Genomic DNA, 230,686 nt, shown 5'->3' with positions numbered 1-230,686 from the left:
AAGATCACCGTCGACGCCCGCGGCGAGATCCTGGAGCTCAAGGACACCGTCAACACGATGGTGGACCAGCTGCGGGCGTTCGCCGACGAGGTCACGCGGGTGGCCCGCGAGGTCGGCACGGACGGCAGACTCGGCGGCCGGGCCCAGGTGCTCGGCGTCACCGGCCTGTGGAAGGACCTCACGGACAACGTCAACTACATGGCCGACAACCTCACCTCGCAGGTGCGCAACATCGCCCAGGTGGCGACGGCCGTGGCACAGGGCGACCTGTCGAAGAAGATCGACGTGGACGCCCGCGGCGAGATCCTGGAGCTCAAGACCACCATCAACACCATGGTCGATACGCTCTCCTCGTTCTCCTCCGAGGTGACCCGGGTGGCCCGCGAGGTGGGCTCCGAGGGCCAGTTGGGCGGCCAGGCGCGGGTCGAGGGCGTGTACGGCACCTGGAAGCGCCTGACGACCAATGTGAACGAGCTGGCGCTCAATCTCACCACCCAGGTCCGCGCGATCGCCGAGGTGGCGTCCGCGGTGGCCCAGGGCGACATGTCCCGCTCCATCACCGTGGAGACCCGCGGCGAGGTCTCCGAACTCAAGGACAACATCAACCTGATGGTGTCCAACCTCCGGGAGACCACCCGGGCCAAGGACTGGCTGGAGTCGAACCTCGCCCGTCTGGCGGGTCTGATGCAGGGGCACCGCGACCTGATGGAGGTCGCCGACCTGATCCTGCGCGAACTGACCCCGCTGGTGAACGCCCAGTACGGCGCCTTCTTCCTGGCCGACCCGGACGCCGACGGCACCCCGGCCCGTACCACCTCCACCACCAAGGGCCTGGCCTTCATCGCGGGCTACGGCTCCGCCCAGTCCGCCACCATCGACACCACCGGCATGCCGGGCCACGGCCTGGTGCGGCAGGCGGCCCTGGAGAAGAAGCGGATCCTGCTGGAGGAGGCGCCGCCGGACTACATCAAGATCAACTCAGGGCTGGGCGAGGCGTCCCCGGCCAGCGTCGTCATCATCCCGATCCTCTTCGAGGACAAGCTGCTCGGAGTGATCGAGCTCGCGTCCTTCTCCCGCTTCTCCGACGTCCACCTGGCCTTCTTCGACCAGTTCGTGAACACCATCGGGGTCGCGATCAACACCATCATCGCCAACTCCCGTACGGAGTCGCTCCTCGGCGAGTCCCAGCGCCTGGCCGTCCAGCTCCAGGAGCGCTCCGACGAACTCCAGCGGCAGCAGGCCGAACTGCAGCGCTCCAACGCGGAGCTGGAGGAGAAGGCCGCCCTGCTGGCGACCTCGTCGCAGTACAAGTCGGAGTTCCTGGCCAACATGTCGCACGAACTGCGCACCCCGCTGAACTCCCTGCTCATCCTCGCGCGGCTGCTGTCCGACAACCCGGACGGCCGTCTCTCCGACCAGGAGGTGCAGTTCGCGACGACGATCCACCGCTCGGGATCCGACCTGCTCCAGCTGATCAACGACATCCTCGACCTGTCCAAGATCGAGGCCGGCCGTATGGACGTACGGCCGAAGAAGCTCCCGCTGATCAAGCTGCTCGACTATGTGCACGCCACCTTCCGGCCGATCACACTGGACCGCGGACTGGCCTTCGAGGTCGCGGTCGGCGAGGACGTACCGCGCGAGATGTACTCCGACGAGCAGCGGCTCCAGCAGATCCTGCGGAACCTGCTGTCCAACGCCATCAAGTTCACCTCCTCGGGCCGCGTGGAACTGCGCGTCAACCGCATCAAGGACCCCGACCACACCCTGGTCAAGGACGCGGAGGACCTGATCGCCTTCGCCGTCACGGACACCGGCATCGGGATCGCGGCGGAGAAACTCCCGGTGATCTTCGAGGCGTTCCAGCAGGCCGACGGCACCACCAACCGCAAGTACGGCGGCACCGGCCTCGGTCTGTCCATCAGCCGCGAGATCGCGGGGCTCCTCGGCGGTCGCATCATCGCCGAGAGCGAACCGGGCGCCGGCTCCACCTTCACGCTGTACGCGCCCGTGCTCTACCCGGGGCACCTCGCCGCGGAGAACGACGACCTGCGGCAAGGTCACACGGTCCAGGATCTGCGGATGCTGCCGCTGACGGCGCCCGAGCGCCACCACACCGACCATCCGCCGCGTCCGGAGCTGGACGACGGCTGGCCGACGACGACGAAGCTCGAGGAGTGGAAGTCGGGCAGCGCGGGCGCGATCCTGGCGGGCCGCCGGGTGCTGATCGTCGACGACGACATCCGCAACGTCTTCGCCCTCACCCATGTGCTGGGCCGCGTGGGCATGCCCGTGCTGTACGCGGAGAACGGCCGCGAGGGCATCGAGACGCTGGAGCGCAATCCCGACGTCGAACTGGTCCTGATGGACATCATGATGCCCGAGATGGACGGCTACGAGACGATCGAGGCGATCCGGCGCAGCCCGCTGTGGACCGATCTGCCGATCGTGGCGCTGACCGCGAAGGCGATGCCCGGGGACCGCGAGAAGTCCATCGCGCAGGGTGCCAACGAGTACGTACCGAAGCCCGTGGACGTCGACCGGTTGCTGACGGTCGTCTGTGCCCTCCTGGACCCCGAGAGCGAGCCGCCGGCCGGGCCGCCGGTGTCCGCGGGGCCGCCGGAGGGGCATTCCGCTGTACCGGCGCAGCAGGACGGCGAAGGAGAGCCGGCCACTACGCCGACCATCACGTGAGGCAGACACCATGAGCGCACAGGCACCCGCGGATCGCGCGAGCATCCTGCTCGTGGACGACATGGACGACAACCTTGTCGCTCTCGAAGCAGTGCTCGGAGCCCTGAACGAGCCGATGGTGAGGGCCCGTTCCGGGGAGGAGGCGATGAAGGCGCTGCTGCGGCAGCAGTTCGCGGTGATCCTGCTCGATGTCCGGATGCCGGGCATGGACGGCTTCGAGACCGCCTCGAACATCAAGCGGCTGGACCAGACGAAGGACGTCCCGATCATCTTCCTGACCGGGGTGGAGGCCGACAGCAGCTATGCCTTCCGCGGATACGCCACGGGGGCCGCGGACTTCATGACGAAGCCGTTCGACCCGTGGGTGCTGCGGGCGAAGGTGAGCGTGTTCCTCGAACTGCACCGCAAGACACGCCAGTTGGAGCGGATGCTGGCCACGGAGCAGGAGCAGCTGGAAACGATCGCCGGCCGGCTGAGCGCCATCGAGTCGGAGCTCGGCCGGATCGGGCCGAGCGATGTCCCGGAACTGCGGATCCAGCTGACGCGTATCGAGGAGGGCGTCAGGGAACTGCGTCGCGGGCGGAGCCGTTAGGCCCCGCCCGCGACGGCGTCTTGCCGCGCGGGTGCCGCTCCTCGCGCCGCGGAGTGCCGCGGCGTGGGTGCTCGCCGCGGCGTGTCCGCTGCGCGGGTGCCGCTTACCGCGCCGGGGTTGCTACTTCTCGCGCGACCCGTCGTACATCTCGTCGATCAGGTGCTGGTACTCGCGCTCGACGACCGGCCTCTTGAGCTTGAGGCTGGGCGTGAGCTCGCCGTGCTCGATGTCCAGGTCGCGCGGGAGCAGCCGGAACTTCTTGACCGTCTGCCAGCGCTGGAGCCCCTCGTTGAGGCGCTGCACATAGCCGTCGATCAGCTGCAGGACCTCCGGGGTGGCCACGACCTCGGCGTACGGCTTGCCGCCGAGGCCGTTCTCCTCGGCCCAGCCCAGGATCGTGGGCTCATCGAGCGCGATCAGAGCGGTGCAGAAGTTCCGGTCCGCGCCGTGCACCAGGATGTTCGAGACGAACGGACAGACGGCCTTGAACTGGCCCTCCACCTCGGCCGGCGCGATGTACTTGCCGCCGGAGGTCTTGATCAGGTCCTTCTTGCGGTCCGTGATCCGCAGATAGCCGTCGGCGGACAGCTCGCCGATGTCACCGGTGTGGAACCAGCCGTCGGACTCCAGGACTTCCTCGGTCTTCTCGGGCAGACCGTGGTAGCCCTCCATGATGCCGGGGCCGCGGAGCAGGATCTCGCCGTCGTCGGCGATCCGCACCTCGGTGCCGGGCATCGGCTTGCCGACCGTGCCGGTGCGGTAGGCCTCGCCCGGGTTGACGAAGGACGCGGCGCTCGACTCGGTGAGCCCGTAGCCCTCGAGGATGTGGATGCCGGCACCCGCGAAAAAGTAGCCGATGTCGGGGGCGAGGGCGGCGGAACCAGAGACGGCGGCGCGCAGCTTTCCGCCGAAGGCTTCCCGCAGCTTGGAGTAGACGAGCGCGTCGGCGACCTTGTGCTTGGCGCCCAGACCGAAGGGCACGGACGCGGAGCCGGTGCGACGGAAGTTGTCCTGCGAGGTCTTGGCGTACTCGCGTGAGACGCCCGCGGCCCACTGGAAGATCTTGTACTTCGCGCCGCCACCGGCGCGGGCCTTGGCCGCGACGCCGTTGTAGACCTTCTCGAAGATGCGCGGGACGGCCGCCATGTAGGTGGGCTGCACCACCGGCAGGTTCTCGATGATCTTGTCGACCCGGCCGTCCACCGCGGTGACGTGGCCGACCTCGATCTGGCCGGAGGTGAGCACCTTGCCGAAGACGTGCGCGAGCGGCAGCCAGAGGTACTGCACGTCCTCCGGGCCGATCAGTCCGGTCGCCGCCATGGCCTTCGCCATGTACGACCAGTTGTCGTGCGGCAGCCGGACACCCTTGGGCCGTCCCGTGGTGCCGGAGGTGTAGATGAGCGTCGCCAGCTGGTCGGCGGTGATCGCCCCGACCCGCTCCTTGACCGCCTGCGGGTGCGTCTCGAGGTACTGCGCGCCGCGCGCCTCGAGGTCGGCGAGCGAGAGCACCCAGCCCTCGGGGTCCGCGGCGTCCGGCTCGACGCCCGTGCTGTCGAACACGACGACATGCTTGAGGCCGGGCAGCTCGGCCCGGCGCTCACGCGCCTTGGCGAGCTGGGATGCGTCTTCCGCGATGAGCACCCTGCTGTCGGAGTCGGAGAGGATGTACGCCGACTCCTCGGCGTTCGTGGACGGATAGACGGTGGTGGTCGCACCGCCCGCGCACATCACGCCGAGGTCGGACAGGATCCATTCGACCCGGGTCGAGGACGCGAGCGCGACCCTGTCCTCGGGCTGCACACCGAGGGCGATCAGGCCGGCGGCGATGGCGTACACCCTGCCGGCGGCCTCGCCCCAGCTCAGCGACTTCCAGTCGTCGGGCCCCTCACCGGTGGCGGAAGGCACCGGGTAGCGGTAGGCCTCGGCGTCCGGCGTGGCCTCCACTCGCTCGGTGAACAGGTTCGCCACCGAGGGCGGTCGGTTCTCGATCAGGGTCTGTGTGTCGCTCACGACGTCCTCCGGGCCTGCGGCAGCACTGCACGACTGGCTGGTTTCTAACTGGCGAGTAACCATCGAGCCGTGATCAGAGTAAAGGGCACACTGCCAGCGCGTAAGAGGCAGCGGGCTGCCGCTTGATAACGAACCGAACGGCGGATGGCAGCGCCGATCCGATGATCGGTGTAACGGGCAGCTATTACGGTATTCGGTCCGCGGGCCCTCCCGCCGCGAGGGTCCTTCCCCCTGCGGCCCGCGCAGCCCGGGGACGACGGAGGCGCCCGGCCGTGATCCGGCCGGGCGCCTCCGCCCCGAGCTCCTGGGTCCTGCGCCTCGGGACCGTCGGGTTCCGTGCGCGGGACCTCGCGGGCCCTGCGCACGGGACCTCGCGGGCCCTACTTCTTGCTCTTGGCGCCGTCGTCGCTGGACAGCACGGCGATGAAGGCCTCCTGCGGGACCTCCACGCTGCCGACCATCTTCATCCGCTTCTTGCCTTCCTTCTGCTTCTCCAGCAGCTTCCGCTTACGGGAGATGTCACCGCCGTAGCACTTGGCGAGGACGTCCTTGCGGATGGCGCGGATGGTCTCGCGGGCGATGACCCGGGAGCCGATGGCCGCCTGGATGGGCACCTCGAAGGCCTGCCGCGGGATGAGCTCCCGGAGCTTGGCGACGAGCCGCACGCCGTACGCGTACGCCGCGTCCTTGTGGGTGATGGCCGAGAAGGCGTCCACCTTGTCGCCGTGCAGCAGGATGTCGACCTTGACCAGGCTGGACGACTGCTCGCCGGTGGGCTCGTAGTCGAGCGAGGCGTAGCCGCGCGTCTTGGACTTCAGCTGGTCGAAGAAGTCGAAGACGATCTCGGCGAGGGGCAGGGTGTAGCGGATCTCGACCCGGTCCTCGGAGAGGTAGTCCATGCCCAGCAGCGTGCCGCGGCGGGTCTGGCACAGCTCCATGATCGAACCGATGAACTCGCTGGGGGCGAGGATCGTGGCGCGCACGACCGGCTCGTGCACCTCGGCGATCTTGCCCTCGGGGAACTCGCTCGGGTTGGTGACGGTGTGCTCGGTGCCGTCCTCCATGACCACGCGGTAGACCACGTTGGGCGCGGTGGCGATCAGGTCGAGCCCGAACTCCCGCTCCAGCCGCTCGCGGATCACGTCCAGGTGCAGCAGGCCGAGGAAGCCGACGCGGAAGCCGAAGCCGAGGGCCGCGGAGGTCTCCGGCTCGTAGACCAGGGCCGCGTCGTTGAGCTGGAGCTTGTCCAGGGCCTCACGCAGCTCGGGGTAGTCCGAGCCGTCCAGCGGATACAGACCGGAGAAGACCATCGGCTTCGGGTCCTTGTACCCGCCGAGAGCCTCGGTGGCGCCCTTGTGCAGGGTGGTGATGGTGTCACCGACCTTGGACTGGCGGACGTCCTTCACACCCGTGATCAGATAGCCCACCTCGCCGACGCCGAGACCGTCGGCCGGCAGCATCTCCGGCGAGTTGGTGCCGATCTCCAGCAGCTCGTGCGTGGCGCCCGTGGACATCATGCGGATGCGCTCGCGCTTGTTGAGCTGGCCGTCGATGACTCGCACATAGGTCACGACACCGCGGTACGAGTCGTAGACGGAGTCGAAGATCATCGCGCGCGCGGGGGCGTCGGCCACACCGACCGGGGCGGGCACCTCACGGACCACCCGGTCCAGCAGCGCCTCGACGCCGAGGCCGGTCTTGGCCGAGACCCGGAGCACGTCGTCGGGGTCACAGCCGACCAGGTTCGCCAGCTCCTCGGCGAACTTCTCCGGCTGCGCGGCGGGCAGGTCGATCTTGTTGAGCACCGGAACGATCGCGAGGTCGTTCTCCATCGCCAGATAGAGATTGGCGAGGGTCTGCGCCTCGATGCCCTGGGCGGCGTCCACGAGCAGGATGGTGCCCTCGCAGGCGGCGAGCGAGCGGGACACCTCGTACGTGAAGTCCACGTGGCCCGGGGTGTCGATCATGTTCAGGATGTGGGTGGTGCCCTGGGAGTCGCCCTCGCTGGGCGCCCAGGGCAGCCGGACCGCCTGGGACTTGATCGTGATGCCGCGCTCGCGCTCGATGTCCATACGGTCGAGATACTGAGCACGCATCTGCCGCTGGTCGACCACTCCGGTCAGCTGGAGCATCCGGTCGGCAAGGGTCGACTTGCCGTGGTCGATGTGCGCGATGATGCAGAAATTGCGGATCAGCGCCGGGTCGGTACGACTCGGCTCGGGCACGTTGGTGGGAGTCGCGGGCACGCAGGGTCCTGATTCTTGAGACGCGGGGCGTCTCGTCTCGGGCGATGTCGGATCGATACGTAGCCTCCATGGTCCCATGGGAAGGGGACTGCGCTCGGTTTGGGCCGCTCGGATGACGACTGGTAGCCTGGGCAGCTGTGTCTCGTGCCCCTCTCGGCCCGGGACGCTCATCGAAGATCAACCGAACCTGAGAAGGCTCTTTCGTGGCGAACATCAAGTCCCAGATCAAGCGGAACAAGACGAACGAGAAGGCGCGCCTGCGCAACAAGGCCGTCAAGTCCTCGCTCAAGACCGCGATCCGCAAGGCCCGTGAGGCTGCTGCCGCGGGTGACCTCGAGAAGGCCTCCGTGGCCGCTCGTGACGCTTCCCGTCAGCTCGACAAGGCTGTCTCGAAGGGTGTCATCCACAAGAACGCCGCCGCCAACAAGAAGTCGGCGCTGGCCTCCAAGGTTGCTTCCCTCCAGGGCTGAGTGCTCTTGATTTGACTGCCGGAAGGACCCGAGCGGGCCCTCTCTCTCCGCTCCCGACCGGCAAACCCGACTCGCACGCGGCCTGCGTTCGCCACGCGGGTGCGAGTCTCCAGCAGAACCTTCGAAGGCCCCGGCCCGCTCGTCCTTCCCCAGGACGAGCGACCGGGGCCTTCGGCTTGCCCGGGGGCGGGGCGGTGGGGGCTCGCCGACGGGCGGGCGGGGCGGTAGCGCGAGGTGGGAGGGGCGGGTCGGCCGCGCGAGGCGGGGGCGGTGCGGCGGGGCGTCTGACGCCGAGCCGGCTGCGCGGGGCGGGGGCGGCGCCGGGCGCGGGGCCCGGCGAGTACGGTCGCCATGCGCGGCGCGGTCGGGAGGCGTGGGGGGCCGAGCCGGTACGCGGCCGGGTCAGGGGAGCAGGTGCGGGCTCAAGCCGCGCCGGCTGCCCGGTGGGCCTGCCGAGCGGCAGCACCGCGCCGTCCGCGAGCGGCGCCGGCCGAGCGCGGCCGGGGGGTGCGGGCTGGACCGGGGGCGCCGGCCGGTACGGGAGCTGGTGCCGCGACCGGCAATGTCTGCCCGTCAAGGAGTGGGGGTCCCCCCACGCCCGCAGGGCGTAGGGGGAGCGTCCGGTGCATGCGATCGCAAGGCGGCCGGAAGTCTTGGTAGCGAAGCCACCAGGACGTGTGGCCAACGCATCGTGAGGGAACCTCCCGTGCCCGAAGGGCTACGGGGGAGGTGCGTCCAGGGTGGCGCGACAGGCCAAAGCTTGCCGGGAGCGGCGGGGGACCGACCGGTACAGGCTCAGCGGCGGGAGCGGGCTGCTCGGGCGATCGTCACGACCGCCTTCTCCAGCGCGTACTCCGGATCGTCGCCGCCGCCCTTCACGCCCGCGTCCGCCTCGGCGACGGCACGCAGGGCCACCGCCACCCCGTCGGGGGTCCAGCCCCGCATCTGCTGCCGGACCCGGTCGATCTTCCAGGGCGGCATGCCCAGCTCACGGGCAAGGTCCGCGGGCCTGCCGCCGCGGGCCGATGACAGCTTGCCGATCGCCCGCACGCCCTGTGCCAGCGCGCTGGTGATCAGCACGGGGGCCACACCCGTCGAGAGCGACCACCGCAGCGCTTCCAGTGCCTCGGCCGCACGCCCCTCCACCGCACGGTCGGCGACCGTGAAGCTGGACGCCTCGGCGCGGCCCGTGTAGTACCGCCCGACCACGGCCTCGTCGATGGTGCCCTCGACGTCGGCGGTGAGCTGGGACACCGCGGACGCCAGCTCCCGCAGGTCGCTGCCCACGGAGTCGACGAGGGACTGGCACGCCTCGGGTGTCGCCGACCTGCCGAGCGCCCGGAACTCCGACCGGACGAACGTGAGCCGCTCGGCGGGCTTCGTGGTCTTCGGGCAGGCCACTTCCCGCGCCCCGGACTTGCGGGCGGCGTCCAGCAGGCCCTTGCCCTTCGCTCCGCCGGGGTGCAGCAGGACCAGGGTGATCTCCTCGGCCGGCGCGTCCAGGTACGCCTTGACGTCCTTGATCGTGTCGGCGGACAGATCCTGCGCATTCCGCACGATGACGACCTTGCGCTCGGCGAAGAGCGACGGGCTCGTCAGCTCGGCGAGGGTGCCGGGCTGGAGCTGGTCGGCGGTGAGGTCCCGCACGTCCGTGTCGGAGTCGGCGGCGCGCGCCGCCGCGACCACCTGCTGCACGGCGCGGTCGAGGAGCAGGTCCTCCTGGCCCACGGCGAGCGTCACGGGGGCGAGCGGGTCGTCGGTCGAATTCTTCCTGGTGGCCATCGCGGTCCAGCATCCCATGGGCCACTGACACTCCGTCCCGTACCGGAGAATGGCCCGGTGAGCGAAGGACGACATGTACTGGTGCTGCCCGACCGCGACGCCGCCGAGGAGGTGGCACAGGAGCTGGCGGGCCGTTTCGGGGTGACCGATGAGCCGCAGCTCGTACGGGACGCGCTGGCGGGCGAGGACGACGCCGAGGACGCCCAGTGGCTGGTGGTGGTGGACGACCCGGCGGCCCGGCTCGACCCGATGGTGCTCGACGACTTCGTCGCCGAGTACGAAGGCTGGCTGGAAGCGCCGTAGTGGCCCGGCCGGTCAGCCGCGGGCGCCCCGCGGGTCGGGCGGCAGTCGGTCGAGCTCCAGCCCGAAGTGCTCGCGGTAGGCCGCCAGGATCGCCGCGTCGTCGGCCAGGGGCTGCTCACGGCGCTCACCGTGTTCGGTGACGACGAGCTTGCGGCCGCTGAGGGTGATGCGGCCCTTTTCCGTGAGCCGTGAGCACACGACGGACTGGGTGAAGTGCGACTCGGGCGATGTCCGGTGCCACCAGGCTCCGGCCCGGAAGTCCTCCAGCGAACGCGGCCGCGTCGCCAGGCGGAACTGCGGCTTGCCGTCCCGGTGGAGATCGATGTCGCCGAACTCCGTCTCGACGATCCGGAACGTACCGGCGGGGTCGGCCTGGTCGCCGCGCTCGTCGAACGCGAGCGGATGGTGCGCGTGGTCCCCGAATCCGACGTCCGCCAGCCACCGCCCGCTGCCGTCGGCCGGCTCCACGAGCAGGCCGAGGTGGTCGTACGGGATGCCCAGCCGGCCCCCGTCACCGAAGACGCGGCCCTGCAACAGGGTGACGGTGTAGCCGAGGTCGCGGAGCAACGCGGCGAACGCGCCGTTGAGTTCGTAGCAGAACCCGCCCCTGCGCCCGTCCACCACCTTGGCGAGCAGCGCCTTGTCCTCCAGCACGATGTCCTCGCCGAAGTGCACGGAGAGGTTCTCGAACGGAACGGTGCGCAGGTGCCGCACCTGCAGATCGCGCAGCGCTGCGGCGTCGGCGTGCTGCGGGCGGTCTGCGCCGATGCGGCGGAGGTAGGCGTCCATGGGGAAAGTGTGACGCGCAGACCCGCCGCGCACCATGCACCGCTGGTCCTGGACCGGTCAGCCGAGGCCGTCCGGTCCCGGGGACCCAACGGCTCCCCGCTCGCGCACCGCTTCGAGGCAGGGTTCCACCGGCCCGCCACGTAGTGCCTGCCCCTGCCGTCCGGCCTCCCCGTATATCGGCGACGGCGGCGCAGCGCGGCCCGCAGGTTCCGGCCCGCGCCCGTCACCGCGACCGGCCCGTCGGTGTCGGTGCGCAGCACCACCGCTCCTCCGGCCCGCAGCGCGCCGACGGTTCGGGGTGAGGGGTGACCGTAGGTGTTGTCCCGGCCCACCGAGATGAGCGCCAGGCGCGGACGTACGGCATGGATCAGACCGGGATGCTGATGAGCCGAGCCGTGGTGCGCCACCTTGAGCACGTCGATCGGCGGCAGCGCGGGATAGGCAAGCAGGAGCCGCCGCTGGGCCGGTGGTTCGAGGTCACCGAGCAGGAGCACGGTAGGCCCACCCTCGACACGGACGAACAGCGTGACGCTCGCGTCGTTGGGGCCGTCGGGCAGAAATCCGGGGCCCGCGCCAGGCGCGGAGCCGGGCCGGGCCGCGGGCCAGAGCACCTGCCAGGTCAGCCGACCGACACGGCGCCGCTCCCCCGCCCCCGCGCGCACCAGAGGCACACCGGCGGCCGCCGCCGCTCTGCGCACGAAGGCGCTCTGCTCCCGTGGTTCGTCGAACGTCGTCGTCTGCACCACTCCCACGGATCTGCCGCGCAGCACCCCGGGCAGCCCGCGGACATGGTCCGCGTGGAAGTGGGTCAGCAGAACGAGCGGGATCCTGGTGACCGCGAGATCCCGCAGACAGCGGTCCACCAAAACGGGCTCGGGCCCGGCGTCCACCACCACGGCTCCGCCGTCACCCGTGGCCAGCACGGCCGCGTCGCCCTGTCCCACGTCGCACATCGCGACATCCCACGCGGGCGGCGGCCAGCCGGTGAGAACCCGGGTGAGAGGTGTCGGGCGCACCACTGCGAGCAGGAACAGCAGGATGCATACGACGATCGCCCACGGATGGCGTGTCAGCCTGCGCGCCAGAAGAACGGCCAACCCGGTGAGGGCCGCGAGCAGGAGACCGCCACGCCAGCCACCCGGCCAGTCCGTGCGTGCCCCGGGCAGGTCGGCCCCGGTGCGGGCCACGGACGCGATCCATCCGGCCGGCCAGCCGGCGACCTGGGCCAGTACTTCGGCGACGGGCATCGCGACCGTGGCGGCGGCCAGGGCGGCGAACCCGAGGACGGTGGCCGGGGCGACCGCGAGCTCGGCGATCAGATTGCACGGAATCGCGACCAGGCTCACCCCGGCCGCGAAGACGGCGACCACGGGCGCGCACACGGCCTGGGCCGCGGCGGCGGCAGCAAGGGCTTCGGCGATCCTCGGAGGCACTCTCCTGCGCTGAAGGGCCTCGCTCCAGCCGGGAGCGATGACGAGCAGCGATCCGGTCGCCAGGACGGAGAGGAGGAAGCCGTAACTCCGCGCGAGCCAGGGGTCGTACAGCACCAGCAGCAGCACGGCGGCGGCGAGCGCGGGGAGGAGCGACCGGCGGCGCCCGGTGCCGATGGCGAGCAGGGTGACGGCCCCACAGGCCGCCGCACGCAGCACGCTCGGCTCCGGTCTGCACACCACCACGAAGGCGAGCGTCAGGGCTCCTCCGAGGATGGCGGTCCCGCGAAGCGTGATGCCCAACCGGGGTGCCAGACCGCCGCGTTCGGCCAGCAGCGCCCGTCGCGGCGGCCCGATCAGCAGGACCAGCACGATGGTGAGGTTGCTGCCGGAGACGGCGAGGAGATGAGTGAGGTCCGTCGCCTCGAAGGCGTCCTGAAGCTCCGGCGTGATCCGGGAGGTGTCTCCGACGACGAGCCCGGGGAGCAGCGCGCGGGCATCAGGGGCCAGGCCGTCGGTCGCCTCATGCAGTCCGGCACGGAGATCACCGGCCGTGCGTTGCAGCATTGTCGGAGCGCGGACGATTTCCGGCCCGTCCGGCCCGTCCGTCTGGTCCGCTCGCAGCACGGCCGCGAACCGGTCGCCCGGGTGCGAGGGCGGCATCAGGCGCCCCGCCAGCCGCAGCCTGGTCGAGGGCAGCAGCCCCTGCCATGAGGCGAGCCTCCTCGCGGGCATGTCCGCCCGCACCATCACGAGGACCGGCGTCCGCGCTCTGGTGACCGCTCCGCCCGATGTGGTGACCAGCGCGGTCTCCGCCTCGAGAAGCAGGAGGCGTCCTGCCGTTCCGTCGCCGCGAGCCGGGGACTGTGGCCGGGTGAGGCGGGGATCGGACGTGACGGTCAACTCGACGGTGGCGTGCGCGTATTGATCCGCCAGAGCGGGCAGCGGTCCCCGTCTCAGATCCGCGCCGTGCAGCCCGGCCGAGGCCGCGCCGGCTGCCGCGCACAGCAGGATCGCGGCAACCGCGGTGGTGTGGAGACGCCACCGTCCTTCCGGTGCGGCGGAGTCGTCGCCGGGTGCCGCCCCCGTATCCGCCGATGTACGACCACCTGTCGACGCACGTCGGGCGGTGGGTGCGACGCGGCCGTCCGACCCACGGATCGCCCACATCGCCAACGGCAGCACAGCCGCGAGAACGATGCAGACGATCACCCCCGTCACCGTCCACCATCCGGCCACGCCCAGCGCCAGTGCGGACGCGGCCCAGGCGGCCAGGGCCGGCGGAACCAGCCGTAGATCAACCGGCCCCTCCTGGCGCGGATCCGCCGCTCCCAGCCGGTGCCCCGACGCTGCGTGCACCGCCTGGCGCGTCATGGCCGCACCAGGTTCTGGAGGTCCGCGAAACGGCGGTCACCGATGCCGTTGACCTCGCGGAGTTCGTCGACCGACCGGAAGCCGCCGTGCTGCGTGCGGTAGTCGATGATGTGCTGGGCCAGGACGGGGCCGACGCCCGGCAGGGTGTCGAGCTGTTCCGCCGTGGCCGCGTTGAGGCTCACCGGACCCGCGGGCTGAGCGACCGGGCCACCGGCGGCGCCCGTGCCACCGATGCTCCCACCCACCACGACCTGCTCGCCGTCGACGAGCACTCTCGCCCGGTTGAGTGCGGTGAGATCCGTACCGGGCTTGACGCCTCCGGCCGCATGCAGCGCGTCCGCCACCCGTGATCCGGCGGGCAGTTGGAGAACCCCGGGCCGTCGCACCTTGCCGCTGACATCGATGATGATCCGCCCGCTGGGGACTGCGGCGGACGGGACCGGCGGGCCGGGCGACAGCTCCGGTTCGGAATCGGTGGCGGGGGCGGGGGCGGGGGCGGGGGCGGCCGCACCCTGCTCGACCAGCTCGGGAGCCCGCACGGTCTCCGGCCGCCCCACCCAGAAGTGCTGGGCTGCGAAGACAGCGGCCGCCACCAGGACGACGGCCAGCGCCGCGAGAGCCCGCGGCTCCAGCCCGCATCTGAGCTGCACCCACAGCGGCAGCCTCTCGCGCACGGCGAGCCCGGTCCACCGCCGCGCAGCCCGACTCGGACCCGCGCCCGCACCAGGGCCCGGCCCGCCACCAGCACCGAGACCGGCGACGCCACCCGCGCTGCCGCCCGCACCCGGCACCGGACCCGACGAGTCAGCACCCCCGCCGCCCCCGCCACGACCCGCACCGACCCCGAGAGCACCCGTCCCGGCAGCACCCACACCGGCACCCGCACCCGCACCCGCACCCGCCCCGGCGAACAGCGCATCCGCCCGCCGCCTCACCGCCGTCGCCTCGCCGCCCGGCACGCGTCTCCCCCGCGCCCCGGCCGTACCCACCGTGGAGACCGCACCCCGGGCAGCACCCGGCCGGGGTCCCGACCCGGGGCCTGAACCGGGCCCGGGGCCCGAACCGGGCCGCGGGCCCACGCTCGCACCCGTACTCGGACCCGGCCCACGCCTCACACGGGCGCGGCCGTCCGATGCCGGGGCGCGCCCCGGCCCACTCGTTGCGGAACGTGAACGTGATCGAAGAGCCATGTCACGAGACGGTAGGCACATCCGCCCGAACCCGCCGAGCAGGTGCAATTCCCGTGGAAAACCATCCCGTTGTGGATATCTCCGCCACCCGAAGGTGCCGTTCCGCCGGCCTCAGCGCGGTGAGACGACCGCCGCGAGGAGTCCCGGCCCGGTGTGCGCCCCGATCACCGCACCCACCTCGCTCACATGCAGGTCCGCCAGCCCCGGTACCCGCTCCCGGAGCTTGTCCGCGAGCACCGCGGCTCTTTCCGGCGCGGCCAGGTGGTGCACCGCGATGTCCACGGTGCTGGCGCCCGCCCGTCCGACGACGATCTCCTCCAGCCGGGCGATCGCCTTCGACGCCGTGCGCACCTTCTCCATCGGCACGATCCGGCCGCCGTCCAGCTGGAGCAGCGGCTTCATCGCCAGCGCCGATCCCAGCAGTGCCTGCGCGGCCCCGATCCGGCCGCCGCGGCGCAGGAAGTCCAGGGTGTCGACGTAGAAGAAGGCGGAGGTGCCGGCGGCCCGCTTCTCCGCGGCGGCCACAGCCTCGTCCAGCGTGCCGCCGCCCTCCGCCGTCTCCGCGGCGGCCAGAGCGCAGAATCCGAGGGCCATGGCGACCATCCCGGTGTCCACCACCCGCACCGGCACCGGTGCGTCCTTGGCGGCCAGTACGGCGGCGTCGTAGGTGCCGGAGAACTCCGACGACAGGTGCAGGGAGACGATGCCGGTCGCACCCGCTTCGGCGCGGGCCCGATAGGTCTGTGCGAACACCGCGGGGCTCGGCCGCGAGGTGGTCACCGGACGTCGCTTCTGCAACGCCTGTGCGAGCGAACGCGCCGAGATCTCGGTGCCCTCTTCGAGTGCTTGATCGCCAAGTACGACGGTCAGAGGCACCGCGACGATGCCGTGGCGCTCCATCGCCGGTGGCGGCAGGTAGGCCGTTGAATCGGTGACGATCGCGACATGGCGGGACATGAGCGGGAGGTTACCCGGCGGCGGGACGGGACGGCAGCCCGGCCCCTCGTCGGCACCCGCACCGGTGCCGCCCTCGCCGGCAGCCCGGCGGCCTCATCGACCGCGCCGCACCGGCCTGCGCCCCGCCAACCTCCGGACAGGACGGGTCAGTTGGTCGTCTCCGGGCGAGCGGCCTTCTGCCAGGGGTAGGTGTTCGGCTGCCGCGGGTCACGCGCCGTGATCGCCTGCGGCTGACCCTGCTGGTCCTGCCGAGCCGCGGACGGCGAAGGAGCCTGCGCGGAGTCGGCGTCGGCCGCCGATCCGGCCTGTCCTGTGGTGTCCACCTCGGGCCAGGTCTGCCCGGGACCGGCCTGCCCGCCCGCGGCCGGCCAGGCGCCGTCCCGGCTCCCGGACTGCCCCGTGACCGGTTCACCGGCGGACGGCTCCTCGACCGACCAGTGCCGCAGCGCCCCCGCCTCCATGTCGATCTGCGTGCTCAGCGCGTCCAGATCGTCCTCGGCGAACTTCCTCGCCCGGTCCCGCGCCGCCCACCGCAGCGACTCGGCCGAGTGCACGATCCGCTCCGTGCGCTCGCGGAGTCCGGGCAGCAGCGAGGCGACCGTCGCCCGGTCGGGCTCGCGCTCCAGGCGCTTCAGCTCGTCGTCCAGCTCATGGCCGTGCGCACTCAGCCGCTGGAAGAGGGAGATCGACTCGGACAGGGACGCATCCTCGCCCGCTCCCGCCTGAAGGGCGTCCTGGGTGGCCCGCATCGACGTCCGCAGCGACAGCCGCAGCTGTGCCAGCTCGCCGACGACTCCGCCCTGTCCGTAGCTCCTCGCCCGCAGTGAGGTCTCCTCGACGGTGCGACGCGCCTGGGTGACCGTGCGCTCCACGCCACGCTTCGCCGCGCCGACGGCCTTCACCGTCACAAACACCCCCAACGCGACAAAGGCGACGAAAAGCAGCGCCAAGATGAGAATCGCGGCTTCCATGAGCGCCCCTTCGGCGTCGGATGTAGTTCCTCCACCGTAAACGGAACGGGCAGGCCGAGGGTTCCATCGGAACCCCCAACCTGCCCGTAGGGGATGCCCCGCAGCCCCTGCGAAACCCCCCGAAATGGGGACTAGGCAGGAACGATGTTGACCAGCTTCGGCGCCCGCACGATCACCTTGCGGATTCCGGCGCCGTCCAGCGCCGCGATCACGGCCGCGTCACCCAGTGCCAGTGACTCCAGCTCCTCGTCCGAGATCGACGGGGAGACCTCCAGCCTCGCCTTCACCTTGCCCTTGATCTGCACGACGCAGGTCACCGACTCGTCCACGACGTACGCCGGGTCCGCGACCGGGAAGTCCTGGTGCACGACCGAGTCGGTGTGACCCAGCCGGCGCCACAGCTCCTCCGCGATGTGCGGGGCCAGCGGGGCGATCAGCAGCACCAGCGCCTCGGCGACGCTGCGCGGCAGCGGCCCGCCCACCTTGGTCAGGTGGTTGTTCAGCTCGGTGATCTTGGCGATCGCGGTGTTGAACCGCAGCGCCGCCAGGTCCTGACCGGCTCCGTCGATCGCCTTGTGCAGCGCACGCAGCATGGGCTCGTCGGCCTCGGTGTCGACGACCGTGACCTCACCGGTGGACTCGTCGACGACATTGCGCCACAGCCGCTGCAGCAGCCGGTACTGACCGACGACGGCCCGGGTGTCCCACGGCCGGGAGACGTCCAGCGGTCCCATCGCCATCTCGTACAGACGCAGCGTGTCGGCGCCGTACTCGGCGGAGATCTCGTCCGGAGTGACGGCGTTCTTCAGGGACTTGCCCATCTTGCCCAGCTCGCGCTTGACCGGCTCGCCCTCGAAGAAGAACGCGCCGTCCCGCTCCTCGACCTCGGTGGCCGGCACCGGGAAGCCGCGGCTGTCCCGGTAGACGTACGCCTGGATCATGCCCTGGTTGTACAGCTTGTGGAACGGCTCCGCGGACGAGACGTGGCCCAGGTCGAACAGCACCTTCGACCAGAACCGCGCGTACAGCAGGTGCAGTACGGCGTGCTCGGCGCCGCCGACGTACAGGTCGACGCCGCCGTGCGGCATGCCGTCGCGCGGCCCCATCCAGTACTGCTCGATGGCCGGGTCGACCAGCTTCTCGCTGTTGTGCGGGTCCAGGTAGCGCAGCTCGTACCAGCACGAACCCGCCCAGTTGGGCATGGTGTTGGTCTCGCGGCGGTACCGCTTGGGGCCGTCGCCCAGGTCCAGGGTGACGTCGACCCAGTCCTCGTTGCGCGACAGCGGCGTCTCGGGCTGGGTGTCGGCGTCGTCGGGTGCGAACGTCCGCGGCGAGTAGTCCTCGACCTCGGGCAGCTCCAGCGGCAGCATCGACTCCGGCAGCGAGTGCGCGACGCCGTCCTCGTCGTAGACGATCGGGAAGGGCTCGCCCCAGTACCGCTGGCGGCTGAACAGCCAGTCGCGCAGCCGGAAGTTGACCGTCGCCTCACCCACGCCGCGTTCGACCAGCCATGCGGTGATCCTGGCCTTGGCCTCGGCCACGTCCAGGCCGTTCAGCGAGATCTCGTCGTTCGAGGAGTTGATCGCGGGGCCCTGGCCGGTGAACGCCTCGCCCTCCCAGCCCTCGGGCGGCTGCACGGTACGGATGATCGGCAGCTCGAAGGCTTCCGCGAACTCCCAGTCACGCTCGTCCTGTCCGGGGACGGCCATGATCGCGCCGGTGCCGTAGCCCATCAGCACGTAGTCGGCGACGAACACCGGGATGCGGGCGCCGGTCACCGGGTTCTGCGCGTACGCGCCGGTGAAGACGCCGGTCTTGTCCTTGTGTTCGGTCTGCCGCTCGACGTCGCTCTTCGTCTGCGCCTGCTTGCGGTAGACGGCCACGGCGTCGGCCGGGGTCGCGGCGCCGCCGGTCCAGGCCTCCTTGGTGCCCTCGGGCCACTCGGCGGGCAGGATCGAGTCGATCAGGCCGTGCTCGGGTGCCAGCACCATGTAGGTCGCGCCGAACAGGGTGTCGGGGCGGGTGGTGAAGACCGTGACCGGCTTGTCGCTGTGACCCTCGACCGTGAAGTCGACGCGGGCACCCTCGGACCGGCCGATCCAGTTGCGCTGCTGCAGCTTGATCGCCTCGGGCCAGTCCAGCGCGTCCAGATCGTCCAGCAGCCGGTCGGCGTAAGCGGTGATGCGCATGTTCCACTGGCGCAGCTTGGCCTTGAAAACGGGGAAGTTGCCGCGCTCGGACCGGCCGTCGGAGGTGACCTCCTCGTTCGCCAGGACCGTGCCCAGCCCGGGACACCAGTTGACGGGCGCGTCGGAGGCGTACGCCAGGCGGCACTCACCCAGCACGTCCGCCCGCTCCAGGGCGCTCAGTTCGTTCCACGCGCGCGTGGAACGAGGAACCGCCCGCTCGCCGCTCTCGAACTGCGCCACCAGCTCGGCGATCGGACGGGCCTTCTTCGCGTCCTCGTCGTACCAGGAGTTGAAGATCTGGACGAAGATCCACTGGGTCCACTTGTAGTAGTCCGGGTCGATCGTCGCGAAGGACCGGCGCTGGTCGTGGCCCAGGCCCAGCCGGCGCAGCTGGGCCTTCATGTTCTCCATGTTGGCCTCGGTCGACACCCGGGGGTGGGTGCCGGTCTGCACGGCGTACTGCTCGGCGGGCAGGCCGAAGGCGTCGAAGCCCAGGGTGTGCAGGACGTTGTGGCCGGTCATCCGCTGATGACGGGCGTAGACGTCCGTGGCGATGTAGCCCAGGGGGTGCCCGACGTGCAGGCCCGCGCCCGAGGGGTAGGGGAACATGTCCATGATGAACTTCTTGGGGCGCGCGGCCACGGCGGGATCCCCGGCCAGGTCGCCACGGGGGTTCGGCGCCTCGTACGTACCCTCGGCGTCCCAGAAGTCCTGCCAGCGTGCCTCGATGTCGGCGGCCATCGCAGCGGTGTAGCGGTGCGGTGCGGCCACCTCGGCAGCAGAATTCGTCTCGCTCATGATCCTTAAAGCTCCATCGGTCGTCTCTGCTCGAGCCCTGTCATCACCCGGTGAAATGAAAAATCCCCTCGCACAGGAGGGGACGCCGCGCCGATTCCGACCGGATCTTTCATCCGTCGGGACTGATCAGCGCGGCCGGCTAAGCAGAAGGCGTACGGCACGCATAGACGTCAGGGTACCGCAGAGAGCGATCCCGTTGTGTGGCGCAGACCTCGTCGCCGACCAGAGACAATCGGCGTTCCCTTCCGTATCTATCCGTACGGGGATCAGGACTGGCCGCTGACAGGCGGTCCGAACGAGGGCGGGGAGATGTCACGAGAGATGCCGGCATACGCCTGGACAGCCGCCGATCCACCCGGGAGGCACTGGGGTTACCCCGCGTATCGACCCTATCCAGGGCAACCCCAGAGTCAGTTGCCTGTGGTTCCGCTCTCTAAACGCCAAAACGTCGTACCGCTCGGTATGGGTCGCCTTAGCATGCGTCAACGGGACCGCATTCCCCGCACCTTCGGAGTCGCCCCATGAACCCTCGTCGCAACAACCGATCGTCACCCTCACCGAGTGCCGGCCTCAGCCGACGTACTCAGGGTGGCCTGACGGTCGCTGCGTTCGTGCTCATACCGCTGATAGCCATCCTTGGGAGTGACAGTTTTCGCGCAGCGCTCGACTTCACCACCGGGGTGCTGTCGCTGGTCTCCCTCACCGCGTCCATCGCGTGGGGTCTGATCGCGACGGACCGGCTGCTGCTGTCCCCGCGCCACCGGCTGCTCGCCCAGGCGATCCACCGCGGCACGGCGACGGCATCGCTCGGCTTCCTGCTGCTGCACGCGACGGTGAAGGTGTCCCTCGGCCATGTGGCACTGATCGGCGCTCTCATCCCGTTCGGGCTGGGGGTCACGGGCACGGACGGCCTGATCGGCATGGGCTCTCTGGCCGGTCTGTTCATGGTGATCGCCGGTGCGACCGGCGCGATGCGCAGCGCCCTGGCGGGCAACATCAAGGCCGCGGGCCGCTGGCGCGCCCTGCACATGCTGGCCTATCCGGCCTGGTGCTTCGCTCTGATGCACGGCCTGTACGCCGGCCGTCCGGCGGCGACCTGGGTGACGACGATGTACTGCCTGGCCCTCGCGAGCGTCACCGGCGCCGTGTCGGTGCGGCTGCTCCCGCGTCAGGTGCAGCGCCGTATCGCCGACAGGATTCTCGCGCTGACCGGCCGCCGTGCGGGCCCCGGCCGCGCCGAGGAGCCGGGGCTGCGTGACATGGCGACCTCGCCCCTGCCCGGTTCGACAGGGGTGACCGCTCCGGTCGGCCTCAACCGGATGAACGGCATTCCCACGCAGCGCCCGGTCGAGCCGGAGTTCCAGCGCCAGTCCGCGTTCGGACAGCCGCGCAGGCAGCCACGGCTCGAAGCCCCCTCGCCCCAGCTGTACGAGGCACCTCCGCCGCCCGAGGCCGAGCCCGTCGTCGGCGCCGGCAGTGTCGGCGCGGGCACCGGGATCTCGGCCGCCTACCGCGCGGTGTCGCTCGCAAGCGACCCGAACGCTCCCCTCGCCGAGCGCATCCCGATGACCGAGGAGATACCGGTGGTGTCGGACGACGGCCCCGCCCCGGGCATGTGGCCGACCCCCTCGCCCCCTCCGCCCGCCCAGGCCTATCCGGCCGAGCCGGTTCCGCCGCCCGCCACCCCGTCGTACGACACCCCCGCGTACGACCCCTCGGCCTTCGGCACACCTGCCGCTGCCGCACCCCCGGCCGGGCCCGGCTACGACACCGGGTCCTTCCCGACCCCGTCGTACGACACGGGTTCCGTCCCCACCCCGACGTACGACACCGGCTCGTTCACCGCGCCGGCGTACGACACGGGGACCTTCCCCACCCCGTCCTACGGCTCCGGGTCGTTCACCACCCCGACCTACGAGAGCCCTCTCTACGACCCGCCCGCCACGTCCCCGTACGAAGCAACTCCCTCCCCGTACGACACCGGTAATCCCACCACGTACGACGAAACCCAAGCGATGCCCGGACCGCTCTTTCCGCCCCCGGCCGGAGAGCCCTGGAACGCGCCCGCAGGAGACCGACCTTGAACGCCCCTCTCCCCGATGTCCCCGAGGTCCGCGTCGTCGGCCTTCCCCAGCTGACCCAGGGGTTCGACCTGGTCGAGCGCCTCGATCTCCAGATGCACCTCAAGGTGCACGGACCGCTGGAACCGATGACCGGTGAGCGGCTCGCCCAGCTCGCCGAGGAGATAACCCTGCGCGGCCGAGGCGGCGCGGGATTCCCCTTCGGGCAGAAGCTGCGTGCCGTGGCCAAGTCCGCCATCCGGCGCGGGGTGCGGCCCGTCGTCGTGGTGAACGGCAGTGAGGGCGAGCCGGCCTGCCGCAAGGACACCGTGCTGCTCAACCGCGCTCCCCATCTGATCCTGGACGGGGCGCTGCTGGCGGCCGAGGCGCTCGGGGCACGCACCCTGGTCGTCGCGGTGACCCGCAACTCCACGGAGATGTCGATGCGCGCGGCTCTCGCCGAGCGCGGTCTGACGGACCGGCGCGGGCAGCAACTGCGCGCACGCATCGTCCGCACGCCCGAGCGCATGGTCTCCGGTGAGGCCTCCTCGGTCATCCGCGCGGTCAACGGCGGCCCCGCCCTGCCGCCCGGCCGCCGTGAGCGCGCGTCCGACACCGGCGTCGGCGGCGCCCCGACCCTGCTGTCCAACGCGGAGACGTTCGCGCAGCTCGCCATCGGCGCCCGCATCGGATCGCGCCGCTACAGCAACACCGGCGTGGGCTCCGAGCCCGGCACGGTCATGCTCACCATCTCCGGCGCGGTGGCGCGCCCCATGGTCGTCGAGGTCCCCACGGGTGTCCCGCTGCGGTACGTCCTCCAGCTCGCGGGCGCCCCGCCGCTGCCCCAGGGCGTCCTGACCGGCGGCTACCACGGCAACTGGATCGACTCGGTGGCCGTCCACGAATCGGTCGTCTCGCGTGAGTCGCTGGCGGCCGTGGGCGGCTCGCTCGGCGCGGGAGCCATCCTGCCCATCGGGCCGGAGACCTGTCCGCTGGGTGAGGCGCTGCGGGTGGCCAACTGGCTCGCGGCGGAGACGGCCGGCCAGTGCGGCCCCTGCAAGCTGGGGCTGCCCGCCGCGGCCGGGGGTCTGGCGGACGTCATGAACGGCGGCGGACCGGCCGCTCTGGAGGCGCTGCGCGAGGTGACGCAGGCCGTGAAGGGCCGCGGTGCGTGCAAGCACCCCGACGGTTCGGCGCGGTTCTTCGCCTCGACCCTGTCGGCCTTCACGGACGACCTGGCGGCCCATGTGCTCCACGGTGGCTGCGGCCGCGAGACGACCGGTGTCCTGCCGCTTCCGCTGCCCGGGTACGAGGAGGCCGAAGAGTCGATCCCGAGCGGCGAGAAGGTCTTCATCGACTGGACGCTGTGCCAGGGCCACGGGCTCTGCGCGGACATCATCCCGGAGCTGATCCGGCTCAACCCCGATGGCTATCCGTCGGTGGCCGACGCGGTCGTTCCGATGCACATGCGCGGGCGTGCGGAACGGGCGGTGCGGCGGTGCCCGGCGCTGGCGATGCGCATCGAGCAGACAGCCGCTCCGGCTCCGAAGGCCCGGGCCGAGCTGCCCGCTCCGAACCGCAAGGCCCTCGGCAGCGGCCGCGGTTGACGGAGATGAGAAGGGAGCGGGCGACCCGATCGGGTCGCCCGCTCCCTTCTCCGTCACTCGCACGGACAAGAAGTCCCGCACAACAAAAAATCCCGCCGGCCGCGAGGGCCCGACGGGATCTTCCGATGAATCGTTCTGTGGAGCTAAGGAGAATTGAACTCCTGACCTCCTGCATGCCATGCAGGCGCTCTACCAACTGAGCTATAGCCCCGTGCGATGTGCCGCCTTGATCGAGGGTTTCCCTCGCGGCGACGTCGACAACATTAACGCCCTCCACGGCGCTTCACCAAATCCTTTCCGGTCTGCGCGGATGAGGGCGGTAACGTCCCCCTTCGTGACCGTGATCGCGCTGCTCCGTGCCCGCCGCCACACCCTCACGGCCGCGTCGGTCTGTCTGCTCTCGTTCGCGGCCTTCTGGGCGGCCCAGCGTGCGGCCGGCGTCTCGATGATCGACCTGCTCGTCTACCGGGCCGAGGGGACGGCCGTACGGCAGGGGGCCGACCTCTACGCGCTGCGCGTCACCGAGGCGGGCCTGCCCATGACGTATCCGCCGTTCGCCGCCCTGCTGTTCACCCCGCTCACGCTGGTCGGCGTCCCGGAGATGCGCGCTCTGGCCACAGCGGGGAATCTGCTGCTGCTCGTCGCGCTCGCCGCCCTGTCGCTGCGCCTCACCCACCCGCACGCCGACCGGCGCACGGGCACGCTGTGGGTGGCCGCGGCCGCCGTGTGGTGCGAGCCGGTGTGGACGACGCTGCGGTACGGCCAGGTCAATCTGCTGCTGGCGGTCGCGGTGCTGTGGGACGTCACCCGCCGGGCGGGGTCCCGGTGGGCGGGCGTCGGTATCGGTCTCGCCGCCGCGGTGAAGCTCACTCCCGCGCTCTTCGCGCTGTTCGCGCTGGTGACGGGGATGGCTCTGGTCCGCCGGACGGGACGGAACATGTGGCTACGAGGCGCGGCGACCGCCGCGGCGGCCTTCTTCGGTGCCACGCTCGCGACCGCGCTGCTCCTCCCCCACGACTCGCGGCGTTACTGGACGTCGGCGGTGTTCGCGGCCGGCCGGGTGGGCCACGCCGAGGACACGGCCAACCAGTCGCTGCGCGGGGTGCTCTCCCGACTGCTGCACACACCCGATCCGGGGCCGTGGTGGCCCCTGACGGCCGCTCTCGTCGCCGCGGCGGGCCTCGCCATGGCCGTGAGCGCCGCACGGCGGGAGAACCACGCCTGCGCCGTCGTCGTCTGCGGGGTGACCGCGCTGCTGATCAGCCCTGTCTCCTGGTCGCACCACTGGGTCTGGTGCGTACCTCTGGTGCTCGCGCTCGCGGCGTGCGGCAGGACGGGATGGGCGGCGACGGTGGGGCTGGTGTTCTGCTCGTACGCGCTGTGGTGGGTGCCGCACGGCGAGCACCGGCCCGAACTCGCCCAGAACGGCGGGCAGATGGCCCTCTCGGCGCTCTACGCGCTGACTGCCGCGTCAGCCGCGGTCACGCTGTGGCGAACGAGTAGAACCGCTTCAGTGTGCAGTGCTCGTCGAGAAGACGGCCGTAGATCGGCTCGCCTTCCAGTTCCCGGTACGTCTCGATCGGGTCGCCTTTTATGATCAGCGCCCGCGCGCACTCCTCGCACCAGTACTGGTAATCAGGATTGACCGGATCCATGTCCCGGACGATGGGCGTACCACTGCCGCACCAGTCGCATTTACGCCTGTGTGCACCCATCACTCAGCTCCAGCTGTGGCCGCAGGACGTGCACACGAAAGAAACTCCGCCGTTGTCGCCGAGGACCTGGGCAACATGCGCCGATCCGCAGGAAGGGCAGCTGAGGAGAGCGCGTATCTCCGCCGCGGCAAGCAGGTCATCGGCCTCCTTGCTCCTGCTGGCGGACATTGTGCTCCCCTTCCCATCCTGGCCGGTGTCCCCTCCGGCCGTCCGATTCTGCCACGGCATGGCAAGGGGGTCAGCGGCGTTTGCGTACGAGACCGGCCACAGAGCGCAAGATCACCGCGTACGCCGCCGCTTCCTGACGTACGGCGGAGAGTGCACGGGTGCGTGCGGGGCTGTGGGCGAGCGCGAGGCCCGCTCCGGCGGCGGGGCAGCGAGGTACGGAAGAGGTCCGCCGTCGCTTCCGTTTCGCCGGAGCGCGGCTGTCCGCGGACGCCCGCGCGGGGAGCGCGAACCCGCCCGGCACAAGGGCGCTTTGCACAAGTGTCGGCACGAAGCAGCGCCTGGTTCGCACGCGCCGGCAGCCGGAGCCGGCCAACTGCCTGGTGTCCGCGGGGAGTCGACGGAGCGGTGATCATGCCGTGCGGAGATGTGCGCCGGTCGGACGCCCGCAGGCGGACCGGGTCCGGGGGAAACGCGAAATCCCGCCCTCGGACGAGGACGGGATCCGGATTGTGGAGCTAAGGAGAATTGAACTCCTGACCTCCTGCATGCCATGCAGGCGCTCTACCAACTGAGCTATAGCCCCGCGTGTTCTTCGCGCTCCGCGCTGCGAACAAGAAGAACTTTAGCCTGCGACCTGCCGGAAAGTGAAATCCGGGGGCCGCGGGCCCAGAGGCCCGGTCGTGGCCACGACGGACCCGTCCGCGAGGGGCCTCTCGTCGTCGCGGGGCCCCCTTCGCGACGGGTCAGTCGTCGTCGCCGAGGACCGGCTCGGGGAGGGTGCCGGCGTTGTGCTCCAGCAGCCGCCAGCCGCGCGCGCCCTCGCCGACCACCGACCAGCAGCAGTTGGAGAGGCCGCCGAGGCTCTCCCAGTGGTGCGACTCCAGGCCCAGCAGCCGGCCGATCGTCGTGCGGATCGTGCCGCCGTGGCTGACGACGACCAGGGTGCCGTTCTCCGGGAGCTTCTCCGCGTGGTGAAGGACCACGGGAGCGGCGCGGTCGGCCACCTCGGACTCCAGCTCGCCGCCACCGCGGCGCACGGGCTCGCCGCGCTTCCAGGCCGCGTACTGCTCGCCGTGCTGCGCGACGATCTCCTCGTGGGTGAGCCCCTGCCAGACACCCGCGTAGGTCTCCCGCAGAGCGGCGTCGTAGGAGATGTCGAGAGCGGTGATCTCGGCCAGCTCGGCAGCCGTCGCGGCGGCGCGCTGGAGGTCCGAGGCGATGATCGCGTCGGGCTTCAGCGAGGCCAGCAGCCGGGCGGCCCGGCGCGCCTGGGCGACACCGTCCTCGGTCAGCTCGATGTCCGTGGTGCCCTGGAAGCGGCGCTCCAGGTTCCACGCGGTCTGGCCGTGCCGCCACAGGACGACACGGCGACCTGTGGCGCGCTTGCGGGGATCCGTGCCGTTCAGCTCAGCTCACCTTCCGGGTCGCCGGTGAGCCGGGCGTGCTCGTCGGCCTTGCCGCGGGTCTTCAGCGCGTCATCAGGCAGCGGCAGCTCGGGGCAGTCCTTCCACAGGCGCTCCAGGGCGTAGAAGACACGCTCCTCGCTGTGCTGGACGTGCACCACGATGTCGATGTAGTCGAGAAGGATCCAGCGGGCGTCGCGGTCCCCCTCACGACGGACCGGCTTCGCTCCGAGCTCCTTGTTCAGCCGCTCCTCGATCTCGTCGACGATCGACTTGACCTGGCGGTCGTTGGGCGCGGACGCGAGCAGGAAGGCGTCGGTGATCGACAGCACGTCGCTGACGTCGTAGGCGATGATGTCGTGCGCGAGCCGGTCGGCCGCCGCCTGGGCGGCGAGGCTGACGAGCTCGATGGAGCGGTCCGTGGCGGTCACAAGCAGGCTTTCGTCGGCGGTCTGATACCTCACAAGGGTCTCACGGACCGCCGACAGCCCACGCCGTGATCATTCACGTCGTGATCATCGCGTCACCCCGGGCGCCCCAAGGCGGTCCGGGCCCCGCTCCGGCCGAGCGCGCGTCAGTCCTTCCCGAAGTCCTGGCCGAGGACGACGGTCACATCGGCGTTCGCCGTGGCTGCACCCTTCTTCACCGAGCTCTCCGGCAGTCCGAGCGTCTTGGCGACCTCGACGGCCTTGGCCTTCTGCGCCGCGTCCGCGTAGGTGACCGCCGAGGTGGACTCGGTGTCCGCCTTGCCGCTGTCGAGTACCGAGTAGCCGCCGTTGACCAGGGAGATCCGGGCGGTCTCGGTGGCCGAGGTGTCCCCTGTGCCGTTCTTGATGCCGACCCGTACGGCCGCGTCCTTGTCGGGCGCGGTCACCGAGCCGCCCAGGATGTCCTTGACGACGCTGCTGGAGGCCTGCTGCGTGAGCGTGCCGTCCTCCTGGACCGGCAGCAGGGCGGTCTTGTAGTCGCCGCCCTTGGCGCGCTCGGCGAGCTTGGCGAGCGAGGCGCCGAGGTCCTTCTCGGTCAGCGAGGGGTCGAGGATCTGCGCCAGCGTCTCCACCGTGACGGTCGCGGAGCCCGGCTCGTCGGGGAACTTCTTCAGTACTGCCTGCATGACCTGGCCGAAGCGCTGCAACTGCTTGGCCTCGGCCTCGCCGGGTGCCAGGTAGGTGGCGTAGGCGACGGCCGCCCGCCCGTTCAGGGTCTGGTTCTCACCCTTCTTCACGAGCGGCGCCTCGCCCTTCTTGGCGCCGGGCACCTGCGCGTCGGTGGTCAGGTCGATCGTGCCGACCAGCTCCACCAGATTCTCGAGATACGGGGTGTCGAGGCGCCAGGTGCCGGTGATCTTCGCGCCGAGGAGGGAGCCGACGGCGTCGCGGGTGCCCGTCGAGCCGTCGTCCTCCACGGACTTGCCGAGCGTGGTGGTGGTCCCGTCGTCGTTGCCGACCGAGAGGGAGTTGGGGAGGAGGACGGTGGTGCCCTGCTTGGTCGTGACGTTGTCGACGAGGAGGGCCGTCGATGTGCCCTGCTTCTTGGTGTTGTGCAGATGCACCACGATCACGTCGCGCTTCTGCGGGCCGGCGGCGGCGGTGTTGGCCTTGTCGCCGTCCGAGAGTCCGGGGATCTTGCCCGCGTACCAGAGGTAGCCGACTCCGCCCACGACGACGAGAGCGAGAGCGACGACGAGTCCGACGACGCGGTTGCGGCCGCGGCGCTTGGCCTCCTCGCGCCGCTCGGAGCGGCTCTCGGTGAACTTCAGCCAGTCGATGACATCTTCGGAGTCCTCGTCGGGCTCCTCGATGAAGGAGAACTGCTCGGTGCGGTAGTCCCGGTCGTCGTCGGGCCGGCGCTGGCCGGGCACACCCGGCTCGGGCGCCGCCTCGGGCTCCGGCGCGGTCCTGGCGGGCGGCTCGGGGGACGGCTGCTGCTGCGGAACGGTCCACTGCTGCGTGGTGTCGACGGCCGCGGGCTGCTGCCCCGTGTCGTAGCCGTATCCGTATCCGTCGTATCCGTACCCCTGCCCGGCCCGGTTCTGCTGCTGGGGTGCCTGGGCATAGGGGTCGTACGACTGGGGCTGTGCGGTGCCCTGCTGCTGGTACTCCGCGTACGGGTCGTACCCGTACCCCTGCTCGCCGCCCTGCTGCTGAGGGTGCTGCTGGGAGGACTGTTGCTGAGTGTGCTGCGGCTGCTGCTGCGTGTAAGGGTCGTACTGCTGGGGCTGCTGGTAGACCGGCTGCCCGTACTCGTCGTAGCCGATGATCTGCGGCTGCTGGTAGTACGGGTCGTAAGGATTCTGCTGGTCGTTCACCGGTGCCCCTCTCCGTGGCTCATTCGCCGCGGTACAACTGGCGCTTGTCGATGTAGCGCACCACGCCGTCCGGCACCAGGTACCAGACCGGATCGCCCTTCACGACTCTCGCCCGGCAGTCGGTCGAGGAAATCGCCAGCGCCGGGATCTCCACCAGGGAGACCCCGCCCTCGGGCAGCCCGTCGTCCGTCAGATCGTGCCCCGGCCGGGTCACTCCGATGAAATGGGCGAGCGAGAACAGCTCGGAGGCGTCGCGCCACCCGAGGATCTGGGAGAGGGCGTCGGCGCCGGTGATGAAGAACAGATCCGCGTCGGCGTTGAGATTGCTCAGATCCCGCAGGGTGTCGATCGTGTACGTCGGCCCCGGCCGGTCGATGTCGATCCGGCTCACGGAGAACTGCGGGTTGGACGCCGTGGCGATGACGGTCATGAGGTAGCGGTCCTCGGGCGGGGACACCACCTTGTGACCCTTCTGCCACGGCTGTCCGGTCGGCACGAAGACGACTTCGTCCAGATGGAACAGGGAGGCCACTTCACTGGCGGCCACCAGGTGTCCGTGGTGGATCGGGTCGAAGGTCCCGCCCATGACGCCGAGTCGACGCCTGCCGGAACCGGAGCCCGTAGCCACTTCCTGCTCTCCCATGCGTGCAGAGCCTACTGGCACCTCCGGCCGGCCAGGCCTCAGCGGTCGCGGTTGAAGCGGGTGGTGATCCACAGCAGCAGAAGCAGCGCGAGGAAGGCGCCGCCACCGGTGAGGTACGGGCTGAGGCTCTGGTGGTTGCCGCTGTGCTCGGCGCCCTCGGCGAGAGTGACCAGGTTGGCGGCGGTGCTGGCGAGGCTCATCTTCAGCAGGACCCTTATCGATCGGGAGTCGGAGCTCGGGATTCGGAAGAAACAGGGGAACAGCGGGGACGTCGGAAACAGAGCGAAGAGACTTCGGGCACATCGTATGCGGGCCACCCGGGCACGCTCACGCCGACTCAGTCGTTGTCGCTGTCGTCGGCGCCGTTTCCGCGGTAGCCGCGCAACAGGAACCAGGCGAGCAGTGCGCCTCCGACGATCAACGTGATCAGGGCCACGCGCAGGGTGTTGCCCAGTCCCTGCTGCCCGGCCGCTGCGGCGAGCAGTGCGGCGGTGTCCGGCATGTCGGGTGCACTCCTGACTCCGAAGTTATCCACAGCCCCCGGCACACGGTAGTCCCAGCACCTACGCTGGGGTCCGTCAGGGGGACGAGCGAGCGATTCGTATCGCGGACCATCAGGTCAACAGGGGGCTTGAATGACCGAAAGCAATCACGAGAACGTGCCGAGCCGGCAGCGCAAGCGCTTCCCGGGCATCTCTTCTCGGGCGTACGAACATCCCGCGGACCGCTCCGCGCTGGTCGCCCTGCGCAAGCTGAGCGGCTTCGACACCGTGTTCAAGGCATTGAGCGGGCTTCTGCCGGAGCGCAGCCTGCGGCTGCTGTTCCTCTCCGACTCGGTGCGGGTGAGCGACGCCCAGTTCGCGCACCTCAACACCATGCTGCGGGACGCCTGCTACATCCTGGACCTGGAGAAGGTCCCGGCGATGTATGTGGCGCAGGATCCGAAGCCCAATGCCATGTGCATCGGCCTGGACGAGCCGATCATCGTGGTGACCACCGGTCTGGTGGAGCTGCTGGACGAGGAGGAGATGCGGGCGGTCGTGGGCCACGAGGTGGGTCATGCCCTCTCCGGCCACTCCGTGTACCGCACGATCCTGCTGTTCCTCACGGGCCTGGCACTGAAGGTCGCGTGGATCCCGCTGGGCAATGTGGCGATCATGGCGATCGTGACCGCGCTGCGCGAGTGGTTCCGCAAGTCGGAGCTCTCCGCCGACCGGGCCGGTCTGCTCGTCGGTCAGGACCTTCAGGCGTCGATGCGCGGCCTGATGAAGATCGCCGGCGGCAATCACCTGCACGAGATGAACGTCGACGCGTTCCTCCAGCAGGCCGAGGAGTACGAGGCGGGCGGCGACCTGCGCGACTCCGTGCTGAAGATCCTGAATGTGCTGCCCCGGTCGCACCCCTTCACCACGGTCCGCGCGGCCGAGCTGAAGAAGTGGGCCGAGAGCCGCGACTACCAGCGGATCATGGACGGCCACTACCCGCGGCGCGACGAGGACAAGGACACCTCGGTCACCGACTCGTTCCGCGAGTCCGCTTCGCACTACGCGGACACGGTGCGCACCAGCAAGGATCCGCTGATGAAGCTGGTCGGCGACATAGCCGGCGGCGCGGGCGACCTGGGCGGGAAGCTCCGCGACAAGTTCACCGGGGCGAACGGCTCGGGCGGCGGCTCGGGTTCGAGCGACACCAAGGGAACCGGCGCCGAGGCCTGACGCCGGAGTCGGCCGCGCGGGGGCGACGGGGACGGGGACGGGCGGGAGCCGGACCCGGAGCGGGGACAGGCGTCCGGACCTGTCGCCGCGACGGGGCCCGCGCCCGGACCGGCCTCGGAGTCGGTACCTGAGCGGAGGCGGCCCCGGAGAGCGGCGCCTGGAGCCGAGTCGGCCCCCGGGGCCCGCGCCCAGACCGGCCCCCCTCGGAGTCCGTACCTGAGCCGAGTCGGCCCCGGAGAGCAGGTACCTGGAGCCGGTGCCCGGAGCCGGACGTCCATCGGGCGGCCGCCGGGCCCTTCGAACGCCAACCGTGCGGGTCGTCAGCCGCCGTGCCCTTGGTGCGTCCATCGGGCGGCTGTCGGCCGCCGGCCCCTCACTACCCGGAGGGCTGCCGGCTCCTCAGGGGCTCGGCAGGGCGCTCGGCGACAGGGAGCCGCACAGGGCCGCCGTGGTCTGGCCCGTCGCGTACGGGTCCGTGCCCGCCGGGGCGCCCGCGCCGGCCCGCTGTCCGGCGAGCAGCGGCCGCAGCGTGCCGGAGGCATCGTCCGAGCAGGCCTGCGGTCCCGCCTGGACGGAGCTGACCATCAGCTCCGTGCGGTGCTGACGCAGGTCGTCACGGTCGAAGCGCAAGCGCAGCTCGCGGCGGACGGTGAACAGCGAGGCCTCGCCGGCCTTCGCGCCGTTCGCCACCGCCGGGCGCAGCGCGTAGGCGAAGGTGTGGTCCGACGTCACCTCCAGGGCGGCGGGTCCCACCTCGGCTATCCGCAGGGTGCCCCGGACCCGCACCTCGGGGTCGGCCAGGGCCACCTTCGCCGGATCGAAGCGCACCAGCCAGCCGGTGGCGGCGTGGTGGCCGTCGGCGACCGGTGTGGACATGCTCCGGTCGAACTGCATCTGCTGGTCGGGGTCGAGCAGCAGCCGCACCGGCCGCACCGCGCCGCCCGTCAGGACGTCGGGATCCAGCGAGGACTGCACCAGGTAGTCCTTGGCGATGGTCAGTGCGGTCATGACCTGGCTCTCCGAGAAGTTTCTGGTGGGCCTGGCTCCCGGGAAGCTGATGCCGGACGCGCCGACGCGGAAGTGCGCTGCGGGGCTCCGGGCGAAGAGCTGCGCGGCGTCGCCCCCGGGGACGGGCCCCTGGGGCGCGAGCGGGATGACGGTGATGCGCAAGGGCTCGGCCTGCTTCGTCGCAGGCGTTTGGTACGGGTGCCGCACGCCCAGGTAGACGGCGGTGCCGAAGGCGATGGCGACCAGAAGGAGGAGCACCAGGAACTGCTTGGAGCCGCTCCTGCGGGACCAGCCGGGGAGGCTGCGCACAGCGCGTGCGTGATCGGCCATCCGCTCCTGCGCGGAGTACTCCTGAAGCCGCGCAGCTCGTACGAACGATTCGTCGAAGACGACGGACCGGTACTCGTCCTCTCCACCGCCGGGGAGCCCCTCGGGTGTCCCCTCGGGCGGGTCTCCGCGACCAGCCATACTTTCAGGGTAGGTCTGCCGGGCCGTCAGTAAACGCGCTGCCGCTCGACAAACTCTGACGAGTTCTCACTCAGCCGTTCAGGTGACCACCCCGGGTGATCAGCGGCAGGTCAGGGGGTGCGGGGATAGGCGGACACCGCGGGCGCCGAATACTCGGCGGAGGCGGAGGGGCCGCCGACGCGGTCGCCGACGGAGCCGTTCGACGGGGTCGTGTCGACGCCGGTCGTGGCGGGCGGGGGCACCTGGTCCTGGCGGTTGCCCGAGGCGCCCCGGTAGACGGCCGTGAAGGCGAGGGCGACCATCCCTATGCCCATCAGCAGCGCGAGGAGCCAGGCGACCGGACGGTGCCAGCGGGCGCTGCCCCGGTAGGGGCGCAGAGCCCCTCCGTGTCTGCCGTAGGGGCCGGCTTCCTCGTCGAAGTCCCGGGCGTCGCCGTCGTCGTAGCCGTACTCACGGCTGTAGGGGCTGTACCCGTCGTCGTAGAACTCCTCGTCGGGGTGGCCCATCCCCGATCCGGCGCGGGCCGCCTCTGCCTCGGCACGGGCCTGGGCGGCGGCGAGCAACCGCTCGACGGCGGTCGGTTCATGGATCTCGGCGGCCCTGACGAAGTCCTCGTCGAACACCACGGAGGCGAAGTCCTCGTCCGCGCCTCCGCGGTCGTCGTCGGGCTCCCAGCCGTCCGGGAACGGCCTGCCCCCCACGTCGTCCGGCACGGAATCAGAGTAGACCTGGCCGGTCGGTTTGGGCAGTCGGAAAGGGAAGGTTCCCCGCGGCGTTGACGCAGCGCACGGCCCGCGAGGGATGGCCCTCTGACTACCGTGTGTGACCGTCTCCGGTGACGATGTACTTGGTCGAGGTCAGCTCCGGAAGCCCCATCGGGCCGCGGGCGTGCAGCTTCTGGGTGGAGATGCCGATCTCGGCGCCGAAGCCGAACTGGCCACCGTCCGTGAATCGGGTGGACGCGTTCACGGCGACCGTGGTCGAGTCGACCAACTGGGTGAACCGGCGCGCGGCCGCCTGCGAGGTGGTCACGATCGCCTCGGTGTGCCCGGAGGACCACAGCCGGATGTGCCCCACGGCCGCGTCCAGGGAGTCGACGACCGCCGCCGCGATGTCGTACGAGAGGTACTCGGTCTCCCAGTCCTCCGTCGTCGCGGGCACGACCTTGGCCTTGGTGACGTCGGCGTACTCCAGCACCCGGTCATCTCCGTGCACGGTCACCCCCGCGTCGGCCAGCGCGTCCAGCGCGCGGGGCAGGAAGGCCTCCGCGATGTCCTGGTGGACGAGGAGGGTCTCGGCGGCGTTGCAGACGCTCGGCCGCTGCGCCTTGGAGTTGATGAGGATGTCGACGGCCATGTCGAGGTCGGTCTCGGCGTCCACGTACACATGGCAGTTGCCGGTTCCGGTCTCGATGACGGGGACCGTGGACTCCTCGACGACGGTACGGATCAGACCGGCGCCCCCGCGCGGGATCAGCACGTCCACCAGACCGCGGGCCCGCATCAACTCCGTGACGGAGTCGCGTGATTCGCCGGGCACGAGCTGCACCGCGTCGGCGGGCAGCCCCGAGCCGCCGACCGCGTCGCGCAGGACGCGCACCAGCGCGGTGTTGGAGGAAATGGCCGAGGACGAGCCCCGCAGCAGGACGGCGTTGCCGGACTTGAGGCACAGGGCTGCGGCGTCCACGGTGACGTTCGGCCTGGCCTCGTAGATGATCCCGACGACCCCCAGGGGGACGCGGACCTGACGCAGGTCGATGCCGTTCGGCAGGGTCGAGCCGCGGACCACCTCGCCGACGGGGTCGGGCAGCGCCGCGACATCGCGTACGTCGGCGGCGATCGCGCGCACCCGCTCGGGTGTGAGGGTGAGCCGGTCGATGACCGACTCGGCGGTGCCGGCCTCGCGGGCACGGGCGACGTCCTCGGCGTTGGCCTCGACGATCTCGGCCGTCCTCACCTCGAGGGCGTCGGCGATCGCCAGCAGCGCGTCGTCCTTCGCCGAACGCGGCAGCGGGGCGAGGTCGGCGGCGGCGCCGCGTGCGCGGTAGGCGGCCTTGGCGACCGGGGAGAGGTTGTCGTACGGCGAGAGCGGCGAGGACGTCGTCATACCCGCAGGGTAGTGCGCCCGCCGCCGCCGTCCGGCACGTATTCCGCACTGCGAGACAGAACGCCCGAAACCCCGTACGGCCCGGCACGGAGCGACGGCCCGGCACGGAGCGCGGCCACGGGGCCTGCCGTACCCGGGGCCTGCTGGGCCGGAGCAGCGAGCCGGGCCCGGAGCCGGCCGTACCTCGCAGGGTCCCGCCTCGCAGGATGCCGGTCTCTGGATCCCGGCACGCACCGCCGCGCGGCCGGGCAGGCACCGCAGCCCCGTACGCACCGCAGCCCCGCACTCGCGACCCCGCATGCCCCGAACCGTCGTACTCCGCCCTGACCGGCACGGCCCGGAAAGGCTCAGAAGGGATGGACCCCCACCGGGGCCGCCGGTGGCGGGCCGTAGCCCTCGGCGATCCGCTGGTGGTAGGTCTGGCGGTCGATGACCTCCAGGCCGACGATCTCCCACGGTGGCAGCCTGGCGCTCGACCGGTGCTCGCCCCACAGCCGCAGCGCCACCGCGGCGGCGTCGTGCAGGTCCCGCGCCTCCTCCCAGTAGCGGATCTCGGCGTGGTCGTTGGCATAGCGGCTGGTCAGCAGGAACGGATGGTCGTGCGCGAGCTGCTCGAGACCGCGTCTGACCTCCTTCAGCGGGGCTTCCGCACCGGAGACGCTGAGGGTGATGTGCCACAGCTTCGACTGCTCGCGGTCCTCGACACGGGAGTCCGACTCCGCCTGCGGGCCTGCGGACAGCTCCGCCGTCTCCTCGGCGTCGTCGAAGTCGGCGCCCGCCTCGACGCTGGTCAGGGTCCGTTCCTCGCCCACAGCCCTACGGGCATGGGGGACGCCCCCGGCCCCTCGGGGCACATCCCCTGGGCGCGCTCGTCTCACCGGCGGCCTCCTGTTGCCTGTGTCGTCCTGCGGTACCCCGCCATTCCCCCGCAACAAAGTTGACCAGTCCTGGGCGGAACGTGGGGCGCTTTTGGTGAAGGTCTCTGCCGGATGGCTGGACTTTCAGCCGTTTCAGGGGTGCAGCACGACCAGATCGTCCCTGTGTACGACTTCTCTCTCGTATGCCGGGCCGAGCTCTTTGGCGAGTTCGCGGGTGGACCGGCCGAGGAGCTGGGGGATCTCCTTGGCGTCGAAGTTGACCAGTCCGCGGGCCACGGCACGGCCGTCGCCGTCCCGCAGTTCGACCGGGTCCCCGGCGCTGAACTCGCCCTCGACCGCGGCGATTCCGGCCGGCAGGAGGGACTTCCTGCCGTGCACGACGGCCGTGACCGCGCCGTCGTCCAGGATCAGGGCGCCCTGCGGGGTGGAGGCGTGGGCGAGCCAGAGCAGCCGGTCGGCCGAGCGTCGCCCGGTGCTGTGGAAGTACGTCCCGGTGCCGCGGCCCGCGAGGGCGTCCGCGGCCCGGACGGCGGATGTGAGGACGACGGGGACGCCCGCCGCGGCGGCGATCCTCGCCGCCTCGACCTTGGTGACCATGCCGCCGGTGCCGACCCCGGCCTTGCCGGCCGAGCCGATCTGGACGTGCTCGATGTCGGCGGGGCCGTGCACCTCGTCGATGCGCGCGGTGCCGGGCCGGGAGGGGTCTCCGTCGTAGAGACCGTCGACGTCCGACAGGAGCACGAGCAGGTCGGCCCGGACGAGATGGGCGACGAGGGCGGCGAGACGGTCGTTGTCGCCGAAGCGGATCTCGTCGGTGGCGACGGTGTCGTTCTCGTTGACCACCGGGACGGCGCCCATGGCGAGGAGCTGGTCCAGGGTGCGGTAGGCGTTGCGGTAGTGGGCGCGCCGGCTGGTGTCGTCGCTGGTGAGGAGCACCTGCCCGACGCGTACGCCGTAGCGCGCGAACGAGGCCGTGTAGCGGGCGACCAGCAGTCCCTGACCGACGCTGGCGGCCGCCTGCTGGCGCGCCAGGTCCTTGGGCCGGCGGGCGAGACCCAGGGGCGCGAGGCCGGCGGCGATGGCACCGGAGGAGACCAGCACGATCTCCTTCTCGCCGGCGCCGCGGACCGTGGCGAGCACGTCGACGAGCGCGTCGACACGGTCGGCGTCCAGTCCGCCGGACGCGGTGGTCAGCGAGGACGAACCGACCTTGACGACGATTCTGCGGGCCTGCGTTACCTGTTGTCTTGCCACTGTCACACGCCGAATCTATGTCAGGCCGTGCGGCGGGTGCCTGTCCATTTCACCCGCTGGACAGGCGCCGGGACCGCCGGTGGGCCGGTGAACGCGCGGAGCCCGTACGGCGTGGTGCCGTACGGGCTCCGTGGACGGATCGTGCGTGGCGTCAGCGCGCCACGGACGCCTCGGACGCCTCGGTGTCGACGGACTCGCTGTCGGAGTCCGACTCACGGTCGAGTTCGCCCAGCAGCTGTCCCCCGATGCGCTGCTCGACCCCGAGGTTGCGCGCCTCCGCGCCTGCCTGGAGCGTGCGCAGCGCGGAGTTGAACCGCTGCATGGAGGTGGGGTGGTCGGGGCCGAGGAGGTACTCCTTCAGCTCCTGACGGGCACCCGCCAGCAGGTCGAACTCGGGGGACGTGACGGCGTCCAGGAGTTCGTTGAGCTCCTCCGCGCTGTTGGAGAGGATCACGGCGGCCCGGGCGGCGGTGTTCTGCCGCTTGAACTCGTCGATGCCCAGCGCGGCGGAGTCGGTGACGGCGTACGGCTTGCCGCTCGCCATGAAGTCCGAGACCACGCTGGAGATGTCGGAGACCATCGCGTCGGCCTCGTTGAAGCAGTCGTACAGCTTCGGCTCGGAGCCGGTGACGACCCGGTGCTCCCACCAGCCGAACGAGCGCCAGTAGGCGTCGTTCCACTCGGCGCGCAGCCGCTTGATCTCTTCGAGGCGTACGGGGTCGGCGAGCGAGACCCGGGACACCTCCGACTCGTCCCCGCCGGCCCGGCCGGGCTTGGCGAGGCTGTTCAACTCGGCGGCGACGCGGGTCAGCTCGGCCTGGGCCGCGGCGTGCTCCGACGCAGCGGCGGCGCCCTGTGCCGTCCAGCGGGGGTCGGTGGCGCGCTCGACGGCGGCGGCCCGCACCATCGCGGTGATCCGCTCGTGGACGGCCCTGGCCTTCTTGTTGCGGATGCCGGTGAAGGGGTGCGGCTTGTAGACGACGCGTACCGGCTTCTCGGCCTCCAGCAGGCGGCGGACGATGTTCTCGCCGGCGAGCAGCAGGGAGGTGTTGCCGGGGTTGTCGTCCCAGCCCTCCCAGGTCGGGGCGTACAGAACGGTCGGGATGGGGTTCCTGGCCGCGCCGGTCCAGCTCTGGATGGGGGCCAGCTGCGGGCGCCCGACCTCGACGATGTCCTCGTCACGCACCCCGACGTCGGCGAGTGCGTAGCGGTCGCGGCCCGCGCGGCCGGCCGTCCAGACCTCGTCGTACACCTTGCTGAACGGGTTGACGCTGGCCAGCTTGTCGCTGTCGCCGTGCCCGATGAAGACGTGCTTCATGGTGGGGACGCGCAGCAGGTGGATGTTCTTGCCGACGTTGGCCGGGTAGAGCGCGACGCGGACCGTGGAGAGGTCCAGGTTCATCAGGTGCGTGCCGCCGGGGACGCAGATGACCGGGACGGCGGTCACGTTGAGCTTGGAGACCAGGCTGCGCTCGCGCATGAGGATCAGCGGCCGGCCGTCGACCTGCTCCATCGTGTCCAGCCACATGTTGATCTGGTACGCGGACTCGTCCGAGCCGGAGAAGTACAGGACGACCGTGGGGCGGTACTCCAGCAGCCAGGCGCTCACGGCCTTGAGCACGGCGGCGGCGCCCGGAACCCGGCGGTGACGGCGCAGATAGGGCGCCAGCGCGGCGGTGTAGAGGACCCCGAGGAGGAGGGTCGCTGCGACGCCCGCGTAACCGATGGCGTCCTTGCCGGACACGGCCGCGATCAGCACACCGGCCATGGCGGGGATGTCGAGGTGGAGCATCTTCTCGCCGGAGCGGCGCAGGAGCGCCTTCGGCGGGGCGTCCGGGATGCGTACGGTGCCGAGGTCCACGTTGCGCGTGACGACCGGCATGGTGCGGCGCAGGCGGATCAGGGTCGCGAGAGCTCCGTGCGGCGCCTGGAGGCCGTAGAAGATGAGGAAGCCGGCGATGGCGGTGTAGAAGAGCGGGGTCTCCGCGAGGCCCTCACGAGCCAGCAGCAGGACCAGCAGCAACTGGCGCAGCAGGAAGCGGATCGGCAGACCGACCCGGACCTTGCTGAGTCGGTTGACCAGGTAGCTGCCCTTCTGGTGCAGATACCAGTCCGCCGCGTAGGTCACGGCACCCGAGACCGCGAAGAGCCAGATGCTCGGGACGAGGGCCGCGAGCATGACGCACGGATAGCCGAGTCCCATCAGAGCTGCCGCGGCCAGCTCTGACCTGCTGCCCACGCGTGCCAGACGAATGGCGGTCGAAATCACGAAGAACCTGCTCCAAGGGGTGCCGGTTGATCCTTTTTGCGGGAATTGTGAAGTCACAGCTTCACGAAGTCGAGCTTCCGCATTTCGCGTCGCGGCGGATCACGAAAGCCCGATAAATGCTTTAACGATGGATTATTACATATCGCCCTCGCGGTCCAGGACCGCGGCGAGCGCCTGCTCGAAGCCCGAGGCCTCGCTCGCCTCACGGGTCGGATCCTGCTGCCGCACATCGATCACATGGCCGGTCAGCTCGGACAGCAGAACGTCCAGGGAGGTCCTCGCCACCGCTTCGGAGGAGAGGAGAGAGCCGTCGGGTTCCACACCGAAGGCCTTGGTGCGCATCGGGGTCGCGGTGCGCTCGGGGTTGACGCAATTCACCCGGATTCCGTCGTTCGCCCACTCGTCCGAGAGCGCCTGGGTGAGATTCACCATGGCGGCCTTCGTGGACGAGTAAAGGCTGTACTCGGCGCGACCGCGCGTATAGCTGGAGGAGGTGTAGAGCAGCAGCTGCCCCTTCGTCTCCGCCAGGTACTTGTAAGAAGCACGCGCAATCTGCACGGGCGCCAGGTAATTGACGTTCAGCGCTTCGCGGATGGTGCTGTTGTCCGTCTCCGCGAGCTTGCCGATACGCAGCACGCCCGCGGTGTTGATGACGTAGTCGATACGGCCGCTCTCGGAGTACGCCTTCGACAATGCGTCGTCGACGTGTTCCGGGTTCTCGACATGGGTGCCGGTCGTGGAGCGGCCCAGCGCATAGACCTTGGCGCCGTACTTCTTCGCCAGTTCGGCGATGTCCGCGCCGATGCCGTACGAACCGCCGAAGACCACCAGCGTGCGGCCGGCGAGCAGTTCGCGGTACGCGGCCTCGCCGGCCTGGCGGGGCGCGGCCGTCGAGGCCAGCTGGAACAGCTTGTCGGCGATGAAGACGTCGACCGGCTGCGTCACCTTCATGTTGTACTCGTCGCCCGCGACGACATGGATCGGGACGTCGGGGAGATAGCGCAGGACCACCGAACAGTCGTCGGTGGCCTGGAAGTTGGGATCGCCCGCCGCGACCTCGTACGCCTTGCGGATCGTCGACAGCTTGAAGGCCTGCGGCGTCTGGCCGCGGCGCAGCCGTGAGCGGTCCGGCACGTCCGTGATGAACTCGCCGTCCTCGCCGTGGGTACGGGTGACGATGATGGTGTCCGCGGAGGGGATGGCGACATCGACGGCCTGAAAGCGGTCGAGCGCGTCCACACAGTCCTGGATCACTCGCTGTGACAGAAGCGGACGGACAGCGTCATGGAAGAGGACGTTGCGGTCCTCGCCCTCGGCAAGTCCCTCGCTGAGCGCGGCGATGGCGCGCTCGGTCGTCTCGTTGCGGGTCGAGCCGCCCTCGATGACCTTGGCCACCTTGGTCAGCCCGGCCTTGGCGATGATCTTCTCGACATCGGGCACGAAACCCGGTGCCATCAGGACGATCACGTCGTCGATGGAGTCGGCCTGCTCGAAGATCGAGAGTGTGTGCTCGATGACAGCCTTGCCTGCGATCTTCAGCAGCTGCTTCGGGATCGACAGCCCCACACGCTGGCCGGTGCCACCGGCGAGCACAACGGCTGTGGTGCGGGGTTTGGCTACGTGCGGCACAGACACAGGGACGACCTACCTTGAGGTGAGTGGGGGACGGGGCCGATCGTCGCACTCTCCGTGACCGTCCCGCAAGGCGGACGACCGGCACCCCACACCTCGGCGAAACGCGATGTTCACCCCGTGGCCAGGGAAATGACCCACGATTGCCCCGGCCAAGGGGTGACTGACACCACAAATGTCGCGATGTGCGCTTCGCTACCCGATCGGTTTGTCCACAACATTCAGGACGAGCTCGTTGGCGGCGCTGTAGAAGACCTTGACGGTGACCTTTTCCCGCGGCCCGACACCGAGTTTGCGAGCCATCGACCGCAATCCTGTCAGAGATCTCTTCTTCGGCACTTCGATGCCGGGATAAGGGAAGAGAGATCCCTTTTCCACGACATCGTCGAGAATGCGGGCCAGCCGCACCGGCTCGGCGCCGGGCGAATACCTCAGCCACAGATCCCACACATCGTGCGCGTCGACCTGCCCCGTCACCGGCTCCGCGACGGGCACGGTGACCCGGAATCTGTCCGCGCCCTCACGGACGGCGTCGAAGGACAGCTCGAGCGCGTGCTTTCCGCGACGGCGCATGAGCAGGACCGGCTCGCCGTCCGGTACGCCCTCACCGAGCAGCCGGCCGTCGATCGTGAACGTCCGCCCGGAGACCCGGATGCCGGCGACCTCCGCGTGCACCGGCCGTGACCAGGAGCGCAGCGACAGCGATCCGTGCCTGACATAGGGGACGAGCTGGCGCACGGCCTCCCCGGGCGTCGTACGGCCGGCGGTCCTCATGGCTCCGCGCTGGTCGACGGCGCGCGCCGAGAGCGCCACGCGCTCGCCGCCCTCCCGCTCCGCATGGCAGGTCCACACGCCTTCCGCGAACTCCTCGTGCGCGGGAACGGTCGCCCGGCCCTCCTTGTCGAAGGGGTGGACACGGTCGGCCACCGCGGCGTCCGGGTGGCTGCACACCAGCCGCAGCGCGCCGCCTCCACCGAGGGGCGGACCGCCGTAGCCGTGTGCGTTTCGTGGAAGGAGCGTGACGACCAGACCACCGTCATCGGCCACGACGCAGTCCGCGACCGGGGCGAACTCCCCCTCGCCGGCGGTCTCCTGCGCCGCGACATGGGCGGCGCCGCGCGAGGCGGTCGTCGCGCCGAGTTCGGCGAACAGTTCCTCGTACTGCTTGGCGACGGGGCCGGGGTCGAAGCGCCGGGCGTTGCGGCGGGCCGCCGCGCCCATCCGCCGGCGCAGGTCCTCGTCATCGATGAGACGCAGCAGGGCGGCCGCGACGGCGTCGGCGTCGCCGACCGGAACGAGGAGCCCGTCGACCCCGTCGGCGATGATCTCCCGCGGGCCGTAGTCGCAGTCGGTGCTCACCACCGGCAGTCCGCAGCGCATGGCCTCCACGAGCGTCATGCCGAAGGACTCGTGACGGGAGGTGGAAACGGCGATCGCACCCTTCGCCCACTCCGGTTCGATGGGTGAGCGCGGGCCCATGAGATGGACGCTGTTGTAGAGGCCGAGTTCGTCGATGCGGCGGCGCAGCCGGTCCTTCTCCTTGCCCCATCCGCAGATGCGCAGCGTCCAGTCCGGACGGACCGCGGCGACCTTGCCGAACGCCTCGATCAGGACGTGGTACTGCTTCTCCGAGGCCAGCCGCCCCGCCGCGACGACCGTCGTCCCCGAGGTGTCGGACGGCTCGACGACCGGCTCGGGCACGCTGTTGGGAATGGCCAGCACCCGGGTGTCCGGCAGCGGCATCTGTTCCCGGTAGGAGGCGGCGTCGCCCTCGGAGACCGTCACAAAGGCGTCGAGCCGGGTGAGATACGGATACATCTCGGCGCGATGCGCGGGCTTGTGATGGTTGTGCGACATGTGCTCCTGGCCGATGAGCACGGCGCGCTCCGGTCCGAACTGCGCGATGTAGGCGGTCAGTCCGGGCCGGGTGGAGATGATCACGTCCGCGTCGGAGGCGGCGTAGTGTTCCCGCACCCGCTCGTCGGTGAGCCGGCTGTACTCCTTCTGGCGCGCGTCGGTGCCGGGATACAGCTCGGCGGGCTGAAGGTGGAGCGGATGCTTGAGCTCGCTGGTGGGCGACGCCGGGCGGGTGTCCACCAGCGGTACGACGTCGACCCGCGGATCGATGGCGAAGAGCGGTGCGTCGCGGTGCCGGAACACCGAGACGATCTCGATCTCGTGCCGGTCGGCGAGTTCCTCTGCCAGATTCAGGGTCGTGCGGATGGTTCCGCCGATCCCGTAAATCGTATGGATGAGGAAGGAAATCTTCACCGTCGCTCCGTTCGGTCTGCTGGGGCTCTTCACCCCACCCCCGCGTAGAAGACGGTCACTGCGGGCGGGAGGTTGTTTCGCACCATGCACCGAAAATGATCCGGTTCATCGGAGCCATCCACCTCCCGCCACACCGTCGCGGGGCACAGAAAGAACGACCGGGCCGGCAGGCCTGGAACGGGTGAACCCGTCGGCCCGGGCCGGGGAACCCGTCGGCTGAGAACGGGTGGAACTACCCGTCGGCCTAGAACGGGTGGAACTCGTCGTACTCCCGCTGCGGGTCGTCCCGCTCGGCGTCCCGGTCCTTACGGCGCTGGGCCGCGGGCCGGGGCGTGTCGAGCCGGTGGTCCTCACCGCGGCGGCCGAGCATCTCGGCGCCCGCCATCACGGTGGGCTCCCAGTCGAAGACCACGGCGTTGTCCTCGGGGCCGATGGCGACGCCGTCGCCCGCCCGGGCACCGGCCTTCATCAGCTGCTCCTCGACGCCGAGGCGGTTGAGCCGGTCGGCGAGGTAGCCGACGGCCTCGTCGTTGCTGAAGTCGGTCTGGCGGACCCAGCGCTCCGGCTTCTCGCCGCGCACCCGGAACAAACTCTCCTCCTCGCGGACGACCGTGAATCCCGAGTCGTCGACGGCCTTCGGGCGGATGACGATGCGGGTCGCCTCCTCGACGGGCTTGGCGGCGCGCGCCTCGGCGACGATCTCGGCGAGGGCGAAGGAGAGCTCCTTCAGACCGGTCCGCGCGACGGCCGACGCCTCGAGGACGCGGTAGCCGCGGGCCTCCAGATCCGGGCGGATCATGTCGGCGAGGTCCTGGCCGTCGGGGATGTCGATCTTGTTGAGGACGACGATCCGCGGACGGTCGTCCAGGCCGCCGTACTGCCGCAGCTCGTCCTCGATGACATCGAGGTCGGAGACCGGGTCGCGGTCGGACTCCAGCGTCGCGGTGTCCAGCACATGCACCAGCACGGAGCAGCGCTCCACATGGCGCAGGAACTCCAGGCCGAGGCCCTTGCCCTGGCTGGCTCCGGGGATCAGGCCGGGCACATCCGCGATGGTGTAGACGGTCGATCCGGCGGTGACTACACCGAGGTTCGGGACGAGCGTGGTGAAGGGGTAGTCCGCGATCTTCGGCTTGGCGGCGCTGAGCACCGAGATCAGCGAGGACTTGCCGGCGCTCGGGTAGCCGACGAGTGCCACGTCGGCGACGGTCTTGAGCTCCATGACGACGTCACGGGCCTCACCGGGCTCGCCGAGCAGCGCGAAGCCCGGGGCCTTGCGGCGGGCGGAGGCGAGCGCCGCGTTGCCGAGGCCGCCGCGGCCGCCCTGGCCCGCGACGAAGGTGGTGCCCTGTCCGACCAGGTCGGCGAGGACGTTGCCGTCCTTGTCGAGGATGACGGTGCCGTCCGGTACGGGCAGGACCAGGTCCTGACCGTCCTTGCCGGAACGGTTGTCACCGGCACCGGGCTGGCCGTTGGTGGCCTTGCGGTGCGGACTGTGGTGGTAGTCGAGCAGCGTGGTCACCGACTGGTCGACGACCAGGATGACGTCACCGCCACGGCCGCCGTTGCCGCCGTCGGGTCCGCCGAGCGGCTTGAACTTCTCCCGGTGAACGGAGGCGCAGCCGTGGCCTCCGTTACCCGCGGCGACATGCAGTTCGACGCGGTCCACGAAGGTGGTCATGGGTGTGCCTCCAGATACGGAAATGTCAGAGAGTACTGAAATGTCTTACGCATAACGCAGCAGAGGCGGACCCGCTTCCCGTGGGGGAAGTGAGGTCCGCCTCCGCAGAAACCGCTCTACAGCAGCCGAATTAGACGGCGACCGGAACGATGTTCACGACCTTGCGGCCACGGTGGGTGCCGAACTGCACCGCACCGGCGTCCAGCGCGAACAGCGTGTCGTCGCTGCCGCGGCCGACGCCCGTGCCCGGGTGGAAGTGGGTGCCGCGCTGGCGGACCAGGATCTCACCGGCGTTGACGACCTGACCGCCGAAGCGCTTCACGCCGAGCCGCTGAGCATTGGAGTCGCGCCCGTTCCGAGTGGACGATGCGCCCTTCTTGTGTGCCATCTCTCCTCAGTCCCTTACTTCGCAGCCGTGGGGATGCCGGTGACCTTGATCGCCGTGTACTGCTGACGGTGACCCTGGCGACGGCGGTAGCCGGTCTTGTTCTTGTAGCGAAGGATGTCGATCTTCGCGCCCTTGTGGTGGTCCACGACCTCGGCCGTGACCTTGATACCGGCCAGCACCCACGGGTCGCTGGTGACAGCGTCGCCGTCGACAACGAGCAGGGTCGAGAGCTCGACCGTGTCGCCAACCTTGGCAGTGGGAATCTTGTCAACCTCAACGATGTCGTCGACAGCAACCTTGTGCTGGCGACCACCGCTGCGCACGATGGCGTACACGCGGATCTCTCTCTCACTCGGAACGGCCCCCTGATGCCAGCCGCTCACACAGGCCGGGGCCTGCGACGATCCGGAAGGACGAGCGGCCTCTCCCGGGCGGTGAACGCCCTGGGGAGGAAGTTGCTCAGGGGTAGGTGCGTACGGAAACACACCGAGGGACAAGGTTACGGGCCGCGCTCCGGAGGGTCAAACCGGGTCCGCATCGCCCGCGACGGCCTCGCGCCGGGTCTCCCCGCGGACCCGTCTTCCTGCCGGATGTCCCCCGTACCCGTCTTCCTTCCGGATGTCCCCCGTACCCGTCTCTGGTGGATGTCCGCCACTGCCTGTTCAATATTCGCTCGTGCCCCTGCGCTCCTTCATATCCATGCCTCGCATGCTCCGCCACGGCTCGTCCGTGGGCGCCGATCTGCCGCCCGACGAGGCCGTGACCGTCGGCGCCGTCACCGACCCGGCGCTGCGGGCCGCGTTGACCGCGGCCGCCGCCGGTGACGCCGGCCCCGCCCGTGAGCTGCTGGCGGAGACCCGGCTCGGCGCTCAGTGGGAGCGGCGCAGCGGCTGCGTGAGCGCGCTGGCCGAGTGCGCGCTGCACAACCCGGGCTGGCTGGAGGGCTGGCTGGCGGCGGCGCCCGAGGACCCCGACGCGACGCTGGTGAAGGCCGATCTCAGCATCCAGCAGGCCTGGGAGATACGGACCGGTCACCGCGCCAGCCATGTCTCGGAGGACCAGTTCCGCGCCTTCTTCACCCTGCTCGACGACGCCCTGCCGGTGATCGCCGCGGCTACCGAGCTGGGCCCCACGGACCCCGTGCCGTGGCAGGTCGCGCTCACCCACGCACGCGGCATCCAGGCGCCGCGCGAGGTGTTCGACGCGTACTGGGCCGAGGCCGTCGCCCGCTCCCCGCACCACTACGGCTGCCATGCCACGGCGCTGCAGTATCTGTGCGCCAAGTGGTACGGCTCGCACGAGGAGATGTTCGCCTTCGCCGAGCGGGCCGCCGACGGCGCCCTGCCCGGCTCGCAGCTGAACGCGCTGCCGCTGCTCGCCGCCGTCGAGTACGAGGTCGTCTCCGACGACTCCACCCAGGGCGGTCCGATCCCCGAGGCCCGGGTGGCCGCAGCGATCACACGGGCCCAGGAGCTCTCCGCCTGGTACGAGCCGGGCGACCCGGACGCGGCCGGCTTCCGCAACCATCTGGCGCTGATGCTGATCCTCGGCGAGCGCTGGTCGGAGGCGCTGGACACCTTCCGGGCCATCGGGGTGCACGCGCGGGAGTTCCCGTGGGCGTACATCGGCGACAGCCGCAAGGAGTTCCTGGAGTTCCGCCTCGGTGTACGGATGCAGGTCGCGTCCCGGACGCCGTTCTTCAGCAGGCCCCCGCAGAGCGCGCCTGCCGCCTCGGCGGCGCTCCCGGTCCTCGCGCCGCGCTCGCTGGCGATCGCCGCGGCCCCGCCGCACCAGGTCGCCGAGGCCGCGCTGATGTGCGGCGTCTCGCTGCGCATCGCCCCCGCGCCCTCCGGAGCGAGCTATGTCGAACTCGTCCCCGACCCCTCCCCAGGCCGGCGCGCGGCGCTCGCCGGCGGCGAGGAGTTGCTGACGGCGGCGGCCGACAACTTCACCACCGCGGAGAAGTGGCCCGCGCTGGTGCTGCGCCGCACCGCGGACCGCTACAGCTTCACCCTGTTCCACAAGGGCAAGGTGCGCGCCACGCATCTGTGGGACCCCGCGGCCCCGGTCGTCGACCACGCGCAGGCGGCCGCGACCGCCCAGGCCGTCGCGGGCGTCTTCCCGGTCACCGACCTGCGCCCGCTGATCACGCTGCTGCGCGGCGGAAACGATCCTGCTCGGCGTCAGGCGGAGCTGGTGACCGTGCTGGGACTGCCGCCCGTCCCGGACGGCTTCGGCGAGCGCGACGAGATCCTGGGAGACCTGCCGGAGGCCCGACTCCTCGCCAGACGTGGGGTGTTGAAGGGCATCCGCGACACCATGTCGACGGACCTCGGCACCCCCGCGCTGCACGTCCCGCGCTCCCGGCGCTGGTGGACGCTGCGGATCGTGGCCCTGGTGATCCTCGTCCCGGCGGCGGTCTACGGCTGGCTCTCCCCGGACGTCGGCTGGTACCGCACGCTCGTCCCCACGGCGGCCTCCCTCTTCTACGCGCTCCAGCTCAGGAAGGCCTGGGCCCGCAGACGCTGAATCGCGCCGCTGGTCGTATGCTCGCCGGGCGAAGCCGCGCACCGGAAGGCAGAGAAGTGAACTACAGGGTCCAGCCCACCGCCCAGGTCGACGAGAGTGCCGAGATCGGCGACGGAAGCAGCGTCTGGGAGCTCGCCCAGATCCGCGAGGGAGCCAGGCTCGGCAAGGGCTGTGTCGTCGGGCGCGGCGCCTACGTCGGAACCGGTGTGCAGATCGGCGACAACGTCAAGCTCCAGAACTACGCCCTCGTGTACGAGCCCGCCGAGCTCGGCGACGGCGTGTTCGTCGGCCCCGCCGTGGTGCTGACCAACGACCACAACCCGCGGTCCGTGGACCCCGAGGGCAACCAGAAGCGCGGCGGTGACTGGGAGGCCGTGGGCGTCAAGGTCGCCGAGGGCGCCTCGCTCGGAGCGCGGTGCGTGTGCGTCGCGCCGGTGCGGATCGGCCGCTGGGCCATGGTCGCCGCGGGCGCCGTGGTCACCAAGGACGTACCGGACTTCGCGCTGGTCGTCGGCGTCCCCGCCCGGCACATCGGCTGGGTCGGCAAGAACGGTGTCCGTCTGGTGGAGCGCGAGGGCGAGTCCGGCGTCTGGGAGTGCCCGCAGAGCGGCGCCCGGTACGTGGAGAAGGACGGCGTGCTCGAGGAGCAGGCCGTCTGAGACTGTTCCGGCAAAGGCAGCGGGCCCGGGCTTCCGAGAGGAAGCGCGGGCCCGCTGTCGTTGTGGAACCGGAAAGACCTAGGCGCGGGACCAGGCCGCGAGCGCCAGGCCCGACTCGTCCTTCTGCCGGGTGACCCGCAGCGTCCCGTCGGTACCGAACGCCGCCATCACCACGCGCCCCCTGGCGTCGATCGCCAGCGCGGGCGCGCCGACGCACGGCTCGCCCGTGAGCGTCCAGGTGACGCCGCTGCCCTCGTCCTCCGTGGGGTACGCGGCGAGCGCCGGACGGCCGGTGGCCGCGTCGCGGTGGGCCAGGATCGTGCAGTCGTGGCCGTCGACCGGGGTGCGCAGCAGCGCGATCGGCCCGGTGCCCGTGCCGGTGCCGACGGTGGCGGGCTCCGCCATCGACGGGCGCCAGGCGCGCACCGTGCGGTCCTCGCTCGTGTGCCAGAAGTGGGTGAGCCGGTCGCCGCCGGTGCGCTCGGCCGTCAGGGAGTCGGGCTCGGCGCCGGACACGATGTCGTCGGCGCGCTCGAACTTGACGCCCTTGGTCTCCTGCTTCCAGCGCATGACGCGCTCGGCCGTCGGCAGGGCGAACTCCATCAGCCCTTCGGGGGTGATGGAGACGGAGACCGCTCCGAGGCCCTCACTGCCCTTGTAGTCGGCCCACTTGTTCCACTTGCCGGACGGCACCTGGCTGCGTCCGCAGACACCGCCGCCCACATTGCGCACGAAGACATGCAGCGAACCGTCGGCGTCGACGACCGCGGACGGAAGTCCGATCCGCGCGGCCAGGTCGGCGTCACTGCCGTACGGCGTGCCGAGCGGCGCCCACTCGCGCACCGCGAGACCCGACTGGTACTGCAGGGCGTAGACCACGTCGGTGCCGGTCCGGCCGTCCGGGAGCGGCCTGCGCCGCAGACCGACCAGATGGACATAGCCGTCCGCGCCCTGGGCGACGGAGAGGTAGGGCAGCACACCCGTGGCGGGAATCACGTCGGGACCGGACCACTCCGGTCCGCCGGGAGCCGTCTCGGTCCACCGCAGCACACCGTCGGTGGTGGGGGCGTACGCCGTGAGCCGGCCGTCCTTGCCCCGTACGAGCCAGCCCGTGGTGGGAGCGAGAGAGGTGTCCACCGTGGGGATGCGGGCCGGTTTGGGGCGTGGTGCTTCCTCCGACCGACGCACAGATTTCCGTCCGGACCTGACCGCCATGGCACACCGTCGACTTTCCCGTGACCGCCCGCGAAACTAGCGCGACGATAGTACGACAGCGGGACGTGGCCGGATCCGGCACCGGTACCCCTGTGGGGTGGCCGGATACGCCCCCATCGACCCCCTGTGCAGGCCTCGTTCACCCAATCGTTATCCAGGCGCTCGCTGCCGGGGTATCGCCGCCTGACCACGGGCGGGAGAGCCATCGCACAGGGTGCGCCGCCCGGCCGCGGGCCGGTCCACCTCGGGGGTTGCCTACCATTGCGCCTGTGACACCCCCCGCCAATGACCTGACCCAGAAGAAGAGTGTTCAGTGAAAGTCATCAGCATCGTCGGTGCCCGTCCCCAACTGGTGAAGCTCGCGCCCATCGCGGCCGCGTTCGCGGGAACCGAGCACGAGCACGTCATCGTGCACACCGGGCAGCACTACGACGCCGACCTCTCCGACGTCTTCTTCGAGGGCCTCGGCATCCCCGACCCCGACGTCCACCTCGGTGTCGGGTCCGGCAGCCACGGCGTCCAGACGGGTTCGGTGCTCACCGCCCTCGACCCCGTCCTCGAGCGTGAGCAGCCGGACTGGGTCCTCGTCTACGGCGACACCAACTCCACCATCGCCGGTGCGCTCTCCGCCGTGAAGATGCACCTTCCGGTCGCGCACCTGGAAGCCGGTCTGCGCTCCTTCAACCGGCGCATGCCGGAGGAGCACAACCGCGTCCTGACCGACCACTGCGCCGACGTCCTGCTGGCCCCGACCGAGGAGGCCATGCGCCACCTCGCCGACGAGGGCCTGAAGGACCGCGCCGTGCTGGCGGGCGACGTCATGGTCGACATCTGCCTGCGCATCCGTGACACGGTGCTGGCCGGCGAGCACGCCGCGCCGCAGCTGCCCGAGGGCATCGACCCCTCGCAGCCCTTCCTGCTGGCGACGCTGCACCGGCCGGACAACACCGACGACCCCGAGCGCCTCGCCGCGATCATCGGCGCGCTGGCCGCGCTGCCGGTCCCGGTCGCGCTGCTCGCGCACCCGCGTCTGGTCGCCCGCGCCGCCGAGCACGGCATCAAGCTCGACCAGGGCTCGGTCCACGTCGGCCGTCCGCTCCCCTACGCCGGGCTGATCGCCGCGGTGCTGGCCTCCTCCGGCGTGGTCACCGACTCGGGCGGCCTGCAGAAGGAAGCGTTCCTGCTGGAGCGCATCACCACCACGATCCGTCCGGAGACGGAATGGGTGGAAACCGTCGACACCGGTTGGAACGTCTTGGTACCCGACCCGCACGAGCTGTCCGCCGACGAATGGGCCGCCACCGTCACCCGCGCCGTACCCACGGGTGACCCCGGCACTCCGTACGGTGACGGACGGGCCGCGCAGAACGTTGTCCGGATCATGGAAGAGTGGAAGGGGGGAAGCCGGCACGCGTGACGGACCTGGAGGGCCTCGGAGCAGGCCCGAGTCCGTCTACGTCACCGTGCTAGCGTCACCGCTTATGTCAGCGTCTCCCAGGTCCGGGCTGCCCTCCGACGGCTCGCGGCCTCATGTCATCTACCTCGCCATCGGCTTTCCGCCGGCTGCGAAGAGCAGTGCCTACCGCATGCGCGAGACGGCGAACCAGTTCTGCAGGGCAGGCTGGGACGTCACCGTCGTCAACATCGCCCAGGAGTCCTGGGAGCGGGACTCCGGCGTCGACCTCACCCTTCTGGAGCAGGTCGACCCGCGCGTGAACATCGTGGAGCTGCCGCTCTCCCGCGAGGACCTGGAAACGGACATCCGCCTCTTCGACGAGGAGCGCGCGCTCAACCCCAACAAGTGGGTCACGCAGCTGCGCAAGCGGCAGCAGAAGCCGTTCCCGGAGCCGAACTTCGGCGAGTGGCGCGGAGCGCTGGAGCAGGCCGTCCTCGACATCCACCGGGAGCACCCGGCGGATCTGCTGGTGGCCAGCTGCGTTCCGTACGTCAACCTCGCCGCGGCCTGGAAGCTGTGGGAAGAGGCGAAGGTCCCGTACGCGGTCGACTTCCGCGACGGCTGGTCGATCGACGTGATCACCGGCATCGAGGCCTTCACCAAGGACTCGGAGATGGGCCGCTGGGAGCAGAAGGTCCTCGACCACGCGGTCAGCCTGTGGGTCGTCAACGACCCGATCGCCGACCACTACCGGGCCCGCTATCCCGAGTTCGCGTCCCGTGTCGAGGTCGTGCGCAACGGCTACGACGCCGACAGCTCGCCCGGCCGCGCCCACCGCGCGGACCCCGAGGCCGGCCTGGTCTTCGGCTACCTCGGCACGGTCAACTTCACGCCCGCGCATCTGGAGACGGTGCTCAACGCCTGGCGCGCGGCGCGCGAACGCGAGCCGCTGCTCGCCAACGCGCGCTTCGAGGTCCGCGGCCACATCGGCAACGGTGCGGGCCGCGAGGCGAACAAGCACTCCGAGATGCTCAAGCAGGCCGAGGTGGACGGCGTCTCCTTCGGCGGCCCGGCCGCCAAGGCCGAGGTCTCCTCCATCTACGCCCGCTGGGACGCGATGGTGCTCATCCTGATCGGCGGTCGCTTCGTGACCTCCGGCAAGGTGTACGAGTACATGGCCACCGGACTGCCGATCGTCTCCGCGCACGTCGTCGAGCACGACGCCTCCAACGTCCTTCAGGGGCACCCCCTGTGGACCGGTGCCGTCGGCATCGACGAGGAGGGTCTCGCCGAATCGTTCGTCAAGGCCGCGCACATGGCCGTCGAGACGAGCGACGAGGTGCACGCCGAAGCCATGGCGCACGCCGACCAGTTCACCCGCGAGGCTCTGATGTCCGTGGCCGTGAAGAACCTGGTGGGGCGACTCACCAACGAACACGACGGGAACCACGGGTCCGCAGCGGCCCCGGGGGACAAGACCTCCACCACGGACGTGGACAGCCTCTCATCGAAGTCGATCGTCGCCGGAGGGCCCACCTCGTGACCGATGTGCTTTTCGTCGCCGCGTCCCAGCCGCAGTTCGGCGTACTCGCCGACGCGGTGAAGAAGTTCCGCGCCCAGGGCGCGCGAGTTCACCTCGCCTGCCTCTTCGACGCGCGGGCCTGCCTGGAGGACCTGGACAAGCTGGAGCTCGACGGGTTCCAGCAACTCCCCTACGGCATAGGGCATCTGAGCATCGGCACCCGCCGCAAGCTCAAGCGGGTGCCGCACGGCCGGCGGCTGTGGGTCCAGATCCGCAGGAACGCCTGGCTGCGCCGGCACGGACTGGCCGCCAAGCACCTCGTCGCGCTCGACGCGAACGCCGTCTACACGGTGTGGCGTCTGTCGCAGTACAACGCGGACGCCGGTGCCTCGTTCGGTATCGCCCCGGCCCTGCGCGCCATGGAGGGCGAGGCGTCCACGCCGCAGCCCGTCACCCGGCGCCGGAACGTGATAATCCCTCCGCGCACCCTGATCGCCGCCGACGTACGCCGTCAGGCCAAGGCGCTGCCCCACACCGTGATGCGTACGGCCACCGCGCGCCCCGTGATGCGCAGTGCCGTCGGAGCGCGGCTGTGGCGTTCGGCGCTCGGCGCGCCCGGTGTGCCCGCGGGCTTCCGGGCCGCACTGTCCCGGCAGGTCGCCGAGGGCATGCGCTGGGCCGGCCGGCCGGGTGGCGCGACGCTCGCGCTGACCACCGCCGCCCGCCGCATCGAGAACCGCGAGATCCGGACCGCGCTGCTGGACGAGGCGGTCAGGACCGAGCTCAACAAGGGCATCGCACCGCGTGCCCTCGACAGCACGGTCCAGGAGCTGCTGACGCAGGCCGACGGCCTGTACAAGGCCGGTGACCCGGCCGCGGCGGCCAGCGCGCTGGACCGGGCCCTGGTGCTCGGCTTCCACCGCGTCGTCCACATCGACCAGCTCAGCTCCCCCCTCGCGGCCGACCCCACGGCCTTCTCCGCGCCGGTGCACGCCTCCGCGGTGATGAGGAAGATCGGGGAGCCCCGCGGCCGGAAGACCCCGGCGGCCACGCCGCCGTCGGACCGTCCGCTGCGGCTGCTCGTCACCACCAGCGCCAACGACAACTTCCTGAAGCTGGTCCTCTCCCACTACGAGGACCACCCGGGTGTCGAGGTCCGTTACCTGGACCTCGCGGCGACCCCCGCCATGAAGCGGATCTCCTGGGCCGGCCGGCGGATGATAGAGAACCGTCTCGGGGGCGACGCCCTCTACGCGGAGCAGGTCGAGCAGCTCATGCGGCCCCATCTGGACTGGGCCGACACCGTGTTCCTCGACTGGTGCGTGGCGCCTGCCGTGATGCTCACGACCATCGACCCGGGCGACACCCGGATCGTGGTGCGGCTGCACAGCTACGAGGCGTTCACCCGGTGGCCGCACCTGGTGGACTTCTCCCGCATCGACGACCTCGTGTACGTGGCGGACCATGTGCAGGACCTGACCACCTCGCTGGTGCCGCAGCTGCGCGGCGAGGCCGCTCCCCGCACGCACATGCTGCACAACGCCATGGACCTGAGCGGCTTCAACCGCGAGAAGCCGGCCGACGCCCGCTTCAATCTGGGTCTGATCGGCATCTCGCAGGTGGCGAAGGACCCGCTGTGGGCGGTCGACGTCCTGGAGCGGGTGCGCAAGCAGGACGAGCGCTACCGGCTGCTGCTGGTCGGCGGCGACATGGACCGCAAGACCAGCCGTGCCACGAAGGACTATCTGGCCGAGTTCGAGAGGGTGCTGGCTCCGCTGGAGGAGTCCGGTGCCGTCGTACGCCTCGGTCCGACCGACGACGTGCCCGGCAAGCTCACCGAGATCGGCACGATCCTCAGCTCCTCGGTGCGTGAGGGCTGCCACGTCGGTCTGATGGAGGGCGCGGCGAGCGCCGCGGTCCCCGTGGTCCGTGACTGGCCGTTCTACGCCGGACGCGAGCACAGCGCCCGCACGCTGTACCCGGAGAACTGGGTCGTCGCCTCTCCGGAGGAGGCCGCCCGGCGCATCCTGGAGGCCACGGCGACGGAGGAGAGCTGGCGCAACGCCGGCAAGCTCGCCTCCGAGCACGCGCTGTCGGTCTGGGACTGGCCGGTGGTCAGCCGGACGTTCGACGAGCTGTTCCTCGGCGAGCGGTCCGCTCACTGACACCACCGCATACGAGTGAGGGCCCCCGGGACATCCCGGGGGCCCTCACTCGTGTCCCGGGCGGGCCGGGACGCACAAGGCTCAGACGCGGGCCTCGGGGTGGCGCAGGCACCAGCCCTCCCAGGCCGAGGCGACCATCGTGCGGATGTCGTGACGGGCCTCCCAGCCCAGTTCCGCGCGGATCAGGTCGGCGGACGCCACGACACGTGCCGGGTCGCCCGGACGGCGCTCGACGACGGCCGGCGCAGGCTCCCGCCGGCCGGTGACGTCCTGGATGGTGCCGACCATCTCGGCCACCGAAACACCCTCGCCGCGGCCGATGTTGAGGACGAGCGAGGCCGACGCGTCCTCGGCGAGCCGGCGGGCGGCCGCGACATGGGCGGAGGCGATGTCCTCGACGTGGATGTAGTCGCGGATGCAGGTGCCGTCGGGCGTCGGGTAGTCGTCACCGAAGACCCGCGGGGCCTCGCCGGCCGTGAGCCGCTCGAAGACCATCGGCACCAGGTTGAAGACGCCGTCGTCGCCGAGCTCGGGCGAGGCCGCGCCCGCGACGTTGAAGTAGCGCAGCGAGGCCGTGGCCATGCCGTGCGCCGTGCCCACGGCGCGTACCAGCCACTCCCCCGCCAGCTTGGTCTCCCCGTACGGGCTCATCGGCAGGCACGGGGTCTGCTCGGTGACCAGGTCGACGTCGGGCATGCCGTACACGGACGCCGAGGAGGAGAAGAGGAAGCGCCGCACACCGGCGTCGGCGGCCGCCTCCAGCACGCTGCGCAGGCCCTCGACGTTCTCGTAGTAGTAGTGCAGCGGCTTCTCGACCGACTCGCCGACCTGCTTCTTGCCCGCGAGGTGCACGATCCCGGTGACGGCGTGCTCGCGCAGGACACGGTCGACCAGCTCACGGTCCAGGACCGTGCCGATCTCCAGCGGGACCGTGCCGGGGACCCGGTCCTTACTGCCGGTGCTGAGGTCGTCGAGGACGACGACGCTCTCGCCGCCGTCGGTCATCGCCTTCACCACGTGCGATCCGATGTAACCGGCGCCGCCGGTGATCAACCACGTCATGCCAAATGCCTCTCGCAGGACGGCCCCGCCCCGCGGAGTCCGCGGGACAGGGCCACTGTTCTGTGCGTGTGCAGGGGACGTCAGCCGCCGATGACGACCCGGCGTACGCCTTCCCAGCGGGCCGGGTCGGTGGTGCGACGGCCGTCGACCAGGACGCGGACCTCCGGCAGGTCGGAGGCGGCGAGCTCGCGGTACTCCGCGTGGTCGGCCTGGAGGATCGCGGCGGTGACCGGCTCACCCGCGTGCGGCGTGAGGCCGTGCGCGGTCAGCTCGTCGGCCGTGTACATCGGGTCCGACACGAACGGGACGGCGCCACGGGCCTTGAGTGCCTCGACGGTCGGGAAGACGCCGGAGAAGGCGGTCTCCTTGACGCCACCGCGGTACGCGGCACCGAGCACCAGGACGTTGACATCCTTCAGGTCGCCGTAGGCGGCGGCCAGCAGGTCGACGGCGTACTCCGGCATGGCGGCGTTGGCCTCGCGCGCCGAGCGCACGACGGTCGCCTCCGGGTCGTTCCACAGGTACATCCGCGGGTAGATCGGGATGCAGTGACCGCCGACGGCGATGCCGGGCTGGTGGATGTGGCTGTACGGCTGCGAGTTGCAGGCCTCGATGACCTTCTTGACGTCGATGTCGTTCTTGTCGGCGAAGCGGGCGAACTGGTTCGCCAGGCCGATGTTGACGTCGCGGTAGGTGGTCTCGGCGAGCTTGGCGAGCTCGGAGGCCTCGGCGGTGCCCAGGTCCCACACGCCGTTCGGCTGCGCCAGGTCGGCGCGCTCGTCGAAGTCGAGGACCTTCTCGTAGAACTCCACGCCGTGCTTCGTGGAGGCCTCGTCGATGCCGCCGACCAGCTTGGGGTAGCGGCGCAGGTCGGCGAAGACGCGGCCGGTGAGGACGCGCTCCGGCGAGAAGACCAGGTGGAAGTCCTCGCCGGCGGTCAGGCCGGAGCCCTCCTGGAGCATCGGCGCCCAGCGGGTGCGCGTGGTACCGACCGGCAGCGTGGTCTCGTAGGAGACGAGGGTGCCGGGCTTCAGCCCCTTGGCGATGGCCTTGGTGGCGGAGTCCATCCAGCCGAAGTCCGGGGTGCCCTCGGCGTCCACGAACAGCGGGACGACGACCACGACGGCCTCGGACTGGGCGACGGCCGCGGCGGTGTCGGTGGTGGCGCTGAGCAGGCCGGCGTTGACGGTCTCCTTGAGCAGCCGGCCGAGGTCGTGCTCACCGGGGAACGGCTCGGTGCCGGCGTTGACCAGCTCGACGACCTTCTCGTTGACGTCGGCGCCGATGACCTTGTGGCCCTTGGCCGCGAACTGCACGGCGAGCGGAAGCCCGATCTTGCCGAGCGCAACTACACAGATATTCATCGGGATACTTTCCTCTTCACACGGACCAGCAGGGGCCGCACACGCGACCACCATTTGTCGGAGGGCGGGAACAGGAGGCCGGTCACGACCACCATCCGGCCCTTGGCGTTCACACGCGCGGCCACTCGGTAGGGGGTGCCGCTGCGCCAGCGCCGGGCCAGCGGCATCGGCTTGTCCTGGGCGCGCACGGGGATCTCGTACGTCCAGCCCGCGATGTCCACATGGACGCGCACACCGAGCGTGGCCGTACGGGCCGCTACGGGGATACGGGCCCGCAGCACCGTGCCCGCGCCGTCGGCGGACACTTCCTGGGAGAACTCCCCGACAGGGGGCGGGAGTTCCTGCCCGGCGGGCAGCCTGCGCCCGCCCGCCTTGTCGGCGCTCTTGGGCATGGCGCCCTGGACGAGGCGCACCACGGCCGACTCGGTGTCGCCCCTCAGCGCGGTACGCACCGCGACGGACAGGAACAGATCGTCGCCGCTCTGCTCCCACTCGGCCGAGACCAGTTCCGTACCGGCCGCCAGCATGGCCGGCACCGACTCACCGAGCACCTCGTAGATCCGGTCCGGGATGCCCACGGCGGGGTCCCGGAAGCCGGTGTACGCGGCGAAGGCGCGGTCGCCCTCCAGGTGGAAGGGGATCGGCGCGCCGTTCTCCTCGGCCTCGATCGCGGCGGCGAGCTCGTCGACCATGCCGCGCTGGGCCAGCGTGAGCCGCACCCGTCGCGTCACGGGCAGCGAGTCGGCCAGCCGCTCGGTGAGGTAGTCGTCGGCAAGCTCGGCGATCCCGGCGCAGACCTCACGCCTGGTCTGCTCGTCGAGCGAGGGGAAGTCGCCCTGGACGAGCTTGGCCAGCTCCCAGGTGAAGTGACGCTGGAAGACGGTGTCACGCTGCGGTCCGGCCTCGATCAGCCCGGCCGCGTGCTCCAGGATCCGCGCGGTGCACCGCAGCCGCGAGAGATGGTTGGCGCGGTAGGTGATGTTGCTCGAGTCCCCGCGCTTCACCGCGTAGTAGTACGTGTAGTCCGCGAGGACCGAGATCTTCCGGGCCCTGACGCACGCCTCGATGGTGAACGGCTGGTCGCTGCCGACCGGCAGGTCCTCCGGGAACCGCAGCTTGTGCCGCTCCACCAGATCGCGGCGGAACAGCTTGGTGTTCGCCAGGGTGAACGGCAGCGCCGAGTCGTACAGGCTGACGTCCGGGTTGCTCTTCTTGTAGAGCGCCTGGTGGACATAGCGGCCGTTGGTGCCGACCATCTTGCCGACCACGACGTCGGAGTCGTGCTTGTCGGCGCACTTCACCATCCGCGCGAGAGCCTCTTTGCCGAGGTAGTCGTCGGAGCCGATGAAGTAGACGAAACGCCCGGTGGCCACCTCCAGCGCCCTGTTGCTGGGCGCTGCGGGGCCACCGGAGTTCGCCTGGTGAATCACCTTGACGGTCTTCGGGTACTTCTTCGCGAACCGGTCGAGCTCCGCTCCGCTGTCGTCCGTCGAGCCGTCGTCGACGGCCACGATCTCCAGCCTGTCCAGGCCAATGCTCTGCCCGACAAGAGAGTTAAGGCATTCCGTCAGATACGGCATCGTGTTGTACACGGCCACAACGACGGTGACATCAGGACTGGTCAAGGCTCCTCGCCCTACTGGGCCGCGGTGTACGCGGAGAGATCGACGGTGACTCCACCGGCGGCGGACTCCAGCACGGCTGCCGCGACCTCGACGGTACGAAGACCCTGCCGCAGTGTGCAAATGTCGTCGGACTTGCCGAGCACCGCGTCCCGGAAGAGCTCGTGCTCCACCAGCAGCGGCTCACGCTTGGCGATCGCGTAACGGATCATGTCGCCCTCCGCGACACCGCGGAACGCCTGGACCGCTTCCCACTCGGTGGCCTGGGAGGCGTTCGCGTAGAAGGTGAGGTCGGCGGTGAGGGTGTCCGCGACGAAGCAGCCCTTCTCGCCGGTGACCGAGGTGAAGCGCTCCTTGAGCGGGCTCAGCCAGTTCACCAGGTGGTTGACCATCGTGCCGTCGGACAGCTGGCCGACGGCCGACACCATGTCCTCGTGGGGCCGGCCCGACTTGGAGACCGTGCGCGCCGAGATCGAGGTGTAGGTCTGGCCGGTGACCCAGCCGGTGAGGTCGATGTCGTGGGTGGCGAGGTCCTTGACCACGCCGACATCGGCGATGCGGTGCGGGAAGGGGCCCTGGCGGCGGGTGACGACCTGGTAGACGTCGCCGAGCTCACCGGCCTCCAGCCGCTGGCGCAGCGAACGCAGCGCGGGGTTGCAGCGCTCGATGTGACCGACGCCGGCCACCAGACCGCGGGACTCGAAGGCCTCGACGAGCCGGCGGGCGCCGTCCACGGTGTCCGCGACGGGCTTCTCGATCAGGGCGCCGATACCGGCCTCGGCCAGCTTCAGGCCGACTTCCTCGTGCAGGGCGGTCGGGCAGGCCACCACGGCGTAGTCGATGCCGAGCGCGATGAGCTCCTCGACGGTCGACAGCACGGGGGCGCCCTGCGCCCAGCCGTTCTTGTCGCCCATCGGGTCGACGACGCCGACGAACTGGACGCCGTCGAGTCCGGCCAGCACACGGGCGTGGTGGCGGCCCATCGAGCCGAGGCCGATGAGGCCGGCCCGCAGTCCCGGAGCGGTGGTCACAGGTTTTCTCCCAGCTCGTTCACGGCGGCGGCGATGCGCTCGAGGTCCTCCGCGGTCAGCGAAGGGTGCACCGGCAGCGAGACGACCTCGGCGGCCGCACGCTCGGTCTCGGGCAGGTCCCAGTTGCGGCCGGCCTTCTGGTCCGGCTCCCAGTACGGCTTCAGCCGGTGGATCGGGGTCGGGTAGTAGACGGCGTTGCCGACACCCGCCTCGGTCAGCTTGGCCATCGCGGCGTCGCGGTCCCCGCTGACGCGGATCGTGTACTGGTGGTAGATGTGACGCGCACCCTCGGCGACGGTCGGCGTGGTCACGGCCGGCGCGGTGATGTTCTCGGTGAGGTACGCGGCGTTGGCGATGCGCTGCTCGGTCCAGCCGTTCAGCTTCGCCAGCTGGACGCGGCCGACGGCGGCGGCGACATCGGTCATGCGCATGTTGGCGCCGACGATCTCGTTGGCGTACCGCTGCTCCATGCCCTGGTTGCGCAGCAGGCGCAGGGTGCGGGCGACCTCGGCGTCGGCCGTGGAGATCATGCCGCCCTCGAGGGAGTGCATGTTCTTGGTCGGGTAGAAGCTGAACGTTCCACCGGAGCCGAACGCGCCGACGGGGGTGCCGTTCAGCGCGGCCGCGTGTGCCTGGCAGGCGTCCTCGACGACGGCCAGCTTGTGCTTGGCGGCGATGGGCATGATCTTGTCCATCGCGGCCGGGTGGCCGTACAGGTGCACCGGCATGATCGCGGCCGTGCGCGGGGTGATGGCGGCCTCGACCGCGGCCGGGTCCAGGCAGTAGCTGTCGGCCTCGATGTCGGCGAAGACGACGTCTGCGCCGACGAGGCGGACCGCGTTCGCCGAGGCGGCGAAGGAGAACGAGGGAACGATCACCTCGTCGCCCGGACCGATACCCAGAGCCAGCAGAAGGAGGTGCAACGCGGAGGTACCGGAGTTGACGGCGACGCAATGACGGCCGTCGACCAGGTCGCCGAAGCTCTCCTCGAATGCGGCCACTTCGGGGCCCTGCACCACGCGACCGCTGCGCAGTACGCGTACCGCGGCCTCGATTTCTTCCTCACCGATGACCGGGCGGGCAGCGGGAATGGGCTGCTGGTTGCTGCTCGTCATGGACGTCCTCCTTGAACACCGCAAGAGCTCTTTGTGGCAGAGGTCTGGGGCGGTGCGGACGTCTTGCGAGGCCGCGCACACCCCTCCGGCGCAAAGCCAACGCCCTACCGAGGAACTGGGACCGGTCGTGTCCCGAACCGGGTCGGTCACCTACCGTAGTGTCCGGAACGGGAGTCTCACCCGGCAGCGACCGCCGTCACATTATCAGGGATTTCCTAGTCAATTTCGGGGCTGTTAACGGAGCACTGCATCAATTCGGAGACAAAAACCGTGTCCCACCCCTGAGCCTGTGGGATGGGACACGGCTCGTTCACTGAGGGCTCATCAACTGTTCAGCTCTCGGTGGTCGCCGTCACCGACGGCAGCGACTGCTCGGCCGCGGCGGTCTTCTTCGCACCGGCCTTCTTGGTGGTCGTCTTCTTCGCCGTCGTCTTCTTGGCCGCCGCCTTCTTGGTGGCCGTGGTGGCGGCCTTCTTCGCGGTGGCCTTCTTGGCCGTCTTGCGGACCGCCTTCTTGGCAGGAGCCGACGACTCCGCGTCGTCCGCCGGCGCCTGCGGCTCCGCGCCGTTCTCGGCGGCGACCACGACGACCGCGGCCTCCTCCGCACCGGACGGCGAACCGGCCGGGGCGCTGACCTTGCGGGTCGCCCGGCGGCGTGCCCGCGGCGGAGCCACCGGCGCGGCCTCTTCGGCCGCGGGGGCCTCGGGCTCGGCAACCGGCTCCTGAGCCGGCTCGGCGGGCGCCTTCACCAGCGTCTCCACGACGGTGGGGTCGGTGGTGGGCGGAGGACCGGCGGGCGCGGACGCCTTACGGGTGGCCCGGCGGCGACCACGGCCCGCGGGGGCCGCCTCGTCGACGGGGGCCGCGGCGGCGACCGGCTCCGGCTCGGCCTGGGGCTCCGCCTTCGGCTCCGGCGCCGGCTCGACGACGGTCTCGGCCGCCGCGCTCTGCGCCTCGGCCGACCTCGGGGCACCGCTCGGCGCCGAGGCCCGGCGGGTCGCCCGCCTGCGGCCACGGCCGCGCGAAGCGGCCGCCTCGGCCTCGGCAGCGCTGCTGTAGAGGTCCTCGTCGGGCTGGAAATCCGGCTCCGGCAGCGCGGCCGGGGCAGCGGTCTCCGCGGCGACCTCCGCCTCGCTCTCGGTCTCGGTCTCGGCGGGTGCCTCGGCCGTGGCGTCGAGCTCGTGCTCGTGGACGTGCTCCGAGCCGCCGCGGCCGCGCTTCTTGGAGCGCTTGCCGCCACCGCCACCGGCGGCCGTCGGCTGCTCCATGTGCACGATCACACCGCGCCCGTTGCAGTGGACACAGGTCTCGGAGAAGGACTCCAGCAGACCCTGGCCCACCCGCTTACGCGTCATCTGGACCAGGCCCAGCGAGGTGACCTCGGCGACCTGGTGCTTCGTGCGGTCACGGCCCAGGCACTCCAGCAGCCTGCGCATGACCAGGTCACGGTTGGACTCGAGCACCATGTCGATGAAGTCGACGACGACGATGCCGCCCAGGTCGCGCAGCCGCAGCTGACGCACGATCTCCTCGGCCGCCTCCAGGTTGTTCCTGGTGACGGTCTCCTCGAGATTGCCGCCCTGACCGGTGAACTTGCCGGTGTTGACGTCGATCACGACCATGGCCTCGGTCTTGTCGATCACCAGCGAACCACCGGACGGCAGCCAGACCTTGCGGTCCAGCGCCTTCATGAGCTGCTCGTCGATCCGGTACGTCGCGAAGACGTCGACCTCGCTCGTCCACCGCTGAAGGCGGTCGGCCAGGTCGGGGGCCACGTGCTGGACGTAGCCGTGGATCGTCTCCCACGCCTCGTCACCGCTGACGATGACCTTCGAGAAGTCCTCGTTGAAGATGTCGCGGACGACACGGACGGTCATGTCCGGCTCGCCGTACAGCAGCGACGGCGCGTTCGAACTGCCGCCGCTCTTCGACTTCTTCTGGATGTCCTCCCACTGCGCCTGGAGCCGCTCGACGTCACGGCGCAGCTCGTCCTCGCTCGCGCCCTCGGCCGCGGTGCGCACGATGACGCCCGCGTCCTCGGGAACGATCTTCTTGAGGATGGTCTTCAGCCGGGCCCGCTCGGTGTCGGGCAGCTTGCGGCTGATACCGGTCATCGAGCCCTCGGGCACGTAGACCAGGTAACGGCCGGGCAGGGACACCTGGCTCGTCAGACGCGCGCCCTTGTGACCGATCGGGTCCTTCGTCACCTGGACGAGCACCGACTGGCCGGACTTGAGCGCGGCCTCGATACGGCGGGGGCCGTTGGCCATGCCCAGCGACTCGAAGTTGACCTCACCGGCGTACAGGACGGCGTTACGGCCCTTGCCGATGTCGACGAACGCGGCCTCCATGGACGGCAGTACGTTCTGCACCTTGCCCAGGTAGACATTGCCGACGTACGAGGTCGCCTGCTCCTTGTTGACGTAGTGCTCGACGAGCACGTTGTCCTCGAGGACGCCGATCTGGGTGCGCTCGCCGCTCTGGCGGACGACCATGACCCGCTCGACGGCCTCGCGGCGGGCGAGGAACTCGGCCTCGGTGATGATCGGGACGCGGCGGCGACCCTGCTCGCGGCCCTCACGGCGCCGCTGCTTCTTCGCCTCCAGACGCGTGGAGCCCTTGATGGACTGCACCTCGTCGGAGGGCTCGTCGCTCTTGGCACGGGCCGGACGCGGCTCGCGGACCTTGACGACCGTGCGCTCCGGGTCGTTCGGACCGGACTCGTCCTCGGACGTCGGCTCACCGCTGCGACGACGACGGCGACGGCGACGACGGCTGCTGGAGCTGCCGGCCGAGGGGGCGTCGTTGTCGCCCTCCTCGTCGGAGTCCTCACCGTCACCGGCCTCGGCGTCCTCGGCGGCGGCCTCGTCGGACTGCTCGTCCGACGCCTCGTCGGCGTCCGGGGCCTCACCGCGGCGACGGCGGCGGCCACCACGGCGGCGACGGCGCGAGGGACGGTCGCCGTACTCGTCGGAGTCCTCACCGTCGCCGGCCTCGGCGTCCTGGTCGGACTCCGTCTCGGCGGCGGGCTCGGGCTCCTCGGCGACAGGGGCCTGGGGCTGCTCGGCGGCCTCACCGCGACGGCGACGGCGACGACGGCCCGCGGGCTCCGGGGCGGCCTCGGCGACCGGCTCGGCGGTGGCCGTGTCCTCGTCGGCCGCGGCCGACGCGTCGGTCTCCTCGTCCGGGTCGAGAGCGGCAGCGGCGGCGGCCGTCTCCGGGGTCTGGAACATGGGCTCGGCGAAGACCGGGGCCTGGAAGAGGGCCACGGCGGGCCGGGCGGCGCGGCGGGTGCGCGCGGGGGCCTCGCTCTTCGCGGCCTCCTCGCGCGGCGCGGGCGCCTCCTCGGCGGCCGGCTGCGCGGTGGTCTCGGGCGAGACGGCGCGGCGGCGCGTACGGCCACGGGTCGCGGCCTTCTCGGCTGCCGCGACCTCGTCCTCGCGGGAGGTGATCTGTGCGACGGCGCCCTCGGGCAGGCTCTCGCCGGACTCGACGGCGTCCTCGTCGGTCGCGACCTGCGGGGCGGCGGCCGGCGCGGTGGCCTTGCGGGCGGAGCGACGGCGGCTGCGACCGGCCGGCGCTGCCTCGGGCTCGGCGGCCTCGGCCGGGGTGGCCTCGGTCTCGGACTCGGCCTGCGCCGTGGGGGCACCGGCGGGCGCGGAGGCGCGGCGGCGGGTCCGGCGCGGGGCAGGAGCCTCGGCAGGGGTCTCGGCGGGGGCCTCGGCAGGCGCTTCTTCGGCGACCTGCGCGGCGACGGCGGGCGCATCCTCCACGGCGGCGGCGATCTCGGCGCCCTCCGGCGCACTCACCTGCCGCGTGGCCCGGCGGCGCTTGCGCGGCGCGGGAGCCTCGGCCGGCGTCTCCTCGGCCACCTCGGGGGCGACCGTCTCCGCCACCTCGGCGGCAGCGGCGATCTCGGCAGCCTCGGGCGCACCGGCAGGAGCCGTCGCCTTACGCGTGGCACGACGACGCGCACGCGGCGCCGGAGCCTCGGCCGGCGTCTCCTCGGTGACCTCGGGGGCGACCGTCTCCGCCACCTCGGCGGCAGCGGCGATCTCGGCGCCCTCGGGCGCACCGGCAGGAGCCGTCGCCTTACGCGTGGCACGACGACGCGCACGCGGCGCGGGCGTCTCCTCGGCAGCCGCAGGAGCGACGGCCTCGGCCGCCTCCTGCACGGGAGCTGCCACGTCGGCGCTCTCCGCGGAGGCCGTTCCGGCCGGCGGACCGGCGGGGCGCGAAGCTGCGCGGCGCCGACGGCGCGGCGGCAGCTTGTCGCCAGGGGTGTTGTCGTTCTGTTCGTTGTCTCCGGCAACGCCGGATTCAGTCGGCTCGAGCATGCGGGCGGTTCTCCCGTCACGCTCCCGGGCGCCGCGCCTCATTCCGGTCCGGCCGCGGCCCGCGTGATGTGCGCGGTGCCGCCGTCCGGGGCGCGGGCGCCGCACGGGAGCTGTTATGTCTGGCTCGCCGGTTCCGTACGCGATGTACGCACGGCCTGGCGAAAGTCTCCTGGTCCTTGCGCGGCCCGACCCAGGTGGCTCCCGGATGCGAGAGCCGCGCTACAACGACTGCTCCAACGCGGCGGGACCTTCGGGCGCCGTCGCGGGGTGTCCCCCCGGCGAAGCTAGGGGGAGGCTGTTCCGACGGCCGTGGGTGAAGCGGCCGGAACTGCCTCGCGGTCGAGCGCGAGCGGGTCGGTCACCGTGCCGGACTCCTCGTCGAAGAGCCCCTGCGCCAGCCTGGTCACCGCTGCGGGGACCGGCGGCGCCAGGTCGGCCACAGCGTGGAGACCGGACAGGACGTCGTCGGGTCGCACGGCAGGTGTCACGTGCCGAACAACCAGCCGCAGTATCGCACAGGGCTCGACCCCGGGCCTATCAGGCTGTGACGGACCCGCCTGCAGATCCGCCACCGCACCCCGCGCATCGAACGTGCGTACGCCGTTCTTGGTCTTGCGCTGGACTTCGACGGTGCCGGCCGCCAGGAAGGCCTCGACGGCCTTCTCCGCGTCCTCCACCCGCACGCCCTCCAGCCGCAGCTCCCACACGGACGCGGTGAGCCGGTCGGCGAGCCCGGACGTACGGGCCTCGACGGCCTCGGTGATGTCCAGACCCGTCGGCAGCGACTCGTCGAGCAGTTCGCGCAGTGTGTCGGGGTCGCGGTGCTCGCTGAGGGCGATCTCCAGATACTCGGCCTCGCTGCCCGTGCCGGTGGGTGCGGCATTGGCGTACGACACCTTCGGATGCGGGGTGAAGCCCGCCGAGTACGCCATGGGCACCTCGGCGCGCCGCAGCGCCCGCTCGAAAGCGCGCTGGAAGTCACGGTGGCTGGTGAACCGGAGGCGGCCGCGCTTGGTGTAGCGCAGACGAATGCGCTGCACCGCAGGTGCGGGCGGCGGGCCTTCGGGCTGTCGCTTGCCCAGTGGTTCTTCTCCTCGGTGCGGGACGGGCGCGGGGGGCGCGCCGCCCTCGTCGATGCGGGGTGTCCCGTGGGGGCCCGTCCGGCTCACCCCTGCTTGTGCAGGGAGATCTCGGGCTCGGCCGCCGCGCCGGGGACAGTCGTTGTACTACCCAGAGTACGCGCCCGAGGCACGAGCGGTTCCCCAGGTTCCGCATACCCCGGCCCGCCGACCAGTGCACGCCACGCGTCACGCCTCGCCTGCCGGATCGTTTCCCTCGCCGAACGGGCCGCCGCCGCGGCCGCCCGGCCCGCCTCGACCACGGCTCTCTTCGCCGGACGCCAGACGACGTCCCGCACGGCGTGGCCTACGGGAGTGCACACACTCCCGTAGAACCAGCGCACCGGCCGGACCACGAGCCTGACGACGAGCCACCGCACGGCACTGCCGACCGCGCTCGACACATAGCCGGCGACCCGCCAGGCGACGGCGAAGGCCGCACCGATCTCACGGCCGAGCGGCACCAGCACACGCTGGAAGATCCACACGAGCGGTGCGACGACGAGCGTGCCCACCAGCCACACCACGGGCCCGACCAGCAGGGTCAGCACGACCCAGGTGACGGCCGCCCACAGGCCGCGGCCGAGAACGGCCAGTCCGTGCCCGAGGCCGGCCGCCAGCAGGACGATGCCGTGCCCCAGCGGCGTCAGCACCTGCCGGTACAACCACACCGCCGGAACCACCAGCCCGTACGTCACCACCGGCACCACGAGATAGCGCCACAGCCCCACCCACGGCCAGACGAACAGCACCTTGCCCAGCACCACCGCAAGCCACGCCAGACCCTGCCCGACCGGCCTCAGCAGCGAACGGTGGACCCAGCGCGCGGGCGCCACGACAAGACGCCCGACAAGCCAGGCGATGCCACGCCCCGCCGTCCCGAGCGTCCATCCGATGCCGCGCCCCAGGCCGATCAGCACCCCGGCGACACCCCGGCCCACCGGCGTCAGCACCTGCCGGTACAACCACACCGCCGGAACCACCAGCCCGTACGTCACCACCGGCACCACGAGATAGCGCCACAGCCCCACCCACGGCCAGACGAACACCGCCTTGCCCAGCACCACCGCAAGCCGCACCAGAGCGTGCCCGACCGGCGTGAGGACTGCCTCGTACACCCACGCCAGGCCGCGCCCGACCGGCCGCAGCACCGTGCGGTGGAGGGCCCGGCCGCCCAGGGCGAGCAGATCCCAGACCATGCGCACCGGTACGACCACGACGAGGACCACAATCCGCACGGGCACCCGCACGAGGGTGGTCAGACATCCCTCACCCGGCTCGTACCCCGCCGGCGCCTGATGCCCGCCGTACCCCTGACTCCGGCGAACCGGCGTGTGTGCCGGCGGCCGCTTTTCCACGTCCATGTCAGGCAGGACGCATCACAGGTCCGTCCGGATCCAGTACCTGCGTTTTCCGCCCCGCTCGTCCTCCAGAACACCGCCGTTGGCCTCGATCACCTTGCGCGAGGCGGTGTTGGCGAGGTCGCAGGTGAGCAGCACGGAGTCGATCCCGAGCTCATGTGCGTAGGGAAGGGCCTGGCGCAGCATCGCGGTGGCGTGTCCGCTGCGCCGGGCGCACGGTCGCACCGCGTAGCCGATGTGCCCGCCCAACTCGTGCAGGAACGGCGTGAGTCGATGCCGGATCGCCAGCCGCCCGAGGAAGACATCGCCGTCCAGGAACCAGAGGTTGGTATGCGGCACCCAGCCCTCGGGGCGCGGGGTCTCCTCCAACGCCTCGGCCCGCAGGCGCCCGACGTACTCGGCGAAACCGTCCGGCCGGTGCCAGACGCGGCCGAACTCCTCGATCTCGTGCGCCAGCAGGGTGTCGGGGTCGGCCCCCTCGGCGAGGAACTCGTCCATCGCGGCGAGGAAGGAGGTGTGGACGCCGGTGACGGGAGCGGTGAGCTGCGGCATCGCCCCATTGTGCCCAGACGCCGACGGGCCCGGCCACGCGGTTCCCCACGCGACCGGGCCCACCCCGAGAGCTACTTGACGACGGTCAGCGGCAGCAACTTCTTGCCGGTCGGGCCGATCTGGATGGAGGTGTCGAGCTGAGGACACACCCCACAGTCGAAGCACGGCGTCCAGCGGCAGTCCTCGACCTCGGTCTCGTCCAGCGAGTCCTGCCAGTCCTCCCAGAGCCAGTCCTTGTCGAGACCGGAGTCCAGGTGGTCCCAGGGCAGGACCTCCTCGTACGTACGCTCCCGGGTGGTGTACCAGTCGACGTCCACGCCGAATTCGGGGAGCGTCTTGTCCGCGCAGGCCATCCAGCGGTCGTACGAGAAGTGCTCGCGCCAGCCGTCGAAGCGGCCGCCGTCCTCGTAGACGGCGCGGATCACGGAGCCGATGCGGCGGTCGCCGCGCGAGAGCAGGCCCTCGACGATGCCGGGCTTGCCGTCGTGGTAGCGGAAGCCGATCGAGCGGCCGTACTTCTTGTCGCCGCGGATCTTGTCGCGCAGCTTCTCCAGCCGCGCGTCGGTCTCCTCGGCGCTCAGCTGCGGGGCCCACTGGAAGGGAGTGTGCGGCTTGGGGACGAAGCCGCCGATGGAGACGGTGCAGCGGATGTCGTTCTGGCCGGAGACCTTGCGGCCCTCGGCGATGACCTTCACGGCCATGTCGCCGATCTGCAGGACGTCCTCGTCGGTCTCGGTGGGCAGGCCGCACATGAAGTACAGCTTCACCTGGCGCCAGCCGTTGCCGTAGGCGGTGGAGACCGTACGGATCAGGTCCTCCTCCGAGACCATCTTGTTGATGACCTTGCGCAGGCGCTCGGAGCCGCCCTCGGGGGCGAAGGTGAGGCCGGAGCGGCGGCCGTTGCGGGTCAGTTCGTTGGCCAGGTCGACGTTGAACGCGTCGACGCGGGTGGACGGGAGGGACAGACCGATCTTGTCCTCCTCGTACCGGTCGGCCAGCCCCTTGGCGATGTCGCCGATCTCGCTGTGGTCCGCGGAGGACAGCGAGAGCAGGCCGACCTCTTCGAAGCCGGTCGCCTTCAGGCCCTTGTCGACCATGTCGCCGATGCCGGTGATGCTGCGTTCGCGCACCGGGCGGGTGATCATGCCCGCCTGGCAGAAGCGGCAGCCGCGGGTGCAGCCGCGGAAGATCTCGACGGACATGCGCTCGTGGACGGTCTCGGCGAGCGGGACGAGGGGCTGCTTGGGGTAGGGCCACTCGTCGAGGTCCATGACGGTGTGCTTGGACACGCGCCACGGGACACCGGACTTGTTGGGTACGACGCGGCCGATGCGTCCGTCGGGCAGGTACTCGACGTCGTAGAAGGCCGGGACGTAGACGCTGCCGGTCCTGGCGAGGCGGAAGAGGACCTCTTCGCGGCCGCCGGGGCGTCCTTCCGCCTTCCAGGTGCGGATGATCTCGGTCATGTCGAGGACGGCCTGCTCGCCGTCGCCGATGATCACGCAGTCGACGAAGTCGGCGATCGGCTCGGGGTTGAAGGCCGCGTGGCCGCCGGCGAGCACGATCGGGTCGTCGAGGGTGCGGTCCCGCGACTCCAGCGGAATGCCGGCGAGGTCGAGGGCCGTGAGCATGTTGGTGTAACCCAGCTCGGTGGAGAAGCTGAGGCCGAAGACGTCGAAGGCCTTCACCGGGCGGTGCGCGTCGACGGTGAACTGCGGCACCCGGTGTTCGCGCATCAGCTCTTCGAGGTCGGGCCAGACGCTGTAGGTGCGCTCCGCCAGCACGCCGTCACGCTCGTTCAGTACCTCGTAGAGGATCATGACGCCCTGGTTGGGGAGTCCGACCTCGTACGCGTCGGGGTACATGAGCGCCCAGCGGACGTCGCAGGCGTCCCAGTCCTTGACGGTGGAGTTGAGTTCTCCTCCGACGTACTGAATCGGCTTCTGGACGTGCGGGAGAAGCGCTTCCAGGCGTGGGAAGACCGACTCGACAGGCATCGTGGTGTCTCTCATGAGCGGGTTGGGTGACCATCCAGCGTACCCCCGATGCTCACCCGGTCAGCGCAGTCCGATGATCCTTCTTGGCGGCCTTGGCCCAGACGCCGGGCAGCTCCCGCTCCAGATCGGCCGCCTCGCTCTCCTCGCGGCCGTGCAGGAGTCCCCAGGTGAAGGCGGATTCTCCGGCGGCGTGGGCCTGGATCGCCAGATCGCGCAGGGTGCCGCGGGCGACGACGCTGTCCTGGTGGTCGCCGAGCAGGGTCTGCACGCTCTTCATGGCCTTGGCGAAGCGCTTCGCCGGTTTGCCGAGGGCGGGCCTGGCGGCCTCTCCGGCGTAGCGGGCGCGCTTGGCGGCCTTGCGGGCCTCGTGGAGTGCGACGTCCCGTTCCTCGCCGGGTTCCATGCCGAGGGCGGGCTCGACCCGGCCGGCGAGGCGCTCGAAGTCCTTGGTGATCGCCTTGGGGATGACGTCGGTGGGGTCGCCGGCGGCGCCCTTGCGCAGCGGCGGGTCGGCGAGGAGCGCGTCGAGGGTGTCGAGGAGGTCGAGGTAGCGCGTGCTGTCCAGGGTGGCGATGGCCCTGCGGCGGGAGTCGGAGCCCTGTGAGGCGTTCCAGACCTGGAGCCGTGCGCGCACGGGTCCGAGCAGCAGTGTCTGCGGTACGGCGGCGATGCGGGTGTCGAGCCGTGCGGCGAGTACTTCCTGGTCGCGGGCGACGCCGAGCTCCGCGGCCAGCCACTTGAGCTCGTCGCCGACGGGATCGGTGACGGTGCGGTCGAGGATCTTGCGGTAGGTCTTGAAGGCGCTGCGGAGCCTGCGGGTGGCGACGCGCATCTGGTGGACCGAGTCGGGGAGGTCGCGGCGTACGGCGGGGTCGTAGGCGAGGACGGCCTCGATCTGCTCGCGGACGTAGTCGAGGATGTAGGCGCCCGCGCTGCCGGGTGTGACGACGGGCCCGGCGGACTTCCCGTGCGTCTGCTCGGCGCTGTCCTCGTCGGGGGCGGTCTCCTCCAGTGCGCGGGCCAGTTTGGAGGGGCTCGCGGCCCGGACGAGTCCGGCCTTGCGGAGCTTCTTGTCGATCGCGTCGAGAAGGGCCGGATCCTTGCCGTCGGCGAGTTCGACCTCGATCTCGTCCCATGCGGCGGTGCGCAGCTCGCCCGGGGCGAGCCGCTGCGCGTGGACGGTGTCCTTGCTGAGTTCGGCCAGGAGGTCGCCGTTCTCGTCGACCAGGTGGAGGACGTCGCGGGCGGTGCGGAGGCGGACGACGGGTACGAGGCCGGCTCCGCGGACGCGGGCCGTGACGAGGTGCGCGATCTCCTCGGGGACCTCGTCGGAGAGCGGCGCCTGGATCTCGTCGCGCACGTCGGGCGCGACGGGGAGCTTGAGGTGCCAGCCCGCGTCCGCGCCCCCGGTCCTGCGGCGCAGGGTGATGGAGGCTGCGGAGAGCCGCAGGTCGGCGGTGTCGTAGTAGACGGCGTCGAGCTCGGTGACGCCCTGTTCGAGCGTTGCGGCGACTGCGCCGACCTTGGTGAGGTCGGGCAGTTTGGTGTCGGGGGCGGCCTCGTACTTTCGCTCGATCTCTCGCTTGGTGTCCACCATGAGTCGAACTTACCCATGATTGGGTTCGCCAGACCCGCGCAGGCAGGCACTACGCAGTTATCGGCCGTTGCACGCGGATGGACTGGAGCAGCCCGACGGCGACCCAGACGGCGAACATCGACGAGCCTCCGTAGGACACGAACGGCAGTGGCAGACCGGCGACCGGCATGATGCCGAGGGTCATGCCGACGTTCTCGAAGGACTGGAAGGCGAACCAGGCGATGATGCCGGCGGCGACGATGGTGCCGTAGAGCTCGGTGGTCTCGCGGGCGATCCGGCAGGCGCGCCAGAGCACCACGCCGAGCAGGAGCAGGATCAGTCCGGCGCCGAGGAAGCCGAGCTCTTCGCCGGCGACGGTGAAGACGAAGTCGGTCTGCTGCTCGGGGACGAACTGGCCGGTGGTCTGGGAGCCCTTGAACAGGCCGGTGCCGCTCAGGCCGCCGGATCCGATGGCGATCCGCGCCTGGTTGGTGTTGTAGCCGACTCCGGCGGGGTCGAGTTCGGGGTTGGCGAATGCCGCGAAGCGGTTGATCTGGTACTCGTCGAGGACGCCGAGGGCCGCGACGGCGACGGCGCCGATGACGCCGGTGCCGATGATCCCGAGGATCCAGCGGTTGGAGGCTCCGGAGGCGAGCAGGACGCCGAGCACGATGACGGCCATCACCATGACCGAGCCGAGGTCGGGCATCAGCATCACGATGGCCATCGGCACGAGCGCGAGGCCGAGGGACTTGGCGACGGTGCGGTGGTCCGGATGGACGAGGTCGCCCGCGTCGACGCGGGCGGCGAGCATCATCGCCATGCCGAGGATGATCGTGATCTTCACGAACTCGGACGGCTGGATGGAGAAGCCGCCGCCGAGCACGATCCAGGCGTGCGCGCCGTTGATGGTCGCGCCGACGGGTGTGAGGACGAGCAGCACGAGGATGACGGAGATCCCGTAGAGCACGGGGACGGCTCCGCGCAGGGTGCGGTGTCCGAGCCAGATCGTGCCGACCATCAGGGCGAGGCCGATGCCGGTGTTGAGGACGTGCCGGAACAGGAAGTAGTAGGGGTCTCCGTGGTTGAGCACCTCGCGGTTGCGGGTGGCGGACCACACGAGGAGCGACCCGACGAAGGAGAGGGCGATCGCGGAGAACAGCAGGGGCCAGTCGAGTCTGCGCACGACGGAGTCGCGTGCGGACAGACGGGTCCACATACCGCCGCGCTGCGGGCCGTATCCGGAGACGGAGAAGCCATTGCCGGCCATGTCTCAGTCCCTCCGCGCGGGCGGTCCCGCGAGCTGCTGTTCGGCCGGGGCCTCGGGCTTCTTGGGCTGGTACGGCTGGATCTTCGGGGCGTCGATGGAGCCGTCGGGCTGGATCTTCGGCAGTGCGGTCTGCGGGGCGGGCATGAGGGCCTTCTTGAGGTCCTGGCCGCCCTTCTCGTCGAGTCCGTACATGGCTTCGTAGATCTTGCGGACGGCGGGTCCGGACGCTCCGGAACCCGTACCACCCTGGGCGATCGTCATGATGATCGTGTAGTCGTTCGTGTAGGAGACGAACCATGAGGTCGTCTGCTTGCCGTAGACCTCGGCCGTACCCGTCTTGGCGTGCATCGGGATCTTGTCCTGCGGCCAGCCGCCGAATCGCCAGGCGGCGGAGCCGCGGGTGGTGACTCCCGCGAGGGCGGCGTCTATCTGCTTCCTGGTCTTGGTGTTCATCGGCAGCTTGCCGTGCGAGGTGGGCTTGATCTGCTCGACGCTCTTGCCGTCCGCGCTGATGATCGCCTTGCCGATGGTGGGGTTGAAGAGGGTGCCGCCGTTGGCGATGGCCGCGTAGATGGTGGCCATCTGGATCGGGGTGACGAGGGTGTCTCCCTGGCCGATCGAGTAGTTGACGGAGTCACCGGCGCGCATCCGGTTGCCTTCGAGGCAGTTCTCGTACGCGATCTTCTCGACGTAGTCGCCGTTCCTCTTGCCCTGCTTGCACCAGCCGTCCTTGTTCGCCTCCCAGAAGCTCTGCTTCCACTGGCGGTCGGGGACGCGGCCGCTGACCTCGTTGGGGAGGTCGATGCCGGTCTCCTTGCCGAGGCCGAACTGGTGGGCGGTCTTGTAGAACCAGTCGTTGGGCTTCTTCTTGGGCTTGGTGCCGCCGTCCTTCTGCCACTCGCGGTGGGCGAGGCCGTAGTAGACGGTGTCGCAGGAGACCTCGAGGGCGCGGCCGAGGCTGATGCTGCCGTAGCCCTTGGACTCGAAGTTCTTGAAGACCTGGCCGCCGACGGAGTACGAGCTCGGGCAGGGGTAGTTGCCGTTGAACTCGTATCCGGCGTTGACCGCGGCGGTGGAGGAGATCACCTTGAAGATCGAGCCGGGTGCGGCCTGGCCCTGGATGGCGCGGTTGAGCAGCGGGTAGTTCGAGGACTTGCCGGTGAGCCTGGCGTAGTCCTTGCCGGAGATGCCGCCGACCCAGGCGTTGGGGTCGTAGGTGGGCTGGGAGGCCATGGAGATGATCCGGCCGGTCTTGTTCTCCATGACCACGACGGCGCCCGCGTCGGCCTTGTAGTTCTCGTTGGTGTTGCGGTCGTGCTCCTTGCGGGCTTCCTTCATCGCGAAGTTGAGCTCGTACTCGGCGACGGCCTGCACCCGGGCATCGATGGAGGTGACGACGTTGGCACCGGGCTGGGCGAGGTCCTTGTCGGCCTGGCCGATGACGCGGCCGAGGTTGTCGACCTCGTAGCGGGTGACGCCGGCGTTGCCGCGCAGGGCCTTGTCGTAGGTGCGCTCGAGTCCGGAGCGGCCGACCTGGTCGGAGCGCAGGAAGGGCGAGTCGGTGTCCTTGGCCTTCTCGATCTCCTCGTCGGTGACGGGTGAGAGATAGCCGAGGACCTGCGCGGTGTTGGTCTTGCCGGGCGCGGCGTAGCGGCGTACGGCGGTGGGCTCGGCCGTGATGCCGGGGAAGTCCTCGGCGCGTTCACGGATCTGGAGGGCCTGCTGGGTGGTGGCCTCGTCGGTGACGGGGATCGGCTGGTAGGGCGAGCCGTTCCAGCAGGGCTGCGGGGTCTTGGAGTCGCAGAGCCTGACCTTGTCCATGACGTCCTTCGGCTTCATGCCGAGGACCGCGCCGAGCCGGGTGAGGACGGCCTTGCCGTCGTCCTTCATCTTCATCAGCTCGGTGCGGGACGCGGAGACGACCAGGCGGGTCTCGTTGTCGGCGAGGGGGACGCCGCGGGAGTCGAGGATCGAGCCGCGGACCGCGGGCTGGACGACCTGCTGGACGTGGTTGTTCTTGGCCTCGTCGGTGTACTCCTGGCCGTTGCGGATCTGGATGTACCAGAGGCGTCCGCCGAGTGTGAGGAGGAGGGAGAAGACGAGGACCTGGATGACGACGAGCCGGATCTGGACCCGAGGGGTCCGGCCGGTCTCGGGGATGTTGCTCATGCTGCGTGTGCCCCCTCGTTCACAGTCGCTTGACTCCCTTGATGCGGCCGGCGCGGGCCGCTCTGGTCCTGGCGGCCTTCAGCCGCAGGCCGCCGCGCTGGCTGCCGATCCGCAGGCCGGTGCCGGAGGCGAGCCAGCCGGAGGCGACGTCCCCGGCGTTGCTGGTCTGGCTGTTCTCGAGCGGATCGTTGTCGGCGCGTCTGGCCAGCGCCATGATCAGCGGCACGGTGAACGGCGCGAGCAGCAGGTCGTAGACGGCGGCCGTGAACAGCAGGCTGCCGAGGCCCACATGGCGGGCGGCGGTGTCGCCGACGAGGGCGCCCACCCCGGCGTACAGCAGGGTCGAGCCGACGGCGGCAGCGACGACGACGAGCATCGGTCCGGTGGCGGACCTGAACCGGCCGGTGTCGGGGCGGGCGAGGCCCGCGAGGTAGCCGATCACGCAGAGCACGAGGGCGTAGCGCCCGGCGGCGTGGTCGGCGGGCGGTGCGAGGTCGGCGAGGAGTCCCGCGCCGAAGCCGATGAAGGCTCCCGCCATGTGGCCGTAGACGAGCGCGAGTCCGAGGACGACGAGCAGCATCAGGTCGGGAACGGCACCGGGCAGCTGGAGGCGGGCGAGGATGGAGACCTGGATGACGAGAGCGACCACGACGAGCGTCGTCGAGAGAAGCATCCGGTTGAAACGCATGACGGATCAGCTCCTACTGCTGGTCGTTCTGGTCGTCGGCATTGCCGGAGTCCTCGCCGTTGCCCGCGTTGTCGCCGCTGCCGGCGCTCGGCGTGACGGTCACGGTGACCGTGGGCGTGGGCCGGGGCGCTGCGGGTTTCGGCGGCAGGACGGTGTCGCGCGGGTCGGAGCGAGGGGCTACGACGACCACGCCGACGATGTCGAGCTTGCTGAAGCCGACGTAGGGCCGGACGAAGATGTTGCGGGTCAGGTCGCCGCCGGTGGGGTCGACGCGGACCACCTCACCGACGGGGACGCCCGGCACGAACGGCTTGTCGGCCTGGGAGCCGAAGGTGACCAGCCGGTCGCCCTTCTTCACCTTGGACTTGCCGTTGAGCAGCTGGACGGAGAGCGGACGGTCGCCCTGGCCGGTGGCGAAGCCGAGTTCGTCGGTCTTCTCCATCCGGGTACCGACGGTGAAGTCCGGGTCGTTGGCCAGCAGTACGGTCGCCGTACCCGGGCCGACGGTGGTGACGCGGCCGACGAGTCCGTCGCCGTTCAGCACGGTCATGTCGCGTTTGATGCCGTCGTCGGAACCGACGTCGATGGTGACGGTCCACGAGAAGCCCTGGGCGGCTCCTATGGCGATGACCTCCGCGCCCTTGATGCCGTACTGCCCGGCGCCCGCGGTCTTGAGCATCTTGTCGAGCTCGCGCGCGCGGCTGCGGTTGCGGTCGTCGCTTCCGAGTCTGGCCTTGAGCGCGGCGTTCTCGCGCTCCAGCACGGCGATGCGGTCGTGTCGCTCCCCGGAGTCCCGTACGGCTCCGATGGCGTTGCCGATCGGGTCGACCGCTGCGGCCACGCCGTTCTCGACGGGCCCGAAGGCCGAGGCGGCGGCCTGCCGGGCGCCGTCGACGGGTGAGTCCTCGCCCCCGCGGATGTCCACCGTGATCAAAGCGAACGCGATGGCGATCAGCAGCACCAGGAGCAGCCGGCTCTCTCGTGTGTCCCTCACGTGCGGCGGCCGTGCCTTCCTCGTAGGAATGTTGATGTCTGTATATCAACGATCTGCTGTACGGGTTGGCAGGCACCCGAACAGGGGATCCCCCCGGGCCCGTGGGCCCAGGGGGCAGATCGTCCCTCCCGGGGCCCGACACCCCGGGGCCCCGCCCCCGAACAGACCTAGCGGCGGGGCTGTGCGTCCAGCACCTGCTGGAGCGCCTCGAACTCCTCGACGCACTTGCCGGATCCGAGAGCCACCGAATCCAGCGGGTCCTCGGCGATGTGGATCGGCATACCGGTCTCGCGGCGCAGCCGTTCGTCCAGGCCGCGCAGCAGTGCGCCACCGCCGGTGAGGACGATGCCGCGGTCCATGACGTCACCGGACAGCTCCGGCGGGCACTTGTCGAGCGTGGTCTTGACGGCGTCCACGATCGCGTTGACCGGTTCCTCGATCGCCTTGCGGACTTCGGCGGCCGAAATGACGACGGTCTTGGGCAGACCGGACACGAGGTCACGACCGCGGATCTCGGTGTGCTCGTCCTTGTCCATGTCGTACGCGGAACCAATGGTGATCTTGATGTTCTCGGCGGTCCGTTCGCCGAGCAGGAGTGAGTACTCCTTCTTGATGTGCTGAATGATCGCGTTGTCCAGCTCGTCGCCGGCGACGCGAATGGACTGTGCTGTGACGATTCCGCCGAGCGAGATCACGGCGACTTCGGTGGTGCCGCCGCCGATGTCGACGACCATATTGCCGGTGGCTTCATGAACCGGGAGTCCGGAGCCGATGGCCGCGGCCATGGGCTCCTCGATGATGTGCACCTGACGGGCGCCCGCCTGCGTCGATGCCTCGATGACCGCGCGGCGCTCGACTCCCGTGATGCCGGAGGGCACACAGACGACGACACGCGGCCGGGCGAGGTACCGGCGCTTGTGGATCTTCAGGATGAAGTAGCGGAGCATTCGCTCGGTGATCTCGAAGTCGGCGATGACGCCGTCCTTCAACGGCCGGACGGCAACGATGTTGCCCGGTGTCCGGCCGATCATCTTCTTCGCCTCGGCGCCGACCGCGAGAATGCCGCCCGTGTTGGTGTTGATGGCGACGACGGACGGCTCGTTGAGGACGATCCCCCGGCCCCTGACGTACACCAGCGTGTTGGCGGTCCCGAGGTCGACAGCCATGTCACGGCCGATGAACGACATGTTGTTCCCCATGAGGATGCGTCTGGCCTTCCCAAATCGAGCGTTGATGGCTTTTTAGGACGGCGAGGTGGGTGCTGTGGCGTGGAGGCTTCCATCGTAGTGCCGCCTGCACGGACACGGCGCGGTGGTCCACCTCTCTATAGGTGACGAGGTGTCGCAGCGATGCGTTCCCGAATTGCGCGCGCATATACCGAAGGGCGACCGAAATTCCTTCGGTCGCCCCAGGTCATGAGCGCTGTTCGGCTGACGCCCGGTCAGGAAAGGCCCGGGAAAAAAATCTTCAGTTCCCGAATGGCGGACTCCTCCGAGTCCGAGGCGTGGATCAGGTTCTCCCGGACGATCGTGCCGAAGTCGCCACGGATGGAGCCCGGAGCCGCGGCAATCGGGTCGGTCGGACCGGCGAGCGCGCGCATGCCCTCGATGACCCGCTCGCCGTCGACGACCAGCGCGACGACCGGACCGGAGGCCATGAACTCGACCAGCGGCTCGTAGAAGGGCTTTCCCTTGTGCTCGCCGTAGTGCTGCTCCAGGATCTCCGCCTCGAGCGTGCGCAGCTCCAGCGCGCTGATGGTCCAGCCGGCCTTGGCCTCGATACGGCCGATGATCTCGCCGATCAGACCGCGGCGTACGGCGTCGGGCTTGAGCAGGACGAGCGTGCGCTGGCTCACGGATCGAGCTCCTTCAGTGCAGGTAAGGGTGCGAGTGTTCAGAGGCTACAGGGCCGAACGGGGCCGAGATCACTCAGCGTCAGGCCCGGGGGTTCACTCCGGGACCGGGTCCTGGGCCGCCCATCTCGCCTTCGCCTCGTCGATTTTGCGGCCGTAGTGCACGGAGGCCCACCACAGGCCCGCGAACACCGCTCCCAGGAAGAACATCGTGGGCACCACGAACCCGCTCGCGATCAGCGCGATCTGCAGAGCCCAGCCGAGCTGGACCCCGCCGGGGCGGGTGATCATCCCGCACAGCAGCACCGACAGCACCATCCCGACGCCGCACACCGTCCAGACGGTGGCGGTCGACAGGCCGTCCGACTTCATGGCGACAAGGCCGGCGAAACCGATGACGAAGAATTCACCGATGAGAGTGGAAGCGCAGAGCGTTCGCATCAGCGGTCAGCCCCTCTTCAGCAGCAGCCGGGCTTCGCCGACCGTGATCACCGAGCCGGTCACCAGCACACCAGCGCCCGCGTATTCGGCTTCTTCCTCGGCGAGCGTGATCGCCGCCTCCAGTGCCTCGTCCAGCCGTGGCTCGACCACCACCCGGTCGTCGCCGAAGATCTCGACGGCGACCCCCGCCAGGGTGTCGACGTCCATCGCCCGATGACTGGAGTTCTGGGTGATGACGACCTCGGCGAAGATCGGCTCGAACGCCTCCAGCAGTCCGCGCACATCCTTCTCGCCGCTCGCGCCCACCACACCGATGAGCCGGGAGAACCCGAAGGCCTCGGTGACCGCTTCGGCGCTCGCCCGCGCTCCCGCCGGGTTGTGCGCCGCGTCCAGGACGACGGTCGGGCTGCGGCGTACGACCTCCAGCCTGCCGGGCGAGGACACGGCGGCGAACGCCTTGCGGACGGTGTCCGCGTCCAGCGCACCCGTCTGCTCGGCGCCGACACCGAAGAACGCCTCGACCGCCGCCAGCGCCACCGCCGCGTTGCGCGCCTGGTGTGCCCCGTACAGCGGAAGGAAGATCTCGTCGTACTCGCCGCCGAGGCCGCGCAGCGTCAGCTGCTGACCGCCGACCGCGACCTCCCGGGACACCAGACCGAACTCCATGCCCTCGCGGGCCACCGTGGCATCGACCTCCACGGCCTTCTTCAGCATCACCTGCGCGGCGTCCACGGGCTGCTGCGCCAGGATGACGGTCGCGCCCTCCTTGATGACACCGGCCTTCTCGGCCGCGATCTCACCGGGGGTGGAGCCGAGCCGGTCGGTGTGGTCCAGGTCGATCGGGGTGATCACGGCGACCGAGGCGTCGATCACGTTCGTCGCGTCCCAGCTGCCGCCCATACCGACCTCGACGACCGCCACGTCCACGGGCGCGTCGGCGAAGGCGGCGTACGCCATACCGGTGAGCACTTCGAAGAAGGAGAGCCGGAACTCCTGCGCCTGGTCGACCATCTCGACGTACGGCTTGATGTCCTCGTACGTCTCGATGAAGCGCTCGGCCTCGATCGGGGCGCCGTCGAGGCTGATCCGCTCGGTGATCGACTGCACGTGCGGCGAGGTGTACCGGCCGGTGCGCAGCTCGAAGGCGGAGAGCAGGGCCTCGATCATGCGGGCGGTGGAGGTCTTGCCGTTCGTTCCGGTGATGTGGATCGAGGGATACGCCCGCTGGGGTTCCCCCAGCACATCCATCAGGGCGGCGATCCGGGCGACGGACGGCTCCAGCTTGGTCTCGCCCCAGCGGCCGGCCAGCTCCTGCTCCACGGCGCGGAGTGCCTTGTCCACCTCCGGGTCCGCGGGCCGGGCAGGTGCGGCGTCACCCTGGGGTACGCCGGCCTGCGCGCGCAGGGTACGGCTGCCGGCCTCGATCACCGCCAGGTCGGGGTCACGGTCGGTCTCGGCGTCGACGATCTCGTCGAAAGGGTCGGGCTGCTCACTCACAGGGCCAGTCTACGGAGCCCCTGCCCCGACACGGAGCTCCGCCCCGGACCCCCGTGTTCTCGGGGTCCGGGGCGGAGCCGTGTACATCAGGCCGGCGGCAGGCCGTCCAGCTGCGCGCTGATCCGCTCGATGTCCTCCTCGGCCTTGGCGAGCCGGGTACGGATCTTGTCGACCACGTTGTCCGGGGCCTTGGCCAGGAACGCCTCGTTGCCGAGCTTGCCGTGCGCCTGGGCCTTCTCCTTCTCGGCCGCCGCGAGGTCCTTCGCGAGCCGCTTGCGCTCGGCGGCGACGTCGATGGTGCCGGACAGGTCGAGGGCGACCGTGGCTCCGGCGACCGGCAGGGTCGCGGTCGCGCTGAAGGCCTCGCCCTCCGGCTGGAGCCGCAGCAGCTGCCGGATCGCGGCCTCGTGCGGCGCGAGAGCGGTGCCGTCGAGGGTGAGCCGGGCGGGGACCTTCTGGCCGGGCTGGAGGCCCTGGTCGGAACGGAAGCGGCGGACTTCGGTGACGACGCGCTGGAGGTTCTCGATCTCCCGCTCGGCGGCGTCGTCGCGGAAGCCGCTGTCGGCCGGCCACTCGGCGATGACGATCGACTCCCGGCCGGTCAGCGTGGTCCAGAGCGTCTCGGTGACGAACGGAACCACGGGGTGCAGCAGCCGCAGCATGACGTCGAGGACCTCACCGAGGACCCGGCCGGATGCCTTGGCCGCCTCGCCACCGCCGAAGAAGACGGTCTTGGACAGCTCGACGTACCAGTCGAAGACCTCGTCCCACGCGAAGTGGTAGAGCGAGTCCGACAGCTTCGAGAACTGGTAGTCCTCGTAGTACGCGTCGACCTCGGCCACGGTATTGTTGAGCCGCGACAGGATCCACCGGTCGGTCGCCGACAGCTGCTCGACCGGCGGCAGTTCGCCCTCGATCGTCGCACCGTTCATCAGCGCGAAACGGGTGGCGTTCCAGATCTTGTTGGCGAAGTTCCGGGACGCCTGGACCCAGTCCTCGCCGATCGGGACGTCGACCCCCGGATTGGCGCCGCGGGCCAGGGTGAAGCGGACGGCGTCGGAGCCGTAACTGTCCATCCAGTCCAGCGGGTTGACCGCGTTGCCGAACGACTTCGACATCTTCTTGCCGAACTGGTCGCGGACCATGCCGTGCAGGGCGATGGTGTGGAACGGCGGTGTGCCGTCCATCGCGTACAGCCCGAACATCATCATCCGGGCGACCCAGAAGAAGAGGATGTCGTAGCCCGTGACCAGGACGGAGTTCGGGTAGAACTTCGCCAGGCTGTCGGTCTGTTCGGGCCAGCCGAGCGTCGAGAAGGGCCACAGACCCGAGGAGAACCAGGTGTCCAGGACATCGGTGTCCTGCGTCCAGCCGTCGCCGCTCGGGGGCTGCTCGTCGGGTCCGACGCAGACGACCTCACCGTTCGGGCCGTACCAGACCGGGATGCGGTGGCCCCACCACAACTGGCGTGAGATGCACCAGTCGTGGAGGTTGTCGACCCAGTCGAAGTAGCGCTTCTCCATCTCCTGCGGGTGGATCTTGACGCGGCCGTCACGGACCGCGTCACCGGCGGCCTTGGCGAGCGGGCCGACCTTGACCCACCACTGCATCGACAGACGCGGCTCGATGGTGGTCTTGCAGCGCGAGCAGTGCCCGACGGAGTGGGTGTAGGGACGCTTCTCGGCGACGATCCGGCCGTCCGCGCGCAGTGCGGCGACGATGGCGCTGCGGGCCTCCAGCCGGTCCAGGCCCTGGAAGGGGCCGTGCGCGGTGATGATGGCGTGCTCGTCCATGACGGCGAGGTTCGGCAGCCCGTGGCGCTGGCCGATCTCGAAGTCGTTCGGGTCGTGGGCGGGCGTCACCTTGACGGCGCCGGTGCCGAACTCGGGATCGACGTGCTCGTCGGCGACGACCGGGATGCGGCGACCGGTGAGGGGCAGCACGATCTCGGTGCCGACGAGGTGCTTGTAGCGCTCGTCGTCGGGGTGAACGGCGACACCGGTGTCACCGAGCATCGTCTCGGCGCGGGTGGTGGCGACGACGATCGACGCCTCGCCCTCGCCGTAGCGGATGGAGACGAGCTCTCCCTCGTCGTCCTGGTACTCCACCTCGATGTCCGAGATGGCGGTGAGACAGCGCGGGCACCAGTTGATGATGCGCTCGGCGCGGTAGATCAGCTCGTCGTCGTACAGCCGCTTGAAGATGGTCTGGACGGCCTGGGACAGGCCCTCGTCCATGGTGAAGCGCTCGCGCGACCACGCGACACCGTCTCCGAGGCGCCGCATCTGCCCGGAGATCTGGCCACCGGACTCCGCCTTCCACTGCCAGACACGCTCGACGAACTCCTCGCGGCCCAGGTCGTGACGGGACTTGCCCTCCTTGGCGAGTTCGCGCTCGACGACGTTCTGGGTCGCGATGCCGGCGTGGTCCATGCCGGGCTGCCACAGCGTCTCGAACCCCTGCATCCGCTTACGGCGGGTGAGGGCGTCGATCAGGGTGTGCTCGAAGGCATGGCCCAGGTGCAGGCTTCCGGTGACGTTCGGCGGCGGGATGACAACGGTGAACGGCGGCTTGTCGCTCTTCGCGTCGGCCTCGAAGTAACCGCGCTCCACCCAGCGCTCGTACAGCTTCCCCTCTACCTCGGCCGGCGCGTACTGGGTCGGCAGTTCGGTGATGGGCGCTGGGTTCTGCTGCTGAGAGTTCTCGGTCACGCGCCCAGTTTAGAGGTGTCACAGGGCCGTACTGAAACGGGAATCTTCGGTAACGGTGTGGGCCCCGCTGCCCCGCGATGCGGGCGCTTGGGCCAGGATGTTCGGAACACATAAGTTTCTGGAGGGGAACCCAGTAATGAGCTACAACCAGCCGGGCCCGTACGGCGGCCAGCCTCAGCAGCCCGGACCGTATGGTCAGCCGGGTCCCTACGGCCAGCAGCCGCCGCAGGCCCCGCAGCCCGGCTACGGGTACCCGCAGCAGCAGCCGCAGCCCGGATACGGCTACCCGCAGCAGACCCCGCCGCAGGGCGTCCCCCAGCAGCAGGGCCAGTGGGGCCAGCCGCAGCAGCCGGGCCCGTACGGCCAGCAGCCCTACGGCGGCGGCCAGGTCCCGCCCCCGCCGGGTGCCCCGAAGAAGAAGACGGGCCTGATCGTGGCGGCGTCGGTGGTGGCGCTCGCGGTGATCGCCGGTGGCGCGTACTTCTTCCTGGGCGACGGTGGCAGCAGCGACGTCGCGGACGACGGCCCGCACAAGCTGACGACGCCGGCCACGGTCCTGGGCGAGTACAAGAAGTCCGACAGCGGCAGCGGCCCGGGCGAAGACGACTTCCTCAAGGACGCGGAGAAGAACGGCGTCAAGAACGCCAAGCAGGTCGAAGCCAGCTACCAGGTCAAGGACCCCAACAACCCGCTGGCTGGAAAGCTGTTGCAGTTCGGCGGCGTCTACGGCGAGATCGACGACCCGGAGAAGGTCGTCGACGGTGTGTTCGCCAGCATCGAGGCAGAGTCCAAGAAGGAGAAGGACTCCGAGGCCGAGTTGGTCGGTGAGCCGAAGGCATACACCCCCGCGGAGGCCGACGGCGCTGTGCTGAAGTGCCAGGCCATCAAGTCGACGCCACCCAAGGACTCCGACGCTCCCGCCGCCGGGCCCAAGGAGCTGACGATGAACGTGTGCGTCTGGGGCGACCACAGCACGCTCGGCTTCACCATCCCGATGAACATGGCCGACGTGCTGGCCGGCAAGAGCGTGCCGGCAGAGGACTCGGCAAGCATCACCGCGAAACTCCGCAAGGAAGTGCGCGTCAAGCTGTAAGTGGGCACCCGGTTCCGGGGCCCTCCCGTGGGCAGGGAACCGGCGCCACACGATGGTGGGCCCGGCCAGTTGTGGCCGGGCCCACATGCGATACGAGCGTGGCGCGCAACCCCCGAGCCGGACCCGCGCGCAGCAACGCAAAGGGGCGACCGGCCAGTTCGCCGGCCGGGCGCCCCTTTCGTATGCGTACAAGCAAGCAGGCGTTACGCCGACTTCTCGTGGCGCCCCTCGTTCTTCACGACCCGCGGCACCAGCGTCGGGTTCACGTTGTTGTGGACCACGTCCTCCGTGATGACGACCCGGGCCACGTCCTTGCGGGACGGAACCTCGTACATCACCGACATCAGGACCTCTTCCATGATGGCCCGCAGGCCACGCGCGCCCGTGCCGCGCAGGATCGCCTGGTCCGCGATCGCCTCCAGCGCCGGGCGGTCGAAGTCCAGCTCCACGCCGTCGAGTTCGAACAAACGCTGGTACTGCTTCACCAGCGCGTTCCGCGGCTCGACCAGGATCTGGAGCAGTGCCTCGCGGTCCAGGTTGTGCACCGAGGTCAGTACGGGGAGGCGGCCGATGAACTCCGGGATCATCCCGAACTTCACCAGGTCCTCCGGCATGACCTCCTGGAACTGGTCGCTCGCCTCGATCTCGCGCTTCGAGCGGATCGTCGCGCCGAAGCCGATGCCCTTCGCTCCCGCCCGCGACTCGATGATCTTCTCCAGGCCGGCGAACGCGCCGCCCACGATGAAGAGCACGTTCGTCGTGTCGATCTGGATGAACTCCTGGTGCGGGTGCTTGCGGCCGCCCTGGGGCGGGACCGAGGCCGTCGTGCCCTCCAGGATCTTCAGCAGCGCCTGCTGGACACCCTCACCGGACACGTCCCGCGTGATCGACGGGTTTTCGCTCTTACGGGCGACCTTGTCGATCTCGTCGATGTAGATGATCCCGGTCTCGGCCTTCTTGACGTCGTAGTCGGCCGCCTGGATCAGCTTGAGCAGGATGTTCTCGACGTCCTCGCCGACGTATCCCGCCTCCGTCAGCGCCGTCGCGTCGGCGATGGCGAACGGGACGTTCAGCATGCGGGCGAGCGTCTGGGCCAGCAGTGTCTTGCCGGAGCCCGTGGGGCCCAGCAGGAGGATGTTGGACTTCGCGAGCTCGATCGCGTCGTCCCGGCCCGCGCCTCCGCCGTTCTCGCCGGCCTGGACGCGCTTGTAGTGGTTGTACACCGCCACCGAGAGGGCCTTCTTCGCGGGCTCCTGCCCGACGACGTACCCCTCGAGGAACTCGTAGATCTCACGAGGCTTGGGAAGTTCTTCCCAGCGGACCTCGCTCGTCTCGGCGAGCTCCTCCTCGATGATCTCGTTGCAGAGGTCGATGCACTCGTCGCAGATGTACACACCGGGCCCTGCGATGAGCTTCTTCACCTGCTTCTGGCTCTTTCCGCAGAACGAGCACTTGAGCAGGTCGCCGCCATCACCGATGCGTGCCACGAGGTGCTTCCCCTTCGCCTGGGAGCAGCTTGGTTCAGCCGGCTCCTGGTGCCTCATATCCGACGGTACCTTGCCGGGCCCCTCGTTCGGGCCCCCCTTGGCGCGGTTCACATTGTCGTGCACCGCGCCAAAGGCTCCGCACCGGTCAGGCGGCCGCTGCGGCCGTGCTCTTGCGGGTGGAGACGATCTGGTCGACAAGACCGTACGCCAGGGCGTCCTCGGCGGTCAGGATCTTGTCGCGCTCGATGTCGTCGCGGACCTTCTCGATGGGCGTGGTGGAGTGCTTGGCCAGCATCTCCTCCAGCTGCACACGCATGCGCAGGATCTCGTTGGCCGCGATCTCCAGGTCGGAGAGCTGCTCCCGGCCGGTCTGCGAGGACGGCTGGTGGATCAGCACACGGGCGTGCGGCAGGGCCATCCGCTTGCCGGGGGTGCCGGCGGCGAGCAGCACGGCCGCGGCGGAGGCCGCCTGGCCCATGCACACGGTCTGGATGTCCGGCTTCACGAACTGCATCGTGTCGTAGATGGCCGTGAGGGCCGTGAACGAGCCGCCGGGGCTGTTGATGTAGATCGAGATGTCGCGGTCCGGGTCCATGGACTCCAGGCACAGCAGCTGCGCCATGACGTCATTGGCCGATGCGTCGTCGATCTGGACGCCGAGGAAGATCACGCGCTCCTCGAACAGCTTCGCGTACGGGTCGTACTCACGCACACCCTGCGACGTGCGCTCGACGAAGCGCGGGACGACGTAGCGGTTGTCCACCTGCGGGCCGGTGTAGAGGCCGCTGGCGGAGGCGCCGGGGTAGTTGCTCATATGGGTGTTCACCATCCTGGTGGCGTACTGCGGGCTTGGGTGGCTGGGGGCGGGTCGTCCGGCTGCGGGCTCAGGCGCCGGTGCCGCCGCCGCCCGGAACGCCCGATGCGGCGGAGATGATCTCGTCGATGAGGCCGTAGTCCTTGGCCTCATCGGCCGTGAACCAGCGGTCGCGGTCGCCGTCGCGGATGATCGCCTCGACGGTCTGGCCGGAGTGGTGGGCGGTGATCTCCGCCATGCGCTGCTTCGTGCGGAGCAGGTACTCGGCCTGGATCTTGATGTCGGAGGCGGTGCCGCCGAGTCCGGCCGAACCCTGGTGCATGAGGATGTCGGTATTGGGAAGCGCGAAGCGCTTGCCGACCGCGCCGCCGGTCAGCAGGAACTGGCCCATCGAGGCCGCCATGCCCATACCGATGGTCACCACGTCGTTCGGGATGTACTGCATGGTGTCGTAGACCGCCATGCCGGCTGTCACCGAACCGCCGGGGCTGTTGATGTAGAGGTAGATGTCCTTGTCCGGGTCAGCGGCAAGGAGCAGCATCTGCGCCGTGATCTTGTTGGCGATGTCGTCGTCGACCTGCTGGCCGAGGAAGATGATGCGCTCGCCGAGCAGCCGGTTGTAGACATGGTCGCCGAGGCCACCACCGATAGACGGCTCACCGGCGGCGTTAGGCATCAGATTCGTCACGTATCCACCTGCTCGTCTCTGACGGCTGCCTGCCGTCTCAGCGTCTTCGTAACCGGGGGCGGGTACTCCCCTGCCCTCGTACTCATGGACCCTAACGCGCTGGTCGGCGGGACCCATCCCGGTTCCCGAACTGTTCGCTGGGAGCGCAAGGTGGTTGGGGTACGTGCGTACGACGACGGGCCCCGGGCGCAGTGCGTCCGGGGCCCGCCACAGGGCTCACAGTGTGGCTCAGGCCTCGGTCTTCTTGTCCTCGGCCTGGTCCTCGGCCGCGTCGCCGTCGGCGGCGGCCTCGACCGTCTCCGCGGTCTCGTCCTCGTCGTCCAGGTCGACCGTCTCACCGTTGGTGTCGACGACCTTGGCGGCCTCGACGACGACGGCGAGCGCCTTGCCGCGGGCGACCTCGCCGACGAGCATCGGCACCTGGCCGCCTTCGACGACGGCCTGGGCGAACTGGTCGGGGCTCATGCCGGAGGAGGCGGCACGCCGCATGAGGTGCTCGGTGAGCTCCTCCTGGTTGACGTTCAGCTTCTCCTTGTTGACCAGCTCGTCGAGGATGAACTGGGTCTTGATGCCCTTGACCGCCTGCTCCTTGGTCTCGGCATCGAACTCTTCCTCGGTCTTGCCCTGGATCTCCAGGTACTTGCCGAGGTCGATGCCCATCTGACCGAGCTGGTGGTGCTCGAGGTTGTGCTTACGGGTGTTGATCTCGTCCTCGAGGAGCTTCTCGGGGATCGGCACCTCGGCCAGCTTCAGCAGCTCGTCGAGGACGCGCTCCTGGGCCTGGGTGGCCTGGTCGTACTGCTTCATGTTCTCGAGGCGCTTGCGGCTGTCGGCCTTCAGCTCGTCGAGGGTGTCGAACTCGCTCGCCATCTGCGCGAAGTCGTCGTCGAGCTCGGGGAGCTCGCGGGAGGAGACGGCGGTCACCTTGACGGTGACCTCGGCGTCCTTGCCCTCGGCGGAGCCGCCCTTGAGCTGCGAGGTGAAGGTGGCCTCGCCGCCGGCCTCCAGGCCGGTGACGGCCTCGTCGATGCCGTCGAGCAGCTCGCCGGAGCCGACGGTGTACGAGACACCGCTGGCGACGCCGTCCTCGAGGACCTCTCCGTCGACCTTGGCCTCCAGGTCGATCGTCAGGACGTCACCCTCGGCGGCGGCACGCTCGACCGGCGAGGTGGAGGCGAAGCGCTCACGGAGCTGCTCCACCGACTTCTCGACGTCCTCGTCGCTGACCTCTACGGCGTCGACGGTGACCTCGATGCCGGAGTAGTCCGGGATCTCGATGGAGGGGCGGATGTCGACCTCGGCGGTGAAGTTCAGCGTCTCGCCGTCCTTCAGCTCCGTGATGTCGACCTCGGGCTGGCCGAGGACGTTGATCTCCGCCTCGTTGACCGCCTCGGTGTAGAACTTCGGGAGGGCGTCGTTGACGGCCTCCTCCAGCACAGCACCACGGCCGAACCGCTGGTCGATCACCCGGGCCGGGATCTTGCCCTTTCGGAAGCCCTTGACCGTGACCTGCTGGTTGATCTTCTTGTACGCCGCGTCGAGGCTGTCCTTGAGCTCCTCGAAGGGCACCTCGACAGTGAGCCGAACCCGAGTCGGGTTCAGGGTCTCCACGGCGCTCTTCACGGTTCGGTCTCCTTGATGGCTGATTCTGGGATTCTGCTGCTCCGCCGCACAGGGAGGCGGCTCAGCTGATCGACCCGGGTCTTTTTGTCCCACTCGGTCCAGACACACGGGCACGCAGCTTGCATAGTAGCCGCAAGCAGGATGGGCCCCACAATGCGATCTTGCGGAGGCCCGGTGATGGTGGTCGGGGTGGCCGGATTCGAACCGACGACCTTCCGCTCCCAAAGCGGACGCGCTACCAAGCTGCGCCACACCCCGTCGGTGCGACACGTAGGGTACATGCCCGCAGGCAGTGGGGCTGCCGCATTCTCCGGCGCGTAATCCGGTGTGCGGCACCGGCCTCGGACCCGCTACGATGCTGTCCGTACCGCGGCCCACGTGACCTGCGGTGCGATGTATGCGGGCGTAGCTCAATGGTAGAGCCCTAGTCTTCCAAACTAGCTACGCGGGTTCGATTCCCGTCGCCCGCTCTCGATGACTCAGGGCCAGGCCGGAGGTTCGTTCCTCCGCCTGGCCCTGAGGCGTTTCCGGGCCCTCCGCACGCCCCGGGGCGTCAGGTGGCGGTGGTGAGGACCATCCGGAACCGGGCCGCGCCGGACAGCATCTTCCGGTACGCCTCGTCCGCCTCCACCAGCGGCACGGTCTCGATCATCGGGCGGATTCCGTGCAGCGCGCTGAAGGCCATGGTGTCCTGCACGTCCTGCGAGGTGCCGGAGGGGTGGCCGCGGACGACCTTGCCGCTCATCAGCAGCTGGGTCGGGTTGATGCCGAGAGGCTCGGAGTCCGCGCCGATGACCACCAGCTCGCCGAGGGGGCGGAGCCCGTCCACGGTCGCCGTGATGGCGTCGGAATTGGCCGCGGTGGCCAGAACCACCTTGGCGCCGCCGAGGGCCCGCAGCGCGTCCGCCACGCTCGTGCCCGCCGTGCTGTCGATGTAGTGGTGCGCCCCGAGCTCCGTGGCGAAGTCGGTCTTCTCGGATCCGCGCGCGATGGCGACGGTCTCGAAGCCCATGGCGGCCGCGTACTTCACTCCCAGGTGGCCCAGGCCACCCATGCCGAGTACGGCGACGAGGTCGCCGGGCCGTGCGGAACTGCGGCGCAGGCCGTTGAAGGTCGTCACGCCCGCGCAGCCCAGGGGCGCCGCGTCGGTCGCCGCCAGGGCGTCGGGGATCCGGGCGAGGGCGTCGGCCGGTGCGATCACCTGGTCGGCGAAGCCCCCGTCGTATGCCCATCCGGGCACCTTCAGGTTCTCGCACACGATGAAGTCGCCCTGCCGGCAGGGCGTGCAGTGGCCGCAGCTGCCGCCGAACCAGCCGACCCCGACCCGGTCGCCGACCTTCCAGCCGCTGTACGTCCCCTCGCCGACCGCCTCGATCCGTCCGGCGATCTCGTGCCCGGCGACCACCGGGAACCGGAGGCCGGGCACCAGGCCGTTCACGAACAGGACGTCGCTGTGGCAGACCCCGCAGGCCTCCACGGCCACCCGTACGTGTCCGGGGCCCGGCTGCGGCACCTCACGTTCGGCGATCTCCAACGGGCCGCCGGGCGAGGCGACCTGGGCAACACGCATGGTCATGGCGATCACTCCGGGAACGACGGATCCCCCGGAACCAGCACACCACCTCCGGCGCGATCACGCGCGACGGAGGCAGCGCATCACCACCGGATCAGAAGTTGATCTGGTTGATGGTGTCCGCTATCGAGTTCAGGAATCTGTTGATCGACGGCGCCATGCCCGTCGATGCCAGGAAGAAGCCGAACAGCACGGCGACTATCGCCGGTCCGGCCTTGATCGAGCCGCCGCGGATCAGCACCACCAGGATGATCGCCAACAGAAGCACCACAGACAGCGAAATGGCCACAACTGATCACACCCTCGGTCGGTCCGCCTTGCCGGCCCGGGGGCACACGACCCAGCACACCCCCGCCATGAACATCGTGCCACCAACGGAGCGATGCATGCCGCCTCCTGACGAATCATCGACGGCGGGATCTCGCCATCCGCACGCGCGCACGGATGCCGCACGCGTGGCCGGTCGTCCGGGCGAGTGAAATGCGCGACGCAATTCGACCCGATCGTTTCGATGTGTACACACACTCGTCACGGCAATTTCGAAGTTAAACGGTGAGGTAATTCACTCTCTCGTCCAGGCGTGCCGATATGCCCCCTTTAAGGTGGATCAATCGGGGCATAGCGTCCGGTTGGCGGCGGTTTCAGATTCGAATGGGAGAAGCGCGGAGGGGGTTTTACTAAATCCGATCCGCGCGGCTAAGGTGCCTCGAATGTTCCACGCTCCGCTTGGATATCGCAGGGCCCCGCTCCACCAGGTCCGGGATACGGAGCCCGCTCCCGACCCGACGAAGGCGGCCACTTCCGCCCCCTCCGCGCCCGCCGAGCAGACTGCCCCGAAGTCCAGCAGGCGAGACGCGTACTTCGACAACGCCAAATATCTGGCCATCGTGCTGGTCGCCCTCGGGCACTTCTGGGAACCGGTGATGGACGGCAGCAGGACCACCCGGTCGCTGTACATGCTCGTGTACACGTTCCATATGCCGGCCTTCATCATCATCTCCGGCTACTTCTCCCGGAGTTTCACCGGCCGGCCCGACCAGCTCAAGCGGCTTCTGACCGGCATCGTGGTGCCCTACGTCGTCTTCGAGGTGGCGTACTCCCTGTTCAGGCGCTGGGCCGAGGACGCTCCGGACCAGTCGATCAGCCTGCTCGACCCCTTCTATCTGACCTGGTTCCTGGCCGCCCTGTTCATCTGGCGGCTGACGACCCCGCTGTGGAAGGTGATCCGCCATCCGCTGCCGGTGGCGCTGGTGGTGGCCTCGCTCGCCGCGCTGACGCCGGGCATCGGGGCGGACCTCAACCTCCAGCGTGTGCTGCAGTTCCTTCCGTACTTCGTGCTCGGACTGACGCTGAAGCCCGAGCACTTCGAGATGGTGCGCAGGCGGGAAGTGCGCCTGCTGTCGATTCCGCTGTTCGCCGGCGCCGCCGTCTTCGCCTACTGGGCCTCGCCCCGGATGAACTTCACCTGGCTCTACCGTTCCAACAGCGCGCAGGAACTGGGCGTTCCGTGGTGGTCCGGGGTCGTGATGACCCTCGCCTTCTTCGGGTGCGCGGTGCTGCTCACCATCGGATTCCTGGCGTGGGTGCCGAGCCGCAAGACCTGGTTCACGGTGCTCGGCGGCGGCACGATCTGCGGTTATCTGCTGCACGGACTGCTCATCAGGGGCGCCGACTACGGGCACGTCTTCCAGAACTACCCGTGGCTGAGCGACCCCGGCGGCGAGATCCTGCTCACGGTGACCGCGTTCGTCGTGGTCACCCTGCTGTGCACGCCGCCGGTCCGGCGGGCCATGAAGTGGGCGACCGAGCCGGACATGGCGTGGGCGTTCCGGCGGGAGTCGGCACAGGTCGGCCGCAAGAGCTGAGCGGGGCGGGCCGGACGGCTCAGGGAGCGCCGTCCGGCAGGCCCAACAGGGCGCGTGTCTTCGCGTACTTGGCCGTCAGCCGCTCGCGGGTCCGCTCGTCGAGCAGGGCGAGTCGCGCCGGGTCGGCATTGTGCGCGAGATCGGCCTCTTTGACGAGACGTGCGCCCGGGGTGGCGAGAATACGCCGGGTGTAGTCCTCCAACGGCTCGTCCTCGCCCTTGCTGAGGGCGAGCACCATGTCCTTGACCGACTGCGGCAACGGGGCATCGTCCAGCCATGTACGGCTGAGCACACCGTCCTCGACGGTGTCGTGCAGCCAGCCGGCGGCCACCTGTTCGTCGCTGCCGCCCCGGGCGCGTACGCCCTCGGCGACGGCGGCGATGTGCTCCGCGTACGGGCGGCCCGACTTGTCCCGCTGGCCCTCGTGAGCCTCACGTGCGATGGCCTCGACCTCGGCCGGCGTCAGGTACTGCTGCGACATGGTCCCGACTCTACGGCCCGCGGATCACCCGCGCCCGGCGGTCGCACCGGCCGAACGCCCCGGCGAAGGCCGGTGCGATGAGGGCTGTCGTCATATCGAGCGCACCGGCAACTTCGTCGGCGAGGCCTACGTCGCGGGCGTCGGGGCCTCAGGTGATCCGCCTCCCGTTATGGCGCCAACTGCCCTGGCCGACACCGCTGTCGGTCGGCTTCGAGGCCACGGATCAAGGGTCGGCGACCCAGGAGTCGACAGTTGCAACGTCAACCATTTGGTAAACTAATTAATGACGTTTCCTTGACTCTCCCTTGACCCATGACGGAGGACGAGCCCATCGGACACGCAGACACCCTCATCGCCATGGGAGGCGCCTTTCTGGCGGCCGCCCTGCTTGCCCGTCTCGGCGGACGTATCGGACTGCCGACGATCCCCCTGTTCATCCTGGCCGGCATCCTGCTCGGCCCCCACACCCCCGGCATCGTCCTTCTCTCGGACCCGCACGACCTGGAGATGCTCTCCGCGCTCGGCCTCGTGCTGCTGCTGTTCTATCTGGGGCTTGAGTTCCACCTCGACGATCTGAAGGCCGGCGGCCGCAAGATGGCGCTGGCCGGTGGCACCTACCTCGCGCTCAACGTCGGAGCCGGGCTCGGCTTCGGCTTCGCGCTCGGCTGGGGCACCTCGGAAGCGCTGGTGCTCGCCGGAGTGCTCGGTATCTCCTCGTCCGCGATCGTCACCAAGGTGCTGGTGGACCTGGGCCGTATCGGAAATCCCGAGACCCGGCCCATCCTCGGCATCATCGTCGTCGAGGACGTCTTCCTCGCCCTCTATCTCGCCGCGCTCCAGCCGATCCTGTCCGGCGCCGACAGTCTCGCCTCGGCGGTGATGGACGCCGGCAAGGCCTTCGGTTTCCTGCTGCTGCTCGCGCTCGCCGCACGCTTCGGCACCCGTGTCATCGGGCGGCTGATCAACACCCGTGACGACGAACTGCTCGTCATCTCCTTCCTGGGAGCGGCGGTGTTCGTCGCCGGCGTCTCGGAGTGGTTCGGGGTCGCCGACGCGATCGGCGCGTTCATGGTCGGTCTGATGCTCGGCAGTACGACGTCGGGCGAGCGCATCCGCAAGCTGGTGCATCCGTTGCGGGACGCCTTCGGGGCCATCTTCTTCTTCGCCTTCGGGCTCTCGATCGACCCGGGCGACCTGCCGACCGTGCTGTGGCCGGTACTCGCCGCCGTCGCCGTGACACTGGTGATGAACGTGCTGGCCGGGGTGGCCGCGGCCCGTATCAACGGCTTCGGTGCGGGGCCCGCCGCCAACATCTCCACGACACTGCTGGCCCGCGGAGAGTTCGCGCTGATCCTCGCGACGATGGCGGCGGCCGCGGGCCTGGACGAGCGGCTCTCGCCGTTCATCGCGGGCTATGTGCTGGTCCTCGCGGTCCTCGGCCCGCTGGCCGCGGGACGGTCGCACTGGCTGGCGCGCATCCTGCCGGGCGGCCGGGACGGCGCAAACGGTGGCGGGGGCGGCGATGTCGCCGTCGTCACGCCTGCCGGCACAGCAGAAGCAGCGCCCGGTCGTCGTTGACGTCCTTGGCGACCGCCTCGATGAGATGCCAGGCCGCGCCCTCGAACCCGGAGGACACATAGCGGTCGGCCTCGCCCGTGAGGCGGTCGATGCCCTCACTGATGTCCTTGCCCGACGCCTCCACCAGACCGTCGGTGTAGAGCATCAGCACGTCGCCGGGGCGCAGGGAGCCCTTCACCGGGTCGAACTGCGCCCCGGCGTAGATGCCGAGGAGCGGTCCTTCCGCGCCCTTCTCCTCCCAGCGGCCGCTGCCCGCGTGCAGTTGCATGGCCGGCAGATGTCCGGCCGACAGCAGCTCGTAGTCGCCGGAGTCCAGGTCCAGGACGAGATGGATCGACGTCGCGAAGCCCTCTTCCCAGTCCTGCCGCAGCAGATAGCCGTTCGCGGCGGGCAGGAAGCCGTGCGGCGGCAGCGAGCCCAGCAGTCCACCGAAGGCGCCGGACAGCAGCAGCGCGCGGGAGGCCGCGTCCATTCCCTTGCCCGAGACATCGGTGAGAACGACCTCCAAGGTCCGCCCGCCGTTGGTCCGGGCGGCGACGACGAAGTCGCCGGAGAAGGACTGGCCGCCCGCCGGGCGCAGCGCCATCTCGCGGTGCCAGCCCTTCGGCAGCCGCGGCAGGGCGCTCTGCACCCGGATGCGTTCGCGCAGGTCGAAGAGCATGGTCCCGCCGCGACGCCAGGGCACACCCACGCGCGCCCGGAACTGCGCGATGAGCAGCCCGAAGAATCCACAGGCGGCGACCACCAGCACGATGCCGGGAGTGACGCGGGCCGCGCCCTCGGTGTACGGACCGAGGACGATCGACTCGACGATGAGTCCCGCGGCGCAGGCGGCGTACAGCCCCAGCAGGCTCGCGGGCCGCAGCAGCAGCGCACCGGCCACGATCGGCAGCACCAGGGCGGCCGGCGAGACCCACACGGGCATCGCGATCGTGCCCCAGGTGAAGGCGGGCACGGCCAGCATCAGTCCGCCGAGGGCGATCCAGTCGGAACCGTCACCCCGGAAGTAGTCCACACCGGACTTGCGCAGCGCGATGCGAGCCCGGTGCACTGCCTTGCGCATCCGGGCCCTGAGCGAGTCTGCTGCATTGCCGTGGGCCATTGTCGTGGACCCTATCCACCCGTTCGCCATCCGTGCAGGGGGACCCCGGTGACAATGCGTTCGAAATCGGGTCGCCGTGCCGCTCCGGCCCTGGTAGGCATGGGTTATGACGACAGAGCTGCGGGTCCTGCGCCCGGCCGAATGGGACGCGTGGTACGGGGAGTTGGAACTGGCCTTCGGGGGTGCCGGTGAGGCCCCCGAGGAACGCGAACTGTGGCAGTCGCTGACCGAGCACGAGCGGTCGATCGGAGCCTGGGAGGACGGGGACTGCGTCGGGACCGCCGGAGCGTTCACCTTCCGTCTCTCGGTGCCGGGCGGGGCCCTGGTACCCGCCGCCGGCGTGACGATGGTGAGCGTCGCGGCGACCCACCGCCGCCGGGGAATCCTCACGGCGATGATGCGCCGCCAACTCGACGACGTACGCGGCCTGGGCGAGCCCCTGGCCGTGCTCACGGCGTCGGAACCGGGCATTTACGGACGGTTCGGGTACGGGGTCGCGACCTGGCAGCTCAAGGCGGAGATCGACACCGTACGGGTACGGCTCTCGGTACCGGAGGGCACCGACCGGATCCGGCTGCGACGGGTGAAGCCCGCGGACGCGCGGGCCGAGTGCGAGGCCGTCTACGCCCAACAGGTCACCGCCCGCCCGGGGATCCCGGCCCGCCGGCCCGGCTGGGAGCGGCTGCCGGTCCTCGACCCGCCGGCCGACCGGGAGGGCGCGTCGCCCCTTCAGTGCGTGCTCGCCGAACGCTCGGGCGAGGTCGTGGGCTACGCGCTGTTCCACAACAAGGCGTCGTGGACGGCGGCGGGGCCCGACGGCACGATCCTGCTCCAGCATCTCGACGCCCTGGACCCGCAGGCGTACGCGGCCCTGTGGCAGTTCCTCTTCGGCATCGACCTGACCTCGACGGTGCAGGTGATCAACCGCCCGGTGGACGACCCCTGGCAGCATCTCGTCTCCGACGTCCGCCGGTGCAACGTACGGCTGCGGGAATCACTGTTCGTCCGGCTCGTCGACCTGGGCGCGGCTCTGGAGGCGCGGACCTACCGGACGCCGCTCGATGTCGTCCTGGACGTGGAGGACACCTTCTGCCCGTGGAACGCGGGACGTTGGCGGCTGACGGGCGACGCCAAGGGCGCGTCCTGCGAGCGGACGAAGGAGGGTGCCGATCTGGCCCTGTCCGTACGGGAGTTGGGCTCGGCCTATCTGGGCGGGATCTCGCTCACCGCACTGGCCGCCGCGGGCCGGGTGCGCGAACTGCGGCAGGGGGCGCTGGCGGAGGCGTCCTCGGCGTTCGGCAGCGACGTGGCGCCCTGGCTGCCGCACGGGTTCTGACCGGCCGCCCGGCCGGTCGGGATCGCCGCGCGCGGCGACCCGGGATCACCGTGCCTGGCAGGCCGGGCACCAGAAGAGATTGCGTGCGGCGAGACCGGCGGTGCGGATCTCGCCGCCGCAGACATGGCAGGGCTGCAGAGCCCGGCGGTAGACATAGACCTCGCCGCCGTGGTCGTCGACGCGCGGCGGCCGGCCCATGGCCTCCGGAGTGTGCTCGGGGCGGACCGTGTCGATGCGGTTGTTGCGTACGCCCTCGTGCATCAGCTCCACGAGGTCGGCCCAGACGGCGTCCCATTCGGCGCGGGTGATGTCCCTGCCCGCGCGGTAGGGGTCGATGCCGTGCCGGAAGAGGACCTCGGCGCGGTAGACGTTCCCGACCCCGGCGATGATCTTCTGATCCATCAGCAGGGCGGCGACGGTGGTGCGGGAGCGGGAGATCCGGGCCCAGGCCTTCTCCGGGTCGTCGCCGTCCCGCAGCGGATCGGGGCCCAGACGGTCGTGTATCGCCGCCTTCTCACCGTCCGTGATCAGTGAGCACGTCGTGGGGCCGCGCAGATCGACGTACGCGTCGGCGTCCGCGAGGCGCAGCCGGACGGTGTCGGTGGGCGGCGGAGCGGGTGTCCCGCCGATGTCCACCCGGCCGAAGAGACCGAGGTGGATGTGGATCCAGCCGCTCGCGCCGAAGCCGAGGAAGAGGTGCTTCCCGTGCGCCTCGCAGTGGTCCATGACCTGGCCGTCGAGCAGCGCCGCGGCGTCGGAGAACTTGCCCTGCGGGCTGCTGACGCGGACCGGCCGGTCCAGGAAGCGCTCACGGTGATCCGCCGCGAGGCGGTGAATCGTATGCCCTTCGGGCACGGCGGGTCACTCCTGTGGGCGGGCAGGCCGGAAGCGGCCTGCCCGGCGGTCGGGGGCTGGAACGCGTGGTGCGGGGGTGGGCCCCCTGTCACCGCTCCGGGTGGTGCGCGGGGATCGGGGGCAGCTCGCCGGTCGCCTCGTACGCGCTGAGCATCTCGATGCGGCGGGTGTGACGCTCCTCACCCGAGTACGGGGTGTTGAGGAAGATCTCGACGAACTTCGTCGACTCCTCCGTCGTGTGCATCCGGCCACCGATGGAGATGACGTTGGCGTCGTTGTGCTCACGGCCGAGCGCGGCGGTCTGCTCGCTCCAGGCGAGGGCCGCACGGACACCCTTGACCTTGTTCGCGGCGATCTGCTCGCCGTTGCCGGAGCCGCCGATCACGATGCCGAGGCTGCCGGGGTCCGCGGCCGTCTTCTCCGCGGCGCGCAGGCAGAACGGCGGGTAGTCGTCCTGGGCGTCGTAGATGTGGGGACCGCAGTCGACGGCCTCGTGGCCGTGAGCGGTGAGCCACTCGACGAGGTGGTTCTTGAGTTCGAAGCCGGCATGGTCGGAACCGAGGTACACGCGCATGTTCCGAGTGTGGCACGCGAGGGACCGGGTAGCCGTCAGCGGGGTCAGGACCCACTGGGGCCGTGAGCTTCCGCTTATCACCTCGACCTAACGATCCGGAGACAGGTCTTCCGCGATCCGACGACGCGGGTTTGAATGCGGGGGCTCGTGACCCGAGTGCTCTCAAACCTAAGGAATCGTCCATGACCTCGCAGCAGACCATCACGAAGGAAGGCGGGAGCCCCGAAGAACCCGGGAACCCGCAGTCCTCGTCCGGTCTCCAGGCCGGTCTCAAGAACCGGCATCTGTCCATGATCGCCATCGGCGGCGTGATCGGCGCCGGGCTGTTCGTCGGCTCCGGTTCCGGCATCGCCGCGGCGGGTCCGGCCATCCTTCTGTCGTACGCGCTCGTCGGCACGATGGTCGTCTTCGTGATGCGGATGCTGGGCGAGATGGCCGCGGCCAACCCGACCTCCGGGTCGTTCTCCGCCTACGCGGACCGCGCGCTCGGCCGCTGGGCCGGCTTCTCGATCGGCTGGCTGTACTGGTTCTTCTGGGTCGTGGTGCTGGCGGTCGAGGCGACCGCCGGTGCCGTGATCCTGGAGAGCTGGATACCGGCCGTACCGCAGTGGGCGTGGGCACTGATCGTGATGGTCGTGCTCACCGCGACCAACCTCGCGTCGGTGGCCTCGTACGGCGAGTTCGAGTTCTGGTTCGCCGGCATCAAGGTCGTCGCGATCGGCGCCTTCGTGGTCATCGGCCTGCTGGCGGTCTTCGGCGTGCTGCCCGGCTCCGACAACCCGGGCGCGGGATTCGCGCATCTCACCGACGCCGGCGGATTCTTCCCCGAGGGATACGGAGCGATCCTCACCGGTGTGCTGATGGTGGTCTTCTCCTTCATGGGCAGCGAGATCGTGACGCTGGCCGCGGGCGAGTCCGAGGACCCGCAGAGGGCCGTCACCAAGGCGACGAACAGCGTGATCTGGCGGATCGGCGTCTTCTACCTGGGCTCGATCTTCGTCGTGCTGACGCTGCTGCCGTGGAACGACAAGTCGATCGTCAAGGACGGTTCGTACGTCGCCGCGCTGAACTCGATCGGTATCCCGCACGCGGGCCAGATCATGAACGTCATCGTGCTGACCGCGGTGCTCTCCTGCCTCAACTCGGGTCTGTACACCGCCTCCCGCATGGCCTTCTCGCTGGGCCGGCGCGGGGACGCCCCGAAGGGCTTCGCGAAGACGAACTCCCGTGGTGTGCCGCGGGTGGCCATCCTGTCCTCGGTGGTCTTCGGCTTCGTCGCGGTCTTCTTCAACTACCAGTGGCCCGACACCGTCTTCGCGTTCCTGCTCAACTCCTCCGGTGCGGTCGCCCTGTTCGTCTGGCTCGTGATCGCTGTGACTCAGCTGCGCATGCGCGGCATCATCGAGCGGGAGTCGCCCGAGAAGCTCGTCGTGAAGATGTGGCTCTTCCCGGGCCTGACCTGGGCGACCATCGGCATGATCTCGTTCGTGCTGGTCTACATGCTGTTCGACGACGCCGGGCGGGAGCAGGTGCTGCTGTCGCTGCTGGTGGCGGCCGTGGTCATCGCCATCGCCGTCGGGCGTGAGTGGTTCGGACGCGGTGGCCGGTCCGCCGGGCCCGAGGACGCCGCCATCCCTCATCAGAGCGGTGCGAACGACTCCGTCACCCGGTCGTAAGCAGTCAGGGCGGCCCGCTGTGAGGCGATGTCGTACCAGACGTTGAGCTGGTACGACTTGCCTCCGGCGGTGAATCCGAGCTGGCGGGCACGCCAGTCGGAGCCGTCCTGGGTGAAGAAGTACTCCCAGACGATCGCCGGGTCACCACGGAACGTGGTGCGCTCCAGGCGGATCTTGCGGTAACCGGGAGCGTCGTGACTGTCGCGCTCGAACCGCTCCCACTGGGTCAGGAGATCGCCGCCTCGTGCAAGTGCGTACGAGGCGGCGATTTCCTGTTGTCCGTCGGGCGAGTGGTAGTGGATGTTCGACGGGCTCTTGGCGGTGCGCGTCCAGCCCTGCGGGGGCGCCCAGGCGAATCCCGCCTCGCTGCGGGTGCCCGGGGGTGGGGTGGCCGGCGCGGTGGTGGGTGCTGTGGTGGCCGGCGCGCTCGTGACGCCGGGTGACCGCGCCCCGGCGCCGGACTCGTCGGGGTCCTCGCCGGACGTGAGGAGTACGGCGGCGGTCGTCGCGGCCGCGACGGTGGCGAGGGCGGCGGCGAGAACGACGGCACGGGTGCGGGCGCGGGAACGGCTCGTGGGCTCAGAGGTGTCCGGGCCGGCGGGGCCCGTGGGCGGGCCGGTCCGCGAGACCAGCGGGAGGGACGCGGGGCTCTCGCCGGTCGCGGGGGTCGTGGTCGACGTCGCCGTGGGTACGGGGCTGGTGGCCGCTTCGGGGCGCGTGGCGGGTGCCGGGCGCGTGGTCGGTACGGGCGCGGGTCGACGGGGTGGTGGTGTGAGCCGGCGGGTGGGCGCGGATACGACATCCCCGTCGGGGGGCGGCGGGTCGGGAGGCGACTCCGGTGCGGGCTCAGGCTCGGGGCGGGCGTCTGCCGGTTCGGGCTCAGCGGGTGCGTCGGCCGGTTCGGGATCCGGAGCGGGTTCGGATTCCCGTTCCTCCTCGGGCTCGGGCTCCTGGCGCGGTTCCTGCCCCCTCTCCCCCGGCACCGGCTCGGGCTCGGGCTCCTCCTGCGTACCCTCCCCCGGCTCTCCCTCCGCCCCGCTCTCCCCCTCCGGTGGCGGCACGACGACCGTGACTGCCCGCGTCGGGACGTACGACGAGGCGACCCGCGCCAGCACGGGTTCCAGCTCGTCCAGCGTCGGGCGCTCATCCGGCTCCTTGACCAGGAGCGAGCCGAGGACGCCGGCCAGGGGCCCGGCGCCGTCCGGGAGTTCGGGCTCCTCGTAGAGAACAGCGTGCAGTGTCGCCAGAGTTGTGGGGCGGGCGAACGGCGAATGGCCCGCCAGCGCCGCGCACAGCGTCGCCCCCAGTGACCACAGATCCGACGCGGGCCCCTGCGGGCGGCCGCCGACGCGCTCGGGAGCCATGTAGTCGGGCGAGCCGACCAGCATGCCCACCACCGTCAGCGCTTTCGCGTCCTGGATCGCCGCGATGCCGAAGTCCGTGAGCACGATCCGGCCCGCCCTGCCCAGCAGAACGTTCCCGGGCTTGATGTCCCGGTGCAGCACCCCTCTCGCATGGACCTCGCGGAGCGCCGCCGCCAGCCCGAGGCCGATACGGGCCGCCTCGCGCGGTGTCACCGGCCCCTGCTCGACGAGGAGTTGCTCCAGCGAGCGGGAGTCGACGAGCTCCATGACGATCCAGAGGCGGTCGCTCTCCTCGACCACGTCGTAGACGCGGACCACGTTCGGGTGGTCTATGCGAGCCGTGGCCCTGGCCTCCCGCATCGTCCGTTCGCGGCGGATCCGGGTGTCCTCCGCATCCGTTTCGTTCATGCGCATTTCCTTGACCGCGACCGGCCGGTCCAGAATCACGTCAGCGGCTCGCCACACCCGCCCCATTCCCCCCTGCCCAATGCTTTCGTCCAGCCGATAACGCTCCGCCACCAATAGCCCAGGAATACCCGGCATGACCTTCCTCCCCGTCAGCAACGGCTTTGACCAGGACAGAAGCATGAACTTGCACCCAGGACAGCATAGTTCGACGCAATCTTGTGGAACCCTCTTTCTACGCACTGTCCGATGTGCGGCAAGGGGGCTGGGAAATGCAAGGAAAACGCTCGGGACCCGTATTCGCGACCGTGGTGGCGGCAGTATTGATTCTGCCGTTCAGCGCGTACGCGGCCGACGATCCGGTGCCCGGAAGCAGCCAGGGCGGCACGCCCGGGCCCGCGGCGCCGGCGGATGTGAGGATCACGACCGAACTGCCCCGGCAGATCACCGTCGACAACAAGAGCGAGCAGACCACGGTGAGCGCCAAGGTCAAGAACGGGGGGACCAAGGACAGCGGGCCGATCACCCTCTCCATCGTCGGTTTCGACGGCATGAAGGTCACCGACGTCGAGGGGTGCGTGCGGATCGCCGAGGGCAAGCTGCCGCCGGGCTCCAACAGCGGGTTCGCCTGCACCATCGACAACCTCGCCGCCGGCAAGGACCGTTCCTACCGGATCGCGGCCACGTTCGATCTCCAGAAGACCGGCAAGATCTGCCTTCCGGTCACCGAGGGCACCGGCAAGAAGCTGCTCTGGCAGCAGGGGCCGGTCCCCTTCGGTACCTCGAAACCGACTCCCAACGCACCGGACACACCGCTGCTGCTGGGCACCGACAACGTGCCGCTCGGCCCGGACAGCCCGCCGGCCACCGGGGGCGGTCTGCCGCGCACCGGCCCGCCCGGCAGCACCCTGCCGCTCGGGCTGACCGCTCTCGCGCTGTTCGCGCTCGGAGGCACCGGTATCTGGTGGACCAGCCGGAGCCGCTGGGCACGCGGCGGCGGATAGCCGGGTGGGCCCGCGGTCGTCGGTGGCCGCGGGCCCTCCGCTCCTCCCGTTCGCGAGTACTGCTCCGACGTGCCGCGGTGCGGGCGGCAGTCTCCGTGGACACGCAAAAGGCTCGCCCGGGTCGAGGAGTTGCGACCCGGGCGAGCCTCTGTGTGTCGGAGCTGCTTCCTCAGCCGCGGCGGCCGAGGAGCTTCCAGGCGGTGGGCAGGGCACCCATCGCCAGGGCGGCCTTGAGCGCGTCGCCGATCAGGAAGGGCGTGAGGCCCGCCGCGACGGCCTGGGACAGGCTCATGCCGGTCGCCAGGGCGAGGTAGGGGACGCCCACGGCGTAGATGATCACGGAGCCCACGGCCATGGTGCCCGCGGTGCGCAGGACGGACCGGTCGGCGCCGCGGCGCGCGAGGCCACCGACGACCGTGGCCGCGAGCAGCATGCCGAGGATGTAGCCGAAGGACGGCATCGCATAGCCGGACGCGCCCTCGGCGAACCACGGCATGCCGGCCATGCCGACGACCGCGTACAGCGCGAGGGAGAGGAAGCCGCGGCGGGCTCCGAGCGCGGTGCCGACGAGCAGGGCGGCGAAGGTCTGGCCGGAGACGGGGACCGGGGAGCCGGGGACCGGCACCGAGATCTGGGCCGCTATGCCGGTGAGCGCGGCGCCGCCGACGACAAGGGCGATGTCACGCGCCCGGGAGGCGGGCAGCAGGTCCGCGAGGACCGCTCCCGGACGGGAGGTGACGGAAGCAGTGCTCATCGGAACTCCGCGGAGGGTGAGGGCAGGCAGGAACAGGCTGACCGTAGCCCAGAGTCGATCTCCCGATCACCGTCAGCCGTCGACAAAGGGCGGCTCGTCGCCGTGGTGGGAACCGCACAAAGGACATGGGTCATGCGCCACTTGGCGTGATGCTCGTCACGGAGGTCGGAGGGTGAGGGGTCCGTTTTGCGGTCGAGGGCCCGCCCCGGGGAGACTGTAGGGTCCCACCAATCCATCGGAGAGTACGCGCACCATGCACGAGGCCCTGACGACCGACGAGCCGCTCGCCCACGGGCTCAAGCAGCGTCATCTGACCATGCTGGGCCTCGGCGGGGTGATCGGCGCCGGGCTGTTCGTGGGTTCGGGCGCGGGGATCGCGGTCGCGGGCCCGGGCATCGTCCTGTCGTATCTGATCGCCGGCACGATCGCGATGCTGGTGATGCGGATGCTCGGTGAGATGTCCGCGGCCATGCCGGCGTCCGGTTCGTTCTCGGTGCACGCCGAGAAGGCGATCGGCCGCTGGGCCGGGTTCACCGTGGGCTGGCTCTACTGGTTCCTGCTGGTGGTCGTCCTCGCCGTGGAGGCGACGGCGGCGGCCACGATCGCCCACGACTGGGTGCCCGCGCTGCCGCAGTGGGGCTGGGTCCTGGTCTTCATGGTGTTCTTCACCCTCGCCAACCTCACCGCCGTACGGAACTTCGGCGAGTTCGAGTTCTGGTTCGCCGCGCTCAAGGTCGGCGCGATCGTGCTCTTCCTGATCCTCGGCACGCTCGCCGTCTTCGGTCTGCTCCCGGACACCGATCCGGTGGGCCTGACCCATCTCACCGGCGACGGGGGCTTTCTGCCGGGCGGCTGGAGCGGGGTGATCTCCGGCGTGCTCGCCGTTGTCTTCGCCTTCGGCGGTCTGGAGGTCGTCACCATCGCCGCGGCGGAGACCGACGACCCGGCGCGTGCGGTGGGCCGCGCCGTGCGCAGCGCGGTCGTCCGCATCCTCTTCTTCTACGTGGGCTCGATGCTGGTGATCGTGACGCTGCTGCCGTGGACCGCGCAGCAGGCGGGGCTGAGTCCGTATGTCACCGTGCTCGACTCGATCGGCATTCCGCAGGCCGGGCAGATCATGAACATCGTGGTGTTCGTGGCCCTGCTGTCGGCGCTCAACGCCAATCTGTACGGGGCCTCGCGGATGGTCTTCTCGCTCGCCGAGCGCGGCGAGGCACCGCGCGGGCTGCTGAGGATCTCGGGTGGGGGTGTGCCCCGGCGGGCCGTCCTCGCCTCGGTCGCCTTCGGCTTCGTCTCCGTGCTGCTCAATCTGAAGTGGCCCGACTCCGTCTTCCTCTATCTGCTCAACTCGGTCGGTGCGGTGCTGCTGTTCGTGTGGGCGCTGATCGCGGTCTCTGAGCTGCGGCTGCGCCGCAGGATCGAGCGCGAGGCGCCCGGCACTCTGACGCTGAAGATGTGGGCGTTCCCCTGGCTCACCTGGGCCACACTGGTCGCGATTGCCGGTGTGCTGGTGCTGATGCTCACGGACGACACCGCCCGCCCCCAGGTGCTCTGGTCCAGTGGGGCCGCGGCGGCGGTGCTGATCGTCGCGGGGGTGCGGGAACGAGGGTCTGTCGGTCGGATCAGGCCGGGTCAGTGAGCGGGGGTCCCCCCACGCCCGCAGGGCGTAGGGCTGGGGGTACCACCCACGCCCGCAGGGCGTAGGGGGAGGGTCTGGTGCGTGCGATCGCAAGGCGGAGGAAGGAGCCGACGCGGAGGGGGTACCGCCCGTGCCCGCAGGGCTACGGGGGACGTCGGCGACTGACGACAACGCGGCGTGGGGGTACCGCCCGTGTCCGAAGGGCTACGGGGGAGTGCGTGCCAGGGCACGCGAGCCCCGGCAGGATCCGACCGACAGACCCTACGCCCACGTCGTGGGTGAGTGTTCACCTTGTGTGAGCATGGTGCCCGTATAGCGGACATGTGTTCCCCGTCAGCGGGTGCTTGCCCAGACTGTGCTGCGCTCCCCCGTCTCAGCTACTGATCAGGGCACGCCCATGTCTCGGACTTCCGCGCCCGCGCCCGCCGACCGTCAGGACGACGTCGCGCTCTCGCACGGACTCAAGCAACGCCACCTCTCGATGATCGCCCTCGGCGGCGTCATCGGCGCCGGTCTCTTCGTCGGGTCCGGTGCGGGCATCGCCGCCGCCGGCCCGTCCATCGTCATCGCCTACGCGCTCTCGGGTCTGCTCGTCATGCTCGTGATGCGCATGCTCGGCGAGATGTCCGCGGCGAACCCGGCGTCCGGTTCCTTCTCGGTGCACGCCGAGCGGGCCATCGGCCCCTGGGCGGGCTTCACCGCCGGCTGGTCCTTCTGGTTCCTGCTGTGCGTCGCCGTCGGCCTGGAGGGCATCGGCGCCGCGAAGATCATGACCGGCTGGATGCCCGGCACCCCCGAGTGGGCGTGGGTCGCGCTGTTCATGCTGGTGTTCTGCGGGACGAACCTGGCGGCGGTGAAGAACTTCGGCGAGTTCGAGTTCTGGTTCGCCGCCCTCAAGGTCGGCGCGATCGCCCTGTTCCTCGGCATCGGTGTCCTCGCGATCACCGGTGTCCTGCCGGGCACGGACGCACCGGGAACCGCCAACCTGACGGGTGACGGCGGCTTCCTGCCCAACGGAACCGACGGGCTCGTCGTCGGTCTGCTCGCCTCCGTGTTCGCGTACGGCGGTCTGGAGACGGTCACCATCGCCGCGGCCGAGTCCGAGCACCCGGTCCAGGGCGTCGCGAAGGCCGTCCGCACCGCGATGTGGCGCATCGCCGTCTTCTACATCGGCTCCATGGCCGTCATCGTCACCCTGGTGCCGTGGGACGACCCGAAGGTCGTCGAGAAGGGCCCGTACGTCGCGACCCTCGACCACCTCGGCATCCCGGGTGCCGGCCAGATCATGAACGTGGTGGTGCTCGTCGCGCTGCTCTCCGCGATGAACGCCAACATCTACGGCGCCTCCCGCATGGCCTGCTCGCTGGTGGCGCGCGGCCAGGGCCCGAAGGCGCTCGGCCGGACGTCCGGCGGGGTGCCGCGTACGGCGGTGCTGGTCTCCTCGGTCTTCGGCTTCGGGTGCGTGCTGCTGAGCTACTGGCGGCCGAACGACGTCTTCATGTGGCTGCTCAACATGATCGGCGCGATCATCCTGGTGGTCTGGATCTTCATCGCGGTCTCCCAGTTGCTGCTGCGCCGCCGGACGGAACGCGAGGACCCCTCGCGGCTGGTGGTGAAGATGTGGCTCTACCCGGCGCTGACCTGGGTGGCTCTGGCGGGCATGGCCGCGGTGTTCGTTCTGATGGCGCGCGAGGCCGAGACGCGGACGCAGCTCTTCTACACGGGCGGGCTGACGCTGGCGCTGGCGGCGGTCGGATACGCGCGGCAGGTGCGCGCACGCCGTTCGCAGGCCTGATCACGCCCCACTGATCCACGATGCGAGGCCCGCCCCCGACCGGGGCGGGCCTCGGCGCGTTCTCAGCCGCCGGACAGGCCGGTGTCCACCGGCACGTTCAGCGACAGCAGCGCGGCCGTGCTGCCGGACAGCCGCAGTTCGCTGAGTGCCGCGTTGCGCAGTGCGGGGAACACCCGCCGGTACGCGGACAGTTCGATGCCCAGCAACTCGCACAGCACCAGCCGCAGCAAGGTGTTGTGCGCCACCACCAGCACCCGCTGTCCTTCGTGCTCCCGCGCGATCCGGCTCAGCGCGCCTGCTCCTCTGGCCGCCGCCGCCCGCGGGTCCTCCGCCTCGGGGAACGGATGAGCCACGGGGTCCCGGGTGAAGGCCGCCGCGGCGGAGGGGTTCTGGGCGGCGAACTCCGCGAGTGTGCGGCCCTCGACCACACCGAAGTCGCACTCCCGCAGGGCGTGTTCGCGCTGTGCCGTCAGCCCGAGCGCCCGGCAGGCGGGTTCGGCCGTCTCGATCGCACGGGAGACCGTCGAGGTCCACACCGCGTGGACCGGATGCCGTACCACCCACTGCCCCAACTGCTCGGCCTGTCTGCGGCCTTCGTCGGTGAGGGCGACATCGCTCACTCCCGCGTAGCGGTTCTCGGCGTGCCACACCGTCCGGCCGTGCCGGGCGATCAGCAGGGTCGTACTCATGTCGGCCTCTCCGTGCTTCCTGTGCTGTCTCGACGTGCCGTGTCTCCGGCGCTTTTGGTGCTTGTCCGGTTCTCCGTGCGCGCTCGGGCGTGTGCGGCCAGCGGGCCGGGCAGCCAGCCTCGCCGCTCCAGCTCGCCCACCATCGTCAGATACGGCTCGGTGAACCGCTCGCCGCCACGCGGCCGCACCACGTGCCGCAGCCGGACCATGCGCTCGGCGGCGTCGGCGACCGTGTCTGCGGACCCGGCTCCGTACGCGGCGAGTACGGCCATGCCCAGGGCCGGTTCGCTGTACTGCGGGACGCGCACCGGCCGCTGGAGGACCTCGGCCCGCAGCCGGGTCCAGTAGTCGCTGCGGACGGCGCCGCCGGTGAAGGTCAGCGGGCCGTCGACGGGCGCGCCCAGCAGATCCAGATAGTCGAGACAGAGCCGTTCGGTCAGCGCCACGCCCTGGAGCAGGGCCGCCCAGTGGTCGGCGTCGCAGACGGGTCTGCCCAGGAGGAAGGCCGTGGCCTCGGGGGCGGTGAAGGGGAACCGTTCGCCCGGGGAGCCGAGCGGATAGGCGACCGCGCCCGCCGGCTCGAACTCCGCGGCGCGCGCGTCGAGAGCGGCCGGGTCGGCGTCCGGGAAGGCTGCGTGCAGCGCCCCGCCGCCGACGCCGGACGCCCCGCCCGGCAGCCAGGTCCCGTCCGCGGACAGATGGCTGTAGACGACACCGGCGGGGTCGCGCAGCGGCTCGGCCGTGACCCCCTTGAGGACGAGGGTGGTGCCGAGGACCGAGTTCCAGGAGCCGACGGTGAGCGAGCCGGAGGCGATCTGGGCGGCGCAGCCGTCGGTCATACCGGCCACGACCGTCGTACCGGCCGGGATGCCGGTCTCCTCGGCGGCCTCGCGGCACACCTCGCCGAGCCGGGTGCCGGGGCGCACCACGTCCGGCAACACGCCCTCCGGCAGGCCCGGTTCGGCGAAGACACCGCGCTCGGCGTCGTACCCGGTCTTCAGGGCGTGGCTGGAGTCCGTGGGCAGCAGCCTGCCCGCCAGCCGGGCCACGATCAGATCGGCCTGGTGCAGGACGTGTGCCTCGCGCCCCGCGCCGTACTCGCGCAGCAGCCACAGCGCTCTCCCGGGGCCGCGCCCCGGCGCCCGCCCGTCGTCGTACATCAGGGCGGGGGTGAGGGGGCGGCCGTTCCGGTCGGCGAGCAGGACCGTCCCCGAGGTGGAGCAGACGGCGAGGGCGCGGGGGCGGTGGCCGTCGCGCAGGGCTTCGCGGACCGCCGTGCACACGGCGCTCCACCAGTCGTCCGGGCTCTGTTCGTGGCGTACTCCGTCGCGGCGGCCGGTCAGGGGCGCCGAGCCGCTGCCGAGGACGGCGCCGTCGTCGGAGGCGACGACCGCGCGGACGCTCTGGGTGCCGAGATCGATGCCCATCCACATGACGGCTCCTTCCGTGGACCTTCACTGTGCACCGGCAGAAGGGCGTGCCGGAGGGATTGACGCTCCCGAGCCGCTGTCCCACGCTCGGTTGACCGGTCGGCGGACGCTGCGACGTCCGGGGGTCGTCCGGCGGCGGCCGCGCGCCGTCCACCGGATGCGGTCCGGCGGCGGCTACGATCCGCTGCGTTCCTCCTTCCCCCCGGCCGTGTGCGTGGCGGCCGTGCGGTCGGTGCACGAGCAAGGTCCCTTGTCGGGTCTGCGCTCAGGGCCGGTGGAAGGCGCCCCGGCACAGGCCGCGTACGACCCCCGCGGAGGCTCTGCATGAAAGTCCTGGCTGCCGGCGACCACTTCGTCCTCAACTCCCTGATCTCCGAGGCCCTGCGCCACGATCTCGCCGGCTCCCCGCCCGACCTGACCGAGCTCACGCTGCCGTGGCCGCTCGAACCCTTCGGCAGGGTCGCCGAGGTCGACGAGGCGAGCGACGTCGAGGACGCGCTGATCGAGGCGCTCGACGGGGTGGAGGTGTGCGTGACGCAGATGGCTCCCTTCACCGAGCGGGTGCTCGAGGCTTCGCCCTCGCTGCGGATGATCGCCGTCTGCCGCGGCGGCCCGGTCAACGTCAACACCGAGGCGGCCGGGGCGCGGGGCGTCAAGGTCTGCTTCGCGCCCGGCCGCAACGCCGCGTCCACCGCCGAGTTCACCGTCGGGCTGATGCTGGCGGCCCTGCGCTCGATCCCCGAGGCGCACAGCGCACTGACCGGCAGGACCGGCTGGGACGGCACGTACTACACGTACGAACGCAGCGGTCTGGAGCTGGAGGACACCCCGGTCGGGCTGATCGGCTACGGCGCGGTGGGCAGCCGGGTCGCGCGGGTGCTGTGCGCGTTCGGCGCCGAGGTGGAGGTGTACGACCCGTATGTGCGCGGCGATGTGCACGGCATGCGCGCGAAGACCCTGGACGCGCTGCTCTCCCGCTCCCGTGTCGTCACGCTGCACGCCCGCCTCACTCCCGAGACCCAGGGGCTCATCGGCGCTCGTGAACTGGCCCTGATGCCCCGCGGATCGGTGCTGGTCAACGCGGCGCGGGGCGGGCTGCTGGACACCGCAGCGCTGTGCGACGCGCTGGACCACGGGCAGTTGGCCGCCGCCGCGCTCGACACCTACGAACAGGAGCCGCCGCCGCCCGGCTCACGGCTGTTCGACACCCCGAACCTGGTGCTCACCCCGCATCTGGGCGGCGCGAGCCGTGCCGTCGCTCGCAAGGCCGCGGCCATCGCGGCGGCGGAGGTGGCCCGTTACGCCCGGGGAGAACCGCTCGCGCACTGCCTCACCTGAGAGGACTTCTGCGATGACAGCAACGGCAGCCACGGCAGCCACTACGGTGTATGTCGGGATCGATGTGGGCACTTCGGCCGTGAAAGCGGCGGCCTTCGACGCCGGGGGCCGCACGCTCGCGGTCGAGTCCCGGCCGGTCGGTCTCGACATCGGAGACGGCCACGTCGAGCAGGACATGGACGAGGTGTACGGCGCGGTCACGGACGTCCTGGCGGCGGTGACGGCCGCGGTGCCGGGACCGGTCGGGCTGATCGGTCTCACCGGGCAGGGCGACGGTGTCTGGCTGGTCGACGACTCCGGCCGGCCGGTGCGGCCCGCGATCTCCTGGATGGACGGCCGCGCGCACGCCCTGGTCGACGCCTGGCAGGAGTCGGGCGTCCTCGCCTCGGTTTTCCGGCGCAACGGCGGCGCGATGTTCCCCGGGTCCCCCGGCCCGGTGCTCGCCTGGCTGGACCGGCACGAGCCCGCGTCGCTGGACGCGGCGGCGGCCGCCCTCACCTGCAAGGACATGGTCTTCCAGCGACTGACGGGCATCCGGGCGACGGAGGTCTCGGACGCGTCCATGCCGTTCCTCGACCCGCGCACCCGCAGCTACGACGACGAGCTGCTGAAAGCGCTGGGGATCGCCCACCGCCGGGGCCTGCTGCCGGAGGTCAGCGATCCCGCCGCGACCGGTGCGCTCGCCTCGGGGACGCGGATCGCGAGCGGTCCCTACGATCTGGCCGCCTGCGCGCTGGGGGCGGGTGTCACCGCTCCGGGTGACGGCCTGCTGATCGTCGGCACCTGCCTGGCCTCGCTCGTCGCCACCCGCGAGCTCGATCTCACGGGTGAGCCCGCCGGGCTGTACATCTCCACCGACCGGACGGGGCAGTGGCTGCGCGCGATGCCGGCGATGGTCGGCACGGCCGCCCTGGACTGGGTGCTGAAAACGACCGGCGTACAGCACACCGAGGTCGACGCGCTGCTCGACGCCACCCCGCCGGGCTCGCACGGGGTGCGGGTGCTGCCGTACTTCGCGCCGTCCGGTGAGCGCGCGCCCTTCGTGGAGCCGCGGCTGCGGGCCGAGCTGACCGGGGTGTCGCTGGAGTCGACCCCGGCGGATCTGGTGCGGGCCACCTGTGAGGGAATCGGGTTCGCGGCCCGGCACTGTCTGGACGCGGCGGGGCTGTCGGGGTCCCTCGCGATCTGCGGTGGCGGCACCCGCTCCCCGGCCTGGATGCGGCTGTTCGCGGATGTACTGGGCAGGCCGCTGCGCATCGTCGAGGGCGAGGTCGGGGCGCGCGGCGCCGTGCTGGCATCGGCGGAGCGGCACGGTGTGGAGCTGGACACCGCCGCCTGGACCGCACCGACCGCGGTCGTCGAACCGGACCCGGAGCGCGCGGAGTTCTACGCGCGGGCCTACGAGGACCATCTGGAACGGCTGGCCGGCTCACGGGCCCGTGCCCGCGCCGCCCGGACATGACCTGGACACCTCATATCTCCCCGGCCGCCACCCGGCATGGCGAGCGTGGTGCTCCGCGCCACCCACCACGACCGCGTGCCCAGAGGGAGATCCGTATGTCCGCCATGCCGAGACGCCGTTCGGTCCTTCTCGCGGCAGGCGCGGCGACCGCCGCGTCCGCCCTTCCGTCCCCCGCCGTGGCGGCCCGTCAGCGGCCGCGCTCCGGAAGGCCGTTGGTGATCGGTCACCGCGGCGCGGCGGGCTGGCGGCCCGAGCACACCGCCGCGTCCTACACCTTCGCCGTGCAGGCGGGCGCCGACTGGATCGAGCCGGATCTGGTGCCCACCAAGGACCATGTACTGGTCGTCCGCCATGAGAACGAGATCTCGCAGACGACCGACGTCGCGAGGCGGGCGGAGTACGCCGGCCGCCGCACCACGAAGACCGTCGACGGGCGGGCGGTGACCGGCTGGTTCACCGAGGACTTCACGCTCGCCGAGCTGAAGACCCTGTGGGCCGTCGAGCGGCTGCCCCTGGTCCGCAACCGCAACACCGTCTTCGACGGCACCCAGCGGATCATGACGTTCCAGGAGGTCGTCGACCTCGCCCGCCGGCTCTCCCGGAGCCACGGCCGCACCGTCGCCGTGTTCCCGGAGACCAAGCACCCCACCTACTTCCGCTCGATCGGGCTGCCGCTGGAGCCGGAACTCGTGCGGGTGATCCGCCGCAACAGGCTCGGCGCGCGCGAGTGCGTCGTCCAGTCCTTCGAGCCGTCGAGCCTGCTGCACATCGCCGAGGCCCGGCTGCGGCTGCCGCTGTGGCAGGCCCTCGGGACCACCGGCGGCCCCTTCGGGCACGACACGACGTACGCGCGGATGATGACGCCGGAGGGGCTGCGGAGCATCGCGGAGTACGCGGACTGGATCGGGCCGGACAAGTCCTCCCTCGTCGCGCCCTCGACCCTGTTGGCGGACGCGCACGCGGCGGGCCTGCGGGTGGGTGCGTACACCTTCCGGGCGGAGAACCAGTTCCTGCCGCAGGCCCTGCGCCGGGGCACCGATCCGAACGGCTTCGGTGACGCGTTCGCCGAGTACGCCCTGCACTACGGATCGGGCGTGGACGCGGTCGTCACCGACTTCCCGGACCTCGCGGCGATCGCCCGGGACGCGGCGGACACCGGGGCACGGTGACAGCTCCGGGCCAGGAGCCCGAGGAAGGTCCTGGGACCAATGCCTGATCACCTCCAGCCCCTCTTGCTGCTAGCGTGCACTTGCATAAGATGTGCAATAAGCAGTCGGAGGGCCCGGTCATGGCCATTTACACGCTTCCTGAACTTCCGTACGACTACGCGGCGCTCGAACCGGTCATCAATCCCCTGATCGTCGAGCTCCATCACGACAAGCACCACGCGGCCTACGTCAAGGGCGCCAACGACACGCTGGAGCAGCTGGAGGAGGCGCGCGACAAGGAGGCGTGGGGGGCGATCAACGGGCTGGAGAAGAACCTCGCGTTCCATCTGTCCGGCCACATCCTGCACAGCATCTACTGGCACAACATGACCGGCGACGGCGGCGGCGAGCCGCTGGAGAAGGACGGCGTCGGCGACCTCGCGGACGCGATCGCCGAGTCGTTCGGCTCCTTCGCCAAGTTCAAGGCCCAGCTCACCAAGGCCGCCGCGACCACCCAGGGCTCCGGCTGGGGCGTGCTCGCGTACGAGCCGGTGAGCAGGCGGCTGATCGTCGAGCAGGTCTACGACCACCAGGGCAACGTCGGCCAGGGCTCCGTGCCGATCCTGGTCTTCGACGCGTGGGAGCACGCCTTCTATCTCCAGTACAAGAACCAGAAGGTCGACTTCATCGACGCCATGTGGGCGGTCGTCAACTGGCAGGACGTGGCGAAGCGCTACGCCGAGGCCAGGGAGCGCACCCCGCTCATCGCCCCGTGAACCCCTGAACGGCCCCGGAGACGGGGGCACCGGACGTCCTGCTCGTGATCGTCTTCTCAACCTTCGCGTGCGGACGGAATGACGAAGGACCCCCGCGAGGACATGACTCGCGGGGGTCCTTCCGTCCGGAGGTCCGGCCGGTCCGGGGGCCGTCCCGTCCGGGGGCGGGACGGCCCCCCGGACGGACGACTCGGAGGCCGGCGAAGTCCCGGCCTCGGAGGATGGAGAAGTCCGGGCCTCAGAGGTTGGAAAAGTCCGGGCCCTGGGTGCGGGTCCGCTTGATCTCGTAGAAACCGGGGACCGAGGCCACCAGCAGCGTGCCGTCCCAGAGCTTCGCCGCCTCCTCGCCCTTCGGGGCGGGGGTGACGACGGGACCGAAGAAGGCGATCTGGTTGCCGTCGGCGCCGGGGACCGCGATGACGGGAGTGCCGACGTCCTGGCCGACCTTGTCGATGCCTTCCTGGTGGGAGGCCCGCAGCTCGGTGTCGTACGCGGTGGAGTCGGCGTAGTCCGCCAGCTCGGCCGGGAGACCCACGTCCTTCAGGGCTCCGGCGATCGCCTCGGGCGTCGGACCCTCGCCCTGGTTGTGGAAGCGGGTGCCGAGCGCGGTGTAGAGCCGGCCGAGGACCTCGTCGCCGTGCTTCTGCTGCGCCGCGATGACCACCCGGACCGGGCCCCAGGCCTGCTTCATGCCCTCGCGGTATTCCTCGGGGAGCTCGTCGAGCCTGTCCTCGTTCAGCACGGCGAGGCTCATCACGTGCCAGCGGACCTCGATGTCCCGGACCTTCTCCACCTCCAGGACCCAGCGGGAGGTCATCCAGGCCCACGGGCACAGCGGGTCGAACCAGAAGTCCACGGGTGTCTTGCCGTTCTCGGACATGTCTCTCCTCATCGGGAACGCGGCGTGCGCCTGGATCGGACAACGCCGCCCGTCACCGGTCGATTCCCGGATACCGGCCGCCAGGTGCACATGGGAAGATCGGTGCTGTCGAACGAGTCACGAAGGAGTGCCCGTGCCCGGTGAGAATCTGTCCCGTGACGAGGCCCGTCGCCGGGCCGAGCTGGTGTCCGTCGACGGGTACGAGGTGTTCCTCGACCTGCGGTCCGCGGTCGGGGAACTCCCGGAGGGCTCGGGGCCGCGCACCTTCCGTTCGGTGACGACCATCCGGTTCCGCTGCGCACAGCCCGGCGCCTCGGCCTTCGTCGATCTGATCGCCCCGTCCGTCACCGAGGTGACGCTCAACGGCGTGAAGCTGGACCCGGCCGCCGCCTTCGACGGTTCCCGTATCGCGCTGGACTCCCTCGCCGCCGAGAACGTGCTGGTGGTGGACGCCCAGTGCGCGTACAGCCGCACCGGTGAGGGGATGCACCGGTTCGTCGACCCCGAGGACGGCGAGGTCTACCTCTACACCCAGTACGAGCCCGCGGACGCCCGCCGGGTGTTCGCCTGCTTCGAGCAGCCGGATCTCAAGGCACCGTTCCGCTTCGAGGTGACCGCGCCCGACGCGTGGACCGTCTGGAGCAACGGCGCCGGCGAGCGGGAGGCCGACGGCGTGTGGCGGTTCGCCGGGACCAAGCCGATCTCGACGTACATCACCGCCGTGGTGGCGGGCCCTTACCACTACGTCACCGACCTCTACACCCGCACGCTGGACGACGGAGCGACCCTGGAGATCCCGCTCGGCGCCATGTGCCGCAAGGGGCTCGCCCGGCACTTCGACGCCGGTGACATCTTCCGGGTCACCAAGCAGGGTCTGGACTTCTTCCACGACCGGTTCGACTACCCGTACCCCTTCGGCAAGTACGACCAGGCCTTCGTGCCCGAGTACAACATCGGTGCGATGGAGAACCCCGGCTGTGTCACCTTCCGCGAGGAGTTCGTCTTCCGCGGCCAGGTGACCCAGGCCTCCTACGAGCGCCGGGCCAACGTCATCCTGCACGAGATGGCGCACATGTGGTTCGGCGACCTGGTGACCATGGTGTGGTGGGACGACCTGTGGCTCAAGGAGTCCTTCGCGGACTTCATGGGCACCTTCTCCATGGTCGGCGCGACCCGCTTCACCAACGGCTGGATCACCTTCGCCAACAACCGCAAGTCCTGGGCGTACCGCGCCGACCAGCTGCCCTCCACGCACCCGGTCACGGCCGACATCCGCGACCTGGAGGCCGCCAAGCTCAACTTCGACGGGATCACCTACGCCAAGGGCGCGTCCGTCCTCAAGCAACTGGTGGCGTACGTCGGGCAGGACGCCTTCCTGGAGGGCGCCCGCCGGTACTTCAAGCGGCACGCGTACGGCAACACCCGGCTCGGCGACCTGCTCTCCGTGCTGGAGGAGACGTCCGGACGCGACATGACCGCGTGGTCGCGCTCCTGGCTGGAGACCGCCGGGGTCAACTCCCTGACGCCGCTGGTGACCTGCGACGCGGCCGGCCGGATCACCGAGCTCGCCGTCCTCCAGGACGGTGACCAACTGCGGCCCCACCGGGTGGCGGTGGGCCTCTACCGGCGCGAGGACGGCGACCTGGTGCGCTACGCACGTGCCGAGGTCGACGTCACCGGTGCCTCGACGGCCGTCGGTGAACTGGCCGGTGAGGAGCGGCCGGAGCTCGTCCTGGTGAACGACGAGGACCTGACCTACTGCAAGATCCGCTTCGACGAGAGCTCGCTGACGACACTGCGCGCCCACCTCGGCGACCTCACCGACCCGCTGGCGCGGGCGCTGTGCTGGTCGGCGCTGTGGAACCTCACCCGGGACGCGCTGATGCCCACGCGCGACTTCGTGGACCTGGTGCTCCGGTTCGCGGGCCGGGAGACGGACATCGGCGTGCTCCAGATGCTGCACTCCTGGGCCCGCTCGGCGCTGGTGCATTACGCGGCGCCCGAGTGGCGCGAGGAGGGCGGCCGGCTGCTCGCCGAGGGCGCGCTGGGTGAACTGCGGGTCGCCGAGCCCGGCAGCCAGCACCAGCTGACCTGGGCGCGGTTCTTCGCGACGACGGCCGCATCGGCGGCCGATCTCCAGCTGCTCCAGGGGCTGTTGGCCGGCACGGCGAAGATCGACGGCCTCGATGTGGACCAGGAGCTGCGCTGGGCCTTCCTGCTGCCGCTGGCCTCGCACGGGGTCGCGGACGAGGCGGAGATCGCGGCGGAACTGGCCCGCGACGACACCGCGTCGGGCAGGCGCCACCAGGTGCGCTGCCTCGCGGCCCGCCCCTCGCCGGCCGTCAAGGACCAGGCGTGGGCGCAGGTGGTCGAGTCGGACGCGCTCTCCAACGCCCTGGTGGAGGCCACGATCTCGGGCATGGTGCAGCCGAACCAGCGCGAGCTGCTGGCGCCGTACGCGCCCGCCTACTTCGAGGCCATCGCACGGGTGTGGGAGGAGCGCTCCATCCAGATCGGCATGGACGTCGTGCGGGGGCTCTACCCCTCGCTCCAGGACAACACCTCGACACTGGCCGCGACGGACGCCTGGCTGTCCGCGCACGAGGACGCACCGCCCGCGCTGCGGCGGCTCGTCCTGGAGTCCCGGGACGATCTCGCACGTGCGCTCCGCGCTCAGGAGTGCGATGCGGCGGCGGCGCTGTGACCTGCCGGGCCACGGGCGTACCCCCGTTTGGGGGAACCGTACTCGGCTGTCGAACGTCCGTACTTTAGGACGGCGTTGTCCTGAATTGTCGACGAGCGTGTAACAGCGGTTAGCGAGGGGGGTGGGCGCGGGCATCCCGGCAGCATGAACAACACCCCGCTCTCCCCCCACCCCCTCAGTCACCTGTCCGACGTGCACAGCCGCGTGCTCTCCACCGCGCAGCTGCGGGCCCACGGTGTCTCCCCCGCCCGGATCACCGCGCAGTGCCGGCCCGGCGGGCCCTGGCAGCCGCTGCTGCCCGGGGTGTATCTGCTGCACCCCGGGGCGGCCACCAGCGAGGAGCGGCTGCACGGCGCGCTGCTGTACGCGGGGCGGCCGGTCATCCCCGCCCAGGGCGACCGCCCGGACACCCCCCGGTTCGGCGAGGCCATGGTCACCGGGCTCGCGGCCCTCGCGCTGCACGGGTTCTCGTCCGCCCCCGCGCTGCTCTCGCTCGACCGCATCGACATCCTCGTCCCGCGCACCCGGCGGCTGCGGTCGACCGGTTGTGCCCGGATCGTGCGCGCACACTCCCTGCCGAGACCGGACGAGATCACCGGCCTTCCGGTGGCACCCGTGCCCCGCGCGCTCGCCGACGCGGTCGCGGAGCTCACCGACGCCAACGCGGTACGGCGACTGCTCACCGAGGCGGTGCGCGGCGGTCACTGCGAACCGGGCGCCGTCGTGACCGAGTTGAACCGCGCACGGCTGCTCTCCCGTACCCATGTGGTCGACGCGGTCGACTCACTGCTCGCCGAGGGGCGCTCGCTCGCCGAGGACCGGCTGTACGAGATGGTGCGGCTGCACGGTCTGCCCGACCCGGTCTGGAACGTGGATCTGCGGCTGCCCGGCGGTCCGTATCTGGGCGGTGTGGACGCCTACTGGCCCGAGCAGTCCGTCGCCGTCGAGCTGGACACCCGCGCCCCGCGCCAGGACGAGGACGCGCTGTGGTCCGAATACGCCCGCAAGCGGGAGCACTTGGAGCGGCTCGGCATCACCGTCGTCCACATCACGCCGAAGAAGCTGCGGGAGTCACTGGAGCAGCAGGCGACCGTGGTGCGCACCGCTCTGATGGCGGCCGGGGACCGCGACCCCGCGGCGTACGTCGTGGTGCTGCCCCGCTGACGGCGCTCAGCCGCAGAACTCGGCCTCGGCGACCGCGAGATCGCCCCCGGACCAGTCGCCGTTGACGTTCACGGCAAGAGAGTGGAGCGCGTCCCGGGTGGTCAGCGCCTGGGACGAGGAGCCGTGGACATCGCCCCGGTGACCCCAGACGGCGGTGCCGCAGCTCAGCTCCAGCCGCATCAGCCCCAGCCCGTACCGCCGGCCGGGCCTGCGCGGATCCATGACGACGGTCGTCGTCATCTCCTTCAGCTGCCGCGGCGGCAGGAGACCGCCCTTCAGCAGCGTCCGGTAGAAGCGCTGGAGATCGGCCGAGTCCGAGATCATCTCGCCGGCCGCCCCGGCCATCGACGGGTTGACGGCGCTCACATCGTGGACGGTCGCCGCCGGGTCGTCGGAGAGCCTGGAGTAGGCCCGGCTGCCGGGACGCGGCGGCCGCGGGTCGGTGCCGGGGACGGAGGTGGCGTGCAGACGGAGCGGACGCAGGATGCGGCGCTCGATCTCCTCGGCGTACGAGTGCCCGGTCACCTTCTCGACGGTCATCCCGGCGAGGACGTAGTTGGTGTTGGAGTACTTCCAGTCCGTGCCGGGGGCGAAGTCGGGCGGGTGGCGCAGGGCGAGGTCCACCAGCTGCCGGGGGGTCCAGGTGTCGTAACGGTGCTCGAAGAAGCCGTCGCGGAGCACCTGTTCCACGAAGGTCTCGTCCCTGGTGTAACTGGATATCCCGCTGGTGTGGTTGAGCAGCTGCCGCAGGGTGACGCGGCTCCCGTCGTGGCCGTTCCCGTGGACCACGCCGGGCAGCCATCGCTCCACGGTGTCGTCCAGGCTCAGCCGGCCCTCGGCCTCCAGCTGGAGCAGGACGGTGGCGACGAAGGTCTTGGTGATGGACCCGACGCGGTAGCGGTCCCGGGGCGAGCGATCGCGGCCGTTGCGCAGATCACCGGCGCCCGCGGTGCCGCTCCACCGGCCGTTGCGGTCGCGCGCCTCGACGACGACACCGGGGGCACCGTCGCGCACGGCGGCCTCGATGGCCTGGCGGGTGGGGAAGTGGCGGTCGGCGGCGCTGCCGGCGACGGCCGGAGTCACCAGGGCGCCGGCGGCCATGGCCACCAGTGCCAGGGTGGTCGCGGTCCGGATCTGGCGGGCCGGCATGTCAGCCCCCGCCTCCCACGGGCCGGGGCCCGGGCTGTTCGCTCATGCGCAGAGAATACGAGAACGCCGGCCCGCGGCAACCCGCCCGTCGGCGCCCTTCACCGGTGCCCGGCGGTGCCGGTGGGGCGGCTCGTGAAGATGTCGTGGCGCCGCCCCTGCCGCGAGAGTTGAATCTCGTTCGGTAACTCCCTGTTTGTCCACGGTGGCGCATTGTCCGCAGTGGCGGATGTATGCCATGGCCACATCACGCCTCCGCCAACTCTCCACAAACCCCTGTCACTTACGAAAGGCTGAGCGGTCATCCGGCACCGAATTCCGGACCTTCTCTTTCACCGACCAGGGATGCTGATGACCCTCGAATCCCAGAGCTCCATATCCGGGCGCTCCGTACCAGGTCACAGACGCGTCGCCCGCATTGCGGCCGCCGCGTCGATGGTGACCGCACTCGTGGCCGCAGGCGCCGTACCGGCGTTCTCCGCCACTCCCGCCGACGACCCCGGTACCACCGCGGGCGTCAAGGCGGCGAAGTCCTCCGACAAGCTCGGTGCGGCCGACGCCGAACTGCTCGCCCAGGCCGAGGCCAAGGGCGACAAGAGCGTCACCGTCATGGTCGCGACCGCCCCCGGCGCCACCGAGCAGGTCGCCGGCCAGCTCGACGACGTCAAGGGCGCGGTCCTCGGCAGGACGTACGACAAGCTCGGCTATGTACGGGCCACCCTCCCGACGGACACCGCGAAGAGCGCGCTGAAGGCCGCCGCCAAGCTGTCCAGCGTGCACGGGATCGACCTCGAGCACGAGGTGAAGCTGGACGACCCGACGCCGGCCGCGGACACCACCAAGGCCGCGCGCACCGCGTCACGGCAGGCCGCCGCGTACCCGGCCCCCGGGAAGAGCACCCCGGCGAAGAACCCGTACAACCCCTCCTTCGAGACGGGCGCGGTCGACTTCGTCAAGCAGAACCCCAAGGCCGACGGCCGCGGCGTGACCATCGGCATCCTGGACTCCGGTGTCGACCTCGGTCACCCGTCGCTCCAGAAGACCACCACCGGCGAGCGCAAGATCGTCGACTGGGTCACCGCGACCGACCCGGTCTCCGACGGCGACGCCACCTGGCGCCAGATGCGCGTCGACGTGGCCGGCCCGACGTTCGCCGTCAACGGCCGTACGTACACCGCTCCGGCGGGCGCGTACAAGTTCAACCTGTTCGCCGAGGCCGCCACCCGCGGCGGCGACATGGCCGGTGACCTCAACCGCGACGGCGACACCACCGATGTGTGGGCGCTGCTGTACGACCCGGGCACCCGGACCGTGCGCGTCGACCTCAACAACGACGCGAACTTCGCCAACGACACCGTGATGAAGGCCTACAAGAACGGCTTCCAGATCGGGTACTTCGGCAAGGACAACCCGGCCACCGAGGTCGTCGAGCGCATCCCGTTCGTCATCGAGGTGCGCGAGGACGTCGTCTACAACGCCACGGGCGCCACGGCCGACTACGTCAACATCGGCGTCATCGAGTCCGAGCACGGCACCCACGTCGCCGGCATCACCGCGGCCAACAGCCTCTTCGGCGGCAAGATGAACGGCGCGGCGCCCGGCGCCAAGCTGGTCTCCTCGCGCGCCTGCACCTGGAGCGGCGGCTGCACCAACATCGCGCTCACCGAGGGCATGGCCGACCTGGTCATCGACCGCGGCGTGGACATCGTCAACATGTCCATCGGCGGCCTGCCGCCGCTGAACGACGGCAACAACGCCCGCGCCGAGCTCTACAACCGCCTCATCGACACCTACGGTGTCCAGCTGGTCATCTCGGCCGGCAACGAGGGCCCGGGCACCAACACCCTCGGCGACCCCGCGGTCGCCGACAAGGTCATCTCGGTCGGCGCCGCCATCTCCAAGGAGACCTGGGCCGCCAACTACGGCTCCGGCGTGACCAAGAAGTACGCCATGCTGCCCTTCTCCTCCCGCGGTCCGCGCGAGGACGGCGGCTTCACGCCCACGATCACCGCGCCCGGCGCGTCGATCAACACCACCCAGACCTGGCTGCCCGGCGGCCCGGTCGCGGAGGCGGGCTACCAGCTCCCGGCCGGCTACTCCATGCTGCAGGGCACCTCGATGTCCTCGCCGCAGGCCGCCGGCGCGAGCGCGCTGCTGCTCTCGATGGCCAAGCAGCGCGGCATCGACCTGACGCCCGCGAAGCTGCGCACCGCTCTCACCAGCACCGCGCACAAGATCGCCGGCGTGCAGGCGCACGAGCAGGGCTCCGGCCTGATCAACGTCGTCGACGCGTGGGACGCCATCAAGAACGGCGCCACCGCCCACGAGTACAGCGTCAAGGCCCCGGTCGACACCGCGATCGACTTCGCGCTGAAGACCCCGGGCTTCGGCACCGGCCTCTACGACCGCGAAGGCGGCCTGCAGGCGGGCAAGGCCAAGACGTACGACGTCACGGTCACCCGCATCACCGGCCCCAAGGGCGCGCTCGCGCACACCCTGAACTGGAAGTACAACGACGGGACCTTCCGTCTCCTCGGAGGCGACCTGGTCCGGCTGCCGCTGAACCAGCCGGTCACCGTCACCGTCCAGGCCCGTCCCAAGACGGCCGGCGTGCACAGCGCCATCCTGGAGGCGGACGACCCGCGCACCGAGGGCATCGACAAGCAGATCCTCTCGACCGTGGTCGTCTCCAAGCCGCTCGCGAAGCCCGCGTACGGCTTCTCGGCCGCCGGCTCGGTGCAGCGCAACAGCCACACGTCGTACTTCGTCACGGTGCCGGAGGGCGCGAAGACCCTCGAGGTCGCGCTCGGCGGACTGGCCGACAAGAGCCAGACCCGGTTCATCGGCATCCACCCCTACGGTGTGCCGGTCGACGACAGCTCGACGATCAACTGCTACCCGAACTACCCGAACCCGGCCAACACCTGCCGCCCGGACCTGCGCTCGTACCCCGAGCCCACGCCCGGTGTCTGGGAGATCGAGGTCGAGTCGCGCCGTACGTCCCCGCTGCTGGACAACCCGTACAAGCTGGACGTCACGGTGCTGGGCGCCACCTTCGACCCGGCCGTGAAGACGCTCCCCGAGGCGAAGGTCGGCACGCCGGCCCCCGTCGAGTGGAAGGTCACGAACGACTTCGCGCCGATCGACGGCAAGCTCGCCGGCGGCCCGCTGGGCTCCGCCAAGGTCGCCCGGCCGTCCATCGGCCAGGGTGAGTCGCAGGAGTCCACGGTCACCGTCGGAGAGGGCGTCGAGCGTCTGGACGTCGCCATCGGCGGCGTCTCGGACACCAACGCCGACCTGGACCTGTCGGTCTTCCTCGACGGCGTGCTCGTCGGCCAGGCCGCCGACGCGGACTCCGAGGAGGCCGTCAGCCTGCTGAAGCCCGCCGCGGGCACGTACACCGTCGTGGTCGACGGCTACGCCGTCCCGGCCGGCACCACCGAGTACGACTACCGCGATGTGTTCTTCGCGCCGTCGCTCGGCGAGGTCAAGGTCCCCGCGACCCCGGTCAAGCTGGCCAACGGCGCCTCGGCGCAGGTCACGGCCGAGGTCGTGGTGGCCGGTGCGGCTCCCGAGGGACGTCAGTTCTTCGGCGAGGTGCGCCTGGAGAACGCGCGCGGCACCGCCGCGGGCGCCGGCAGCGTCGTGATCGAGAAGGTCACGCCGTAACCACCGGATGAAGCGAACGGGGGCGGGCGTCCGGCAACGGGCGCCCGCCCTTCGCATGTCCCGCTCCCTGACCGGCCCCGCCCCTCACCATGTCCTGTGTCACACATTCCGCCCTTCGGACAATGGATTGGACAAGGCGCCCGGTGGCATACGCATCATGGAGCAGCACCCAGGCCAGCGAAGATGCACGAAAAGGTACGAAGGAGACGTCCGTGAGGGTCGGAATCGTCGGAGCCACCGGTCAGGTCGGCACAGTCATGCGCAAGATCCTCGCCGAGCGGAAGTTCCCGGTCGACGAGCTGCGGCTGTTCGCCTCGGCCCGTTCGGCCGGTTCCACGATCACGTGGGAAGGCCGTGACATCACCGTCGAGGACGCGGCCGCCGCCGACTACTCCGGTCTGGACATCGTGCTCTTCTCCGCCGGCGGCGCGACCTCCAAGGCGCTCGCCGAGAAGGTCGCCGCCCAGGGTGCCGTCGTGATCGACAACTCCTCGGCCTGGCGCCGCCACCCCGAGGTGCCGCTGGTCGTCTCCGAGGTCAACCCGCACGCGATCAAGGACCGCCCGAAGGGCATCATCGCCAACCCGAACTGCACGACGATGGCCGCGATGCCGGTCCTCAAGCCGCTGCACGTCGAGGGCAGCCTCACCTCCCTGGTGGCCACCACCTACCAGGCCGTCTCCGGTTCCGGCGTCGCCGGCGTCGCCGAGCTCGACGGCCAGGTGAAGCAGACCGTCGAGCGCGCGGCCGAGCTCACCCACGACGGCGAGGCCGTCGACTTCCCCGAGCCGGGCGTCTACAAGCGGCCCATCGCCTTCAACGTCCTGCCGCTCGCGGGCAACCTGGTCGACGACGGCTCCTTCGAGACCGACGAGGAGCAGAAGCTCCGCCACGAGTCCCGCAAGATCCTGGAGATCCCCGAGCTCAAGGTCTCCGGCACCTGTGTGCGCGTGCCCGTCTTCTCCGGCCACTCGGTGCAGGTCAATGCCCGCTTCGAGCGCCCCGTGAGTGTCGAGCGCGCCTACGAGCTGCTGGAGCACGCCGCGGGCGTGGAGCTCTCGGAGATCCCGACGCCGCTCCAGGCCGCCGGCAAGGACGCGTCGTACGTGGGCCGCATCCGGGTCGACGAGACCGTCGACAACGGCCTGGCGCTGTTCCTGTCCAACGACAATCTCCGCAAGGGCGCGGCGCTGAACGCCGTGCAGATCGCGGAGCTGGTGGCGGACGAGCTGCGCGGCTAGAACCTAGGCGGCGGCCTGGGGCCGCCGCACCTCGAAGTGGAAGCAGCCGTACTCGACGGCGCGTACGTGCACCAGCGCGACGGCCGGGTCGTCGAACGCTTCCGCGATCGCCTCGTCGAAGGCTTCGGTGGCCGCCTCCGGGATCTCCAGGAGGCGGCCTCCTGCTATCCGGCCGTCGGCGTCGTAGCGGCGCAGTGTGCGCAGCGCACCCGGCCGGGCGAAGGGGTAGCCGTCCTGGGGCGCGGGCCCCTCGCACTCCTCGGCGTGGATGAAGACGGGTCCCTGCTCGTCGTACGCGCCGGGCCGCGCCCAGCTCTCGGCGGCCCAGCGGCGCAGCGGGGCGTACGAGACGAGGGCGATGGACTCGCCCACCCTGCTGGGGCGGAGGCAGCAGCGCAGCGGGGCACCGCCCTCGGGGTCGCTGAAGGGTTCGCAGGCGTGGCCCGCGTCGTCGGCGGCGCGGAGCTGCCGCAGGACGGCCGGTTCGACAGCTCGGACGGTCCACCGTGCGGGTGCCGATGCCGCGGGTGCGGGTGTCAGGGGTGTCTGTGTCATGGCTTCAGCGTGGCGTTGTCCGGGCCCGGTTTCCGGCGGGATTCGGACGTCACGTTCGCCTGGGTCGGTGGCCGCCGCGCGCCGGGCCCGCGCCCGCGTCGCCCGGGCCCGACGTTCGGCGGTACGCCGCGTCGATGGAGGCCAGTTCATCCACGGTGAGCACGTCCTCCACCCGCTCGAAGCCGTCCGGGGCGCGCTCGGCCACCGCCTGGAGCAGCCGGTCGGCGGGCATCTCGCGCATCGCGCGCACCAGGTCACCGGTCAGCGGGGCGCGCTCGCTCTCATATGCCCGCAGCGCGGAGGGGACTGACGCGGCTGACGTCAGGGCGCGGGCCAGCGCCCGTGCGTCGAGCACCGCCTGCGAGCCGCCGTTCGAACCGATCGGATACATCGGGTGGGCCGCGTCCCCGAGCAGCGTCACCCGGCCGCGGCCCCAGCTCTCCAGCGGATCGCGGTCGGCCATCGGGTACTCCAGGATCTCCTCGGTCGCGGCCAGCAGGGCCGGCACATCGAGCCCGAGCCGGTCCAGCTTCCAGTCCGCGTAGTGCGCGAGGACATCCGCGAGCCGTCCCGTGCGGTTCCACGCAGCGCCTTCGACCGGGCCGCCCTCGGCGACCCGGACCTCGCACACCCAGTTGAGCAGCGCCTCTCCGCGCTCCTCGGCGCGGCGCGAGATGGGGTAGACGACCAGCTTCGCGGTGGCGTTGCTGCCCACGACGGCCATCGTGCGGCCCCCGAGGAACGGCTCGGCGCGTACCGTGCCGCGCCACATCCGGACGCCGTTCCAGAGCGGGAGCCGCTGCTCGCCGGGGTGCAGCAGGGCGCGCACCCGGGAGTGCAGCCCGTCCGCTCCGACCAGTGCCTCCGCCCGCTCGGTGGTGCGGGCGCCGGTCGTCGTCGACCGCAGGGTGACGCGCAGCCCGTCGGCGTCCTCGGCGTGCTCCTCGAAGCCGTCGAGAGCCGTGCCGGTGCGCACGGCGTCCGCTCCGAGCCTGTCCCGGACGGCTTCGTACAGCAGGGCCTGGAGCTCGCCGCGGTGGAGCGAGTACTGCGGCCGACGATGGCCCTGGGCGAGGCCGCGGGGCTCGGACCAGATGCGGTTGCCGTGGCGGTCGAAGTGCGCCATCTCGGCGGTGGGCACGGCGACCTGGGCGAGGGCGTCGCCGAGGCCGAGGACGGTGAGTTCCTCGACGGCGTGCGGCAGCAGATTGATGCCGACGCCGATCGGCCGGAGCTCCGCCGCCGCCTCGACCAGCCGAGCGCGTATCCCGGCCCGGTGCAGTGCGAGGGCGGTGGTGAGCCCTCCGATGCCCGCTCCCGCGACGAGCACGTCGACATCCATAACGCTCCCCCTCAGCTGCCCGGTCCCCCGCAGGGTACTGGCGCGGCTCCACGGCGCCATTAGTCACAGGCGGTGGACGGGGGCACCGTGAAAAGATGGGCGGAACTGTCACGAACCGAGGAGATGACCGCGTGCCTGGCACGAATCTGACCCGCGAAGAGGCGCAGCAGCGGGCGCGCCTGCTGACCGTGGACTCGTACGAGATCGATCTCGATCTGAGCGGTGCGCAGGAGGGCGGGACCTACCGGTCCGTGACCACCGTGCGCTTCGACTCCGCGGAGGACGGCGCGGAGAGCTTCATCGACCTGGTCGCCCCCGCGGTCCACGAGGTCGTGCTGAACGGCAAGTCCCTGGACGTCGCCGCCGTGTTCCGCGACTCGCGCATCGCGCTGAAGCATCTGCACGCCGGGCGCAACGAGCTGCGGGTGGTCGCCGACTGCTCGTACACCAACACCGGTGAGGGCCTGCACCGTTTCGTCGATCCGGTGGACCAGCAGGCGTATCTCTACACGCAGTTCGAGGTGCCGGACGCCCGCCGGGTGTTCGCCAGCTTCGAGCAGCCGGACCTCAAGGCGACATTCCGTTTCACGGTGACCGCCCCCGAGGGCTGGACCGTGATCTCCAACTCGCCGACCCCGGAGCCGAAGGACAACGTCTGGCGCTTCGAGCCGACGCCCCGGATCTCCACGTACATCACGGCGCTCATCGTCGGTCCGTACCACGCGGTCCACAGCTCGTACGAGAAGGACGGCCAGTCCGTCCCGCTGGGCATCTACTGCCGGCCCTCGCTGGCCGAGTTCCTGGACGCGGACGCGATCTTCGAGGTCACCCGGCAGGGCTTCGACTGGTTCCAGGAGAAGTTCGACTACGCGTACCCCTTCGCCAAGTACGACCAGCTCTTCGTCCCCGAGTTCAACGCGGGCGCGATGGAGAACGCGGGCGCGGTGACCATCCGCGACCAGTACGTCTTCCGCTCGAAGGTGACGGACGCGGCGTACGAGGTACGGGCCGAGACCATCCTGCACGAGCTCGCCCACATGTGGTTCGGCGACCTCGTCACCATGGAGTGGTGGAACGACCTGTGGCTGAACGAGTCGTTCGCCACCTACACCTCCATCGCCTGCCAGGCCGCCGCACCCGGCTCCCGCTGGCCGCACTCGTGGACCACGTTCGCGAACTCGATGAAGACGTGGGCGTACCGGCAGGACCAACTGCCCTCCACGCACCCGATCATGGCCGAGATCGGTGACCTCGACGACGTCCTGGTCAACTTCGACGGCATCACCTACGCCAAGGGCGCCTCGGTGCTCAAGCAGCTCGTCGCCTACGTCGGCGAGGACGAGTTCTTCCGCGGTGTGCAGGCGTACTTCAAGGCGCACGCCTTCGGCAACACCCGGCTGACCGACCTGCTCGGCGCACTGGAGGAGACCTCCGGCCGGGATCTCCAGACCTGGTCGCAGAAGTGGCTCCAGACGGCCGGCATCAACATCCTGCGCCCGGAGATCGAGGTGTCGGACGAGGGCCATGTCACCTCCTTCTCCGTACGCCAGGAGGCCCCCGCGCTGCCCGCCGGCGCCAAGGGCGAGCCCATCCTGCGTCCGCACCGGATCGCGATCGGCTGCTACGACCTCGACGCCGCCGGCAAGCTGGTGCGCACGAGCCGGATCGAGCTGGACGTCGACGGCGAGCTCACCGATGTGCCCTTCCCGCAGAACACCCGCCGCCCCGCGGTGGTCCTGCTCAACGACGACGACCTGACGTACGCGAAGGTCCGGCTCGACGAGGAGTCGCTGAGGGTCGTCACCGAGCACCTCGGCGACTTCACCGAGTCGCTGCCGCGTGCGCTGTCCTGGGCCTCCGCCTGGGACATGACCCGCGACGGCGAACTGCCGGCCCGGGCCTATCTGTCGCTGGTCCTGTCCGGCATCGGCAAGGAGTCGGACATCGGTGTGGTGCAGTCGCTGCACCGCCAGGTGAAGCTGGCGATCGACCTGTACGGCGCGCCCGAGTGGCGCGAGGCGGGCCTGACCCAGTGGACCGACGCGACCCTCGCGCACCTGCGGGCCGCCGAGGCCGGCAGCGACCACCAGCTGGCCTGGGCACGGGCGTTCGCCGCGACGGCGCGGACCCCGCAGCAGCTGGACCTGCTCCAGGCGCTGCTGGACGGCACCGAGTCGGTCGAGGGCCTGGCCGTGGACACCGAGCTGCGCTGGGCGTTCGTGGAGCGCCTGGCCTCGGTGGGGCTGCTGGAGGAGGACGAGATCGCGGCGGAGTACGAGCGGGACAAGACGGCCGCCGGTGAGCGCCATGCGGCGACCGCGCGTTCCGCCCGGCCGACGCCGGAGGCCAAGGCCGAGGCGTGGGCGTCCGTCGTGGAGAGCGACAAGCTGCCCAACTCCATGCAGGAGTCGGTGATCGCCGGGTTCGTCCAGAGCGACCAGCGCGAACTCCTCGCCCCCTACGCGGAGAAGTTCTTCTCCTCGGTCAAGGGCGTGTGGGAGTCCCGCAGCCACGAGATGGCCCAGCAGATCGCGGTCGGTCTCTACCCGTCCCTCCAGGTCTCCCAGGACACGCTGGACGCCACCGACGCGTGGCTGGACTCCGCGGAGCCGAACGCGGCGCTGCGGCGGCTGATCTCGGAGTCGCGCGCCGGTGTGGAGCGGGCGCTGAGGGCGCAGGCGGCCGACGCGGCCTCCGCGTAGCGGGACAGTTCAGCTCGGGCCGTTGAACGGCCGCGGCGGTCCGGACGCACCGGGCCGCCGCGGTGACGTCCGAACGACGGCCGCGCTTCGGGCGCCCGGACCGCAGGGTCCGGGCGCCTTCGCGTTCTCCGGGGCCTTCGGGTTCCTGGGCCTTCGGCGTGCTCTGGGGGCGGCCGTCGCCTCAGACCGCGCGCAGGCCGCCCGGCCGGCGCCCCGTGAGGCGGTCGAGGGCAGTGGCCGTGGCCTCGTCGGCCGGGAGATGGATCAGCAGGCGCTGGTCGTCGTCGGCCGGCAGCTCCAGCGTCTCGTGGGCGAGGCGCAGTTCACCCGCCTCGGGGTGGGCCCACCGGGTCACGCCCGTCGGCCTCGGCAGACCCGGGAGGCTCTCCACCCGCGCCGAGAAGCCGGTGCCCGCGGTGAGCGCCAACTCGTCCGCGAGGAGGGCGATATGGGGGTCCGCGCGGAACGGGCCCTCCTTGAGCGTGGCGACCAGTTCGTCCGCGACCGGGTCCCAGTCGGGGTAGAGCGTCCGTGCCCGCGCGTCGGTGAACACGAAGCGCGCGAGATTGGGCGGAGTGCCGTCCAGCAGTCCGGCGGGTCCGGCGAGACGGGCGTAGCCGTCCGTCCAGGCGAGCTGGTCGCTCAGCCGGTTCAGCAGCACGGCGGGCGCGGGCTCCAGCCGCTCCATCAGGGCGCGGACGGTGGGGCGGACCGTTCTGCTCGGTCCCGCGTCCCCGCGGCAGGTGAACCCGCCGTCCGCCGCCTTGATCAGCCGGTGCAGATGCATACGTTCGGCCGGGGTGAGCCGCAGCGCCTCGGCGAGCGCGGACAGCACCTGCGGGGACGGCCTGCGGTCGCGCCCCTGTTCCAGCCGGGTCACGTACTCGACGCTCACGCCCGCGAGGGTGGCCACCTCGGAGCGGCGCAGACCGGGCGTACGGCGGCGGGAGCCGGCCGGCAGGCCCACCTCGGCGGGTGTGACGGCTTCGCGGCGCGTCCGCAGGAACAGGCCGAGCTCGTTGTCGCTCACCATTCGAACGTAACAGCCGTGGCCGGCCGGATCGTGGCCCTGCCACTACCAGCATCGGCCCGGTCTTCCTGGCACGGGCGCCGGAGCGCAGGTTGGTGGGACACCCCGGCCGGCCGGGCCGTTCGACAAGGAGCACCTCATGTCCGACATCGTGTCCGACCTCGCGTCCGAAGCGCCTCTGCGACTCGCGGTGATCATCGGCAGTGTCCGGGAGGGAAGGTTCGGACCGGTGGTGGCGCGCTGGTTCGCCGAACAGGCCGAGCAGCACGGCGCGTTCACCGTCGACGTGATCGATCTCGCGGATACGCCGCTGCCGCTGGAACTGCCGCCCGTGCCTCCCGCGCTGGAGCCCGACATGGCCCGCCCGGACGGGATGGCGGACCTGACACGGCGGCTGGGGGCGGCGGACGCGGTCGTCGTGGTGACGCCCGAGTACAACCGCAGCTTCCCGGCGTCCCTGAAGGCGGCCGTCGACTGGCACTACACGCAATGGCAGGCCAAACCGGTCGGCTTCGTGGGCTACAGCGGGGGCAGCGGCGGCATTCTGGCGATGGAACAGCTGCGCCAGGTCTTCGGGGAACTGCACGCGCACACGCTGCGGGACGTCGTGTCCTTCCCGCGCTACTACCTCCTCTTCGACCAGGACGGCACGCTCAAGGAGCCCGAGGGCCCGGCGGGGGCGGCGAAGGTGATGCTGGACCGGCTGGTGTGGTGGGGCTCGGTGCTGCGGGACGCCCGGCGCGAGAGGCCGTTCGCGGCGCAGCTCTAGGACCTGGGGCGGACCGGCGCGTCAGGGCGTCCGTCCCGCGGCCACGCTCCTCAGCGCGTCCAGCACCCTCCCGGCGCCCCGCCCCTCCTCCGCTCCGCTGCGCACCGCCGCCACGACGTGCCGCCGCGGCTGGTCGGCGGTGGGTGCCCGCAACACCACGCCCGGCCGCGCGTCCCGCTCCGCCGTCGCCATCCGTGGGACCAGCGCGACGCCCATCCCCGCCTCGACCATCGCGAGGATCGCCGTCCAGCCCGCGGCCGAGTGCGCCTGTTCGGGGACGAAGCCCGCGGCCTCGCACGCCGCGAGCGTGATCTCGGACCAGGGCCCGCTGCCGCCGAAGATCCAGGGCTCGCCGGACAGGTCCGCCAGCCGCAGGGCCGGCGCCGTGGCCAGCGGGTGACCGGCGGGCAGGGCCACGTCCAGGGGGTCGGCGAGCAGCGGGACGCGGCTGAACTTCGGGTCGCGCGCGGTCGGCGCGTGCGCGGCCAGCGACAGGGCCACGTCCACCTCACCGGCGAGGAGCAGGTCGTAGGCCTCCGCTGCCTCCGCCTCGCGGACGCGTACCTCCAGTGCCGGGTGGTCGCTGCGCAGCCGCTGGACCGCCGGTACGACCAGTGCGGGCACGGCCGTCGAGAAGGCGGCAAGGCGCACCTCCCCCACCTCGCCGTGCAGATAACCGGTCAACTCGGCTTCCGCCCGTTCCAGTTGGGCGAAGACGGCCTCCGCGTGCCGCAGGACGAGATGAGCGGCGTCGGTGAGCCGGACGCGGCGGCCGTGCGCCTCCAGCAGCGGAACGCCCAGCTGCTTGGCGAGGTTGGCGAGCTGCTGCGAGACGGCCGAGGGGGTCATCAGCAGCGCCTCGGCGGTGGCCGTCACGGTCCCCCGCTCGCCCAGCGTGCGGAGGATCCGGAGCTTCCTGATGTCCCACTCGGTCATGTCCGCACCGTATCCGGGGCGCGGCTGGGGGCTGTCCCGTACTGGCGCTTCATCGCGTACGTGGTGAAGATCATCCCGTTGTCGAAGACCCGGCTGCTCGTCACCGCGAGGTCGCTCACGGCGAAGTCCGCGGAGAACATGGGGATACCGGAACCGAGCAGCACGGGGTAGGTCTTCACATGCAGTTCGTCGATCTCTTCGCGCAACTGCCCCGCGAGGACTCCGCCACCGCAGAGGTAGATGTCCAGGCCGTCCTGCGCCTTGAGGTCGCGGGCCGCGGCGGCCGGGTCCTCGGGGACCAGCTCCACCGCCGGGTCGGGCGACGCCTTCAGGCTGCGGGAGACGACGTACTGCCGCATATGGGCGTAGGGGCTGGTCACGCCCATGTCCAGCGCGAGCTGGTAGGTGCCGCGGCCCATCAGCAAGGTGTCGAAGCGGACGTTCTCCGCGTGCTCGATGCCGAGCAGCCGGCGTATGTACGTGGGGAGGGTCTCGGGGTACTGCGTCGTCGCGTACCGGGTGAACTCCTCACTGATCGGATAGATGTTGCCGTCGCCTGCGGGGTCCGCGATGAAGCCGTCGACGGAGGAGGCGATGTAGTACACGAGCTTGCGCACACCGGGTCCTGTTCGTCGGGGAACGAGGGGCGGCCAGATCCCCTGACCACGACATCCATAGTGCTTCATCTGTAGTGGTCACCGCAAGGCCCTTTTCCCGCAGCCTCACCGGCCCCTGCTCGACCCCAGCGCCACCCCGCCGAGGATCAGGGCCATGCACAGCAGTTGCAGCGGCCCCGTCGGCTCGTCGAGCAGGACGAGGGAAAGAGCCGCCACGCACACGGGCTGGAGGTAGTAGACGATTCCCGCGCGGGCCGCGCCGATGAGGGCGATCGCCTTGTTCCATGCGAAAAAGGCGATCGCGGAGGAGAAGACCCCGACATACACCAGCGGCCCCGCGGTGCCCGCCGTCACGGCGAACCCGCCCTGGACGGCGAGGCTGACGCCGTACGCCGGGGCCAGCATCAGCGCGCCGAGGACGAAGGTCGTGAACAGGAAGGCCGGTCCGCCGATCTCGGCGGGCCGCCGTCGCAGCAGGGCGCTGTACGAGGCGAAGCTGAGCGCGGCTCCGAACATCCACAGGTCACCGGTGCCGAAGGACGGAATCGGGGACCCGTCGCCGACGAGCAGCAGGACACCCAGCAGGGCGACCGTCATTCCGGCCACCCGGCGCGGCCCGAGCCGCCGGCCGCCGACGCGTTCGTACACCGCCATCACGACGGGCGACGCGGCCATGATCATGCCCATGTTCCCGGCGGTCGTGGTCACGCCGGCCTGGTTGACGAGCGTGTTGTAGACCGTGACGCCGAGGAGCGCGGCGAGGGTGATCCGGCCGAAGTGGCGGCGGATCAGGGCCCGTTGCCGCCAGGTCTCGCGTGCCGCGAACGGCGCCACGGCGACGATCGCCACCACCCAGCGCCAGAAGGCGGCCTGCACCGGGGGAACCGTCTCGTGGAGGGCCCGCGAGGTGACGAAGCTCCCCGACCAGACGACCGTCGCGACGGCGGCGAGCAGGAGCCCGAGCCCGGAGGCCCGTCGCACCCTTTCCGCCGGCGTCGTCCCGCTGCTGCGGACGTGGTCATGGTCGAGGACTGTCATCGGCTGTCACGCACCTCTCCCCCGAAGGGGTCGACTGGGGTTACGTGAGCCACCGTCGCAGCGACGGAACGCTTAGGTCCATCGAAAACTTTCGATCATTCCTTGAAGGAAAACTGAACGATCCGAGGAACGAGACACGTCCGGGCACGACAAGGGCGCCCCAGGGGTGCGTGCGCACCCCGGGGGCGCCCCGGAGAATGTCGGTGCAGCTACCTCGCGGTCAGGTCTGCTTCCTGGACTTGTCGAGCACCATCACCAGGCCCACGATCAGCAGGAAGATGCCCACCGGCGCGGCGACGAACAGACCCAGCGTCTCGGCCACACTCAGGCCCGGGCCCGGGTCGTCGCCGTCGTCACGCATCGAGGCGACCGCGGGCGACGACAGGAGCAGCATCATCAGCGTCGTACCGGCCGCGACGGCGCCGGCGCGCAAAGCGTTCTTCTTGTCCACGGTGCCAAAAGTAGCGAACGCCTAAGCCGGGCGCGCGTCCGGGGGTGCCGTACGGGGACCGAAGACCTCCATCAGCGCATGCAGCCGGGGTGAGGCGGCCAGCTCCTCCAGCGTCATCGGGTGGCCCTCGGCGTCCGCGACCGGCAGCCGCCAGTTCGGGTACTCGTCCCAGGTGCCGGGCAGATTCTGCGGACGCCGGTCCCCCACCGCGTCGGGCAGCCAGACCCCGACCATCCGGGCGGGTGTCCGCAGCAGGAAGCGGTAGACCGCGCGGATCTGCCCCTCCTCGTCGCTCGTGCCCTCGGGCAGCAGGCCGAGACCGCTGAGCAGCGCGAGCCATTCGCCGACGTCCGCCAGCTCCTGAGTACGCTCCTGCTCCAGAGGACGGGTGAGCAGCCCGAGCCGGTGGCGCAGCTCCACGTGCTCACCGGTCAGCCGGGCCGCGGTGGACGGCAGATCGTGCGTCGTCGCGGTGGCCACACAGCCCTCGCGCCACTGTTCGGGCGGCAGCGGGCGGCCGGTGCGCGACCAGTCCCGTTCGAACCAGAGCACGGAAGTGCCCAGCACACCGCGGCGGGTGAGGGCCTCCCGGACGCCCGGCTCGACGGTGCCGAGGTCCTCCCCTATGACCACGGCCCCGGCGCGGTGGGCCTCCAGCACGAGAACGGCCAGCATCGCCTCGGCGTCGTAGCGGACGTAGGTGCCCTCGGTGGGCGGACTGCCCTCGGGGACCCACCAGAGCCGGAACAGGCCCATGACATGGTCGATGCGCAGGGCACCGGCGTTCTTCAGCAGACCCCGCAGCAGACCGCGGTACGGGGCGTATCCGGAGGCGGCGAGCACGTCGGGCCGCCACGGTGGCAGACCCCAGTCCTGGCCGCGTGCGTTGAAGGCGTCCGGCGGTGCGCCGACCGACATCCCGGCGGCGAAGGCGTCGCGCTGGGCCCAGGCGTCCGCGCCGCCCGGATGCACGCCGACGGCCAGGTCGTGGACGATGCCGACGCCCATGCCCGCCTCGCGGGCCGCCTGTCCCGCCGCGGCCAGTTGCTGGTCGGTGAGCCAGGCGAGCCGGCAGTGGAAGTCGACCCGGTCCATCAGCTCGTGCCGGGCACGGGCGGTCTCCGCCGAGCGGGGGTCCTTGAGCTCCTCGGGCCAGGTGTGCCAGTCCGAGCCGTGCACCTCGGCGAGGGCGCACCAGGTGGCGTGGTCCTCCAGCGCGCGGCCCTGGGCGGACAGGAAGTCCCAGTAGGCGGCGCGGCGGCCGGGCCCGAGCGGCACACGCTGCACCAGGTCCAGGGCCTCGCGCTTCAGCTCCCACACCGCGTCCCGGTCGATCAACGCGCCCTTCTGGAGTACGGCGGTGCGCAGACCGGCGGCCTTCTCGCGCAGCTCGCCCAGCCGTTCCCGGGCGCGCTCGTCCACGTATCCGTACTCGGGGATGTTCTCGATGCGCAGATGGACGGGGTCGGGGAAGCGGCGGGACGAGGGCCGGTACGGCGAGGGGTCCGTGGGTGCTCCGGGCACGGCCGCGTGCAACGGGTTGACCTGCACGAAGCCGGCGCCGAGCGCGCGCCCGGACCAGGTGGCGAGCTCGGCCAGGTCCCCGAGGTCGCCCATCCCCCAGGACCGGTCGGAGAGCAGGGAGTAGAGCTGGACCAGGAAGCCGTGGGAACGGCCGTCGGGCTGCGGCACGGCGGCGGGCGCGACGACGAGCGCGCTGCGGGCGGTGCGGCCGTCGGGCGCCTCGGCCCGCAACTGGTGTACACCGCAGGGCAGTTCCGCCCAGGACGGGGCGACGGCCTCGGCCTGTCCGGCAGTGCCCTCGGCCATACCGGCGGGCGCTGCTCCGTCCTCCGCGCGCCCGGTCAGCCACTCGACGGCCGGCTCGTCGTCAGCGGCGTCCTCGATGTCGATGCGCAGGGCCGTGCCCGCGGGCAGCTCGGCGAGCGCGCGCGGCAGGGAGAAGGGCGCGGTGTCCTCGCGCCACAGGACCACGGTCGGGGGCAGCAGCCGGCTCGCGGCGACGGATTCGGCATGGTCCAGCGCGTCCCGGACGGCCGCGTCGCCGGACGCGTCGACGCCGAGCGCGGCGAGGACGGCGACGACCGTGGTCTCGGGAACGGGGACGGTCACACCCTCGGAGGGCGTGTGGTCGGTGGCGACTCCGTGCAGCGCGGCGAGCCGGGCAAGGCCCATTCAGACTCCTGGGGACTCCGTGCCGCCGGCGGTCCGGGCGGCGGTCGGCTCGCTGGTGAGGGGCGTGATGTCGGCGAGCGGGGGTTCGCTGGTCAGGGGGGCTACGTCGGGCAGCGGGGGTTCACTGGTCAGCGGGCCGGGGCCCGGGACCTGTTTGGACAGGGCGGAAAGCAGCAGATGAGCGGATGCGGCCACGACGGTCACTCCAAACTGACGGTAACGGGTCACACGAGCCCTACCCAGCGGGCGCGACGGCAGACGTGTCGAGGCCCTCCTCGTGTTTCCTGTCACATCCCGTTCCGGCGGCCCCAGTTGGATCACACCACCCATACCGCCCGGCAAATGGTGCACAACGGCCGTGCGCATTGACACCCTCCGTGCGGTGGTGGTGGGCTCGAACCGACCGGTACGGCAAGGGGACGAGGGGAGACCGGCGTGCGGCTCGCGCGCAGCAGGCGTACGGCCACGGCTGTCGCCGTCGCCGTCATCGGAGGTCTCCTCGGGGGTGCGCAGGGCGCGGTCGCCGCGCCGGGCGACCCCGGCACCCCCGTCCGTACGGCCAAGGACCCCGAGGGCGAGTCCGCGCTGCCCGCCGTGTGGCCGCGTCCGCAGCGGATGGCGGCCGCCGGGCCCGCGATACCGCTCGGCGACGAGGCGACGGTCATCGCCGGCGAAGGCGCGGATCCCCATGCCGTGGAGCTCGCGCAGCAACTGCTGCGCGACGCGGGCGTGCGCACCCTCTACACCACGGCACCGGGCCGCGGCCCGGTCGTGCGCGTCGGCGGGACAGGCGCCCAGGACGCCCTGCGCGCCCTGCGCTCGCCCGAACGCACCGATCTGCCCGCGGGCGGCTACCGGATCGCCGTCGGCACCGTCCAGGGCCGTGACACGGTCGCGCTCGACGGCATCGGCGAGGACGGTCTGTTCCACGGCGTCCAGACGCTGCGGCAGCTGATCACCGAACGCCGGGGCGGTGCGGCGGCGGGCAGGACCGTCGCGGGAGTCGTCGTACGCGACTGGCCGGGCACGGCGGTGCGCGGGATGACGGAGGGCTTCTACGGGCAGCCGTGGAGCCACCGCCGGCGGCTCGCCCAGATCGACTTCATGGGTCGCACCAAGCAGAACCGGTACCTCTACGCCCCGGGCGACGACCTGTTCCGGCAGGCGCGCTGGCGCGACCCCTACCCGGCGGCCCAGCGCGCCGAGTTCCGCGAACTGGCCGAGCGGGCGCGGCGCAACCACATCACCCTCGCCTGGGCCGTCGCGCCCGGGCAGGAGATGTGCATGGCCAAGGACGGCGACATCAAGGCGCTGACCCGCAAGATCGACGCCATGTGGGCGCTGGGTGTGCGGGCGTTCCAGCTCCAGTTCCAGGACGTCAGCTACAGCGAGTGGCACTGCGGTGCGGACGCGGACGCCTTCGGCTCGGGCCCGGAGGCGGCGGCGCACGCGCAGGCCCGGGTGGCCGGCGCCGTGGCCCGGCATCTGGCGGATCGGCACCCGGACGCCGCACCCCTGTCGCTGATGCCGACGGAGTTCTACCAGGACGGCGCCACCGATTACCGGCGGGCACTGGCCGAGAAGCTCGACAGCCGCGTCCAGGTGGCCTGGACGGGTGTCGGCGTCGTGCCGCGCACCATCACAGGACAGGAACTGACCGGCGCGCGCGAGGCGTTCAAGCACCCGCTCGTCACCATGGACAACTACCCGGTCAACGACTACGCGCAGGACCGGATCTTCCTCGGCCCCTACACCGGCCGGGAGCCCGCGGTGGCGACCGGCTCCGTCGCCCTGCTGGCCAACGCGATGGAGCAGGCGTCCGCCTCCCGCATCCCGCTGTTCACCGCCGCGGACTACGCCTGGAACCCGAAGGGGTACCGGCCGCAGGAGTCCTGGAGGGCCGCGATAAACGACCTCGCGGGCGGCGACACGAAGACCCGCGAGGCGCTCACCGCCCTGGCGGGCAATCACTCCTCGTCCATCCTCAGCCCCACCGAGTCCGGCTACCTCCAGCCGCTTCTGAACGACTTCTGGCGCACGCGTACCGGCACGGACGCCGCCGCCCGGGACCGCGCGGCCGCCGGGCTGCGCGCCGCCTTCACCGTGATGCGGGAGGCGCCCGAGCGCCTGAAGCGCCCCGCGGACGGGCTGCTGGACGACGAAGTGCGGCCGTGGCTGGAGCAGTTGTCGCGCTACGGACGGGCCGGTGAGCTCTCGGTCGACATGCTCCAGGCGCAGTCCCGCGGCGACGGCGTCACCGCCTGGCGCGCCTCGCTGGACCTGGAGCCGCTGCGCAAGGAGCTGGCGGCCGGGCAGGTCACTGTCGGCAAGGGTGTGCTGAAGCCGTTCGTGGACCGGGCCGTGAAGGAGTCGGCGGCCTGGACGGGCGCGGACCGTGTCGCCGGCACCGCCGGCGAGGACACCGTCCACCTCGGCCGGGCCCGTCCGGTGGGCGCGGTCACCGCGATGACCACACCGGGCACCGCGCCCGGCCGGCTGGAGGCACACGTCCCCGGCCAGGGCTGGCGCCCGCTCGCCGCCCTCTCGCCGAGCGGCTGGACCCAGGCCGACGCGAAGGGCCTGCGGGCGGACGCGGTGCGCGTCGTCCCGGACGGCGCCGAGCCCGTGGCCGTGCGGTCCCTGGTGCCGTGGTTCGCCGACGAGCCGCCCGCCGGACTCGACCTGGTGCGCGACGAGACCGACGCGGAGATCGGCGGCGGTCCGCAGCGGGCCGGAGTCCGGCTGACCCCGCAGCGGCCGGGCGAGGTGCGCGGCACGCTCACCGCCAAGGCCCCGGCCGGGATCAAGGTGACGGTGCCGAAGGAGACGACGGTCCCGCGCGGCCTGCGCACGACCGTGCCCGTCGAGGTGTCCGTCCCGGCGGGCACGCCGGCCGGTGAGTACCGGGTGCCGCTCTCCTTCGGCGGCCAGGAGCGCACGCTGACGGTGCGCGCCTATCCGCGCACCGGAGGTCCGGACCTGGCGCGGGAGAGCGGCGCCGCCGCGTCCTCGTCGGGCGACGAGACGCCCGACTTCCCGGCCCCGGCCGCGGTCGACGGCGATGCGAAGACCCGCTGGTCCTCCCCCGCCGAGGACGGCGCCTGGTGGCAGCTGGAGCTCGCCCGCCCGGCCCGCGTCGGCCAGGTGGTGCTGCACTGGCAGGACGCGTACGCGAAGAAGTACCGCATCCAGGTCTCGGCGGACGGCCGCACCTGGCGCACCGCGGCGACGGTCCAGGACGGCGGGGGCGGACGCGAGTCGGTCCGCATGGACGCGCGCGACACCCGCTTCGTCCGGGTCCAGGGCGAGGCGCGGGCCACGCAGTACGGCTACTCGCTGTGGTCGGTGGAGGCCTACGCGGTCGCGGAATAGCTTCCGCGGAACAGCTTCGGCGGAGCAGCTTCCGCCCGCCGCCGCGGTGCGGGGGCGCGCGAGGGCGCGAGGGACGGGCGGCCGTACGGCACCGACCGCCGTCACGCGCTTCCGTGCCCCGTGGGGCGGACCGCCGTCACACGCTTCGGCCGCCCCTGGGGGCGGACCGGGGCACAAAAAAGGCCTGGTCCTCAGGCAGGGATGCCGTCGATCCGGGCCATCGCGTCGTCCGCGCCGTACGGCTGCAGGTATGGCAGCCAGCGCGGGTCCCTATGTCCGGTCCCGATGATCCGCCAGGCGAGTCCGCTCGGCGGCGCGGGTTGATGGCGCAGGCGCCACCCCAGTTCCCGCAGGTGCCGGTCGGCCTTGACGTGGTTGCAGCGGCGGCAGGCCGCCACCACGTTGTCCCAGACGTGCTGTCCGCCACGGCTGCGCGGAACGACATGGTCGACGCTGGTTGCGACGCCACCGCAGTACATGCAGCGCCCGCCGTCACGGGCGAACAGTGCTTTGCGGGTGAGAGGAACAGGCCCCCGGTAGGGAACCCGTACGAACCGCTTCAGCCGGACGACGCTGGGTGCGGCGATGACACGGGTGGCACTGTGCATGAAGGCGCCGGACTCCTCGAGGCAGAGAGCCTTGTTCTCCAGGACGAGGATGAGCGCGCGGCGGAGCGGTACGACGCCGAGCGGCTCGTACGACGCGTTGAGGACCAGGACGTGCGGCACGGTGGATGCCTCCTTGTACGCCGGCGGCGCGTGGCTCGCGCCGGGACGATCTGCTCTTCAGTCTCTCCTCATGCCTGCTCCGAGCGCCACCACGTAGTGGTAACGGGCTCGAGGTGTTTTCGACCACATGGGATACGACGCCCTTCTCCCCGGGTTTCATCCCCAGGTGAGCCTCGTCTCTCCCTCGAACATGGCAACGGAGCACACGCCATGCCCCGTTAGTGTGGTTGGGCCGTCGTCCGCAATGCCTGGAGGCTTCCCTCGTGACCGCGTTCTTGTCATCTGTCCCCTGGGCAGCCGATCCGTCGACCGAGCCGGTCTCGCTCGACGAGGCCGCCAAGCAGGCCGGAGACGCCGCAGGCTGGGTGGAGCAGAACTGGTCCACCTGGCTGAACACGGGCCTGCGCATCGCCCTGATCATCGTCGTCGCGCTGGTGCTGCGGATGCTCCTGCGCCGCGCCCTGACGCGGCTGATAGCGCGGATGAACCGGTCCGCGCAGGCCGTGGAGGGCACCGCCCTGGGCGGTCTCCTGGTCAACGCCGAGCGCCGCCGGCAGCGCTCGGAGGCCATCGGTTCGGTGCTCCGGTCGGTCTCGTCCTTCGTGATTCTCGGCACAGCGGGTCTGATGATCCTCGGCGCCTTCAAGATCGATCTGGCGCCGCTGCTGGCCTCGGCGGGTGTCGCGGGTGTCGCGATCGGTTTCGGCGCACGCAATCTCGTGACCGACTTCCTCTCCGGTGTCTTCATGATCATGGAGGACCAGTACGGCGTCGGGGACTCGATCGACGCGGGCGTCGCCTCCGGCGAGGTCATAGAGGTGGGCCTGCGGGTGACCAAGCTCCGCGGTGACGACGGCGAGATCTGGTACGTCCGCAACGGCGAGATCAAGCGGATCGGCAACCTCAGCCAGGGCTGGGCGACCTCGGTGGTCGACGTGACGGTCCGCCCGACGGAGAAGCTGGACCGGGTGAACGCGGTGATCGGCGAGGTCGCGGACGACCTGGCGAAGGCCGAGCCGTGGAACGAGCAGCTGTGGGGCCCGGTGCAGGTGCTGGGCCTGACCGAGGTGCTGCTGGAGTCGATGACCGTCCGGGTCTCGGCGAAGACGATGCCGGGCAAGGCGCTCGGGGTGGAGCGAGAGCTGCGCTGGCGGATCAAGCACGCGTTCGACGCGGCGGGCATCCGTATCGTCGGCGGCCTCCCGCAGGTCGCCGAGGAGTCCGTCCCGGACCCGTCGGCCTCGATGGCAGCCCCGTCGGCCCTGGCGAGCCCGACGTCGCCGCAGTCGCTCGCGGCCTCGCCGATCGCGCCGCCGGCGAACATCTCGAAGTAGAAACGGGTCGGCGCAGGTCACGACGGCGGACCTGCCGCAAGCACTGACGACGAGGCACCACGCGAACGGGCATCCGGGCCATATCGGCCGGGGTGCCCGTTTCGCGTTCGTCGGCCGCTCACCACTACGAGCGTTCGTACACGGACCGCTCACGCCCAGTGCGCCCCGCCCGCTCCCTGCCAGGCCGGACGCGCCTTCACCCCGCGGTCACATGACGAACGCATTCGTCACATCTACTACACGCACCCCGTAGGATGCCCGCACTTGCTTACGCGTGTTACCCGTGGGGGGTCATGCGTCATATCTGTGGGGGGTCCACCAGTCATGGCCGGAAAGAGACGCGCGGACATCGGTCGCCGACGCTTCATCCGTGTGGCCGGAGGCACCGTCGCCGGTGCCGCCGTCGCCGGGGGCGGCACGTTCACCGCGATGGCCACCGGGGTCTTCGAGCCCTCTCCGACGGATCCGCTGCAGGGGATGCCGCGCTCGCTGGCGCTGAGCCTGCCCACGTCGCCGGGCAGCACCGAGCCGCCGCTGCCGCCGCTGCCCGATCAGCTGGCCGAGGGCACCATCTCGCGGCCGGGCGCCCGGACGTCGATCCCGTACGCCGACAAGCCCGTGGAGCCGCGGACCGCGCGGGACAACGTCCCCACGGTCCTGCCGTTCGAGTTCAAGGCCGACGGCTTCCGCTGCGTGACCGATCTGCCCGAGGCCCTCAGGCCCTGGCGTGACCGTCCCACCACCTGGGCAAACGTTTCTCCGGACAACGAACACACGTACCTCGACTCCAAGGGCGTCATCCAGTACCGCCCGAGCAAGACGGCCGCCGGCTACGACCAGCCCGTCACCCAGATCCAGTTCGGCCTCGGCTGCATCACCAGCTACCGCGTCGAGCGGGACCCCGCCCGCAAGGCCCTGTTCCTCAAGCGCGCCAAGGCGCAGGCCGGCCGGCTGATCGAGAAGCGCGTCGAGGCCCGTGGCGCCTGGTACTTCCCGTACCCCTTCAACTTCGCGCACGCGGCCCACAGCGGGATCACCTACCGCGCCCCCTGGTACTCCGGCATGGCGCAGGGTGAGGCGATCAGCCTCTTCACTCAGCTCGCCCAGCTCGACGGGGTCACCGAGCAGGAGCGGACGCTCTACAAGGCGGCCGCCGACGGCGCCTTCGCCTCGCTGCTGCGCGCCGACGACGGCAAGCCGTGGGCCGTCAACAAGGACGAGAACGGCTACCTCTGGATACAGGAGTATCCGATGGACGCCCCGGGCGTCTCGGACTACACCTACAACGGCATGATCTTCGCCATGTTCGGCCTCTGGGACTACTTCCAGGCGACCGGCAACCCGCTGGCGGAGAAGCTGTACGACGGGTCGCTGACCACCATGCGCGCCCACTTCCCGCGGCTGCGCAACACCCGCTGGTACTCGTACTACTGCAACACGCACCGCATACCGTCGCCCACGTACCACCAGCACCACATCAATCTGCTCCGCCAGCTCCACTGGCAGACCGGCAGCCCGAGCATCGCGCACCAGCACGACCAGCTCATCGACGACTTCCCGGCGTACATCCTCAAGGCCGGGGCCGTCGCCGCCTTCGCGGCGGGCACGCACACGCTCTACCAGCTGGACACCCTCGGCGCCGACAAGAGCTTCGGCTGGTCCGCGTCGAAGGCCGACAAGCAGCTCGCCACCAAGAAGGTGACCTTCGCCAAGGCCACCCAGGCGCCGGTGAACGTCCGCCGCCGCATCCAGGGCCGCGGCATCTACTACCGCATCAACGCCGGTGCCTACGCGGGCTGGTGGATCGGCGAGGCCTACCCGAAGGTCTTCCTGCGCGGCGAGTACGTCTCGACCACCTACCGACCGCTGCGCACCGCGACCTTCCCCGCGAACGTCGAGGTCACCTGCGTCAAGTTCGGTACGAACGGGACCACCGGCACGATGAAGACGGTGAAGTTCACCAAGCCGTCCAACGCGCCGTTCGACCGCCGGGCGGTCGTGAACGGCCGGCCGATGGTCCGGATCACCGCCGGCGGTCTCGCCGGCTACTGGGCGCCTGTCGCCCAGGTTCTCACCGACGGACGATGACCCCGGCGAACGGGCCCCTGCCGAACGGCGGGGGCCCGTTCGCATGCCCCCGTCCGGCGCCGTCCAGGTAACGCTTTGGTTGCCTCGCGAGCGTCGGCCATTGACGCCCGCCCGACATGCGGCTTACTTTCCTCCCACTGAATAGGAAACTTTCCTAACAGTGCAGTCGAGGACATCGCAGCCGAAGGGCAGGTGCATCCGTCGTGGCCGGAACCACACCCGGTACACCGCGCGTACTGCGCGCCATGAACGACCGGGCCGCGCTCGACCTGCTGCTGGAGCACGGTCCGCTCTCGCGCACCAAGATAGGGAAGCTGACGGGCCTCTCCAAGCCCACCGCATCGCAGTTGCTGGCACGGCTGGAGTCCGCCGGTCTGGTGGTCGCCACCGGCACCACGGAGGGGCGGCCCGGCCCCAACGCCCAGCTGTACGCGGTCCATGCGGGTGCCGCGTTCGCCGCCGGACTCGATGTCACCCCGCTGCGGATCCGCGCCGCGGTCGCCGACATCACCGGGACCACCGTCGGCGAGTTCGAACTGCCGACCCCCGGCCGCCGCGCCGACAGCGTCGTCAAGCAGGTCACCGAGGCGCTCGACGGAGCCGTGAAGGCCGCCGGGCTGACCCGCGCCGACATCCACCGCATCGTCATCGCCACCCCCGGCGCCTTCGACCCGTCGACCGGACGGCTGCGGTACGCCTCGCACCTGCCTGGCTGGCACTCCCCCACCCTGCTCGACGAGCTGGCCGCGGTGCTGCCGATGCCCGTCGAGTACGAGAACGACGTCAACCTCGTCGCCGTCGCCGAGCAGCGTCTGGGCGTCGCCCACGGTCATGAGAACTTCGTGCTGCTGTGGAACGAGGAGGGCCTCGGCGCCTCCCTCGTCATCGGCGGCCGGCTGCACCGCGGTTTCACCGGCGGCGCCGGTGAGGTCGGCTTCCTCCCGGTCCCCGGCACCCCGCTGGTGCGCCAGGTGACCAAGGCCAACAGCGGCGGCTTCCAGGAGCTGGCCGGTGCCCAGGCGCTGCCGCGGCTGGCCCGTGACCTCGGCGTCGAGGGTGTCGGCCACGGCCACTACACGGAGGTGGCGACCGCGCTGGTGGCCCGGGCGGCCGAGGCCGACTCCGGCCCGTACCGGCTGCTGCTGGACGCGTACGCGACCGGACTCGCCACCGGTCTCGCCTCCATGGTCGCCGTACTCGACCCCGAACTCGTCGTCCTGTCCGGCGACGTGATCACCGCCGGCGGGGAGCCGCTGCGAGCCCGCGTCCAGGCGGAACTCGCCGAACTCGCCGCATCCCGCCCCCGACTCGTCCTCGGCTCCGTTCGTGAACACCCGGTCCTGCGCGGGGCGTTGGAGAGCGCCCTCGCCACCACCCGCGACGAAGTCTTCGACACCTCTCGCTGAATCCAGAGACCCCACGCAACGCTCCAGCCCCCAAGACCCCGCTCCCAGGGAGACACAGCCATGCCCAGAAGCCGCCGCACCTCGGCCGTCGCGCTGGCCGCGACCGCCTCGATAGCCCTGCTCACCTCCGCCTGTACGGGGTCGGCCGACGCGGGCGCGAGCGACGATCCGAAAGCGAAGACCACGCTCACCTTCTGGCACGGCTGGAGCGCCCCCAGCGAGGTCAAGGCGATCGAGGCCAACATCAGGACCTTCGAGAACGCGCACCCCAACATCAACGTCAAGATCGTCAAGGGCATCACCGACGACAAGATCAATCAGGCGCTGCGCGGCGGCGGTTCGCAGGGCCCGGACGTCGTGTCGTCCTTCACCACCGACAACGTCGGGCGTTTCTGCACCTCCAACGCCCTCGCGGACCTGAAGCCCTTCCTGGACAAGGCGAAGATCGACCCCGCCACGACCTTCCTGCCGCAGATGGCCAAGTACACCGAGCACGACGGCAAGCGCTGCACGGTGCCGCTGCTCGGCGACGCGTACGGCCTCTACTACAACAAGGACGCGTTCAAGGAGGCCGGGATCACGGCCCCGCCGAAGACGCTGTCCGAGTTCTCCGCGGTGGCGAAGAAGCTCACCAAGACCAAGGGCGACACCATCGAGCGCCTCGGCTTCAACCCGAGCTATCAGGCGTACGAGACCACGGTGGAGCACTACGGCTCCCAGTTCGGTATCACGTACCTGGACGAGAACGGCAAGTCCAACACGGCGAAGGACCCGGCCGTGAAGGCGATGTTCACCTGGCAGAAGAAGCTGCTCGACGACCTCGGCGGCTACGCGAAGATCAACAAGTTCCGTACCGCCGTCGGCGACGAGTGGGGCCCGAAGCACCCCTTCCACACCGGCCAGGTCGCCATGCAGCTGGACGGTGAGTGGCGCGGCAAGATGGCCACCGACGCCGAGCTCGGTTTCGAGATCGGCGCGGCCCCCTTCCCGGTCCCGGACGCCCAGGTCGCCGACTACGGCAAGGGTTATCTGTCGGGCACCATCCTCGGCATCGCCAACAACAGCGACAAGAAGAACGCCGCCTGGGAGCTGGTGAAGTACCTCTCCACCGACACGGACGCGGTGGTCTCCTTCGCCAACGCCATCCACAACGTGCCCTCCACGGTCGCGGCGCTCAAGTCGCCGAAGCTGAACAACGACCCGCTGTACCGCACGTTCGTCGACATCGCCCAGCACCCGAAGTCCTCCCACGCGCCCTCGTCGGTCAACGGCGGTGCGTTCCTGCTGACACTCCAGGACTTCGGCATCTCCTACGAGCAGGGCAAGCAGAAGGACCTGGACGCGCTGCTGAAGAAGAACGACGCGCAGGTCGACAAGGACAACGAGCAGGCCGGCTGAGATGAGCACTGTCCCGCCGGGACTGAGGGCGAAGCGCCGCCGCTCGGCGCTTCGCACCCTCGGCTTCCTCTCCCCCTGGCTGATCGGCCTCTGCGTCTTCTTCCTCTACCCGCTCGTCTCGACCGTCTACTTCTCGTTCATGAAGTACGACGGGTTCACCGCGCCCACCTGGGTGGGCCTCAAGAACTGGGCGTACGTCTTCCAGGACAACCCGTTCTTCTGGCCGGCGCTGCGCAACACCCTGTGGCTGGTCCTGGTGATGGTGTCGCTGCGGGTGCTCTTCGGACTCGGCATCGGACTGCTGATCACCAAGATCAAGACGGGCGCGGGCGTCTTCCGCACCCTGTTCTATCTCCCGTACCTGGCGCCGCCGGTCGCCGCGACCATGGCGTTCGTCTTCCTGCTCAACCCCGGCACCGGCCCGACCAACACCATCCTGGAGAAGGTGGGCCTCGACCCCCCGCAGTGGTTCAACGACGCGGCCTGGTCGAAGCCTTCGCTGACCATCCTCGCGCTGTGGGGCATCGGCGACCTGATGGTCATCTTCATGGCCTCGCTCCTCGATGTGCCGAAGGAGCAGTACGAGGCGGCCGAACTGGACGGCGCCGGCGCCTGGCAGCGGTTCCGCTTCGTCACCCTGCCGAGCATCTCGCCGATCGTGCTCTTCGCCGTGGTCACCGGAGTGATCGCGACCATGCAGTACTACACCGAACCCCTGGTGGCGGCGAAGGTCGCGAGCGGGGTGATCGGCGGATCGGGCCAGCAGTTCGAACCCGGCTATCCGGAGAAGAGCACGCTGACCGTTCCGCAGGTCGTCTACAACCTCGGGTTCCAGCGCTTCGACACCGGCGCCGCCTGTGTCGTGGCCCTGGTCCTGTTCGCACTCGCCATGGTGTTCACGGCGTTCCTGATGCGCCGCCGCAGTGGCTTCATGTCGGCGGAGGACTGATGACTCGTACGACACTCGCCCCCCTGGAGAATCCCCGGGTCACCGCGCCGGGGACGGCCGCCACCGAGGCCCGTCGGACGGCCCGGCGACGGGCCGCCCTGGAGTGGATCGGCGTCCACTCCCTCGCGATCGCCGCGTCGCTGTTCTTCCTGCTGCCCTTCGTGTTCGTGTTCCTGACCGCCGTGATGAGCGACGACCAGGCGCTCACCCGCGACCTGTGGCCGAACACCTGGGAGTGGGGCAACTTCGCCGACGTCTGGAACACCCCGGGCTTTCTGACCTGGTGGCGCAACACGCTGCTGTATGCCGGGCTCGGCACCGTCCTCGCGGTCGGCAGCAGCCTGCCGGTGGCCTACGCGCTCGCCAAGTTCCGCTTCCGGGGCCGGAATCTGATGATGATGCTGGTCATCGCGGCGATGATGCTGCCGCCGCAGGTGGTCATCGTCCCCATGTATCTGTTCTGGGCGCGGCAGATGGACCTGGCCGGCACGCTGTGGCCGTTGATCATCCCCTTCGCCTTCGGCAACGCGTTCACGATCTTCCTGCTGCGCCAGTTCCTGCTGACGATTCCGCGGGAGTACACCGAGGCGGCCCGGATCGACGGCTGCGGGGAACTGCGGACCCTGCTGAAGGTCGTGGTGCCGATGGCGAAGCCGGGCATCGCGGCATCGGCGCTGTTCCACTTCTTCTACTGCTGGAACGACTACTTCGGGCCGCAGATCTACGCCTCGGAGAACCCCGCCGCGTGGACCCTCAGTTACGGCCTGGAGTCCTTCAAGGGCGCGCACCAGACGGACTGGAACCTGACCATGGCCGCGACCGTGCTGGTCATGGCCCCTGTGATCGTCGTCTTCTTCTTCGCCCAAAAGGCGTTCGTCGAGGGCGTCACACTGACCGGAGTGAAGGGCTAGAGACACATGCTGCGTTCCATCGGGGGAGAGCCCCCGAACACCGGGCCGACGAAGATCGCAGTGGTGGGTGGCGGATCCACCTACACCCCCGAGCTGATCGACGGCTTCGCGCGGCTGCGGGACACCCTCCCGATCGGCGAACTGGTCCTCATCGACCCCTCCGAGGAGCGTCTGGAGCTGGTCGGCGGGCTGGCGCGGCGGATCTTCGCCAAACAGGGCCACGACGGCAAGATCGTCACCACCTCGGACCTGGACGCCGGGGTGGCTGACGCCGACGCCGTCCTGCTGCAACTGCGCGTCGGCGGCCAGGCTGCCCGCAACCAGGACGAGACGTGGCCGCTGGAGTGCGGCTGCGTCGGCCAGGAGACGACGGGCGCCGGCGGTCTCGCCAAGGCGCTGCGCACGGTCCCGGTCGTCCTCGACATCGCCGAGCGGGTACGGCGGACGAATCCGGACGCCTGGATCATCGACTTCACCAACCCGGTGGGCATCGTGACCAGGGCGCTGCTCCAGGCCGGTCACAAGGCCGTCGGGCTGTGCAACGTCGCCATCGGCTTCCAGCGCAGATTCGCGAAGTTCCTCGACGTCTCCCCCGCCGATGTCCATCTGCGTCATGTGGGCCTCAACCACCTGACGTGGGAGACCGGTGTGCACATCGGCGGTCCCGAGGGAGCGGACCTGCTGCCCAAGGTGCTGGCGGAGCACGGCGACGAACTCGCCGACGATCTGCGGCTCCCGCGCGAGGTCCTCGACCGGCTCGGTGTCGTCCCCTCCTACTACCTGCGTTACTTCTACGCGCACGACGAGGTCGTCCGGGAGCTCGGCACCAAGCCGTCCCGCGCGGCCGAGGTCGCGGAGATGGAGAAGCAGCTGCTGCGGATGTACGGCGACCCCTCGCTCGACACCAAGCCGGAGCTGCTCGCCAAGCGCGGCGGGGCGTTCTACTCGGAGGCGGCCGTGGATCTCGCGGCCTCCCTGCTGGGCGGAACCGGCAGTCCGTACCAGGTGGTCAACACCCTCAACGGGGGCACGCTGCCCTTCCTGCCCGACGACGCCGTGATCGAGGTGCAGGCCGCGGTCGGCACCCAGGGCGCGACCCCGCTCGCGGTGCCCGAGGTCGACCCGCTGTTCGCCGGGCTGATCTCCCATGTGACGGCGTACGAGGACCTGGCGCTGGAGGCCGCCCTGCGCGGGGGCCGCGACCGGGTCTTCAAGGCGCTGCTGTCGCATCCGCTGATCGGCCAGTTCGAGTACGCCGAGGCGCTCACCGACAAGCTGATCGCTCACAACCGGGAGCACCTGGCGTGGGCGTGACCGCTTCAGTCCTCGCCATCGACGCGGGCAACAGCAAGACCGACGTCGCGCTCGTGGGCGCCGACGGCTCGGTGCTCGCGTCCGCCCGGGGAGGGGGCTTCCAGCCGCCGAAGGTCGGCATCGGGGCGGCGCTCGACGCGCTCGCCACGACGGTCGGCGAGGTACTGGCGGCCGCCGGCGCGGGCGGGGCGCCTGCCGGACCCGTCGACCATGTGTCGGCGTGTCTCGCCAACGCCGATCTTCCCGTGGAGGAACGGGAGTTGACCGACGCCCTGCACGCCCGCGGGTGGGGCCGTACGACCGAGGTGCGCAACGACACCTTCGCGATCCTGCGGGCGGGCGTGGACGAACCGCGCGGCGTGGCCGTGGTGTGCGGCGCGGGCATCAACTGCGTGGGCATGCTGCCCGACGGACGGACCGCCCGCTTCCCGGCGATCGGCAAGATCTCCGGCGACTGGGGCGGCGGAGGGGGACTCGCGGAGGAGGCGCTCTGGTACGCGGCGCGGGCGGAGGACGGCCGCGGCGAGCCGACGGCCCTCGCCACCGCGCTGCCCGCCCACTTCGGTCTCGGGTCCATGTACGCGCTGATCGAGTCGCTGCACCTCGGGCACATCACCTCGGTGCGCAAACACGAGCTGACGCCGGTGCTGTTCGCGACCGGCGCCGAGGGCGACCCGGTGGCCCGCTCGCTGGTGCACCGGCTGGCGGAGGAGGTCGTCGCCATGTCGACCGTGGCCCTGGCCCGGCTCGATCTGCTCGACGAGGAGGTGCCGGTGCTGCTGGGCGGCAGTGTTCTCGCGGCCCGGCATCCCCAACTGGACGAGCACATCCGCCTGTTGCTGGCGGCGAAAGCGCCCAAGGCGGTGGTCGACTGGGTGACCGCGCCGCCGGTGCTGGGAGCGGCGCTCTTGGGTCTCGACCACACGGGTGCACCGCCCGAGGCCCACGCACGGCTGCGCGCGCACTACGGCCGGGACTGACCGGGTGCCGCCTCTCGGCTGACCACGTCCGCCCCTTCCGTCACAGGGCGCGCGGCCGTCCCGTCACGGGACCCTCTCCCCTCCTGTCACAGGACGCGTCGCCCGCCCTGTGACGGTCCGTCGCCCGTCCCCTCCGGCACCTGTCCGAGGGGACGGGCGACGTCGCGTTTCCGGAGGCCGGCAGGCCCGCTCGGTGGGAACCGATCAAGGTCGTGAGGCGTATTCATGAGGAGAAGTCGGACACCGTACGGCTGTGAAGGAACAAGATCCAGTCAATCCTGCTGTGATTGTCAGTCACTGCGGCCATACTGCTGGCCAGGGGGACATCCCCTCAACCCGCCGGGGGGCGGGCCGACGTCAGCGACCGAGGGGGAGGTCACGTGACATACCCGCCGAATGTGCGCACCGCGCCCCAGTCGGCTCCGGCGTCCGCGCCCGCGCAGCCACCGGGCCGGCCCCCGGCGCAGCGCGGCGCTCTGGACGAGGCCAAGGACCGGCTGCGCACGGCGGCGACGACCGAGCCCGGACGGCTCCAGATCATCGGGGCCGTACTGGCCGCGCTGGTGGTCGTGTTCGGAGCGGTGACGGCCTTCGAGATCTCGGACCGGGCCGCCGCGGCCGATGCCGTCCTGAGCCGCAGCCAGCCGCTGAGCGCCGACGCGGCCTCCGTCTACCGCTCGCTGGCCGACGCGGACACCGCGGCCTCCAGCGGATTCCTCGCCGGCGCCGACAAGGAACCCCCCGGGGTCCGCGAGCGGTACGAGAAGGACATCGCCCTCGCCTCCAAGCTGCTCATCAAGGCCGCCACGAACACGGACAGCGACAGTGAGTCGGGCCGGCAGATAGCCACGCTGAACGAACAACTGCCGGTCTACACCGGCCGGATCGAGACGGCCCGCACCTACAACCGCCAGGGCCTCCCGCTCGGCGGCGCCTATCTGCGGTTCGCCAACGAGCAGATGACCAAGGTGCTGCTGCCCGCCGCGCAGAAGCTGTACGACGCGGAGACGGCCCGGCTCGACCGGGACGACGCCGACGCCCGCTACTGGCCGGTCCTCTCCCTCGTGCTCGGCGTCGCGGCGCTGGGCGGTCTCGTCTGGGCCCAGCGGCGCAACTACCGCCGGACGAACCGGGTGTTCAACCGCGGTCTGGTCGCCGCGACCGCCGCCTCCACCGTCGTCCTGCTGTGGCTCGCGGTCGGGCACACGGTGGCACGCGCGGAGCTGGGCGACGCGAGGGAGCACGGCCAGAAGTCCCTCAAGGTGCTGAACGACGCGCGGATCGACTCCCTGAAGGCCCGCGCCAACGAGAACCTCGTGCTGGTCGCCCGCGGCGCCGTGCTCACCGACGACGGCAAGAACGACAAGTACGAGACGGAGTTCAGCTCCGGGATGAAGGAGCTCGGCGCCGGGCTGGAAGCGGCGCGGAAGCTCGCGGACGACAAGGAGGGCCGCGACCCGGTCACGGTGGCCTCCAACAGCATGGACGAGTGGAAGAAGCGCCACGTCAGCGCCAGTTCGACCGACCGGTCCGGCGACTACGAGGGCGCGGTGGACAAGGTCATCGGCCCGAAGGCGTCCACCGGTGAGTGCTTCGACCTGGTCGACGACGCTCTGGCGACGGCCCTCGCGCACGAGCAAAGTGAGTTCACCCGGGCCGCCGAGGACGGGCGGGGCGCGCTGGGCGGACTGCCGATCGGTGCGGCGGTGCTGGCGGTGCTGGGAGCGGCGGGCGCCATTCTCGGCATCAACCGCAGGCTTTCGGAATACCGGTGAGAGGAGGCGTGATGACGGACACAAGAGCCGACAGGACCAAGCTCAGGTTCCGCGGCTGGGGCGGTGTCGCGGGCATGGCCGCCGCGTGCGCGGTGACCGCCGCCGTCACCCTGCTCCCGCTGTCCCACAGCGGCGATGCCGAGCTGTCGGGCCAGGGGACGGGCGCCGCGACCGCCGTGAAGGCGGACACCTGCACGACACCGGAGGCGTCCCTGCGCCCGTCCGCCGCGGACGGGCCGAACATCGCCGCGATCCGGGAGCGGGGCAAGCTGGTCGTCGGCGTCGACCAGAACAGCTACCGCTGGGGATACCGCAATCCGGCGAGCGGCTCCCTCGAAGGCTTCGACATCGACCTCGCCCACGCCATCGCCGAGGACATCCTCGGCAGCCGCGACGCCGTCATCTTCCGCGCCATCCCCACCAACCAGCGCATACCCGCGCTGAACAACGGCACGGTGGACATCGTCGTCCGCACGATGACGATCAACTGCGCCCGGATCAAGCAGGTCGCGTTCTCCACCGCCTACTTCCAGGCCGGCCAGCAGGTCCTCGCTTCCAAGGGGTCGGCCATCACCGGCTTCGACGAGTCGCTGAAGGGCAAGCGGGTCTGCTCCGCGGAGGGCTCGACGGCTTACGAGGCGCTGGAGAAGAACTCCTTCGGCGCCGTCTTCAAGGACCCCCACGACGAGCAGCCCACCGACGAGGACGTGCTCACCGTGCCCAACCAGCTCGACTGCCTCGTACGGCTCCAGGAGGGCCTGGTCGACGCGGTCGTCACGGACAACGCCCTGGCGGCGGGCCAGGCGGCGCAGGACCCGGCGGTCGAGCTCAAGGGCGGCAAGCCCTTCACCACCGAGTACTACGGCGTCGCCACCAAGCTCGGCAAGGACGATGTGGTCCGCCGGGTGAACCGCGTCCTGGACAACTACCGCCGGGGCCCCTGGACCGACGCCTACAACAAGTGGCTGGCGGCCGACCTGCCCGGGATAGCCGGGCCGCCCGCTCCCAAGTACCGCGGCTGAGCGGGGAGGGCCGGCTCCGCGGCAACGAGTCCGAGGAAGAACACGTCCTTCAGGGAGAACAATCCTCAAGGAAGAGCAGAGAGGTGATCGATGGGCGTCGCGGGACCGTTCCCCAGCTCCGCGGGTAGACCCCCTGGGCCGGCGATGGACCGGGACGAGGTCGACCGTGCCCTGGCGCGCCTCGGCGCGGAACACGAGGCGATCGAGACCTCGCTGCTCGCCCTTCAGGACCACGCCGGCCGCAGGCTCCTCGAAGGCGCCGAACTCACCGGCGTCACCAAGGACCGCTGGGCCTCCACCGAGCAGGCGATCGCCCTGCTGTGGGGCTACTTCGACGCGTACGCCGCCGCGCTGGAGGAGACCCGGGAGGTACGGGCCCGCCGGCGCTGGCCCAGCCGCGACGACCTCGTGGAGCTCACCGACCGGCTGCGCGGCCGCAGTGTCACCGTGGCGAGCCCGGCCACCCACACCGCGCCGACCCTCACCGGACCGGCCAAGCTGTCCGAGCAGTTCTCGCTCGAAGAGCTGGTCGCCCGGATGAACGAGCTGTACGCGAGTTCGCTGAACATGGTGGTGACGGCGGACTCCGTGTGGTCGGCGCTGCCCGCCCGGATAGATCTGCTCTCCGCCGAGCTCCAGCGCACCCGCTCCCTCGCCCACTCGGTGGGCGTGCGGCCGGGTGAGCACCCGGCCGGCGACGAGCTGGAGTCCATCACGCACGAGCTGTCCACGCTGCGCGCGCAGGTGATATCCGACCCGCTGGCGTTCTGGCGCCCGGCGCCCGGGAGTTCCGCCCCGGGCGGCGGCCGTCCCGACACCGACCGCTACGACCGCTCGGCCCGGGCCCTGGAGGACATCCGCCGGGAGATCGAGGCCGTGCTGCGGGTCCGGCAGGACTCCGAGGAGCGGCTGATCCGGCTGCGGGACGTCCTGTCGCGCGCCGACCGCACGCTGGCCGAGGCGCGCTCGGCCCGCGGCGAGGTGCTCGCGAAGATCGCCGCGACCGAGGTGCCCGCCGTCAGCGGCCCGCCGACCGCGCTCCAGGAGCGGCTGTCGACCGCGGCCGAGTACCGCAGGCACTCCCAGTGGAACCGCCTGTCGCCGCTGCTGGAGTCGCTGGAGCGCGAGGCGGAGGACGAACTGCTGCGCGCCCGTGAGTCGTTGACCGCCGTCACGGCGCCGCTCGCGGTCCGTGCGGAGCTGCGCGGCCGGCTGGACGCGTACAAGGCGAAGGTGGCCCGGCACGGGCTCGCGGAGGACAGGCTGCTCATCGAGCGGTACGACGCGGCCCGCCGGATGCTGTGGAGCGCGCCGTGCGATCTGCGCGTCGCCGGGCAGGCGGTGCTGCGCTACCAGCAGGCCGCGGCGGAAGCCCTGGCCAACCGGGAGCCCGGACCGTCCGGGCCCACCGACCGCAGGGGGGACGCGTGAGCGAGAACAAGAGCTGTCAGCGGCCCGGGTGTGAGGGCAGCTACGAGGACATGGGCGACGGCGAGCTGTACTGCGACACCTGCGGTCTCGCACCCGTCGTCTCGCCGAACGGCATGGTCTCCTCCCCGCCCACGGGCATCACGGGCGGCGGGGCCCGCGGCAGCAGTTCGGGCCGGAGCAGTTCGCGCTCCTCCCGTGCCTCCTCGCGCTCGTCGACCTCGCGCCGCTCGGTCTCGGGACGGCTGTCGCGGTCGCTGACCGGGTCGAGTACCTCCACGCGCTCGGTCTCGGTGCGCAGTTCGGGCACCGCCACGGGCCAGTCGGGGCGCAACCGCCTGGGCGCGGGCCTGGTCTCCGTCCCCGAGGTGCCGCGTCCCGACCCGCGCTCCGCGGTGATGGAGAACCCCGAGGTCCCCGAGCGCAAGCGGTACTGCTCCCGCTCCGACTGCGGCGCGCCGGTGGGGCGTGCGCGTGGCGAACGCCCGGGGCGCACGGAAGGGTTCTGCACCAAGTGCGGTCACCCGTACTCCTTCGTGCCCAAGCTCGCCGAGGGCGACATCGTGCACGGCCAGTACGAGGTGGCCGGCTGTCTCGCGCACGGCGGCCTGGGCTGGGTCTACCTCGCGGTGGACCGGGCCGTCTCCGACCGCTGGGTGGTGCTCAAGGGTCTGCTGGACACCGGCGACCAGGACGCCATGGCCGCTGCCATCTCCGAGCGCCGCTTCCTCGCCGAGATCGAGCACTCCAACATCGTCCGCATCTACAACTTCGTGGAACACCTCGACCAGCGGACCGGCTCCCTCGACGGCTACATCGTCATGGAGTACGTGGGCGGCAAGTCCCTCAAGGAGATCGCGAACGAGCGTCGCGGCCCCGCGGGCAAGCGGGACCCGCTGCCGGTGGAGCAGGCGTGTGCGTACGGCATCGAGGCGCTGGAAGCGCTCGGCCATCTGCACAGCCGTAATCTGCTCTACTGCGACTTCAAGGTCGACAACGCCATCCAGCAGCAGGACCAGCTCAAGCTCATCGACATGGGCGCGGTCCGGCGGATGGACGACGACGAGTCCGCGATCTACGGCACCGTCGGCTACCAGGCCCCCGAAGTCGCCGAGGTCGGCCCGTCGGTGGCGTCCGACCTCTACACCGTCGCACGCACCCTCGCCGTCCTGACGTTCGACTTCCAGGGCTATACGAACGTCTTCGTGGACTCCCTGCCGGACCCGGACAACATCCAGGTCTTCCAGACGTACGAGTCGTTCTACCGGCTGCTCGTCCGGGCGACGGACCCGGATCCCGCGCGCCGGTTCTCCTCGGCGCAGGAGATGGCGGAGCAGCTGACGGGCGTGCTCCGGGAGGTCGTGGCACTGCAGACGGGCCGTCCGCGGCCCTCGCTCTCCACGCTGTTCGGTCCCGAACTGCGCGTCACGGACACCGGGTTGTTCGCCGAGATGACGGACGACGTGTCGACGCTCGGCGCCCGGCGGCCCCCTGCCAAGCGCTCCCGCAGGGCGACGCCCGTCGAGGCCAGGATTCCGCACCAGGCGGCCCCCGCGGCCCTCGGTGCCCCTGCCGCACCGCCCCTGCCCGGAGTGCCGGGTGCGCCTGGTGTGGCCGGTGCGCCTGGTGTCCCGCCCATGCCGGGCGCTCAGGCCGTGCCGGGAGGTCCCGGCCTGCAGTCGCCCGCGCCTCTCACGCTCGCGCCGCATCTGGCCGCGCTCGACGCCCGGGCGACAGCCCTGGCGCTGCCCGTGCCGCGGGTCGACCCGAACGACCCCAACGCGGGCTTCCTCGCGGGCTTGATGGCCTCCGCGCCCGCCGAGCTGATCGCCGCGCTCCAGTCCGCACCGGCACCCTCCCCCGAGACGCGGCTGCGCGAGCTGCGCGCCCGGCTGGAGATGGGCGAGCTGGACTCGGCTACCAGGGCGCTGGAGAACCTGGAGAGCGCGCACCCCGACGACTGGCGCGTCGTCTGGTACCGCGGACTCACTTCCCTGGTGACCGGGGACCGTGAGGTGGCGGCGCTCTCCTTCGACGCCATCTACGACGCGTTCCCGGGCGAGCCCGCCCCGAAGCTGGCGCTCGGGGTGTGTGCGGAGGTTCTCGGTCAACTGGACAACGCCGCCGAGTACTACCGCCTCGTGTGGACGACCGACCCGAGCTATGTGAGCGCCGCGTTCGGACTCGCCCGCGTCCAGCTCGCCGCAGGTGACAGGCCCGGCGCCGTGCGGACCCTGGAGTCGGTGCCGGAGGCATCGATCCACTACACGGCCGCCCGGGTCGCCGCCGTACGGGCGAGGCTGCGGCGACGCGCCGCGCACGAACCTCTCATCGGCGACCTGTCCGCGGCTGCCGCGCAGGTGGACGCCCTGAAGGAGTTCGGTCTGGACCCCGTGCGCCGGGAGCAGTTGTCCACGGAAGTACTCGGCACGGCGCTCGACTGGGTACTCTCCGGTAGTCCCGGAGTCCCGCCGTCCGTACCGGACGCGTCGAGCGCACCGCGGCCCGGTGGAGCACCGGCCGCACTGCTCGGCAGCGAACTGGACGAGCGCGGCCTGCGCTTCGGGCTGGAACGCTCCTACCGGGTGCTCGCCCGGCTCGCCCAGCGCGGCGAGGAGCGGATGGACTTGGTGGAGCGCGCCAACCGCTTCCGCCCCCGGACGTGGGTGTGATTGATGTCGTCGCAGATGCACGAGCCTGCCGCGGGGTCGTCCTGCCCCAGCTGCGCCGAGCCGCTGGAGGAGGGTGACCGTTTCTGCGGTGCGTGCGGGTACGACCTGTCCGCGGACCCGGTGATGCCGGGCTCCGACCGCCCGACGCTCGCCATCGGCTCCCCGGCCGTCTGGCCGGCGGCCACCGGCACGGACACCGCGGGCACACCCGCCCCCGTCCACCTGCCCGGCGATCTGCCGGGCACGGACTCGGGCGGCGGCGAGCTGCCCGTGTCCGGCGGATCGGGTCAACTGCCCGCCTCGGCCGTCCGGTACGACGGGCCACCGGCGGCCCGCGCCGTTGCCGCGGGCCCTCCCGGTGCGTCCGCCGCATCCGGTGCCTCCTCCGGGGACTTCGAGCTTCCCGCGCCCGAGGCCGCCCCTCGCGAGGCCGCCGCCCCCGACCCGCGAGCGGCCGCTCCCGTCACCCCCGCGGCCGGCACCAAGCTCTGTGTGGCCTGCCGGGCAGGCCGTGTCGACGACGACGGTTACTGCGAGAACTGTGGTCACGCCCAACCCCGCGAGCGCGACCACATGGAGGAGGAGCTCGGCTCCGTCGCCGCGGTCAGCGACCGCGGGCTGCGCCACCACCGCAACGAAGACGCGTTCGCGGTGTCGTCGACCGCGCTGCCGGACGGTTCGCCGGCCGTGGTCGCGATCGTCTGCGACGGCGTGTCCTCGGCGACGCGCCCCGACGAGGCGTCCTTGGCCGCCTCGAGCGCCGCCAACGATCTGCTGCTGGAAAGCCTGCCGCGCGGCACGCAGCCGCAGCAGGCGATGCACGAGGCCATCGTCGCCGCGTCCGAGGCCGTCAACTCCCTTGCCGCCCAGAACGCTCAGGGCGAGGCGATGGAGCACGACCCGCACCGCCACCAGAACGCCCCCGCCTGCACGATCGTCGGCGCGATCTCCGCCGGCGGTCTGCTGGTCGTCGGCTGGGTCGGCGACAGCCGCGCCTACTGGGTGCCCGACGACCGCACGGGTCCGGCCGCGCGGCTCACCGAGGACGACTCGTGGGCGGCCCAGATGGTCGCGGCCGGCCTGATGAACGAGGAACAGGCGTACGCGGACGAGCGGGCCCATGCCATCACGGGCTGGCTCGGCGCCGACGCGTACGAACTGGAGCCGCACACCGCCGCGTTCAAGCCGGACCGTTCCGGTGTGGTCGTGGTCTGCACGGACGGCCTGTGGAACTACGCCGAGGGCGCCGACGAGATGGCCCGGGCCGTGCCCGCCGACGCCGCGGACCGGCCGCTGCACAGCGCGCAGGTTCTGGTCGGGCACGCCCTCGACGGCGGGGGCCACGACAACGTAACAGTGGCGGTCCTGCCGTTCACCGTCCCGCCGCAAGGGGCAGGATCGGCCTACAACACGGCCTGAAAACCGATTTGTCCGGCGAGTCACCCTCGCCGGCCCCCACACCTTGCGACACCAGCACGCCTTTCGACACCAGCACGCGTTTCGAGACCGCCACGCCTACGACACCGCTACGCCGCTCGACCAGCACGTCACGTGACAAGTACGTCACTCGTCCGCCAGGTCACTCGTCCCGTACGTCACATGACCAGCTCTCCCGAGTGGAGCCCTCAAGGAGCCGATCAGATGGCCGTTTTCTCCAAGTCCCAAGTGCCGCAGTTCTCCGTCGAGGTGTACCAGAACGAGTACCTGCCCGAGGGCGGCCGGGAGGTGAACGCCATCGTGACCGTCACCTCCACCGGTGGCGGCACCAGCGGCGGGGCTCCGCTGACCGGTGCTTCGACGACACCGTCCGCCATACCCGCGCAGGCGCCGGGCGCAGCCGTCGCGATCATGGTCGACTGCTCCGGCTCGATGGACTACCCGCCGACCAAGATGCGCAACGCCCGTGACGCCACGGCCGCCGCGATCGACACCCTGCGCGACGGGGTGGAGTTCTCGGTGATCGCCGGTACGCATCTGGCGAAGGAGGTCTACCCGGGCAACGGGCGGCTCGCGGTGGCCGATCCGCAGACCCGCGCCCAGGCCAAGGACGCCCTGCGGCGGCTGGCCGCGGGCGGCGGCACCGCGATCGGCACCTGGCTGCGGCTGGCGGACCGCCTGCTGTCCACTTCGGAGAGCGGAATCCGGCACGGCATCCTGCTGACCGACGGCCGCAACGAGCACGAGTCGCCCGAGGATCTGCGGGCCGCCCTGGACTCCGTGGCGGGCCGCTTCACGTGCGACGCCCGCGGTGTCGGCACCGACTGGGAGGTGAAGGAGGTCACCGGTATCGCCTCCGCGCTGCTCGGGACCGCCGACATCGTCGCCGACCCGGCCCATCTGGCAGCGGACTTCACCAGCATGATGGAGAACGCGATGGGCAAGGAGGTCGCGGACGTCGCGCTGCGGCTGTGGACCCCCGTCGGCGTCGAGATCCGGTTCGTCAAACAGGTGGCGCCCACCGTCGAGGACCTGACCGCCCGGCGCACCGAGGCGGGTCCGCGGGCGGGCGACTATCCGACCGGTTCGTGGGGCGACGAGTCCCGCGACTACCACGTGTGTGTGCAGGTGCCGCAGGCCGGCATCGGCCAGGAGATGCTCGCCGCCCGCGCCTCCCTCATCATTCCGTCGACGGACGGCGGCGCTCCGCAGGTGCTGTCCCAGGGGCTGGTCCGGGCGGTGTGGACCGACGACATGGCGGCATCGACCTCGATCAACCCGCAGGTGGCGCACTACACGGGCCAGGCGGAACTGGCACAGGTCATCCAACAGGGTCTGGATGCCCGCAAGTCGGGTGATTTCGACGGCGCCACGGCCAAGCTGGGACGTGCGGTGCAGCTCGCGTCGGCGTCCGGGAACGCGGACACCGCGAAACTGCTTGCGAAGGTGGTGGACGTGGTCGATGCGGCGACAGGTACTGTGCGACTGAAGGCGAAGGTTGCGGAAGCCGACGAAATGACCCTCGAAACACGCTCCACCAAGACGGTGCGTGTGAAGAAGTAGTCGGCGACAGCACCGAAAACGACACGGCCCGCGGGCCGGACGGAGAGGGGGAAGGGCCGACATGCCGACCTGCCCGAACGGACACCAGTCGGGTTCCGACGACTGGTGCGAGGTCTGTGGCCACCGCATGGCCGGCCCCGGCGCCCCCGCAGGCGCCGTGCCGCCTCCCCCGCCGCCCTCCTACGGCTACCCGGGCCCGGGCGATCCGAACGCCACCGCCCAGGCCGAGCTCTGCCCGCAGTGCCGCACCCCGCGCGAGGCCATGGCCCCGTTCTGCGAGGAGTGCCGGTACAACTTCCTGACCCACACGGCGACGTCGTACACACCGCTCGCGCCGGCCCCGCAGCCCCCCGGGCTGAACCTGCCGGCCGGCTTCACCAACCAGCCGTCCCCGCCCGCGCCGCCGCAGGGCCGCGGCGGTCCGGGTCCCGGTCAGCACGACCCGTACGACTACCAGAGCTCCCGGCCGTCGCAGATGAACCGGGCCGCCGAGCCGCTGATGAACGAGCCGCCGGGGCAGCACCAGCCGCCCCAGGGCTTCCAGCAGCCCGGGCCGCCGCCCCCGCCCCCGCCGTCGTTCCAGCAGCCCGGGCCCCCGCCTCCGCCGTCATTCCAGCAGCAGGGGCCGGGTCAGCAGCAGGGACCGGGCATGCCGGGTGCCGGAGACGGGCAGCAGGGACCGCCGCCTCCGCCGTACCAGCAGCAGTCCGCTCCCCCTGCGCCGCCGCGGCCTCAGCACGGCGACGCGGGTGACGACTGGATGCTGCCGCCGCCCGCCCAGCCCCAGGCCCCCCAGGCGCAGGCGGCCGGGACGCAGACTCCGCAGGCACCGCCGCAGCAGTTCCAGCAGCAGTCCGTGCCCCAGCAGCCGGCGCAGCCGCTGTATCCGCAGCAGGGCGGGCCCCAGGGCACTCAGCCCGGTCCCGCACAGCAGCCCCCGCAGTACGGGACGCCCGCCGGGTGGACGGTCGTCGTCGCGCCGGACCGCGAGTACTTCATGGCGATGATGCAGCGCAGCGGCCCGGACGCCACCGGTCTCAATCTGCCCGCGTACTCCCCCGAGCAGCAGCTGCCGCTGTCGGGCAACCAGGTCACCATCGGCCGCCGCCGGCACTCCACCGGCGAGGCGCCGGACATCGATCTCTCGGTGCCGCCGGAGGACCCGGGCGTCTCGCACCAGCACGCCGTGCTCGTGCAGCAGCCCGACGGCTCGTGGGCGGTCGTCGACCAGAACTCCACCAACGGCACCACGCTGAACGGCGCCGAGGACCCGATCCAGCCCTATGTGCCGGTCCCGCTGAACGACGGCGACCGCGTCCACGTCGGAGCCTGGACCACGATCACCGTCCGCCGCGGCTAGAGAGGCGCTAGGCGGGCGGCGCGGTCTGCCGCGCCGGCCCCAGCGGCCAGGCGTACGGCCCTTCCGGGTCGTCCAGCCAGGCCCACTGATGGTCTCCGCTCACCGTGACGCCGAAGCGCTCGCGCTGCGGGCGCCGCTCGCGTTCCCACAGCGACAGGGCCTCGTGCGGGTCGAGGCTGCCCGCGGTCAGGGTGAGCAGGAACCGGAAGAGGTCGTTCTCGATCACCCGGCGGGGCAGTCCCCCGATGTGCCCCTCCGCCGCGGCGTCGCTGCCGCGCAGGGGAACGAAGTACGCGGACGTCCGCAGGAAATGACCTTCGGCGCTGCGGGTGGGGCCGTCGTCGCTCACCCGTAGCGCGATCAGGCCCGTGGAGAGCGGGGCGAGGATCCGTGCGCCCGGCCGGCACTGGGGCAGCCAGTCGAAGGGCACGGACGGCAGGGTGCAGGTCGCGATGATGCGGTCGAAGGGCGCGCGCTCGGGACAGCCGCGGGCTCCGTCGCCGGTGACGACGGTGGGGTGGTAGCCGGCGGCGGCCAGATGCCTGCAAGCGGATTCGGTGATCTCCGGCTCCACGTCGACGGTGGTCACCCGGTCCTCACCGAGCCGGTGGGAGAGCAGCGCCGCGTTGTAGCCGGTGCCGGCACCGATCTCCAGGACGGTGTTGCCGTCCTCGACCCGGAGCTCGTCGAGCATGCGCGCCATGAGGGAGGGCTGGCTGCTGGAGGAGATCAGTTCACCGTCCCGTACCCGGGTGGCCAGCGGCATGTCGTAGTAGGCCCCGCGCAGCCACCGCTCACGCCGGGCCCTGTCGGGGTCCAGGCACCACATCCGCTCATAGGTGCCGCCCCGGCCGATGAAGTAGTACGGCACGAACACATGCCGCGGGACCTCCTCGAACGCCGCCCGCCAGGCGGGATCGCCAAGACCGCCCTCGTGCACGATCGCCCGCACCAGCGCGTCGCGCGCCTCGGCGGCGGGCCCGGCATCGGGCTCCAGGTGCGTTCCCATATGTCCACTCTCCTGCGCCACGGCCGCCGTGGCGAGCGCCCGGCGGGGGCGGAGGCCCCGGGCGTGACCGGAAACCGGGCGACTCCCCGGCGCTGAAATCCTGTCGGGAGTGCCGTCGGGAGGCCTGTCGGAAGGAAGTCCTAGGGCCTGGGTCCTCGGTCGGGGTGTCTGAGACCATGGAGGCGTGAATGAGATTCCGCGCGGCACGCTTCAGGAGCAGACCTTCTACGAGCAGGTCGGCGGCGAGGAGACCTTCCGGCGCCTCGTCCACCTCTTCTACCAGGGCGTGGCCGGCGATCCGCTGCTGCGGCCGATGTACCCGGAGGAGGATCTGGGTCCGGCCGAGGAACGGCTCACGCTCTTCCTGATCCAGTACTGGGGCGGGCCGCGTACCTACAGCGACAACCGCGGTCACCCGCGGCTGCGGATGCGGCACGCACCGTTCGCGGTCGACCGGGCCGCGCACGACGCCTGGCTGAAGCACATGCGCGCGGCCGTCGACGGGCTGGGGCTGGCCCCGGAGCACGAGCGGCAGCTGTGGGACTACCTCGTCTATGCCGCCGCCTCCATGGTGAACACCGCCGAGTAGGGCCCACCCCACAGAACGCTCTAGCTGCCGAGCCTCTCCGTCACCCAGCTGTGGAAGTCGCCGATGTGGTGCTCGCTGGGCACCAGTACCCCGCCCGTGCGGTAGGCGCGTGAGTCCATCGCCGGCTGGGTGCGCTCGCAGGCGGCGAAGTCCTGCGCATTGACCCGGTGGAAGAGCTCCACCGAACGGGAGATGTCCGCGCCGGAGGCGAGGACCTCGGGCGTGTAGAGCCAGTCGCACTCGACGACCGTACGGTCATGGCTCATCGGGAACATCCGGTGCACGATCACATGGTCGGGCACCAGATTGACGAAGACCTGCGGCTTCACGGTGACGGCGTAGTAGCGGCGGTCCTGTTCCTCGGCGAGGCCCGGCAGCCGGCCGAAGCCCTCGCTGCCGTCGACGGTGAAGCCCCGGGCGCCCTCGGAGAAGGCCGCGCCGTGGCCGACGTAGTACTGGGCGGCATATCCGCGCGCGAACTCCGGCAGGACGTAGGTCAGTTCGGGGTGGATGGTGGCGCAGTGGTAGCACTCCATGAAGTTCTCGACGATCAGTTTCCAGTTGGCCTTCACGTCGTAGCTGACGCGCTTGCCGAGGGCGAGATCTCCCGTGCGGTAGCGCTCGATGGCGGCGACCTCACCGAGGCGTTCGACCGCCGCGCCGACCACGCTGTCCTCGAACGACGGTGGCTCGTCGGCCAGACAGACCCAGGCGTAGCCGAGCCATTCGCGCAGGGCGACGGGGCGCAGCCCGTACGCACTGCGGTCCACATCGGGCATCTTCACGAGGTTGGGGGCGGCGACGAGCGCGCCGTCGAGGTCGTAGCTCCATGCGTGGTACGGGCAGCGCAGCGTACGCCGTACCTCGCCGGACTCCTCGGTGCACAGGCGTGCCCCGCGGTGCCGGCAGACGTTGAGGAACGCACGTGGTTCGCCTGCCCTGTTACGGGTGACCAGCACGTTCTCGCGGCCGACCTGGACCGTGCGGAACGCGCCGGGGCGTGCGAGGTCCGCGGAGCGCACGGCGCAGAACCAGAGCGATTCGAAGATCTTCTCCTGCTCCCGGGCGAAGATCTCGGGGCTGGTGTAGTGGTGTCCGGGCAGGGTGGCGAGCAGGCTCGGCGGCTGCGATGCCGCGGTCTGCTGGTGCGGTGCCGCGGTCTGCGGGTGCGCGGTCTGCGAGAGCGGCGTGGCCGGCGTCATGGTCATCAGGTCGTCTCCATCAGGCGGGCGCGGTCGCGATGCGGCCGGGGTCGAAGAGCTCGATGGGGTGGTGCGTGGTGCCGTCCAGCGCCAGGTCGGCCAGGATCTCGCCGACCACGGGCACGAACTTGAAGCCGTGCCCGGAGAATCCGCAGGCGACGGTGACGGCATCCGCGTGGGACGGATGCCGGGCGATGACGAAGTGCTCATCGGGCGTGGTGGAGTACATGCAGGTGACGGCTTTGAGGAAGGTGCCGGGCAGCGTGGGCAGCCGGGGCGCCAACTGGGCTGCCATCGCCCGTACTTCGTGGTCGTGGACGGTGCGGTCGATGGTCTCGGGGGTGCACGGGGTGCCATTGCGGAAGAAGGCGACCTTCGCCCCGCCGTCGGGTCCGTCGATGGCCGGGAAGCCGTAGACCTGGACCCCCGCGGTGTCCTCCCAGATGTAGACGGGATGGCGTTCGGGCAGATAGGGGCCGGTGCCGCCGTCCGGCCGGAACCAGTACATGATCTGCCGCTCGATGCTGAACGGCACCCGCAGATCGGTGAGCAGCCGCGGCGCCCAGGCTCCGGGGCAGATGACGAGGTGGCCCGCGGTGTAGGTGTCCTCGGCGGTGTGGACGCGCACTCCGTCGCGGTACGGCTCCCAGCGGGTGACCGGCTCCTCGAACCGCAGCTCGGCGCCGTCGCGGGTGGCCAGCTGGAGGTGGGCGGCGACGGTGTTCTCGGGCCGCAGCAGTCCGGCGCGCGCCTCGTACAGGGCGACCTCGTCGTCGGCGGGGGTCAGCGTCGGGAATCGGCGGTGCAGTTCCTTCGCGTCCAGCATCTCGTGCGGCAGGTCCCACTGCTGGGCGGAGCGCAGCGATCCGGCGACGGTTCGCGACTCGGGCCGGCCGACCATCACGCCGCCGCACAGGGTCGCCACGTCGCGGCCCGTATCCCGCTCCAGTTGCTCGTACAGCTCGTAGGCGCGCAGCAGCAGCGGGACGTAGGCCGGGTCCTCGAAGTAGGACTGACGGGTGACGCGGGATCCGCCGTGGCTGGACCCCCGGCTGTGCACCGGACCGAACTTCTCCAGTCCCAGCACACGGACCCCCCGGGCGGCGAGATGGGCGGCGGCCGCGCTGCCCATCCCTCCGAGGCCGAGGACGATCACGTCGTACGCGGGTGCCATGCGTGTCCCTTCTACCGGCGGATGCGGGTCATCTTGGGATCGAACAGGGGCTCTTCGGCGACGGTGGCGGCGACTTTCTCACCGAAGTACTCCACATGGACCGCTGTGCCGGGTTCGAGAGGCGGCAGCCAGGCGTACGCGATGCAGCGGCCGACGGTGTAGCCGTAGCCGGCGCTGGTGACATGGCCGGCCGGGGCGCCGGGCGTCCCGTCGGTGTACACGGGTTCCCTGCCGAGGACGACGGCTGCCGGGTCGTCGAGCGTGAGGCAGGTGAGCCTGCGGCGGATCCGTTCCGGGGAGAGTGCGTCGCGGCCGGTGAAGTCGCCCTTGTCGGGGCGGACCGCGAAGCCGAGACCCGCCTCGTACGGGGTGTCCTCGTCGGTCATGTCCTGGCCCCAGGCGCGGTACCCCTTCTCCAGCCGCAGGGAGTTGAAGGCACTGCGGCCGGCGGCGACGACGCCGAGGTCCTGCCCCGCCGCCCACAGGGTGTCCCAGAGCCGGAGGCCGAGGTCGGCGGTCGTGTAGAGCTCCCAGCCCAGCTCTCCGACGTAGCTCAGCCGCATCGCGGTGACCGGGACATGGCCGATGAAGGTCTGCCGCGCCTTGAAGTAGCCGAAGGCGCTGTGCGAGAAGTCGTCACGGGTGAGCGGTTGTACGAGGTCGCGGGCGAGCGGCCCCCAGACCCCGATGCAGCAGGTGCCGGAGGTGATGTCGCGGATCTGAACGGCGGCGGGCGCCTGCCGCAGCAGCCAGTCCAGATCGGCCGGCGAGTTGGCGCCGACCTGGAAACGCTCGTCGGCGAGGCGGGCGACGGTCAGATCGGAGCGGATGCCGCCGGTCGCGTCCAGCAGCAGGGTGTAGGTGACCGAACCGACGGGCTTCGCCAGCTGGTTGGTGGTCATCCGCTGGAGGAACGCGAGCGATCCGGGACCGCTGACCTCCAGCCTGCGCAGCGGAGTCATGTCGTAGAGCGCGACCCTCTCGCGGGTGGCACGCGCCTCGGCCGCCGCGACGGGCGACCAGTAGCGGGCCGCCCACGGGTCCCGCCCGGGAAGCCGTATCCCTTCGGCGAGCGGTGCGTTGGCCTCGTACCAGTGCGGCCGCTCCCAGCCGCCACCCTCCAGGAAGAAGGCACCGAGCTCCTGCTGACGGGCGTGGAAGGGGCTGATCCGCAGCGGACGCGGCTGCTCCATGGGCTGGAGGGGGTGGATGACGTCGTACACCTCGACGAAGTTCCGCGCGCTCCGCTCAGCGATGTAGGCGGGCGAGCGCTGGACCTCCTCGAAGCGGGCGATGTCGCACTCATGGACGTCGAGGGCGGGCCGGCCGTCGGTCATCCACTCGGCGACGGCCTGGGCGACACCGGCGGAGTGGGTGACCCAGACGGCCTCGGCGAGCCAGAAGCCGCGCAGCTCGCGGGACTCGCCGATGACGGGCATGCCGTCCGGGGTGAAGGAGAAGACGCCGTTGAAGCCCTCCTCGACGGCGCTGTCCGCGAGGGCGGGCAGCAGACGGGTGGCGTCGTCCCAGCTGGGGGCGAAGTCGCATGCGGTGAAGTCGAGCCAGGACGGCATGACCGGCGCGTCGTCGTACGCGGGGACGGTGAACGGATCGACCGGCATGACGCGGTGCGCGTAGGAGCCGATGCCGATCCGGTTGCCGTGCTGCCGGACGTACAGATCGCGGTCCTGGTGCCGAAGGATCGGCAGGTCCTCGCGCGGGATCCCCGGCAGGGGCGCGGTCCTCGCGTACTGGTGGGCGAGCGGTAGCAACGGCACCTCGACGCCCGCCATGGCTCCGATCACCGGGCCCCAGAAGCCTGCCGCGGAGACGACGTGTTCGGCGGGGAAGGTGCCGCGGTCGGTGACGACCGCGGTCACCCGGCCGCCCTCGCGCTCGATGCCGGTGACCGTGTGCCGGTCGAGGAAGCGCGCGCCGCGGCCCTCCGCCCGCTCCATCTGAAGGCGCCCGGCGTCCACGGCGCGGGCCAGGCCGTCGTCCGGGGTGTGCAGGCCGCCGAGCACGAACTCCTCGTCCAGCAGCGGCCACAGCTCCTTGCACCGGCTCGGGGTGAGCACCTCGGCCCGTACGCCCCAGGAGGCGGCGAGACCGGCTTTGCGGTGGAGATCCGCCAACCGGGCCCGGGTGGTGGCCACTTCGAGGCCGCCGACCGTGTCGAAGGCGCCGAGCGCACCGAACTTCTCGACGGTGCGGGCAGCGAAACGGGTCATGGTCCGCGACGGATTGGTCTGGAAGACCAGGCCGGGCGCGTGGGATGTGGAACCACCGGGAGCGGGGAGCGGGCCCTGCTCGAGGACGGTCACGTGGCTCCAGCCACGGGCGGTGAGTTCGTCGGCGAGCGAGCATCCGACGATGCCGGCCCCGATGATGACGACGGATGGACTGGGCATGCCTCAACCCCCAGCTGTTGCGCTGTGCACGACGGGTTGCGCGATGAGAGACATAGTGGGAACGCGTGGGGGCCACCGTCAAGGGCCCACGGGCAGGGAACGCGGATGTAACACGGGGCCGCGGCGAACCATGGCCGGCGTGACGGGTGGTGCGCGAGGCGTGACGGGGCGTCGTGGCCGGCTCGGTCAGCGGGGAGAAATGCCGCGAGAGGGGCGGGGCGGCACGGGATGCCGTGAGACGGACGGGGCCGGTGAGGCGGGCCGGCGGTGGCCTGAATTCAGCCGCCGGAACTCAGCCGCCGTAGCCCATCCGGCGGGAAAGCTCCTCCGCGACCGCCATCGTGCGCTTGGCCAGCTTCGGCAACAGCTCCTCGCCGAGCCGATAGGCAGGCCCGGACGCACTGATCGCACCGATCACGGTTCCGTCGTGGGTGTACACGGGCGCTGCCACCGCGTTCAGGCCGATCTCCAACTCCTCGGCGGCGATGGCGAACCCCTGCCCGGCCGCCTCGGCCAGCTGGCTGTCGAGATCGGCGGGCGAGGTCACCGTGCGCTCGGTGTACCGCTCCAGACCGGCGGCGAACAGCCGCTCCCGTACCGCCGTGGGGGCATGCGCGAGCAGCACCTTCCCGCTGGAGGTGGCATGCAGCGGAGTACGGCGGCCGAGCCAGTTGTACGTCGTCACGGAGGCCGCACCACGGGCCTGGGCGACGTTGACGGCCGCGTCGTCGTCGAGGATCGCGATGTTGACGGTCTCGCCCACCTCGTCGGCGAGTTCACGGCACAGCGGTGTGCCCTCCTGCGAGATGTCGAGCCGTACGGCCGCCGCTCCCGCGAGCCGGAGCATGCCCGCGCCCAGGCAGTACTTGCCGCGGTCCTTGGACTGCGTGACCAGCCCCCGGTTCTCCAGCACCCCGAGCAGCCGGAAGGCGGTGGACTTGTGCACACCCAGCTCGTCGGCGATCTCCGTGACGCCCGCTTCACCGTGCCGGGCAAGGCTTTCGAGCACGCTCACGGCACGGTCCACCGACTGTACGGCGCTGGCCTTCTCGGTCATCCGTCGAACCCCCGAGCTGCTGTGCGCGTTGCGCATCGCGCTGCACGATGCATCATGCGGCGCCCCTGCCCACTTGCCTGAACGTTAACCGGTTCTCGTGGGGATGACGCTCAGGCCGCCGAGACCGTTCGTCCGTACCGCGATCGACCCGAAGGGGGTACGCAGTCTGAGCCACGCGCCCGTGGACAGCAGCGCCACCGGGACGGACGGGCGCAGGAATCCGAGTGAATGGGCCGCGTGCACCGCGCGCAGGGGCAGCGGGGTGTCGGCGACGGTCCGCGACCAGATGTCCCGGCCGATCCGGTCCCGCTCGGTGCGGGTGCGGTGCTGGGCCGGCAGTCCCTCGTCGCGGGCGCGGAACTCGGCGATCGCTGCCGTGACCGCGGCGCGCATCTCGGCCACCGGCGGCAGCCCGGGCAGCTCGCGCCAGCCGCCGCGCGGCGGCAGCACACCGGTCCACGGGGGTCCGGTGACGGGGGCGGGCACGGTGAACCTCTCGCTGCCGAGGCTCTCCAGCAGCTCACCGGCGGAGACGGTGACATCCAGCTCGACGGGCTCACCGAGGCGGGCAGCGCGGACCGCCAGCACCTCGAAGGACGGCGGACGTCCGAAGACCGCGAGGCTGGACATCGGTCCGTCGGCGCCGCCGGCCTGGAGCCTGACGGCCGCGGCACGGTCGTAGTGGATCAGCCGGGCGAGGAAGGCGGAGAGATCCTCCGCCTCCCTCGCATCGGCCAGGTGCAGAGTCTGCACGGGTACCGTCATGCCGCGAGAGCATCCTCGTCGGCGCCGTCGGCCGCGTTGTCGTCGGCACCGTCCAGATACTTCTGGAGGTAGGACTTCTCCTCCGCGGTGATCCGCCGCGGACGCCCGGCCTCCAGGTTGTAGGGCACCACGATGGTCGAGGCCCGCACATACACCTGCGAGGCGCCCTCGGCGTCCTTGACCTCGTACGCGATGGTGAGCGAAGCAGCGCTGATCTTCGTCACCCACGACTCGACGACCACCGGCTCGTGGCGGTGGACGAGCGGCCGTACGTAGTCGATCTCGTGCCGTGCGACGACCGAACCGCCGGAGAACGACGGCGAGCCGTCCCCCGGCGCCAGCCGGAACATGAAGTCGATCCGCGCCTCTTCCAGATACCGGAGGAAGACGACGTTGTTGACGTGCCCGAAGGCGTCCATGTCCGACCAGCGGAGGGGGCAGCTGTAGATGTGCCGGGCCATCGTGAACCTCAGCCCCGGGTCAGCTTCTTGTAGGTGGCACGGTGCGGCCGGGCCGCGTCCGCGCCGAGGCGCTCGACCTTGTTCTTCTCGTACGACTCGAAGTTGCCCTCGAACCAGAACCACTTGGACTCACCCTCGTAGGCGAGGATGTGCGTCGCGACCCGGTCCAGGAACCAGCGGTCGTGGGAGACGACCACAGCCGCACCGGGGAACTCGAGCAGAGCGTTCTCCAGCGAGGAGAGCGTCTCGACGTCGAGGTCGTTGGTGGGCTCGTCGAGGAGCAGGAGGTTGCCGCCCTGCTTGAGGGTGAGCGCGAGGTTCAGCCGGTTGCGCTCACCACCGGAGAGGACGCCCGCCGGCTTCTGCTGGTCCGGGCCCTTGAATCCGAAGGCGGAGACATAGGCGCGGGAGGGCATCTCGACGTGGCCGACGTTGATGTAGTCGAGCTCGTCGGAGACCACGGCCCACAGGGTCTTCTTCGGGTCGATGTTGCCGCGGGTCTGGTCGACGTAGGAGATCTTGACGGTCTCGCCGACCTTGATCTCGCCCGCGTCGGGAGTCTCCAGGCCCTGGATCATCTTGAACAGCGTGGTCTTGCCCGCGCCGTTCGGACCGATGACGCCGACGATGCCGTTGCGCGGCAGCGTGAAGCTCAGGTCGTCGATGAGGAGCTTGTCGCCGAAGCCCTTGGAGAGGTTCGCGACCTCGACGACGACACTGCCCAGACGCGGGCCCGGCGGGATCTGGATCTCCTCGAAGTCCAGCTTCCGCATCTTGTCGGCCTCGGCCGCCATCTCCTCGTAACGGGCCAGACGGGCCTTGGACTTGGCCTGCCGCCCCTTCGCGTTGGAGCGGACCCACTCGAGCTCTTCCTTGAGCCGCTTGGCGCGCTTGGCGTCCTTCTGGCCCTCGACCTTCAGACGGGTCTGCTTGGTCTCGAGGTACGTCGAGTAGTTGCCCTCGTAGCCGATCGCGCGGCCGCGGTCGAGCTCCAGGATCCAGCCCGCGACGTTGTCCAGGAAGTACCGGTCGTGGGTCACGGCGACGACGGTGCCGGGGTACTTGGCGAGGTGCTGCTCCAGCCACTGCACGGACTCGGCGTCCAGGTGGTTGGTGGGCTCGTCGAGGAGGAGCAGGTCCGGGGCCTCGAGCAGCAGCTTGCACAGGGCCACGCGGCGCTTCTCACCACCGGAGAGGTTGGTGACGGGCCAGTCGCCGGGCGGGCAGCCCAGCGCGTCCATGGCCTGCTCCAGCTGGGCGTCGAGGTCCCAGGCGTTGGCGTGGTCCAGGTCTTCCTGGAGCTTGCCCATCTCCTCCATCAGCGCTTCGGAGTAGTCGGTCGCCATCAGCTCGGCGACCTCGTTGAAGCGCTTCAGCTTGCCCATGGTCTCGGCGGCGCCGTCCTGGACGTTCTCCAGCACGGTCTTGGACTCGTCGAGCGGCGGCTCCTGGAGGAGCATGCCGACGGTGTACCCGGGCGAGAGGAACGCGTCGCCGTTGGACGGCTGCTCCAGACCGGCCATGATCTTCAGCACGGTGGACTTACCGGCGCCGTTGGGGCCGACCACACCGATCTTCGCACCGGGCAGGAAGCTCAGCGTCACGTCATCGAGGATGACCTTGTCGCCGTGCGCCTTGCGCGTCTTGCGCATCGTGTAGATGTACTCAGCCAAGAGAAACCGTCCGGCAAGAAGTGGGTGGGCAGAGATACACCCCATCTTGCCGTACCGCCACCCCTGGGCGAAAACGGGTAGGTGACGGCACCTGCCGACCCCCTCCCCCGCCTGCTTCCGGGACGCCACCGTCGGGGCCGGCACGCGCCCCCTGGCACCACGTGTCTCACCGTGCGCGCACGTCCGCCCACTCCGGGTTGGATCCCTGGGAATCGTGAGCATCTCCCGGAGTCCCGGTGTTTCAAAGTCCCGGTGTTCCCGAGTCCGAGAGTCCGGGAGTCCGGGAGTCCGGGAGTCCCAGAGTCCCGCTGACGCCGGGCTCGGGGGTGCCGGGCTCGGGGGTGCCGGACCCGCACCCCCGAGCCCCGGAGCGTCGTCACTGCTCGGTGGGGACCTTCTTCTTGCGGAGGAAGAAGATCGCGCCGCCGCCGATCACCACCAGCACGACCGCGATGCCCGCGATCATCGGAGTGGCGCTCGATCCGCCGGTCGCGGCGAGGTCGCCGTCCAAGCCGGCCGAGACGCCGCCCGCGGCGGCCGGGCTGGGCTGGGAGCCCAGAGTCTGGGTCTCCGGCGTCGAGGCGCCCTTGATCTTGCAGTCCAGGACGCCCCTGAAGTTCTTGCTGAAGCCGCCCGGCCCGGTGATGGTGAAGTCGTACGCCTGGTCCTCGGCGACCGGGACGGTGACCGTCCGCGACTCCCCCGCCGCGATCGTGTGGCTGAAGCCGGCCAGCTCGAAGGTGAACGGGGCGTCACCCTTGTTGGCCGCCGTGATGTCGACGCCGCCCTGTGCGCAGTTCTTCTTGGCGGAGAGCGCCGGGATCGCCCCGGCTGTGGCCCAGGTCGCCGCCGCGTCCGCCGAGACCGTGGACTCGCTGGACCCGGCGAGGATCTGCGTCTGGCTCCTGGTCGCACCGGCGAACGCCCTACCCACCGGCACCGAGGTCGTCGCCTGCGCGCTGAGCGTCGCCGAGCCGTCCACGGCGCCCGCCGGCACGTCGAAGAAGACCTTCGCGCCGTTCACGGCGGACGTGACCCGCTTTCCGGCCGCGTCCGTGATCCTGATGCCGCTGGCCGCGGCGTCCACCGGCGGGGTCAGGGCGACCTGGGCCGCGTCCGTGCGCACGGTGACGGGCCCGAGACGGCCGCCCGCCTTGCCGGAGACCGCGCTCGGTTCGAGGCTGAGCGAGGCCTTCGGCTCGACGACGTTGCGCGCCTTGGCCTGGAGCCAGTCCGCGAGCTTCTCCGCCGCCGGGTCGAGGGCGTCGACGTCGGCGTTGTCGGAGTAGCGCCAGATGGCCACCTGTGTACCGGCGGCGGCGGTCTTCTGGCTGAGCGGACCGGTGCCGGCCGACGCGGCCAGCGCCGCGAGGTCGTCCACCTGCGGGTAGGAGTGCTGAAGGATCCAGCGGATCTTGCCCGCGTTCTTGTTGGTCGCCAGCGAGGTCTGACTCCAGGGGGTCTCCAGGTACTTCGCCTGGTCCTGAGTCGGGTTGTGTATGTCGATGCAATAGGTCTTCAGGCGGCCGCCGCCGTCCACGGTCATCTCGAAGACGCCGGCGGGTATTTCATGGCTCTCGCCGTTCGCCCGGAGTACGGCGGTGTCGAACGTCTTCAGTCCGTCGAGAGTGGCGACGGCGCCGCCCTGGTGCTGAACATCGTCCTCCGCGACGGCGGTACCCGCGCCTGCCATGGATCCTGCGGTGATGAGCCCCGACATCACGACCGCGACGGTAAGACGGCGGACAGCGCCCCGCCCGCGAGCGACCGACGCAGAGAACGTGCCGAACACAGAATTCCCCTCCGGGCGAGGCCAATTCGCGTGTGACACGTGGGGGGAGTGCCTCGCCAGCATGCTCAAGTGCCCCGTGAGTACTGGGAAATCCTAGGGAGGCCGCGCACCCCAGGGCCCCGTCATACCGTCAGACAACCATTCCGACTCGTAATCGTTATCGCCGACCGTCCAACTCTCACCACCCTTCGTTCCCGAATCGACAAATCTCCACAACTCCCGGTCAGGACGGGGATACTGGCGGTCAGAGCACCGCACGCATGGTCGAGGCGCGAGTACCGACAGTCAGAACGGAGCCGCTGCGACCTGCGGCTGCATCCCCTCCCGCACCTCCGCCGGCGGTGGGCCCGACGACTCCGGCAGCGGCTCGCCCACCGGAAGGACCTCGCGCTGCACCGACCTCTCCCGCACCGACTCCGTCGCTTTCGGTGCCGCTTTCACCACACGCCGGAATGCCGACGTTCCCCGCGTCAGGTCATGGCCGACGGCCACCGCCTCGATGTCCACGAATGTCCTGCGCTGCCCTTCGCGTTGCCCGTTCCGCGGACCGCCGGCATCGGCCGTCCGGTATCCGTCCCGGTCCTCCTCGCGGATCCGCAACCGGCCATGGACGAGAAGCGGGTCGCCGACAGAAACGGAACCGGCCAGATTTATGGCGAGAGTGCGCCAGGCGACAACCGTGTAGAAGCTGGTGTATCCGTCCGTCCAACTCGCGCTCTGCCGGTCCCAGCGCCGCGGCGTGACCGCGATACGGAATCGCGCCACACCGCCCGAGGCCGTTTCCCGGTAGTCCACATTCGTGGCGACATTGCCCACCACCGTCACCGTCGTGTCGTTCACGGCGACCACCTCCCCGTCCGGTTCACGGTCGGCCTTTGCCGACCGGTTTCCATGCTGAACCGGCCCGGAGAATCCCGCTGCGCCCTGTGGACTAGCGCCCCGCTGTGGAAAACCCCGTCACCCCGGAGCCGCGCCCGCCCCCGAGCCCCGTGCCCGGCCGGGAGCCGCTCGCGTGTCCGGTCATCCCCGCCCTGCCGGACACCGCGGAGTACTGCTCCCGCACCTCGCGGTACCGCATCAGCTCGCCGGCGATCGGATCCAGCACCTTCGCCCGCCCGCACCCGGCCGCCGCCTCGTGCAGCCGGCGCTGCGCGTCCTGCCCGTACCGCCGCGCCGGCCCCCGCACCGCCGCTGTGCAGGCCCACTCCACCAGCGGTCCGCCCACGATCCCCGCCACCATCAGCATCGCGGGAACGATCAGGCCGGGCTCGAAGATGCCGATGATCTGGCCCACCAGCCACAGCCCGCCGCAGACCTGAAGGAGCGTCATCGACGCCTGCGCCAGTACGGCAGCGGGCCACCACGCCGGCCGCAGAGGCTTCTTGCTCGTCGTCACCGCCTCACGCGCCGCCAGTTCGTCCAGCGCCTCCGGCAGCCCGTCCGCCCCGCGGACAGCCGCCTCACGCACCGCCTGCGCCCAGGGCACCGGCAGCCCGGCAGCCGCTTCGTCGGCGACCGTACGAACCGCCTGTTCGACCCGCTGACGCGCCGTGAGCTCCTCCTCCACCGGCGTCGTGGCCTGCGGCGCGGCGCCCCCCGGCGTACGCGAACGCTCGTACCAGCGCCACAGCCGCAGCCAGGGCGTACCGCAGGCCCGCCCCGCGTGCCTGCGCCACTCGCGCTCCGCCGCCTCACCCGCCGCCTTCGCCCCCACGGCCTCCGCGAGCCGTGCCGCGAAGTCCTCGCGGGCCCGCTCGTTCAGACCGGTACGCCCGGCGGAGACGTACACAGAACGCAGTTTCCCGGCCGCCGCGTCGACGTCGGCGGAGAGACGGCGGGCCGCGGCGCTGCGCTCCTGCACGAACGTCCCGAGCATGTCCCGCAGCTCGTCGACGCCCTGTCCGGTGAGCGCCGACAGCGGCAGGACCGTCGCGCCCGGCTCACCGTGTTCACCGAGGGCCATGCCGTCCTCGTCGAGGAGCCGTCGCAGATCGTCGAGCACCTGGTCGGCGGCCTCGCCCGGCAGCCGGTCCACCTGGTTGAGCACGACGAACGTGATCTCCGCATGGCCCGCGAGCGGCCGCAGATACCTCTCGTGCAGTGCGGCGTCCGCGTACTTCTCCGGGTCGACGACCCAGATCACCGCGTCCACGAGCGCCAGCACCCGGTCCACCTGCTCGCGGTGCTTGACCACCGCCGAGTCGTGGTCGGGCAGATCGACCAGCACCAGACCGGACAGCTCCTCGTCGCCCCCAGCGAGCGGCCTGCGCCGCAGCCGCGGCGGGATGGCGAGCCGGTCGAGCAGCCCCGCGGCACCTTCCGACCAGCTGCACGCGATCGGCGCCGCGGTGGTGGGCCTGCGCAGCCCGGTCTCGGACAGAGGCACCTGCGCCAGGGCATTGAAGAGTGTCGATTTTCCACTGCCGGTGGCGCCGGCGATCGCCACGACGGTGTGCCGCGCGGACAGCCGCTGCCGGGCCGCGGCCTCGTCGAGGACGCGCCCGGCCTCCGCGAGGGTGCTTCCCTCCAGACGGGTGCGGGACAGGCCGACCAGCTCGCGCAGGGCGTCCAGACGGGCCCGCAGCGGGCCGCCGTACGCCCCGCCGATCTCCACATGCTCCTCGCCGGGGTCCTCCTCGAACAGCTGCGGCTCCTCCTCGCCCTTGGCCCGCCGGGCGATCAGGCCGTCGTCCCAGCGCCCTTCGGCCGGCTGCCCGTCGTCGGCTCCGTCCAAGGGCTCGGCGGGCGCGTGCACGCGCTCATCGCTCTCCTGCACCCCTTCGCCCGTCTCCTGCACACGGTCATCGGTCTCGTTCTCGTCGCCCGTGATGGCGGTCAACGCCATCACCTCACCTTCTGCAGTAGGGACAGCGCGGCGATCAGTTCGGCTTGCGGTTCGGGCGTCACTTCGAGCGCGTCGAGGGGTGCGAGGCGGCGGTCGCGTTCGCTGTTGAGTACGCCGTCGAGGTACGTGTTCATCAGCTCGCCGCCCTTGTCACGCAGCTTCAGCGCGCCCTGCGCGCCGATCCGCTCGGCGAGCCGCTCCCCGGCGCCGCGGGCCCGCCGGCCGCCGAGCAGGACGGCCGCGACCAGTGCGGCCAGGGTCTCGGAGTCGGGGGTGGTGCTCAGTTCCAGGCTGCGCACCTCTTCCTCGGCGAGCTCCTCCAGCTCCCGCCGCCAGCGGCGCACCGCCATCCCGATCCGCTCCGCCGCCTCCAGGTCCATCCGGCCCCGGAACACGACGGCCGCGGCGCCAGGCTCCCGTCGCCATGTCTCCTGGATGTGCTCGTCGGCTGCGGCGACGGCACACTGCACCAGCGCGCACAGGCTTCCGACCAGGGAATCCAGCAGCTCACCGGCCGTGCTGTCGCGGGGGAAGCCCCGCCAGCGCGTGCGCGCGTCACCGGCGAGCACCGCGCCGGCCCTCACCTGCCGCGCCACCCGCTCGCGCTCCTTCTCGTATGCCTCCTCGACCACGCCGGTGAGCCGTACGACGGTCGCGTACTGTCCGGCGACCGCCGAGGCCAGCTCGGGCATGCGCGCCTTGAGCGAATCGATCACCCCCGTCGCCGTGCGGGCGAGCGCCTGCTGCCGGGCGGCCGGGTCCTGCACCCGGTGGGCGAGCCAGGCGAACAGCGGCGCCACGGCGGTGGTGGGCAGCAGACCGCTGCCACCACCGGCCGACTCGGGCAGCTCGGGGATGGTGAACCGGGGCACGTCGCCGAGCCCTGCCTTGGTCAGCAGAGCCGCGTACTGCCGCGACACGTCCGCGATCACCTGGTGCGGCACCCGGTCGAGCACGGTGATCAGCGTGGCGTCGTACTCCTTGGCGGTACGCAGCAGATGCCAGGGCACGGCGTCCGCGTACCGGGAGGCGGTCGTGACCATCACCCACACGTCGGCGGCGCAGATCAACTCGGCGGCAAGCAGCCGGTTCTCCACGACGAGCGAGTCGATGTCGGGCGCGTCGAGGAGGGCGAGTCCACGGGGCAGGGTCGAGGCCTTCTCGATCCGCAGCGCATGCGCCTCGCCCACGTCCCGGCCGCTCCCGGCCTCGTCCTCGTCGGTCTCGTCCTGGTGGGGCAGCCACACACGGGTGAGCTGGGGCAGCACCCGCATCTCGGCGAACCAGTGGTGATCGTCGGGGTGGCAGACGAGTACGGGTGTACGGGTGGTGGGCCGGAGAACCCCGGCCTCGCTCACGCGCCGCCCCACAAGGGAGTTGACGAGGGTGGACTTACCGGTTCCGGTGGAACCCCCGACGACCGCGAGGAGCGGTGCTTCGGGGTTCTTCAATCGGGGCACCAAATAGTCGTCGAGCTGCGCGAGCAATTCCGTCCGCGTCTGCCGGGCACGCGGTGCACCGGGCAGAGGAAGGGGAAGACGCACGGCGGCGACACGGTCGCGGAGGGCGGTAAGTGCGTCGATCAGCTGAGGCCGTGCATCCAAGGTCACCACATGCGAAGAATGCCTAATTTTGGCGGCTTTTTGAAGCGTATGAGCATGTCTGCGCGCCGGTCGGACACATGGGACACACGGGACGAGTGGGGCGCAGGCATAACGAGTGCACAACACCAGCGACGAGAGGCGGAAAAAGCGGTGCAGGAATCGCACCTGCCTGCGATTATCGGTTCGCTTCACTGAACCTCCACATCGTGGCACGCAGGTGAAGCAACCGGGACAAGGGGATCGGAGCCCTATCCTTGTCCCCGGCAAGGTCACGGATCCCCGGGCTCCGGTAGCCGCGGCCACCATTCGGCCCCCGTAGCTCAGTGGATAGAGCAGGCGCCTTCTAAGCGCTTGGCCGCAGGTTCGAGTCCTGCCGGGGGCGCGCTCGCAGGCCCTCCCTTTGGGAGGGCCTTTTGCTGGTCAGGGGCCATTTCGCGGGCACGGTCGGCAGTACGGGGGGCTGCTGCGTTGACGGGCGCCGAATCAGTCCGTGGCGCGGTGCGGGTGGTCCAACCGGCGGCACAGGAAGGGCCGGTCCGTGCCGGGGCGCGGCGGTCGGCGGCCGTCCGCGCAGCCCTCGTAGCGTCGGACCGGGGACGCACGGGGGACGCGGATCGTGGTGGGCGTGAGCCCTCCGCATCGCCTCTCCCGGTGAAGGCGGGCCCTCCGGAGCACCTCTCCCGGTGAAGCGGGCCCTCCGGAGCACCTCTCTCGGTGGGCATGCCCCTGGAGCGCGGTGCGCCCGAACCGCCCCCGATCCCAGCTCTCCGTAGGCCCGTAGCGCCCGGATCGCCGCTCGCGCCCCGCCGGGTGACCATGGAATTCGGGACAGGCTCGGGGCCAGGCACTGGGAGACGCCCGTGGCGCACACTCACGACACCGACGTACTGATCGTCGGCGCAGGCCCGGTCGGGTTGAGCGCCGCCGCCGAACTCCGCCGCAGCGGACTGCGCTGCCGTCTCATCGACCGGTTGCCGGCCCGTCTGCCGTACGCAAAGGCCGTCGGCATCCAGCCGCGCACCCTGGAGATCTGGGACCGGATGGGCCTGGCCCGCGCCATGCTGGAGGCCTCCACTCCGATGCGCGGTCAGCTGATCTACGGCAACGGCGAGGAGCAGGCGCGGATCGACCTCGCGCTGCCGCCCGAAGTGCCTTACGGATTCGCCGCACTCCCGCAGTACGAGACCGAACGCCTTCTGGAGGAGTACGCCGCGGGCCTGGGCACCTCCATCGAACGCGGCACCGAGCTCATGTCGTTCGCCCAGGACGGGGACGGGGTCACCGCGCAGCTGACCACCGCCTCCGGTGCTGCCGAGGAGGTACGGGCCCGCTACCTGATCGGGTGCGACGGCGCGCACAGCACCGTCCGCAAGGGTCTGGGGCTCAGCTTCGAGGGCGGAGCGTTCGCCGAGGAGTACATGCTGGCCGACGTCGTGGCCGACTGGGACTTCCCGCAGGGATACGGCATACGGTCCCTGCACCGCGCCGACGACGGCACCACCGACGACCTGCTGGTCTGTATTCCGCTGCCCGGCGCCGGTCGTTACCGCATGTCGATGCTGGTACCGCCCGAACTCTCCACCCAGGGCCCGAACGCGGCATCGGCGGGCGACGGCGTCGCGCACGGCATGGAGGGCGGGCGCACCCCGGAGCTGTCCCACATCCAGGCCGTCGTCGACCGCCTCTCCCCGAAGCCGGCCGCTGTCTCCGACATGCGCTGGTCCTCCGTCTTCCGCATCAGCCATCGCATCGTCGACCGCTACGGCGAGGGCCGGGTGTTCGTCGCGGGCGACGCCGCCCACATCCACCCGCCCACCGGCGCCCAGGGCATGAACACCGGTATCCAGGACGCCTGCAACCTGGCCTGGAAGATCGCCCTGGTCGTCCGCGGAGAGGCCCGGCCCGAACTGCTCACCACCTACGACGCCGAACGCCGCCCCATCGGTGAGGAGGTCGTCGGCCGGACGGTCCGCCACGCCACCCAAGGAATGGAGACGGACCCCGACGACCCGCGGATGCTGATGCTCCGCGGAGCCCAACTGCTCGTCGGCTACCGGGACGGCCCGCTCGCCGGCTCCCCGTACGGCCCCGTCGACGCGCCGCAGCCGGGCGACCGGGCCCCGGACTGTGCGGGCTTGACCGGCCAGATCGCCGTCTACCCGATGCGCCTTCTCGACATCCTGCGCGGGCGGACGGAGCATGTGCTGATCCTGTACGCGTCCGACACCGCAGACCTGGCGGAGGCGGCCGAGGCCGCCGGGGTGACGCGGAGGACCGACGCGTCCGACGGCCTCGGTGCCCGGAGCGGACCGGAGACGATCGCCGTCCTCGACCGCGAAGCCGAAGCTGCCGACGCTCCTGTGACGGTTCCGCAGTACCGCGACGCCGCTGGGGAGTTCGCCGACCTCTACCGTCCCGACGGTCCCACAGGCTTCATCGTCCGCCCGGACGGGCAGCTCGGCGCGCGCTTCGCGCTGGCGGACACGAAGCAGGCCCTGTCGGCCTACTGGGGAGCCTTGTCCGCGTCCGGGGCGGGGTGATCACAGCGGTGGGGCCGCCGAGCCTCGGGAGCCGTGCCGGAGCAACTCCCGAGGCGCTCCCAGCCGATGGCCTGCTCCCGCCGGGACACCGCGGGCCGGCCCCACACGTTGTTGTCGTCGCACGTACCGCAGACGGGTAGGAAGAGCCTCATGACTGCTCTCGGTGCCGTTTTCCGTCCCCAGCTACCTCCCGAGCGGCTACGCGGTATCGCGCGTGCGGCGGACGAGGCGGGGCTCGAGGAGTTGTGGCTCTGGGAGGACTGCTTCCTGGAGAGCGGGATCGCCACCGCGTCCGCCGCTCTCGCCTGGACCGAGCGGTTGCGGGTCGGGGTCGGACTGCTGCCGGTGCCGTTGCGGAACGTCGCGCTGACGGCCATGGAAGCCGCCACCCTCGACCGGCTGTTCCCCGAACGTGTCGTTCTGGGCGTAGGACACGGCGTACAGGACTGGATGGGGCAGGTCGGTGCGCGAGCCGAGTCGCCGGTCACGCTGTTGCGCGAGTATCTCGAGGCACTGAGGGCGCTCTTGCGGGGCGAGCGGGTCACGACCGACGGTCGTTATGTGAAGCTCGACGGCGTTGCGCTCGACTGGCCACCGGCCGTCGCACTTCCCGTACTTGCGGGGACGGTCGGGCCGCGCTCACTGCGCCTGACCGGTGAGGCAGCCGACGGAACCATCCTCGACGCCAGCATGTCGCCCGACGCCGTGCGCAACGCCCGTCGGCTCATCGACGAGGGTCGCGAGGCCGCGGGGCGTACCGGACCGCACAAGATCGTCGTCTATCTGCACACCGCGACGGGGCCCGGAGCCGCCGAACGCCTGAAGGCGGAACTCGCGGACGGGAACGGAGGCTCGACGGAACTCGGTGTGGCCGGGGACGCAGACACGATCGCCCGGTTCGTCGAGCGGTTGGCGGCTGCCGGTGCCGACACGGTGGTCCTCCAGCCCACGCCCGACGAGCCGGACCCCGAAGGCTTCGTACGGTTCGTGGCCGAGGAGGTCCGTCCCCTGGTCCCGTGACCGGTCCGGCGGCTGGGTGTGACCGGCCGGCCCCGTGACATAGGTCCCGTGACGTAGGCGGGGAGGCCGGGGGACGCCTCACAGCAGGCGCCGGCCGGTCGCCGTCCCTTCCTCGACCGCCGCAAGGATCGCCTGCCACGGCACCGTGAGCCCCTCCGGCTCCTGCCGGGGCTCGTGCAGCGGCCAGACGTCGGGGCCCTGGACCAGCCGTACGTCTCCCGAGAGCAGGGTCTCGATGTGGCGCGTCCACGCCGGGTGCCGGGCGTGTGCGGCGTTGATGCGAGGGAACACGATCACCGGGACGCCGCGTGTTCCGATCGCCTCACCGACCTGGGTGAGGGCTTGATTGTCGGCGATACCGGTGGCGAGCTTCGCGACATAGTTCGCGCTCGCCGGGGCGACGACGTAGCAGTCGACTGTGGGGTGCGGCCTGGGCTCGTCGGGCAACCGGGGCGTGTCACGTACGGGCAGGCCTGTCGCGGCTTCCAGGAGCGGGAGTTCGCCGCCTGCCCGGAGCCAGCCTGCGGCTGTCGGGGTCAGCGTGACGGCAACCTGCCAGCCCAGGGTCAGGGCCGGCTCCACCAGTCCCGTACGCAGCGATTCGACACCGTCCGTCGCCGAACCGACCACTCCGAGAACGCCTCGCCTGCCTGTCGTCACCGTGTGCCCACCTCGTACGGTCGCCGGTCCGCGGTCGCCGGTCTGCGGTCTGCGGTCGCCGGTCCGCGGTCCGCGGTCTGCGGTCTGCGGTCTGCGGTCTGCGGTTGTCGTCGGCCATCGGCCATCCGCCCTGCTGTCGCGGCAAGTCTGGTCGGTGGATGCGATCAAGGGCAAGGCGAGGTTCATGCGGTTTGAACGGTTTGTACCGTTTCGCGCGTCTACAAGATCCGCCATCGGACCAGCGCCGCCAGTACCGCCACCCCTGGCAGGAGCGGCAGCCACACGGTGAGCAGGCGGAAGCCGAGAACGGTCGCGGTCGCCACCACCAGCGGAGTTCCGACCATGACCAGCGCGACGGCCAACGCGGGTTCGACGGAGCCGATGCCTCCCGGTGCGGGGATCATGCCGGCCGCGATGCTCGCCGCCAGGTAGGCCACGACGATGTGGTACGAGGGGACGGTGACTCCGAGGGAGAGCGCGACGCAGACCAGAACACCGGCCTGGAGCAGAGGGAACGTCACCGCGCCGCCCCACAGGGCCAGCGTCCGCGAGGGCTTCTTGTGCAGCGCCCGCGCGTCGGTGAGGGCGGTCCGCAGGAAGTCGAAGACGATCCGACGCAGCCGCCGGGCCACGAGCAGCACGACAGTCACCGCCGCGATCAGGACGACCCCGACGAGGACCACGGTGAGGACGGCCCGTCCCGGCGGCACGAGTTCGTCCAGCCGCAGCGCGCCCGGGAACGCCAGCACGAGCGTCACCAGCAGCCCGACCCTGGCGATCGCCTCGACCAGTGAGTAGAGAGCGAGGGCGGCCGTCGAACGGTCCAGCGGAATGCCGCAGCCGCGCAGAAAGCGCAGGGTGACGACGTGTGCGCCGAGTCCCGCGGGGAGGAGGTGGTTGGCCGCGCCGGCCGCGAACTGGGAGGCCAGGAGCTTGCCGGCGGGCAGCCGCTCGACGATGGTTCCCTGCCGGACGCATGATGCCGCCACCCAGCACAGCCCGGTGACGACGCCGCCCATGATCAGCCAGCCGGTATGGGCGCCACCGAGCCGGCTGACTCCGGAGGCGACCAGAGACCAGTTGCTGACGGCCCAGGCGGCGACCAGGGCGAACGGTACGAGGCAGATGATCTGCCGCACGGGGAGCCGCCGGAGGCCTTCGAGCAGCTGCCGATGCCGCGCCGACGGCGCCGGGGCGACCACCTGCTCCCCGCCCGGGGCAAAACGCTCCGTCCCGTCCGGGGCAGGGGCGTCGGCGGGGGTGGGTACTGCTCCGCTCCGAACGTCGGGCGGGGCCTGACCGTCGGGTTCGCCCGGAACGGGGGTCTCGGCCTGAACGGGCGTCTCGGCCTGAACGGGGGTCTCGGACGGAGTCGGCGTCTCGGACGGAGTCGGCGTCTCGGACGGGGTGAGGGTCTCGGACGGGGTGAGGGTCTCGGGCGGGGTGAGGGTCTCGGACGGGGTGAGGGTCTCGGGCATGGCCACGCTCTCGGCCGTCCTTCTTCGTCGGGCGCGTCACGCTTCGCGAGCGCGATGGGGGCGGGAGTGGCTTTCCGGAACCTGCCCTTCGCTTCCGACATCCCGGTGTCCTGAAGCCGACATCCGGTGGATACGTCGGTGGCGGACACACGTCGACGGACCGGAAGGCGTTGGGGCGACGGGTACGCGCCGGCGCAATGGAGACACGCCAGGTGCCGGCCACAGCTGTGTACGTCAATGGGCGTCACCGTACGGGGATAGGCCTCGGCATACTCAGAGCCACATCGAGTAGGGGCGCGGATATCACCTGCTCGCCCCGGCCCCGATGCTGAGCGTCATGACGAACCGGCTGAAAAGCATGCAATGGGCGGCCATGCGACTGCTGCTGAGGAGCGTCGGGCGGCTCAGTGAGGGCGTGAGGATCGGCTACCGGCACGGCTTCGACAGCGGGTCGATGCTCGACTACGTGTACGTCGACAAGGCGCACGGAGCGCTGGGAGTCGGTCGGATCATCGACCGCGTGTATCTGAACGCCGTGGGCTGGCGAGCCATCCGGGCGCGCCGTGAGCTGCTCAAGGACGTACTGCGCAAGGAGATCGCGGAGCGCGGCGGCGATGTCTTCGTTCTGGATGTGGCGTCCGGACCCGGCCGCTATCTCCAGGATCTGGTGGAGGAGCACGGGGACGGGCCGGAGACATCGCTGCGGGTGGAGTGCCGCGACCTCGATCGCGCCGGTCTGGCCCAGGGCAAGGAACGGGCGCGGGTGCGGGGTCTGGAGGGCATCTCGTACGTCCACGGCAACGCGCTCGATCCCCTCCCCTGCGACCGCGCCCCGGATGTGATCGTCGTGTCCGGGCTCTACGAACTACTGCTGGACGACGCCGTGATCGCCGCGTCCGTCGACCGGCTGCGCGGACTGCTCGCTCCCGGCGGTGTCCTGGTCTGCACGACGCAGACCCGCCACCCGCAGCTGGAGTTCATCGCCAATGTGCTGCCCAATCGGGACGGCGCGCTGTGGGTGATGAAGTGCCGTCCCGTCGAACTGGCGGAGGAGTGGGCAGCCGCGGCCGGCTGCACCGGGGTCATCACCAGCCGACGGGAGTCGGTGGGGCTGTTCACCGTCACTACAGCGCGGCGCTGACCATCAGCGCGAACGCGGCGATGGTGAACAGCGTGCGGACGACGTGCAGCTGGTTCCAGCGCGGTTCGAAGGCCGCACGGACCTCGGCGGCCGGAGCCGTCGGTGTGGCGTTCTCGGACGCGGCGAGCGCGTTGTTCAGTGGGATGTTGCCCGCGATGGTGATCAGGTGGTTGATCACCGCACAGGCCAGACCGGCGACGAGCAGCCACTGCTGGGTGTCCGTACGGTCGTCCACGGAGATCGCAAGGGCGAGAGCCGGGAAGACGATGATTCCGGCGAACGTCAGCAGGAACAGCGGGCGCGGCACGACTTCGTTGATGCGGCGCATGACCGGCAGGAATTGATCGTCGGTCAGCTTGGCGAGCGACGGCATGATCGCCGTCTGGAACGTCAGCATGAAGCCCGCGTACAAACCGTTGAAGATGATCGCGAGCGCAAGGAGAAGGGTGGCCATGGCGGACATCATGGCCCGGCACGGCAGGGAGGCGCAGCCGTCCTGTCGTGCCGCTCGACCACATGTCGCCTCCCTACTGCCCTTCCCCAGCCCGCCAGTTCCTTCCGACCGTCAGTCGCCCGTTCCTTCTGTCCGTCGCGCCTTCGGCCCTCCGGGACCTCAGTCCTTGATTCGCTGCGCCTGGGTGATCGACTCGGCGAGCTGCCGCACCGCGCCGTCCTCCGTGGTGTCCGCCAGCTTCCTTGCTCGCTGCGCCAGTTCGGCCAGCCCGGGTGCGCCCGGCATCGAACCGCCGCGCAGGGACTCGGCGAAGTACGCCGCGACCGCGGTGACCTGGAACCTGCTGGAGGCAGCGCCCCACAACGCACCGTCGACCGCGTTCGTCTCGACCGAGCCTGTCTGCTCGTGCGGTGCCCGCGTCCTCGGGTCGAGCCAGCGGACCGTCGCCGTGGCGACGTGGCCGCTCGCGCCCTCACGCAGCCGCACCGCGTAGAGGGCCGTGACCGTGTGGCCCGGGCCGACCTCGCCGCCGTCCACCCGGTCGTTGCGGAAGTCCTCGTCCGCAACGGCCCGGTTCTCGTACCCGATGAGACGGAACTGCTTCACCGTCTCGGGGTCGAAGGCCACCTGCGCCTTGGCGTCGCGCGCCCGCAGTTCGACGTGGCTGGGCAGCTGGTCCACGAACACCTTTCGAGCCTGCTCGCTGGTGGAGACGTAGGTAGTGTGGCCGTCCCCCTTGTCCGCGAGCCGCTCCATGAGATCGTCCCCGTACTCACTGCCGACCCCGACGCCGAACAGCGTGATGCCGTGTTCCCGTCGGGCCTCGTCGATCCGGTCGAGGATCGCTTCGGCGTCGGTCTCGCCGGTGTTGGCCAGGGCGTCGGAGAGCAGGACGACACGGTTGGTGGCACCGCGCCGACGGCCTTCGACAGCCTCCTCGTAGCCGGCACGCACGCCCGCCTCGACATTGGTGGAGTCGGTCGGCTCCAAGCCGTCGATCACCTTGTGGATCCGGGAGCGGTTGCCGTCGAGGCGGGTCATGGGCAGTCGGGTCTCCGCCTCGTCGCTGAAGGTGACGACGGCGATGGAGTCGTCGTCGCGCAGCTGGTCGGTGAGGATTCCCAGCGACTCCTGGACGAGATCGAGGCGGCCGGGCTCCGCCATGGATCCGGAGATGTCGATGACGAAGGTGAGGGCGGCGGGCGGCCGCTCGCCCTTGCGGTCGGACGGGCGGGTGGAGAGCCCGACACGCACCAGCGACCAGTCGTCGCCACCTTCCACCTCGCCGCCGACCTCTCCTCGGGCCTCGCCCTCCGAGCCACGAGGACGAGCTCCGTCGACGGTCACCGAGAAGCCGTCCCCTTTGGGCCGCGGATAGTCCTGCCGGAAGCTGTTGATGAACTCTTCCGGCCGGATGTTCCCCGCGAGGGGCTGCTGTCCGTCCTTCAGCGTGCGACGGGCGTAGCCGTACGAGGCGGTGTCCACGTCGAGCGCGAACGTCGAAAGGTAGTCGGCCGGCGGCAGGGACTTTTCGTACGCATCATTGTCCTGCCGCTCCCCTTCTGTGCCGCCGTCCACGCCCGTCGCAGGCGCACCTCCTCCGCCGTCCGGAGCGATGGGAGCGGGTGCCGGCCCGGCACCGTCGTTCCCTCGCTGTTGGGAACCGTCGTAGGAGGAGCTTCGGTCGCTCTGGCCACCGGCACTGCAGCCGGCGGTCAGCAGCATCCCTCCGGCCAGCACCGCAGCGAGTAGTCCCCTGTACGTCCTTGCGTAGAGCTTCATCCGGGCCCCCTGGTCGTCAGCACTTGTGAATGTGACGTCCGAGACGGTCCAAAGGAGCAGACGAAGGAGTTGCGGATGAGTCTCAATGCGGCAACGGGCGGAAGGACTTAATCCGGTCCGTGAAGCGGCTGAGGTGCCGGCGCACGCTGTCGTTCGGTCATGGTCCCCGTTCCTTGTCCCTCGTGTTCGTGCCTCCAGCTTGCCCACGCCAGGCGCCGAGCAGAAGGGCATGGCAAGGACTCGCCAGTCTCTGACCAGGCTCTTGTCACGATGAGCAGCGCCGTGCGTACATGGAGTTACCTACACGGATCCGGGGGGACGGACCGTGGGGCGGCGGGAAGGCAGGGGGATGGTGTGCCATGTCGGTGGCAGTGGTTCCGGGCTCCGTGCTCGGCCGGGAGATTACGAGGTCTGTCCTGCGGGAGACGCCGGGACAGCCGGTCACGGGAGTGGCGAACGTCAGAGCGGCCTTGACGGGCCTGGTCCGCTCGGCACGTCGCGAGCTCCTCAGCTTCGACGACCCGGCCGGGGCACTCGGTCGCGGGATCGCGGAGCCCTTCCTGGAATTGGCTTGTGCGGGCGACCGTGCGAGCGGCGAGCGGACCGCCACGGTCCGGCGTATCGCGCCCCGCCACAGTCTGGTGCACATCCGCGATGGTGCGAGCTTTCCCGGTGACTCCCGGGTGACCGACACCATTCCGTTCAAGATAATCGTCGCCGACCGCGCGGTCGCCGCCGTTCCTCTTGACCTGGAACTGCACGACAACGGCGTGCTGCTGATTCGCGATCCCGTTGTCGTCCAGACCTTGGTCCGCACACATCGCGCTTGGTGGGACACCGGCGAGGAACTGACACAGCATCCGGCGCCCGCAGAAGCGCCGGTGCATCTGCGGCCGGTGCTCAAGGCCTTGCTGGCGGGACTCACCGACGAGGCGGCCGCGCATCGGCTGGGTATGTCCGGGCGCACATACAGCCGACGCGTGGGTGAGCTGATGGCCGCCCTCGGCACGACGAGCCGCTTCCGGGCGGGAGCGGAAGCGGCCCGTCGGGGCTGGGTCTAGGCCTGTCGCGAGCCGCCTACGACACGATGTCCTTCCGGGAGAAGTTCCGGAAAGCGAGCGCGAACAGCACCAGCGCATAGGTCACCGATACCGCTGCCCCCTTGACCATGCCGCCCCACTCCAACTGCGGCTGGAGAGCGTCGATCCAGGCGAACTGCCAGTGCGCCGGCAGCACATCGCGCCACGAGCCGAGCGCGGTGACCGCGTCCAGCACATTGCCGACGATCGTCAGGCCGACCGCTCCGCCGACCGCGCCCAGAGGGGCATCGGTCTTGGTGGACAGCCAGAACGCAAGCCCCGCCGTGACCAGTTGGGAGACAAAGATGAAGGCGACGACGAGAGCCAGCCGCGGCGCGGTGTCGCCCGTGGCGAGAGATCCGCCCGTGGGTAGTTCCAGTGGCCCCCAGCCGTAGGCGATCGTGCCCGCGATCAGGGCGACGAGCGGCAGCAGCACCATCGCTGCCGCACTGAAGCCGAGCGCCACCGCCAGTTTCGACCACAGCAGTCGGGAGCGCGGCACGGGCGCGGCCAGCAAGTAGCGCAGGGACGACCAGCTCGCCTCCGACGCCACGGTGTCCCCGTGAAAGAGCGCCACCGGGACCACCAGCAGAAAGCCGGCCGAGACGAAGAGGGAGGTGGCGGCAAAGTTCGCGGCCGAGGCGGTGGCCGTGTCGATGAGGGTGATCCGACCGCCCTCATCACCGTCCGGAGTGCCACCGATGGCGAAAGCGATGATCAGCACGAGGGGCAGTGCCCCCAGTACCGCGGCCATCACCATGGTCCGCCTGCGCTTCAGCTGCCGCACAGCCTCGACGCGCAGCGGCAGGGTGCGCCGCGCCCGGTATCCGGGGGCCGAGTCGACCAGCGTGCTCATGCGGAACCTCCGATCAGGGTGAGGAAGGCATCCTCCAGGCGGCGGTGCGGGCCCACTCCGGTCAACGGCACGTCCAGCCGGACGAGTTCGCTGATCATCGACGTGGCACTTGCTCCGTCCAGTCGGACAAGTAGTCCTTCGTCCACACGGACGGCGGATCCGATCCCTGCCAGGGCGCCGATTTTCTCGATCACCGGGTCGGGCACCTCGGTGCTGGTGGTGACCAGCAGGGTGTCGCCCTCGCCCGTGATCTCCGCGACCGGTCCTGCCTGCACCAGCCGGCCGCGGTCCATGACCACCAGATGAGTGCAGGTCTGCTCGACCTCGGACAGGAGGTGACTGGAGACGATGACCGTGCGGCCTCCGGCGGCGTACCGGATCATCACGTCCCGCATTTCGCGGATCTGCGGCGGGTCAAGGCCGTTGGTCGGCTCGTCGAGGATCAGCAGATCCGGCAGACCGAGCATGGCCTGAGCGATGGCGAGACGCTGTCGCATGCCTTGTGAGTAGGTGCGTACCGCACGGGCGAGGGCGTCACCGAGTCCCGCGATCTTGAGGGCGTCCTCGATGTGCGCGTCCTCGGCGGGGCGGCCGGTGGCCCGCCAGTAGAGCTCCAGGTTGTCGCGGCCCGACAGATGCGGAAGGAAGCCCGCGCCTTCGACGAAGGCGCCGACCCGGGAGAGGACGGGCGCACCCGGGCGGATGGCCTGGCCGAAGACCCGGATTTCGCCCGCGTCGGGACGGATGAGCCCCATGAGCATGCGCAGGGTGGTGGTCTTGCCCGCACCGTTCGGTCCGAGGAGACCGAGCACCTGCCCCTTCTCGACGCGGAAGGAGAGGTCCTGCACGGCGTAGCGGTCGGAGGACTTCGAGTACCGCTTGGTGAGTCCGGTGATCTCCAGCGGGACGTCGGCGAGTTCGGGGTCCGGTGCCGGGGCGGCGACGCGGCGGCGGGCGGTGAACAGCAGCGCGGCTGCCACGAGCGCGCCGGCGGCCGGGAGGCCCCAGGTCCACCAGGGCAATCCCGAGGCCTCGGTCTTCACGGCCGGCGCAGTGGGCACCGACAGCGCCGCGCCGTCGGCGAGGGCGACGGTGTAGGTCGCGGGGTTCGGCGGCGAGGCGTATGCGAGGTCGGTCGCGGAGAGCACGAGACGCAGCCGGTGTCCGGCGTCGACCTCGTGGTCCACGGCGGGCAGGGTCAAGGAGACGTTCTTGGCCTGCTGGGCGCCCCCGATGCGGACAGGAGCGACGAGTTGGGAAGGCAGGACCTGCTCGCGGCCGTCGGGGCCGACGTCGTAGACCTTCCCGAACAGCACCGCGTCGCCGTTGGAGGAGGTGACGTCGACGCGGACGGTCGGGGAGCCGGTGATCCGCAGGGACTGCTTGAGGGGGCGCGATTCGAAGCGTGCGAACTGGCCGGGGAAGTCGAGGGAGAGTCCGACTCCGAGGGAGGAGAGCTGGTTGATGCCGCCGCTGATACCGGGGACGGCCGAGATGGCGGGCGGGGTGCCGCCGGCCGGGTTGGCAAAGGTCTGCTCGCGGCCGCTGAGCGGGATCGGCCGGGCGCCGCTCTCCAGGCCCGGGTAGCGGTTGCCGGTCGCGCCGCGCAGCAGTGCCTGGCCGTCGGTGGAATCGACACCTCCGGTGCGGCTGACGCGGAAGGCGGGACCGGTGTCGGCGTTCTTGTCCTGGCCGAGGTATCGGTCGAACCAGGAGCTGATGCGGCTCTCGATGCGGGCGCTCTCGCGGTCGCCGCCGTCGTGTCCGCCGGCGATCCAGTCGACCGAGACGGGCGCGCCGTTGGCCTTGATCTGCTGAGCCATGGCGTCGGCGTGTGCAAGCGGGAAGAGCGAGTCGGACTGGCCCTGGATGATCAGGGTGGGCACCTTGATGCGGTCGCCGACGGCGGAGGGGCTGCGGCGTTCAAGGAGCTGCTCGGCAGCGGCGTCGGGCTTGCCGGCGACGGCGACGCGCTCGTACATGGCGCACAGTGCGGGCTGGAAGCGCCCACAGGCGCCGGGGTTCGCCGGGCCTGCCGGGGATCCGGGGGCGCTGTTGCCGCCCGACCCCGCGGGGCCGTCCCCGGCCCCGGCCGGAGCGTCTCCGGCGGGGGTGTCGGCCGGTGCGTCGCCGGCGGGGCCGGCGGGATTGCCGCCCGCCGAGCCGGTGGAGAAGAAGATGCCTGCCCAGAGCTTCTTGAAGACGCCGTTCGGGAAGAGGGCGTCGGAGAGGTTCCAGTAGGAGATCGCCGGTGCGATGGCGTCGACCCGCTTGTCGTAGCCGGCGGCGAGGAGAGAGATGGCGCCGCCGTAGGAGGCGCCGGCGACTCCTACGCGCGGGTCGCCGTCGGCGTCCAGCTGCACCCCGGGGCGGGCGGCGAGGTTGTCGATCAGCCGGGAGACGTCCTTGACCTCGTGGTCGGGGTCGTTGAGGCCGATCTGTCCGGTGGATTCGCCGAATCCCCTGGCGGACCAGGTCATCACGGCGTAGCCGTCGCGGGCGAGCTTCTCCGCCTGCGCGCGGACGTCGTCCTTGCTGCCGCCGAAGCCGTGTCCGAGGAGAACGGCCGGACGCCGTTCGCTGCCGCCGGCCGTGAAGAAAGAGGTGTCGATCTTCGCCCCGGGCATGGCCTGCACCTTGTCCTGCCGGTGCACGGTCGGGGCGCTGTCGTCGGCGACCGCGGTCCAGGTGCCCGCGCCGGCGAGGACGGCCAGGGCAGCGCCGCCTGCGAGCCATCGGCCGCGCGGCCGGGGAAGTCGGATCTGCATGGTTGAAACCCTAAGCGGAATGCCTGTGGGCTCTCGGCTGCCGCCAGGGGGAAGTGGTCGGCATCCCCGAGTAGTAGGTGGGGAGGTCGGCCTACACCAACCGCGGTATACGCGAACCCCTGCGTGTAAGGGGCTGGCCGTCGCCCGGTACCGGCGCCCGGCCCTCCCCGCCCCCCTGCGGCCGGCTCTGCTCAGCCGGGCCAGGTGGCGGTCACCAGCCAGAGACGCGCCGTGAGCACGACACCGCCCTCGCCCTTACCTTCGCCTTCGCCCTCACTCTCGCTCCAGCCGTCGCCCTCGCCCTCTCCCCTGTTCCCGCCCTCTCCCCTGGCCCCGCCCTTACCGTCGCCCCTGTTCTCGAAAGCGCGGAACGCCTCGGTGGCGGCCGCGCGGGCTCGGGTCACCGCGTCCGGATCGGCGTCGCGCAGCCAGTGGCGCATCGGGCCCCAGCCGAAGAGGAAGCCCGTGGCGTCCTCGGCGTCCTTGCCCCACAGCTGGCGGACCTCGAGTTCCGTCGCGGTCGCGTTCTCGTAGCCGGCGTCGCGCAGGATGCCGGTCGTGCGGGTGGGGTCGGCGAGGGAGGCGGGTCCGGTTTCGTCGTCGCCGGACAGATTGGGCAAGGTCACCTGGGTCGCGATCGCTGTGAAGATCTTGTACTGGCCCATGTGCCGGAATACCTGTGGACAGACGAAGGCGAGCCGCCCGCCGGGCCGCAGAGCACGTCCGACGTTGGCGAAGGCGGCGACGGGATCGGCGAAGAACATGACGCCGAAGCGGCTGAGAGCGACGTCGAATGAGGCGTTTTGGAAGGGGTGCACCTGGGCGTCGGCGCGGACGAACGAGACGTTGTCGATGCCCTCTTGGGCGGCTTTGGCGCGGGCGGTTTCCAGCATGGGTCCGGAGAGGTCGACCCCGAGGGCATGTGCCGCCTGGCCTGCGGCGATGCGGGTGAGGTGGCCGTTGCCGCAGCCGATGTCGAGGACGCTTTCGGAGGCGGTGATCCGGGCCGCTTCGAGGAGTGGGGTGGTGGAGGGACCGTAGACGCCGTCGTAGCGGGCCGGGTTGTCCGCCCAGTGCCGCCCCTCGTAGCCGTTCCATGCCTCGGCCTGATGGGTGTTCACAATGTGTGCGTCCGTCATGCGAACCATGGTGACGCTCTCTTGTGTCGTACGTCACGTCACGAGACGCTGGTCAGCGCGTCCGCATCCCCTGGCACCATGCACACCCGTACTTGCCCGTCTCCCGGTCAACGAAAGGTCAGGTGCACGAGATGAGAACCCCCACCCGCCGCTTCGGTGCGCTGATACCCGCAGTCGCACTTGCGGCCGGTCTCCAGTTCGCCGCTTCCCCCACCGCGCAGAGCGCGACGATCGGCGACCTCCGTCTCGCTCCTTCCTCAACTGCCGTCGCCAACAGCTGGATCGTCGTCCTGAAGGACGGTTCGACGCGTGCCGCGGACTTCGGCGTCACGCCCAAGCACACCTATCGCAACGTCCTCGCGGGCTTCTCCACGTCGATGTCCGACGCGAAGGCGGCGAAGCTCGCCGCCGACCCGCGCGTGAAGTACGTCGAGCAGAACCAGACGGTTCGCCTCAACGACACCCAGACGAACCCGACCTGGGGCCTCGACCGCATCGACCAGCGGGACCTGCCGCTGTCGAAGTCGTACACCCACAACACGCCGGCGTCGAACGTGAACGCTTACATCATCGACACCGGAATCCGCACGTCCCACAGCGAGTTCGGCGGCCGCGCGAGCGTCGGCACGGACACGGTGGGCGGCGGTCAGAACGGTCAAGACTGTCAGGGACATGGCACCCACGTCGCCGGTACGGTCGGCGGCAAGACGTACGGCGTTGCCAAGGGCGTCAAGCTCATCGCCGTACGCGTCCTGGACTGCAACGGCTCCGGCACCACCGCCGGTGTCATCGCGGGCGTCGACTGGGTGACCGCCAATGCCAAGAAGCCGGCGGTGGCCAACATGAGCCTGGGCGGCGGGACCAACACCTCGCTGGACAACGCGGTCAAGAAGTCCATCGCCTCCGGCGTGAGCTTCGCCGTGGCCGCGGGCAACGGCAACTTCCTCGGCATCCCGCAGAACGCGTGCAACTCCTCCCCCGCCCGCGTCCCCGAGGCGATCACGGTCGGCGCGACGGACAACACGGACCGCCGGGCGTCGTTCTCCAACTTCGGCACCTGCCTGGACCTGTTCGCACCCGGTGTAAACATCACGTCCGCGTGGCGGACCAACGACACCGCCACCAACACGATCTCGGGCACCTCGATGGCCACGCCGCACACGGCGGGCGTCGCGGCGCTCTATCTGGCGACCCACACCACCGCGACCCCGGCGCAGGTGCGGGACGCCCTGGTGAACAACGCCACGAACAACAAGGTCCAGGACCCGAGGACCGGTTCGCCGAACAAGCTGCTGTACTCGCTGTTCTAGTCCGTACACGGACGCCGAACAGATGAAGCCCCCGGGACGCGGCCGGTGCCGTCGCCTCCCGGGGGTTTCCTCATGCCGCGTCGTCCGGATCCGGATAGGGACGCTCGTCAGGCAGCAGACCGCGGGCGGTGTCCAGGTCGCCCTGACGGACCAGGGCGTGGATCCGGTGGGCCAGCGGAGTGACGTCGGTGATGGAGAGGGTCCACTCGTCCGCGTAACGGCGTGATGCCTCACCCGCGAGTCCGAGCTGGAGCGAGCGGTACGGCAACGGCCGCAGATGCAGATCGCGCTCGGGATCCCACTGCACCCTGGCCGGTGACCTTTTCAACTCCCGCTTCCAGGACACGTGATCGGTGTGCACATCCCTGTCGTAGTGCGAGAGGCAGGAGTTCTCCAGGGCCCAGTCGAAACCGTCGCGGGCGATCTCGACGGCCAGGACGATCTCCTGGCCTTCCTTCAGGCCCCAGCCGCAGCGGTACATCATCCACAGGAACGACGGCTTGATCCACGTCATGCGGTCGCGCTTCCAGGACGCGGGGAAGCGCCCGTCCCGCGCCGCGGGAACGCCGATCGTGGGTGAGTACGCCTGGTAGACGGTGATCGTCGAGGCGGTGTGGAGCGCCCGGATGCGGCGCGCAGGCTCGTGCATGCCCATCAGAGTGCGGCCAGCCCCCCACCACGAACCACTGATTTACGGCTGCGTCCGCACGGCGGTCACGCTGTATACGCACACGCCAACGCCCGCGCGCCGCCCCGCTCCACCCGCGTCCCGGTCATGCCTCCGGCCCGCACGGATGAGGGTCCGTACGGGCCGGGAAGCACGGAAGGGGCCGGGAAGACACCGAGCCGGGTGCGAGCTCAGTGGTTGCGCGGGAAGCCCAGGTCCACGCCGACCGGCGCCTCCGACGGGTCCGGCCAGCGGGTCGTGACCACCTTGCCGCGGGTGTAGAAGTGCACCCCGTCGTTGCCGTAGATGTGGTGGTCGCCGAAGAGCGAGTCCTTCCAGCCCCCGAAGGAGTGGTAGCCGACGGGGACCGGGATCGGGACGTTCACGCCGACCATGCCCGCCTGGATCTCCAGCTGGAAGCGGCGGGCCGCTCCGCCGTCGCGGGTGAAGATGGCGGTGCCGTTGCCGTAGGGAGAGGCGTTGATGAGGTCCACGCCGTCCTCGTACGTCTCCGCGCGCAGCACGCACAGCACCGGGCCGAAGATCTCGTCGCGGTAGGCGTCGGAGTCCGTGGAGACCTTGTCGAGCAGCGACAGGCCGATCCAGTGGCCGTCCTCGAAGCCGTCCACGGAGTAGCCCGTGCCGTCGAGCACGACCTCGGCGCCCTGGGCGGCCGCGCCCTCGACGTAGGAAGCCACCTTGTCACGGTGGGCCTTGGTGATCAGCGGACCCATCTCGGACGTCGGGTCATTGCCCGGGCCGATCTTGATCTTCTCGGCGCGCTCGCGGATCTTGTCCACCAGTTCGTCCGCGACGGAGCTGACCGCGACGACCGCGGAGATCGCCATGCAGCGCTCGCCCGCCGAGCCGTACGCGGCCGAGACGGCGGCGTCCGCCGCCGCGTCCAGGTCGGCGTCCGGCAGGACCAGCATGTGGTTCTTCGCGCCGCCGAGCGCCTGGACGCGCTTGCCGTTGGCGGAGGCCGTGGTGTGGATGTAGCGGGCGATGGGCGTCGAGCCGACGAAGGAGACCGCGCTGACGTCCGGGTGCTCCAGCAGCGCGTCGACCGCGACCTTGTCGCCGTGGACGACATTGAGCACGCCGTCGGGCAGTCCGGCCTCCGCGGCGAGCTCGGCCAGCAGCACGGCGGCCGAGGGGTCCTTCTCGCTCGGCTTGAGCACGAAGGTGTTTCCGCAGGCGATCGCCAGCGGGAACATCCACATCGGCACCATCGCCGGGAAGTTGAACGGTGTGATGCCCGCGACGACGCCGAGGGGCTGGCGGATCGCGGCGACGTCGACCCGGTTGGACACCTGGGTGGACAGTTCGCCCTTGAGCTGTGTGGTGATGCCGCAGGCGAGTTCCACGATCTCCAGACCGCGGGCGACCTCGCCCAGCGCGTCGGAGTGGACCTTGCCGTGCTCGGCGGTGATCAGTGCGGCGATGTCGTCGCGGTGGGCGTCCAGGAGCGCGCGGTAGCGGAACAGGATCGCGGTGCGCTGCGACAGCGAGGCCGTGCCCCAGGTCGCGAACGCCTCCTTCGCCGCCGACACGGCCGCGCCGACCTCCTCGGTCGAGGCCAGTGCCACCTGGGTGGTGACGGCACCGGTCGCCGGGTCGGTGACCGGTCCCCAGTTGCCGGACGCGCCCTCGACGGTCTTGCCACCGATCCAGTGGTTGACGGTCTTCATTTCGAGCTCCTTCACAGATGGCGGCGTCGGGCTGCGACTTGCCGGTCGTACTCCTCCCGGGCCTTGACCGCCGACGGGCGGGTCGCGGTCGCGGCCACCGGAACATCCCACCACGCCTGCGCCGGAGGCGCGCCCGACACAGTGTCTGCCGTTTCGGTCTCGATGTAGACACCTGTGGGGACGTCGGCCGCGCGGGCCTCCGCCAGCGCTTCACGCAGGTCACGCACCGTCTTGGCGCGGATGACGCGCAGCCCGAGCGCGGCGGCGTTGGCGGCCAGGTCGACGGGCAGAGGGGCACCGGTGTACGTGCCGTCCGGTGCGCGATGGCGGTAGGCGGTGCCGAACCGTTCGGAGCCGACCGACTCGGAAAGACCGCCGATGGAGGCGTATCCGTGGTTCTGGAGGATGATCACCTTGATTGGGATGTTCTCCTGGACCGCCGTGACGATTTCGGTGGGATTCATCAGATACGTACCGTCGCCGACCAGTGCCCAGACGGGGCGCCCGGGCGCGGCCATCCCGACCCCGATCGCCGCGGGGATCTCGTATCCCATGCAGGAGTAGCCGTACTCGACGTGGTACTGGTCGGCCGACCGGGCGCGCCACAGTTTGTGCAGGTCGCCGGGGAGTGAACCGGCCGCGTTGATCACGATGTCGTCCTCGGTGACCAGCGCGTCGAGCACGCCGAGCACCTGGGGCTGGGTGGGCCGGGTGTCGTCGTCGCCCTCGTAGGAGGCGTCGACGCGGTGCTCCCAGCGCTCCTTGTCGTCGGCGTACTCCGTCTCGTACGCGGGCTCGACGCGGAAGCCGGGGCCCAGTGCGCCGGTGAGTTCCTCCAGTGCGGCCCGCGCGTCGGCGACCAGGGACAGGCCCGCCATCTTGTGGGCGTCGAAGGAGGTGATGTTGATGTTCAGGAAGCGGACGGACGGGTTCTGGAACAGGGTCGACGAGGCGGTGGTGAAGTCCGACCACCGGGTGCCCACGCCGATCACCAGGTCGGCGGTGCAGGCGAGTTCGTCCGCCGTGGCCGTACCGGTGTGACCGATGCCGCCGACATCGGCGGGGTGGTCGTACGGCAGCGAGCCCTTGCCGGCCTGCGTGGAGGCGACCGGGATACGGGTCGCGTCGGCGAAGGCACGCAGCGCGCCCTCCGCCTCGCTGTGGCGGACACCGCCGCCGACGACCAGCAGCGGCCGGCGGGCCGAGGTCAGCGCGCGCCGGGCGGCGTCGAGCGCCGTGAGGTCCGGGCGCGGGCGGCTCACCTGCCAGACGCGCTCGGCGAAGAAGTCCTCCGGCCAGTCGTACGCCTCGGCCTGCACGTCCTGGGGCAGGGCCAGCGTCACCGCTCCCGTCTCGGCCGGGTCGGCGAGGACGCGCATGGCCTGGAGGGCGGCGGGGATCAGAGCTTCGGGCCGCATGACGCGGTCGAAGAAGCGGGAGACGGGGCGCAGGGCGTCGTTGACCGACACATCGCCCGCGTAGGGGACTTCGAGCTGTTGCAGGACCGGGTCGGCCGGGCGGGTCGCGAAGACGTCGCCGGGCAGCAGCAGGACCGGCAGCCGGTTGATGGTGGCGAGCGCCGCGCCGGTGACGAGGTTGGTGGCACCGGGGCCGATGGAGGTGGTGACGGCCTGCGCGGACAGCCGCCGGGACTGGCGGGCGTAGCCGACGGCGGCGTGCACCATGGCCTGTTCGTTGCGGCCCTGGATATAGGGCATCTCCGGGCCGGACTCCAGGAGCGCCTGTCCCAGGCCGGCCACGTTGCCGTGGCCGAAGATGCCCCAGGTCGCGTTGATCAGACGCGTACGGCGGCCGTCCCGCTCGGTGTACTGGCGGGACAGGAAGGCGACCAGCGCCTGGGCGACGGTGAGGCGGCGGGTGCTCATCGGTGGCCTCCCTCGGCCTCGGGTCGGGTTCCGTGGCCGGTCCCGGGTCCGTCTGCTCCGGGTCCGGTTCCTGCCGCTGCTCCGGGTTCGGCTCCCGCTCCGGTCCCCGTCCCGTACAGCGGCAGCCGGGAATCGACCGGCTGCGTGGGCCAGGTCTCGCGGATCCAGCTGTGGTCGGGGTGGTCGCGGATCAGCCATTCGCGGTCCGCGCCCGGTCCCGCCATCACGTTGAGGTAGTACATGTGCCGTCCGGGCGCGGCGATCGACGGGCCGTGCCAGCCGTCCGGGATGAGGACGGCGTCCCCGGTGCCCACCTCGGCGAGGACATCGGCGCCGCCGGGCCGGGACGGCGAGACGCGGTGGTAGCCGACACCGCCCTGCTCGATCTCGAAGTAGTAGATCTCCTCCAGCTCGGACTCGGCTCCTGGCCGGTGCTCGTCGTGCTTGTGCGGCGGATAGGAGGACCAGTTCCCGCCGGGCGTGAGCACCTCGACGGCGATCAGCTTGTCGCACTCGAACGTGTCGGCGGCGGCGAAGTTGTTGACCTGCCGCGAGCACGTGCCGGAGCCGCGCAGTTCGACCGGTACCTCCGGCGCGGGGCCGTAGCGAGCGGGGAGTCGTCGCTCGCACTTCGCTCCTGCCAGGGCGAAGCGGCCTCCCGCACCGGAGGCGATCTGGGCATGGGCATCGCGCGGCACATAGGCGAAGTCGCTCACTCCGCCGAAGACGCTCTCTCTGCCCTGCAGTTCGAAGAACTCGCCTTGTGTGTACACCGTGCAGCCACCGCTGAGCGGCAGCACGATCCACTCGCTGTCCCCGGTGTCGAGCGTGTGCGAGCCGCCCGGCTCCAGCTCCAGCACACGCAGACCGGAATACCCCCAGCCGGCCTGCTCGGGGTCGACGCGGAGGGCGTACGGCCCACTGGCCGCGCTGCCCGCCGGTACGTGCAGCTCCTGCAACTTGTCGGCGCTCATGACCTCTCCGTACCCCCTACAGCAGTCCTACGGCCGTATCGACCGCTCCGGCGACGTCCCCGTCGACCGGGTAGAGCAGCGAGCGTCCCACCACCAGACCCTGCACGGTGGGCAGTTGCAGCGCACCACGCCATTTCTCGTAGGCGCCGTGCTGATCGTCGCCGATCTCCCCTCCGAGGAGGACCGCCGGAAGCGTGGAGGTTTCCATCACCGACGCCATGTCGTCGGGGTTGTCGGTGACGGGGACCTTCAGCCAGGTGTACGCGGAGGTGCCGGCGAGTCCCGAGGCGATGGCGATCGACCGGGTGACCGCGTCGGCGCTGAGATCGTTGCGGAGCCGGCCGTCGGTCCGGTGACATATGAACGGCTCGACGAAGACGGGAAGCTGACGCTCGGCCATCTCGTCCACGGTGCGCGCGGTGGCGTGCAGCGTGTCGAGCGAGGCCGGGTCCTGGTAGTCGATGCGCAGCAGCAGCTTGCCCGCGTCGAAGCCGAGCCGGTCCAGGTCCTGGGCGCGGTAGCCGGTGAAGCGGTCGTCCAGTTCGAAGGAGGCGCCGGCGAGTCCCCCGCGGTTCATGGACCCGATGACCACCTTGTCGTCGAGCGCGCCGAGCAGCAGGAGGTCGTCGAGTATGTCGGCGGTCGCGAGGACTCCGTCGACACCGGGCCGGGAGAGGGCGAGGCAGAGCCGTTCCAGCAGTTCGAGGCGGTTGGCCATGGCGAGGCGGCTCTCACCGACGCCGAGCGCGCCACGGGCCGGGTGGTCGGCGGCGATGATCATCAGCCGCCCGCTGTCGCCGATGAGCCGGGGCCGTCTGCGCCGGCGCGCGGCGGCCTCGGCGACGGCCTCCGGATGCCGGGTGCGGATCCCGACGAGCTCGGCGATGTCGACACGGCTCACGAAGCGGCTCCGGGCGAGTGGGGGGCCGGCGGGGGTGGTGGAGGCGTCCGGGGCGCGGTGTCGGACGGGGGCGGCGCGAGCGTGCCCGACGACGCCCCGGGCGCGGTCGGCGGCGGCGTCGGCGAGGGCGGCACGGAGCCTCCGGCCAGGACCTGGTCGACCTCGGAGGCGTACGGCATCGCGCTGGAGCAGGCGAGCCGGGCCGCGACGATCGCCCCGGCTGCGTTCGCGTACCGCATGATCTGCTCCAACGGCCGGTCGGAGAGCAGCCCGTGGCACAGCGCCCCGCCGAAGGCGTCGCCGGCGCCCAGGCCGTTGACCACCTCCACCGGGACGGGCGGGACCTCGGCGCGGGTGCCGTCGCGGTGCAGGGCAAGGACCCCCTTGGGGCCCTGTTTGACGACGGCGAGCTCCACCCCGGCGGCGAGCAGGGCGCGGGCGGCCGCTTCCGGCTCGCGCTCACCGGTCGCGATCTCGCACTCGTCGAGATTGCCGACGGCGACGGTGGCGTGGGTCAGGGCCTCGCGGTAGTACGGCCTGGCCTCGTCCGGGTCCGTCCAGAACATCGGCCGCCAGTCCAGGTCGAAGACCGTGATGCCGGACCGGTCGCGGTGGGCGAGCGCGGCGAGTGTGGCGCCCCGGCTGGGCTCCGCGCACAGACCGGTGCCGGTCATCCAGAACACGCGCGCCTCGCGGATCGCCGCCAGGTCGAGTTCGCTCTCGTGGATCTCGAGGTCGGGCGCCTTGGGCTGCCGGTAGAAGTAGAGGGGAAAGTCGTCCGGCGGGAAGATCTCGCAGAAGGTCACCGGCGTCGGGTACGCGGCCACCGGCGTCACCCAGCGGTCGTCGACACCGAACTCGCCGAGGGCCTGGTGCAGATAGTCCCCGAACGCGTCCTGGCCGGTGCGGGTGATCACCGCCGTCCTCCGGCCGAGACGGGCCGCGCCGACGGCGACATTGGTGGCCGAGCCGCCGAGGAACTTCCCGAACGTGTCGACCTGTGCCAGCGGGACCCCGGTCCGCAGCGGATAGAGGTCCACCCCGATCCGTCCCATCGTGATCACGTCGTACGGCTGAGGCATGCGCGTCCCTTCACTTCGACGCCGGCTGCCCCCAGGTCTAATGCTCCTTCCTGAGCCCTGTCAACATTTTGTCCTGACATTCGGACGAAGGCTTGACACCCTTCCGCGACGGCCGGAAAGCTCGGCCGCATGACCTCCTCCGTACCCTCCCTGAACCGCATCCGGGTCGGATCGGCCCCCGATTCCTGGGGGGTGTGGTTCCCCGACGATCCCCAGCAGGTCCCCTGGCAGCGCTTCCTCGACGAGGTGGCCGACGCCGGTTACGAATGGATCGAGCTCGGACCGTACGGCTATCTCCCCAGCGACCCCGCCCGTCTCGCCGAGGAGACCGCCCGCCGGGGGCTGAAGGTCTCGGCCGGCACGGTCTTCACGGGACTGCACCACGGCCCGTCGGTCTGGGAGAAGACCTGGGCGCACGTCTCCGACATCGCCGCGCTCACCCGGGCCATGGGCGCCGAACACCTGGTCGTCATCCCCTCGTTCTGGCGGGACGACAAGACCGGCGAGGTGCTGGAGGACCGCACGCTCACGCCGGAGCAGTGGCGCGATCTGACCACTCAGACCGAACGGCTGGGCCATGAGGTGCGCGAGCGCTACGGACTGAAGATCGTCGTCCATCCGCACGCGGACACCCATGTCGACAGCGAGGAGAACGTCGCCCGCTTCCTCGACGCGACCGACCCCGCCCTGGTCTCGCTCTGTCTGGACACGGGGCACTACGCCTACTGCGGCGGTGACAGCGTCAAGCTGATCGAGACCTACGGCGAGCGGATCGGCTATCTCCATCTGAAGCAGGTGGATCCGGACATCCTCGCCGAAGTCGTCGCGGACGAGGTCCCGTTCGGCCCCGCGGTCGGCCGGGGCGTGATGTGCGAGCCGCCGTCCGGCATCCCCGCGCTGGAGCCCGTCCTGACCGCGGCACAGGCCCTGGACGTGGAGCTCTTCGCCATCGTCGAGCAGGACATGTACCCGTGCTCGCCGGACAAGCCCTTCCCGATCGCCCGACGGACGCGCCGATTCCTGCGCTCTTGCGGCGCCTGAGACCCAGGCGTCGCTTCTGTCACCGTTGTTGCACGGCGATCACACATGTCTCCATTACGCGGGTTTTCCGTCACAGGCGCTCAACAGCCCCACTCTTCCCTCCAGTCGCCGTCGTTCATCGGGCACAGGCTCAGTGATCACCAGCGCCCGCGCGGCAGCTCCCCCGACGGCCCCCCGGCCGCCGCTGTCGCGCACACAGGGAGGTGCCCCACAGATGACGGACAGAAGACTCTGGTCCTACAAGGAGATCGCCGCACACATCAAGGTGCAGCCGGACACGGTCCGCTCCTATCGCAAGCACGGCCTTCTCCCGCCGCCCGACCATGTGGAGACCGGCAAGCCCTACTGGTACGCGGACACGATCCGCGTCTGGGTGGCCAACCGCCCCGGAAACAGGAGCCGCAGAACCGAATGACCGCGCGCCGGCCGGGCGCCCCCGTCCCGCCGCGCCGAGCCCCACCCCCGTCCCGCACCCCCCGGGTGCGGGACTTCGTCGTATGTGTCGGTGGAGGCGGAAACGGGCCGCAGAAGGGCGCGAGAGGCACATGTCACCGCATCCCTCAGTACCCCCTAGGGGTATAGTATGGTGAAGATGCCACCGCCTCCGCAGCCCCGGAGGCCTCTGGTACACCTTGAGTACCCCCCTCAAGCACCCCGAGGAGAACGACATGACCGCGGAGACCGAGACTTCCCCGACCGCCCCCGCATCCGGCTGCTGCGGCGGCGGCGCCTGCGGCAGCGGTGCGGCCGACGTGCAGATCGGCGGCGTCACGACGGTCTACCAGGTCACCGGCATGACCTGCGGCCACTGCGAAGGTGCCGTCTCCGGTGAGATCTCCGGACTCCCGGGCGTCACCTCCGTCAAGGCCGTCGCCGCGACCGGCCAGGTGACCGTCGTCTCCGAGGCACCCCTGGACGAGGCCGCCGTGCGCGACGCCGTCGACGAGGCCGGGTACGAGCTCGTCGGCCTCGCCTGACACGCAGGCCGCTCGATCAGTCTTCCGCCGGGCCGGCCCCGACCAGTCGCACACTGGTCGGGGTACGGCCCGGCGCCGTTGTCTGGAGTCCCCACCGTGGAAACGTCCGTGCACACGACCCAGGTCGAACTCACCATCGGCGGGATGACCTGTGCCTCCTGCGCCGCTCGCGTGGAGAAGAAGCTCAACCGCATGGAGGGGGTCGAGGCCACGGTCAACTACGCGACGGAGAAGGCCCGGATCTCCTGTCCGCCGGACCTGAAGGTGAGCGACCTGATCGCCACCGTCGTGAAGACCGGGTACACGGCCGAGGAGCCGCCGCCCCCGGCGCCGGAACCCGAGATCTCGGCCGGCGCCGGCAGCACCGGCACCGGCAGTCCCGACAGCGGCGTGGGCGACCCGGAGTCGGCCGCGCTCCGGCAGCGCCTCGTCGTCTCCGCCGTGCTGTCCGTGCCGGTGGTCCTGATGGCGATGGTCCCGGCCCTTCAGTTCGACAACTGGCAGTGGCTCTCCCTGACGCTCGCCGCGCCGGTCGCCGTCTGGGGCGCGCTGCCCTTCCACCGGGCCACCTGGACCAATCTGCGGCACGGCGCCGCCAGCATGGACACTCTGGTCTCCCTCGGCACGCTGGCCGCCTTCGGCTGGTCGCTGTGGGCCCTGTTCCTCGGTCACGCCGGGATGCCGGGCATGCGGCACGGCTTCGACCTGACGGCCTCGCGTACCGACGGCGCGTCCACGATCTATCTCGAAGTCACCGCCGGTGTGGTGACCTTCCTCCTGCTCGGCCGCTATCTGGAGGCCCGCTCCAAGCGGAAGGCCGGCGCGGCACTGCGTGCCCTGATGGAACTGGGCGCCAAGGACGTGGCCTTGTTGCGGGACGGCACGGAGACGCGGATACCGATCGGCCGGCTGGCGGCCGGTGACCGATTCGTCGTCCGCCCGGGCGAGAAGATCGCCACCGACGGCACGGTCGTGGAGGGCACGTCCGCCGTCGACGCCTCCCTGCTGACCGGCGAGTCGGTACCGGTGGACGTGGCGGCCGGCGACCCGGTCACCGGCGGCTGTGTGAACGTCGGGGGCCGCCTTGTCGTCGAGGCCACCCGGGTCGGCGCGGACACCCGGCTGGCCCGCATGGCCAAGCTCGTGGAGGACGCCCAGAGCGGCAAGGCGGACGTGCAGCGTCTGGCCGACCGGATCTCGGCCGTCTTCGTTCCCGTCGTCATCGTCCTCGCGCTGCTCACCCTCGGGTTCTGGCTGGGCAGCGGAGCGGGCCCGACCGCCGCGTTCACCGCGGCCGTCGCCGTGCTGATCATCGCCTGCCCCTGTGCGCTCGGGCTGGCCACGCCGACCGCGCTCATGGTCGGCACCGGGCGGGGCGCCCAGCTCGGCATCCTCATCAAGGGTCCCGAGGTCCTGGAGGCCACCCGCACCGTCGACACCGTCGTCCTCGACAAGACCGGCACGGTGACCACCGGCACGATGAGCCTCAAGGGCGTCCACACCGTGGAGCCGGGTGACGAGGGGGCCGGGAGCGAGCTGCTGCGTCTCGCGGGTGCCCTGGAGCACGCCTCCGAGCATCCCGTCGCCCGGGCGATCGCGGCGGGCGCCGCGGAGCGGGTGGGCACGCTGCCCGTCCCGTCGTCGTTCGAGAACCTTCCCGGCCTCGGCGTACGCGGCACGGTCGACGGCCACGACGTCCTGGTGGGCCGTGCACGCCTGCTGGAGGACGCGGGTGTGGAAGTGCCGCCCGCGCTGCGCTCCGTCGCGGCGGACGGCCGTACGGCGGTCTTCGCGGCCCGGGACGGCAAGGTGTTCGGCGCCCTCACGGTCGCCGACACGGTCCGGGACACGAGCGCCGAGGCCGTCGCCCGTCTGCGGGACCTCGGCCTCACGCCGGTGCTGCTGACGGGCGACAGCCGGGCGGTCGCCGAGGCGGTCGCGGCCGAGGTCGGCATCGACGAGGTGCATGCCGAGGTGATGCCGGAGGAGAAGGTGGAGGTGGTCCGGCGCCTCCAGGCACAGGGCCGCCGGGTGGCCATGGTCGGCGACGGGGTGAACGACGCGGCCGCCCTCGCCACGGCGGACCTCGGTCTGGCCATGGGCACGGGGACGGACGCCGCCATCGAGGCCGGTGACCTCACACTCGTACGGGGCGACCTGAGGGCCGCGGCCGACGCCATCCGTCTCGCCCGTCGGACTCTTGCCACAATCATCGGCAATCTTTTCTGGGCCTTCGGCTACAACCTCGCCGCCCTGCCCCTCGCGGCGTTTGGCCTGCTCAACCCCATGATCGCCGGTCTGGCCATGGCCTTTTCGTCCGTATTTGTGGTGACCAACAGCCTGCGTCTACGCTCTTTCCGATGACTACATGTGGGTCACAGGACCTTCACAAAGAGACCTAGATCACAGATATTTAGGGGTAACCATTAAGGCTCCTCGCGAGTCTGAATGGGCGATGCCGAGAACGTCTTGGGGGACGTTCATGGGATGTCTTGGGGGACGTCTCAGGCAAGCGTTGGCCGGGGCACGTGCCCGGGGAGCTTTGAGCGGCCCTCCCGTGCGTGCGTACCCCGGCAGACCGCGAGGAACTTCTGCCCACCCGGCAGAGACGCCCGGCCGGATCCCGTGGGGGGAATCCGCTCCGGGGATATGGGAAGCGCCCCGCCCGCCGACCCGTGGGGGGATCGGCAGCGGGGCGCTTTCCGTTACGTACGCAGCCTCGGCGGGGCCGGCCGGATCACCTTCTCAGGAGTGACCGGTCCCCTGGTCGGGACGGTCGCTTCAGCGAGCCTCGACCGGGACGAAGTCACGCAGGACCTCGCCGGTGTAGATCTGGCGCGGGCGGCCGATGCGGGAACCCGGCTCCTTGATCATCTCGTGCCACTGGGCGATCCAGCCGGGCAGCCGGCCGATCGCGAAGAGCACGGTGAACATCTCGGTCGGGAAGCCCATGGCCCGGTAGATGAGACCCGTGTAGAAGTCCACGTTCGGGTAGAGGTTGCGCGAGACGAAGTAGTCGTCGGAGAGCGCGTGCTCCTCGAGCTTCAGCGCGATGTCCAGCAGCTCGTCGGACTTGCCGAGGGCCGAGAGGACGTCGTGCGCCGCCGCCTTGATGATCTTCGCCCGGGGGTCGAAGCTCTTGTAGACGCGGTGGCCGAAGCCCATCAGGCGGACGCCGTCCTCCTTGTTCTTCACCTTGCGGATGAAGGAGTCGACGTCGCCGCCGTTGGCCTTGATGCCCTCGAGCATCTCCAGCACCGACTGGTTGGCGCCGCCGTGCAGCGGGCCCCACAGGGCGCTGATGCCGGCGGAGATCGAGGCGAACATGTTCGCCTGCGAGGAGCCGACCAGACGCACGGTGGACGTCGAACAGTTCTGCTCGTGGTCCGCGTGCAGGATCAGCAGCTTGTCGAGCGCCGAGACCACGACCGGGTCCAGGTCGTACTCCTGGGCCGGGACCGAGAAGGTCATCCGCAGGAAGTTCTCCACGTACCCGAGGTCGTTGCGCGGGTAGACGAAGGGGTGCCCGATCGACTTCTTGTAGGCGTATGCCGCGATCGTCGGAAGCTTGGCGAGCAGCCGGATCGTCGAGAGGTGGCGCTGCTTCTCGTCGAACGGGTTGTGGCTGTCCTGGTAGAACGTCGACAGCGCACTGACCACGGAGGACAGCATCGCCATCGGGTGGGCGTCACGCGGGAAGCCGTCGAAGAACCGCTTGACGTCCTCGTGCAGCAGCGTGTGCTGGGTGATCTCGCCCTTGAAGGCGGACAGCTCGTCGACCGTCGGCAGCTCACCGTTGATCAGCAGGTACGCCACCTCGAGGAAGGTGGAGCGCTCGGCCAGCTGCTCGATGGGGTAACCGCGGTACCGCAGAATCCCCTGCTCACCGTCGAGATAGGTGATCGCGGATTTATAGGCGGCGGTGTTGCCGTAGCCACTGTCCAGGGTCACCAGACCGGTCTGGGCTCGGAGCTTCCCGATGTCGAAGCCCTTGTCACCGACGGTGCTGTCGACCACCGGGTAGGTGTATTCACCGTCCGCGTACCGCAGTACTACTGCGCTATTAGCGTTGTCGCTCACGTCATCCCTCACCGACGTAGTGCCTCTTCTTCGAGGTGCCCTGACTGTCTCTACCATCCCCCATTTGGCTCAGGAGAGTGCACTCGGGGTCGACCAATGGGCCTATCGGCGGCACTCAGTGCCGCCAACCTGCTCATCTTGCCCCCTTCGCCCTGGTTCCGGAAGCCGGGGTGGCATTTCCCACCCCGCGGGGCCGGAGGCTCCCCCGGCCGGCCGATGCCCGGACGGCTCAGCCGCCGGTCAGCCGGTGGTCGAGCGCGGTGAAGCGTCTGCCTGCGGAAACGGTGCGCACTGCCTGTCCTATCGCCTTGCGGGAGCCGACGAGCACGACGAGCTTCTTGGCCCGGGTGACCGCCGTGTAGAGGAGGTTCCGCTGAAGCATCATCCATGCTCCGGTGGTGACCGGGATCACCACCGCCGGGTATTCGCTGCCCTGGGAGCGGTGGATGGTCACGGCGTACGCGTGGGCCAGCTCGTCCAGCTCGTCGAAGTCGTACACAACCTCCTCGTCCTCGTCCGTCAGCACCGTCAGCCGCTGATCATCCGGCTGGAGCGAGGTGACCACGCCGACCGTGCCGTTGAAGACGCCGTTCTTTCCCTTCTCGTAATTGTTGCGAATCTGGGTGACCTTGTCGCCGACCCGGAAGACCCGTCCACCGAAACGCTTCTCGGGGAGATCCGGCCGGGCGGGCGTAATGGCCTGTTGCAGCAGACCGTTGAGGGTGCCCGCACCCGCCGGGCCCCGGTGCATGGGCGCCAGAACCTGCACATCCCGCCGCGGGTCGAGCCCGAACTTGGCCGGAATCCGACGGGCCGCCACGTCCACGGTGACCCTTCCCGCGTCCTCCGTCTCGTCCTCGACGAAGAGGAAGAAGTCGGAGAGCCCCGAAGTGATCGGCGGAAGACCGGAGTTGATGCGGTGGGCGTTGGTCACCACACCGGACTGCTGGGCCTGCCGGAAGATCCGGGTGAGGCGGACATGGGGCACCGGGCCGCCGTCCGCGAGCAGATCCCGCAGCACCTCGCCCGCGCCCACGCTCGGCAACTGGTCGACGTCCCCGACGAGCAGCAGGTGCGCCCCCGGTGCGACGGCCTTGACCAGCTTGTTGGCCAGCAGCAGATCGAGCATGGACGCCTCGTCCACGACGACCAGATCGGCGTCGAGCGGGCGGTCACGGTCGTATGCCGCGTCGCCGCCCGGTCTGAGTTCCAGCAGCCGGTGGACGGTGGACGCCTCCGCCCCGGTCAGCTCCGAGAGCCGCTTGGCCGCGCGGCCGGTGGGGGCGGCCAGCACCACCTTCGCCTTCTTGGCGCGGGCCAGCTCCACCACCGACCGCACGGTGAAGGACTTTCCGCAGCCGGGGCCACCGGTGAGCACGGCGACCTTGCTGGTGAGCGCGAGTCGCACCGCGGCCTCCTGCTCGGGAGCCAGCGCGGCGCCGGTGCGGTCGGCGAGCCAGGCGAGCGCTTTGTCCCACACGACGTCCCGGAAGCCCGGCATCCGGTCCTCGTCGGTGCGCAGCAGCCGGTTCACCTGGGCGGCCAGGGAGATCTCGGCACGGTGGAAGGGCACCAGATAGACGGCGGTCACCGCCTCGCCCCCGTCCGCCCCGGGCACGCTTTCCCGCACGACCCCCTCCTCGTCGGCCGCGAGCTCGGCGAGGCACTCGATGACCAGGCCGGTGTCCACCTGGAGGAGCTTCACGGCGTCCGCGATCAACTGCTCCTCGGGCAGGAAGCAGTGGCCCTGGTCGGTCGACTGGGACAGGGCGTACTGGAGGCCGGCCTTGACCCGCTCCGGGCTGTCGTGGGGTATGCCGACGGCCTGGGCGATCTTGTCGGCGGTGAGGAAGCCGATGCCCCACACGTCGGCCGCTAGGCGGTAGGGCTGGTTCTTCACGACCGAGATCGAGGCGTCCCCGTACTTCTTGTAGATGCGCACGGCGATGGAGGTGGAGACGCCGACACCCTGGAGGAAGATCATGACCTCCTTGATGGCCTTCTGTTCCTCCCAGGCGGCACCGATCAACATGGTCCGCTTCGGGCCGAGTCCGGGGACCTCGATGAGTTTCTTCGGCTCCCGCTCGATGATGTCGAGGGTCTCGATGCCGAAATGGTCGACGATGCGCTCGGCGATCCGCGGGCCGATGCCCTTGATCAGACCGGAGCCGAGGTAACGGCGTATGCCCTGGACGGTGGCCGGGAGGACGGTGGTGTAGTTCTCCACGGTGAACTGCTTGCCGTACTGCGGATGGGAGCCCCAGCGGCCCTCCATGCGCAGGGACTCGCCCGGCTGCGCGCCGAGCAGCGAGCCGACGACCGTGAGGAGATCGGCGCCGCGTCCGGTGTCGACGCGGGCGACCGTGTACCCGTTCTCCTCGTTGGCGTAGGTGATCCGCTCGAGGACCCCTTCGACCACTGCTGGATTGGACATGATCCGACGCTACCGCCGGGGTCGGACAACACGGGCGGCCTGTGGACACATGCGAGGTCCACGGTTCTCGCCGCCGTCCGGACAAGGAGCGTCGTGATCGTCTCCGACGACAACGGCGGCCCCAGCGCCCACGACGCGACCATGACCGCCGAGCAGTTCTCGGCCGTTCTCCCGGTGACGAAGGAGTTCCACGGCATCTCTCACGGCACGGTGCTCGAATGCGGCTTTCCGGTGCAATCGCCGACCGGCATGCTCGAGTTGGCTCGTGGCATCCGGAAGTCGCTCCCCGCCGGCCCGGTCGCGGTCCGCTGTCGGGGCCGGACTGAGCGGGCGGCCTGTGGACAACTCCCGTCCGCGCGGCGGCGGTACGGCTTCCGGGACGTCGAGGGGCCCGGCCGTAAGGCCGGGCCCCTCCATTTCCCCTCCCTCAAGGACTCCCCGGATCCCCCCAGATCCCCCCCGGGAGCCTTGATGACAGGTATGACCGACGTGACTGGTAAAGGGTTGTACGACTGCGGCCGGTAATTTTTCCGGAACTCCCGGATCCAGTCGACGGCCGTATCCGCGGGCCGCTCCCGCACTCCCGCCCGGCTCATTTGGCGTTGAACCGGTCCTGGACCAGGACGCTGCCGTCGGCCGCGTAGACCGTCACCGCGTAGCCCTTCTGCATCACCTCGGGGCCCGGAAAGGCGTAGTACGTACCCCAGTCGGGCTCTCCGCGCAGGCTCAGGACGCCCGCCTCGTACTCCTTGTCGGCCACCCGGATCACGATGCGGGCCGGCGGGCTGTCCGTGCGGAAGGCGCCGTGGACGAGGCCCTCGCCGCTCGACAGGCCACCGCTCACACTGTCGGGCCGGATGTTGTCGCCCGGCAACTGCCGGGCCGTCGCGATCGCCTGCTCGATGTCGCCCTCCGGAACGACGTAGTTCTGCTTGCCCTCGGGCAGCAGCACCATCTTCAGACCGTGGCCGATACCGGCCACTTCGTACGGCTCGAGGGTCCGGACACCCGCCCGGCCGCTGGATGCCGACGGGGCGGGGGCGGTGGCCGGCGGCGCCGGGGAGGGGGACACATGGGCGCTGCCGAACCCGGCGTACGCCAGCACGGCGAGTGCCGCCGTGACCGTCGTCGTACCGGCCACGGCCGCCCGTCGCCGTGTGCGGGCCATGCGGCCCCGGCGCAGTACCTCGTCGACCGGGGCGGGCCCCACGGGGTCGGCGTCCGCCTCGCGTCGCAGGGCGTCGCCGATGCGCAGATCGTCGTTCACGGACGCGGCTCCTTCGGTGTCCCACGGGCCGCCCTGCCGTTCGCGGACGCCCCCGCGGGCTCACGGGCCACCCCCGGCTCACCGCGGAGGCGGCGCAGGGCACGCGCGCCGTGGCTGCGGACCGTGCCGATGCGGGTGCCGAGCAGCCGGGCCACCTCCGATTCGGTGCGGTCCTCCAGATACCGCAGCACGATCACGGCACGCTGCCGGGGCGGCAGCCGGTCGAGCGCCTGGACGAGCGCGCTCCGTTCGGCGATGCCCTCGGTGCGGTCCGGGGCCGCGGTCTCCGGGAAGCGGGTGGTGAGCCACTCCCGTGCCCGCGTACGCCGGAGCCGGTCCACATTGGCGTTGATCATGATGCGCCAGACGTAGGCGTCGGGGTCGTCGGTGCGCTGGATGCGCTCCCACTTCACATACGCCTTGGCCAGGGCTGCCTGCACCAGGTCCTCCGCGTCGTGGTGATGTCCGGTCAGGAGCCGGGCCGTCCGGAGCATCCGTGGCCAGCGGCTGACCACGAATGCCCGGAAGTCCGCCTCCGCGCTCGTCTTCAATCAGGGTCCTCTGTCGGGGCCGCTGTTCGCCGTCGGGGGGCCGCGCCGGCGTGCCCGACCCCTGTACGGGCCCGGCGGCGCGGCACCGGGCCTACCGGGGAGCGAAGGTCAGGGTCGCCAGCACCGCGCCGCCGCCGTCGTACGCGGTGACCGTGACGGGCTCCCGCCACGGTCCGGCTCCGGGCCGGTCGAGGTAGTACGTGCCCCAGCCGGGCCTGCCCGGCAGCCGCAGCATCGCCGCCTCGGTCTCCGGGCCCTTGCCGATGCGCACGGTCGTGCGCGCGGGCACCGTGTCCGTACGGTAGGCGCCGGTGAAGAGGATGTCGTCGCCCTCGGTGCCGATGCCGCCGCTGAGGCTGTTGGGGCGGATGCTGCTGCCGGGGTACTTCTTGGCCTCCTCGACATCGGCCGCGAAGTCGTCGTAGCTGACCACGTAGTTCTGCCGGCCCTCGGGAAGCAGCCCCATCTTCGCGCCGCGGCCGATGTCGACGGGCTGGTACGGACGTACGACGCGCGGCCCGGTCGCGGACGGGGACTTCGCCCGGGGCTGCGCCGCAGCGGCGGCCGGTGCCGGCCCGTTCTGTGCGGTCACCGGGGCGGCGGGCGGGGCCGCCCGGTCGACCGCGATGGCCGTCCCGCCGCCGGCCGCCAGAACCAGCGCCACCGCTCCCACGATGGCAAGCCGCCTTCTGCTCATGCTTCCTCCAGGTGATCGAACACGATCCGGATACGCCTACATCTGTCAGACGGCGTCCGGCCCTGGCGTCTATGTCATGGCAGCCGAAGTTTCTCGGCGGCTTTCCCGGGAGCGGTCAGAGCACGTGCTCGGTGAAGCGATGCGCTGTCTCCGCCAGCACCTCCTCACCGTCCCGCGCCCACAGCTCCTCGTTGAACAGCTCGACCTCGATCGGGCCGCTGTAGCCCGCCGCGTCCACCCGGCTGCGCCATGCGCGCATGTCGATCGACCCGTCGCCGATCTGGCCCCGGCCGTTGAGCACGCCGGCGGGCAACGGTGTGGTCCAGTCGGCGAGTTGAAAGGCATGGATGCGGCCTTCCGCGCCCGCCCGCACGACCGCGTCCGGGGCCGTGTCGTCCCACCAGATGTGGTACGTGTCCACCACCACGCCCACCTGCGACGACGGGAACCGCCCGGCGAGCGCGAGGGCCTGGGTCAGGGTGGAGACGACACAGCGGTCCGCCGCGTACATCGGGTGCAGCGGTTCGATCGCCAGCCGTACGCCCCGCTCCCCCGCGTACGGTGCGAGGACCGACAGCGCGTCCGCGATCCGCTCGCGGGCTCCGGCCAAGTCGCTGCTGCCCGGCGGCAGTCCGCCGGAGACGAGGACCAGGGTGTCCGTGCCCAGGGCCGCGGCCTCGTCGATCGCCACGCGGTTGTCGTCGAGCGCACGTGCCCGCTCGGCGGGGTCGATCGCGGTGAAGAAGCCGCCGCGGCACAGGCTGGTGACCGCGAGACCGGCGTCGCGGACGAGCGCGGCCGTCGCCGCGACGCCGTACGACCGGACGGGCTCGCGCCACAGGCCGACCCCGGAAACGCCCAGCCGCAGGCAGGACTTGGTCAGTTCGGGCAGGGACAGCTGCTTCACGGTCATCTGGTTGATGCTGAAGCGGCGCGGACCGGTCATGCGCTGACTCCGTACACATCGAGCAGGGACCGCATGCGCCCCTCGGCCAGGACCGGGTCGGGGAACAGGCCGAGCCCGTCGGCCAGTTCGTACGCCCGCGCGAGATGGGGCAGCGAGCGCGCCGACTGGAGGCCGCCGACCATCGTGAAGTGCGACTGGTGCCCGGCGAGCCACGCCAGGAACACCACACCGGTCTTGTAGAAGCGCGTGGGTGCCTGGAAGAGATGGCGGGAGAGGTCGACCGTCGGGTCGAGGAGCTTGCGGAAGCCCTCCGTGTCCCCGGTGTCCAGCACCCGTACCGCCTCCGCCGCCAGCGGTCCCAGCGGGTCGAAGATGCCGAGCAGCGCGTGGCTGAAGCCGCGTTCGTCTCCGGCGATCAGCTCCGGGTAGTGGAAGTCGTCGCCCGTGTAGCAGCGCACACCCGGCGGAAGGCGACGGCGCAGCTCCACCTCCCGGCGTGCGTCCAGCAGCGACACCTTGATGCCGTCCACCTTGTCGGGGTGGGCTGCGACGACCTCCAGGAAGGTGTCCGTGGCGGTGTCGAGGTCGGCGCTTCCCCAGTAGCCCTCCAGCGCCGGGTCGAACATCGGCCCGAGCCAGTGCAGGATCACCGGCTCGGAGGCCTGGCGCAGCAGGTGTCCGTAGAGGTTGAGGTAGTCGTCCGCCGAGGCCGCCGCCGCGGACAGCGCGCGGGACGCCATCAGGATCGCGCCCGCGCCGGTGGACTCGACGAGGGCGAGCTGTTCCTCGTACGCCGCCCGTACCGCCGCGAGGTCCGCAGGGCCGGTCAGCTGGTCGGTCCCCGCGCCGCAGGCGATCCGGCCGCCCACCGCCCGCGCCTCGGCGGCCGAGCGCCGGATCAGCTCCGCCGCGCCCGCCCAGTCCAGGCCCATCCCCCGCTGGGCGGTGTCCATGGCCTCGGCGACGCCCAGGCCGTGCGACCACAGATGGCGGCGGAAGGCGAGCGTGGCGTCCCAGTCGACGGCGGCGGGTGAATCCGGGCCGGTGTCGGCGTACGGGTCGGCCACGACGTGCGCCGCGGAGAAGACCGTACGGGAGGCGGGCGGGGTTCCACCCGCTCCTCCCGGGAGGGTGAAGTCCGCGGGTTCGGCCCGCGGGGTGTGCGCGCGCAACCGGCCGTCGGCGCCCGGGAGTCGGATCACAGGGTCAGCTCCGGGACCTCGAAGCGACGGCCCTCGGCCGACGACCTGAGAGCGAGCTCGGCGAGCTGCACACCGCGCGCGCCGGCGAGCAGATCCCAGTGGTAGGGCTCGCCGAGCGCCACATGGCGCAGGAAGAGCTCCCACTGCGCCTTGAACCCGTTCTCGAACTCCGTGTTGTCCGGGATCTCCTGCCACTGGTCGCGGAAGGGTTCGGTGGCCGGCAGATCGGGGTTCCACACCGGCTTCGGGGTGGCGGAGCGGTGCTGGACGCGGCAGCGGCGCAGCCCCGCGACCGCCGAGCCATGGGTGCCGTCGACCTGGAACTCCACGAGTTCGTCGCGCATGACCCGCACCGCCCAGGAGGAGTTGATCTGGGCGACGGCCCCGCCCTCCAGCTGGAAGATCGCGTATGCCGCGTCGTCCGCGGTCGCCTCGTACGGCTTGCCGCGCTCGTCCCAGCGCTGCGGGATGTGCGTGGCGACCTGCGCGCTCACACTGGTGACCCGGCCGAAGAGACCGTGCAGTACGTACTCCCAGTGCGGGAACATGTCGACGGCGATGCCGCCGCCGTCCTCGGATCGGTAGTTCCACGAGGGGCGCTGGGCCTCCTGCCAGTCGCCCTCGAAGACCCAATAGCCGAACTCGCCCCGTACGGACAGGATCTCGCCGAAGAAGCCGCCCTCCACGAGGCGCTTCAGCTTCAGCAGCCCCGGCAGGAAGATCTTGTCCTGGACGACGCCGTGCCGGATGCCGGCGGCATCCGCGAGACGGGCCAGCTCCAGGGCGCCGGCGAGGTCGGTCGCGGTCGGCTTCTCGGTGTAGATGTGCTTGCCCGCCGCGATGGCCTGCTTGATGGCGGGGACGCGGGCGGAGGTGACCTGCGCGTCGAAGTAGATGTCCACGCTGTCGTCGGCCAGCACGGCGTCCAGGTCGGTCGTCCAGTGCTCCAGTCCGTGCCGTTCGGCGATGTCGCGCAGCGCGTGCTCACGGCGCCCGACGAGAACGGGCTCCGGCCACAGCGTCTCGCCGTCCCCGAGATCGAGACCGCCCTGTTCGCGGATGGCGAGCAGGGAGCGCACCAGATGCTGGCGGTATCCCATCCGTCCGGTCACGCCGTTCATGGCGATCCGCACTGTCCTGCGTGTCACGAAGATGCCTCCATGTCCCTCGATCCCCGGACGGTTCCCTCTTTATGGCCTTGTTGCCTCGATACCGCTGTAGCAAGCGCTTTCTACGCGGTATGACGCTAGCCTGCCGACAGTGACCCGGACAAGGGCTCTGTTCCATCTCCCGCGGAGGAAAGCGATGACAGTCACCCTGTCGGACGTCGCGGCGCGCGCTCGGGTGTCCCCGGCCACCGTGTCGCGCGTGCTCAACGGCAACTACCCCGTCGCGGCGTCGACGCGGGAGCGGGTCCTGCGCGCCGTCGACGAACTCGACTACGTCCTGAACGGGCCCGCCAGCTCACTCGCCGCCGCCACCTCCGACCTCGTCGGCATCCTCGTCAACGACATCGCCGACCCCTTCTTCGGGATCATGGCCGGCGCCGCGCAGACGGAGATCGGCGGACAGGAGGGCACCGGGCGCGCGGGCGGCGAGAAACTCGCCGTCGTCTGCAACACCAATGGCTCACCGGACCGCGAGCTCACCTACCTCACCCTGCTCCAGCGGCAGCGGGCGGCGGCCGTCGTCCTCACCGGCGGCGCGCTGGAGGATCCCGCGCACATCGCGGCCATGTCCTCGAAGCTGGCGAAACTCGCGGACGCGGGGACCCGGGTCGTGCTGTGCGGGCGGCCGCCCCTGCCGGGCAGCGAGTCGATCGTGGCTGCGCTCGCCTTCGACAACCGGGGCGGCGGACGGCGGCTGACGGAGCATCTGCTGTCGCTCGGCCACCGGCGCATCGGATACGTCGCCGGGCCGACGGAACGCACCACCACCCGTCACCGGCTGGAGGGCCACCGGGCCGCGCTGGCCGCGGCGGGCATAACCGAGGACCAGGACCGGCTCACCGTGCACGGCCCGTACGCGCGGCAGTCCGGCTACGACGCGACCCTCGAACTCCTGCGGCGCGACCCGGCCCTGACGGCGATCGTCGCCGCGAACGACACGGTGGCACTGGGCGCGTGCGCGGCCCTGCGCGACCAGGGCCTGCGCATCCCCGAGGACATCTCGGTCGCCGGCTTCGACGACCTGCCGTTCTCGGTGGACGCGGTGCCGGCGCTGACGACGGTTCGACTGCCGCTGTACGAGGCGGGGGCGCGGGCGGGGCGGCTGGCGATGGGGCGGGAGGCGGCGCCGCCGGGGGGTATCGCGACGATCGGAGCGGAGCTGATGGCGAGGGAGTCGACGGGGCGGCCGAAGGTCTGACCCTTGCGGCGTAGCCGCGTGTTCGGTTCGCTGCGGCTGGGCCACTTGTTCAGTGCGGGTGTTTGTGGCTCGGGCCCTTATGGCTCAACCGCTTGTTCGGTGCGGGTTCCTGCGGCTCGGCCGTCAGGTGGTTGTGGCGCGGCCGGTTGTGCGGTTGCTGTCCCGGTGCCGTTCCGGGGTCATGTCCGGGACTGCGGTCCTCACCGCGCTTCGCGCGAGTTGCGGGCGCTTTGACGTCCCGGACACGACCCCTGCACGTCCCCGTCCCTGAACGCGGCCAGGGCCGTACGCCCCTCGTCTCACCGCACCCTCGCAGCGCACCCCTGTCTAGGGGACCTCGTCCCGGACGGACGGAGGGTCGCGGGGACGTCGGGAGGGGGGCGGGGGCGCAGGAGGGGGGTGTCCGGACGTCAAAGCTTCAGCAACTCGCGCGAAGCGCGGTGAGAAAGCAGTCCGGACACCCCCCTCCGGAGAACCCGAACCCCGCACCCACCCACCAACCCGGCGCAGCCGCACCACAAGAACCCGCACCGGACAAAGAACCCGCACCCAGCACCCGCACACAAGCACCCGCACCGGACAAGAACCCGCACCACAAGAACCCGCACCCGTGGCTCAGCCGCACGCACCCCGCAGCGCCGCCACCGTCGCCGCGATCGACGGGCGTCTCGCCGCTCCCTCCCGCCACAGCGCGTACAGCCTCCGCCTCGGCACCGGCGTCAGTGGCACCTCCCGTACCCCCTCCGGCAGCGCCCCCCGCCCCAGCCGCGGCATCACCGCGATCCCCAGCCCCGCCGCCACCAGCGCTAGTTGGGTGTGGTTCTCCTCCGCCTGGTGGACGAGGTCCGGCTCGTTCCCCGTCGCCCGGAGCGTCCGTATCAGCCAGTCGTGGCAGACCGTGCCCGGCGGCTGGCAGATCCAGCGCTGACCGGCCAGGTCCTCACGGCGTACCGAGGTCAGGGACGCCAGCGGATGCCCCTCCGGCACCAGCAGATCGCACAGGTCGTCGCCGAGGTGTGCTTGTTCGACGCCGTCCGGCGCGGGCAGTGGGGCGATGTCCCAGTCGTGGGCGACCGCGAGGTCGGTCATCCCGCGGGCCACGAGGCCGACGGACAGATGCGGGTCGACCTCGGTGAGGCGCGCGTCGAGGGTGGGGTGCAGCCGGGCCAGTTCGGCGAGGACACCCGGCATCAGTCCGCGCGCGGCGGACGGGAACGCGGCGATCGTGAGCCGGCCGGTGGGCTGCCCGCGCCGTTCCTCCAGCGTCGTCTCCGCGCGTTCCACGATCGCGAGCAGTTCCTCGGCCGTCCCCGCGAGGTGCTTCGCCTCGTCGGTGAGCGCAACCCCCCGTCCCCGCCGCTCCAGCAGCGTCGTCCGCGTCTCCCGCTCCAGCTTGGTGATCTGCTGCGACACCGCGGACGGGGTGTACCCGAGCGCGGTCGCCGCGGCGGCCACCGAACCGTGCACGGCGACCGCGTGCAGTGCCCGCAGGCGTCCCAGATCGAGCACGACCGCTCCCATTCGTAAGCAACGCTCAATTCCACCATGAAGAAACCCGCGCTGGTGCTACATGGTCCGGGCCCGTGATCCTCGACCCATGCGTCCCGTACACATGGCACTCGCCGTGACCGTCGCCGCGGTCTGGGGAGTCAACTTCGTCGTCATCGAACTCGGCCTCGGGCACTTCCCGCCGCTGTTGTTCTCCGCGCTGCGCTTCCTGGTGGCCGCGCTGCCCGCCGTCTTCTTCGTGGGCCGCCCCAAGGTCGCCTGGAAGTGGCTGATCGGCGTCGGACTGGCCCTCGGGGTCGCGAAGTTCGGGCTGCTGTTCATCGGCATGGACCGGGGAATGCCGGCGGGGCTGTCGTCGCTCGTGCTCCAGATCCAGGCGGTGTTCACGGCCGTCCTCGCCGCGGTCGTGCTCGCCGAGCGGCCGGGCAGGGCGCGGATCCTGGGCATGGCCGTGGCGCTGGGCGGCATCGCCCTGGCCGCCGTCGACGAAGGGACGTCGGGGCCGCTGCTCGGCTTTGTGCTCGTCGTCGCGGCTGCTGCCTGCTGGGGTGTGTCCAATGTGCTGACCCGCAAGGCGTCCCCGCCGGACGCCCTGAACTTCATGGTCTGGGTGTCCGTGGTCCCCGTACTGCCGCTCCTCGCGCTCTCGCTGCTCTTTGAGGGGCCCTCGGCGGATCTGGACGCCCTGCGGTCCCTCGACTGGAGCGGCGCCGGGACCATCGTCTACGTGGCCTGGGGCGCGACCGTGTTCGGCTTCGGGGCCTGGGGGTTCCTGCTGCGCCGCTACCCCGCCTCCGCCGTCGCGCCCTTCTCGCTGCTCGTGCCCGTCTTCGGCATGACGTCCGCCGCGCTGCTGCTGGACGAGTCGGTGAGCCCGCTGCGCTGGGGCGCCGCGGTGCTCCTCGTCGGTGGTGTCGCGCTCACCTCGCTGTCGCGAGCAGCTGCTCCAGATGCATCCGTCCCGGCGCCAGCAGTGCCGGCAGGTCCGCTGCCTCCGGATGCCAGCGCTTCTCGTACTCCCAGCTCAGCCACGTCTCGTCGGTGAGCTGGGCCAGGCACTCGGCGAGCGGCAGCACACCGGTGCCGAGCGGCAGCGGGGCGAGGTCGTCGGCCGAGGCCACGTCCTTGACCTGGACGTAGCCGAGGAACGGGGAGAGCGCGGCATGGGCGACCGCCGGCTCCTCACCCTCCAGCCAGGGGTGCACCACGTCCCAGATCGCGCCCGCGTACAGATGGCCGACCGGTCCGAGGATGCGGGATACGCCGGCGCCGGTCCGGTGGGAGTCGTGGGTCTCGACCAGGATCCGTACGCCGAGCCCGGCCGCGGTCTCGGCGGCCGCGCCGAGCCGGCGGGCGGCGACGGCCTCCGCCTTCGCCGGGTCCTGGCCCTCCCCGCCGGGGAAGACGCGCACATGCGGCGCGCCGACGTCCTTGGCGAGCCGCAGCAGCTCCTCGACCTCCTGGATCACGGCCGCGTCCTCACCGGGGGCCGCGAGGCCGGTGTACCCGCAGACCGCGAGGATCTCGACACCGGCCCGGGAGAACTCGTCGGCGACGGCGGCCCGTTCGGCGGCCCCGAGCCCCGGGTGCACCGGCTCCTCGCGGTCGGCCCGCAGCTCCACCCCCTGGTACCCGGTGTCGGCGGCCAGCTGGACCACGTCCCGGATGGGCATGCCCGGCACTCCGAGCGTCGAGAAGGCGAACTTCACTTGACCGTTCCTTCCTGCAGGGGCAGCCGCCAGTCCTGGCCGACCAGATCCACTCCGTACGAGCGGTGCGGTTTCTCGGCGACGAGGGTGAACCCGGCCCGCTGGTAGATCCGGCGGGCTCCGGTCAGTACGTCGTTGGTCCACAGCACCAGTTCCCGGTACCCCACTTCGCGGGCGAAATCCACCACCGAGCGCACGAGTCCGTCGCCGAGCCCGTGCCCGCGCGCCTCGGGTTCCACCAGCAGCAGCCGCAGCCGAGCGGTGGCGGGGGCGTCGTCCCGTACGCACATCACCGAGCCCACCGGACGTCCGTCCAGCTCGGCGATCCACACCCGTTCCAGGTGGGGATCGTGGTCCTGGGCGAAGTCGGCGACGATACGGGCGACGAGACCCTCGAAGTCGGCGTTCCACCCGTACTCCGCCGCGTACAGGGCGCCGTGCCGCTGGACGATCCAGCCGAGGTCGCCGGGGCGCGGGTCGCGCAGTACCGGGCCCTCGCGGTGGGCGGGCCGGCCGGGCGTGAGGATCTCGCGCACGGTCCGCATCGACGCGACCAGCCGGGTACGGTCCTCCGCGGTGACCCCGCCGATGAGGGTCCCCACGGCCTCGCGCGAGCGCTCGTCCAGCAGGGCGGCGGCTTCGCGGCCCTGGGGGGTGAGGGTGATGCTCTGCCGCCGCGGGTCCCTCTCGGACGGCGCGCGCGCCACGAGCCCGTCCCGCTCGAACTTGGCGAGGAGCCGGCTCAGGTACCCGGCGTCGAGGGACAGCTCGGCGCGCAGGTCGGCGGCGTCGGTCCGGGGGCTGTGGGCGAGCTCGTAGAGGACGCGGGACTCGGTGAGGGTGTACGGCGTGTAGAGGTGCTTGCTGTAGTCGAGCGCGCCGATGAGGTTGGTGTAGAAGCGGTTGAACGCGCGGATCTCCTGGATCGGCATGAGGGGGCTCCCAGCATTTTCCTTGACTGAGTCAACGCTAGGCCCGGATGGCCGTCGGGGCAAGAGCGGCGCGGTCCCGGCACCTCGGGGCGGCGGACCGAGGCGCCGGAGTCACAGGCAACTCATCTCTCCCTCCCGCACCAGTTCCGGCCGGCGAGGCAACCCGCCCTCCCTCATTTCCGTCTAACCCGCCACTCCGCTGGATGCGACCCGCAGTGCGGCGTCGACCCTCGCTGCTCCACCCGCGAGCGTCGGTCCCTCCCTCTCCCGCCGTCTGCGGCCAGCGGCCCCGCCGCCACCGGTGCGCCCCCTCCCGAAGCGCCGGTGGCGGCCTCCGTACCGGTGACCTTTCGCACGGCGCGCGCCCTTTTCCTTGCCGCACCCTTGACCTGGCAGTAATTTTCGGGCTATCCGTGTGCTTTGGAAGTTTCCTTCAACTCCCTTGTCGAGCAAGGCCGGAAGGAGCACCCATGCACGACCGGAGCCTCTCCAGACGCACCCTTCTCAGCGCGACCGCTGCCACCGCCGTGGCGGCGAGTGCCGCCGCGGTCCCCGCCTACGCCGCCGAAGCCGTGTCCCATGACCACCGAGACCGGCTGAAACGCCTGATCTCCCGGATGAGCCTCGAGGAGAAGGTCGGCCAGCTCTTCGTCATGCGGGTGTACGGGCACTCCGCGACCGCGCCCGACCAGGCCGACATCGACCTGAACCTCAAGGAGATGGGCGTCCGCACGGCCGCCGAGCTGATCGCCAAGTACCACGTCGGCGGCATCATCTACTTCGCCTGGGCGCACAACACCCGCGATCCCCGCCAGATCGCCGGGCTGTCCAATGGCATCCAGCGCGCGGGCCTCGGCCAGCCCACTCCCCTGCCGCTGCTGATCTCCACGGACCAGGAGCACGGCATTGTCGCGCGGGTGGGCAGGCCCGCCACGCTGCTGCCCGGAGCGATGGCCCTGGGGGCCGCCGGCTCGCGGTCGGACGCCCGCAGCGCGGCGGAGATCGCCGGGGCCGAACTGGCCGCCATGGGCATCCTCCAGAACTACGCGCCCGTCGCGGACGTCAACGTCAACCCGGCCAACCCCGTCATCGGGGTGCGCTCCTTCGGCTCCGACCCCGACGCCGTCGCCCGGATGGTCGCCGCCCAGGTCCGCGGCTACCGCGGCGCCGGCGTGGCCGCGACGTCGAAGCATTTCCCCGGCCACGGTGACACGACCGTCGACAGCCACACCGGTATCCCGGTCATCACCCACACCCGCCAGGAGTGGGAGGAGATCGACGCCCCGCCGTTCCGCGCGGCGATCGGCGCCGGGGTCGACTCGATCATGACGGCGCACATCCAGTTCCCCGCCCTGGATCCGAGCAACGACCCCGCCACCCTCTCCCGCCCCATCCTCACCGGCATCCTGCGCGAGGAACTCGGCTACGACGGGGTGGTGGTGACCGACGCGCTCAACATGCAGGGCGTGCGCGACAAGTACGGGGACCACCGGGTGCCGGTGCTCGCGCTGAAGGCGGGCGTGGACCAGTTGCTCAACCCGCCGGACCTGGCCGTCGCCTGGAACGCGGTACTGAACGCCGTCAAGGGCGGCGAGCTGACCGTCGATCGCCTCGACGAATCGATCCTGCGGATCCTGCGTCTCAAGGAGCGTCTGGGGCTGTTCCGCCGGCCGTTCGTCTCGGAGGGGAGCGTGGAGCGCAAGGTCGGCACGCGCGCCCATCTGGCCGCCGCGGACCGGATCGCCGACGGCACGACGACCCTGCTCGTCAACGAGCGCGGGCTGCTGCCGCTCAGCCGCCGCCGTGAGCCCCGGCTGCTCGTCGTCGGCGCGGATCCCGCCTCCCCGACCGGGACGACCGGGCCACCGACCGCGGTGCTGGCGAAGGCCTTCACCGAACTGGGCTTCACCGCCACGGCCCTGTCCACCGGTACGGCGCCGGCCACGGCGAAGATCGACGAGGCGGTGGCGGCGGCGAGCGGCAAGGACGCGATCGTCGTCGCCACCTACAACGTCACCGCCACCAGCACCCAGCGCACGCTGGTGACCCGGCTGGTGGCGACCGGTGTGCCGGTGGTGGCGCTGGCCATCCGCAACCCGTACGACATCGCCCACCTCGGTGGTGTGCCGGCGGCGCTCGCCACGTACTGCTGGACCGATGTCGAACTGCGGGCGGCGGCGCGGGTCGTCGCGGGCCGCGCCGATCCCGAGGGCCGGCTGCCCGTACCCGTACCGCGGGCGGGCGACCCGGGCCAGGTGCTGTATCCCGTGGGACACGGTTTGTCGTACGACTGACGTATCTCATCCGGCCACTGCCACCGGCGCACCACCGGCAATCGTCCTGCGGCCTTCCGTGCGGCTGGCGTGGCCCGCTTCGGCGGGCCACCCTGGACGCACCGGCCGTACGGCCGGATGCCCGGGGGGTCCGTATGGCAGGAATTCGGCGGTCCGCGGGCGCGGTGAGCGCCCTCGTACTCGTGCTGGTCGTCCTGACGGCCGGCTGTCTGCAGACGGCGGGCGGGCCGGCCGCGGCCGGGACACCGTCCGGTTCGGCCGCCGCGTCCCCCTCACCGGGCTACGGAACGGTCTTCCTGGGGCGGGGCGACTGTGCCTCGCGCGCCCGGGACTTCGCCGAGGTGCCGTGCGCCGGTGAGCGGGCGGCGGCCCGGGTCCTCGCGCGGTACGGCGGCCGGTCCTCGACCGGGCCGGCCTGTCCCGGACCCACCGACTTCGTCCTGCACATCTCCGAGGGGCACTCGTCGGCCGACGAGGACGGCGACGGCGATGTGGGGCAGGGCTACGCCTGTATGCGCAATCTCCTGCCGCCGCACCCGGGAGACCCGGGCGGGGGCGGCGGTCCGCACACCCTGGTGGGCGACTGCGTGTACACCGCGGCCGAGGGACGGGTGAAGGAGACGGCCTGCGACGGATCGGGCGACCACCGGCCCGAGTTCACGGTCGCATCCGCCCGGGCCGAGAAGGCGCAGTGCCCGAAGTCGACGGCCCTGTACGTGCATCTGGGCGGGGACAAGGCGGTGGGCTGTGCCCGCCGTGTGTGAGTGACACGGCGGGCACAGCCCACGCGGCGGCATCACGGCCGCAGGGACGGCTCCCGCTCGATGTCACGCTTGTCGAGCTTCGCGTCGTACGCCGTCAGGCGCTTCGCCTTGGCCTCGTCCTGCTGGACGGTGGCCGGGGCCACGCCCGCCCACTTCAGGATGGAGGCGGTGGCGGCGGCCTTCTGGTCGGCGACCAGAGCGCCCACGGCGGCACCGTGGTTGGCGCCCGGAGCGACGTAGACATAGCTGTCACGGGCACCCTTGCCCACCCGGAACTTCTCGGCGCCCCACGGGTCGTTCTCACCGTAGACGAACATCATCCGCTGGGCGTTGTTGCGCACCCAGTGGTCGACGTCGTCCATGACGAACGGCTTGAAGCGCATCGGGATGTCGCGCGGCACGAAGTTCCGCGGCGGCTGGTAGCCGTACCGGCTCAGGCCCTTGAGGTGCGGCTGCTTGATGTCGGGCGAGCCCAGCTCGGTGCCGGCCTGGTAGTAGTACGGCGTGTACGGCGCGAGGCCCTGGTCCGTGTAGAAGGAGAACCCGGAGATCGCGTCGATGCTGTCCCAGATCTGCTGGTCCGTCGCGGTCTTGGCGACCGGGATCGCTTCGCAGTCCGCCAGCAGGCTGTACTGCCAGAACGCCCAGGTGTAGTCGAGGACGACGGCCTCGAAGGCCTTGTCCTGCGAGCCGACCGTCGTGAAGGTGTAGCCGTTGTCGGCGGCGTACTGGGTGTAGATCGCCGCCAGCTGCTTGCGGCGGATCAGCGCCTCACGCTGCACGTTGTTGAGCTTGGTGCGGCATTCGGCGGTGCCGACGCCCGCGAGGAAGCGGTCGTAGGCCGAGTCCTCGTTGTTCTTCACGTCGTTGGGGGCCACGTAGGCGACGACGCCGTCCATGTCGCGCGGGTAGAAGCGCTCGTAGTACGTCGCCGTCATACCGCCCTTGGAGCCGCCGGTGGTGAGCCACTTCTTGGCGTACACCTTCTTCAGCGCGGTGAAGAGACGGTGCTGGTCGCTGGCGGCCTGCCAGATGTCCAGCTTCGACCAGTCGGCCGGTTCGGGACGGGACGGCGTGAAGAAGCGGTACTCCACGGAGACCTGGTTGCCGTCGATGATGGCCGTCGGCTCACTGCGGCGAGGTGTGGTGTTCACGTTGTAGCCGGAGGTGAACATGACCGTGGGCCGGTTGGTGTCCTTGTGCAGCAGGGTGATCCGCTGCTTGAAGGTCCCCTTGCCCGGGTGCCGGTGGTCGACCGGCTGTGTGTAGTTGAGGACGAAGAACCGGTACCCGGTGTACGGCTTCTCCTCGATGAGACTCATGCCCGGAATCGCGAGGATCCGGTCCTTGATGTCCGTGCCGGGCGCAGGCTCCGCGGCGGTAGCCGCACCCGCCGTCGCACCGGCTGCGCTCATCGTGCCTATGAGCACCACGAGCGACAGCAGCCATCTGAGCGCCTTGCTCATTCACCCTCCCCTTGGTTCACCTGTGACGCGGTGAACCTAGCGGGGCAATGCCCGGCTGGCCACCCCCAGTTGACCTCCGGGTAACCGACGGCAGGTCAGGGGATGGACGGGGACACGGGGCGACGGCAGGTCAGGGGGTGGAGGGGGACACAGGGCGACGGCGGGTCAGCACAGGATCCAGCCGGTGGAGCGGGAGACCCCGGCGATGGCACCGGTGGCCCGGACGCAGCGGTTGAGCGCGTGCACGGTGACGGGTCCCGCCTGGCGGGTGAAGGTGCCGCGGTCGACGGCCGCGCGGCCGCCGCGGGCCTGCAGCGAGACGGACATCGCCCGCCGGGCCCCGGGGTTGCTCGCGACCGTCATGGCGCAGGCGTAGTTCCGGTTCTTGTAGACGCGCAGCTCGCCGCCCGGGAACCGCACGGTCTTCTGCGCCCGCCCCGAGCAGCCCGAGGCGACGGCCTCCGCGCTCTGCGTACCGGGCCCGGCGAGGGACAGCGCCCCCACGGCCATCAGCACCGCGAGGAACTGCGCCAGCAGTCGCCTCACCGGCCTGGTCGTCCCCGTCCCACCGAACACCTTTGCGCCCCCTCGTCACAGCCCCGTACATGCGTACGACGCAGTAGGGGGCGGAACGGTTGCCGACCCCACGACATGGTCACACCGCGGCCGGTTCGTCCTCGCCTATGAAGGTCCGCCACAGCGTGGTGTAACGGCCCTCCAGAGCGAGGAGCTCGTCGTGGGTCCCGTCCTCGACCACCCTGCCGCCGTCCATCACCACGACGCGGTCGGCGCGCGCGGCGGTCGTCAGCCGGTGTGCGACGACCAGGGTGGTGCGGCGGCCGGTCAGCCGGTCGGTGGCCTGGTTGACCTGGGCCTCGGTGGCCAGGTCCAGGGCGGCCGTCGCCTCGTCGAGGAGCAGCACATCGGGGTCGACCAGCTCGGCCCTGGCCAGGGCGATCAGCTGACGCTGGCCCGCGGAGAGATTGCGTCCGCGCTCGGAGACCTCGTGCAGATAGCCGCCGTCCAGGGTGGCGATCATGTCGTGCGCGCCGACGGCGCGGGCGGCGGCCTCCACCTCGGCGTCGCTCGCGCCGGGGCGTCCGTAGGCGATGGCGTCGCGGACCGTGCCTTCGAAGAGGTACGCCTCCTGCGGCACGACGCCGAGCCGGTGCCGGTAGGCGGTGAGGTCGAGCTCGCGCAGATCCTGTCCGTCGGCGGTCACCCGGCCGCTCGTCGGGTCGTAGAACCGCGCGACCAGCTTGACCAGCGTGGACTTGCCCGCGCCGGTCTCGCCGACGAAGGCGACCGTCTGGCCCGCCGGGATGCGCAGATCGATGCCCGCGAGGGCCTCCTCCTCGTCGCCGTAACGGAAGTCGACGCCCTCGAAGGCGATCTCGCCGCGCAGCGACGCGACGTCCACGGGCTTCTTCGCGCTCGCGGTCGACGTCGGTTCGTCCAGCAGTTCCTGGATGCGCCGGAGCGACACCGAAGCCTGCTGGTAGCCGTCGAAGACCTGGGACAGCTGCTGCACGGGGGCGAAGAAGAGGTCGATGTAGAGGAGGTAGGCGACCAGGGCGCCGGTGCTCAGCGTGCCCGCGTCGACGCGGTGCCCGCCGACGATCAGGACGGCCGCGGCGGCCACCGAGGACAGCAGCTGGACGAAGGGGAAGTACACCGAGATCAGCCACTGGCCGCGGACGCGGGCCTCGCGGTAGTGCTCGCTGCGGGCCACGAAGCGGTCGTTGCCGAAGCGCTCGCGGCGGAACGCCTGCACGATCCGCAGCCCGGACACGGACTCCTGGAGGTCGGCGTTGACGACGCTGATCCGCTCGCGGGCCAGCTCGTACGCCTGGACGCTCTTGCGGCGGAAGAAGAAGGTGCCGACGATCAGCACCGGCAGGGTCGCGAAGACGACGAGCGCGAGCTGGAGGTCGATGACCAGCAGGGCGACCATGATGCCGAAGAAGGTGACCACCGAGACGAACGCGGTGACCAGACCGGTCTGGAGGAACGTCGACAGGGCGTCCACGTCCGTCGTCATCCGGGTCATGATCCGGCCGGTCAGTTCGCGCTCGTAGTAGTCCAGCCCCAGCCGCTGGAACTGGGCGAAGATCTTCAGACGTACGGAGTAGAGGACCCGCTCGCCGGTGCGGCCCGTCATCCGGGTCTCGCCGATCTGCGCGGTCCACTGCACGAGCACGCTCAGCAGCGCGAGGCCGGAGGCCGCCCACACCGCGCCGAGGGCGACCTGCTCCACACCCTGGTCGATGCCGTGCCGGATCAGGACCGGAAGCAGCAGGCCCATGCCGGCGTCGACGGCCACCAGCAGCAGGCTCACGAGCAGCGGGAGTCCGAAGCCGCGCAGCAGCAGCCGCAGCCCCTGGCCCTCGCCCTCCGTGTGCTCGACGCGGACGGCGCGGGCCTCGTCGACGTCGGGTGTGTCGTCGGCCGGCGGCAGCGCCTCCACCTGGGCGAGCAGTTCGGGGGTGGCTCCCGGCGCCGCGGACTCCTGGGCATTCTCCTCGCGCACCCACAGCCGGGGTGTGATGCCGCGCTCCGCGTCGAACTCCGCGTCCAGCTCGTCCCGTACGGTGCTGTCGCTGCCCGGGTCGGCCTCCAGCGCGGGAGCGTGCCCCGGCGATACGCCGCCGAGCTCGTCCGGGTCGGTCAGCAGCCGGCGATACAGGGCCGAGCGCTTGGTCAGCTCCTCGTGGGTGCCGATGTCCGCGAGCCGTCCGCCGTCCAGGACCGCGATGCGGTCGGCGAGCTGGAGGGTGGAGCGGCGGTGGGCTATCAGCAGGGTGGTGCGCCCGGTCATCACGGAACGCAGCGCCTCGTGGATCTCGTGCTCGACGCGGGCGTCCACGGCGGAGGTGGCGTCGTCGAGCAGCAGCAGCCGGGGGTCGGTGAGGATCGCGCGGGCGAGCGCGACACGCTGGCGCTGGCCGCCGGAGAGGGTCAGACCGTGCTCGCCGACGGTGGTGTCGTAGCCGTCGGGCAGCTCGCTGATGAAGCCGTCGGCCTGGGCGGCGCGGGCGGCGGTCTCGATCTCCTCCTGCGTCGCGCCGGGCTTTCCGTACGCGATGTTGGCGCTGACCGTGTCCGAGAACAGGAAGCTGTCCTCCGGCACCATGCCGATCGCGGCCCGCAGCGAGTCGTACGTCAGCTCGCGGACGTCGTGGCCGCCGACGAGGACCGCGCCGTGCGTCACGTCGTAGAAGCGCGGCAGCAGGAGCGAGACGGTCGACTTGCCGCTGCCGGACGACCCGACGACGGCGACGGTCTCCCCGGGCCGGATCTCCAGCGAGAAGCCGTCGAGGACCGGGCGCTCCCGGTCGTAGCCGAAGGTCACGTCGTCGAACTCGACGGTGGCGGGGGCGTCCGCCGGGAGCACCTTGGTGCCCTCCGTCAGCGTGGGCTCGGTGTCGATCAGCTCCAGTACGCGGTCGACGCCGGCGCGCGCCTGCTGGCCGACGGTCAGCACCACGGCGAGCATCCGGACCGGGCCGACGAGCTGGGCGAGATAGGCGGAGAAGGCGACGAAGGTGCCCAGCGTGATCTGGCCGCGGGTAGCCAGCCAGCCGCCGACGGCCAGCATGGCGACCTGCCCGAGGGCGGGGACCGCCTGGAGCGCGGGGGTGTAGCGGGCGTTCAGCCTGATGGTGCGCAACCGTCCGGCGAACAGCTTGCGGCTCGCCTCGCGCAGCTTGCCCGTCTCCTGGTCCTCCTGGCCGAAGCCCTTGACCACGCGTACGCCGGAGACGGCTCCGTCCACGACGCCCGCGACGGAGGCGGCCTGACTCTGCGCGTACCAGGTGGCGGGGTGGAGCCGGACCCGGCTGCGCTTGGCGATGAACCAGATGGCCGGGGCGACGGCGACGGCGATCAGGGTCAGGGGCAGCGACAGCCACGCCATGATCGCGAGGGAGATCAGGAAGAGCAGGACGTTCCCGATGGTCATCGGGAGCATGAAGAGCAGGCCCTGGATGAGCTGGAGGTCGCTGGTCGCCCGGCCGACGACCTGGCCGGTGGAGAGCTCGTCCTGACGCCGCCCGTCGAGCCGGGTGATCGTCGCGTACATCTCGGTCCGCAGATCGTGCTGGACGTCGAGGGCGAGGCGTCCGCCGTAGAAGCGGCGGAC

171 protein-coding genes, 5 tRNA genes and 3 pseudogenes (2 of these 179 cut by a window edge) are annotated in these 230,686 nt (G+C 70.8%); 63 read left to right on the top strand and 116 right to left on the bottom strand.

Annotation, left to right across the window (positions count from 1 at the left end):
• Both RPQ07_RS24790 and RPQ07_RS24785 read left to right on the top strand, forming a co-directional pair.
• Nucleotides 1–2,694, top strand: partial view of a HAMP domain-containing protein gene (locus RPQ07_RS24790; protein ID WP_313949017.1) — the 3' portion only. It extends 1,428 nt beyond the left edge of the window; only the last 2,694 of its 4,122 coding nucleotides appear in the window; the start codon falls outside the window, past its left edge; the stop codon is at nt 2,692–2,694.
• A 10-nt stretch (nt 2,695–2,704) separates the two neighbouring features.
• Nucleotides 2,705–3,286, top strand: a complete 582-nt coding sequence (locus tag RPQ07_RS24785) for a two-component system response regulator (RefSeq protein ID WP_313946377.1) — start codon at nt 2,705–2,707, stop codon at nt 3,284–3,286.
• A gap of 120 nt (nt 3,287–3,406) precedes the next feature.
• Here RPQ07_RS24785 and RPQ07_RS24780 read toward each other — a convergent pair whose 3' ends face one another.
• Both RPQ07_RS24780 and lepA read right to left on the bottom strand, forming a co-directional pair.
• On the bottom strand, nt 3,407–5,296 hold the full coding sequence (locus RPQ07_RS24780; protein ID WP_313946376.1) for an AMP-dependent synthetase/ligase: 1,890 nt from the start codon (nt 5,294–5,296) through the stop codon (nt 3,407–3,409).
• 380 nt (nt 5,297–5,676) lie between these two features.
• Nucleotides 5,677–7,542 carry a translation elongation factor 4 gene (gene lepA, locus RPQ07_RS24775; protein ID WP_313946375.1) on the bottom strand — a complete coding sequence of 622 codons (1,866 nt, stop codon included), beginning with the start codon at nt 7,540–7,542 and terminating at the stop codon, nt 5,677–5,679.
• Between the two features lie 203 nt (nt 7,543–7,745).
• Between lepA and rpsT the strand changes: the two genes are divergently transcribed.
• A complete protein-coding gene (gene rpsT, locus RPQ07_RS24770; protein ID WP_313946374.1) occupies nt 7,746–8,012 on the top strand; it encodes a 30S ribosomal protein S20 in 267 nt (88 codons plus the stop codon).
• A 795-nt stretch (nt 8,013–8,807) separates the two neighbouring features.
• Here rpsT and holA read toward each other — a convergent pair.
• Nucleotides 8,808–9,794 (bottom strand): DNA polymerase III subunit delta, encoded by a 987-nt coding sequence (holA, locus tag RPQ07_RS24765; protein WP_313946373.1) that lies wholly within the window; start codon nt 9,792–9,794, stop codon nt 8,808–8,810.
• A gap of 57 nt (nt 9,795–9,851) precedes the next feature.
• On the opposite strand from holA, the gene RPQ07_RS24760 reads away from it, so the two are divergent.
• The gene (locus RPQ07_RS24760) at nt 9,852–10,097 is read left to right on the top strand and encodes a hypothetical protein (protein WP_313946372.1); all 246 of its coding nucleotides are present in this window, start codon (nt 9,852–9,854) and stop codon (nt 10,095–10,097) included.
• Nucleotides 10,098–10,109: 12 nt separating this feature from the next.
• Here the strand turns inward: RPQ07_RS24760 and RPQ07_RS24755 are convergent, their stop codons facing one another.
• The 6 genes and pseudogenes from RPQ07_RS24755 to leuS form a co-directional block, all read right to left on the bottom strand.
• Nucleotides 10,110–10,886: an arylamine N-acetyltransferase family protein gene (locus RPQ07_RS24755; protein ID WP_313946371.1), complete on the bottom strand. Its 777-nt coding sequence runs from the start codon at nt 10,884–10,886 to the stop codon at nt 10,110–10,112.
• A gap of 188 nt (nt 10,887–11,074) precedes the next feature.
• Nucleotides 11,075–13,690 (bottom strand): annotated as a pseudogene (locus tag RPQ07_RS24750) (ComEC/Rec2 family competence protein); the annotation flags it as partial.
• A complete protein-coding gene (locus RPQ07_RS37820; RefSeq protein ID WP_413777776.1) occupies nt 13,687–14,364 on the bottom strand; it encodes a helix-hairpin-helix domain-containing protein in 678 nt (225 codons plus the stop codon). The pseudogene RPQ07_RS24750 and the gene RPQ07_RS37820, both read right to left, overlap by 4 nt.
• 627 nt (nt 14,365–14,991) lie before the next feature.
• A complete protein-coding gene (locus RPQ07_RS24740; protein WP_313946369.1) occupies nt 14,992–15,837 on the bottom strand; it encodes a DegV family protein in 846 nt (281 codons plus the stop codon).
• A 146-nt stretch (nt 15,838–15,983) separates the two neighbouring features.
• Nucleotides 15,984–16,808, bottom strand: a complete 825-nt coding sequence (locus RPQ07_RS24735; protein ID WP_313946368.1) for a hypothetical protein — start codon at nt 16,806–16,808, stop codon at nt 15,984–15,986.
• A gap of 131 nt (nt 16,809–16,939) precedes the next feature.
• Entirely contained in the window at nt 16,940–19,795 is a 2,856-nt protein-coding gene (leuS, locus tag RPQ07_RS24730; protein ID WP_313946367.1) for a leucine--tRNA ligase, read from the bottom strand.
• A gap of 611 nt (nt 19,796–20,406) precedes the next feature.
• Here leuS and RPQ07_RS24725 point away from each other — a divergent pair.
• Nucleotides 20,407–21,879: a hypothetical protein gene (locus RPQ07_RS24725; RefSeq protein ID WP_313946366.1), complete on the top strand. Its 1,473-nt coding sequence runs from the start codon at nt 20,407–20,409 to the stop codon at nt 21,877–21,879.
• Nucleotides 21,876–23,462 carry a ferredoxin gene (locus RPQ07_RS24720; protein ID WP_313946365.1) on the top strand — a complete coding sequence of 529 codons (1,587 nt, stop codon included), beginning with the start codon at nt 21,876–21,878 and terminating at the stop codon, nt 23,460–23,462. The genes RPQ07_RS24725 and RPQ07_RS24720 overlap by 4 nt, the downstream gene beginning before the upstream one ends.
• 138 nt (nt 23,463–23,600) lie before the next feature.
• Here RPQ07_RS24720 and RPQ07_RS24715 read toward each other — a convergent pair.
• Nucleotides 23,601–23,673, bottom strand: a tRNA-Ala gene (locus tag RPQ07_RS24715).
• Nucleotides 23,674–23,796: 123 nt separating this feature from the next.
• Between RPQ07_RS24715 and RPQ07_RS24710 the strand changes: the two are divergent.
• Nucleotides 23,797–24,963: pseudogene (locus RPQ07_RS24710) on the top strand (glycosyltransferase 87 family protein); the annotation flags it as partial.
• On the opposite strand, the gene RPQ07_RS24705 reads toward RPQ07_RS24710, so the two are convergent.
• The 8 genes from RPQ07_RS24705 to RPQ07_RS24670 all read right to left on the bottom strand — a co-directional run bounded on the left by RPQ07_RS24705 (nt 24,944) and on the right by RPQ07_RS24670 (nt 30,201).
• Nucleotides 24,944–25,177 carry a hypothetical protein gene (locus tag RPQ07_RS24705; RefSeq protein WP_030494108.1) on the bottom strand — a complete coding sequence of 78 codons (234 nt, stop codon included), beginning with the start codon at nt 25,175–25,177 and terminating at the stop codon, nt 24,944–24,946. The pseudogene RPQ07_RS24710 and the gene RPQ07_RS24705 overlap by 20 nt on opposite strands.
• Before the next feature lie 678 nt (nt 25,178–25,855).
• A tRNA-Ala gene (locus tag RPQ07_RS24700) sits at nt 25,856–25,928 on the bottom strand.
• Nucleotides 25,929–26,088: 160 nt separating this feature from the next.
• Nucleotides 26,089–26,751 carry a histidine phosphatase family protein gene (locus RPQ07_RS24695; RefSeq protein ID WP_313949016.1) on the bottom strand — a complete coding sequence of 221 codons (663 nt, stop codon included), beginning with the start codon at nt 26,749–26,751 and terminating at the stop codon, nt 26,089–26,091.
• The gene (gene rsfS, locus RPQ07_RS24690) at nt 26,748–27,179 is read right to left on the bottom strand and encodes a ribosome silencing factor (protein WP_313946364.1); all 432 of its coding nucleotides are present in this window, start codon (nt 27,177–27,179) and stop codon (nt 26,748–26,750) included. The genes RPQ07_RS24695 and rsfS overlap by 4 nt, the downstream gene beginning before the upstream one ends.
• A gap of 143 nt (nt 27,180–27,322) precedes the next feature.
• Nucleotides 27,323–29,056 carry an LCP family protein gene (locus tag RPQ07_RS24685; RefSeq protein WP_313946363.1) on the bottom strand — a complete coding sequence of 578 codons (1,734 nt, stop codon included), beginning with the start codon at nt 29,054–29,056 and terminating at the stop codon, nt 27,323–27,325.
• 19 nt (nt 29,057–29,075) lie between these two features.
• Nucleotides 29,076–29,699, bottom strand: a complete 624-nt coding sequence (gene nadD, locus RPQ07_RS24680) for a nicotinate-nucleotide adenylyltransferase (protein WP_313946362.1) — start codon at nt 29,697–29,699, stop codon at nt 29,076–29,078.
• Between the two features lie 38 nt (nt 29,700–29,737).
• Nucleotides 29,738–29,899: a hypothetical protein gene (locus RPQ07_RS24675; RefSeq protein WP_313946361.1), complete on the bottom strand. Its 162-nt coding sequence runs from the start codon at nt 29,897–29,899 to the stop codon at nt 29,738–29,740.
• A 137-nt stretch (nt 29,900–30,036) separates the two neighbouring features.
• Nucleotides 30,037–30,201, bottom strand: coding sequence for a hypothetical protein (locus RPQ07_RS24670; RefSeq protein WP_313946360.1), 165 nt, complete (start codon nt 30,199–30,201; stop codon nt 30,037–30,039).
• A 133-nt stretch (nt 30,202–30,334) separates the two neighbouring features.
• Between RPQ07_RS24670 and RPQ07_RS24665 the strand changes: the two genes are divergently transcribed.
• The gene (locus RPQ07_RS24665) at nt 30,335–31,414 is read left to right on the top strand and encodes a M48 family metallopeptidase (RefSeq protein ID WP_313946359.1); all 1,080 of its coding nucleotides are present in this window, start codon (nt 30,335–30,337) and stop codon (nt 31,412–31,414) included.
• 399 nt (nt 31,415–31,813) lie between these two features.
• Here the strand turns inward: RPQ07_RS24665 and RPQ07_RS24660 are convergent, their stop codons facing one another.
• From RPQ07_RS24660 to rplU, 11 genes are all read right to left on the bottom strand, one after another.
• On the bottom strand, nt 31,814–32,890 hold the full coding sequence (locus tag RPQ07_RS24660) for a hypothetical protein (RefSeq protein WP_313946358.1): 1,077 nt from the start codon (nt 32,888–32,890) through the stop codon (nt 31,814–31,816).
• 110 nt (nt 32,891–33,000) lie between these two features.
• The gene (locus RPQ07_RS24655) at nt 33,001–33,603 is read right to left on the bottom strand and encodes a hypothetical protein (RefSeq protein WP_313946357.1); all 603 of its coding nucleotides are present in this window, start codon (nt 33,601–33,603) and stop codon (nt 33,001–33,003) included.
• A gap of 100 nt (nt 33,604–33,703) precedes the next feature.
• A complete protein-coding gene (locus RPQ07_RS24650) occupies nt 33,704–34,996 on the bottom strand; it encodes a glutamate-5-semialdehyde dehydrogenase (RefSeq protein WP_313946356.1) in 1,293 nt (430 codons plus the stop codon).
• Between the two features lie 347 nt (nt 34,997–35,343).
• A complete protein-coding gene (locus RPQ07_RS24645; RefSeq protein ID WP_313946355.1) occupies nt 35,344–35,874 on the bottom strand; it encodes a hypothetical protein in 531 nt (176 codons plus the stop codon).
• A gap of 132 nt (nt 35,875–36,006) precedes the next feature.
• Nucleotides 36,007–37,134 carry a glutamate 5-kinase gene (gene proB / locus RPQ07_RS24640; protein ID WP_313946354.1) on the bottom strand — a complete coding sequence of 376 codons (1,128 nt, stop codon included), beginning with the start codon at nt 37,132–37,134 and terminating at the stop codon, nt 36,007–36,009.
• A gap of 145 nt (nt 37,135–37,279) precedes the next feature.
• Entirely contained in the window at nt 37,280–39,397 is a 2,118-nt protein-coding gene (locus tag RPQ07_RS24635; RefSeq protein WP_313946353.1) for a hypothetical protein, read from the bottom strand.
• A gap of 135 nt (nt 39,398–39,532) precedes the next feature.
• Entirely contained in the window at nt 39,533–41,032 is a 1,500-nt protein-coding gene (locus RPQ07_RS24630) for a bifunctional cytidylyltransferase/SDR family oxidoreductase (protein WP_313946352.1), read from the bottom strand.
• A 192-nt stretch (nt 41,033–41,224) separates the two neighbouring features.
• Nucleotides 41,225–43,300: a glycosyltransferase family 4 protein gene (locus tag RPQ07_RS24625; protein WP_313946351.1), complete on the bottom strand. Its 2,076-nt coding sequence runs from the start codon at nt 43,298–43,300 to the stop codon at nt 41,225–41,227.
• Nucleotides 43,301–43,544: 244 nt separating this feature from the next.
• A complete protein-coding gene (gene obgE, locus RPQ07_RS24620) occupies nt 43,545–44,981 on the bottom strand; it encodes a GTPase ObgE (RefSeq protein WP_313946350.1) in 1,437 nt (478 codons plus the stop codon).
• A 130-nt stretch (nt 44,982–45,111) separates the two neighbouring features.
• Nucleotides 45,112–45,369, bottom strand: coding sequence for a 50S ribosomal protein L27 (rpmA, locus tag RPQ07_RS24615; protein WP_313946349.1), 258 nt, complete (start codon nt 45,367–45,369; stop codon nt 45,112–45,114).
• 14 nt (nt 45,370–45,383) lie between these two features.
• Complete coding sequence (gene rplU / locus RPQ07_RS24610) at nt 45,384–45,704, bottom strand: 50S ribosomal protein L21 (protein WP_223774625.1); 321 nt, start codon at nt 45,702–45,704, stop codon at nt 45,384–45,386.
• A 364-nt stretch (nt 45,705–46,068) separates the two neighbouring features.
• Between rplU and RPQ07_RS24605 the strand changes: the two genes are divergently transcribed.
• Nucleotides 46,069–47,898: a hypothetical protein gene (locus RPQ07_RS24605; RefSeq protein ID WP_313946348.1), complete on the top strand. Its 1,830-nt coding sequence runs from the start codon at nt 46,069–46,071 to the stop codon at nt 47,896–47,898.
• Nucleotides 47,899–47,954: 56 nt separating this feature from the next.
• Nucleotides 47,955–48,557, top strand: coding sequence for an acyltransferase (locus RPQ07_RS24600; RefSeq protein ID WP_313946347.1), 603 nt, complete (start codon nt 47,955–47,957; stop codon nt 48,555–48,557).
• A gap of 78 nt (nt 48,558–48,635) precedes the next feature.
• Here RPQ07_RS24600 and RPQ07_RS24595 read toward each other — a convergent pair whose 3' ends face one another.
• Nucleotides 48,636–49,694, bottom strand: a complete 1,059-nt coding sequence (locus RPQ07_RS24595; protein ID WP_313946346.1) for a hypothetical protein — start codon at nt 49,692–49,694, stop codon at nt 48,636–48,638.
• Nucleotides 49,695–50,085: 391 nt separating this feature from the next.
• Between RPQ07_RS24595 and wecB the strand changes: the two genes are divergently transcribed.
• The 3 genes from wecB to RPQ07_RS24580 all read left to right on the top strand — a co-directional run bounded on the left by wecB (nt 50,086) and on the right by RPQ07_RS24580 (nt 54,855).
• Entirely contained in the window at nt 50,086–51,189 is a 1,104-nt protein-coding gene (gene wecB, locus RPQ07_RS24590) for a non-hydrolyzing UDP-N-acetylglucosamine 2-epimerase (RefSeq protein ID WP_313946345.1), read from the top strand.
• Nucleotides 51,190–51,358: 169 nt separating this feature from the next.
• Complete coding sequence (locus RPQ07_RS24585; protein WP_313949015.1) at nt 51,359–52,711, top strand: glycosyltransferase; 1,353 nt, start codon at nt 51,359–51,361, stop codon at nt 52,709–52,711.
• A complete protein-coding gene (locus tag RPQ07_RS24580) occupies nt 52,708–54,855 on the top strand; it encodes a glycosyltransferase family 1 protein (protein WP_313946344.1) in 2,148 nt (715 codons plus the stop codon). The genes RPQ07_RS24585 and RPQ07_RS24580 overlap by 4 nt, the downstream gene beginning before the upstream one ends.
• Nucleotides 54,856–54,936: 81 nt before the next feature.
• Here RPQ07_RS24580 and galE read toward each other — a convergent pair whose 3' ends face one another.
• The 20 genes from galE to RPQ07_RS24480 form a co-directional block, all read right to left on the bottom strand.
• Complete coding sequence (gene galE / locus RPQ07_RS24575) at nt 54,937–55,917, bottom strand: UDP-glucose 4-epimerase GalE (protein WP_313946343.1); 981 nt, start codon at nt 55,915–55,917, stop codon at nt 54,937–54,939.
• Nucleotides 55,918–55,997: 80 nt separating this feature from the next.
• Nucleotides 55,998–57,281, bottom strand: coding sequence for a nucleotide sugar dehydrogenase (locus RPQ07_RS24570; protein WP_313946342.1), 1,284 nt, complete (start codon nt 57,279–57,281; stop codon nt 55,998–56,000).
• Nucleotides 57,278–58,906, bottom strand: a complete 1,629-nt coding sequence (locus RPQ07_RS24565; protein ID WP_313946341.1) for a glycosyltransferase family 2 protein — start codon at nt 58,904–58,906, stop codon at nt 57,278–57,280. Before RPQ07_RS24565 ends, RPQ07_RS24570 begins: the two co-directional genes overlap by 4 nt.
• Before the next feature lie 11 nt (nt 58,907–58,917).
• Nucleotides 58,918–59,934, bottom strand: coding sequence for a Gfo/Idh/MocA family protein (locus RPQ07_RS24560; RefSeq protein ID WP_327684243.1), 1,017 nt, complete (start codon nt 59,932–59,934; stop codon nt 58,918–58,920).
• Nucleotides 59,931–61,049 (bottom strand): DegT/DnrJ/EryC1/StrS family aminotransferase, encoded by a 1,119-nt coding sequence (locus tag RPQ07_RS24555; protein WP_313946340.1) that lies wholly within the window; start codon nt 61,047–61,049, stop codon nt 59,931–59,933. Before RPQ07_RS24555 ends, RPQ07_RS24560 begins: the two co-directional genes overlap by 4 nt.
• A 332-nt stretch (nt 61,050–61,381) precedes the next feature.
• Nucleotides 61,382–65,386, bottom strand: coding sequence for an Rne/Rng family ribonuclease (locus RPQ07_RS24550; RefSeq protein ID WP_313946339.1), 4,005 nt, complete (start codon nt 65,384–65,386; stop codon nt 61,382–61,384).
• Nucleotides 65,387–65,670: 284 nt separating this feature from the next.
• Nucleotides 65,671–66,426, bottom strand: coding sequence for a TIGR03936 family radical SAM-associated protein (locus tag RPQ07_RS24545; RefSeq protein WP_313946338.1), 756 nt, complete (start codon nt 66,424–66,426; stop codon nt 65,671–65,673).
• A 125-nt stretch (nt 66,427–66,551) separates the two neighbouring features.
• Nucleotides 66,552–67,868 (bottom strand): hypothetical protein, encoded by a 1,317-nt coding sequence (locus RPQ07_RS24540; RefSeq protein ID WP_313946337.1) that lies wholly within the window; start codon nt 67,866–67,868, stop codon nt 66,552–66,554.
• Nucleotides 67,869–67,883: 15 nt separating this feature from the next.
• Complete coding sequence (locus tag RPQ07_RS24535) at nt 67,884–68,417, bottom strand: GNAT family N-acetyltransferase (protein ID WP_313946336.1); 534 nt, start codon at nt 68,415–68,417, stop codon at nt 67,884–67,886.
• A gap of 71 nt (nt 68,418–68,488) precedes the next feature.
• Entirely contained in the window at nt 68,489–70,414 is a 1,926-nt protein-coding gene (locus tag RPQ07_RS24530) for a TIGR03960 family B12-binding radical SAM protein (protein WP_313949013.1), read from the bottom strand.
• Between the two features lie 52 nt (nt 70,415–70,466).
• Entirely contained in the window at nt 70,467–72,011 is a 1,545-nt protein-coding gene (locus RPQ07_RS24525; protein ID WP_313946335.1) for a CYTH and CHAD domain-containing protein, read from the bottom strand.
• Nucleotides 72,012–72,060: 49 nt separating this feature from the next.
• Nucleotides 72,061–73,260 (bottom strand): rod shape-determining protein RodA, encoded by a 1,200-nt coding sequence (rodA, locus tag RPQ07_RS24520; protein ID WP_313946334.1) that lies wholly within the window; start codon nt 73,258–73,260, stop codon nt 72,061–72,063.
• A gap of 3 nt (nt 73,261–73,263) precedes the next feature.
• Complete coding sequence (gene mrdA, locus RPQ07_RS24515) at nt 73,264–75,429, bottom strand: penicillin-binding protein 2 (protein WP_313946333.1); 2,166 nt, start codon at nt 75,427–75,429, stop codon at nt 73,264–73,266.
• 19 nt (nt 75,430–75,448) lie between these two features.
• Entirely contained in the window at nt 75,449–76,117 is a 669-nt protein-coding gene (gene mreD, locus RPQ07_RS24510; protein WP_313946332.1) for a rod shape-determining protein MreD, read from the bottom strand.
• 13 nt (nt 76,118–76,130) lie between these two features.
• Nucleotides 76,131–77,111 carry a rod shape-determining protein MreC gene (mreC, locus tag RPQ07_RS24505; RefSeq protein WP_313946331.1) on the bottom strand — a complete coding sequence of 327 codons (981 nt, stop codon included), beginning with the start codon at nt 77,109–77,111 and terminating at the stop codon, nt 76,131–76,133.
• Between the two features lie 167 nt (nt 77,112–77,278).
• Nucleotides 77,279–78,298 (bottom strand): rod shape-determining protein, encoded by a 1,020-nt coding sequence (locus RPQ07_RS24500; RefSeq protein ID WP_142218247.1) that lies wholly within the window; start codon nt 78,296–78,298, stop codon nt 77,279–77,281.
• A 254-nt stretch (nt 78,299–78,552) separates the two neighbouring features.
• Nucleotides 78,553–78,966 (bottom strand): nucleoside-diphosphate kinase, encoded by a 414-nt coding sequence (ndk, locus tag RPQ07_RS24495; RefSeq protein WP_313946330.1) that lies wholly within the window; start codon nt 78,964–78,966, stop codon nt 78,553–78,555.
• A 93-nt stretch (nt 78,967–79,059) separates the two neighbouring features.
• Complete coding sequence (locus tag RPQ07_RS24490; protein ID WP_313946329.1) at nt 79,060–79,404, bottom strand: DUF4233 domain-containing protein; 345 nt, start codon at nt 79,402–79,404, stop codon at nt 79,060–79,062.
• Nucleotides 79,405–79,410: 6 nt separating this feature from the next.
• Nucleotides 79,411–80,901 (bottom strand): bifunctional tetrahydrofolate synthase/dihydrofolate synthase, encoded by a 1,491-nt coding sequence (gene folC / locus RPQ07_RS24485; protein ID WP_313946328.1) that lies wholly within the window; start codon nt 80,899–80,901, stop codon nt 79,411–79,413.
• 86 nt (nt 80,902–80,987) lie between these two features.
• Nucleotides 80,988–83,612, bottom strand: a complete 2,625-nt coding sequence (locus RPQ07_RS24480; RefSeq protein ID WP_313946327.1) for a valine--tRNA ligase — start codon at nt 83,610–83,612, stop codon at nt 80,988–80,990.
• A 136-nt stretch (nt 83,613–83,748) separates the two neighbouring features.
• On the opposite strand from RPQ07_RS24480, the gene RPQ07_RS24475 reads away from it, so the two are divergent.
• Entirely contained in the window at nt 83,749–84,705 is a 957-nt protein-coding gene (locus RPQ07_RS24475; protein ID WP_313946326.1) for a hypothetical protein, read from the top strand.
• 203 nt (nt 84,706–84,908) lie between these two features.
• Here the strand turns inward: RPQ07_RS24475 and clpX are convergent, their stop codons facing one another.
• The 5 genes from clpX to RPQ07_RS24450 form a co-directional block, all read right to left on the bottom strand.
• Nucleotides 84,909–86,192 carry an ATP-dependent Clp protease ATP-binding subunit ClpX gene (gene clpX / locus RPQ07_RS24470; protein ID WP_313946325.1) on the bottom strand — a complete coding sequence of 428 codons (1,284 nt, stop codon included), beginning with the start codon at nt 86,190–86,192 and terminating at the stop codon, nt 84,909–84,911.
• A gap of 145 nt (nt 86,193–86,337) precedes the next feature.
• On the bottom strand, nt 86,338–87,021 hold the full coding sequence (locus RPQ07_RS24465) for an ATP-dependent Clp protease proteolytic subunit (RefSeq protein WP_313946324.1): 684 nt from the start codon (nt 87,019–87,021) through the stop codon (nt 86,338–86,340).
• A gap of 55 nt (nt 87,022–87,076) precedes the next feature.
• Complete coding sequence (locus RPQ07_RS24460) at nt 87,077–87,682, bottom strand: ATP-dependent Clp protease proteolytic subunit (RefSeq protein ID WP_313949012.1); 606 nt, start codon at nt 87,680–87,682, stop codon at nt 87,077–87,079.
• A gap of 240 nt (nt 87,683–87,922) precedes the next feature.
• On the bottom strand, nt 87,923–89,317 hold the full coding sequence (tig, locus tag RPQ07_RS24455; protein WP_313946323.1) for a trigger factor: 1,395 nt from the start codon (nt 89,315–89,317) through the stop codon (nt 87,923–87,925).
• A gap of 181 nt (nt 89,318–89,498) precedes the next feature.
• Nucleotides 89,499–89,575: transfer RNA gene (locus RPQ07_RS24450), tRNA-Pro, on the bottom strand.
• A 141-nt stretch (nt 89,576–89,716) separates the two neighbouring features.
• Here RPQ07_RS24450 and RPQ07_RS24445 point away from each other — a divergent pair.
• Nucleotides 89,717–89,787: transfer RNA gene (locus tag RPQ07_RS24445), tRNA-Gly, on the top strand.
• Between the two features lie 83 nt (nt 89,788–89,870).
• On the opposite strand, the gene RPQ07_RS24440 is transcribed toward RPQ07_RS24445, so the two are convergent.
• Nucleotides 89,871–90,893, bottom strand: a complete 1,023-nt coding sequence (locus RPQ07_RS24440) for an alcohol dehydrogenase (RefSeq protein WP_313946322.1) — start codon at nt 90,891–90,893, stop codon at nt 89,871–89,873.
• A gap of 91 nt (nt 90,894–90,984) precedes the next feature.
• Nucleotides 90,985–91,179 carry a hypothetical protein gene (locus RPQ07_RS24435; protein ID WP_313946321.1) on the bottom strand — a complete coding sequence of 65 codons (195 nt, stop codon included), beginning with the start codon at nt 91,177–91,179 and terminating at the stop codon, nt 90,985–90,987.
• Between the two features lie 421 nt (nt 91,180–91,600).
• Between RPQ07_RS24435 and RPQ07_RS24430 the strand changes: the two genes are divergently transcribed.
• Entirely contained in the window at nt 91,601–92,755 is a 1,155-nt protein-coding gene (locus tag RPQ07_RS24430; protein WP_313946320.1) for an acyltransferase family protein, read from the top strand.
• A 19-nt stretch (nt 92,756–92,774) separates the two neighbouring features.
• On the opposite strand, the gene RPQ07_RS24425 is transcribed toward RPQ07_RS24430, so the two are convergent.
• Nucleotides 92,775–93,236, bottom strand: a complete 462-nt coding sequence (locus tag RPQ07_RS24425) for an HD domain-containing protein (RefSeq protein WP_313946319.1) — start codon at nt 93,234–93,236, stop codon at nt 92,775–92,777.
• Nucleotides 93,237–93,593: 357 nt separating this feature from the next.
• On the opposite strand from RPQ07_RS24425, the gene RPQ07_RS24420 reads away from it, so the two are divergent.
• The gene (locus RPQ07_RS24420) at nt 93,594–94,814 is read left to right on the top strand and encodes a cation:proton antiporter (protein ID WP_313949011.1); all 1,221 of its coding nucleotides are present in this window, start codon (nt 93,594–93,596) and stop codon (nt 94,812–94,814) included.
• Here RPQ07_RS24420 and RPQ07_RS24415 read toward each other — a convergent pair.
• Nucleotides 94,771–95,916, bottom strand: a complete 1,146-nt coding sequence (locus tag RPQ07_RS24415) for a PP2C family protein-serine/threonine phosphatase (RefSeq protein ID WP_313946318.1) — start codon at nt 95,914–95,916, stop codon at nt 94,771–94,773. The two genes, RPQ07_RS24420 and RPQ07_RS24415, sit on opposite strands and share 44 nt — an antisense overlap.
• A gap of 106 nt (nt 95,917–96,022) precedes the next feature.
• Here RPQ07_RS24415 and RPQ07_RS24410 point away from each other — a divergent pair, with 106 nt between their 5' ends.
• Nucleotides 96,023–97,252, top strand: a complete 1,230-nt coding sequence (locus RPQ07_RS24410) for a GNAT family N-acetyltransferase (RefSeq protein WP_313946317.1) — start codon at nt 96,023–96,025, stop codon at nt 97,250–97,252.
• A gap of 45 nt (nt 97,253–97,297) precedes the next feature.
• Here RPQ07_RS24410 and RPQ07_RS24405 read toward each other — a convergent pair whose 3' ends face one another.
• The gene (locus RPQ07_RS24405; protein ID WP_313946316.1) at nt 97,298–98,107 is read right to left on the bottom strand and encodes an Fpg/Nei family DNA glycosylase; all 810 of its coding nucleotides are present in this window, start codon (nt 98,105–98,107) and stop codon (nt 97,298–97,300) included.
• Between the two features lie 88 nt (nt 98,108–98,195).
• Nucleotides 98,196–98,681: a ribose-5-phosphate isomerase gene (locus RPQ07_RS24400; protein WP_313946315.1), complete on the bottom strand. Its 486-nt coding sequence runs from the start codon at nt 98,679–98,681 to the stop codon at nt 98,196–98,198.
• A gap of 182 nt (nt 98,682–98,863) precedes the next feature.
• On the opposite strand from RPQ07_RS24400, the gene RPQ07_RS24395 reads away from it, so the two are divergent.
• Complete coding sequence (locus RPQ07_RS24395) at nt 98,864–100,357, top strand: amino acid permease (protein WP_313946314.1); 1,494 nt, start codon at nt 98,864–98,866, stop codon at nt 100,355–100,357.
• Here RPQ07_RS24395 and RPQ07_RS24390 read toward each other — a convergent pair.
• On the bottom strand, nt 100,321–102,264 hold the full coding sequence (locus RPQ07_RS24390) for a serine/threonine-protein kinase (protein WP_313946313.1): 1,944 nt from the start codon (nt 102,262–102,264) through the stop codon (nt 100,321–100,323). The genes RPQ07_RS24395 and RPQ07_RS24390 overlap by 37 nt on opposite strands.
• Nucleotides 102,265–102,398: 134 nt before the next feature.
• On the opposite strand from RPQ07_RS24390, the gene RPQ07_RS24385 reads away from it, so the two are divergent.
• A complete protein-coding gene (locus tag RPQ07_RS24385) occupies nt 102,399–103,130 on the top strand; it encodes a hypothetical protein (protein WP_313946312.1) in 732 nt (243 codons plus the stop codon).
• A gap of 169 nt (nt 103,131–103,299) precedes the next feature.
• On the opposite strand, the gene RPQ07_RS24380 is transcribed toward RPQ07_RS24385, so the two are convergent.
• The gene (locus RPQ07_RS24380) at nt 103,300–103,884 is read right to left on the bottom strand and encodes a biotin transporter BioY (protein ID WP_313946311.1); all 585 of its coding nucleotides are present in this window, start codon (nt 103,882–103,884) and stop codon (nt 103,300–103,302) included.
• A gap of 253 nt (nt 103,885–104,137) precedes the next feature.
• Between RPQ07_RS24380 and RPQ07_RS24375 the strand changes: the two genes are divergently transcribed.
• Complete coding sequence (locus tag RPQ07_RS24375) at nt 104,138–105,523, top strand: amino acid permease (RefSeq protein WP_313946310.1); 1,386 nt, start codon at nt 104,138–104,140, stop codon at nt 105,521–105,523.
• A gap of 397 nt (nt 105,524–105,920) precedes the next feature.
• Nucleotides 105,921–107,318, top strand: coding sequence for an amino acid permease (locus RPQ07_RS24370; protein WP_313946309.1), 1,398 nt, complete (start codon nt 105,921–105,923; stop codon nt 107,316–107,318).
• A gap of 62 nt (nt 107,319–107,380) precedes the next feature.
• Here RPQ07_RS24370 and RPQ07_RS24365 read toward each other — a convergent pair whose 3' ends face one another.
• Together RPQ07_RS24365 and RPQ07_RS24360 are read right to left on the bottom strand one after the other, a co-directional pair.
• On the bottom strand, nt 107,381–108,007 hold the full coding sequence (locus tag RPQ07_RS24365) for a histidine phosphatase family protein (protein ID WP_313946308.1): 627 nt from the start codon (nt 108,005–108,007) through the stop codon (nt 107,381–107,383).
• Nucleotides 108,004–109,440 (bottom strand): FGGY-family carbohydrate kinase, encoded by a 1,437-nt coding sequence (locus RPQ07_RS24360; RefSeq protein ID WP_313946307.1) that lies wholly within the window; start codon nt 109,438–109,440, stop codon nt 108,004–108,006. The genes RPQ07_RS24365 and RPQ07_RS24360 overlap by 4 nt, the downstream gene beginning before the upstream one ends.
• Before the next feature lie 321 nt (nt 109,441–109,761).
• On the opposite strand from RPQ07_RS24360, the gene RPQ07_RS24355 reads away from it, so the two are divergent.
• From RPQ07_RS24355 to RPQ07_RS24340, 4 genes are all read left to right on the top strand, one after another.
• A complete protein-coding gene (locus RPQ07_RS24355; protein WP_313946306.1) occupies nt 109,762–110,775 on the top strand; it encodes a 2-hydroxyacid dehydrogenase in 1,014 nt (337 codons plus the stop codon).
• Nucleotides 110,776–110,821: 46 nt separating this feature from the next.
• Nucleotides 110,822–112,237 carry an FGGY family carbohydrate kinase gene (locus RPQ07_RS24350; protein ID WP_413777850.1) on the top strand — a complete coding sequence of 472 codons (1,416 nt, stop codon included), beginning with the start codon at nt 110,822–110,824 and terminating at the stop codon, nt 112,235–112,237.
• 95 nt (nt 112,238–112,332) lie between these two features.
• On the top strand, nt 112,333–113,406 hold the full coding sequence (locus tag RPQ07_RS24345; protein ID WP_313946304.1) for a glycerophosphodiester phosphodiesterase family protein: 1,074 nt from the start codon (nt 112,333–112,335) through the stop codon (nt 113,404–113,406).
• A 119-nt stretch (nt 113,407–113,525) separates the two neighbouring features.
• Entirely contained in the window at nt 113,526–114,161 is a 636-nt protein-coding gene (locus RPQ07_RS24340) for a superoxide dismutase (protein WP_313946303.1), read from the top strand.
• Nucleotides 114,162–114,399: 238 nt separating this feature from the next.
• Here RPQ07_RS24340 and RPQ07_RS24335 read toward each other — a convergent pair whose 3' ends face one another.
• Nucleotides 114,400–115,041 (bottom strand): DsbA family protein, encoded by a 642-nt coding sequence (locus RPQ07_RS24335; RefSeq protein ID WP_313946302.1) that lies wholly within the window; start codon nt 115,039–115,041, stop codon nt 114,400–114,402.
• A gap of 127 nt (nt 115,042–115,168) precedes the next feature.
• On the opposite strand from RPQ07_RS24335, the gene pepN (RPQ07_RS24330) reads away from it, so the two are divergent.
• Nucleotides 115,169–117,745, top strand: coding sequence for an aminopeptidase N (gene pepN, locus RPQ07_RS24330; RefSeq protein WP_313946301.1), 2,577 nt, complete (start codon nt 115,169–115,171; stop codon nt 117,743–117,745).
• 144 nt (nt 117,746–117,889) lie between these two features.
• Nucleotides 117,890–118,909 carry a hypothetical protein gene (locus tag RPQ07_RS24325; protein ID WP_313946300.1) on the top strand — a complete coding sequence of 340 codons (1,020 nt, stop codon included), beginning with the start codon at nt 117,890–117,892 and terminating at the stop codon, nt 118,907–118,909.
• A 6-nt stretch (nt 118,910–118,915) separates the two neighbouring features.
• On the opposite strand, the gene RPQ07_RS24320 is transcribed toward RPQ07_RS24325, so the two are convergent.
• Nucleotides 118,916–120,058 (bottom strand): serine hydrolase domain-containing protein, encoded by a 1,143-nt coding sequence (locus RPQ07_RS24320; RefSeq protein WP_313946299.1) that lies wholly within the window; start codon nt 120,056–120,058, stop codon nt 118,916–118,918.
• Nucleotides 120,059–120,400: 342 nt separating this feature from the next.
• Here RPQ07_RS24320 and RPQ07_RS24315 point away from each other — a divergent pair, with 342 nt between their 5' ends.
• A complete protein-coding gene (locus RPQ07_RS24315; RefSeq protein ID WP_313946298.1) occupies nt 120,401–123,724 on the top strand; it encodes a S8 family serine peptidase in 3,324 nt (1,107 codons plus the stop codon).
• 212 nt (nt 123,725–123,936) lie between these two features.
• Nucleotides 123,937–124,965 (top strand): aspartate-semialdehyde dehydrogenase, encoded by a 1,029-nt coding sequence (locus RPQ07_RS24310; RefSeq protein WP_313946297.1) that lies wholly within the window; start codon nt 123,937–123,939, stop codon nt 124,963–124,965.
• A 3-nt stretch (nt 124,966–124,968) separates the two neighbouring features.
• Here RPQ07_RS24310 and RPQ07_RS24305 read toward each other — a convergent pair whose 3' ends face one another.
• Together RPQ07_RS24305 and RPQ07_RS24300 are read right to left on the bottom strand one after the other, a co-directional pair.
• Nucleotides 124,969–125,520, bottom strand: a complete 552-nt coding sequence (locus tag RPQ07_RS24305; protein WP_313946296.1) for a DUF1203 domain-containing protein — start codon at nt 125,518–125,520, stop codon at nt 124,969–124,971.
• 49 nt (nt 125,521–125,569) lie between these two features.
• Nucleotides 125,570–126,862, bottom strand: coding sequence for a flavin-dependent oxidoreductase (locus RPQ07_RS24300; RefSeq protein ID WP_313946295.1), 1,293 nt, complete (start codon nt 126,860–126,862; stop codon nt 125,570–125,572).
• A gap of 131 nt (nt 126,863–126,993) precedes the next feature.
• Between RPQ07_RS24300 and pepN (RPQ07_RS24295) the strand changes: the two genes are divergently transcribed.
• Nucleotides 126,994–129,564, top strand: a complete 2,571-nt coding sequence (gene pepN / locus RPQ07_RS24295) for an aminopeptidase N (RefSeq protein WP_313946294.1) — start codon at nt 126,994–126,996, stop codon at nt 129,562–129,564.
• 181 nt (nt 129,565–129,745) lie between these two features.
• Here the strand turns inward: pepN (RPQ07_RS24295) and RPQ07_RS24290 are convergent, their stop codons facing one another.
• Entirely contained in the window at nt 129,746–130,594 is an 849-nt protein-coding gene (locus RPQ07_RS24290; RefSeq protein WP_313946293.1) for a helix-turn-helix transcriptional regulator, read from the bottom strand.
• Between the two features lie 139 nt (nt 130,595–130,733).
• On the opposite strand from RPQ07_RS24290, the gene RPQ07_RS24285 reads away from it, so the two are divergent.
• Entirely contained in the window at nt 130,734–131,363 is a 630-nt protein-coding gene (locus tag RPQ07_RS24285) for an NAD(P)H-dependent oxidoreductase (RefSeq protein WP_313946292.1), read from the top strand.
• A 21-nt stretch (nt 131,364–131,384) separates the two neighbouring features.
• On the opposite strand, the gene RPQ07_RS24280 is transcribed toward RPQ07_RS24285, so the two are convergent.
• From RPQ07_RS24280 to RPQ07_RS24255, 6 genes are all read right to left on the bottom strand, one after another.
• Complete coding sequence (locus tag RPQ07_RS24280; RefSeq protein WP_313946291.1) at nt 131,385–132,299, bottom strand: LysR family transcriptional regulator; 915 nt, start codon at nt 132,297–132,299, stop codon at nt 131,385–131,387.
• Nucleotides 132,296–132,916, bottom strand: coding sequence for a dihydrofolate reductase family protein (locus RPQ07_RS24275; RefSeq protein WP_313946290.1), 621 nt, complete (start codon nt 132,914–132,916; stop codon nt 132,296–132,298). The genes RPQ07_RS24280 and RPQ07_RS24275 overlap by 4 nt, the downstream gene beginning before the upstream one ends.
• 105 nt (nt 132,917–133,021) lie before the next feature.
• A complete protein-coding gene (locus RPQ07_RS24270) occupies nt 133,022–133,954 on the bottom strand; it encodes a DMT family transporter (protein ID WP_313946289.1) in 933 nt (310 codons plus the stop codon).
• 220 nt (nt 133,955–134,174) lie between these two features.
• The gene (locus RPQ07_RS24265) at nt 134,175–134,405 is read right to left on the bottom strand and encodes a hypothetical protein (RefSeq protein WP_313946288.1); all 231 of its coding nucleotides are present in this window, start codon (nt 134,403–134,405) and stop codon (nt 134,175–134,177) included.
• A 21-nt stretch (nt 134,406–134,426) separates the two neighbouring features.
• Nucleotides 134,427–136,601: a 4-alpha-glucanotransferase gene (gene malQ / locus RPQ07_RS24260; protein ID WP_313946287.1), complete on the bottom strand. Its 2,175-nt coding sequence runs from the start codon at nt 136,599–136,601 to the stop codon at nt 134,427–134,429.
• Complete coding sequence (locus RPQ07_RS24255; RefSeq protein ID WP_313946286.1) at nt 136,602–136,796, bottom strand: hypothetical protein; 195 nt, start codon at nt 136,794–136,796, stop codon at nt 136,602–136,604.
• Between the two features lie 240 nt (nt 136,797–137,036).
• Between RPQ07_RS24255 and RPQ07_RS24250 the strand changes: the two genes are divergently transcribed.
• Nucleotides 137,037–139,973, top strand: coding sequence for a beta-N-acetylglucosaminidase domain-containing protein (locus RPQ07_RS24250; protein ID WP_313946285.1), 2,937 nt, complete (start codon nt 137,037–137,039; stop codon nt 139,971–139,973).
• A 191-nt stretch (nt 139,974–140,164) separates the two neighbouring features.
• Here the strand turns inward: RPQ07_RS24250 and RPQ07_RS24245 are convergent, their stop codons facing one another.
• Nucleotides 140,165–140,701, bottom strand: a complete 537-nt coding sequence (locus RPQ07_RS24245; protein ID WP_313946284.1) for an HNH endonuclease — start codon at nt 140,699–140,701, stop codon at nt 140,165–140,167.
• Between the two features lie 275 nt (nt 140,702–140,976).
• Between RPQ07_RS24245 and RPQ07_RS24240 the strand changes: the two genes are divergently transcribed.
• From RPQ07_RS24240 to RPQ07_RS24170, 15 genes are all read left to right on the top strand, one after another.
• Nucleotides 140,977–142,035 (top strand): mechanosensitive ion channel family protein, encoded by a 1,059-nt coding sequence (locus RPQ07_RS24240; RefSeq protein ID WP_313946283.1) that lies wholly within the window; start codon nt 140,977–140,979, stop codon nt 142,033–142,035.
• Between the two features lie 324 nt (nt 142,036–142,359).
• Nucleotides 142,360–144,123 (top strand): D-glucuronyl C5-epimerase family protein, encoded by a 1,764-nt coding sequence (locus RPQ07_RS24235; protein ID WP_313946282.1) that lies wholly within the window; start codon nt 142,360–142,362, stop codon nt 144,121–144,123.
• Nucleotides 144,124–144,326: 203 nt separating this feature from the next.
• Complete coding sequence (locus tag RPQ07_RS24230) at nt 144,327–145,529, top strand: ROK family transcriptional regulator (RefSeq protein ID WP_313946281.1); 1,203 nt, start codon at nt 144,327–144,329, stop codon at nt 145,527–145,529.
• A 60-nt stretch (nt 145,530–145,589) separates the two neighbouring features.
• Nucleotides 145,590–146,927, top strand: a complete 1,338-nt coding sequence (locus RPQ07_RS24225) for an ABC transporter substrate-binding protein (RefSeq protein WP_313946280.1) — start codon at nt 145,590–145,592, stop codon at nt 146,925–146,927.
• A gap of 1 nt (nt 146,928) precedes the next feature.
• Nucleotides 146,929–147,876, top strand: a complete 948-nt coding sequence (locus tag RPQ07_RS24220) for a sugar ABC transporter permease (RefSeq protein WP_313946279.1) — start codon at nt 146,929–146,931, stop codon at nt 147,874–147,876.
• Nucleotides 147,876–148,787, top strand: a complete 912-nt coding sequence (locus RPQ07_RS24215; protein WP_313946278.1) for a carbohydrate ABC transporter permease — start codon at nt 147,876–147,878, stop codon at nt 148,785–148,787. The genes RPQ07_RS24220 and RPQ07_RS24215 overlap by 1 nt, the downstream gene beginning before the upstream one ends.
• A 6-nt stretch (nt 148,788–148,793) precedes the next feature.
• Nucleotides 148,794–150,101, top strand: coding sequence for a 6-phospho-beta-glucosidase (locus RPQ07_RS24210; protein ID WP_313946277.1), 1,308 nt, complete (start codon nt 148,794–148,796; stop codon nt 150,099–150,101).
• On the top strand, nt 150,092–151,081 hold the full coding sequence (locus tag RPQ07_RS24205) for an N-acetylglucosamine kinase (protein ID WP_313946276.1): 990 nt from the start codon (nt 150,092–150,094) through the stop codon (nt 151,079–151,081). Before RPQ07_RS24210 ends, RPQ07_RS24205 begins: the two co-directional genes overlap by 10 nt.
• Nucleotides 151,082–151,461: 380 nt before the next feature.
• Nucleotides 151,462–152,856 (top strand): hypothetical protein, encoded by a 1,395-nt coding sequence (locus RPQ07_RS24200; protein ID WP_413777775.1) that lies wholly within the window; start codon nt 151,462–151,464, stop codon nt 152,854–152,856.
• Nucleotides 152,857–152,867: 11 nt separating this feature from the next.
• On the top strand, nt 152,868–153,878 hold the full coding sequence (locus RPQ07_RS24195) for a glutamate ABC transporter substrate-binding protein (RefSeq protein WP_313946275.1): 1,011 nt from the start codon (nt 152,868–152,870) through the stop codon (nt 153,876–153,878).
• A gap of 90 nt (nt 153,879–153,968) precedes the next feature.
• Complete coding sequence (locus RPQ07_RS24190; RefSeq protein WP_313946274.1) at nt 153,969–155,309, top strand: hypothetical protein; 1,341 nt, start codon at nt 153,969–153,971, stop codon at nt 155,307–155,309.
• 50 nt (nt 155,310–155,359) lie between these two features.
• Nucleotides 155,360–157,978 (top strand): serine/threonine-protein kinase, encoded by a 2,619-nt coding sequence (locus RPQ07_RS24185; RefSeq protein ID WP_313949008.1) that lies wholly within the window; start codon nt 155,360–155,362, stop codon nt 157,976–157,978.
• Nucleotides 157,979–157,981: 3 nt separating this feature from the next.
• A complete protein-coding gene (locus RPQ07_RS24180; protein WP_413777774.1) occupies nt 157,982–159,397 on the top strand; it encodes a PP2C family serine/threonine-protein phosphatase in 1,416 nt (471 codons plus the stop codon).
• A 222-nt stretch (nt 159,398–159,619) separates the two neighbouring features.
• Nucleotides 159,620–160,978, top strand: a complete 1,359-nt coding sequence (locus tag RPQ07_RS24175; RefSeq protein WP_313946272.1) for a vWA domain-containing protein — start codon at nt 159,620–159,622, stop codon at nt 160,976–160,978.
• A gap of 61 nt (nt 160,979–161,039) precedes the next feature.
• A complete protein-coding gene (locus RPQ07_RS24170; RefSeq protein WP_313946271.1) occupies nt 161,040–162,338 on the top strand; it encodes an FHA domain-containing protein in 1,299 nt (432 codons plus the stop codon).
• A 7-nt stretch (nt 162,339–162,345) separates the two neighbouring features.
• Here the strand turns inward: RPQ07_RS24170 and RPQ07_RS24165 are convergent, their stop codons facing one another.
• Nucleotides 162,346–163,347, bottom strand: coding sequence for a methyltransferase domain-containing protein (locus RPQ07_RS24165; RefSeq protein ID WP_313946270.1), 1,002 nt, complete (start codon nt 163,345–163,347; stop codon nt 162,346–162,348).
• A gap of 184 nt (nt 163,348–163,531) precedes the next feature.
• Here RPQ07_RS24165 and RPQ07_RS24160 point away from each other — a divergent pair, with 184 nt between their 5' ends.
• Complete coding sequence (locus RPQ07_RS24160; protein WP_313946269.1) at nt 163,532–163,936, top strand: globin; 405 nt, start codon at nt 163,532–163,534, stop codon at nt 163,934–163,936.
• A gap of 20 nt (nt 163,937–163,956) precedes the next feature.
• On the opposite strand, the gene RPQ07_RS24155 is transcribed toward RPQ07_RS24160, so the two are convergent.
• The 11 genes from RPQ07_RS24155 to RPQ07_RS24105 all read right to left on the bottom strand — a co-directional run bounded on the left by RPQ07_RS24155 (nt 163,957) and on the right by RPQ07_RS24105 (nt 178,920).
• Nucleotides 163,957–165,144 (bottom strand): aromatic ring-hydroxylating dioxygenase subunit alpha, encoded by a 1,188-nt coding sequence (locus RPQ07_RS24155; RefSeq protein ID WP_313946268.1) that lies wholly within the window; start codon nt 165,142–165,144, stop codon nt 163,957–163,959.
• 13 nt (nt 165,145–165,157) lie between these two features.
• The gene (solA, locus tag RPQ07_RS24150) at nt 165,158–166,312 is read right to left on the bottom strand and encodes an N-methyl-L-tryptophan oxidase (protein ID WP_313946267.1); all 1,155 of its coding nucleotides are present in this window, start codon (nt 166,310–166,312) and stop codon (nt 165,158–165,160) included.
• Nucleotides 166,313–166,323: 11 nt separating this feature from the next.
• Nucleotides 166,324–168,723 (bottom strand): FAD-dependent oxidoreductase, encoded by a 2,400-nt coding sequence (locus RPQ07_RS24145; protein ID WP_313946266.1) that lies wholly within the window; start codon nt 168,721–168,723, stop codon nt 166,324–166,326.
• A 292-nt stretch (nt 168,724–169,015) separates the two neighbouring features.
• Nucleotides 169,016–169,780 (bottom strand): IclR family transcriptional regulator, encoded by a 765-nt coding sequence (locus RPQ07_RS24140; protein ID WP_313946265.1) that lies wholly within the window; start codon nt 169,778–169,780, stop codon nt 169,016–169,018.
• 84 nt (nt 169,781–169,864) lie between these two features.
• Nucleotides 169,865–170,545, bottom strand: a complete 681-nt coding sequence (locus RPQ07_RS24135) for a hypothetical protein (RefSeq protein ID WP_313946264.1) — start codon at nt 170,543–170,545, stop codon at nt 169,865–169,867.
• Nucleotides 170,542–171,006 carry a thioesterase family protein gene (locus RPQ07_RS24130; protein ID WP_313946263.1) on the bottom strand — a complete coding sequence of 155 codons (465 nt, stop codon included), beginning with the start codon at nt 171,004–171,006 and terminating at the stop codon, nt 170,542–170,544. The genes RPQ07_RS24135 and RPQ07_RS24130 overlap by 4 nt, the downstream gene beginning before the upstream one ends.
• Nucleotides 171,007–171,014: 8 nt before the next feature.
• Nucleotides 171,015–172,679, bottom strand: a complete 1,665-nt coding sequence (gene ettA / locus RPQ07_RS24125) for an energy-dependent translational throttle protein EttA (protein ID WP_313946262.1) — start codon at nt 172,677–172,679, stop codon at nt 171,015–171,017.
• Nucleotides 172,680–173,055: 376 nt separating this feature from the next.
• A complete protein-coding gene (locus tag RPQ07_RS24120; RefSeq protein WP_413777773.1) occupies nt 173,056–174,471 on the bottom strand; it encodes an LAETG motif-containing sortase-dependent surface protein in 1,416 nt (471 codons plus the stop codon).
• Between the two features lie 285 nt (nt 174,472–174,756).
• Nucleotides 174,757–175,311: a single-stranded DNA-binding protein gene (locus RPQ07_RS24115; RefSeq protein WP_313946261.1), complete on the bottom strand. Its 555-nt coding sequence runs from the start codon at nt 175,309–175,311 to the stop codon at nt 174,757–174,759.
• A gap of 91 nt (nt 175,312–175,402) precedes the next feature.
• Entirely contained in the window at nt 175,403–177,316 is a 1,914-nt protein-coding gene (locus tag RPQ07_RS24110) for a GTP-binding protein (RefSeq protein ID WP_313946260.1), read from the bottom strand.
• Nucleotides 177,316–178,920: a dynamin family protein gene (locus RPQ07_RS24105; protein WP_313946259.1), complete on the bottom strand. Its 1,605-nt coding sequence runs from the start codon at nt 178,918–178,920 to the stop codon at nt 177,316–177,318. Before RPQ07_RS24105 ends, RPQ07_RS24110 begins: the two co-directional genes overlap by 1 nt.
• A gap of 309 nt (nt 178,921–179,229) precedes the next feature.
• Here RPQ07_RS24105 and RPQ07_RS24100 point away from each other — a divergent pair.
• The 3 genes from RPQ07_RS24100 to RPQ07_RS24090 all read left to right on the top strand — a co-directional run bounded on the left by RPQ07_RS24100 (nt 179,230) and on the right by RPQ07_RS24090 (nt 182,480).
• A tRNA-Arg gene (locus RPQ07_RS24100) sits at nt 179,230–179,302 on the top strand.
• Nucleotides 179,303–179,780: 478 nt separating this feature from the next.
• Nucleotides 179,781–181,460 (top strand): FAD-dependent monooxygenase, encoded by a 1,680-nt coding sequence (locus RPQ07_RS24095; RefSeq protein WP_313946258.1) that lies wholly within the window; start codon nt 179,781–179,783, stop codon nt 181,458–181,460.
• Nucleotides 181,461–181,610: 150 nt separating this feature from the next.
• Nucleotides 181,611–182,480 (top strand): LLM class flavin-dependent oxidoreductase, encoded by an 870-nt coding sequence (locus RPQ07_RS24090; RefSeq protein ID WP_313946257.1) that lies wholly within the window; start codon nt 181,611–181,613, stop codon nt 182,478–182,480.
• A 78-nt stretch (nt 182,481–182,558) separates the two neighbouring features.
• Here the strand turns inward: RPQ07_RS24090 and RPQ07_RS24085 are convergent, their stop codons facing one another.
• The gene (locus RPQ07_RS24085; RefSeq protein WP_313946256.1) at nt 182,559–183,140 is read right to left on the bottom strand and encodes a flavoprotein; all 582 of its coding nucleotides are present in this window, start codon (nt 183,138–183,140) and stop codon (nt 182,559–182,561) included.
• A 218-nt stretch (nt 183,141–183,358) separates the two neighbouring features.
• A complete protein-coding gene (locus tag RPQ07_RS24080) occupies nt 183,359–184,618 on the bottom strand; it encodes a lysylphosphatidylglycerol synthase transmembrane domain-containing protein (RefSeq protein WP_313949006.1) in 1,260 nt (419 codons plus the stop codon).
• A gap of 337 nt (nt 184,619–184,955) precedes the next feature.
• Here RPQ07_RS24080 and RPQ07_RS24075 point away from each other — a divergent pair, with 337 nt between their 5' ends.
• Nucleotides 184,956–185,759, top strand: coding sequence for a class I SAM-dependent methyltransferase family protein (locus RPQ07_RS24075; RefSeq protein WP_313946255.1), 804 nt, complete (start codon nt 184,956–184,958; stop codon nt 185,757–185,759).
• Here the strand turns inward: RPQ07_RS24075 and RPQ07_RS24070 are convergent.
• Nucleotides 185,743–186,213, bottom strand: coding sequence for a DUF1772 domain-containing protein (locus tag RPQ07_RS24070; RefSeq protein ID WP_313946254.1), 471 nt, complete (start codon nt 186,211–186,213; stop codon nt 185,743–185,745). The genes RPQ07_RS24075 and RPQ07_RS24070 overlap by 17 nt on opposite strands.
• 159 nt (nt 186,214–186,372) lie before the next feature.
• Entirely contained in the window at nt 186,373–187,995 is a 1,623-nt protein-coding gene (locus tag RPQ07_RS24065; RefSeq protein ID WP_313946253.1) for a vWA domain-containing protein, read from the bottom strand.
• Between the two features lie 683 nt (nt 187,996–188,678).
• Here RPQ07_RS24065 and RPQ07_RS24060 point away from each other — a divergent pair.
• Nucleotides 188,679–189,056: a hypothetical protein gene (locus RPQ07_RS24060; protein ID WP_313946252.1), complete on the top strand. Its 378-nt coding sequence runs from the start codon at nt 188,679–188,681 to the stop codon at nt 189,054–189,056.
• 16 nt (nt 189,057–189,072) lie between these two features.
• Here the strand turns inward: RPQ07_RS24060 and RPQ07_RS24055 are convergent, their stop codons facing one another.
• The 3 genes from RPQ07_RS24055 to RPQ07_RS24045 form a co-directional block, all read right to left on the bottom strand.
• Nucleotides 189,073–189,930: an ABC transporter permease gene (locus tag RPQ07_RS24055; protein ID WP_313946251.1), complete on the bottom strand. Its 858-nt coding sequence runs from the start codon at nt 189,928–189,930 to the stop codon at nt 189,073–189,075.
• Nucleotides 189,927–192,698 carry an alpha/beta fold hydrolase gene (locus tag RPQ07_RS24050; RefSeq protein ID WP_313946250.1) on the bottom strand — a complete coding sequence of 924 codons (2,772 nt, stop codon included), beginning with the start codon at nt 192,696–192,698 and terminating at the stop codon, nt 189,927–189,929. The genes RPQ07_RS24055 and RPQ07_RS24050 overlap by 4 nt, the downstream gene beginning before the upstream one ends.
• Before the next feature lie 191 nt (nt 192,699–192,889).
• Complete coding sequence (locus tag RPQ07_RS24045) at nt 192,890–193,837, bottom strand: class I SAM-dependent methyltransferase (RefSeq protein WP_313946249.1); 948 nt, start codon at nt 193,835–193,837, stop codon at nt 192,890–192,892.
• Between the two features lie 122 nt (nt 193,838–193,959).
• Here RPQ07_RS24045 and RPQ07_RS24040 point away from each other — a divergent pair, with 122 nt between their 5' ends.
• Nucleotides 193,960–195,147: a S8 family peptidase gene (locus RPQ07_RS24040; RefSeq protein ID WP_313946248.1), complete on the top strand. Its 1,188-nt coding sequence runs from the start codon at nt 193,960–193,962 to the stop codon at nt 195,145–195,147.
• Between the two features lie 70 nt (nt 195,148–195,217).
• Here RPQ07_RS24040 and RPQ07_RS24035 read toward each other — a convergent pair whose 3' ends face one another.
• The 6 genes from RPQ07_RS24035 to iolC all read right to left on the bottom strand — a co-directional run bounded on the left by RPQ07_RS24035 (nt 195,218) and on the right by iolC (nt 202,348).
• Entirely contained in the window at nt 195,218–195,796 is a 579-nt protein-coding gene (locus RPQ07_RS24035) for a DUF4291 domain-containing protein (protein WP_313946247.1), read from the bottom strand.
• 209 nt (nt 195,797–196,005) lie between these two features.
• Nucleotides 196,006–197,505, bottom strand: a complete 1,500-nt coding sequence (gene mmsA, locus RPQ07_RS24030) for a CoA-acylating methylmalonate-semialdehyde dehydrogenase (protein WP_313946246.1) — start codon at nt 197,503–197,505, stop codon at nt 196,006–196,008.
• An 11-nt stretch (nt 197,506–197,516) separates the two neighbouring features.
• Nucleotides 197,517–199,391, bottom strand: a complete 1,875-nt coding sequence (gene iolD, locus RPQ07_RS24025; RefSeq protein WP_313946245.1) for a 3D-(3,5/4)-trihydroxycyclohexane-1,2-dione acylhydrolase (decyclizing) — start codon at nt 199,389–199,391, stop codon at nt 197,517–197,519.
• Nucleotides 199,388–200,365, bottom strand: coding sequence for a 5-deoxy-glucuronate isomerase (gene iolB / locus RPQ07_RS24020; protein WP_313946244.1), 978 nt, complete (start codon nt 200,363–200,365; stop codon nt 199,388–199,390). Before iolB ends, iolD begins: the two co-directional genes overlap by 4 nt.
• A gap of 16 nt (nt 200,366–200,381) precedes the next feature.
• Nucleotides 200,382–201,266: a deoxyribose-phosphate aldolase gene (locus RPQ07_RS24015; protein WP_313946243.1), complete on the bottom strand. Its 885-nt coding sequence runs from the start codon at nt 201,264–201,266 to the stop codon at nt 200,382–200,384.
• Nucleotides 201,263–202,348 carry a 5-dehydro-2-deoxygluconokinase gene (iolC, locus tag RPQ07_RS24010; protein ID WP_313946242.1) on the bottom strand — a complete coding sequence of 362 codons (1,086 nt, stop codon included), beginning with the start codon at nt 202,346–202,348 and terminating at the stop codon, nt 201,263–201,265. Before iolC ends, RPQ07_RS24015 begins: the two co-directional genes overlap by 4 nt.
• 129 nt (nt 202,349–202,477) lie before the next feature.
• On the opposite strand from iolC, the gene RPQ07_RS24005 reads away from it, so the two are divergent.
• The 4 genes from RPQ07_RS24005 to RPQ07_RS23990 all read left to right on the top strand — a co-directional run bounded on the left by RPQ07_RS24005 (nt 202,478) and on the right by RPQ07_RS23990 (nt 206,730).
• The gene (locus RPQ07_RS24005) at nt 202,478–203,389 is read left to right on the top strand and encodes a sugar phosphate isomerase/epimerase (protein ID WP_313946241.1); all 912 of its coding nucleotides are present in this window, start codon (nt 202,478–202,480) and stop codon (nt 203,387–203,389) included.
• A gap of 214 nt (nt 203,390–203,603) precedes the next feature.
• The gene (locus RPQ07_RS24000; RefSeq protein WP_313946240.1) at nt 203,604–203,804 is read left to right on the top strand and encodes a helix-turn-helix transcriptional regulator; all 201 of its coding nucleotides are present in this window, start codon (nt 203,604–203,606) and stop codon (nt 203,802–203,804) included.
• A gap of 253 nt (nt 203,805–204,057) precedes the next feature.
• Complete coding sequence (locus RPQ07_RS23995; protein ID WP_313946239.1) at nt 204,058–204,366, top strand: heavy-metal-associated domain-containing protein; 309 nt, start codon at nt 204,058–204,060, stop codon at nt 204,364–204,366.
• Nucleotides 204,367–204,474: 108 nt separating this feature from the next.
• Nucleotides 204,475–206,730: a heavy metal translocating P-type ATPase gene (locus RPQ07_RS23990; RefSeq protein WP_313946238.1), complete on the top strand. Its 2,256-nt coding sequence runs from the start codon at nt 204,475–204,477 to the stop codon at nt 206,728–206,730.
• 417 nt (nt 206,731–207,147) lie between these two features.
• Here RPQ07_RS23990 and RPQ07_RS23985 read toward each other — a convergent pair whose 3' ends face one another.
• The 8 genes from RPQ07_RS23985 to RPQ07_RS23950 all read right to left on the bottom strand — a co-directional run bounded on the left by RPQ07_RS23985 (nt 207,148) and on the right by RPQ07_RS23950 (nt 216,652).
• On the bottom strand, nt 207,148–208,458 hold the full coding sequence (locus tag RPQ07_RS23985) for a citrate synthase (RefSeq protein ID WP_383245874.1): 1,311 nt from the start codon (nt 208,456–208,458) through the stop codon (nt 207,148–207,150).
• Nucleotides 208,459–208,675: 217 nt separating this feature from the next.
• Complete coding sequence (locus tag RPQ07_RS23980) at nt 208,676–210,880, bottom strand: ATP-dependent RecD-like DNA helicase (protein ID WP_313946236.1); 2,205 nt, start codon at nt 210,878–210,880, stop codon at nt 208,676–208,678.
• Between the two features lie 592 nt (nt 210,881–211,472).
• On the bottom strand, nt 211,473–212,147 hold the full coding sequence (locus RPQ07_RS23975; RefSeq protein WP_313946235.1) for a hypothetical protein: 675 nt from the start codon (nt 212,145–212,147) through the stop codon (nt 211,473–211,475).
• On the bottom strand, nt 212,144–212,698 hold the full coding sequence (locus tag RPQ07_RS23970; RefSeq protein ID WP_313946234.1) for a SigE family RNA polymerase sigma factor: 555 nt from the start codon (nt 212,696–212,698) through the stop codon (nt 212,144–212,146). Before RPQ07_RS23970 ends, RPQ07_RS23975 begins: the two co-directional genes overlap by 4 nt.
• A gap of 91 nt (nt 212,699–212,789) precedes the next feature.
• Complete coding sequence (locus tag RPQ07_RS23965) at nt 212,790–213,395, bottom strand: hypothetical protein (RefSeq protein ID WP_313946233.1); 606 nt, start codon at nt 213,393–213,395, stop codon at nt 212,790–212,792.
• 115 nt (nt 213,396–213,510) lie between these two features.
• A complete protein-coding gene (locus RPQ07_RS23960) occupies nt 213,511–214,341 on the bottom strand; it encodes a sugar phosphate isomerase/epimerase family protein (RefSeq protein ID WP_313946232.1) in 831 nt (276 codons plus the stop codon).
• Entirely contained in the window at nt 214,338–215,504 is a 1,167-nt protein-coding gene (locus RPQ07_RS23955) for a dihydrodipicolinate synthase family protein (RefSeq protein WP_313946231.1), read from the bottom strand. Before RPQ07_RS23955 ends, RPQ07_RS23960 begins: the two co-directional genes overlap by 4 nt.
• Nucleotides 215,501–216,652: a Gfo/Idh/MocA family oxidoreductase gene (locus RPQ07_RS23950; RefSeq protein ID WP_313946230.1), complete on the bottom strand. Its 1,152-nt coding sequence runs from the start codon at nt 216,650–216,652 to the stop codon at nt 215,501–215,503. Before RPQ07_RS23950 ends, RPQ07_RS23955 begins: the two co-directional genes overlap by 4 nt.
• Nucleotides 216,653–216,809: 157 nt before the next feature.
• On the opposite strand from RPQ07_RS23950, the gene RPQ07_RS23945 reads away from it, so the two are divergent.
• Nucleotides 216,810–217,871, top strand: a complete 1,062-nt coding sequence (locus tag RPQ07_RS23945; RefSeq protein WP_313946229.1) for a LacI family DNA-binding transcriptional regulator — start codon at nt 216,810–216,812, stop codon at nt 217,869–217,871.
• A 615-nt stretch (nt 217,872–218,486) separates the two neighbouring features.
• Here the strand turns inward: RPQ07_RS23945 and RPQ07_RS23940 are convergent.
• Nucleotides 218,487–219,380 carry a LysR family transcriptional regulator gene (locus RPQ07_RS23940; RefSeq protein WP_313946228.1) on the bottom strand — a complete coding sequence of 298 codons (894 nt, stop codon included), beginning with the start codon at nt 219,378–219,380 and terminating at the stop codon, nt 218,487–218,489.
• 88 nt (nt 219,381–219,468) lie between these two features.
• Here RPQ07_RS23940 and RPQ07_RS23935 point away from each other — a divergent pair, with 88 nt between their 5' ends.
• Nucleotides 219,469–220,425, top strand: coding sequence for an EamA family transporter (locus RPQ07_RS23935; protein WP_313946227.1), 957 nt, complete (start codon nt 219,469–219,471; stop codon nt 220,423–220,425).
• On the opposite strand, the pseudogene RPQ07_RS23930 reads toward RPQ07_RS23935, so the two are convergent.
• Nucleotides 220,316–221,089: pseudogene (locus tag RPQ07_RS23930) on the bottom strand (sugar phosphate isomerase/epimerase family protein); the annotation flags it as partial. The gene RPQ07_RS23935 and the pseudogene RPQ07_RS23930 overlap by 110 nt on opposite strands.
• Nucleotides 221,086–222,021: a helix-turn-helix domain-containing GNAT family N-acetyltransferase gene (locus RPQ07_RS23925; protein WP_313946226.1), complete on the bottom strand. Its 936-nt coding sequence runs from the start codon at nt 222,019–222,021 to the stop codon at nt 221,086–221,088. The pseudogene RPQ07_RS23930 and the gene RPQ07_RS23925, both read right to left, overlap by 4 nt.
• Nucleotides 222,022–222,491: 470 nt before the next feature.
• Here RPQ07_RS23925 and RPQ07_RS23920 point away from each other — a divergent pair, with 470 nt between their 5' ends.
• Together RPQ07_RS23920 and RPQ07_RS23915 are read left to right on the top strand one after the other, a co-directional pair.
• Nucleotides 222,492–224,315: a glycoside hydrolase family 3 protein gene (locus RPQ07_RS23920; protein WP_313946225.1), complete on the top strand. Its 1,824-nt coding sequence runs from the start codon at nt 222,492–222,494 to the stop codon at nt 224,313–224,315.
• A gap of 134 nt (nt 224,316–224,449) precedes the next feature.
• Complete coding sequence (locus tag RPQ07_RS23915) at nt 224,450–225,079, top strand: hypothetical protein (protein WP_313946224.1); 630 nt, start codon at nt 224,450–224,452, stop codon at nt 225,077–225,079.
• Nucleotides 225,080–225,111: 32 nt separating this feature from the next.
• Here RPQ07_RS23915 and RPQ07_RS23910 read toward each other — a convergent pair whose 3' ends face one another.
• The 3 genes from RPQ07_RS23910 to RPQ07_RS23900 all read right to left on the bottom strand — a co-directional run.
• Nucleotides 225,112–226,545 carry a S28 family serine protease gene (locus tag RPQ07_RS23910; protein ID WP_313946223.1) on the bottom strand — a complete coding sequence of 478 codons (1,434 nt, stop codon included), beginning with the start codon at nt 226,543–226,545 and terminating at the stop codon, nt 225,112–225,114.
• A gap of 165 nt (nt 226,546–226,710) precedes the next feature.
• Nucleotides 226,711–227,091, bottom strand: coding sequence for a hypothetical protein (locus tag RPQ07_RS23905; RefSeq protein WP_413777772.1), 381 nt, complete (start codon nt 227,089–227,091; stop codon nt 226,711–226,713).
• Nucleotides 227,092–227,200: 109 nt separating this feature from the next.
• Nucleotides 227,201–230,686: the 3' portion of an ABC transporter ATP-binding protein gene (locus RPQ07_RS23900; protein ID WP_313946222.1), read on the bottom strand. 231 nt of this gene lie beyond the right edge of the window; 3,486 of the gene's 3,717 nt are visible here — the last part of the coding sequence; its start codon lies off the right edge, out of view; the stop codon is at nt 227,201–227,203.

Source organism: Streptomyces sp. AM8-1-1 (genome assembly GCF_032229325.1).
Lineage (GTDB): Bacteria > Actinomycetota > Actinomycetes > Streptomycetales > Streptomycetaceae > Streptomyces > Streptomyces achmelvichensis.
This window is presented reverse-complemented; position numbering and strand designations above follow the sequence as displayed.

Coding starts and splice junctions, on each gene's coding strand:
- RPQ07_RS24785 (WP_313946377.1), top strand. CDS start 2,705: ATGAGCGCACAGGCACCCGCGGATCGCGCGAGCATCCTGCTCGTGGAC.
- holA (WP_313946373.1), bottom strand. CDS start 9,794: ATGGCCACCAGGAAGAATTCGACCGACGACCCGCTCGCCCCCGTGACG.
- RPQ07_RS24755 (WP_313946371.1), bottom strand. CDS start 10,886: ATGGACGCCTACCTCCGCCGCATCGGCGCAGACCGCCCGCAGCACGCC.
- RPQ07_RS24740 (WP_313946369.1), bottom strand. CDS start 15,837: ATGTCCCGCCATGTCGCGATCGTCACCGATTCAACGGCCTACCTGCCG.
- RPQ07_RS24735 (WP_313946368.1), bottom strand. CDS start 16,808: ATGGAAGCCGCGATTCTCATCTTGGCGCTGCTTTTCGTCGCCTTTGTC.
- leuS (WP_313946367.1), bottom strand. CDS start 19,795: ATGAGCGAGACGAATTCTGCTGCCGAGGTGGCCGCACCGCACCGCTAC.
- RPQ07_RS24705 (WP_030494108.1), bottom strand. CDS start 25,177: ATGGGTGCACACAGGCGTAAATGCGACTGGTGCGGCAGTGGTACGCCC.
- nadD (WP_313946362.1), bottom strand. CDS start 29,699: ATGGGAGAGCAGGAAGTGGCTACGGGCTCCGGTTCCGGCAGGCGTCGA.
- RPQ07_RS24675 (WP_313946361.1), bottom strand. CDS start 29,899: ATGAGCCTCGCCAGCACCGCCGCCAACCTGGTCACTCTCGCCGAGGGC.
- RPQ07_RS24670 (WP_313946360.1), bottom strand. CDS start 30,201: ATGCCGGACACCGCCGCACTGCTCGCCGCAGCGGCCGGGCAGCAGGGA.
- RPQ07_RS24665 (WP_313946359.1), top strand. CDS start 30,335: ATGACCGAAAGCAATCACGAGAACGTGCCGAGCCGGCAGCGCAAGCGC.
- RPQ07_RS24660 (WP_313946358.1), bottom strand. CDS start 32,890: ATGGCTGGTCGCGGAGACCCGCCCGAGGGGACACCCGAGGGGCTCCCC.
- RPQ07_RS24650 (WP_313946356.1), bottom strand. CDS start 34,996: ATGACGACGTCCTCGCCGCTCTCGCCGTACGACAACCTCTCCCCGGTC.
- obgE (WP_313946350.1), bottom strand. CDS start 44,981: ATGACCACCTTCGTGGACCGCGTCGAACTGCATGTCGCCGCGGGTAAC.
- rpmA (WP_313946349.1), bottom strand. CDS start 45,369: ATGGCACACAAGAAGGGCGCATCGTCCACTCGGAACGGGCGCGACTCC.
- RPQ07_RS24605 (WP_313946348.1), top strand. CDS start 46,069: ATGCCTCGCATGCTCCGCCACGGCTCGTCCGTGGGCGCCGATCTGCCG.
- RPQ07_RS24585 (WP_313949015.1), top strand. CDS start 51,359: ATGCGCGAGACGGCGAACCAGTTCTGCAGGGCAGGCTGGGACGTCACC.
- galE (WP_313946343.1), bottom strand. CDS start 55,917: ATGACGTGGTTGATCACCGGCGGCGCCGGTTACATCGGATCGCACGTG.
- RPQ07_RS24570 (WP_313946342.1), bottom strand. CDS start 57,281: ATGAATATCTGTGTAGTTGCGCTCGGCAAGATCGGGCTTCCGCTCGCC.
- RPQ07_RS24555 (WP_313946340.1), bottom strand. CDS start 61,049: ATGACGAGCAGCAACCAGCAGCCCATTCCCGCTGCCCGCCCGGTCATC.
- RPQ07_RS24550 (WP_313946339.1), bottom strand. CDS start 65,386: ATGCTCGAGCCGACTGAATCCGGCGTTGCCGGAGACAACGAACAGAAC.
- RPQ07_RS24540 (WP_313946337.1), bottom strand. CDS start 67,868: ATGGACGTGGAAAAGCGGCCGCCGGCACACACGCCGGTTCGCCGGAGT.
- RPQ07_RS24535 (WP_313946336.1), bottom strand. CDS start 68,417: ATGCCGCAGCTCACCGCTCCCGTCACCGGCGTCCACACCTCCTTCCTC.
- RPQ07_RS24530 (WP_313949013.1), bottom strand. CDS start 70,414: ATGCCTGTCGAGTCGGTCTTCCCACGCCTGGAAGCGCTTCTCCCGCAC.
- RPQ07_RS24525 (WP_313946335.1), bottom strand. CDS start 72,011: ATGGTGGACACCAAGCGAGAGATCGAGCGAAAGTACGAGGCCGCCCCC.
- rodA (WP_313946334.1), bottom strand. CDS start 73,260: ATGGCCGGCAATGGCTTCTCCGTCTCCGGATACGGCCCGCAGCGCGGC.
- mrdA (WP_313946333.1), bottom strand. CDS start 75,429: ATGAGCAACATCCCCGAGACCGGCCGGACCCCTCGGGTCCAGATCCGG.
- mreD (WP_313946332.1), bottom strand. CDS start 76,117: ATGCGTTTCAACCGGATGCTTCTCTCGACGACGCTCGTCGTGGTCGCT.
- RPQ07_RS24500 (WP_142218247.1), bottom strand. CDS start 78,298: ATGTCGTTCATCGGCCGTGACATGGCTGTCGACCTCGGGACCGCCAAC.
- RPQ07_RS24490 (WP_313946329.1), bottom strand. CDS start 79,404: ATGCGAACGCTCTGCGCTTCCACTCTCATCGGTGAATTCTTCGTCATC.
- RPQ07_RS24475 (WP_313946326.1), top strand. CDS start 83,749: ATGAGCTACAACCAGCCGGGCCCGTACGGCGGCCAGCCTCAGCAGCCC.
- RPQ07_RS24465 (WP_313946324.1), bottom strand. CDS start 87,021: ATGGTGAACACCCATATGAGCAACTACCCCGGCGCCTCCGCCAGCGGC.
- RPQ07_RS24460 (WP_313949012.1), bottom strand. CDS start 87,682: ATGCCTAACGCCGCCGGTGAGCCGTCTATCGGTGGTGGCCTCGGCGAC.
- RPQ07_RS24440 (WP_313946322.1), bottom strand. CDS start 90,893: ATGACCATGCGTGTTGCCCAGGTCGCCTCGCCCGGCGGCCCGTTGGAG.
- RPQ07_RS24430 (WP_313946320.1), top strand. CDS start 91,601: ATGTTCCACGCTCCGCTTGGATATCGCAGGGCCCCGCTCCACCAGGTC.
- RPQ07_RS24425 (WP_313946319.1), bottom strand. CDS start 93,236: ATGTCGCAGCAGTACCTGACGCCGGCCGAGGTCGAGGCCATCGCACGT.
- RPQ07_RS24420 (WP_313949011.1), top strand. CDS start 93,594: ATGGGAGGCGCCTTTCTGGCGGCCGCCCTGCTTGCCCGTCTCGGCGGA.
- RPQ07_RS24415 (WP_313946318.1), bottom strand. CDS start 95,916: ATGGCCCACGGCAATGCAGCAGACTCGCTCAGGGCCCGGATGCGCAAG.
- RPQ07_RS24410 (WP_313946317.1), top strand. CDS start 96,023: ATGACGACAGAGCTGCGGGTCCTGCGCCCGGCCGAATGGGACGCGTGG.
- RPQ07_RS24400 (WP_313946315.1), bottom strand. CDS start 98,681: ATGCGCGTGTACCTCGGTTCCGACCATGCCGGCTTCGAACTCAAGAAC.
- RPQ07_RS24395 (WP_313946314.1), top strand. CDS start 98,864: ATGACCTCGCAGCAGACCATCACGAAGGAAGGCGGGAGCCCCGAAGAA.
- RPQ07_RS24390 (WP_313946313.1), bottom strand. CDS start 102,264: ATGCCGGGTATTCCTGGGCTATTGGTGGCGGAGCGTTATCGGCTGGAC.
- RPQ07_RS24385 (WP_313946312.1), top strand. CDS start 102,399: ATGCAAGGAAAACGCTCGGGACCCGTATTCGCGACCGTGGTGGCGGCA.
- RPQ07_RS24380 (WP_313946311.1), bottom strand. CDS start 103,884: ATGAGCACTGCTTCCGTCACCTCCCGTCCGGGAGCGGTCCTCGCGGAC.
- RPQ07_RS24375 (WP_313946310.1), top strand. CDS start 104,138: ATGCACGAGGCCCTGACGACCGACGAGCCGCTCGCCCACGGGCTCAAG.
- RPQ07_RS24370 (WP_313946309.1), top strand. CDS start 105,921: ATGTCTCGGACTTCCGCGCCCGCGCCCGCCGACCGTCAGGACGACGTC.
- RPQ07_RS24365 (WP_313946308.1), bottom strand. CDS start 108,007: ATGAGTACGACCCTGCTGATCGCCCGGCACGGCCGGACGGTGTGGCAC.
- RPQ07_RS24360 (WP_313946307.1), bottom strand. CDS start 109,440: ATGTGGATGGGCATCGATCTCGGCACCCAGAGCGTCCGCGCGGTCGTC.
- RPQ07_RS24355 (WP_313946306.1), top strand. CDS start 109,762: ATGAAAGTCCTGGCTGCCGGCGACCACTTCGTCCTCAACTCCCTGATC.
- RPQ07_RS24345 (WP_313946304.1), top strand. CDS start 112,333: ATGTCCGCCATGCCGAGACGCCGTTCGGTCCTTCTCGCGGCAGGCGCG.
- RPQ07_RS24340 (WP_313946303.1), top strand. CDS start 113,526: ATGGCCATTTACACGCTTCCTGAACTTCCGTACGACTACGCGGCGCTC.
- RPQ07_RS24335 (WP_313946302.1), bottom strand. CDS start 115,041: ATGTCCGAGAACGGCAAGACACCCGTGGACTTCTGGTTCGACCCGCTG.
- RPQ07_RS24325 (WP_313946300.1), top strand. CDS start 117,890: ATGAACAACACCCCGCTCTCCCCCCACCCCCTCAGTCACCTGTCCGAC.
- RPQ07_RS24320 (WP_313946299.1), bottom strand. CDS start 120,058: ATGCCGGCCCGCCAGATCCGGACCGCGACCACCCTGGCACTGGTGGCC.
- RPQ07_RS24315 (WP_313946298.1), top strand. CDS start 120,401: ATGCTGATGACCCTCGAATCCCAGAGCTCCATATCCGGGCGCTCCGTA.
- RPQ07_RS24305 (WP_313946296.1), bottom strand. CDS start 125,520: ATGACACAGACACCCCTGACACCCGCACCCGCGGCATCGGCACCCGCA.
- RPQ07_RS24300 (WP_313946295.1), bottom strand. CDS start 126,862: ATGGATGTCGACGTGCTCGTCGCGGGAGCGGGCATCGGAGGGCTCACC.
- RPQ07_RS24285 (WP_313946292.1), top strand. CDS start 130,734: ATGTCCGACATCGTGTCCGACCTCGCGTCCGAAGCGCCTCTGCGACTC.
- RPQ07_RS24280 (WP_313946291.1), bottom strand. CDS start 132,299: ATGACCGAGTGGGACATCAGGAAGCTCCGGATCCTCCGCACGCTGGGC.
- RPQ07_RS24270 (WP_313946289.1), bottom strand. CDS start 133,954: ATGACAGTCCTCGACCATGACCACGTCCGCAGCAGCGGGACGACGCCG.
- malQ (WP_313946287.1), bottom strand. CDS start 136,601: ATGGGCCTTGCCCGGCTCGCCGCGCTGCACGGAGTCGCCACCGACCAC.
- RPQ07_RS24235 (WP_313946282.1), top strand. CDS start 142,360: ATGGCCGGAAAGAGACGCGCGGACATCGGTCGCCGACGCTTCATCCGT.
- RPQ07_RS24225 (WP_313946280.1), top strand. CDS start 145,590: ATGCCCAGAAGCCGCCGCACCTCGGCCGTCGCGCTGGCCGCGACCGCC.
- RPQ07_RS24220 (WP_313946279.1), top strand. CDS start 146,929: ATGAGCACTGTCCCGCCGGGACTGAGGGCGAAGCGCCGCCGCTCGGCG.
- RPQ07_RS24215 (WP_313946278.1), top strand. CDS start 147,876: ATGACTCGTACGACACTCGCCCCCCTGGAGAATCCCCGGGTCACCGCG.
- RPQ07_RS24210 (WP_313946277.1), top strand. CDS start 148,794: ATGCTGCGTTCCATCGGGGGAGAGCCCCCGAACACCGGGCCGACGAAG.
- RPQ07_RS24195 (WP_313946275.1), top strand. CDS start 152,868: ATGACGGACACAAGAGCCGACAGGACCAAGCTCAGGTTCCGCGGCTGG.
- RPQ07_RS24190 (WP_313946274.1), top strand. CDS start 153,969: ATGGGCGTCGCGGGACCGTTCCCCAGCTCCGCGGGTAGACCCCCTGGG.
- RPQ07_RS24185 (WP_313949008.1), top strand. CDS start 155,360: ATGGGCGACGGCGAGCTGTACTGCGACACCTGCGGTCTCGCACCCGTC.
- RPQ07_RS24180 (WP_413777774.1), top strand. CDS start 157,982: ATGTCGTCGCAGATGCACGAGCCTGCCGCGGGGTCGTCCTGCCCCAGC.
- RPQ07_RS24175 (WP_313946272.1), top strand. CDS start 159,620: ATGGCCGTTTTCTCCAAGTCCCAAGTGCCGCAGTTCTCCGTCGAGGTG.
- RPQ07_RS24170 (WP_313946271.1), top strand. CDS start 161,040: ATGCCGACCTGCCCGAACGGACACCAGTCGGGTTCCGACGACTGGTGC.
- RPQ07_RS24165 (WP_313946270.1), bottom strand. CDS start 163,347: ATGGGAACGCACCTGGAGCCCGATGCCGGGCCCGCCGCCGAGGCGCGC.
- RPQ07_RS24155 (WP_313946268.1), bottom strand. CDS start 165,144: ATGACCATGACGCCGGCCACGCCGCTCTCGCAGACCGCGCACCCGCAG.
- solA (WP_313946267.1), bottom strand. CDS start 166,312: ATGGCACCCGCGTACGACGTGATCGTCCTCGGCCTCGGAGGGATGGGC.
- RPQ07_RS24145 (WP_313946266.1), bottom strand. CDS start 168,723: ATGCCCAGTCCATCCGTCGTCATCATCGGGGCCGGCATCGTCGGATGC.
- RPQ07_RS24140 (WP_313946265.1), bottom strand. CDS start 169,780: ATGACCGAGAAGGCCAGCGCCGTACAGTCGGTGGACCGTGCCGTGAGC.
- RPQ07_RS24135 (WP_313946264.1), bottom strand. CDS start 170,545: ATGACGGTACCCGTGCAGACTCTGCACCTGGCCGATGCGAGGGAGGCG.
- RPQ07_RS24130 (WP_313946263.1), bottom strand. CDS start 171,006: ATGGCCCGGCACATCTACAGCTGCCCCCTCCGCTGGTCGGACATGGAC.
- RPQ07_RS24110 (WP_313946260.1), bottom strand. CDS start 177,316: ATGGCGTTGACCGCCATCACGGGCGACGAGAACGAGACCGATGACCGT.
- RPQ07_RS24090 (WP_313946257.1), top strand. CDS start 181,611: ATGACTGCTCTCGGTGCCGTTTTCCGTCCCCAGCTACCTCCCGAGCGG.
- RPQ07_RS24080 (WP_313949006.1), bottom strand. CDS start 184,618: ATGCCCGAGACCCTCACCCCGTCCGAGACCCTCACCCCGCCCGAGACC.
- RPQ07_RS24075 (WP_313946255.1), top strand. CDS start 184,956: ATGACGAACCGGCTGAAAAGCATGCAATGGGCGGCCATGCGACTGCTG.
- RPQ07_RS24070 (WP_313946254.1), bottom strand. CDS start 186,213: ATGGCCACCCTTCTCCTTGCGCTCGCGATCATCTTCAACGGTTTGTAC.
- RPQ07_RS24065 (WP_313946253.1), bottom strand. CDS start 187,995: ATGAAGCTCTACGCAAGGACGTACAGGGGACTACTCGCTGCGGTGCTG.
- RPQ07_RS24055 (WP_313946251.1), bottom strand. CDS start 189,930: ATGAGCACGCTGGTCGACTCGGCCCCCGGATACCGGGCGCGGCGCACC.
- RPQ07_RS24050 (WP_313946250.1), bottom strand. CDS start 192,698: ATGCAGATCCGACTTCCCCGGCCGCGCGGCCGATGGCTCGCAGGCGGC.
- RPQ07_RS24045 (WP_313946249.1), bottom strand. CDS start 193,837: ATGACGGACGCACACATTGTGAACACCCATCAGGCCGAGGCATGGAAC.
- RPQ07_RS24035 (WP_313946247.1), bottom strand. CDS start 195,796: ATGCACGAGCCTGCGCGCCGCATCCGGGCGCTCCACACCGCCTCGACG.
- mmsA (WP_313946246.1), bottom strand. CDS start 197,505: ATGAAGACCGTCAACCACTGGATCGGTGGCAAGACCGTCGAGGGCGCG.
- iolD (WP_313946245.1), bottom strand. CDS start 199,391: ATGAGCACCCGCCGCCTCACCGTCGCCCAGGCGCTGGTCGCCTTCCTG.
- iolB (WP_313946244.1), bottom strand. CDS start 200,365: ATGAGCGCCGACAAGTTGCAGGAGCTGCACGTACCGGCGGGCAGCGCG.
- iolC (WP_313946242.1), bottom strand. CDS start 202,348: ATGCCTCAGCCGTACGACGTGATCACGATGGGACGGATCGGGGTGGAC.
- RPQ07_RS24005 (WP_313946241.1), top strand. CDS start 202,478: ATGACCTCCTCCGTACCCTCCCTGAACCGCATCCGGGTCGGATCGGCC.
- RPQ07_RS24000 (WP_313946240.1), top strand. CDS start 203,604: ATGACGGACAGAAGACTCTGGTCCTACAAGGAGATCGCCGCACACATC.
- RPQ07_RS23995 (WP_313946239.1), top strand. CDS start 204,058: ATGACCGCGGAGACCGAGACTTCCCCGACCGCCCCCGCATCCGGCTGC.
- RPQ07_RS23980 (WP_313946236.1), bottom strand. CDS start 210,880: ATGTCCAATCCAGCAGTGGTCGAAGGGGTCCTCGAGCGGATCACCTAC.
- RPQ07_RS23965 (WP_313946233.1), bottom strand. CDS start 213,395: ATGAGCAGAAGGCGGCTTGCCATCGTGGGAGCGGTGGCGCTGGTTCTG.
- RPQ07_RS23960 (WP_313946232.1), bottom strand. CDS start 214,341: ATGACCGGTCCGCGCCGCTTCAGCATCAACCAGATGACCGTGAAGCAG.
- RPQ07_RS23945 (WP_313946229.1), top strand. CDS start 216,810: ATGACAGTCACCCTGTCGGACGTCGCGGCGCGCGCTCGGGTGTCCCCG.
- RPQ07_RS23935 (WP_313946227.1), top strand. CDS start 219,469: ATGCGTCCCGTACACATGGCACTCGCCGTGACCGTCGCCGCGGTCTGG.
- RPQ07_RS23925 (WP_313946226.1), bottom strand. CDS start 222,021: ATGCCGATCCAGGAGATCCGCGCGTTCAACCGCTTCTACACCAACCTC.
- RPQ07_RS23920 (WP_313946225.1), top strand. CDS start 222,492: ATGCACGACCGGAGCCTCTCCAGACGCACCCTTCTCAGCGCGACCGCT.
- RPQ07_RS23915 (WP_313946224.1), top strand. CDS start 224,450: ATGGCAGGAATTCGGCGGTCCGCGGGCGCGGTGAGCGCCCTCGTACTC.
- RPQ07_RS23910 (WP_313946223.1), bottom strand. CDS start 226,545: ATGAGCAAGGCGCTCAGATGGCTGCTGTCGCTCGTGGTGCTCATAGGC.